At 63.0% G+C, this 189,891-nt stretch carries 173 protein-coding genes, 1 tRNA gene, 1 rRNA gene and 2 pseudogenes; 131 read left to right on the plus strand and 46 right to left on the minus strand.

Annotated elements, in window-relative coordinates; all coding sequences use genetic code 11:
• Window positions 1-2: 2 nt before the first annotated feature.
• Both rrf and MQW23_RS17075 read left to right on the plus strand, forming a co-directional pair.
• Window positions 3-118 (plus strand): 5S ribosomal RNA (rrf, locus tag MQW23_RS17070).
• 174 nt (window positions 119-292) lie between these two features.
• Window positions 293-889 carry an isochorismatase family protein gene (locus tag MQW23_RS17075; protein WP_252109425.1) on the plus strand — a complete coding sequence of 199 codons (597 nt, stop codon included), beginning with the start codon at window positions 293-295 and terminating at the stop codon, window positions 887-889.
• Here the strand turns inward: MQW23_RS17075 and yaaA are convergent.
• Window positions 864-1,643: a peroxide stress protein YaaA gene (gene yaaA, locus MQW23_RS17080; protein ID WP_252109426.1), complete on the minus strand. Its 780-nt coding sequence runs from the start codon at window positions 1,641-1,643 to the stop codon at window positions 864-866. The genes MQW23_RS17075 and yaaA overlap by 26 nt on opposite strands.
• Before the next feature lie 124 nt (window positions 1,644-1,767).
• Window positions 1,768-2,799 carry an NADP(H)-dependent aldo-keto reductase gene (locus MQW23_RS17085; RefSeq protein ID WP_252109427.1) on the minus strand — a complete coding sequence of 344 codons (1,032 nt, stop codon included), beginning with the start codon at window positions 2,797-2,799 and terminating at the stop codon, window positions 1,768-1,770.
• A gap of 243 nt (window positions 2,800-3,042) precedes the next feature.
• Here MQW23_RS17085 and MQW23_RS17090 point away from each other — a divergent pair, with 243 nt between their 5' ends.
• Window positions 3,043-3,528 (plus strand): tetratricopeptide repeat protein, encoded by a 486-nt coding sequence (locus MQW23_RS17090; RefSeq protein ID WP_252109428.1) that lies wholly within the window; start codon window positions 3,043-3,045, stop codon window positions 3,526-3,528.
• A 10-nt stretch (window positions 3,529-3,538) separates the two neighbouring features.
• Window positions 3,539-4,072, plus strand: a complete 534-nt coding sequence (locus tag MQW23_RS17095) for a hypothetical protein (RefSeq protein WP_252109429.1) — start codon at window positions 3,539-3,541, stop codon at window positions 4,070-4,072.
• 16 nt (window positions 4,073-4,088) lie between these two features.
• On the opposite strand, the gene MQW23_RS17100 is transcribed toward MQW23_RS17095, so the two are convergent.
• Genes MQW23_RS17100 through MQW23_RS17120 form a run of 5 tightly spaced genes read right to left on the minus strand, consistent with a single transcriptional unit; the run spans window position 4,089 to window position 6,825 of the window.
• Window positions 4,089-4,634, minus strand: a complete 546-nt coding sequence (locus MQW23_RS17100; RefSeq protein ID WP_252109430.1) for an LOG family protein — start codon at window positions 4,632-4,634, stop codon at window positions 4,089-4,091.
• Between the two features lie 46 nt (window positions 4,635-4,680).
• Window positions 4,681-5,199, minus strand: a complete 519-nt coding sequence (locus MQW23_RS17105) for a DUF501 domain-containing protein (protein WP_252109431.1) — start codon at window positions 5,197-5,199, stop codon at window positions 4,681-4,683.
• Window positions 5,200-5,210: 11 nt separating this feature from the next.
• Window positions 5,211-5,513, minus strand: a complete 303-nt coding sequence (locus MQW23_RS17110) for a hypothetical protein (RefSeq protein ID WP_252109432.1) — start codon at window positions 5,511-5,513, stop codon at window positions 5,211-5,213.
• 31 nt (window positions 5,514-5,544) lie between these two features.
• Complete coding sequence (locus MQW23_RS17115) at window positions 5,545-5,946, minus strand: acyl-CoA thioesterase (RefSeq protein WP_252109433.1); 402 nt, start codon at window positions 5,944-5,946, stop codon at window positions 5,545-5,547.
• Window positions 5,947-6,000: 54 nt separating this feature from the next.
• Window positions 6,001-6,825: a hypothetical protein gene (locus MQW23_RS17120; protein WP_252109434.1), complete on the minus strand. Its 825-nt coding sequence runs from the start codon at window positions 6,823-6,825 to the stop codon at window positions 6,001-6,003.
• A 63-nt stretch (window positions 6,826-6,888) separates the two neighbouring features.
• Here MQW23_RS17120 and MQW23_RS17125 point away from each other — a divergent pair, with 63 nt between their 5' ends.
• Window positions 6,889-7,242 carry a hypothetical protein gene (locus tag MQW23_RS17125; RefSeq protein ID WP_252109435.1) on the plus strand — a complete coding sequence of 118 codons (354 nt, stop codon included), beginning with the start codon at window positions 6,889-6,891 and terminating at the stop codon, window positions 7,240-7,242.
• A 203-nt stretch (window positions 7,243-7,445) separates the two neighbouring features.
• Here MQW23_RS17125 and MQW23_RS17130 read toward each other — a convergent pair whose 3' ends face one another.
• The gene (locus tag MQW23_RS17130; protein ID WP_252109436.1) at window positions 7,446-7,877 is read right to left on the minus strand and encodes a hypothetical protein; all 432 of its coding nucleotides are present in this window, start codon (window positions 7,875-7,877) and stop codon (window positions 7,446-7,448) included.
• Between the two features lie 38 nt (window positions 7,878-7,915).
• Between MQW23_RS17130 and MQW23_RS17135 the strand changes: the two genes are divergently transcribed.
• On the plus strand, window positions 7,916-9,088 hold the full coding sequence (locus MQW23_RS17135) for a MalY/PatB family protein (RefSeq protein ID WP_252109437.1): 1,173 nt from the start codon (window positions 7,916-7,918) through the stop codon (window positions 9,086-9,088).
• On the opposite strand, the gene MQW23_RS17140 is transcribed toward MQW23_RS17135, so the two are convergent.
• The 8 genes from MQW23_RS17140 to MQW23_RS17175 all read right to left on the minus strand — a co-directional run bounded on the left by MQW23_RS17140 (window position 9,082) and on the right by MQW23_RS17175 (window position 16,741).
• Window positions 9,082-10,020, minus strand: a complete 939-nt coding sequence (locus tag MQW23_RS17140) for a co-chaperone YbbN (RefSeq protein WP_252109438.1) — start codon at window positions 10,018-10,020, stop codon at window positions 9,082-9,084. The genes MQW23_RS17135 and MQW23_RS17140 overlap by 7 nt on opposite strands.
• 119 nt (window positions 10,021-10,139) lie before the next feature.
• Window positions 10,140-10,493, minus strand: a complete 354-nt coding sequence (locus MQW23_RS17145; protein WP_252109439.1) for a hypothetical protein — start codon at window positions 10,491-10,493, stop codon at window positions 10,140-10,142.
• A 33-nt stretch (window positions 10,494-10,526) separates the two neighbouring features.
• A complete protein-coding gene (gene nikE, locus MQW23_RS17150; protein WP_252109440.1) occupies window positions 10,527-11,357 on the minus strand; it encodes a nickel import ATP-binding protein NikE in 831 nt (276 codons plus the stop codon).
• A gap of 10 nt (window positions 11,358-11,367) precedes the next feature.
• Window positions 11,368-12,159: an ATP-binding cassette domain-containing protein gene (locus MQW23_RS17155; protein WP_252109441.1), complete on the minus strand. Its 792-nt coding sequence runs from the start codon at window positions 12,157-12,159 to the stop codon at window positions 11,368-11,370.
• A complete protein-coding gene (gene nikC, locus MQW23_RS17160) occupies window positions 12,156-13,037 on the minus strand; it encodes a nickel ABC transporter permease subunit NikC (RefSeq protein WP_252109442.1) in 882 nt (293 codons plus the stop codon). Before nikC ends, MQW23_RS17155 begins: the two co-directional genes overlap by 4 nt.
• Window positions 13,034-13,978, minus strand: coding sequence for a nickel ABC transporter permease subunit NikB (nikB, locus tag MQW23_RS17165; RefSeq protein ID WP_252109443.1), 945 nt, complete (start codon window positions 13,976-13,978; stop codon window positions 13,034-13,036). Before nikB ends, nikC begins: the two co-directional genes overlap by 4 nt.
• Entirely contained in the window at window positions 13,978-15,543 is a 1,566-nt protein-coding gene (nikA, locus tag MQW23_RS17170) for a nickel ABC transporter substrate-binding protein (RefSeq protein WP_252109444.1), read from the minus strand. The genes nikB and nikA overlap by 1 nt, the downstream gene beginning before the upstream one ends.
• A gap of 139 nt (window positions 15,544-15,682) precedes the next feature.
• Entirely contained in the window at window positions 15,683-16,741 is a 1,059-nt protein-coding gene (locus MQW23_RS17175; protein ID WP_252109445.1) for a zinc ABC transporter substrate-binding protein, read from the minus strand.
• A gap of 127 nt (window positions 16,742-16,868) precedes the next feature.
• On the opposite strand from MQW23_RS17175, the gene MQW23_RS17180 reads away from it, so the two are divergent.
• From MQW23_RS17180 to MQW23_RS17200, 5 genes are read left to right on the plus strand one after another with little or no spacing between them, the layout of a single operon-like run.
• On the plus strand, window positions 16,869-17,627 hold the full coding sequence (locus MQW23_RS17180) for a metal ABC transporter ATP-binding protein (protein WP_252109446.1): 759 nt from the start codon (window positions 16,869-16,871) through the stop codon (window positions 17,625-17,627).
• Window positions 17,617-18,432 (plus strand): metal ABC transporter permease, encoded by an 816-nt coding sequence (locus MQW23_RS17185; protein WP_252109447.1) that lies wholly within the window; start codon window positions 17,617-17,619, stop codon window positions 18,430-18,432. The genes MQW23_RS17180 and MQW23_RS17185 overlap by 11 nt, the downstream gene beginning before the upstream one ends.
• A 40-nt stretch (window positions 18,433-18,472) precedes the next feature.
• Entirely contained in the window at window positions 18,473-19,126 is a 654-nt protein-coding gene (locus tag MQW23_RS17190; RefSeq protein ID WP_252109448.1) for a DUF1826 domain-containing protein, read from the plus strand.
• 50 nt (window positions 19,127-19,176) lie between these two features.
• Window positions 19,177-19,626: an RNA polymerase-binding protein DksA gene (gene dksA, locus MQW23_RS17195; RefSeq protein WP_252109449.1), complete on the plus strand. Its 450-nt coding sequence runs from the start codon at window positions 19,177-19,179 to the stop codon at window positions 19,624-19,626.
• A gap of 5 nt (window positions 19,627-19,631) precedes the next feature.
• On the plus strand, window positions 19,632-20,714 hold the full coding sequence (locus MQW23_RS17200) for a CobW family GTP-binding protein (protein WP_252109450.1): 1,083 nt from the start codon (window positions 19,632-19,634) through the stop codon (window positions 20,712-20,714).
• 10 nt (window positions 20,715-20,724) lie between these two features.
• Here the strand turns inward: MQW23_RS17200 and MQW23_RS17205 are convergent, their stop codons facing one another.
• Complete coding sequence (locus tag MQW23_RS17205; RefSeq protein ID WP_252109451.1) at window positions 20,725-21,762, minus strand: GlxA family transcriptional regulator; 1,038 nt, start codon at window positions 21,760-21,762, stop codon at window positions 20,725-20,727.
• A gap of 155 nt (window positions 21,763-21,917) precedes the next feature.
• On the opposite strand from MQW23_RS17205, the gene MQW23_RS17210 reads away from it, so the two are divergent.
• Window positions 21,918-23,084 (plus strand): S-(hydroxymethyl)glutathione dehydrogenase/class III alcohol dehydrogenase, encoded by a 1,167-nt coding sequence (locus MQW23_RS17210; protein WP_252109452.1) that lies wholly within the window; start codon window positions 21,918-21,920, stop codon window positions 23,082-23,084.
• A gap of 202 nt (window positions 23,085-23,286) precedes the next feature.
• Here the strand turns inward: MQW23_RS17210 and MQW23_RS17215 are convergent.
• A tRNA-Met gene (locus MQW23_RS17215) sits at window positions 23,287-23,363 on the minus strand.
• Between the two features lie 289 nt (window positions 23,364-23,652).
• Between MQW23_RS17215 and phbB the strand changes: the two genes are divergently transcribed.
• Window positions 23,653-24,399, plus strand: coding sequence for an acetoacetyl-CoA reductase (gene phbB / locus MQW23_RS17220; RefSeq protein WP_252109453.1), 747 nt, complete (start codon window positions 23,653-23,655; stop codon window positions 24,397-24,399).
• A gap of 188 nt (window positions 24,400-24,587) precedes the next feature.
• Here the strand turns inward: phbB and MQW23_RS17225 are convergent, their stop codons facing one another.
• Window positions 24,588-27,398: a DUF349 domain-containing protein gene (locus tag MQW23_RS17225; RefSeq protein ID WP_252109454.1), complete on the minus strand. Its 2,811-nt coding sequence runs from the start codon at window positions 27,396-27,398 to the stop codon at window positions 24,588-24,590.
• Between the two features lie 193 nt (window positions 27,399-27,591).
• On the opposite strand from MQW23_RS17225, the gene minC reads away from it, so the two are divergent.
• From minC to sbcB, 4 genes are all read left to right on the plus strand, one after another.
• Window positions 27,592-28,335, plus strand: a complete 744-nt coding sequence (minC, locus tag MQW23_RS17230) for a septum site-determining protein MinC (protein ID WP_252109455.1) — start codon at window positions 27,592-27,594, stop codon at window positions 28,333-28,335.
• A gap of 159 nt (window positions 28,336-28,494) precedes the next feature.
• Complete coding sequence (gene minD, locus MQW23_RS17235) at window positions 28,495-29,313, plus strand: septum site-determining protein MinD (protein WP_252109456.1); 819 nt, start codon at window positions 28,495-28,497, stop codon at window positions 29,311-29,313.
• On the plus strand, window positions 29,310-29,564 hold the full coding sequence (gene minE, locus MQW23_RS17240) for a cell division topological specificity factor MinE (protein WP_252109457.1): 255 nt from the start codon (window positions 29,310-29,312) through the stop codon (window positions 29,562-29,564). Before minD ends, minE begins: the two co-directional genes overlap by 4 nt.
• Window positions 29,565-29,694: 130 nt before the next feature.
• Entirely contained in the window at window positions 29,695-31,191 is a 1,497-nt protein-coding gene (gene sbcB / locus MQW23_RS17245; protein ID WP_252109458.1) for an exodeoxyribonuclease I, read from the plus strand.
• 16 nt (window positions 31,192-31,207) lie between these two features.
• Here the strand turns inward: sbcB and MQW23_RS17250 are convergent, their stop codons facing one another.
• Window positions 31,208-34,057, minus strand: a complete 2,850-nt coding sequence (locus MQW23_RS17250) for an insulinase family protein (protein ID WP_252109459.1) — start codon at window positions 34,055-34,057, stop codon at window positions 31,208-31,210.
• A gap of 24 nt (window positions 34,058-34,081) precedes the next feature.
• A complete protein-coding gene (locus MQW23_RS17255) occupies window positions 34,082-34,759 on the minus strand; it encodes an SOS response-associated peptidase (RefSeq protein WP_252109460.1) in 678 nt (225 codons plus the stop codon).
• 179 nt (window positions 34,760-34,938) lie between these two features.
• Between MQW23_RS17255 and MQW23_RS17260 the strand changes: the two genes are divergently transcribed.
• Window positions 34,939-35,568 (plus strand): TetR/AcrR family transcriptional regulator, encoded by a 630-nt coding sequence (locus tag MQW23_RS17260; protein WP_252109461.1) that lies wholly within the window; start codon window positions 34,939-34,941, stop codon window positions 35,566-35,568.
• The gene (locus MQW23_RS17265) at window positions 35,565-36,263 is read left to right on the plus strand and encodes a 1-acyl-sn-glycerol-3-phosphate acyltransferase (RefSeq protein ID WP_252109462.1); all 699 of its coding nucleotides are present in this window, start codon (window positions 35,565-35,567) and stop codon (window positions 36,261-36,263) included. The genes MQW23_RS17260 and MQW23_RS17265 overlap by 4 nt, the downstream gene beginning before the upstream one ends.
• A 26-nt stretch (window positions 36,264-36,289) precedes the next feature.
• Here MQW23_RS17265 and MQW23_RS17270 read toward each other — a convergent pair whose 3' ends face one another.
• Window positions 36,290-37,564, minus strand: coding sequence for an HlyC/CorC family transporter (locus MQW23_RS17270; RefSeq protein WP_252109463.1), 1,275 nt, complete (start codon window positions 37,562-37,564; stop codon window positions 36,290-36,292).
• A gap of 77 nt (window positions 37,565-37,641) precedes the next feature.
• Complete coding sequence (locus MQW23_RS17275; RefSeq protein ID WP_252109464.1) at window positions 37,642-38,439, minus strand: cytochrome C assembly family protein; 798 nt, start codon at window positions 38,437-38,439, stop codon at window positions 37,642-37,644.
• A 267-nt stretch (window positions 38,440-38,706) separates the two neighbouring features.
• Here MQW23_RS17275 and ffh point away from each other — a divergent pair, with 267 nt between their 5' ends.
• The 19 genes from ffh to rimI all read left to right on the plus strand — a co-directional run bounded on the left by ffh (window position 38,707) and on the right by rimI (window position 57,850).
• On the plus strand, window positions 38,707-40,125 hold the full coding sequence (ffh, locus tag MQW23_RS17280) for a signal recognition particle protein (RefSeq protein ID WP_252109465.1): 1,419 nt from the start codon (window positions 38,707-38,709) through the stop codon (window positions 40,123-40,125).
• A gap of 322 nt (window positions 40,126-40,447) precedes the next feature.
• Complete coding sequence (rpsP, locus tag MQW23_RS17285; RefSeq protein ID WP_007111767.1) at window positions 40,448-40,696, plus strand: 30S ribosomal protein S16; 249 nt, start codon at window positions 40,448-40,450, stop codon at window positions 40,694-40,696.
• Between the two features lie 84 nt (window positions 40,697-40,780).
• The gene (rimM, locus tag MQW23_RS17290; RefSeq protein WP_252109466.1) at window positions 40,781-41,323 is read left to right on the plus strand and encodes a ribosome maturation factor RimM; all 543 of its coding nucleotides are present in this window, start codon (window positions 40,781-40,783) and stop codon (window positions 41,321-41,323) included.
• Window positions 41,324-41,382: 59 nt separating this feature from the next.
• The gene (trmD, locus tag MQW23_RS17295; RefSeq protein WP_252109588.1) at window positions 41,383-42,144 is read left to right on the plus strand and encodes a tRNA (guanosine(37)-N1)-methyltransferase TrmD; all 762 of its coding nucleotides are present in this window, start codon (window positions 41,383-41,385) and stop codon (window positions 42,142-42,144) included.
• 137 nt (window positions 42,145-42,281) lie between these two features.
• Window positions 42,282-42,638 (plus strand): 50S ribosomal protein L19, encoded by a 357-nt coding sequence (rplS, locus tag MQW23_RS17300; protein ID WP_252109467.1) that lies wholly within the window; start codon window positions 42,282-42,284, stop codon window positions 42,636-42,638.
• A 96-nt stretch (window positions 42,639-42,734) separates the two neighbouring features.
• On the plus strand, window positions 42,735-43,616 hold the full coding sequence (xerD, locus tag MQW23_RS17305) for a site-specific tyrosine recombinase XerD (protein WP_252109468.1): 882 nt from the start codon (window positions 42,735-42,737) through the stop codon (window positions 43,614-43,616).
• Between the two features lie 5 nt (window positions 43,617-43,621).
• A complete protein-coding gene (locus MQW23_RS17310; protein WP_252109469.1) occupies window positions 43,622-44,383 on the plus strand; it encodes a DsbC family protein in 762 nt (253 codons plus the stop codon).
• A 92-nt stretch (window positions 44,384-44,475) separates the two neighbouring features.
• A complete protein-coding gene (locus MQW23_RS17315; RefSeq protein ID WP_252109470.1) occupies window positions 44,476-45,792 on the plus strand; it encodes a homoserine dehydrogenase in 1,317 nt (438 codons plus the stop codon).
• A gap of 6 nt (window positions 45,793-45,798) precedes the next feature.
• Window positions 45,799-47,193, plus strand: coding sequence for a threonine synthase (gene thrC / locus MQW23_RS17320; protein ID WP_252109471.1), 1,395 nt, complete (start codon window positions 45,799-45,801; stop codon window positions 47,191-47,193).
• Window positions 47,193-49,001: a single-stranded-DNA-specific exonuclease RecJ gene (locus tag MQW23_RS17325; RefSeq protein WP_252109472.1), complete on the plus strand. Its 1,809-nt coding sequence runs from the start codon at window positions 47,193-47,195 to the stop codon at window positions 48,999-49,001. Before thrC ends, MQW23_RS17325 begins: the two co-directional genes overlap by 1 nt.
• 41 nt (window positions 49,002-49,042) lie before the next feature.
• On the plus strand, window positions 49,043-49,660 hold the full coding sequence (locus tag MQW23_RS17330; RefSeq protein WP_252109473.1) for a YitT family protein: 618 nt from the start codon (window positions 49,043-49,045) through the stop codon (window positions 49,658-49,660).
• A gap of 304 nt (window positions 49,661-49,964) precedes the next feature.
• Window positions 49,965-51,320: an OmpP1/FadL family transporter gene (locus MQW23_RS17335; RefSeq protein ID WP_252109474.1), complete on the plus strand. Its 1,356-nt coding sequence runs from the start codon at window positions 49,965-49,967 to the stop codon at window positions 51,318-51,320.
• A 232-nt stretch (window positions 51,321-51,552) separates the two neighbouring features.
• Window positions 51,553-52,651 (plus strand): peptide chain release factor 2 gene (prfB, locus tag MQW23_RS17340; protein WP_335342358.1). Its coding sequence is split into 2 segments (ribosomal slippage): window positions 51,553-51,627 and window positions 51,629-52,651, totalling 1,098 coding nucleotides; the frame shifts between segments, so codons are not numbered across the junction.
• A gap of 33 nt (window positions 52,652-52,684) precedes the next feature.
• Window positions 52,685-54,196, plus strand: coding sequence for a lysine--tRNA ligase (lysS, locus tag MQW23_RS17345; RefSeq protein WP_252109475.1), 1,512 nt, complete (start codon window positions 52,685-52,687; stop codon window positions 54,194-54,196).
• A gap of 78 nt (window positions 54,197-54,274) precedes the next feature.
• A complete protein-coding gene (locus MQW23_RS17350) occupies window positions 54,275-54,661 on the plus strand; it encodes a hypothetical protein (RefSeq protein WP_252109476.1) in 387 nt (128 codons plus the stop codon).
• Between the two features lie 180 nt (window positions 54,662-54,841).
• Window positions 54,842-56,242 (plus strand): MFS transporter, encoded by a 1,401-nt coding sequence (locus MQW23_RS17355; RefSeq protein ID WP_252109477.1) that lies wholly within the window; start codon window positions 54,842-54,844, stop codon window positions 56,240-56,242.
• Window positions 56,243-56,283: 41 nt separating this feature from the next.
• Complete coding sequence (locus MQW23_RS17360) at window positions 56,284-56,604, plus strand: BolA family protein (protein WP_252109478.1); 321 nt, start codon at window positions 56,284-56,286, stop codon at window positions 56,602-56,604.
• Window positions 56,601-57,407 (plus strand): hypothetical protein, encoded by an 807-nt coding sequence (locus MQW23_RS17365; RefSeq protein ID WP_252109479.1) that lies wholly within the window; start codon window positions 56,601-56,603, stop codon window positions 57,405-57,407. Before MQW23_RS17360 ends, MQW23_RS17365 begins: the two co-directional genes overlap by 4 nt.
• Window positions 57,404-57,850 (plus strand): ribosomal protein S18-alanine N-acetyltransferase, encoded by a 447-nt coding sequence (rimI, locus tag MQW23_RS17370; protein ID WP_252109480.1) that lies wholly within the window; start codon window positions 57,404-57,406, stop codon window positions 57,848-57,850. The genes MQW23_RS17365 and rimI overlap by 4 nt, the downstream gene beginning before the upstream one ends.
• Before the next feature lie 8 nt (window positions 57,851-57,858).
• On the opposite strand, the gene zapB is transcribed toward rimI, so the two are convergent.
• The gene (gene zapB, locus MQW23_RS17375; protein ID WP_252109481.1) at window positions 57,859-58,050 is read right to left on the minus strand and encodes a cell division protein ZapB; all 192 of its coding nucleotides are present in this window, start codon (window positions 58,048-58,050) and stop codon (window positions 57,859-57,861) included.
• Window positions 58,051-58,121: 71 nt separating this feature from the next.
• Window positions 58,122-58,733 (minus strand): 16S rRNA (guanine(966)-N(2))-methyltransferase RsmD, encoded by a 612-nt coding sequence (gene rsmD, locus MQW23_RS17380; RefSeq protein WP_252109482.1) that lies wholly within the window; start codon window positions 58,731-58,733, stop codon window positions 58,122-58,124.
• Between the two features lie 90 nt (window positions 58,734-58,823).
• Between rsmD and ftsY the strand changes: the two genes are divergently transcribed.
• The 4 genes from ftsY (at window position 58,824) to rpoH (ending at window position 63,109) form a co-directional block, all read left to right on the plus strand.
• On the plus strand, window positions 58,824-60,329 hold the full coding sequence (gene ftsY / locus MQW23_RS17385) for a signal recognition particle-docking protein FtsY (protein WP_252109483.1): 1,506 nt from the start codon (window positions 58,824-58,826) through the stop codon (window positions 60,327-60,329).
• A complete protein-coding gene (gene ftsE / locus MQW23_RS17390) occupies window positions 60,326-60,994 on the plus strand; it encodes a cell division ATP-binding protein FtsE (protein WP_252109484.1) in 669 nt (222 codons plus the stop codon). The genes ftsY and ftsE overlap by 4 nt, the downstream gene beginning before the upstream one ends.
• A complete protein-coding gene (gene ftsX / locus MQW23_RS17395; RefSeq protein ID WP_252109485.1) occupies window positions 60,991-62,061 on the plus strand; it encodes a permease-like cell division protein FtsX in 1,071 nt (356 codons plus the stop codon). The genes ftsE and ftsX overlap by 4 nt, the downstream gene beginning before the upstream one ends.
• Before the next feature lie 181 nt (window positions 62,062-62,242).
• Complete coding sequence (gene rpoH / locus MQW23_RS17400) at window positions 62,243-63,109, plus strand: RNA polymerase sigma factor RpoH (protein ID WP_252109486.1); 867 nt, start codon at window positions 62,243-62,245, stop codon at window positions 63,107-63,109.
• 74 nt (window positions 63,110-63,183) lie between these two features.
• Here rpoH and slmA read toward each other — a convergent pair whose 3' ends face one another.
• From slmA to coaBC, 5 genes are all read right to left on the minus strand, one after another.
• Window positions 63,184-63,792 (minus strand): nucleoid occlusion factor SlmA, encoded by a 609-nt coding sequence (slmA, locus tag MQW23_RS17405; RefSeq protein ID WP_252109487.1) that lies wholly within the window; start codon window positions 63,790-63,792, stop codon window positions 63,184-63,186.
• 16 nt (window positions 63,793-63,808) lie between these two features.
• Window positions 63,809-64,708, minus strand: coding sequence for an acetylglutamate kinase (gene argB / locus MQW23_RS17410; RefSeq protein WP_252109488.1), 900 nt, complete (start codon window positions 64,706-64,708; stop codon window positions 63,809-63,811).
• 63 nt (window positions 64,709-64,771) lie between these two features.
• Window positions 64,772-66,166, minus strand: a complete 1,395-nt coding sequence (locus tag MQW23_RS17415; protein ID WP_252109489.1) for a phosphomannomutase/phosphoglucomutase — start codon at window positions 66,164-66,166, stop codon at window positions 64,772-64,774.
• 29 nt (window positions 66,167-66,195) lie between these two features.
• Complete coding sequence (gene dut, locus MQW23_RS17420) at window positions 66,196-66,651, minus strand: dUTP diphosphatase (protein WP_252109490.1); 456 nt, start codon at window positions 66,649-66,651, stop codon at window positions 66,196-66,198.
• Window positions 66,648-67,922 (minus strand): bifunctional phosphopantothenoylcysteine decarboxylase/phosphopantothenate--cysteine ligase CoaBC, encoded by a 1,275-nt coding sequence (gene coaBC / locus MQW23_RS17425; RefSeq protein ID WP_252109491.1) that lies wholly within the window; start codon window positions 67,920-67,922, stop codon window positions 66,648-66,650. Before coaBC ends, dut begins: the two co-directional genes overlap by 4 nt.
• Window positions 67,923-68,093: 171 nt before the next feature.
• Between coaBC and radC the strand changes: the two genes are divergently transcribed.
• The 7 genes from radC (at window position 68,094) to ald (ending at window position 73,441) form a co-directional block, all read left to right on the plus strand.
• Window positions 68,094-68,768, plus strand: a complete 675-nt coding sequence (gene radC, locus MQW23_RS17430; protein ID WP_252109492.1) for a RadC family protein — start codon at window positions 68,094-68,096, stop codon at window positions 68,766-68,768.
• Between the two features lie 229 nt (window positions 68,769-68,997).
• Window positions 68,998-69,234, plus strand: a complete 237-nt coding sequence (gene rpmB / locus MQW23_RS17435) for a 50S ribosomal protein L28 (RefSeq protein WP_038481085.1) — start codon at window positions 68,998-69,000, stop codon at window positions 69,232-69,234.
• A 46-nt stretch (window positions 69,235-69,280) separates the two neighbouring features.
• The gene (gene rpmG / locus MQW23_RS17440) at window positions 69,281-69,436 is read left to right on the plus strand and encodes a 50S ribosomal protein L33 (RefSeq protein ID WP_227391162.1); all 156 of its coding nucleotides are present in this window, start codon (window positions 69,281-69,283) and stop codon (window positions 69,434-69,436) included.
• A gap of 157 nt (window positions 69,437-69,593) precedes the next feature.
• Window positions 69,594-70,427, plus strand: coding sequence for a bifunctional DNA-formamidopyrimidine glycosylase/DNA-(apurinic or apyrimidinic site) lyase (mutM, locus tag MQW23_RS17445; RefSeq protein ID WP_252109493.1), 834 nt, complete (start codon window positions 69,594-69,596; stop codon window positions 70,425-70,427).
• A gap of 39 nt (window positions 70,428-70,466) precedes the next feature.
• Window positions 70,467-71,657, plus strand: a complete 1,191-nt coding sequence (locus MQW23_RS17450; protein WP_252109494.1) for a class I SAM-dependent rRNA methyltransferase — start codon at window positions 70,467-70,469, stop codon at window positions 71,655-71,657.
• A 36-nt stretch (window positions 71,658-71,693) separates the two neighbouring features.
• Window positions 71,694-72,143, plus strand: a complete 450-nt coding sequence (locus MQW23_RS17455; RefSeq protein WP_252109495.1) for an acyl-CoA thioesterase — start codon at window positions 71,694-71,696, stop codon at window positions 72,141-72,143.
• A 179-nt stretch (window positions 72,144-72,322) separates the two neighbouring features.
• Window positions 72,323-73,441: an alanine dehydrogenase gene (gene ald / locus MQW23_RS17460; protein WP_252109496.1), complete on the plus strand. Its 1,119-nt coding sequence runs from the start codon at window positions 72,323-72,325 to the stop codon at window positions 73,439-73,441.
• 31 nt (window positions 73,442-73,472) lie between these two features.
• Here ald and MQW23_RS17465 read toward each other — a convergent pair whose 3' ends face one another.
• Window positions 73,473-73,721 (minus strand): SlyX family protein, encoded by a 249-nt coding sequence (locus MQW23_RS17465; RefSeq protein WP_252109497.1) that lies wholly within the window; start codon window positions 73,719-73,721, stop codon window positions 73,473-73,475.
• Between the two features lie 166 nt (window positions 73,722-73,887).
• Here MQW23_RS17465 and MQW23_RS19495 point away from each other — a divergent pair, with 166 nt between their 5' ends.
• The gene (locus MQW23_RS19495; RefSeq protein ID WP_286087037.1) at window positions 73,888-74,421 is read left to right on the plus strand and encodes a cold-shock protein; all 534 of its coding nucleotides are present in this window, start codon (window positions 73,888-73,890) and stop codon (window positions 74,419-74,421) included.
• 84 nt (window positions 74,422-74,505) lie between these two features.
• Here the strand turns inward: MQW23_RS19495 and MQW23_RS17475 are convergent, their stop codons facing one another.
• The 7 genes from MQW23_RS17475 to map all read right to left on the minus strand — a co-directional run bounded on the left by MQW23_RS17475 (window position 74,506) and on the right by map (window position 82,433).
• Window positions 74,506-74,895 (minus strand): hypothetical protein, encoded by a 390-nt coding sequence (locus MQW23_RS17475; protein WP_252109498.1) that lies wholly within the window; start codon window positions 74,893-74,895, stop codon window positions 74,506-74,508.
• The gene (gene dapE / locus MQW23_RS17480) at window positions 74,892-76,073 is read right to left on the minus strand and encodes a succinyl-diaminopimelate desuccinylase (protein ID WP_252109499.1); all 1,182 of its coding nucleotides are present in this window, start codon (window positions 76,071-76,073) and stop codon (window positions 74,892-74,894) included. The genes MQW23_RS17475 and dapE overlap by 4 nt, the downstream gene beginning before the upstream one ends.
• Window positions 76,060-77,085, minus strand: coding sequence for a 2,3,4,5-tetrahydropyridine-2,6-dicarboxylate N-succinyltransferase (dapD, locus tag MQW23_RS17485; RefSeq protein WP_252109500.1), 1,026 nt, complete (start codon window positions 77,083-77,085; stop codon window positions 76,060-76,062). The genes dapE and dapD overlap by 14 nt, the downstream gene beginning before the upstream one ends.
• A 68-nt stretch (window positions 77,086-77,153) precedes the next feature.
• Window positions 77,154-77,501, minus strand: coding sequence for a Spx/MgsR family RNA polymerase-binding regulatory protein (locus tag MQW23_RS17490; protein WP_252109501.1), 348 nt, complete (start codon window positions 77,499-77,501; stop codon window positions 77,154-77,156).
• A 137-nt stretch (window positions 77,502-77,638) separates the two neighbouring features.
• The gene (gene dapC, locus MQW23_RS17495) at window positions 77,639-78,835 is read right to left on the minus strand and encodes a succinyldiaminopimelate transaminase (RefSeq protein WP_252109502.1); all 1,197 of its coding nucleotides are present in this window, start codon (window positions 78,833-78,835) and stop codon (window positions 77,639-77,641) included.
• A gap of 134 nt (window positions 78,836-78,969) precedes the next feature.
• On the minus strand, window positions 78,970-81,645 hold the full coding sequence (locus MQW23_RS17500) for a [protein-PII] uridylyltransferase (RefSeq protein ID WP_252109503.1): 2,676 nt from the start codon (window positions 81,643-81,645) through the stop codon (window positions 78,970-78,972).
• Complete coding sequence (gene map / locus MQW23_RS17505) at window positions 81,645-82,433, minus strand: type I methionyl aminopeptidase (RefSeq protein WP_252109504.1); 789 nt, start codon at window positions 82,431-82,433, stop codon at window positions 81,645-81,647. The genes MQW23_RS17500 and map overlap by 1 nt, the downstream gene beginning before the upstream one ends.
• A 346-nt stretch (window positions 82,434-82,779) precedes the next feature.
• Between map and rpsB the strand changes: the two genes are divergently transcribed.
• The 18 genes from rpsB to tilS all read left to right on the plus strand — a co-directional run bounded on the left by rpsB (window position 82,780) and on the right by tilS (window position 103,559).
• The gene (gene rpsB, locus MQW23_RS17510; RefSeq protein WP_252109505.1) at window positions 82,780-83,529 is read left to right on the plus strand and encodes a 30S ribosomal protein S2; all 750 of its coding nucleotides are present in this window, start codon (window positions 82,780-82,782) and stop codon (window positions 83,527-83,529) included.
• 225 nt (window positions 83,530-83,754) lie between these two features.
• Complete coding sequence (gene tsf, locus MQW23_RS17515) at window positions 83,755-84,624, plus strand: translation elongation factor Ts (protein WP_252109506.1); 870 nt, start codon at window positions 83,755-83,757, stop codon at window positions 84,622-84,624.
• Window positions 84,625-84,764: 140 nt separating this feature from the next.
• A complete protein-coding gene (pyrH, locus tag MQW23_RS17520; protein ID WP_252109507.1) occupies window positions 84,765-85,532 on the plus strand; it encodes a UMP kinase in 768 nt (255 codons plus the stop codon).
• Window positions 85,533-85,536: 4 nt separating this feature from the next.
• Entirely contained in the window at window positions 85,537-86,094 is a 558-nt protein-coding gene (gene frr / locus MQW23_RS17525; RefSeq protein WP_252109508.1) for a ribosome recycling factor, read from the plus strand.
• Window positions 86,095-86,178: 84 nt separating this feature from the next.
• Window positions 86,179-86,964, plus strand: coding sequence for a polyprenyl diphosphate synthase (uppS, locus tag MQW23_RS17530; protein ID WP_252109509.1), 786 nt, complete (start codon window positions 86,179-86,181; stop codon window positions 86,962-86,964).
• Window positions 86,957-87,778: a phosphatidate cytidylyltransferase gene (locus MQW23_RS17535; protein WP_252109591.1), complete on the plus strand. Its 822-nt coding sequence runs from the start codon at window positions 86,957-86,959 to the stop codon at window positions 87,776-87,778. The genes uppS and MQW23_RS17535 overlap by 8 nt, the downstream gene beginning before the upstream one ends.
• Window positions 87,775-88,992 (plus strand): 1-deoxy-D-xylulose-5-phosphate reductoisomerase, encoded by a 1,218-nt coding sequence (gene ispC, locus MQW23_RS17540; RefSeq protein ID WP_252109510.1) that lies wholly within the window; start codon window positions 87,775-87,777, stop codon window positions 88,990-88,992. Before MQW23_RS17535 ends, ispC begins: the two co-directional genes overlap by 4 nt.
• A 20-nt stretch (window positions 88,993-89,012) precedes the next feature.
• Entirely contained in the window at window positions 89,013-90,371 is a 1,359-nt protein-coding gene (gene rseP / locus MQW23_RS17545) for an RIP metalloprotease RseP (protein ID WP_252109511.1), read from the plus strand.
• A gap of 98 nt (window positions 90,372-90,469) precedes the next feature.
• Window positions 90,470-92,821: an outer membrane protein assembly factor BamA gene (bamA, locus tag MQW23_RS17550; protein WP_442908625.1), complete on the plus strand. Its 2,352-nt coding sequence runs from the start codon at window positions 90,470-90,472 to the stop codon at window positions 92,819-92,821.
• 66 nt (window positions 92,822-92,887) lie between these two features.
• Window positions 92,888-93,385: an OmpH/Skp family outer membrane protein gene (locus tag MQW23_RS17555; RefSeq protein ID WP_252109512.1), complete on the plus strand. Its 498-nt coding sequence runs from the start codon at window positions 92,888-92,890 to the stop codon at window positions 93,383-93,385.
• A gap of 51 nt (window positions 93,386-93,436) precedes the next feature.
• Entirely contained in the window at window positions 93,437-94,474 is a 1,038-nt protein-coding gene (lpxD, locus tag MQW23_RS17560) for a UDP-3-O-(3-hydroxymyristoyl)glucosamine N-acyltransferase (protein WP_252109513.1), read from the plus strand.
• A gap of 135 nt (window positions 94,475-94,609) precedes the next feature.
• Window positions 94,610-95,053, plus strand: coding sequence for a 3-hydroxyacyl-ACP dehydratase FabZ (gene fabZ, locus MQW23_RS17565; protein ID WP_252109514.1), 444 nt, complete (start codon window positions 94,610-94,612; stop codon window positions 95,051-95,053).
• A complete protein-coding gene (gene lpxA / locus MQW23_RS17570) occupies window positions 95,050-95,817 on the plus strand; it encodes an acyl-ACP--UDP-N-acetylglucosamine O-acyltransferase (RefSeq protein WP_252109515.1) in 768 nt (255 codons plus the stop codon). Before fabZ ends, lpxA begins: the two co-directional genes overlap by 4 nt.
• Before the next feature lie 66 nt (window positions 95,818-95,883).
• Window positions 95,884-97,065 carry a lipid-A-disaccharide synthase gene (gene lpxB / locus MQW23_RS17575; RefSeq protein WP_252109516.1) on the plus strand — a complete coding sequence of 394 codons (1,182 nt, stop codon included), beginning with the start codon at window positions 95,884-95,886 and terminating at the stop codon, window positions 97,063-97,065.
• Window positions 97,058-97,678: a ribonuclease HII gene (rnhB, locus tag MQW23_RS17580; RefSeq protein ID WP_252109517.1), complete on the plus strand. Its 621-nt coding sequence runs from the start codon at window positions 97,058-97,060 to the stop codon at window positions 97,676-97,678. The genes lpxB and rnhB overlap by 8 nt, the downstream gene beginning before the upstream one ends.
• 31 nt (window positions 97,679-97,709) lie before the next feature.
• Window positions 97,710-101,219 (plus strand): DNA polymerase III subunit alpha, encoded by a 3,510-nt coding sequence (gene dnaE / locus MQW23_RS17585; protein WP_252109518.1) that lies wholly within the window; start codon window positions 97,710-97,712, stop codon window positions 101,217-101,219.
• A gap of 119 nt (window positions 101,220-101,338) precedes the next feature.
• Complete coding sequence (locus MQW23_RS17590; protein WP_252109519.1) at window positions 101,339-102,295, plus strand: acetyl-CoA carboxylase carboxyltransferase subunit alpha; 957 nt, start codon at window positions 101,339-101,341, stop codon at window positions 102,293-102,295.
• Complete coding sequence (gene tilS, locus MQW23_RS17595) at window positions 102,276-103,559, plus strand: tRNA lysidine(34) synthetase TilS (RefSeq protein WP_252109520.1); 1,284 nt, start codon at window positions 102,276-102,278, stop codon at window positions 103,557-103,559. The genes MQW23_RS17590 and tilS overlap by 20 nt, the downstream gene beginning before the upstream one ends.
• Here the strand turns inward: tilS and ppx are convergent.
• Window positions 103,545-105,080: an exopolyphosphatase gene (gene ppx, locus MQW23_RS17600; protein ID WP_252109521.1), complete on the minus strand. Its 1,536-nt coding sequence runs from the start codon at window positions 105,078-105,080 to the stop codon at window positions 103,545-103,547. The genes tilS and ppx overlap by 15 nt on opposite strands.
• Window positions 105,081-105,529: 449 nt before the next feature.
• Between ppx and rho the strand changes: the two genes are divergently transcribed.
• The 8 genes from rho (at window position 105,530) to MQW23_RS17640 (ending at window position 113,611) form a co-directional block, all read left to right on the plus strand.
• On the plus strand, window positions 105,530-106,789 hold the full coding sequence (gene rho / locus MQW23_RS17605; protein ID WP_252109522.1) for a transcription termination factor Rho: 1,260 nt from the start codon (window positions 105,530-105,532) through the stop codon (window positions 106,787-106,789).
• A gap of 87 nt (window positions 106,790-106,876) precedes the next feature.
• A complete protein-coding gene (gene ubiD / locus MQW23_RS17610) occupies window positions 106,877-108,370 on the plus strand; it encodes a 4-hydroxy-3-polyprenylbenzoate decarboxylase (protein WP_252109523.1) in 1,494 nt (497 codons plus the stop codon).
• Window positions 108,371-108,446: 76 nt separating this feature from the next.
• Window positions 108,447-109,238, plus strand: a complete 792-nt coding sequence (locus MQW23_RS17615) for a ferredoxin reductase domain-containing protein (RefSeq protein ID WP_252109524.1) — start codon at window positions 108,447-108,449, stop codon at window positions 109,236-109,238.
• 372 nt (window positions 109,239-109,610) lie between these two features.
• Window positions 109,611-109,763, plus strand: a complete 153-nt coding sequence (locus MQW23_RS17620) for a hypothetical protein (RefSeq protein WP_252109525.1) — start codon at window positions 109,611-109,613, stop codon at window positions 109,761-109,763.
• Between the two features lie 4 nt (window positions 109,764-109,767).
• Window positions 109,768-110,832 carry a 3-deoxy-7-phosphoheptulonate synthase gene (locus MQW23_RS17625; protein ID WP_442908626.1) on the plus strand — a complete coding sequence of 355 codons (1,065 nt, stop codon included), beginning with the start codon at window positions 109,768-109,770 and terminating at the stop codon, window positions 110,830-110,832.
• A gap of 248 nt (window positions 110,833-111,080) precedes the next feature.
• Window positions 111,081-112,178, plus strand: coding sequence for a lactonase family protein (locus MQW23_RS17630; protein ID WP_252109526.1), 1,098 nt, complete (start codon window positions 111,081-111,083; stop codon window positions 112,176-112,178).
• A 124-nt stretch (window positions 112,179-112,302) separates the two neighbouring features.
• Window positions 112,303-112,809, plus strand: coding sequence for a DUF3087 family protein (locus MQW23_RS17635; RefSeq protein WP_252109527.1), 507 nt, complete (start codon window positions 112,303-112,305; stop codon window positions 112,807-112,809).
• Window positions 112,810-112,891: 82 nt separating this feature from the next.
• Entirely contained in the window at window positions 112,892-113,611 is a 720-nt protein-coding gene (locus MQW23_RS17640; protein WP_252109528.1) for an MliC family protein, read from the plus strand.
• Here MQW23_RS17640 and MQW23_RS17645 read toward each other — a convergent pair.
• Window positions 113,608-114,699 carry a metal-dependent hydrolase gene (locus tag MQW23_RS17645; protein ID WP_252109529.1) on the minus strand — a complete coding sequence of 364 codons (1,092 nt, stop codon included), beginning with the start codon at window positions 114,697-114,699 and terminating at the stop codon, window positions 113,608-113,610. The two genes, MQW23_RS17640 and MQW23_RS17645, sit on opposite strands and share 4 nt — an antisense overlap.
• Before the next feature lie 206 nt (window positions 114,700-114,905).
• On the opposite strand from MQW23_RS17645, the gene gloA reads away from it, so the two are divergent.
• The 15 genes from gloA to MQW23_RS17720 all read left to right on the plus strand — a co-directional run bounded on the left by gloA (window position 114,906) and on the right by MQW23_RS17720 (window position 127,691).
• The gene (gloA, locus tag MQW23_RS17650; protein WP_252109530.1) at window positions 114,906-115,346 is read left to right on the plus strand and encodes a lactoylglutathione lyase; all 441 of its coding nucleotides are present in this window, start codon (window positions 114,906-114,908) and stop codon (window positions 115,344-115,346) included.
• A 12-nt stretch (window positions 115,347-115,358) separates the two neighbouring features.
• On the plus strand, window positions 115,359-115,814 hold the full coding sequence (locus MQW23_RS17655; RefSeq protein WP_252109531.1) for an META domain-containing protein: 456 nt from the start codon (window positions 115,359-115,361) through the stop codon (window positions 115,812-115,814).
• Window positions 115,815-115,942: 128 nt separating this feature from the next.
• Complete coding sequence (locus MQW23_RS17660) at window positions 115,943-116,665, plus strand: P-loop NTPase family protein (protein ID WP_252109532.1); 723 nt, start codon at window positions 115,943-115,945, stop codon at window positions 116,663-116,665.
• Window positions 116,666-117,472 carry a 3'(2'),5'-bisphosphate nucleotidase CysQ gene (gene cysQ, locus MQW23_RS17665; RefSeq protein WP_252109533.1) on the plus strand — a complete coding sequence of 269 codons (807 nt, stop codon included), beginning with the start codon at window positions 116,666-116,668 and terminating at the stop codon, window positions 117,470-117,472.
• A gap of 237 nt (window positions 117,473-117,709) precedes the next feature.
• Window positions 117,710-117,976, plus strand: coding sequence for a 30S ribosomal protein S20 (gene rpsT, locus MQW23_RS17670; protein ID WP_252109534.1), 267 nt, complete (start codon window positions 117,710-117,712; stop codon window positions 117,974-117,976).
• Window positions 117,977-118,046: 70 nt separating this feature from the next.
• The gene (gene murJ, locus MQW23_RS17675) at window positions 118,047-119,618 is read left to right on the plus strand and encodes a murein biosynthesis integral membrane protein MurJ (RefSeq protein ID WP_252109535.1); all 1,572 of its coding nucleotides are present in this window, start codon (window positions 118,047-118,049) and stop codon (window positions 119,616-119,618) included.
• Between the two features lie 126 nt (window positions 119,619-119,744).
• The gene (gene ribF, locus MQW23_RS17680) at window positions 119,745-120,848 is read left to right on the plus strand and encodes a bifunctional riboflavin kinase/FAD synthetase (RefSeq protein ID WP_252109536.1); all 1,104 of its coding nucleotides are present in this window, start codon (window positions 119,745-119,747) and stop codon (window positions 120,846-120,848) included.
• An 8-nt stretch (window positions 120,849-120,856) separates the two neighbouring features.
• Window positions 120,857-123,688: an isoleucine--tRNA ligase gene (ileS, locus tag MQW23_RS17685; RefSeq protein WP_252109537.1), complete on the plus strand. Its 2,832-nt coding sequence runs from the start codon at window positions 120,857-120,859 to the stop codon at window positions 123,686-123,688.
• Window positions 123,681-124,226 (plus strand): signal peptidase II, encoded by a 546-nt coding sequence (gene lspA / locus MQW23_RS17690; RefSeq protein ID WP_252109538.1) that lies wholly within the window; start codon window positions 123,681-123,683, stop codon window positions 124,224-124,226. The genes ileS and lspA overlap by 8 nt, the downstream gene beginning before the upstream one ends.
• Before the next feature lie 10 nt (window positions 124,227-124,236).
• Window positions 124,237-124,680 carry an FKBP-type peptidyl-prolyl cis-trans isomerase gene (gene fkpB, locus MQW23_RS17695; protein WP_252109539.1) on the plus strand — a complete coding sequence of 148 codons (444 nt, stop codon included), beginning with the start codon at window positions 124,237-124,239 and terminating at the stop codon, window positions 124,678-124,680.
• 217 nt (window positions 124,681-124,897) lie between these two features.
• Window positions 124,898-125,887 (plus strand): 4-hydroxy-3-methylbut-2-enyl diphosphate reductase, encoded by a 990-nt coding sequence (gene ispH / locus MQW23_RS17700; RefSeq protein WP_252109540.1) that lies wholly within the window; start codon window positions 124,898-124,900, stop codon window positions 125,885-125,887.
• Between the two features lie 61 nt (window positions 125,888-125,948).
• Window positions 125,949-126,368 (plus strand): type IV pilin protein, encoded by a 420-nt coding sequence (locus tag MQW23_RS17705; protein WP_319022819.1) that lies wholly within the window; start codon window positions 125,949-125,951, stop codon window positions 126,366-126,368.
• Window positions 126,369-126,770 (plus strand): type IV pilus modification protein PilV, encoded by a 402-nt coding sequence (pilV, locus tag MQW23_RS17710; protein WP_252109541.1) that lies wholly within the window; start codon window positions 126,369-126,371, stop codon window positions 126,768-126,770.
• Complete coding sequence (locus MQW23_RS17715) at window positions 126,767-127,237, plus strand: prepilin-type cleavage/methylation domain-containing protein (RefSeq protein ID WP_252109542.1); 471 nt, start codon at window positions 126,767-126,769, stop codon at window positions 127,235-127,237. Before pilV ends, MQW23_RS17715 begins: the two co-directional genes overlap by 4 nt.
• A complete protein-coding gene (locus MQW23_RS17720; RefSeq protein WP_252109543.1) occupies window positions 127,224-127,691 on the plus strand; it encodes a pilus assembly PilX family protein in 468 nt (155 codons plus the stop codon). Before MQW23_RS17715 ends, MQW23_RS17720 begins: the two co-directional genes overlap by 14 nt.
• 82 nt (window positions 127,692-127,773) lie before the next feature.
• Here MQW23_RS17720 and MQW23_RS17725 read toward each other — a convergent pair whose 3' ends face one another.
• The gene (locus tag MQW23_RS17725; RefSeq protein ID WP_252109544.1) at window positions 127,774-128,292 is read right to left on the minus strand and encodes an Hcp family type VI secretion system effector; all 519 of its coding nucleotides are present in this window, start codon (window positions 128,290-128,292) and stop codon (window positions 127,774-127,776) included.
• Between the two features lie 639 nt (window positions 128,293-128,931).
• On the opposite strand from MQW23_RS17725, the gene tssB reads away from it, so the two are divergent.
• From tssB to MQW23_RS17885, 31 genes and pseudogenes are all read left to right on the plus strand, one after another.
• Entirely contained in the window at window positions 128,932-129,438 is a 507-nt protein-coding gene (gene tssB, locus MQW23_RS17730) for a type VI secretion system contractile sheath small subunit (protein WP_252109545.1), read from the plus strand.
• Window positions 129,439-129,489: 51 nt separating this feature from the next.
• Window positions 129,490-130,974 carry a type VI secretion system contractile sheath large subunit gene (gene tssC / locus MQW23_RS17735; protein WP_252109546.1) on the plus strand — a complete coding sequence of 495 codons (1,485 nt, stop codon included), beginning with the start codon at window positions 129,490-129,492 and terminating at the stop codon, window positions 130,972-130,974.
• Between the two features lie 12 nt (window positions 130,975-130,986).
• Window positions 130,987-131,418, plus strand: a complete 432-nt coding sequence (tssE, locus tag MQW23_RS17740; protein WP_252109547.1) for a type VI secretion system baseplate subunit TssE — start codon at window positions 130,987-130,989, stop codon at window positions 131,416-131,418.
• Between the two features lie 18 nt (window positions 131,419-131,436).
• Window positions 131,437-133,197 (plus strand): type VI secretion system baseplate subunit TssF, encoded by a 1,761-nt coding sequence (gene tssF / locus MQW23_RS17745; protein ID WP_252109548.1) that lies wholly within the window; start codon window positions 131,437-131,439, stop codon window positions 133,195-133,197.
• Entirely contained in the window at window positions 133,161-134,183 is a 1,023-nt protein-coding gene (gene tssG, locus MQW23_RS17750; protein ID WP_252109549.1) for a type VI secretion system baseplate subunit TssG, read from the plus strand. The genes tssF and tssG overlap by 37 nt, the downstream gene beginning before the upstream one ends.
• 3 nt (window positions 134,184-134,186) lie before the next feature.
• Window positions 134,187-135,566 carry a type VI secretion system-associated FHA domain protein TagH gene (gene tagH, locus MQW23_RS17755; protein ID WP_252109550.1) on the plus strand — a complete coding sequence of 460 codons (1,380 nt, stop codon included), beginning with the start codon at window positions 134,187-134,189 and terminating at the stop codon, window positions 135,564-135,566.
• Window positions 135,563-136,102, plus strand: a complete 540-nt coding sequence (tssJ, locus tag MQW23_RS17760) for a type VI secretion system lipoprotein TssJ (RefSeq protein ID WP_252109551.1) — start codon at window positions 135,563-135,565, stop codon at window positions 136,100-136,102. The genes tagH and tssJ overlap by 4 nt, the downstream gene beginning before the upstream one ends.
• Complete coding sequence (tssK, locus tag MQW23_RS17765) at window positions 136,102-137,436, plus strand: type VI secretion system baseplate subunit TssK (protein WP_252109552.1); 1,335 nt, start codon at window positions 136,102-136,104, stop codon at window positions 137,434-137,436. Before tssJ ends, tssK begins: the two co-directional genes overlap by 1 nt.
• 3 nt (window positions 137,437-137,439) lie before the next feature.
• Window positions 137,440-138,276 (plus strand): type IVB secretion system protein IcmH/DotU, encoded by an 837-nt coding sequence (icmH, locus tag MQW23_RS17770; RefSeq protein WP_252109553.1) that lies wholly within the window; start codon window positions 137,440-137,442, stop codon window positions 138,274-138,276.
• A gap of 8 nt (window positions 138,277-138,284) precedes the next feature.
• Complete coding sequence (gene tssH / locus MQW23_RS17775; RefSeq protein WP_252109554.1) at window positions 138,285-140,888, plus strand: type VI secretion system ATPase TssH; 2,604 nt, start codon at window positions 138,285-138,287, stop codon at window positions 140,886-140,888.
• A gap of 4 nt (window positions 140,889-140,892) precedes the next feature.
• Entirely contained in the window at window positions 140,893-142,485 is a 1,593-nt protein-coding gene (locus MQW23_RS17780; protein WP_252109555.1) for a sigma-54 interaction domain-containing protein, read from the plus strand.
• Window positions 142,482-143,135 carry a type VI secretion system-associated protein VasI gene (vasI, locus tag MQW23_RS17785; RefSeq protein ID WP_252109556.1) on the plus strand — a complete coding sequence of 218 codons (654 nt, stop codon included), beginning with the start codon at window positions 142,482-142,484 and terminating at the stop codon, window positions 143,133-143,135. Before MQW23_RS17780 ends, vasI begins: the two co-directional genes overlap by 4 nt.
• Before the next feature lie 9 nt (window positions 143,136-143,144).
• On the plus strand, window positions 143,145-144,596 hold the full coding sequence (tssA, locus tag MQW23_RS17790; protein ID WP_252109557.1) for a type VI secretion system protein TssA: 1,452 nt from the start codon (window positions 143,145-143,147) through the stop codon (window positions 144,594-144,596).
• An 87-nt stretch (window positions 144,597-144,683) separates the two neighbouring features.
• Entirely contained in the window at window positions 144,684-148,319 is a 3,636-nt protein-coding gene (tssM, locus tag MQW23_RS17795) for a type VI secretion system membrane subunit TssM (protein WP_252109558.1), read from the plus strand.
• Window positions 148,303-148,887 (plus strand): GNAT family N-acetyltransferase, encoded by a 585-nt coding sequence (locus MQW23_RS17800; RefSeq protein WP_252109559.1) that lies wholly within the window; start codon window positions 148,303-148,305, stop codon window positions 148,885-148,887. Before tssM ends, MQW23_RS17800 begins: the two co-directional genes overlap by 17 nt.
• A gap of 58 nt (window positions 148,888-148,945) precedes the next feature.
• Entirely contained in the window at window positions 148,946-149,233 is a 288-nt protein-coding gene (locus MQW23_RS17805; RefSeq protein WP_252109560.1) for a type VI secretion system PAAR protein, read from the plus strand.
• Window position 149,234: 1 nt separating this feature from the next.
• Entirely contained in the window at window positions 149,235-151,202 is a 1,968-nt protein-coding gene (locus tag MQW23_RS17810; RefSeq protein ID WP_252109561.1) for a type VI secretion system Vgr family protein, read from the plus strand.
• A 3-nt stretch (window positions 151,203-151,205) separates the two neighbouring features.
• On the plus strand, window positions 151,206-152,567 hold the full coding sequence (locus tag MQW23_RS17815) for a DUF4123 domain-containing protein (RefSeq protein WP_252109562.1): 1,362 nt from the start codon (window positions 151,206-151,208) through the stop codon (window positions 152,565-152,567).
• Complete coding sequence (locus MQW23_RS17820; protein ID WP_252109563.1) at window positions 152,564-154,480, plus strand: hypothetical protein; 1,917 nt, start codon at window positions 152,564-152,566, stop codon at window positions 154,478-154,480. Before MQW23_RS17815 ends, MQW23_RS17820 begins: the two co-directional genes overlap by 4 nt.
• Window positions 154,481-154,533: 53 nt before the next feature.
• Window positions 154,534-155,391 (plus strand): hypothetical protein, encoded by an 858-nt coding sequence (locus tag MQW23_RS17825; RefSeq protein ID WP_252109564.1) that lies wholly within the window; start codon window positions 154,534-154,536, stop codon window positions 155,389-155,391.
• Complete coding sequence (locus tag MQW23_RS17830) at window positions 155,388-155,645, plus strand: PAAR domain-containing protein (protein ID WP_252109565.1); 258 nt, start codon at window positions 155,388-155,390, stop codon at window positions 155,643-155,645. The genes MQW23_RS17825 and MQW23_RS17830 overlap by 4 nt, the downstream gene beginning before the upstream one ends.
• Window positions 155,646-155,769: 124 nt before the next feature.
• Complete coding sequence (locus MQW23_RS17835) at window positions 155,770-156,216, plus strand: hypothetical protein (RefSeq protein WP_252109566.1); 447 nt, start codon at window positions 155,770-155,772, stop codon at window positions 156,214-156,216.
• Between the two features lie 148 nt (window positions 156,217-156,364).
• Window positions 156,365-158,263, plus strand: a pseudogene (locus MQW23_RS17840) (type VI secretion system Vgr family protein); the annotation flags it as partial.
• Between the two features lie 108 nt (window positions 158,264-158,371).
• On the plus strand, window positions 158,372-162,103 hold the full coding sequence (locus tag MQW23_RS17845) for an RHS repeat-associated core domain-containing protein (RefSeq protein ID WP_252109595.1): 3,732 nt from the start codon (window positions 158,372-158,374) through the stop codon (window positions 162,101-162,103).
• Window positions 162,104-162,108: 5 nt separating this feature from the next.
• A complete protein-coding gene (locus tag MQW23_RS17850; protein ID WP_252109567.1) occupies window positions 162,109-162,627 on the plus strand; it encodes a DUF3592 domain-containing protein in 519 nt (172 codons plus the stop codon).
• A 392-nt stretch (window positions 162,628-163,019) separates the two neighbouring features.
• Window positions 163,020-163,173 (plus strand): annotated as a pseudogene (locus MQW23_RS17860) (phage baseplate assembly protein V); the annotation flags it as partial.
• A 207-nt stretch (window positions 163,174-163,380) separates the two neighbouring features.
• Window positions 163,381-164,400 carry a tryptophan--tRNA ligase gene (locus MQW23_RS17865; RefSeq protein WP_252109569.1) on the plus strand — a complete coding sequence of 340 codons (1,020 nt, stop codon included), beginning with the start codon at window positions 163,381-163,383 and terminating at the stop codon, window positions 164,398-164,400.
• Window positions 164,401-164,556: 156 nt separating this feature from the next.
• Window positions 164,557-165,963 (plus strand): Na+/H+ antiporter NhaC family protein, encoded by a 1,407-nt coding sequence (locus tag MQW23_RS17870; protein WP_252109570.1) that lies wholly within the window; start codon window positions 164,557-164,559, stop codon window positions 165,961-165,963.
• Window positions 165,964-166,091: 128 nt separating this feature from the next.
• Entirely contained in the window at window positions 166,092-167,117 is a 1,026-nt protein-coding gene (locus MQW23_RS17875; RefSeq protein ID WP_252109571.1) for an AI-2E family transporter, read from the plus strand.
• A gap of 65 nt (window positions 167,118-167,182) precedes the next feature.
• Window positions 167,183-168,409, plus strand: coding sequence for a YeeE/YedE family protein (locus tag MQW23_RS17880; protein WP_252109572.1), 1,227 nt, complete (start codon window positions 167,183-167,185; stop codon window positions 168,407-168,409).
• Window positions 168,410-168,575: 166 nt separating this feature from the next.
• A complete protein-coding gene (locus tag MQW23_RS17885) occupies window positions 168,576-170,252 on the plus strand; it encodes an NAD-dependent malic enzyme (RefSeq protein ID WP_252109573.1) in 1,677 nt (558 codons plus the stop codon).
• 115 nt (window positions 170,253-170,367) lie between these two features.
• Here MQW23_RS17885 and acnA read toward each other — a convergent pair whose 3' ends face one another.
• Complete coding sequence (gene acnA, locus MQW23_RS17890) at window positions 170,368-173,103, minus strand: aconitate hydratase AcnA (RefSeq protein ID WP_252109574.1); 2,736 nt, start codon at window positions 173,101-173,103, stop codon at window positions 170,368-170,370.
• A 348-nt stretch (window positions 173,104-173,451) separates the two neighbouring features.
• Here acnA and trxB point away from each other — a divergent pair, with 348 nt between their 5' ends.
• Window positions 173,452-174,402: a thioredoxin-disulfide reductase gene (gene trxB / locus MQW23_RS17895; protein WP_252109575.1), complete on the plus strand. Its 951-nt coding sequence runs from the start codon at window positions 173,452-173,454 to the stop codon at window positions 174,400-174,402.
• Here the strand turns inward: trxB and MQW23_RS17900 are convergent, their stop codons facing one another.
• Complete coding sequence (locus tag MQW23_RS17900) at window positions 174,403-174,921, minus strand: GspH/FimT family pseudopilin (RefSeq protein ID WP_252109576.1); 519 nt, start codon at window positions 174,919-174,921, stop codon at window positions 174,403-174,405. It abuts the gene before it with no gap.
• Between the two features lie 110 nt (window positions 174,922-175,031).
• Here MQW23_RS17900 and thiO point away from each other — a divergent pair, with 110 nt between their 5' ends.
• Entirely contained in the window at window positions 175,032-176,129 is a 1,098-nt protein-coding gene (gene thiO / locus MQW23_RS17905; RefSeq protein WP_252109577.1) for a glycine oxidase ThiO, read from the plus strand.
• Here thiO and MQW23_RS17910 read toward each other — a convergent pair.
• Window positions 176,126-176,386 carry a PP0621 family protein gene (locus tag MQW23_RS17910; protein WP_252109578.1) on the minus strand — a complete coding sequence of 87 codons (261 nt, stop codon included), beginning with the start codon at window positions 176,384-176,386 and terminating at the stop codon, window positions 176,126-176,128. The genes thiO and MQW23_RS17910 overlap by 4 nt on opposite strands.
• Window positions 176,387-176,604: 218 nt before the next feature.
• Here MQW23_RS17910 and MQW23_RS17915 point away from each other — a divergent pair, with 218 nt between their 5' ends.
• Window positions 176,605-178,236 carry an NAD+ synthase gene (locus MQW23_RS17915; protein ID WP_252109579.1) on the plus strand — a complete coding sequence of 544 codons (1,632 nt, stop codon included), beginning with the start codon at window positions 176,605-176,607 and terminating at the stop codon, window positions 178,234-178,236.
• Window positions 178,237-178,317: 81 nt separating this feature from the next.
• Here MQW23_RS17915 and MQW23_RS17920 read toward each other — a convergent pair whose 3' ends face one another.
• The gene (locus tag MQW23_RS17920) at window positions 178,318-180,027 is read right to left on the minus strand and encodes a methyl-accepting chemotaxis protein (protein WP_252109580.1); all 1,710 of its coding nucleotides are present in this window, start codon (window positions 180,025-180,027) and stop codon (window positions 178,318-178,320) included.
• Window positions 180,028-180,265: 238 nt separating this feature from the next.
• Window positions 180,266-181,081, minus strand: a complete 816-nt coding sequence (locus MQW23_RS17925; RefSeq protein WP_252109581.1) for an outer membrane protein assembly factor BamD — start codon at window positions 181,079-181,081, stop codon at window positions 180,266-180,268.
• A gap of 159 nt (window positions 181,082-181,240) precedes the next feature.
• On the opposite strand from MQW23_RS17925, the gene rluD reads away from it, so the two are divergent.
• The 6 genes from rluD to pssA all read left to right on the plus strand — a co-directional run bounded on the left by rluD (window position 181,241) and on the right by pssA (window position 189,423).
• Window positions 181,241-182,200, plus strand: a complete 960-nt coding sequence (gene rluD / locus MQW23_RS17930; protein ID WP_252109582.1) for a 23S rRNA pseudouridine(1911/1915/1917) synthase RluD — start codon at window positions 181,241-181,243, stop codon at window positions 182,198-182,200.
• The gene (pgeF, locus tag MQW23_RS17935) at window positions 182,197-182,964 is read left to right on the plus strand and encodes a peptidoglycan editing factor PgeF (protein ID WP_252109583.1); all 768 of its coding nucleotides are present in this window, start codon (window positions 182,197-182,199) and stop codon (window positions 182,962-182,964) included. Before rluD ends, pgeF begins: the two co-directional genes overlap by 4 nt.
• Before the next feature lie 140 nt (window positions 182,965-183,104).
• Complete coding sequence (gene clpB / locus MQW23_RS17940; protein ID WP_252109584.1) at window positions 183,105-185,693, plus strand: ATP-dependent chaperone ClpB; 2,589 nt, start codon at window positions 183,105-183,107, stop codon at window positions 185,691-185,693.
• Between the two features lie 432 nt (window positions 185,694-186,125).
• Window positions 186,126-187,850, plus strand: a complete 1,725-nt coding sequence (locus MQW23_RS17945; RefSeq protein ID WP_252109585.1) for an acetolactate synthase 3 large subunit — start codon at window positions 186,126-186,128, stop codon at window positions 187,848-187,850.
• On the plus strand, window positions 187,850-188,341 hold the full coding sequence (ilvN, locus tag MQW23_RS17950; protein WP_252109586.1) for an acetolactate synthase small subunit: 492 nt from the start codon (window positions 187,850-187,852) through the stop codon (window positions 188,339-188,341). Before MQW23_RS17945 ends, ilvN begins: the two co-directional genes overlap by 1 nt.
• Before the next feature lie 206 nt (window positions 188,342-188,547).
• Entirely contained in the window at window positions 188,548-189,423 is an 876-nt protein-coding gene (gene pssA, locus MQW23_RS17955; RefSeq protein WP_252109587.1) for a CDP-diacylglycerol--serine O-phosphatidyltransferase, read from the plus strand.
• The last annotated feature ends 468 nt before the right edge of the window (window positions 189,424-189,891 follow it).

The following is a 189,891-nucleotide window of genomic DNA, read 5'->3' on the forward strand; positions in this document are numbered from 1 at the left end:
CGCCTGACGACCATGGCTTGCGTGAACCACCCGATCCCTTGCCGAACTCGGAAGTGAAACCGCAACGCGCCGATGGTAGTGTGGGGTCTCCCCATGCGAGAGTAGGTTATCGTCAGGCACCTATCCCGAAAAATCCCCCGTCTCGTTGAGGCGGGGGATTTTTTTGCGTGCAGGAAAACCCGGAAGCATACGGCTTCGTTTCGTAGAAGAGCGCTTTAGCCGGCGTGGGAATTTGTGCTTTCCCATTGAGCGCGTTAAAAGAGAAGAACACTCCCTTTCGAAAGCCACGCCCATGCGCCTTCACGCCCATCAAAGTTTGCTTCTACTCATTGATTTTCAGTCGCGGCTGCTTCCCGTCATCCCCGGTGCCGAGCAAGGCATTCGTGAAGCGGGGTGGCTTTCCGGCGTTGCCTGTGAGCTCGACGTGCCGGTTTGGCTGACCGAGCAAAATCCGGCGCAGCTGGGACACACCGATGCGTCGCTGACGCAGGCGCTGGGTGAGCACGCGGTGTGGGAAAAGCAGCACTTCAGTATTACCGAGGAGCCCGCGTTCATGCGCGCGCTGGAAAAAGCAGAGCGAAAGCAAATCGTGCTGTGTGGTACCGAGGCGCACATTTGCGTACTGCAGAGCGCGCTAGGGCTTTTGGAGGCGGGGTTCGAGGTGTACTGGCTGGTGGAAGCCACGCTGAGCCGGCGCCCGGCAGAGGCTGAACTTGCCAGAGTGCGTGCTGCTCAGCACGGTGCGGTGAGCATAAGCGCCGACATGGCGGCTTACGAGTGGCTTCACCGCTGCGACACGGCACTTTTCAAGCGACTTCACCGAGAGTTTTTAAAGCCCCGCGCCGGGCGGGCGCTGACGTTTTCTAGCGATCCTGCTCGCGGCGCGTAAACACTAACTCACGCTCGTGTGATGCGGCCTTGTCGAAACGATACCCCGCCACATCGAATTCCTTTAACGCCTCTGGCGAGTTGACCTGCTCGCGAATGATCCAAGCGCTCATCAGTCCGCGCGCCTTTTTGGCGTAAAAACTGATGATCTTGTAGCTGCCGTTTTTTTCATCCTTGAACACCGGCGTCACGATCTCGGCGTCGAGCTTTTTGGCGTCTACCGCCTTGAAGTACTCGTTGGAGGCCAGGTTGACCAGCACGTTTGATCCGCTCTCATCAACCGCCTCGGAAAGGGCCGGCGTCAGAATCGGTTTCCAGTAGGCGTAGAGATCCTTGCCCGCGGCATTGGGCAGTTTGGTGCCCATCTCCAGACGGTAGGCCTGAATCAAATCCAGAGGGCGCAACAGCCCGTAAAGCCCGGAGAGAATACGCAGATGCTTCTGGGCGAAGCGGTTCTCCTTCTCGCTAAACGATTCGGCCTCGAGCCCTGTATACACGTCGCCCTGAAACGCCTGGGCGGCGGGCTTGGCATTATCCAGCGAAAACGGCGGCTGCCACTCCTTGAAGCGCGCGGCGTTAAGCCCGGCCAGTTTGTCGCTGATGCCCATCAACTCGCTGATCTGCTGTGGGGAGTAGTCGCGCAAAATATCGATCAGCGGCTGGCTCTGCTCGAGAAAATCCGGCTGTGTGACGTTATCCGTCGTGGGCGGCGTTTCGAAATCCAGCGTTTTGGCTGGTGAGATGACGCTTAGCATTGCGGGCTCCTTGAGCGCGGCATATTGAGAAACAAACCGATAGTGAGTGCGGGCAATGATACCAGGCCCCGGCATTTGCCGGGGCTATGGCGTCGATAGAAAAAGCGGACGAGCAGGGTATGGCTTAGGGGCTCGGGTTGGAAATTCGCTGATGGATCGCGTCGATGCCTTCGAGCACCTCGTCATCGAGCTTGAGCGCTTCGCTTTCGAGGTTCGATTCGAGCTGCTCCATCGTGGTCGCGCCGATGATGTTGCTGGTCAAGAAAGGCCGCGAGTTGATGAAGGCGAGCGCCATCTGAGCCGGATCCAGACCGTGCTTTTGGGCCAGCGCGACGTACTCCTGGGTTGCCTGCTCCGCTTGGGGCGAGGTGTAGCGCTTAAAGCGTTCGTACAGCGTCAGGCGGCCCTTAGCGGGACGCGCGCCGTTTAAATACTTGCCCGACAAAACGCCGAAGGCTAGCGGCGAGTAGGCAAGAAGGCCAACGTCCTCCCGGTGGGCGATTTCGGCAAGGCCGACCTCGAAGGAACGATTCAGCAGGTTGTAGGGGTTTTGTATTGATGCCACGCGGGGCAGGTCGAACTCCTCGGCAAGCTGGAGCATGCGCATCACGCCCCAGGGCGTGTCGTTGGAGACGCCGATGGCGCGCACCTTGCCCGCATCGACCAGCTCCTTGAGCGCGCCAAGCGTCTCTTTCAACGGTGTGGCGTCTTGATCATCGGCGGCGGTGTAGCCAAGCTGGCCGAAGAAGTTGGTTTTGCGCTCCGGCCAGTGGAGCTGGTAAAGATCCACGTAGTCGGTTTGAAGACGCGCAAGGCTTGCATCGATCGCCTCATGAATGTGGGCGCGGTTCATGCGCGAACCGCCGCGAATATGCTCGACACCGGGACCGACGATCTTGGTCGCCAGTTTGATGTCGTCGCGGGCGCCGCGCGCCTTGAGCCAGCTGCCGACGTACTTTTCAGTCAGGCCCTGGGTCTCGGCCTTGGGCGGAACCGGGTACATTTCGGCGGTGTCGATAAAATTAATGCCGAACGCCACGGCGCGGTCGAGCTGTTCATGGGCCTCGGCTTCGCTGTTTTGCTCACCATAGGTCATGGTGCCCAAACACAAGCGGCTGACATCGAGTCCGGTTCTGCCAAGTGGACGGGTCTGCATTCGTACCTCCTAAGCGGCGTAAAGGTTGCCCCACGGGCGGGCTTTAAGGCCCCTGCGGCAATAGCGTCAGAGCATGTTAGCGACCCCCGCTTCAACCGGCAAATGAAGGGGGTTGAGTCAAAGCGAAGGCAGGCGTATGCTTGCCAGCCCATTCGCCGACCAAGGGTCGGTTTTTTCGTAGGGTTAGCCGTTTGAGCGGGTTGGCTAGCTAAAGCTTTCAACAGATAGGCAGGGTGGTTTGCCATGCCGCAGGCATCATCTTTGTTTATTCGGCTCGAGTTTCGTTTGGCCGAACAGCTGTTTCGTTCCCGGTGGTTGCTCCCCCATTCGCGCCGCACTCAGCGTTTAACCATGCGCCTTTACAAGCGCTGCGCCGAGGCCGGGCATCCGGACGCGCTCTCCACCTACGGCCAAATGCTGTTTCATAAAAGCCGTTCGCCACAGGACAAGGCGCGTGGCGCGCGCTACGTGCTGGAAGCCGCCCAGGCCGGCGACGTTCAGTCGCAATATCAGGCCGCGCGTATTCACGAGCACGGCTGCGTGCAGTACCCGTGCCGCGAGGATTACGCGGTGACCTGGTACGCCCGCGCCGCCCAAAGGGGCCACCGCCTCGCCGCCGAGCGCCTGTCGCGCGCCTATGCGCGCGGCGAGCTAGGCCTGGGCATCGATTGCGAGCGCTCCGCCTACTGGGAAAGCATCGCCAACCCCACCCAGGTGGTGGCGGCGTGACGGTGGATCGATGACACACTCTGCCGGTGAGCCGCTGCCGACCGTTCTAGATATCGAAGCCTCGGGCTTTGGCCGCGGCAGCTACCCGATCGAGATCGGCCTGGCCCGCGCCGATGGGAGCTGCTGCGCGTTTCTGGTACAGCCCTTGGAAGAGTGGACGCACTGGGACCCGAAGGCGGAGCTTCTGCACGGTATTTCCCGAGAACGGCTTTTTCAGGAAGGGTACCCGGTGCGCCAGGTCGCTTGCTGGCTCAACGATGAGCTTTCCGAGCTTGGCAAGGCCTACAGCGATAGCTGGGGCTACGACAACACCTGGCTTTCGCTGCTGTTTCACCACGCCGGTATGCTGCCGCGCTTTCGCTTGGAAGCCCTGCGGATTCTGATGACCGAGCCCCAGCAGGCGCTTTGGAGCCAGACCAAAGAAGCGATCATTGGCGACCAGTCCATTCAGCGCCACCGGGCCGGCGACGACGCGCGCCTTCTCCAGCTTACCTTCGAGCGTACCCGCGCCGACCTTCAGAGCGTGATGACTAAACCCTCCTGAGCGTAGTTCTCAACGCCTACTTCAACTGGCTCTCCAGCGCCTCGACGAGCGCTTTCGGAGTGTCGGCATCCATAAGCATGGCGCGGGTCGACGCGCCGAGAAAACCGTGCTCGACGGTGTTGTCCAAAAAGGCCAATAGCGGGGCGTAGAAGCCTTCGGTATCCAGCAGCGCCAAGGGCTTTTCGTGCAGTCCGAGATAACCCCAGGTCCAGATTTCGAACAGCTCTTCGAACGTGCCGATACCGCCGGGCAGCGCCACGAAAGCATCAGCGTGGGCGGCCATGGTGGCCTTGCGCTCGTGCATGTTGGACACCCGAATCAGCTCGGTCAGCCCGAAGTGGGCCTGCTCGCGCTCGACCAAATGGGTCGGCATGACGCCGATTACCTCGCCGCCAGCTTCGAGAGCGGCGTTAGCTAGCGCCCCCATGAGCCCCACGCGCGCCCCGCCGTACACCAGGGTGTGGCCGCGATTCGCCAGAGTTTCGCCCAGCGACCGGGCCGCTTCCATGAAGGCAGGGCTTTGGCCCTCGCGCGAGCCAAGATAAACGCAGATGCGCGACATAGCGTGATTCCTGTAATGCAGTGGCCGAAATGAAGGGAAGAGAACGCTAGACGTAGCGGTCGATCTGGTAGTGCTCGTCCATCCAGGCGCCGATCACGTTGTGGCTACCCAGGTGATGGGCGTACTGGGTGTGCAGGCATCGAATCTGCTGCCAGTTGCTGATGCCGCCGATGCCGCGCTCGGTCAGCACCTCGCGGTAGCCGAGCCGTTCGACCTCGCTGCGCTGCGCCTCGCTCATGAACGACCAGCGCGCCGCCACGTAGTCGCGGTGGCTCTGGCGGTAGCGCTCCAGAAACTCGGGCTCCTCCTGCAGGCGCTGCTCCAGCGACTTGATCACCCCGACCGCCTCGACCCGCGAGATTTCGATCTTGAGCACGTCCGAGCAGAGCCAGTAAAGCGTGGGAAAGGGCTTGCCGTCGACGATCGGCGCCATGCGAAGCGCCAAGGGCGTGCCGTGTTCGTCTTCAGCGGCGACGGCTTCGATACCGCGGGGCGCCCGGCCCAGCTGTCGGGTGATGATCTCAAGCTGGTGCTCGGTGGGGGCGTGATCGGTACGGATTACCATCAAAAAATCTCTTAGCGTTGCTCGTCTCGAACAAATTTATTGGAGCGGCCCACGGCGCGGAAAAAGCAGCGGTTGAGCTGCTCCGGGGAGGCGACGTAGGACCAGGTGCGCTCGCAGTACTCGGCGGCGCGCGCGATCAGCACGTCATACAGACGATTGAACGGGGCATCATAATCGTAGGGGTCGGCGCCGAACAAGCGGATATGCGGGTAGTCGGCGAAACGCTCCACGAAATAGCGCTCCAGGTCCGCCTCCACGGTCTTGTGCCTGGCCGTATTGTCCGGCTCGAGCCAAAGGTTGTAGCGTATGGCCATAATCTCTCCTGCGCCCGGCGCGGGCGGTGGATCAGGCGGGCGCGTCCTGTAGGTGCGCCGACAGCGCCTCGCGAAGCTCACCTTCGATGGGCAGCGCGCGCTTGGCCTGATGATCGAATTGCAGCATGACGGTGTGGCCCACGTTGGTCAGCTTCCCCAACTGATGCGCTTCCTGGGTCACCGTGAACGAGCTGTTGCCCAAACGCGTCAGGTAGGTACGCACTTCGACGGGGTGACCGTAAAACAGTTCAGCGCGGTAGTCGACTTCCATTCGCGCCATCATCAGCCGCCACTTTTTGGGGTCGAGATCCGGCGTGAACAGCGTGAACAGGTCGTTGCGCGCAAGCTCAAACCAGGCGGGCAGGCGCGTGTTGTTGATGTGGCCAAGCGCGTCGGTGTCATAAAAAGCGGGTTCGATGGTGCGTGTGAACATGGGCGTCCCTTCTAAAGAGTGAAATACCTGGCATGGATGCCTGGTCGCGTTGGGTCAAGCGCTGGGCGTGGCGGCGAGCCGGCGTGCGCTCCACCAGCGCTGAAGTTTCATCCAGCCCAGAAGCCATAGCGTCGCGACCAAAAAGCCGGCCAGCGTCCCCTGTACCAGCCCCCAGGTATCGTAAGTATAGGAAACGCACAGCGCATAGCTCCAGAGCGAACCAAGCCCCATGGGGTAGTGTTTGATGACCGTGGCGGTCGGGGCGGGCCCCTGGCTTAGGTGAAGAATCAGCAAAAAGGGCAGCATGGTGATCGGGAAGGCGGCAAGCGTGCCCGCCCAGGCGGTGGGCACCCAGTGAGCCAGCGTGGTAATGACGAAAATGATGGCTGTTGCCAGCAGCGCGCGCGCGAAAAGTGCCCGCCAAGAGAACGGCGCCCTGGCGCTGGCCACGCTTTCGGGAATACGCCGAAAGAGCAGGCTGAAAACCACGATAGCGCACAGCGTTACCAGCGTGCCGGAGAGCCGCGTGAAATCGAACCGGGCGAGTACCATGCTCACAATGAGCCAGGCCACGAGCCCGCCGCAGGTTCCCTGCAGGACACCTTTCATGCCGGGTTTTCGCCCGCAAAGCCAGTAGCCCGCGCCGAGGGCCATGGTGGCGGTAAAGCCTGCCAGGGTATGGACCGCGCTTTGCGCAGCGTAGAGCGGTGAGATTTCAAGGCCAATGAAAAAAAGCGCCAGCGCCGTGCCCAGTGGATAGCCCGCCAAAAGTCCGGCGACCCGAGGACTCACCCGTACTGCGATAACGCCCAGGCCCAGCACCATACCCACCGAGGCGGCGATCTTGGCTAGCTGCCAGCTGAGAGGAACTTCCAGCATTCTCGATTATCCTTGTAAGTATTAATGATTTTTAAGTTCCGCCGCTCAGGAGATCCAGGTTTCGTGGATACCGCGCCCTCATCTGGCCATTCGCTGTCGCCGCCTGCCAAACCGGCGCAGTGCGAGCTTTGCCATCGAGCCGCCGCGCTCACCAAGCACCACCTCATTCCCCGTACGCTGCACAACAAGCCGCGCTATCGAAAACGCTACAGCCGCGAGGAGCGCTTGACCGCCATCGCTTGGCTTTGCCACCCCTGCCACAAGCATATCCACCGGCTTTTTAGTGAGCGCGAGCTGGCAGATCGTTTCCCGAGCGTCGAGGCGCTGGCCGAAGATCCGGACATTCGCGCCTTCGTCGAGTGGCTATCCACCAAGCCCGCCGGGTTCAAACCGAAATCGCCGGTGCGCAAGCGCTGAGCCTGCGCGATTCGGGCATCGAGCGATGCCCGTTGCTAGCGGCGCCACGCCCCATGGTCGTTTATATTCGCTGGGCTTCATATAAGCACTTTGTATACAAGCGAGCGAAACGAAAAAGCGAATAGTCGGCAATGACAAAGGTGGAGGATAAAGACGGGGGCGATGACAACGAAGAGACACGCCGGAGCCACCGGCGCGGCGGGTTAGATCAGGCGCAGGCCCTGCTGGTCGCGCCAAGCGGCGTCGAGGGCCTGCTCAAGCGGTGCCTGGAGATGGGTAGGCAGCGCGGCGCGGGCGGCTTCTTGTGAATCGAACGCGCGGTTCTTGAGCCAGCAGTAGGCCCAGGCGCACGCCTCTTCATCGCTTTGTGGCGTGGGGCGGGCGGGCATCTGGTTAAGCAAAAAGACCGCGGTGCGCGGCGCCCAAAGCGGCATGGCGCCATCGCTGTCTTCGCTCCAGCGCGCGAGATCCAGGCCGCTGGGCGTGGTTTCCGGCGTGCCCAGCTTGGCGACCCGCGCGGTTTCCGCCAGAATGAGCGCCAGCTGGTCGGCATCCGCCTGACCCAGCGAGCGCCACTGGCGTAAAAGCGCCGCCAGCCCTGCGCGCATCTTGGTGTAAAAGTCGTTTTGCGCCATGCTCGTCGTCAATCCTTTCGCAATCAGTGAGAACTCTCATGGGCTTCGATTTTGCCACGCCTGTCGAGCGGCGCCACCCCGAAGGCGGCTACTCGTCACAAAAATGGCACCGCTACGGCGCCGACATCCTGCCGCTGTGGGTGGCGGACATGGACTTTCGCTCGCCGCCGGCGGTGATCGAGGCGCTCGAGCGCCGCGTCGCCCACGGCGTATACGGCTACGGCGAGGTGCCCGCCTCACTCAAGAAGACGCTTTGCGACTGGAGTGCTACGCACTACGACTGGCCGATCGAGGCCGAGTGGCAGCACTGGCTGCCCGGCGTGGTACCCGCGCTGCACTTTGCCACACTCGCGCTGACAAAGCCCGGTGACGCCGTGCTTACCGCCACGCCCATCTACCCGCCGTTTCTGGCCGTGGCCGAGCGTACCGGGCGCCTGAGCCAGCAAGCGAGGCTCGCCGAACCCGCGGGCCCGGGTGAGCCCTGGCGGCTCGATCTCGAAGCGCTGGAAGCCGCCATCACGCCGGAAACGCGGCTGCTGCTCTGGTGCCACCCGCACAACCCGACCGGCCGCGTCTGGCGCCATGAAGAGCTGGCCGGGTTGGCTGAGCTGGTCGAGCGCTTCGATCTCTTCGTGGTGTCCGACGAGCTTCACTGTGATCTGCTGCTCGAACAAGGCGCGCGCCACCGTCCGCTGGCCGCGCTGTTTCCGGCGCTCGCCCGGCGCACGATCACGCTCTGGGCGCCGTCCAAGACCTTCAATCTGGCAGGGCTCTCGAGCGCCTGCGCGGTCATTCCAGACGCGGCTATCCGCCAGCGCTTTGCCACGGCCTGCAAGGGCCTGCTTCCGGAGGTGAACGTGCTGGGGCTGGTGGCCGCCGAAGCTGCCTATGGAGAGGGCGAACCCTGGCGTCAGGCGCTGCTCGAGGTGCTGCGCAGCCATCGCGACAGGCTGGAACGTTATGTGGCCAACTGGCCCGGGGTGAGCCTGAGCGCCCCACAAGCGACCTATCTGGCGTGGCTCGACGTGCGTCAGGCGAACCTGGGCGATTCGCCTTATCAAACGCTCAAGGAGCGGGCGGGGGTGGCGCTTTCCGACGGGGCAGCGTTTGGCCGCCCCGGCTTTCTGCGCCTAAATTTCGGCACCACGGTCGCCGAGCTGGAGGCGGCGCTTGCGAGGCTTGATGCGGTGCTCGGGGCCGCGGCTCAGTAGAGCAGGGCGAACAGCTTGCGCCGATAGGCCACGGTCAACGGGTGATCGGCGCCGAGGGCGTCGAACACCTGCAACAGCGTCTTGCGCGCGGCGTCATCGTTATAGGCGCGGTCAGCCTTCATCAGCGCCAGAAGCCCTTCGAGGCCCGTATCGTAGTCGCCGTCGGCAACCTGGCGCAGGGCACGCTGGTAGCGCGCTTCGCTGTCGTCGCGATCACCCAGCGCGGCGATCTCCTCTGCGCTGAGCGCCTGCTCGCTGAATTCGATGCTGGCGCGCACGCCGCGGGCGGCTGCTCCTTCGCGCTCCTCCGGCGGCAGGTTGTCGAGCACCCCGCGCGCCTCGTCGCGCTGGCCCTCGGCGACGAGTACTTTGGCAAATGCCACCTGGTAGGCGTGATACTCCGGGTACTGGGTGATCATCGTCTGATAGATCTCTTTGGCAGTGGCGGTGTCGCCCTCGGCCAGCGCCGCTTCGGCCTGCTCTTCCGGCGTCGCCGGCGCGTCCTCCGGGGCCTGAATGTAGCGCCCAAGCCACTCGCGCACCTCTTTTTCCGGCTTTGCGCCCTGGAATCCATCGACCAGGCCGCCTTGGCTTACGAGCTTCACATCCGGCACCGAGCGCACGCCGAGCTGCGCGGCGATCTCCGGGTTGGCCTGGGCGTCTAGCTTGGCCAGCAGGAAGGCGCCGCCGTACTCCAGCGCCAGCTTCTCGAGCACGCTGATAAGCTGCTGGCAGGGTTCGTTGGCCGGCGAGTAGCTGTCGAGCAGCACCGGCACCTGGCTCGAGGCTTCCAGCACTTTCTGAATGTTGGCCGCGCTCAGCTCGATGATCACATCGTCGCGGGCGACGGCGGGCCGGCTGCCGCTAGCGGCAGTGTCGGCGGCGGGTTCGGCCGTCAGCGTATTTCCGGTGCGGGGATCAATAATCGACATGTCACGTTCTGCGCTCTGCTAGGGAAAGAATAAAACAAGCATGGCACATGATATTAAGGCGGGGAGGGCGTTATTCAAGCGGCGCCGCGCAGGCGGCGACACCGCAAAGGTATGACCGGTTACTGGCGGGCGTCGAGCTCGGCCTGCATGTCATCGATCATGGCGTACATGTCGTCACATAGTGCCTGGGAGGGCTCGTGGTCCGAGCCTGGCTCCATCATTTCAAGTTCTTCCTGATGGCGGCCAAGCACCTCCTGAACGTTGCCGGCGCTGGTGATCGCTTCCATGTCGGCGGTAAGATCCTCGGCGGTTTTGCCCTGCTGCATCTGGTTGGCCGCGTAGGCTTCCAGCTGATCGTACACGTTCTGATTGGCGGCCATCAGCGCCTCGGACGAGCACGCTTGGCTCTGGGCGAAGGCGCCCTGGGTGGTCAGGGCAGCGGCCAGGCTCAGAAATAGTGCGATTTTTTTCATGAAGAGACATCCTTTATAGGTAGAGCGTTGCGATCAAGAGACACTCTCAAGCGCGAGGCGTTCCCGTAATGGCGTCATTTGTTTGGGTAAAGCCGGCAGCACCGCTTGGCAAAGCGCCTGACCCTCAGGTGATGTCAGCGTCAACGGCGAGGTGACGGGGCGATCCTCGACCAGTTGCCCGGCGCCCATGACGAGTACCCGCGAGCAGAAGCGCTCGACCAGGCGAAGATCGTGAGTGACGAACAAGAACGCCACGCCGACATCGCGCTTAAGCGCAGTGAAAAGCTCGAGCATCTGGATTTGCAGGTGCAGGTCCAGATTCGACACCGCTTCATCGAGCACGATCAGCGACGGCCGGGGCGCCAGCGCGCGGGCGATACACACGCGCTGAAGCTGGCCGCCGCTGAGCTCGAAGGGGTAGCGGCGGGCAAGCCGGTGCGCCAGGCCAACGGCTTCGAGAAGCTCCGCCACCCGGGCCGGGTGCTGGGCACGGGGTAAATCGGTCAGGTGAATCAGCGGCTCGCTGATGATCTCGGCCACGGTGAGGCGCGGATTCACCGCGCTCTGCGGGTCCTGAAACACCATCTGCACCTGGCGGCGAAACGCCTGCCAGCCGGGTTTGTCGAGCGTCGAGATCGCCTTGCCTTGAAAGCGCACCGTGCCCTGGCGTGGCGTTTCGAGCCCGGTGAGCAGGCGCGCCAAAGTGCTCTTGCCGCAGCCGCTGCGCCCCAGAAGCCCCAGGGTTTCGCCCTGGGCGATGTAAAGCGACACCGCTTCCAGCACGGGCGGGGCCGGGCGGCGGCGCAAAAAGGATCGTCTCGAGGCGTAGCCGTGAGAGACGCCGTCGGCGCTTAGAAAACTCATGTGATAACCCTCATGACGGTGCCTGCAGATGGGGATAGAGCGCCAGGTGCGCCTCGACCAGTGCCTGGCTGACGCCGTGCTGCGGGCGCTTAAACAGCGTTTCGACCGGTGCGCTCTCCACCAGCCGGCCCTGGTCCATCACCAGCACCCGGTCGGCCAGGCGCGCCACCACGCCCATGTCGTGGGTGATCAGCAAAATCCCCAGGCCGAAGCGCGTACGCAGGTCGGCGAGCAGGTCGAGAATGTCGCGCTGGTGGATCACGTCGAGATCCGTGGTCGGCTCGTCGGCGAACAGAAACGGCGCCTCGCTTGCCAGCGCCAGCGCGATCATCGTGCGCTGAAGCATGCCGCCGCTCATTTCAAACGGGTAAAGCTTTAAAAGACGCTCGGGGTCATCGAGGCCCGCGTCCAGCATCGCCTGGCGAGTGCGCGGGCCGCGCGCCTTTCTGGCCACGCCAAGGCCTTTGAGCGTCTCATCGAAGTGGCTTTTGAGCGTGCGCACCGGATTGAAGGCGCTGCGCGGGTTTTGCATGATCGAGGCCACCACCCGCCCGCGTAAGAGCGTCGCGGCGATCGGCGCGCCGTCGAGGTGGGCCTGGCCCGCGCGTTTGAGCGTGCCGCTGGGCAGGGTGTCGAGGGCCGCCGCGCAGCTCAGCGACTTGCCCGAGCCGCTGACGCCGACCAGCGCCACCACTTCGCCGCGCGCGAGGGTGATCGAGACGTCGTCGACCAGGCGCCCGTCGCGGGTGTCGACGGTCATGCCTTCAAGCGTCAGGGTGCGGTGCGTGGGCGGCGCGTTCAATGCATGTGCTCCCGTTGGAGTTGAGGGTCGAGGCGGTCGCGCAGCGCGTCGCCCAGCAGGTTGAAGGCCATCACGCTCACAAACAGCGCAAGCCCCGGCCAGAGCATCAGCATCGGTTGGGTCCAGACAAACTGGCGCGCATCCGAGAGCATTACGCCCCACTCTGGTGTCGGCGCGGCGACGCCGAGCCCGAGAAACGAAAGGCCTGAGACGTGCAGCATGATGTGACCGATATCGAGTGAGGCGAGTACCGCCAGCTGTGACAGCGTGGACGGCAGCAGGTGGCGGGTAAAGATGCGCAGCCGCCCGGCGCCGGCCATGCGCGCGGCGCTGATGTAGTCACGATGCTTGAGCGACAGCACCACCGAACGCACGATGCGTGCGTACCAGGCCCAGTGGGAGAGCGCGATGGCGAGTATCACGTTGACCAGGCCCGTGCCCAGCATGCCGATCATGAACAGCGACAGCACGAAGGTGGGAAAGGTCAGAAAGATGTCCGTCATCCGCATGGCGATCTGGTCGAAACGCCCGCCGATGAATCCGGCGCTGCCGCCCACCACGATGCCCATCGCCAGCAGCAGCGAAAGCGTTACGGCGACCACGCCGAGCGAGACCCGCGTGCCCTCCAGAAGCCTTGCGAGAATGTCGCGCCCCAGATGGTCGGTGCCGAGCCAGTGCGTGGCGCTCGGCGGGGCGAGGCGCTCGGGCAGCGCCACGGCGTTGGGGTCGAACGGCGAAAGCCCGGCGCCGAACAGCGCCACGAATACCAGCCCCGCCACCAGCGCCAGGGCGATGTAGGTGGTTAGCCGCGCCCTGAGCAAGCGCCCCTGAGATGGAAATTGAGACGACGGCGATAACGGTGCGCTTGACGTGCTCACTGTACGCCCTCCCTGGAAATGCGAATGCGCGGGTCGGCGGCAGCGTAGACGATATCGACGATCAGGTTGCAGACCACGAAGATCGTCACCATCAGCAGCGTGAAGCACTGGATGACCGGGTAGTCGCGGTTGAAGATCGCCGACACGGCGTAGCGCCCGATGCCGGGCCAGCCAAAGATGCTCTCGATGATCAGCGTGCCGCCGATCAGCTCGCCGACGTGCATGCCGGTGGCGGTAATGATTGGAAGCAGGGCGTTTCTCAGCACGTGGCGACGCTCCACCTCGCGCTCACCGAGCCCGCGCAGGCGGGCGTACTGCACGTGGCGCTGGCCTCCCACCTCCAGCATGCTGGCGCGCAGCAGCCGCGCGTTGATCGAAAGCGACATCAGCGAGATCGCCACCGCCGGTAACACCAGGTGCGCGACCCCGCCGCGGCCCATCGGCGGAAGCCACCCCAGCGTGACCGAAAACAGCAGCACCAGCAGAAAGCCGAGCCAGAAGTTGGGCATCGACACGCCGAAAAAAGCGATCAGGCGCACGACGATATCCGGAGCGCGGTGGTGGTGACGCGCCGCCCAGCGCCCGAGCGGGATCGACACCAGCAGCGTCAGCACCAGCGCGACGCCGGCAAGCTCGAGGGTGGCCGGTAGAAAGTGCAGCATGTCCTCGAATACCGGGCGCTGAGTGGCGTAGGAGACGCCGAAATCGAGGCGCAAAGCGCTTGAAAGCCATTGGACGTACTGGGTGATCAGCGGCTGGTCGAGACCCAGCGCCGCCCGAGCGTGCTCGAGCGCCTGGGGGGTGGGCGGCACCTGAGAGAGGCGCAGGTAGTCCATCGCCGGGTCCGACGGGCCCAGGCGCAGCAGCAAAAAGATGATGATGGACGCCGCCAGCAGCAGTAGCGGCAGCAGCAACAGCCGCTTGAGGATAAAACCGGCCATCAGCGCTCGGCCTCGGGGGTGAACTGGTCAAACGGAATTTCGCTGGCCATGGCGCCAAAGTGGATCTCGCCGACCTTGGGTGAAGCCACGGCGAGCACGTTGGAATAGGTCAGCGGCAGATAAACGGCGGCCTCGTGCAGGCGGGTCAGCAGCGTCTCGTAAAGCGCCTGGCGCTGCGTCTCGTCGGTCGACGCAAGAATGTCGCCGATCAGCGCGTCGATGTCGGGTTTGTCGGCAAGCCCCAGCTGCGCCTGGTAGTCGGCGTGGGCGGGGGCGCGCATGGCGCTGATGAAGGCGTGGGGGTCAAAAGGCGCCCCCCAGGTACGATTGAAGATCATGCCGAAGCGCCCGTCGCGCTGGCGGGCGTAGACACTGCTCTCCTCCTCGCCGATCAGGCGAACCATCATGCCAAGCGCTGAAAGCTCCGCCTGGATGATTTCTGCGGTGGATTTCGACACCGCATCGTTGCCAACGAACACCAGATCGATCTGCAGCGGCTCGCCATCCTTCATGCGCACGCCGCGATCGAGGCGCCAGCCCGCCTCATCGAGCAGCTCGGCGGCGCGCTCGGGGTTAAACGCGTAGGGGGTGAGCCCTACATCGGCGTAGGGCACGCCCGGGGCGAACAGTGTATCGGCGACCTGCTGCGTACCGTAGAAGACGCTTTCGGCGATGCTGGCCTTGTCCACCGCGTGGTTGATCGCCTGGCGTACGGCCAGATCCGCCGTGGCGCCGCGCTGGCTGTTCATCGCCAGCATCAGGGTCTCCATCGGCTCGGAAAGCGCCGTTGTGTAGCGCCCGCTATCGGCGAGTCGCTCGAAAGTGTCCGGCGAGATGAGCCCTTGTGAGCCGTAGATCAAATCGATATCACCGGTCTGCAGCGCGATGGCGCGGGTGTTGGGGTCGGCGATGACATGAACGTCGACCTCCTCGAACGCCGGCGCCGTGCCCCAGTAGCTGTCGTTGCGTTTAAAACGGTCGAATTCGCCCAGGCGCGTTTCGTCGAGTACCCAAGCCCCAGTGCCGATGGGCGCACGAATGCCGCCGGAGGCGTCGTCGGTCAACTGCGAAGGCGCCACGAAGCGAAAAGGGCGAGGCAGGGTGAGATCCTGCAGTAGCGGATAGTAGGGTGCCTGGAGGGTTAGCTCGACGGTAGCCTCGTCCAGCGCGCGTACGCGATCGATCTGATGGGTCAGCTCGAGCCATGCGTGGGGAGCGGGGTTGGCCAGGATCGCGTCGAAGTTGGCGACCACCGCCGCCGCATCGAAGGGCTCGCCGTTGGAAAAGCGTACGTCCTCGCGCAGATGGAAGGTGTAGGTGCGCCGGTCCTCCGAAATATCCCAACTTTCGGCAAGCCAGGGGGCGATCGAACCGTCGGTTTGGTAGCGCACTAGCGGTTCATACACCATCGCCTGGGCGAACATTTGGTTGGGGGTGTAACGGTGCGGGTTCAACGGCCCTACGTTGGTCGGCCAGGAAACGTCGAGCCGCGTTTGGGCCGCGGCCGGCCCGTCGAACCCCAGAGCCAGGGAGAGCGCCAGAAGGGCACCTAAAGCTGCGCGCATGATTACCTCGGTTCGCTCGAACATTCGCTCGAACGCGATGCAGAGTCAGTATGATGAATTTAGAAAATTATCATACTTTCCCACCGAGGCGTAGGCAGGCGCCCGCTCGCGGCCCTTCAAAACGAGCGGTCGCCGCGCTTTAGCTTGCCTGGCCGCAGCGCTCGATCTCGTCGGCAATCTGCTCGAGCAGCGCCGGGTAGAGCGACTCACCCAGCGGCAGGCCGACGCCCAGCGGGTCGAGCACGCCGGTGGTCGTCGCGGTGTCGCCAAAGACGCTTTCGACGAGCTGGGCATTGAACTGCGGCTCGCTGAACACGCACTGAATGTTCTCTTCTCGCACCAGCGTCTGCAGCGCCTCGATGCGCGCCGGGCTCGGCGCGGAGGCGTCACCCAGCGAGATCGCCCCGGCAGCGGGTACGTCGAAGGCCTCCTCGAAGTACTGGTAGGCGTCGTGGAAGACGACGTAGCGGGTGTCGTGGTGCTCGGCCAGGCGCTGATCGAGGCGCGCCTCAAGCTCGACGAGCGCCTGTTGGCCCTGTTCGGCGTTGGCGCGGTAGTCGTCGGCGTTGTCCGGGTCGAGCTCGCTTAGCTGCTCGGCGATGGCACCCAGCCACTGGCGGGCGTTCTCGGGCGAGAGCCAGGCGTGGGGGTTGGTGCCCTCGTGGCTGTGCTCATGGCTGTGGCCATGGTCATGAGCGTGCTGGTTATCATGCTCGTGCTCGTGCTCGTGCTCGTGCTCGTGCTCATGGCCATGGTCATGAGAATGCTCTTGATCGTGTGAGTGTTCATGACCGTGTGAATGGCCGTGAGAATGATCGTGGCCGTCACTATCGCCGAGGGCGAAGGTGGCGCCGTCGCGGTACTCGAGGACCTGCGTGCCCGGGGCCTTCATCAGCTCGAGATGGCGCGCATCGGAGGCGAGGTTGTCGATCGGCCCTTCGAGCCAGGGGGTGAGGTCGTTGCTCACCCAGACCACCAGGTCGGCGTCGTCGAGCGCCTGGGCTTCCGAGGGGCGCAACGAGTAGCCGTGGGGCGAGGCGCCGGGCTGGATGAACAGCGAAGGCTCGCCGTGTTCACCCAGTACGGTGGCGACCAGCGACTGCACCGGGGGAATGTCTACCGCAACGCGGGGAGCGTCGGCGGCAGCGGCCAGAGGGAAGGCCACCAGTAGGGGCCAGGATAAACGCGTAGACGGCATGGTGTGCTCCAGAGAGTCATCGAGGGTTGGTTAGGTGACGGCCTTTTACCGACAGCGGCAGGAAAGGGTCGTCAAGACTTGATAGTCATGTTATAACATAACAATAATTGGCAAGACGATGCTACCGATGGAATTAGCCCCCACTACCCCGGACGAAGTGCTGGTGAGCGTTTCGCACCTGAGCGTGCGCTTCGGCGGCGAGTTCGTGCTCGAGAACATCGACCTGACGCTCTATCGCCACCAGGTACTCACGCTGATCGGCCCCAACGGGTCGGGCAAGTCGACGCTGGTCAAGACGCTGATCGGCGCGGTCAAGCCCGCCGCTGGCAGTGTGCGAGTCGGCGCAGGGCTGCGTATCGGCTACGTGCCCCAGCGCCTGCATCTCGACCCGACGCTGCCGATGACGGTCAAGCGCTTCATCAACCTGCCACACCGCCAGGACCCAGCGGCGGTCGAGCGCGCCCTCGACGAGGCCGGCGCCGGGCATCTTCTGCAGGCGACGATGAGCCACCTTTCCGGCGGCCAGTTCCAGCGCGTGCTCTTGGCGCGGGCGCTTCTGACCCGGCCGGACATTCTGATTCTGGATGAGGCTACCCAGGGGCTCGACCAGCGCGGCACGGCAGAGTTCTATCGCCGTATCGAGGCGGTGCGCCAAAGTTACGGCTGCGCCGTGCTGATGGTCAGCCACGACCTGAACGTGGTGATGCGCACCGCCGATCACGTCGTCTGCCTGAACCGTACCCTGTGCTGCGAAGGCAAACCCGAGCGCGTCGCCTCCTCGCCGGACTACCAGGCGCTGTTCGGCGAGATGCTGGCCGACGACCAGGGCGCCAACCCCCTGGCGCTTTACCGCCATCACCACGAGGAGCGCGCCAATGCTGGATGATTTCATGGTGCGCGCCACCCTCGCCGGCGTGCTGGTAGCGCTGGCTGCCGCCCCGCTTGGCTGCTTCGTCGTCTGGCGGCGCATGGCTTACTTTGGCGACGCCACCGCCCACGCGGCGATTCTCGGCGTGGCGCTGGCGCTGTTGATGAACATCTCGATCTTCGCCGGCGTGTTGATGGTGGCACTGCTCATGGCGGGCGGCGTGTCGATGCTCAGCGGGCGCGGCGTCGCCATGGATACGCTGCTCGGCGTTGCCGCCCACTCGGCGCTGGCGGTGGGGCTGGTGGCGGTGTCGTTTCTCTCCGGGGTGCGCATCGACCTCAACGCCTACCTGTTCGGCGACATTCTGGCCGTGGGTAGGAGTGATCTCTGGGTGATCGGCGGCGGCGCGGCGCTGGTGCTGGCGCTTCTGGGCTGGCGCTGGTCGTCGCTTCTGATGGCGACGATGAGCCGCGAGCTTGCCTACGCAAGCGGCATCGACCCACGCCGCGAACAGCTCATTTTGACCCTGGCGCTGGCCATGGTGGTGGCCGTGGCGCTCAAGGTCGTGGGCGTTTTGCTGATCACCGCGCTTCTGATCATTCCGGCGGCAGCGGCGCGCCCGTTTTGCCGCACCCCGGAGGCCATGGCAATCGGCGCCACCGGCGTGGCGCTCACGGCGGTGACCGGCGGCCTCAAAACCGCCTACCTGATGGATACGCCCACCGGTCCCACCATGGTGACGCTGGCCGCGGTGCTGTTTCTGCTGGCAACGCTTATAAGCCAGGGGGGTCGCCTGGCGCAGCGTTTGACGGCGCGGGCCTGACCCGCCCGACATTTTTCTCGACCCGTTTCTGGAGACCGCCATGACGCAACGACTCGCTCCTGCCGCGACGACCCTGTTTGGCCACGCCGCGCTCGATGACGACATCAGCGTGCTGCCGCGCATTTTTGAAGAGGCGATCAACCTGGCCGTGCTGACACGCCCGCTCCCGGCGGATATCGTGCTGAGCGCGCAGGCGCAGTGTCAGACCGACCGCGCCTGGCAGTTTAGTTGGCTGGGCGAGGTGGACGAGGCCTTCACCGCGGACCTTCGTCGCCACCTGCCGGCGCCCGAGGCCGGCGACGCGCTGATCGACGACGTCAGCACCATCGCCTCGGCCATCGCCTTTCTGTTCGAGACCGAAACCGTCGGTGTGCGCCTTCGCCTGCTCGATAGCGCCATGTGCCCGCGCTTTCACTGCGACAACCTGCCGGTGCGGCTGGTAAGCACCTACGTGGGGCCGGGCAGCGAGTGGCTGCCGGCGCACGCCGTCAACCGGGCCGGCCTCGGCGCGCCGCGCCCGGAGCGTCCGGACATCGTCACCGACCCGAGCGCCATTCAGACCATGGCGAACGGCGACATTGCCCTGATCAAGGGCAGCGGCTGGGTCGGGTGTGAAGAGCGGGCGCTGGTCCACCGCAGCCCGGCGCTGGCACCCGGCGAGAAGCGGCTGTTGATGACCATCGACCCGGCGTGATGTGAATGCGCACGCCTGTGCGATCTTGTTCTTTTTAAGAAGGGGCCTGCATGAACGACCAGCCCGTTGCGGCGCCGAGCGAGGCGCCGACGAAAGACGCCCTGCTTGCCATGGGCCAGCACGACTACATGAACGAGCGCCAGTTGGCGTTCTTTCGCCAGCGCCTGCAGGACGAGCGCGACGAGATCCAGGCGCGCCTGGCCGAGATAAGAGCGTCGATCGCCTCCCACGAGCGCGACAGCGACGAGGCCGACCAGGCCTCCTTCGAGGAGGAGCTTCGCCTCTCGCTGCGTCAGGCCGATCGTGAAAGCCGGCTGGTGAAGAACATCGACGCTGCCCTGAAGCGTATCGAAAATGGCGAGTACGGCTTCTGCGAGGAGACCGGCGAGCCCATCGGCATTGCCCGGCTGCTGTTTCGCCCCACCGCGCGGCTCTGCATCGAGGCGAAGGAGCGTCAGGAGCGCCAGGAAACCCATTTTCGCAAGACCCGATGGGAGTGAACGTCATGACGACACCGCCCTTGATTCCCGTCAATGTGCTCACCGGCTTTCTGGGCAGCGGCAAGACCACGCTGCTCAACCGCTGGGTGCGCCAGACCTCCATGGACAACACCCTGGTGGTGATCAACGAGTTCGGCGACATTGGCCTCGATCATCAGCTGATCACCCAAAGCGACGAGCAGGCCGTGATCGAGATGAGCAGCGGCTGTCTGTGCTGCACGCTGCGCGGCGATCTGGCCCGCACCCTGCGCGAGGCGCTCAACGATCTCGAAGCGCGGGGCAGGCCCGCCCCGACGCGCGTGGTGATCGAAACCACGGGGCTGGCGCTGCCTACCTCCATTTTGCAGCTGTTGATGACCGATGCCTGGCTTGCGCACCGCTTCAAGCTAGACAGCGTCGTGTGCTGCGTGGACGCGGTGAACGGGGACGCGACGTTGAGCGCCCATGAGGAGTCGCGCCAGCAGGTGGGGGTGGCGGATAAACTGCTGATCACCAAGACCGATCTCGCCGAGCAGGCGGGGGTATCCGGGCTTGCCAACCGGCTCGCCCGGCTCAACCCGACCGCCGAGCAGTGGCAGGTGGTCGATGGCAAGCTCTCCGCGAGCCTGCTGGTGGGCGCCGGGCTCCACGTCGACGGCGGCTATCAGGTCGATCAGTGGCTCAAGGCCGGGCGCTACACGGTCACCCCCGCCGCGCCCCACGCGGGCACCGCGATTTCCTTGAGCCCCGGCCCGGTAACGGCGCACCACTCAGCCGACCACCACGCCCACCAGAGCGACTCGATCCGCGCCTTCTGCTTCACCATCGAGGAGCGCATCGCCCCGGACACGCTTGAGAACTGGCTGGACATGCTGATGTCGCTGATGGGCGACAAGATGCTGCGCATCAAGGCGGTGGTGCACCTGACCGGCCGCGACGCGCCGCTGGCGATTCACGGCGTCCAGCAGATCTTCCACCCGCCCGCAGAGCTTCCTCTCGAGTGCGTTTCGGATCGCGTCTCGCGGTTCGTGTTCATCACCCAGCACATCGCGCCAGAGACGGTGGCCGAGATGTATCACTTCTTCAGCGTGTCGAAAGAGAGCGCTTAGAGCGCCGCGCTCAGTGCACGACCTCGGCGCGGGTGGTCTTGAAGCGTGCACGGTAGGCGGTGGGCGTGAGCGCGTAGCGCCTGGCGAACACCTTGCGCATCCGCTCGTCCGAGCTGAACCCGGCCCGCCAGGCGATGCTCTTCATGGGTAAGTCGGTATCCAGCAGCAGCGTCCTGGCGCGCTCGCAGCGCGCCTCTTCCAGCCAGTTCAAGGGCGTCATGTTGAACTCGGCCACGAAGGTGCGACTCAAGTGGCGCGGGCTCATGCCGGCTTTCGAGGCCATGTCCGCAAGCGTCAGCGGGGTGTCGAGGCGCTCGGTGATCCAGCGCTTGAGTTCGCGCATGCCGGGAGATCCGCTCATCTGGCTGGTCAGCGCGGTGCTGAACTGCGACTGCCCGCCCGGACGCTTGAGATACACTACCAGATCCCGCGCCACGTCCAGTGCCAGGTCGCGCCCGGCGTCCTGCTCGACGAAGGCCAGCGCTAGGTCGATCGCTGCGGTAACCCCGGCGCAGCTCCAGAAGTGGCCGTCCTGCACGAAGATCGCATCCGCATCCACCTCGAGCGCGGCGAAGCGCCGCTGCAAAAGCGGCGCGTAGTCCCAGTGGGTTGCGGCGCGTCGCCCGTCGAGCAGCCCCGCTTGGGCCAGAAAAAACGACCCCGTGCACAGCGCGGCAAAGCGCCGGGCCTCCTGGCCGCGCCGCTGGCACCACTGCACCAGCGCCGGTTCGCGCGCAAGCGCCTGTTCGATCTCCACGGCCCCGGCGATCATCACCGTCTCGAGCGGCGCGTTATCCGGCAGCGGGCCGCCGGCGTCCAGGCTGACCCCGGTATCCGACACGACGGGCCCTGGTACCGGGGCCACCAGTGACACCCGGTAGCGAAACGCCTCGCCGTGCGCCGCCAGGCGCTGGTTGGCGTAGCTGAACACGCTAAGCGGCCCCGCCGCCTCCATCAGCTTGAAGCCGGGGTAGATGACCAAGTGCACGTGCTGCTCGCCCGGCGCGTCGCTGGTCGCTGCTGCGCTGTTTGCTTCACCGCCCTGCATGGCGTCTCCTCCTGATGGGTTTTCCGCGTTTGTCGTTTGACGCTGTGCACGTCTCGATGGCGGTGCACGCTGTCCGGATTCGACCGGTCGTCCGGCTATGGCGCATTATAAATACGTTATAACATATCATTTTTGCATTGAGCAGGAGAGATGTCATGAAAACGCGCGCCGCCATTGCCTGGGAGCCCAACCGCCCGCTTGAGATCGAGGAGATCGACCTGGAGGGGCCAAAAGCGGGCGAGGTGCTGGTCCGTATCGTCACCACCAGCCTCTGCCACACCGACATGTTCACGCTCTCCGGCCGCGACCCGGAAGGGCTCTTTCCCGCCGTGCTCGGCCACGAAGGCGTGGGCGTGGTCGAAGAGGTAGGCCCCGGCGTTCTATCGGTGAAGCCCGGCGATCACGTGATCCCGCTCTACACCCCGGAAGATCCAAACTGCCCCTACATTCAGTCCGGCAAGACCAATCTCTGTCAGACCATTCGCGAGACCCAGGGGCGCGGGGTCATGCCCGACGGTACCTCGCGCTTCTCCTACAAGGGCAAGATGATTCACCACTACATGGGCACCAGCACCTTCAGCGAGTACACGGTGCTGCCGGAGATTGCGGTTGCCAAAATCGCCAAGGAGGCGCCGCTGGCCAAGGCGAGCGTCATGGGCTGTGCCGTGCCGACCGGCATGGGCGCGGTGCGCAACACCGCGAAGGTGACGCCCGGGGCGACCGTGGCGGTATTCGGCCTCGGGGCGGTCGGCATGGCCGTGATCCAGGGCGCGAAGATGGTCGGCGCCGGGCGCATCATCGGTATCGATACCAACCCCAACAAGTTCGCCCTGGCCCGTGACATGGGCGTGACCGAGTGCGTCAATCCGAAGGACTTCAGCCAGCCGATCCAGGAGGTGCTCGTCGAAATGACCAACGGTGGCGTCGACTTCTCGTTCGAGTGTATTGGCAACGTCAACGTCATGCGCGCCGCGCTGGAGTGCTGCCACAAGGGCTGGGGCGAGTGCACGGTGATCGGCGTGGCCGGCGCCGGCGAGGAGATTGCCACGCGGCCTTTCCAACTGGTGACCGGGCGCGTCTGGCGCGGCTCGGCGTTTGGCGGTGTGCTGGGCCGCAGCCAGCTCCCCGGAATGGTCGACGAGTGGCTGCGCGGCGACTTTGACGTCGACCCCTACATCACCCACAACATGACCCACGACCAGATCAACACCGCCTTCGATCTGCTGCACGCAGGCAAGTCGATCCGCTCAGTGATCCACTTCCAGCCCGGCGAGACCATGCAGCCGGAGGGGCTGGCGGGCAAGATCGTGCCGGCTAGCTGAGAATAGATTTGCCGCTCCTTAACTTAAGGGGCGGCTTTTTTCATCCGGGAGGATAGCGGGGGCCGCTGACTTTATAACAAGAGTGAGCCGATGACCTTCCTGAATTTATGAAGAGCCGAGCCCGACACGCTTTCTTGACCTGCCTCATGCTCTAGACACAAAAAAGCCGCTACCTTTCGGTAACGGCTTCTTTGATAAATATTGGTAGCGGGGACCGGATTTGAACCGATGACCTTCGGGTTATGAGCCCGACGAGCTACCAGACTGCTCCACCCCGCATCAACGTGGGGCGTATTCTACATAAGTTTTAGGCCAAGTCAATCATCGCGTGCGATAAATCGATACGCCGCGCGTGGATTCATCGTGCTGCAACATTGGGGGAGTAACGCTATGCTTTCCATGACGCAACGGGCTTTCTCAACTTCAAGGAAACCGGCTCGGTGCGCAGGAGCAGAAGATAACAACACGTGCGTGCCAAACGCTTTGCGGTGGCACCAACTCGAAGTGGCTTGCGCCACGTCTTGTGTGGCTCGGATGCAGGTCATTTGTCATTTCAGGGAGGTAAACAATGGCTAATCAACCCCAGGTGGCGTGGGTGACGGGTGGAACAGGTGGGATCGGCACGGCCATTTGCCGGTCGTTGGCCGAGGCGGGGTATTTGGTGGTCGCCGGTTATCGCAATCCGGAAAAGGCGAAAACGTGGCTCGAGAGCCAAAAAGCCGACGGCTTCGACAACATGGCGCTTTCCGGCGTCGATCTGTCGAACTACCAGGCGTGCCTGGACGGCGCCCAGGAAATTGCCGACACCCACGGACCGATCAGCGTGCTGGTCAACTGCGCCGGTATCACGCGCGACGGTACGCTCAAGAAGATGGCGCAAGAGCAGTGGAGCGAGGTAATCGATACCAACCTCAACAGCGTCTTCAACACCTGCCGTAGCGTGATCAACCCGATGCTTGAGCAGGGCTACGGGCGTATCATCAACATCTCTTCGATCAACGGGCGAAAGGGGCAGTTCGGCCAGGTCAACTACGCCGCGGCGAAGGCGGGCATGCACGGTTTGACCATGTCGTTGGCCCAGGAAACCGCTACCAAGGGCATCACGGTCAACACCGTGTCGCCGGGCTATATCGCCACCGACATGATCATGGAGATTCCCGAGAAGGTGCGCGAGGCGATTCGCGAAACCATCCCCATCAAGCGCTACGGCACGCCGGAAGAGATCGGCCGGCTGGTAGCATTTTTAGCCGATGAGCAGTCGGGCTTCATCACCGGCGCCAATATTGATATCAACGGCGGTCAGTTCATGGGCTGATACGCCCGACTTCAAGCGCCGAGCACACCGCTCGCACTCGCCGCCGGAACGCGGCGCAAAAGAAAGGAGGCCACAAGCCTCCTTTCTGGTTTCTCTCTTCTTGTTTCCAGTTCCTCGCTTGCTTCTTCTGATGCCTTTCTACCGCTGAGGACGCTCGGTTTCGATACGCCACGGTTGCGCTTTGGCCCTCAAGCGTGAGGCTGACGCGCAAGCCGGCTCAGCAGCGCGTCGAGCTCATTGACCTCCCGGTCCCAAACGTCAGCAGGCACCGGCCCCAGCGCCATGAGTGCGGCCAGCACGCTGTGCGTCTCTTCTGCCGGGCTGCGCTCACTACCCAGGCCGTCGTTCAAGCGTTCGACCTGAATGGCCAAGCGAAGCGGCTCGTCTTCGGGCTTGACGCTGCCGAGTGCCAGCAGCGAGAGGTGCACGCGAAGCCGTGCCACGCCCTCTTCGACGGTTTGACGACTCTGCTCCGGGGCGCTGATCGCTGCGCCTCTAGCGTCGTTGCGGCGCTGGTGCGCGTCCCAAAACGCCCCGGTCGGCGGAGTCGTGAGCACCTGCGCCGCCTCGACGGCGTCGTTTTGCTGCGCTTCAAAAGCGCGCTGGTCCGCGCTCAGGTGGGCTTGGGTCAGTGGCATGAGCGCGTGCCACTGCGCGACGGTATCGGCCACTTCTAAACGGCTCAACCGCTCGCGCCGGGCGCGCAGAATACCGCTCAGGCGGCGCTGCATGCCCTCGCTTCGCCGGTTGCGCGGCAGCGGTTCGAGCTGCTGGGCGCGCTGGATAAACGCCTCGAGCGCCTGGGCCTCGCGGGCGTTTTCCGGCTGCCAGGCGTCCATTTCGTCGATCAGGGCCTGCATGGCGTCGAGCTTTTGCTGCGAGCGCGCCGACTGTTCGCTCTTGTGCGCGTCGCGCTGGGCAAACAGCTGATCGCAGGCGCCGCGAAAGTGCTTCCAAAGCGTTTGCTCTTCGCCCTTGGGTGCCCGCCCCAACGTGCGCCACTGCTGCTGAAGCGCCTTGGCGCGGGTGATGCGCTCGTGAATAGGCCGCTCGGTGGCGTGCAGCAGCGCGTTGACCTCGTCGATCAGCGCGCGCTTTTGCGCGGCGATCTGCTCGGCGCGCTGGTCGATCAGCGCCTGCAGCCGATGGCGCACCTTGCCAAAGCGCCGGCCGACCGTTTCCGAGGCCTCCCGCGGGATCGGCGCGTATTCGCGCCACTGATGCCGGGCGCGATCGCGAATTTCGCGCAGCACGTCCGGGTCGGCGTTGTCGGCGGGCTGCTCGCACAGGGTTTCGAGCTGCTCGCAAAGCGCTTCACGCTGGCGCAGATTGGCCTGACGCGTCTGATCGAGGGTTTCCCGCCAGGGCGCCAGGCGTTCGTGAATGCGATCGGAGGCGGCGCGAAAGCGCGTCGACAGCGCTCGGCTGGCCGCGGCGTCGCCAAGCTCCTTCCACTCCTTCACCAGCTGGCGATGGCGACGGTCCAGCGCCGCATCCGCCATCGCCGGCGCCTCGGCCAGCGCCTCGATGCTCAAGGTGAGCTGCTCGCGCTTGGGCCCAGCGACGAAGCCGCGCCAGTCCCTGAGCTCCGCCAGCTGCGCGCCCAGGTGTTTCAAGCGCGCCTTGAGCGGTTTGGCTCTGGCGCTGTCCAGCGCGTCGATCGCGGGTTTGAGGCGCTGGTGGAGCCGGCTGGCGCTTTTAAACGCGCCGCGTTCGAGCATGTGCTCGAAACTGTCGAGCTCGGCGTCCAGCGCCTCCAGTGAAGGCGCTTGTTGCGTCTGTTCGCCCGCCGGCTGCTCCAGCGCCAGAAGTGCTAGGGCGCGCTGTAAAAGCGCCGGTCTTGCCAGGTCTTTGGGCCAGGCAATGCGTTGGACTTGCTCTTCGAGTGTCGCGGGGTCGTGGTCGGCGAGGCCTCGCTCGACGTCGGGCTGGTGCGTTTGCCAGCGCTGCCAGGCCTCCGTGACGCGCTCATAGGCGGCAAGTGCCTGGGTGTAGCGCGCCTGGGTCGTCTCCGGCGGTACGTGAAGATCCGACAGCGACTGCCAGCGCTGGCCCAGAAGCTGGCGCTGGGCGCGCAGGCTGTCGATGTCCTGAAGCGTAACGGCCTCGGCGTGGACGAGCCCGTTCAGCGTCTCCTCGAGCCCGGCGAGTAGCTGTTCGCGGGTCGCTTCGATCTCTTCGCGGCGCACCTGGCGCGCTTGGCGCGCCTGCTCCTGGGTTTCATGGTCGTTCAATGTTTTGCGCGCGCTAAGCAGCGCTTGGTGAAAGCGCTCTTCTTCGCGGGGGCCGGGCGGATGGTCGAGCTTTCGCCACTCGCGCTCCAGGTGGCGAAGGCGTCCGCCGTAAAGCGGCTCCCAGGGCGCGCGGGCGTGCTGCTCGAGTTTGTCGAGCAGCTCTTCGCGGCGCGTCGTTTGCTGATCGAACCACTCGTTGTCGTGACGCAGGCGCGAGAGCTTTTCGCGTGCCAGGCGCATGACGTTGCGATCGCGGCGCGCCTGTTTCAACAGCGTTTTCAAACTCGGCTCGCTGTCGAGGCGCTCGGCGGCGCGCTTTCGCACGCTCGCTACGCCGTTATTACAGGCCTGGTAGATGAGATCCTCATCATCAATGAGCCGGTTTAACGCGGTCAGGCGAAGGTCGAGGTTGTCGCCGCGCAGCGCGATCTCGTTGAGCAGCGCCGTGTTCGATAGCGAGTCGACCAGCCGGGTGCGCGTATAAAGGTCGGTTTGGCCTTCCCGGCCGGATAGGCGCTCGATCACGGCCTCGCGCCAGCCGGGCACGTTCTGGCGCTCGGGGAGCCGGCTGGTCAGCGTGTCGAGATCCCCAAGCGCCAGCAAGGCGGCCAGTTGAACGGTGTGGTCCGGGTCGTCGGCCAGCGTTTTCAGAGCATCGCGCTGGTCGGGCTGCTGCGGGTCCAGCGTTTCGAGGGCCTGGCGGCGAACCTCGGCGTTGGGGTGCTGCCACCGAGGCGCGAACAAGCGTCTTAACAGTCCGTGCATGAATCTTCCTGCAAGAGGTGCATCGCGTGAAAAAAATCAGCTATCGGTGCTTTGGTAGTTGCAGTCACCGTCGCTGTCGCTTAGCTTTGCCAGTGGCAATGTGCGCTGGCCGCAAAGGGTGGGCAAGCCGTTACATTCCCGGCGCGTACAAGCGCTAAGTTTATCTTACCTGAACATGACATGGAGTTCGGCCATGAGCCTCAACGCCGATAGTGCCGACAACGCCTTTACCTTTAAAGGCGGCATGCTGCCCATGACCGTCATGGAATTGAGCAGCGCCGACCCCGAGCAGATCAGGCGTCAACTGGCCGGCAAACTCTCCCAATCTCCCGCCTTCTTCCAGCATACACCGGTTGTACTGGGCGTGGAAAAACTCGATGAGCCGCACCTGGCGCTGGAGCGCATCTGCGCGGTGTGCCGCGATCACAAGCTTCTGCCGGTCGCGGTGCGCGGCGGCCCGGAGCCGGTGCGACAGTCGGCCTGGGCGTTGGGGCTTGGCTGGTTTGCGCCGGTCGAAGAAGGGCGCTCGCGGGCGCTTGAAAGCGTCGAGCGCACCGATGTCGCGCCCAGCGAGCGCGTCGATGAGACGCCACACGAGGCGGTCGCAGTCACCACGCGGCTTTTTCGCGGCACCGTGCGCTCGGGCCAGCAGGTCAGCGCCGCCGAGGGCGATCTGGTCGTGATCGGCGCGGTCAACGCCGGCGCCGAGGTGCTGGCGGCGGGCAGCATTCATGTTTATGGCGCGCTGCGAGGGCGAGCGCTGGCGGGCATTCACGGCAATACCCACGCCGGTATTTATTGTCGCGAGCTCGAAGCGGAGCTTTTGTCGGTGGCCGGCAACTACAAGCGCCTCGAGGATATCGACCCAAAACTTTTAGGGCTGGCCGCGCAGGTGCACTTCAGTGAAGAACAGCTCGAGATCAAACTACTGGCCTAGGGTGAGGCTGGTACGATTGACGTAGCGACGTGGCGGGCGCTTTTCGATAGAGTAGCGATACAGGCGACGTCACCGGATTGACACAGACATGTGCGTTGCGCGCGATGACGATAAAAAGAGACGCCGCGCGATTCAACGACCTCTGAAAGGATATAACTCTTGGCCAAAATTATCGTAGTGACCTCAGGTAAAGGGGGGGTCGGCAAAACCACCAGCGCGGCGGCGATTGCCACCGGGCTTGCGCTGCGCGGCAAAAAGACCGTCGTCATCGATTTCGACGTGGGCCTGCGTAACCTGGATTTGATCATGGGCTGCGAGCGGCGTGTGGTGTACGACCTGGTCAACGTCATCCAGGGCGAGGCGGCGCTCAACCAGGCGCTGATTCGCGACAAGCGCGTCGAGAACCTGTTCATCCTGCCGGCGTCTCAAACCCGCGACAAGGACGCGCTGACTCAGGAAGGCGTGGAAGAGATCCTCGAGCAGCTGCGCGGCGATTTCGACTTCGTGATCTGCGATTCGCCCGCCGGTATCGAACGCGGCGCGCAGCTTGCCATGTACTTCGCCGACGAAGCGGTGGTGGTGACCAACCCGGAAGTCTCCTCGGTGCGCGACTCCGATCGCATCCTCGGGCTTTTGGGTTCCAAGACTCGCCGCGCCGAGCAAAGCCAGGACCCGGTGCGCGAGCACCTGCTGATTACCCGCTACAACCCGTCGCGCGTTACCTCCGGCGACATGCTCACGCTGGAAGATATCCGCGAGATTCTCGCCATCAACCTGCTGGGGCTGATTCCGGAGTCCGAGGCGGTGCTGCGCGCCTCTAACCAGGGCGTGCCGGTCACCCACGACGGCGCCAGCGACGCGGGCCAGGCCTACGCCGACACCGTGTCGCGCCTGCTTGGTGAAGACGTGCCGCTGCGTTTTCACGAAGTTCAACGCAAGAGTCTTCTGGGCCGCATGTTTGGAGGAGGTCGGCGATGAAACTGCTCGAATTCCTGAAGCGCGAGCGCAAGAAATCCGCCTCGGTGGCCAAGGAGCGCTTGCAAATCATCGTGGCTCACCAGCGCAGCCAGCGCGGTCAGCCCGACTACATGCCGATGCTCGAGCGCGAGCTTTTGGAAGTGGTGCGCCGCTACGTCCACGTTGCCGACGACGCCATCCAGGTATCGCTCGACAGCGAAGACAACTGCTCGGTGCTCGAACTCAACGTGACCCTGCCGCGCGACTCGTGAAAGGCAGCGAGTGAGTCTTGAAGGGCACGTGGCGATGAGCGGGCGAGCGTAAGCCTGGAGAACGGCGGAACTTTTGTGTTCACCGCCGTTGTTGTAGGGTGGCGGGATACGTCCACGGGAGTATCCACACATGGCGCCAGCCAACGCCGCCCCTGCCAGTTTTCTTTGGCACGATTACGAAACCTTCGGCGCCGACCCGCGCCGCGACCGTCCGGCGCAGTTCGCTGCGCTCAGAACCGACGCCGACTTCAACGAAATCGGTGAGCCGGTCGAGATATACTGCAAGCCCAGTGACGACGCGCTACCACACCCGGCAGCGTGCCTGATCACCGGTATCACGCCGCAAAAGGCCCAGCGCCACGGCTTGGCCGAGGCCGAGTTCGCCGGCCGCATCCAGGCGCTGATGAGTGAACCCGGCACCTGCGTGGTGGGCTACAACAGCCTGCGCTTCGACGACGAAGTCTCGCGTCACCTGTTCTACCGTAACTTCCTCGACCCCTACGCCCGCGAGTGGCAAAACGGCAACTCCCGCTGGGATTTGATCGACGTGGTGCGCGCGTTTTACGCGCTGCGCCCGGCGGGGATCGAGTGGCCCAAGCGAGAAGACGGCGCGCCGAGTTTCAAACTCGAGGATTTGACCGCGGCCAACGGCATCGAGCACGCCGGCGCCCACGACGCCCTGGCGGACGTGCGCGCCACGATCGCTTTGGCGAGGCTTCTCAAGGTTCAAAATCCCAGGCTGTTTGACTACCTGCTCGGCCTTCGCGGCAAGCGCGCCGTGGCTGCTCAGCTCGATGTCGCCAGCGCCAAGCCGGTGCTGCACATCTCGCGGCGCTACCCGGCCAGTCGCGCCTGCAGTGCCTTGGTAATGCCGCTAGCAAAGCACCCTACCAACCCCAACGGCGTAATCGCGTTTGATTTGAGCGCCGACCCGAGCGCGCTTGTATCGCTCACCGTCGAGCAGATTCGCGAGCGTGTGTTCGTCAGCCACCAGGATCTGGCGGAAGGGGAGTCGCGCATTCCGCTCAAGGTGATCCACATCAACCGCTGCCCGGTGGTGTTTCCCGCTACCGCGCTAAAGGACGTCGAGGGGCCGAAAAAGGGCGAGTACGGCGACATCCAGGCGCGTTTGGGGATCGATGTCGACCAGTGTCGCGCGCACTGGAAAACGCTTCGCGATCAGGGCACGGTCATTGCCGAAAAGGTGGTCGGCGTGTTCAGCGCCGGCTTCGAGGAAGGTCCGCAGGACCCGGATCTAATGCTCTACTCGGGCAGCTTCTTCTCCGGGGCCGACCGCCAGCAGATGGAGTGGGTGCGCGAAACGCCGGCCTGGGATCTGGTCGGGGCGCGCTTTGCCTTTCAGGACCCGCGGCTCGAGGAGATGCTGTTTCGCTTTCGCGCGCGCAGCTACCCGGAAACCCTGGAAGGCGAGGAGCGCGAGCAGTGGGAGGCGTTTCGCTGGGCGCGGCTGAACGACCCGGCGGTGTCCGGTTTTACGCTCAAGGCCTTTGCCCGGGAGATCGAGCGCTACAACCAGCAGAGTTTGACCGACTACCAGCGCCAGATTCTCGAAGAGGTGGTGATGTTCGTCGAGGCGATGCTGCCCGCCCAGGCGTTCGACGCCTGAGCGGGCGCGGCTCAAACTAGCGCGCCGCGTCGTCTTGTGGGAAGGGGGCGAGCGTATCGCGATAGGCGGCCACGTCGCTGGGCGCGTCACCCGGGTCGAAGCGCACTTCCAGCACGTGGGCCATCAGCGACGGCCAGCTGTCGCGCACGTCATCAGCGCTGACCTGAAGCACCGCCTCGGCCATTTGCGCCTGGCGGTCGAAGCGCACCGGATCCAGGGCGGTCGCCTGCCAGTAGCGGTTGGCCATGCCGGAAAGGCTCGTGTCGCGCTGTTCGAGCCGGCGCGCCACGGCCTGGCGATGCGGCGCTAGCGCCTCGTCGTCGAGCGTTTGTAGTGCCTCCTCTGCCCCTTCCAAAAAGCGTTCGATGCGCGCGGCGATCTCGTCGCTGTCGACGTCCGCCGACTGCACCAGAAACGCGATGCCCGGCGCCTCGAGCAGCGGCGAGTAGCTGGCGTTGACGATATAGCCAAGCTGCTGCTCGGTACGCAGCGTCTGGTAGAAGTCGGTATCCAGCCACTGGGCGATCACTCTTAGCGTCGCCTGTTCGCGCTCGCTTTGATCGCGCCCCTGCACGTAGCGAAGCGCCAGCGACTCGTTGCGAGCGCTATCCGGGCTCAGCACCTCGTCACCTTCAGCGACCGCCAGCGGCGTCAGCTCGCCGATTTCATCGCGAGTCAGGCGCGGCGTCAGCGCGTTGCGAAGCGTCTCGGCCTCTTCCTGGGCCTGGGCCTCGGTCAGGTTGCCCACCGCCATGGCGTCGACGTAGAGCCCGCGTAAAAAACGCTGGCGGAAGTCTTCCAAATGGTGGAGGTTGAGGTGTTCGCTTGCCTCGAGTAGCGCTTGGCTTCCCCACTGCGGCGACAGCAGCGCCTCGCCCACCAGGCGGCTGGCCTGGCCGTAGAGCGATGCTTGCGGGGCGTTTTGCCACTCGCGGGTGAGCTGGCTGCGCACGCGCTCGAAGCTGTCTTCGGTGATCTGGGCGGTCTTGAGCTGCTCGATGGCCTGCTCGATGAACGGCGCTTGGCCGTCGCGCCAGCCGGAAAACGCCAGCGTCATGCCGCGAGCGTGGGGGTAAGCGCTGAAGGAGTGGCCGGCGAGCCAGGCCGGGTAAAGGGCGCTGCTGAGGCTATCGTTGAGCCAGCCCGACAGCAGCCGCGTCAGCACCGCTTCCTCGGCGGAGTAGCTCGCGCTTGGGTGCTGCAGGCTGACTCGCCACTCGACGCTTGGCGTATTGAAGCGGCTGTCCTGCATGTGCCAGGCGGTGAAGGCGGGCGTCTGCATCAGCACGCCAGGCGCCTCGTCTTGGCCCGGCTCCAGGCTCAGGTCACTGGCAATGAACGGGTTGGGCGGGGCAAGCGAGAGCCCGCTAAGCGCCTTGCCCGCGGTATCCGGCGTGTCGAGGCGCGCCCATTGGGTATCGAACCAGGGCGAGGCGGTGTCGCCCTCGACGCTTTGATCCGAATAGACGCGAATCATGTTCTCCGGCGTCAGCGCCTCCAGATACGTTTGCTGCGCCGCGCTGTCCATGCCGTCCATGCGGTAGGCGGCGTACTGGACGTCCTCTACCGGGTAGCGCGACAGGCTCATGGCCAGGCGCGTTGCCTCGCTTTGCGGGTCGCCGTGCTGCTGGAAGCGAAATGCCTGCTCAGCAAGGGCGGCCTGCTCGTCATAGCGCCAGGTATCGATACCTTCGCGGCGAATCTCGTCGATTGCGGCGAAGAGCGTGGCCTGCACGTCCTCCAGGCGCTCGGTACCGCGCTCGGTCAGGCTGATCGAGACCGTGAACAGCGCGTGCTCACCGTCGCCGCGCCCGACCCCGGCAGAAAGCCCCAGAGCGAGGCCCGCATCGCGCAGCACGGCGAGCAGGCTGCCGTCGCTTTCATCACCGAGCAGATGCGCGACCAGCTGTGCCGGCTTGGTGCGGTACTCGTCGATCGGGTCGGGTACGGGGAAGTAGAAGTTGACCCGGCGGCGATCCTCGAGCGACTGACGCTCAAGATACGTCGGGAGCTCATCGCTCAAGGCGAGCGGCGCGTCGATGGTCGGCGCCGAGAGGCCATGATCAGGAATGTCGGCAAAGCGCTCGGTCACCCACTCCTCAAGCGTATCCAGCGGCTGCGGGGCGACCAAGGCCAGGTTCATGACGTTGGCGTCGTAGTGCTGGTGGTAGAAATCGATGATGCGATCGCGCAGCGACGTTTCGCCTTCCGGAGGGCTTGCCAGCGTTTCGCGACTGCCCACGGCGAAGCCGGTGGTGGCGTTGTCCGGGTTCAGCACCTGGTCGAGCACGTCGTTTTCGCGGCGGGCGTCGTCGCGAATGCGCGCCATGTACTCGGAGTGGACGATGTTGCGCTCGCTTTCGAGCTGATCGGCGTTAAACAGCGGCGAGAGAAAGAACGCGCTGAAGCGGTCAAGCGCGCCGGGCAGCGCTTCGGGGTCGACATCGAAGAAGTAGTTGGTGTCCTGCTGCGAGGTGAAGGCGTTGTGCGAGCCGGCGTTATTGGCGATGTAGCTCTGGTAGGCGTCCGGCTCCGGGTAGGGCTCGGTGCCCAGAAACAGCATGTGTTCGAGAAAGTGGGCCAGGCCCAAAAGATCCTCCGGGTCCTGGGCGCTACCGACGCGTACGTTCATCGACGCCGCGGCCTTGTCGGCGTCCGGGTCGCTCACCAGTAGCGCCTGCAGGCCGTTGTCCAGGGTCAGTACCCGGTAGTCGCGGGCATCGAAGGGGCTGGTGGTCGGCGTGGTGACCTTTGCCACCTGAGGTGGCTCGGCCCAGATCACCGGCGCGTACAGGCACGTGCCGAGCAGCGCGCCGGTCAGCGCGTCACGCAGGGAGACGCGGGAAAAAGGATCGCTTGATAACATTGAAACTCCGTTGTCGGGATACGGCTAAGGGGCGTTCCACCGCAGCATGGGTCCCTGCGGGTGGGCGCAGGCAGCCGACTGATTGGCGGGACTGTTGACATGTTTTGATACCGGAAATGCGCCCAACAGTTCCAGCGGCGCCGGGGTCATCATCGTCTGAAGCGTCTCCGGCGGGCTGTCGGGGTCGAGCCAGGTCGCCAGTTGGGAAGCGTCGATAACCAGCGGCAGGCGGTCGGTCAGCGACGATAGGCACACATTGGCGGGCACGGTGATCAGCGCGGTGGAGTCGGTAAAGGCGGTGAGCGTGGTGTGGTAGCGACACCACAGCGCGCCGAGCAACAGCGGCGCGCGGTCGGTAGCGGTGACCAGATACGGCTGCTTGCCGCCGGGGCGCTGTTGCCACACGTAAAAACCGGTGACGGGAATGACGCAGCGCCGGGCGTTGAAGGCTTCCTCGAACATCGGCCGGTCGCCGAGCGACTCCGCCCGGGCGCAGTGCGGGGCGTGGTCGAGCACCTTGAGCCAGGGCGGCGTCAGCCCCCAGAACAGCGGCTCGTGACGGTAAACGCCTTGAACCAAGCGGATGGCCGAAATCGGCTGGCGCGGGGCCAGATTGGGCGAGGTAATGAACGCGTCGTGCTGATCAAGCGATGGCACCATGCGCGAAAGCGAAAGGCGCTGCACGTGTAGGCGTCCCGTCATGCCGGTCTCCTTGTCACCCGGGGTAAAACTTATACGAAAAGGCGACAAGAATACGCTTAAAGTCGCCTTATAGTATCGAAAACAGTGTTCGATGTGGGGTATCCTGTCCTATATTAACCCTTCCTCAAACTCAAGTGCGCTGAGGCTTTCGCCTTTTTGCCCGACTTCAAGAGACCGCCATGGCCCGTCCCAGACAGCACGCGCCCGACACCCTTAATGCGCAGGTCATGCAGGCCTGCGATGAGTGGTTGGCCACGCGGCCGGTGCACGGCCTATCGCTGCGTGCGCTGGCCCGAGAGGTGGGATGTGCGCCGAGTACGCTGCTCAAGCTTTACGGCAGCTTTAACAATTTGCTTCAGCACGTCAACGTCGAGACCCTGGCGCGGTTACAGCAAACCATCGAAAGCCTTGCCGAGGACGAGCCCGAGCCCTGGCTTCGCGCGCTGGCCCACGCCTATTGGCGCTTCGCCGAGCAGGGTTGTTACCGCTGGCAGCTGTTGTTCGACTACCCCTTGGCCGAAGAGGGCGAGCTCGACCAGCGCCAGAGCGATCTGATCGAAGCGCTCTTTACCCAGGTGGAGTCGTCGCTCACCCGCTATCAGCCGGCGCTGGACGACCAGGAGGCGCGGCGGCTCGGGCGCACTCTGTGGGGCAGCGTGCACGGGCTAGTGCAGCTTGGCCTGAACGAGCGGCTGGGCTACTGGCAGGGCCAGCAGCTCAAGGTCGACGAGCTGCTCGACCAGCTGATGAGTACGGTGCTGGCCGGGCTTCGCGCTCAGGGGAGTGGCGTTCAAGGGCAGGGTGCATGAAGCGACTGGTCAAGCCGGTGCGCTTTGTGCTGCGCCACGCCATCTATATCGCCATGCGCGCAAGCTATCGGCTGCGTATTCACGGCCGCGAGCACCTGCCCGCCAGGGGCGCGGCGCTGGTGGTGTGCAATCACGTAAGCTTCATGGATGCGCTGGTGCTGGGCGGCGCAAGCCCACGGCCGCTGCGCTTCGTCATGGATCAGCCGATCTATGACTCACCCTGGCTCAAGTGGTGGTTTTTGCTGGTGGGCGCGATTCCAGTCGAGTCCGAACGGCGCACCCCGGCGGGTCTCAGACGCACGCTGGGAAAGATAAGCGAGGCGTTGCGCGACGGCGAGGTCGTGATGATTTTCCCCGAAGGGCGGCTGACGCCGGACGGCGAGGTTCAGGCGTTTCGTCGCGGGCTCGAGACGATGCTGTCGCGGGATAACGTGCCGGTCGTGCCCGCCGGGCTTGCCGGGCTGTGGGGCTCCTGGGCGTCGCGCTGCGATGGCCCCGCCTTCAAAAAGTGGCCGAGGCGTTTTCGCGCGCGGGTACAGGTCACCTTCGGCCCGCCGATCATGGCGCACGAAGCCCAGGAGACCGCGCTTCGCCACTACCTGCAGGCGCGAGTCGTGGCGCTAAAGGCCGCCGGCGAGCAGGATATCGCCCGGCGTGAGCACGCCGGCGACAAGAAACTTCAGCAGCGAAAGTAGTACTGGAAAGCCGTATCGGTGGGAGCCTAACGCCGCTGCAGGCGTATCAGCGGCCAGCAGCGCGCCGAGGTAATCAGGTTGTCGCGAATCTCCAGAATCTCCATGCGCGTACTGCCAATCTGTAGCGACGCAGGCCCTTCCGGAAACGCCTCCAGGTGCTCGAGAATCAGCCCGTTGAGCGTCTTGGGACCATCGGTGGGCAACTGCCAGCCGAGCATCTTGTTGATCTCGCGAATGTTGGCGGTGCCTTCGATCACGTGGCTGCCGTCGTCCTGCTGGTGAATCTCCTCATCCTCAGAGACATCGGTGGTGAACTCGCCGACGATCTCCTCGAGAATGTCTTCCAGCGTCACGAGCCCTTCCACATCGCCGTACTCGTCGACCACGATGCCGATGCGCCGCTTCTGCTTTTGAAAGTTCAGAAGCTGGGTGTGAAGCGGCGTCGATTCCGGAATGAAGTAGGGCTCGCGCGCCTCCTGCACCACCGCCGCCTTGGTCACTTCCTCTTTGGAGAGAAAGCGCGCGGCGTTGCGCAGGTGCAGCATGCCGATGATGTTGTTGATATCGCCCTTGTAGACGGGAAGCCTTGTATGCTGGCTGGTGCGAATCTGGGCGAGAATCTCCTCCAGCGAGTCGTCGAGATCGATGCCCAGCACTTCGTGGCGCGGCACCATGATGTCGTTCACCGTGACGTTCTCGAGATCGAGAATCGACAGGAGCATGGCGCGGTGGCGATAGGGAATGAGCGTGCCCGCCTCATGGACCACGGTGCGCAGCTCGTCGCGAGTCAGGCTGTCGCCGCCGTTTTCAACGCTCTTGACGCCCACTAGCCGTAAAAGCCCGTTTGATACCGCGTTGACCAGCCACACCAGCGGATAGAGAAGCTTTAACAGCGGCTCCAGCGCCATCGAGGAGGGGTAGGCGATGCGCTCGGGTTTGATCGCCGCGTAGGTTTTGGGCGTCACCTCGGAGAAAATCAAAATGGTGATGGTCAAAAGCGCGGTGGAAATTGCCGGGCCCGAGACGTCGCCGAAGAAGTGAATGGCGATGATGGTGGCGATCGAGGCGGCCAGGTTGTTGACGAAGTTGTTACCGATCAGGATGACGCCGATCAGCCGGTCCGGGCGAGTCAGAAGGCGCATGACCCGCTTGGCGCGGCGGTCGCCGCTGCCGGCCTGGTGGCTGAGCCGATAGCGGTTGATCGACATCATGCCCGTTTCAGAACTCGAGAAGAAGGCGGATAGCAGTATCAGTATGGCTAAAAGGCCAAACAGTAATCCCAATGGGAAATCGTCGCTCAAGTCGAATGTTCCTTTGTGGCGTATCAAACTCGTTGTAAAAGGATGGGGGGTGGCTGTCAAGCGCACCCCCGTCGGCACTAGCGCGCGAGAATGATTTCCAGCACGAATTTACTGCCAAAATAGGCCAGTACCAGCAGCAGGCAGCCGCCCAGCGTCCAGCGCACGGCGCGCATGCCGCGCCAGCCAAAGCGGTGGCGCCCGATTAAAAGGGTCGTGAAGATCACCCAGGCCGCGATCGACAGCACCGTTTTGTGCATCAGGTGCTGGGCGAAGAAGTTGTCCAGAAAGATCAGGCCGCTGGCGATCGACAGCGTCAAGAGCAGCACGCCAGCCCAGATCAGCTCGAAAAGCACGCGCTCCATGGTGGTCAGCGGCGGCAGCGACTGAACGATACCGCGAATGTGATGATGCCGGAGCGCCTGGTTTTGAAGCCCGACCAGCACCGCCTGCACCGCGGCGATGGCGAGTACCGCAAACGCCAGCGCCGAGCTTGCCGCGTGGAGCAAAATGCCCGGCGTTAGCCCGGTGTGGCTGCCCTGGTTGGGTAGCCAGGTGGCGAAGATCAGCGCCACCCCGGCCAGTGGAAACAGTGCAATACTGGCGTTCAATACCGGCTTGAAGAGACTGGCAATCAGCACCACGTTTACCGCTACCGCCATCAACAGCGTGACGCTGGTGGTAAAGCCTGGCAAAAGCCCCGGGGTTTCCCCCAGCAGCATCACCACCACGGGGATGTGCAGCAATAGCCCGATAGCGCCCAGAAGGCGCACCATGCCCCGGCGCGGCGGCACGCGGCGAACCAGCGTCATGCCCTGCCAGGTGGCCGCGGCAATATAGAGTACGAAAGCGATGGTCGCGAAAGGCAGCGCCTGCATGATGCTATCCGTGCGCATGTCGCGCATAAGTGATGATGAAACGACGCGATAACGTGGTCGTGAACGTGGTCGAAAACATAGTCATGAGCAATGGTCACGAGCGACCAAGGAGCCTAGAGACTAGCGTCTACTATAACCAATCGTAAAGCGTCGCACAGCAGCGCAAGGCGAAGAGCCATAGAGACTCGCGCGCTGAGCGCGTATAATCGAGCCAACACACGTCCGGCGGCGTCTACGCCCGGCGACAGCGATAAAGGCAGAGGCCCCATGTTCCAGAATTTGAGCGAGCGTCTTTCCCAGACGCTGAAGTCGATCAAGGGTCAGGCGCGCCTGACCGATGACAACATCAAGGAGACGCTTCGCGAGGTGCGCAAGGCGCTGCTCGAGGCGGACGTGGCGCTCCCCGTCGTAAAGGCGTTCATCGAGCGCGTGCGCGAGCGCGCCGTCGGCCAGGAAGTCTCCAAAAGCCTTTCGCCGGGTCAGCAGTTCGTCAAGATCGTCCAGCAGGAGCTCGAGGCGATCATGGGCGAGGCCAACGAAGGCCTGTCGCTCAAGGGCTCGCCGTCGGTCGTGCTGATGGCCGGTTTGCAGGGCGCGGGTAAAACCACCTCGGTGGCCAAGCTCGCCCGCTATCTGCGCGAGCGCGAGAAGAAGAAGGTGCTGGTGGTGTCGGCGGACGTTTACCGCCCGGCGGCGATCGATCAGCTCGAAACGCTGGCCAAAGAGGTCGAGGTCGACTTCTTCCCGTCGAGCTCTGATCAAAAGCCGGTCGATATCGCCAACGCCGCGATCAAGCACGCCAAAATCCAGTTCCACGATGTGGTGCTGGTGGATACCGCCGGTCGCCTGGCCATCGACGAAGCGATGATGGCGGAGATCCAGGCGCTGCACAAAGCGATCACGCCGAGCGAGACGCTGTTCGTCGTCGACGCCATGACTGGTCAGGACGCGGTCAACACCGCCAAGGCGTTCCACGAAGCGCTGCCGCTGACCGGCGTGATCCTGACCAAGGCTGACGGCGACGCCCGCGGCGGTGCGGCGCTGTCCGTGCGCCACATCACCGGCAAGCCGATCAAGTTCATGGGTGTAGGCGAGAAGGTCGACGCCCTGGAGCCGTTCCACCCGGACCGCGTCGCCTCGCGCATCCTCGGCATGGGCGACATGCTCTCGCTGATCGAGGAAGCCGAGCGCACCGTCGACAAGGACAAGGCCGCCCAGCTTGCCAAGAAGGTGAAAAAGGGCGACGGCTTCGATCTCGAGGACTTCCGTGAACAGCTCCAGCAGCTCAAGAAGATGGGCGGCATGGGCGGGCTTCTCGGCAAGCTTCCCGGCATGGGCCAAATGGCCGAAATGGCCCAGGGCCCGGGGCCGGAAAAGGAGATGGGCAAGCTCGAAGCGCTGATCAACTCCATGACGCCGAAAGAGCGCCGCTCGCCGGACATCATCAACGGCTCGCGCAAGCGCCGCATCGCCGCCGGGGCGGGGCTGGACGTGCCGGCGCTGAACCGTCTGCTCAAACAGCACAAGCAGATGCAGAAGATGATGAAGAAAGCCGGCAAGAAGGGCGGCATGCAAAAGATGATGCGCGGCATGTCCGGCATGATGGGCGGCGGTGGCCCGAGCGGGCCCGGCGGCCCCGGTGGTATGGGCGGCATGGGCGGCCCCGGCGGCATGCCCTGGCGCTAGGCAAAAAACGTGGAACGTGAAAGCCTGACCCGATTGACGCCCTAGGAGTTTTCTGGCTGTCAGGCTTTCCAAGCAGGCCGCATTTGCGTAGAATGCGGCCTCTTCATGCGTGGGTGTTGGCAAGCGGGGCGTCGAATGCGCCGTTTGAACCTGTGGCCTGGGCGTGAAAAAAGGTACAAAACGGCCTGCAGGCGGTATCGCCAGGCGCGCTGTATCGCGGAAGTTGTACCGGCAAATGTACCGGAAAACAGCATGATGAGTGTTCTGATGGCGATGTCGCCATGCTCCACTCTCGTAACCTCAACCGAAGGATAGTTATCGTATGGTTACCATTCGTTTGGCCCGTGGTGGCGCCAAGAAGCGTCCCTTTTACCATCTCACCGTCACCGACTCGCGTAACGCCCGTGATGGCCGTTTCATCGAGCGTATCGGCTTCTTCAACCCGGTAGCCCGTGGTCAGGAAGAGCGTCTGCGCGTCGATCTGGACCGCGTCGTGCATTGGCAGAGCCAGGGCGCACAGCTCTCTGGTCGCGTTGCCGAGCTGGTAAAAGAAGCACGCAAGCAGGCGTAAGTCTGAACGTTCGTCGATGACGAACACTGGATGCGGATCGTAGGATGGCGGTTTTGTGGTAATGCACTGTAGGAGCACGGGCCAATGACGCGTTTAGACGCCGGCCAGACAGACGAGCACGTGGTGCTCGGCAAGCTGACCAGCCCCCACGGGGTGAAGGGTTGGCTCAAGGTATACTCCTACACAAGTCCTATCGACAGTATCCTGCAGTACCCGGATTGGTGGGTTCGCCAAGGGGATACCCTGACGCGGATGCCGGTCATTCAGGGTCGCCAGCAAGGCAAGGCGCTGGTGGTGCAGCTTGAGGGTGTCAACGACCGAACGGCCGCCGAAGCGCTGGCCCAGGCCGAGATCCTGCTGCCCAAGAGCGTGCTGCCGACACTGGCTGATGATGAGTACTACTGGCACGAGCTCGAAGGTTTGAACGTCTTTACTCGGTCAGGTGAGCGCTTGGGGCAGATCAGCTATCTGTTCGAAACCGGCGCCAACGATGTCATCGTCGTCCGCGGCGATAGCGAGGCCATCGATAAGCGCGAGCGGCTGCTGCCGTATCTGCCCGATGACGTGGTGCTCGATATCGACCTCGTCGAAGGCCGGATGGTCGTCGACTGGGACAGCGAATTTTGAGCGATCAAACGCCTCAAGACGCGCCCTTTGAAAGCGAACGCGGTGAACAAGCACCCGCCCTGTGGTTTGGCGTGGTATCGCTTTTTCCCGAGATGTTCGATGCACTCACCGGCCAAGGGGTCGTGGGCCGGGCTGTCGAGCGGCGCCAGATCGAACTCAGGTTCTGGAACCCGCGCGACTACGCCACCGACAAACATCGCAGCGTGGACGACCGGCCTTACGGCGGCGGCCCCGGGATGCTGATGAAAGTCGATACGCTACGCGCGTCGATCGCCGATGCAAAAGCTCAAGGGCTTGCATCGACGGGGCAAACGCCGAAGGTGATCTATCTTTCGCCTCAGGGGCGCAAGCTCGATCAGCCAGGCGTCGAGGCGCTGGCGCAAAGCGGCCCGCTGGTCGTGGTGGCCGGGCGCTACGAAGGTATCGACGAGCGGGTGGTGGAAAGTGACATCGACGAAGAGTGGTCGATCGGCGACTATGTACTGAGCGGCGGTGAGCTGCCGGCCATGGTACTGATCGACGCAGCGGCAAGGCTGATTCCCGGCGTGCTCGGGCATCAGGACTCCGCCATCGAGGACTCGTTCAACGACGGTCTGTTGGACTGCCCGCACTACACCCGTCCGGAAGTGATCGACGGGAAGCGGGTGCCGGATGTGCTGCTAAGCGGCCATCACGGCGCTATCAAGCGCTGGCGGTTGAAGCAGTCGCTTGGGCGCACCTGGCAGCGCCGGCCCGATTTATTGGCCGGACGTACCTTGAGCGCCGAGCAGCAACGTCTGCTTGACGAGTTCATCGAAGAAAACGCCCTGCCCCACGGGTAGGCCAGGGCGGCGGTGCAGGGCGTAACGCACCTGCGTCACCCATAACGACTCCCGCGTAGCTCGTTTCGAGCGCCGGGATCACGGTTTGCCCCTTCCACAACTGCGTGGCAAGCCATTACGTTATTCAGGAGTAAGACATGAGCAGCAAGAACAAGGTGATCCAGGCGATCGAAAATGAGCAGATGGGCAAGGAAATTCCGGGCTTTGCACCGGGCGACACCATCGTCGTTCAGGTCAAGGTCAAGGAAGGCACCCGCGAGCGTCTGCAGGCCTTCGAAGGTGTGGTCATCGGCAAGCGTAACCGTGGCCTGAACTCCGCGTTCACCGTGCGTAAAATCTCTCACGGTGTTGGCGTCGAGCGTACCTTCCAGACCTACAGCCCGCTGGTCGATTCCATCGAAGTCAAGCGTCGCGGTGACGTTCGTCAGGCCAAACTCTACTACCTGCGTGAGCGCAGCGGTAAGTCGGCCCGTATCAAGGAAAAGCTGGCGTAATCGCGGCTTTTTCACGGGCACGTCTGCGCCCGGATACACCCCGTCTCCGCTTTGCGGGGCGGGGTTTTTTATTGGTCGCGCGCCGGGAGCCTGCCCTTGAACGACATCGATGTCTTTTTGGATGCCCTGTGGCTCGAGCAGGGCGCAAGCGAGCATACGCTGTCGGCCTACCGGCGCGATCTGATCGCCTGGCAGGCGTATCTTGCGCGCTTCGACGAGACCCTGCTGGCGCCAGGCCCGGCGCGCTTTGCCGTCTGGATCGAGCAGCGCCAGCAAGCGGGCTATCAGCTTCGAAGCAACGCACGGCTCTTGTCGTCGCTTCGAAGCTTCTACCGTTGGGCGCAGCTTGGTGGCCACATTGACCACGACCCGCTAGTGGAGGTGGTGCTGCCCCGGGTGCGCCCGAGCCTGCCTAATACGCTCGAAGAGGAGGAGGTCGACCGGCTGCTGCTCGCGCCGGACACCGCCACCGCGCTCGGGCTTCGCGACCGCGCCATGCTCGAGCTTTTGTACGCCTGCGGGCTGCGCGTCTCGGAGCTCGTCGGGCTTTCCAGTGACGCGGTGAACCTGCGCCAGGGTGTGGTGCGGGTGCGCGGCAAGGGCGATAAGGACCGGCTGGTGCCGATGGGCGACGAGGCGGTTGGGTGGCTCGAGGAGTATCTGGCGCGGGGCCGGCCCGCGCTGATGGCGGACGTAACCCGCCCGGCGCTTTTTCCCGGGCGCGGTGGTAACGCCATGACGCGACAAACCTTCTGGCATCGGATTAAAATTCACGCCGTCACGGCCAATATCACCCGATCTTTATCGCCGCATACGCTGCGCCACGCGTTTGCGACGCATTTATTGAATCATGGGGCCAATTTGCGGGTCGTACAGCTGCTTCTTGGGCATAGCGACCTGTCCACGACGCAAATTTACACGCACGTTGCCCAGGCGCGCCTGGAGCAGCTGCACGCCGATCATCATCCACGAGGTTGAATACCATGCGTCAACGCACGACGTTATTATCACGCGCCGAGGCGCGCTCACGGCTTGCCCCGTTCTTGCTAGCGGGCGCGGCGCTGTTGCCCGCCGCAGCCCAGGCCGACGCCGAGCGCCTGGCCGAGTCGCTCGAGGTCAACGGCCAGCCGATGCCCGTCGAAGAAGTACTCGAAACGCCCATGGCGGGTATCTATCACGTGCGGCTGGAAAACGGTGAGTCCTTCTACGCCAACGAAGACGGTAGCTACTTTCTGGTGGGCGATCTCTATCAGAACACCGAGCAGGGCCTGGTGAATCTGACCGAGCAGGCTAAAAACCAGCAGCGCATGGCCGCACTCGACGCGATGCCGGCGTCCGAGCGCTTCGTTTACCGCGGCGTGGACGAGCCCCGCGCGACCGTGGTGGTCTTCACCGACCCGACCTGCCCCTACTGCGAGCGCCTGCACGAAAGCGTGCCGGAGCTCAACGAGCGCGGCATCGCGGTACACTATCTGGCCTTTCCGCGGGCGGGTATGGACAGCGACGCTGCCAGAACGCTGGAGCGCGCCTGGTGCTCGGATAATCGCAGCGAGGCGATGACCCGCGCCCAGAGCCGTGAAAGCGTGAGCGGCGAGATCTGCGACAATCCGGTGGCGGATCAGTACCAGCTCGGCATGGAGCTCGGCGTCACCGGCACGCCGGCGATTATTTTGCCCGATGGGCAACTGGTGCCGGGATTTGTTCCGCCGGATCGGCTGGTCGGCATGTTAGGCTTGGACGACTGACGTAAAAGATTAAAATGCCGCCACGGGTGGCGCACGCCAAACTCAACTATCAAGACGCCGCACCTTGGGTGCGAAGCTAGAGGGGATGTATTTTGAAACCGGTAAGAGTAGGCATTTGTGGTTTGGGAACCGTCGGTGGCGGCACGTTCAACGTATTGATGCGCAACGCGGACGATATCGCTCGTCGCGCCGGCCGCCCGATCGTGATCGAGCAGGTCGCCCATCGCAGCATTCATCCCGACTGCGACATTACCGGCATTGACGCCACCACCGACGTGTTCGAAGTGGCGACCAACCCCAACGTCGACGTGCTCGTCGAGCTGGTCGGCGGCTACGACGTCGCCCGCGAATTAGTGCTCACCGCCATCGAAAACGGCAAGCACGTGGTCACCGCCAACAAGGCGCTGATCGCCGTGCACGGCAACGAAATTTTCCGCGCCGCCCATGAAAAAGGCGTTATCGTGGCCTTCGAAGCGGCGGTGGCCGGCGGTATCCCGGTCATCAAGTCGCTGCGCGAGGGCCTAGGCGCCAACCGTATCGACTGGGTGGCGGGCATCATCAACGGCACCGGCAACTACATTCTGACCCACATGCGCGACGAAGGCCGGGCGTTCGAGGATGTGCTCGCCGAAGCCCAGGCGCTGGGTTACGCCGAAGCCGACCCGACGTTTGATGTGGAAGGCATCGACGCCGCTCACAAGCTGACCATTCTGGCGTCCATTGCCTTCGGCGTGCCGCTGCAGTTCGAGAAAGCCTTCACCGAGGGCATCGCGCGCATCACCGCCGAAGATGTCGAGCAGGCGGACAACCTGGGCTACATCATCAAGCACTTAGGGATCTGCAAGCGCACCGAAAAAGGCCTTGAGCTTCGCGTTCACCCGACGCTGATTCCCAAGGAGCGCCTGCTCGCCAACGTGCACGGCGTCAAGAATGCCATCGCCGTAATGGGCGATGCGGTCGGCCCGACGCTCTACTACGGCGCCGGCGCCGGCGCCGAGCCGACCGCCTCGGCGGTGGTCGCAGATATCCTCGATGTCGCCCGCGACATCACCACCGACCACCACTACCGCGTCCCATATCTTGCCTTCAGCGGCATCGAAGACGATATCAACGATCTGCCCATCATGCCGATGGAGGAGATCACCACGGCCTACTACCTGCGCCTTCTGGCGGTGGACCGCCCCGGTGTACTGGCACGGGTCGCCACCATTCTGGCCGAGCAGGGCATCTCCATCGAAGCGCTGATCCAGAAAGAGGCGACGGAAGGCGAACTCGTCCCGATCATCCTGCTGACCCACCGCACCAAGGAGAAGCAGATGAACGAGGCAATTCGCGAAATCGAAGCGATGGCCGATATCGCAGGCCCGGTCACGCGTATCCGCGTCGAGAGCCTGGACGAAGGGGAGTAACCCGACATGCGCTATATCAGCACGCGGGGCCAAGCCCCCGCGCTCTCGTTCGAGGAAGTGGTGCTGACCGGCATGGCCAGCGACGGCGGGCTCTACGTGCCGGAAACGCTGCCCACGTTTTCGCATGAGGAGTTTGAGGCGATGGCCGGGCTCTCTTATGCCGAGATCGCCTTTCGCGTCATGAAGCCGTTTGTGGGCGGTGAGATCGATGATGACACCTTCAAACGTCTGGTGGAGGAGGCCTACGCCACCTTCAGCCACGACGCGGTGGTGCCGCTCAAGCAGCTCGACGCCAACCACTTTCTGCTCGAGCAGTTCCACGGACCGACGCTCGCCTTCAAGGACGTCGCGCTGCAGCTGTTGGGTCGTCTGCTCGATCACTTTTTGAAAAAGCGTGGCGAGCGCGCGGTAATCATGGGCGCGACCTCCGGCGACACCGGTTCAGCGGCCATCGAAGGGTGTCGCCACTGCGACAACCTGGATATCTTCATCCTGCACCCGCACCAGCGCGTCTCGGAAGTGCAGCGCCGCCAGATGACCTCGGTGTTGGCCGACAACGTCTTCAATATCGCCATCGAAGGCAATTTCGACGACGCCCAAGCGATGGTCAAGGCGAGCTTCGCCGATCAGCACTTTTTGCAGGGCACCCGGCTGGTCGCGGTCAACTCGATCAACTGGGCGCGCATCATGGCCCAGATCGTCTACTACGTGGCCGCCGGCGTTGCGCTCGGCGCGCCGCATCGCGAGGTGAGCTTCTGCGTGCCCTCGGCGAACTTTGGCAACGTTTACGCCGGCTACACGGCGTTCAAGATGGGCCTGCCGGTGAAGCAGTTCATCATCGCCACCAACGCCAACGACATCCTGCACCGCACGCTGGCCGCCAACGACTTCTCCAAAAAGGAGCTCGAAGCGACGCTCGCGCCGTCGATGGATATCGTCGTCTCGTCGAACTTCGAGCGGCTGTTGTTCGACGCCTACGAGCGCGACGGCAAGGCGGTCGCGGCACTGCTCGAGCACTTCCAGCAGGAGCCAACGGCGCTCGCCGAGGCCCCGCTTGCGCGGCTGCGTGAGAAGTTCGCCAGCCACAGCGTGGACGATGCGACCATTCTGGAAGTGATCCGCGAGGCGCATCACCGCACCGGCGAAATGCTCGACCCGCACACCGCGACCGGCTACCGCGCCGCCGAGCGCGCCCGTATTGATCAAACCACGCCGGTGGTGACGCTGGCCACCGCCCACCCGGCCAAGTTTGCCGACGCCGTGGTCAAGGCGGGCTTTCAGGGCGTGCCGCTGCCCACCCACATGGACGATCTGCTCGAGCGCGAAGAGCGCTACGCGGTGCTGCCGGCCGAGCTCGAAAGCGTGCAGCAGTTCGTGGTCGATCACCGCCGTAAGCACTGATGACCGACTTGAGCGCTCCCACCGCGACGCTTGCGCAAAACGCCAGCCGGCCCCGTCTGACGCCTCGTCCAGTGGACGAGGCGGTATACGATCGCGCGCAAAAAGAGGGCCTTTCCGAGCTGCAGTCCAGGCTTCTGGCCTCGCGCCTGCCGGGCTATACCGAGCCGCTCACGCCGCTGGTTGCGCCAAGCCTTCGCTACCTGGCACACCCGGAGAAACTGGCCGATGGGCGGCGCGGCGCCGAGCGTATCGCCAAAGCCGTTGCCGAAGGCGAGTCGATCGGCATTCTGACCGACTACGACGTGGATGGCATTACCTCTCACGTGGTGATTCGGCGCACGCTGGTGGAGCTTTTCGGCGTACCGGAAAAGCGGCTTCACAGCCTGATTGGTCACCGCATCAACGACGGCTACGGCATCAGCCTGCCGCTGGTCGAGCGCACGCTGGCGCTTTCACCGCGCCCGAGCGTGGTGATCACCGCCGACTGCGGAAGTAGTGATGAGCCGCGTATAGCGCGCTTGAAGGAGGTGGGCATCGATGTCGTGGTGAGCGATCACCACGCGCTGCCCCAAGCCGGGCCGCCGGCATCGGCCTACGCCTGTATCAACCCGACGCGCGAAGACTGTGACTACCCGGACAAGACCATCGCTGGCTGCATGGTGGCGTGGCTTATGATGTCGCTGACCCGGGGCGTGCTCATCGAGTGGGGCGTTTTGAATGAGGCCACGCCAAAGCTCTCGCCCTGGCTCTCGTTTGTTGCGCTGGGAACCGTTGCCGACTGCGTCTCGCTCGGAGCAAGCCCTGCCAACCGCGCGGTGGTGAGCTACGGACTAACCCTTATCAACCGGATGGACGCTGCCTGCTGGCGGGCCATGGCGGCGCGGCTCGGGGCGGACAGCGTGCCGTTCAACGCCGAGACGCTGGCCTTTCAGATAGGCCCGCGCATCAACGCCCGCTCGCGCCTCGACGACCCCTACGCCGCGCTTCACTACATGTTGGCCGAAAGCGACGCGGTAGCCAATCGCCAGCTCGAGGTGCTGGATCAGGATAACCAGTCGCGCAAGGCGATCGAAGCGGACATGGCCGAAGAGGCCAAGCGCTTGGCACTACCGGCGATCGAAGCCGGGGAGCCCGCCGTAGTGGTGTTTCTCGAAGACGGCCACGCTGGCGTTCAGGGCATCGTCGCCTCCCGCCTGGTGCAGGCGTACGGGCGCCCAGCGGTGGTGCTGACCAAAGCCGCCGCGCCTAACATGCTCACCGGCTCCGGGCGCTCCATCGACGGGCTTCACCTGCGTGACGCCCTGCAGCGCACCTTCGAGCTTGCCCCCGAAGCGCTGCCGCGCTTTGGCGGGCACTGCGGCGCGGCGGGTGTGGGGCTTGCGTTGGAGCAGCGCGAGGCGTTCAAGGCGGCGTTTCTGCAGGCCGTGACCGAGCAGCTCGGAAGCGAGCCGCGCACGCCGCAGCTTTACACCGACGGCACGCTCGACGCTGGCCAGCTCTCCCTGGCCACGCTTGGCGAAATCGACGCGCTGGGCCCGTTCGGCCGCGAGTTCGAGGCGCCGCTGTTTCAGGGCGACTTCATCGTCGAGTCGCTGCGCCCGGTGGGCGGCGACGGCGTGCACCTGATGCTGGAGCTCTCCAGCGGCCCTGTGACCTGCAAGGCGATCTGGTTTCGCGCGCTCACCCCCGGGGAGCTGCCCGCCTTCGGCGTCGGCGACACGCTGACCTGCGCGTTCAAACTCAACCGTAACCGCTGGCGCGGGCGCGAGTCGCTGCAGCTGATGGTCGAGCACGCCGAGATCGTCTAAGCCTCTGGCGGTATCCATCAAGCAATGAAAGGGACGCACTGATGCGCGTGGAAGACCTGCCCCAGGACCCGCACACGTTGGTCGAAGACGCCATCGCGATGCTATTGGGCACGCTGTTCGTGGCGCTGGGGGTGACGTTTTATACCCATGCGGTACTGCTCACCGGCAGCACTGCGGGGCTGGCGCTGCTGCTGAACTACATGACCGGCTGGGGCTTCGGCGCCTGGTTTTTCGCCATCAACCTGCCGTTTTACTACCTGGCGATCAAGCGCATGGGCTGGAGTTTTACCCTGCGTACTTTCATCGCCATTGGTCTGGTGTCGCTTTTCTCCGAGCTGACCGGGGGCTGGGTGGTTTTCGAGAGCGTGCCCACGCTTTACGCCGCGCTCATGGGCGGGGCGCTGATGGGCATCGGCATGCTAATGCTCTTTCGCCACCGCACGAGCCTGGGCGGTATCAACATCCTCGCGCTTTACCTGCAGCAGCGCCACGGTTTTCGGGCGGGCTACGTCCAGCTGGGCATCGACGGTGTGATTCTGCTCGTCGCGCTCACCCAGCTACCGCTGGATCGCGTGGCCTACTCGGTGCTTGGCGCGCTGACGCTCAATCTCATCATCGCGCTCAACCACAAGCCCGGGCGCTATATCGGGGTGAGCTAGACCGCGCCTGCCTCTCGTGCCGGCGGGCCAAAACTTTAGCCCCACAAGCGGCGATTTCCCCCAGTCCTTTCAACGCTGCGCTGTGTTTTCATGGCGGCACTAAAGCCGTGCCCGCGAGTTTGAGAAAAGCCGTTTAACGCGTATTAAAACGCTCGTACGACTAATGGATAGCCCTGAAAACAAATAAAACGAGCGTTTGCCTCTTGAACCCGCGCCCGCATTGGGCGAAAACTAATCACTGGGACAAAATAATAAGGTGGGCGAGTCGTAGTGCCTGCCGGATCATTCGAAAACGAGGCTCACTATGCATAACAACGTCAAAAAACTCGCGCTGGTGTCCGCCGTTGCGGCGGCGGCCTTCGCAAGCCAGGCCAACGCCGGCGGCTATCAAATCAACGAGCAGAGCGTCAGCGGCCAGGGCTACGGCCACGCCGGGCGCAGCTCTAACGTCAACGATGCCACCATCGTTTACGGCAACCCGGCGGGCATGTCGTTTCTTGACCGCGCGCAGATCACCGCCGGTGGCACCTACCTGAACCCGAAAACCGACATCAGCAACGTTCAGGCCAGCCGCACGCTGGACTCGGGCCTGGCGACCGGCGGCGCGCCTAACGGCGTTCAGGTGCCGGTGGGGGGAATTCCCGGTACCAACGAAGGCGACATGGTGCCCGGCACGCTGGTGCCGTTCGCGTTCTACGCACACCCGGTCAACGAGCGGCTGGCGTTCGGCTTCGGCGTCTACGCCCCGTTTGGCTCCAAGACCGAGTACGAAGGCTCCTTTCAGGGCCGATACTTCGGCGACTACACCGAAGTGGTCGTGCAGTCGGCGCAGCCAACGGTCTCCTACCGCTTCAACGACCAGTGGTCGGTGGGCGCGGGCGTCACCTATAACAAGGTCGACGGCGAGCTCAGGCGCCAGCTGCCTTCCGGCACGGCATTCAGCGCCGCCACCGATATCGACTCCCGCGTCGAAGGCGACGACGAGGCCTGGGGTTACAACCTCGGCGTGATCTACCAGCCGGTACCGGAGACCACCTTTGGTCTGACCTACCGCTCCAAGGTCGACTACACCCTGGAAGGCGATTTCTCCGCGACCGACCCGCTGGGCAACGTGGTGCGTGCCGACGACAACGCCTCGCTCGATTTGACCACGCCGGAGACGGTCAACTTCTCGCTGACCCAGCAGATGAGCGATCGGTTGAAGCTGATGTTCGGCGCCTCTTGGGTGCGCTGGAGCCAGTTCGATGAAATTCGCGTCACCGGCACCGGCGGCGGTGTGATCACTCAGGAGCAGCAGGACTACTCCAACTCTTGGGCCTTCGCCACCGGTGGTGAGTACCAGCTCACGCCCGAGCTTGCGCTGCGCGCCGGGGTAACGCTCGACTTCACGCCGACCAACGACGAGTTCAGAAGCGTACGTATTCCATCTGACGACCGGCGCATCTTCTCCCTCGGCGCGGGCTGGACGCCGATTCCCGATTTGACGCTGGACGTGGCCTACTCGTACCTGACCGAGCGCGGCACTTCTGTCGAGCAGTCGCGTCAGGATCTGCTGGCAAGCCCGGCGACGGGCGGTGTTCCGGTGGGCGGGGCGACCTACTCGGCGGACTACAAAAACGAAGCGCACGGCTTTGGCGCGCAGCTGACCTACCGCTTCTAAGCGCGGTTCATACCCGTCTACCAAAAACCCGGCTCCGGCCGGGTTTTTGCGTGTCCGGGCAGGGCGGTGGATGCACCCACCCCCCGCTTTCGTTACACTAGGCGCCCATTAATGCACCGGTTTCGTTTATCGGGGCCGCGGCCTGACGCTGCCCGTTGCTCAACGAGCGCCCCGACCGACGACCTCCCCATTTGAGTGCCCCCGCGGTACTGATCAGATCAAGGCGCGATCCATGTTGGAAACCAACCCGATTCACACCCAAATCAAGGACCTGTCTGAGCGGACAGACGTTCTTAGGGGGTATCTTTGACTATGCCGAGAAGAAGGATCGGCTAGAAGAGGTTACCCGCGAACTCGAAGACCCGAACGTCTGGAGCGACCCGGAGTACGCTCAGAAGCTCGGCAAGGAGCGAGCCTCGCTCGAGACCATCGTCGCCACCATCGACGAGCTGGATCAGGGGCTTGGCGATAGCCGGGATCTTCTGGAACTGGCCGAGATGGAAGAGGACGAGAGCACCGTCGAAGAGGTCAAGCGCGAGCTCGACACCATGCAGGCATCGCTCGAGCGGCTCGAGTTTCGCCGCATGTTTGCCGGCGAGATGGACGAAAACAACGCCTACCTCGATATTCAGTCCGGCTCCGGTGGCACCGAAGCCCAGGACTGGGCGAACATTTTGCTGCGTATGTACCTGCGCTGGGCCGAGCACCACGGCTTCAAGGCCGAGATCATCGAAGCCTCCGCCGGCGAAGTGGCGGGCATCAAGTCGGCCTCGGTGCATATCCAGGGCGATCATGCCTTTGGCTGGCTGCGCACCGAGACCGGCGTTCACCGGCTGGTGCGCAAAAGCCCGTTCGATTCCGGCGGTCGCCGCCACACCTCGTTTGCCTCGGTGTTTTTATCGCCGGAAGTCGACGACAGCTTCGAAGTCGAGATCAACCCGTCGGATCTGCGCGTGGACACCTATCGCTCCAGCGGCGCCGGCGGTCAGCACGTCAACACCACGGATTCGGCGGTGCGGATCACCCACGAGCCCACGGGTATCGTCGTGGCCTGCCAGAACCAGCGCAGCCAGCACGCCAACCGGGACTTCGCCATGAAGCAGCTCAAGGCGAAGCTCTGGGAGCACGAGATGCAAAAGCGCAACGCCGCCAAGCAGGAAGCCGAGGACTCCAAGGCCGACATCGGCTGGGGCAGCCAGATCCGCTCCTACGTGCTCGACGACCAGCGCATCAAGGATCTGCGCACCGGCGTGCAGTCCAGTAACTGCGACAAGGTGCTCGACGGCGATCTGGATCAATTTATCATCGCAAGCCTCAAGCAGGGTTTGTAATCTTTTTTGGGTTCGATCATTCAAGGGTGTCTGATGGCCAACCAGGACGCGTCTTCTGCGGAAAACGAAAATCATCTGATCATGGAGCGCCGCGGCAAGCTCGCCGCGCGCCGTGAAAGCGCCGCCGCCACTGGCAAGAGCGCTTTTCCCAACGACTTTCGCCGGGATAGCCTGACCGTCGAGCTGCAAACGCAGTTCGGTGACAAGGACAAGGCGGAGCTCGAGGCGCTGGACCACCAGGCGGCGGTGGCCGGGCGCATCATGCGAAAGCGTGGCCCCTTCATCGTCATCCAGGACGTGGCCGGTCAAATCCAGCTCTACGTGGATAAAAAGGGCCTGCCTGCCGAGCTTTTGGAGGACATCAAGAGCTGGGACATCGGCGATATCGTCGCCGCGCGCGGCCCGGTGCATAAATCCGGCAAGGGCGATCTCTACGTAATGATGGTCGAAGCCGAGCTTCTGACCAAGAGCCTGCGCCCGCTGCCGGACAAGTTTCACGGCCTGACCGACCAGGAAGCGCGCTATCGCCAGCGCTACGTCGACCTGATCATGAACCCGGAGTCGCGTAAAGCGTTCGAGACCCGCGCCGCGGTGATCAGCGCCATGCGCCGCTTTTTCGAGGACAAGGGCTTCATGGAGGTGGAAACCCCCATGCTACAGCCGATCCCCGGCGGGGCCACGGCGCGTCCGTTCATCACCCACCACAACGCGCTGGGCATGGACATGTACCTGCGTATCGCCCCGGAGCTTTATTTAAAGCGGCTGGTAGTGGGTGGCTTCGAGAAGGTCTTCGAGATCAACCGCAATTTCCGCAACGAAGGCCTCTCGACCCGGCACAACCCCGAGTTCACCATGGTCGAGTTCTACTGGGCTTACGCCGATTACAATGACCTGATGGACATGACCGAGGCGATGCTGCGCGCCACCGCCCAGCAGGTGCTTGGCACCACCACAGTGAGCTATCAGGGCAACGAGTACGATTTCGGCGCCCCGTTTCGCCGCCTGACGCTCAAGGACTCGATCCTCGAGTACGGCGAAGGCATCACTGCCTCCGAGATTGAGTCGCTTGAAAGCGCCGTGAAGGTTGCCGAGCGCGTCGGCGTGAAGGTGAAGCCGAGCTGGGGGCTGGGCAAGGTCCAGACCGAAATCTTCGAGGAGGTGGCCGAACACCGCCTCGATCAGCCTACCTTCATTACCCAGTACCCGGCGGAGGTCAGCCCGCTGGCCCGGCGAAGCGACGCCGATCCTTTCGTCACCGATCGCTTCGAGTTCTTCGTCGGCGGGCGCGAGATCGCCAACGGCTTCTCCGAGCTCAACGATGCCGAGGATCAGGCCGAGCGCTTTCGCGAGCAGGCCGCCGAGAAGGACGCCGGTGATCTCGAGGCGATGTACTATGACGCCGATTACGTGCGGGCGCTGGAGTACGGCATGCCGCCCACGGCGGGCGAGGGCATCGGGATCGACCGGCTGGTAATGCTGTTTACCGACAGCCCTTCGATTCGCGACGTGCTGCTGTTCCCGGCGATGCGTCCGGAAGTCGAGTAACGGCTGGCGGAGTAAAAGTTGGTAAGGGCGCGTTTTAGCGCCCATAATGGTCAACGTTTCGACGGCGAGGAGAATCCCATGAAACTGCTTAACCGCTCCGCTCTGAGCGTCAGGCCGACCCAGACCTTCGTGGACTGGATCAACGCGCTGGAACCCACCATGGGAGACGACGACCTGACACTGGACGACGTCGAACGTGAAAGTACCATTTACCTGATCCCCGAGATGGACACTCCCGAGGCGCTCGAAACCTTCGTGCGCGAGCGCAGCGTGGAAATTCTCGAAACCGAGCTGCGCGCCTGGGAAGAGGACGAGCGCCAGTGGCCCGAGACGCTGGACTGGTCGCTGTTTCAGTCGTTTCTGCACGTCGAGCACAGCTATCTGGCGATTGATCTGGACGATGAAACGGCGCTGGAAATTTCCGATGTCGACGACGCGCTGCTGCTCGACAACGACCCGGCCTGACGCTTGCTTAAGGCGTACGTTGTTTGAAACCGGCTTCGGCCGGTTTTGCCGTTAAAGCGCTTTAAAAAAAGCCCTGTAAAAAAGCGCTCTATAAAAGCCCTGCAAAAAAAGCTCTGCACGAAGTCCTGCTCAGAGATTGCTTTACTCAAACGCAGGCCTGCCTCAAGGAAGCCTTGCTCCATGCGACTGTTCGAAACCCGCCCCGGTGACGACGGCCTGCCCGGTCGTGAACGGGCGCTGGCGCTGTTGGCGCTGATGACCGGCACCACCATGGCGGTGATGGATACCACCATGGTCAACCTGGCGCTGCCCACCATCGCCCAGGATTTGGGCGCCTCCGCTTCGCGCTCGGTGTGGATTACCAATATCTTTCAGGTGGTGTGCGCGGCGTTTTTGCTGGTGTTTGCCGGGCTCAGTGAGTTGATCACCCGGCGCCGGCTCTACCTGCTGGGCTTGGCCATCTTCGTGGGCGCATCCATCGGGGCGGCGCTTTCCCAAAACCTCGAGACGCTGCTGGTGTTTCGGGCGCTTCAGGGCCTGGGTGCGGCGGCCACGCTCTCCATCGGGCCGTCGGTTTATCGGATGATTTTTCCGACCCGGCTTTTGGGCAGTGCGCTGGGCCTGAGCGCGCTGATCGTCGCTGCCGGCTACTCCGCCGGGCCCACGGTGAGCGGGGCGATTCTCTCTTTTGCCGACTGGCCCTGGCTTTTTGCGCTCAACGTGCCGCTCGGGCTCTGCTCGCTTTACTTCGCCGCCACGGCTTTGCCGCGCGAGACGCCGCGTTCGGGCGCCTTCGATGTGGCGGGGGCGCTTTGCTCGATCGTGATGCTGGCGAGCTTCTTTCTCTCGATGGACGCGCTGGGTCACGCCGAGCCTTTGGCGGCGCTCGCCTGGGTCGCACTCTGTCTGGTCGCCGCGACGCTGTTCATTCGCCGCCAGCGCCGGGCCCGCTATCCGCTGTTACCGCTGACGCTCTTTAGCGAGATGCGCTTCACCCTGGCGATCTGCACCTCGGGGCTTGCGTTCATCGGCCACGGGCTGACGTTCGTCGCGCTGTCGCTTTTTTATCAGAATCAGATGGGCTTCTCGCCGCTCGAAACTGCCTGGCTTTTTACCCCGTGGCCGCTTGCCATCATGGTGGTGGGGCCGCTGGCCGGGCGCCTTGCCGACAAGGTCAACCCGAGCATTCTGTCGAGCGTGGGCCTTGGCTTTCTGGTGGTCGGGCTGATGGCGCTGGCGCTGGTGGACGAGACCACCGGTGCGGCGGGCAGTCTCTGGCGCACGGCGCTTTGCGGAATCGGCTTCGGGCTTTTCCAGCCGCCCAACAACCGCGAAATGATGGCGAGCCTGCCGCCCGAGCGCAGCGCCAACGTCTCCGGCATGATGAGCACAGTGCGCACCGTCGGCCAATCCTTCGGCGTGGCGGTGGTGGGCGCGGCGCTGGCGCTGGGGTTTTCGGTGCAGGTCACGCTTTGGTTTGGCGCTTTCACGACGCTTTTGGCGCTGGCGGCGAGCCTTTCCCGGGTGTCGCTTGCCGGGCGCGCACTCGTTGAACGGCGGGCATCGTCGAGGCCCCGGTAAGGGCGTACAATAAAGCCGTCCACACACCGAGGAGGCCTGTCATGACGTTGCAGACACAGATCGAGCAGAAGTTAACGGCGCTTTCGCCGGACGTGCTGCGCGTAGAGAACGAAAGTCACATGCACAACGTGCCGGCCAATTCCGAAACCCACTTCAAGGTGACGCTGGTCTCTGACAGCTTCGAGGCGATGATGCCGGTCAAGCGTCATCAGCAGATCTATGCGCTGCTCGCCGACGAGCTCGGGGGGCCGGTCCACGCCCTGGCGCTTCACTTGTACACCCCCGCCGAGTGGGAGGCGCGCGGCGGCGAGCGGCCCAACTCCCCTGATTGCCTTGGCGGTCAGCGCGGCGGGGCCAAGTGACCCCGGAAGCCAGCCGACGCCACTACCTGGACGCCATGGGCATCACCGCCTGGGCGTGCCGGTATCAGCTGCCCAACGCGTTGGCGACCGAGGCCTGCGAGTGGGAGGCGCCAGAGAAAGCCGAGCCGCGTCAGGCGCTGCACGCCCTGCTCGACGAGCCCGCCGCGCCGCCGCCTGCGCCCAAAGCGGTCGAGACACCGACACCGGCCGAGCACTCGGCGCCGAAATCCGCCCGAGCGCTGTTGGGCGATATCGCCCCGGTAGAGCGCACCGCCCCGGAGCCTGCGCCTGCGAAAGAAGCGGCTTCGAGCGTGCCTTCCGAGCGCGCCGAGCCGGTCGAGTTCACTCTGACCTGCGCCTGTATCGACGGGCGCTGGCTCAGCGTGCACGCCGGCGAACTGGCCCCCGCCGAGCGGCGCCTGCTCGCCAACATGCTCATCGCCGCCGGCGCTTCTGCCGACACTGCGCCCACGTTCACCGCTTTCAAATGGCCGCCGATGGCCGGTGCCTTCGCCTCAGACGACCCGCTTACCGAGGCCCAGGAAGGCGTGGCGGCGTTCATCGCCGGCGCCGCGCGTCGCCAGGGCTGGCAGCTCGAGAGGCTGCTTTACTGGGCAAACGCACCGAAAGAGAACGAAGGCGAGGATACGCTCGCTCGGGTACTAGCTGTCGAGGACGGTCATAGCCGCACCCTCATGCTTCCCGTATGGCGAGCCCCGGCGCTGGGCTCGATGCTCGATGCGCCCGCCAAGCGCGCGCTCTGGCCCAAACTTTTGCAACTCGCTCACGGCGATCCGGCGTGATACGAACGCTTTCGACGCTCGAACTTGCGGCGCTGCTTGCGCTAGAGGCGGATGCGCAAAGCGGGGCGAGCGCGGCGTCGCTTGCGCGCGCATTAGAGGATGAGGCGATAATCGTGCTGGGCGCGTGGCGAGACAAAGCGCTGGTCGGCTACGCGCTGCTCGCAAGGCTGCCGTTCGAGGCGGAGCTGCAGGCGATCGGCGTGGCGAAAGGGCAGCGCGGCCAGGGCCTCGGCGGCGCGCTGTTACAGGCCGTGCTTTTGCAGGCCCGCGAGTGGCAAAGTGAGCGTGTGCTCCTGGAGGTGCGCGCATCCAATCAGTCAGCGATCAAACTTTACGAGGCGGCGGGGTTTTGCATCGACGGCCGGCGGCGAAACTACTATCCGGCCAGGAGCCTGACGGCGAGCGGGAGAGAGGACGCGCTGCTGATGTCGCGCGCGTCCTAACGGTTGGCTCAGGCGCTTTCGGTCACGTTCTCCTCGAACTTTGACAGCACGCCCTGCAGGCGGCGCTCCCACTCCTCGCGCTCCTGCTTGTACTCGGCGTTTTCGCGGCGAAGCTCTTCGTTTTCGAGCTTCATCAGCTCCAGCGCTTCGACGGTATCGGTGACTTTCTGTTCCAACTGATTGAATAGTTCAAGGCTCATGCCGACCTCCAAAAACGGGGCAGAAAGGCCTGCCCCCGGTAAATGACGCGTTGAGCGTAACGCCGCGCCGACTATTGGGCAAGCGCGCTACGCCGGTAAAGCCGCGCGCTGGTTTCGCCGGCGCTGGTTTCACGGTGAAGCTGCCAGCTGGCAGGCACTTCTACGGTCAGTTCCCGCTCGGTTTCGAGATAAATAAACGCCTCCGGTGCCAGCCAGCCGTTCTCCAGTGCCTGGCAGCACGGCCCGGCCAGCCCTTTTTGAAAGGGGGGGTCGAGAAACACCAGCTCATACGCGCTCGGCGTGCCCGCCAAAAACGCGGCGGCCTCCATGGTCACCACGCGAGCATTGGTCGCCTTCAGGCTCACAAGGTTCTGCTCGATCATGGCGGCCACGCGCGGGGTCAGCTCGACGAAGGTGGCCTCACTGGCACCCCGTGAGAGCGCCTCGATACCCAGCGCCCCGGAGCCTGCGAACAAATCGAGGGCGCGCTTGCCGGCAAGCGCCGGGCCCAGCCAGTTGAACAGCGTTTCGCGTACCCGGTCCGGCGTTGGGCGAAGCCCGGGGTGATCCAGCACGGGAAGCTGGCGGCGGCGGTAATCACCGCCGATAATACGTAGCTTGCCAGACGCTTTGGACGTCTCGCGCGACGCGGTGGTTTTGCGTGTAGGGCGTTGTCGTTTCATGGCGCCGATTGTAGCGGGGTCCGTGTCCAAAGTCCTGGCCGGCGGTGTTAGGATGGGCACAATGTTCACCTTTTTTAGTTGGATACCTCCATGTTCGGTTTCTTAAAACGCAAGAAAAAGCAGGATTCGCAGCCCCAGGACGAGCGCAAACGCGACGGAGGGGGCCTGGGCGACGCGAAGGGCGAGATCGCCGAGCGCGAGCCCGCACCAGGCCCGGTAGTGGAAGAGGCGCCGGTCGAAGCCCCACCGGCGCCGCGCCCCAGCGAGCCCGACGGCGAGCCGGGCCCCGAAAAGCCTGAGATAGAGCCCGAGATCGAGCCGGAGCCTAAAAAGCCCGAGGTCGAACCCGAGCCCGACCAGCTTGAAATCGAGCCGGCGCCGGAAACCCCTGAGGTGGAGCCGGAACCCGAGAAGCCTGAGGTCGAGCCCGATAAAACGCCGGAAGCCGAGCCGGAACCGGCAAAACCCGAAGTCGAACCGGAGATCGAGCCCGAGCGTCCGCCCGAGGTAGAACCCGAACCCAGCGCGCCGGAAGTCGAGCCTGCGCCCACCGCGCCTGAAATCGAGCCGGGGCCGAGCGCGCCCAGCCCCTCGCCCCAGGACAAGCCGGTCGCGGCCAGGGAGGAGAAGAGAGAAGAGAAGAAAGAGGAGAAGAAAGGGTTCTTCGCCCGGATCAAATCCGGGCTCGGCAAGACCCGGGCGAATCTGACCGACGGCCTGGCGGATCTCTTTCTGGGCAAAAAGCAGATCGACGACGAGCTTTTGGAGGACCTCGAAACCCAGCTTCTGATGGCGGACGTGGGCATCGAGGCGACCACCGCGATCATCGAGCGCCTTCAGGCGCGGGTGTCACGCAAGGAGCTCACTGACCCTGCCGCGCTTTACAAGGGGCTGCAGGAAGAGCTTGGGCGGATGCTCGAGCCGGTAGCCAAACCGCTCGATTTCGATAAGCCCGGCGACGGCCCCTTCGTGATCCTGGTGGTGGGCGTGAACGGCGTGGGCAAGACCACGACCATCGGCAAGCTCACCCAGCGGTTTCAGCGCGAGGGCAAAAGCGTGATGCTCGCCGCCGGCGATACCTTCCGCGCCGCGGCGGTCGAACAGCTCAAGGTGTGGGGCGAGCGCAACGACGTGCCGGTGATCGCCCAGCACACCGGCGCTGACAGCGCCTCGGTCATTTATGACGCGGTGTCCGCAGCCAAGGCTCGCGGGGTCGACGTGCTGATCGCCGATACCGCCGGACGGCTTCATAACAAGAGCCACCTGATGGAGGAGCTCAAGAAGGTCCATCGCGTGATGCAGAAAATCGACGCCAGCGCCCCGCACGAGGTGATGCTGGTGCTCGACGCCGGGACTGGCCAGAACGCCATCTCCCAGGCCAGCACCTTCAACGAAGCCGTCCCGGTCAGCGGTATCACGCTGACCAAGCTCGATGGCACCGCCAAGGGCGGCGTGATCTTTGCCCTCGCCAAGCAGCTCGAAACCCCGATCCGCTTCATCGGCGTCGGCGAAAGCCTCGATGACCTGCGCCCCTTTAGCGCCAACGATTTCGTCAACGCGCTGTTCGATCAGCCCGAGGGCGCAACGCGCGGATGATTGCGTTCGAGCACGTCGGTAAGCGCTACGGCGGCCGTTTTGAGGCGCTGGCGCATCTCAATTTTCGCGTGGGCCCTGGGGAAATGGTGTTTCTGACCGGTCACTCCGGAGCGGGCAAGAGCTCGCTTTTGCGCCTGATCATGCGCCTGGAGAAACCCAGCCGCGGGCGCGTCGTGGTCGCCGGCCACGACATTGCCAAACTCCACGCAAGCCAGGTGCCGTTTTACCGGCGCCAGATTGGCGTGGTGTTTCAGGACCACCAGTTGCTATTCGATCGCAGCGTGTTCAAAAACGTCGCGCTACCGCTGGAAATTCAGGGGCTCGAGCCGCGCGAATCCGCACGCCGGGTGCGCGCGGCGCTCGATAAAGTGGGGCTTTTGCACCGTGAAAAGGCGCTGCCCGTGGAGCTTTCCGGCGGCGAGCAGCAGCGCGTGGGCATCGCCCGCGCCGTGGTCAACAAGCCCGCGCTATTGCTCGCCGACGAGCCTACGGGGAACCTGGACCCGCACCTTTCCGCCGACATCATGGGCCTGTTCGAAGACTTCAACCGCATCGGCACCACGGTGATGATCGCAAGCCACGACCTGGCGCTGATCGCCCGCCTGCGCCACCGCATTCTGCGCCTGCGCGATGGGCGCCTGATCGGCGACGAGGGGGCGGTATGAAGCGCCCGACACCGCCGCCCTCTGAGCCTCGCGGCGCGGCCACCCGACCAAGTGGCGCGGTGAGCCGCCGCGGCGCCCCGGCCGCCAAAGCCGGCAAGGGGCCGGTACCGCCCGCGCCCAGAAAGCCGCGCCCGACGGGTCCGGGGTTTGGCAGCCGGGCGCGCGCCTGGGGGCGCCATCACCGCGCCATGCTGGGCGATAGCCTCTACCGGCTGGTGCGCCATCCGCTGGGCAACCTGCTCACCATGCTCGCCATCGCGATCGCTCTGGTACTTCCCGCCGCGCTTTGGCTGACCCTCGACAGCGCCCGACTGCTGGACGCCGAGCTCGATGAGAGCGCCACGCTCACCGTCTACCTGCAAACCGACGTAGGCCCGGCCGAGGCCGAGCGCATCGAAGAGGCGGTCGGCGCCGAGGCCGGCGTTTCGCACACCCGGCTGATCAGTGCCGAGGAGGGCATGGCGGACTTTCAGCGCTCGCTGGGCATCGACGACACCCTGATGGGCCTCGAGGAGAACCCGCTGCCGGCGAGCATCGTGATCCGTCCACAAAGCGTCGAGTCTTCCTCGATGCAGGCGCTCGCCGGTCAGCTCGAAGCGTTGGCCGGGGTGGACGAGGTACGCGTGGATTTGGCCTGGGTGGAGCGGCTTCGCCACCTGGCGGACCTGGGCCGGCGCGTGGCGCTGGCGCTCGGGGTGCTTTTTGGCTTCGGCGTGCTGCTGGTGGTGGGCAACACCATTCGCCTTTCCGTGGAGAGCCGGCGCCGGGAGATCGAGGTGGTCATGCTGATCGGCGCGACCCACGCCTTCGTGCGCCGCCCGTTTCTGTATAGCGGCGCCTGGTACGGCGTCGGCGGGGGTGTGATCGCGCTACTGTTGCTGGCGCTGGGCAATCAGTGGCTGTCGCTTCCAGTGGCGGCGCTGGCGGCGAGCTATGGGGCGAGCTTCAGCCTGCCCCAGCTCGACGTGACAGGCTCTACAATTTTGCTATTCTGCAGTACACTATTGGGCTGGCTGGGCGCATGGCTTGCCGTGTCGCGCTATCTATCCAGCATTCGCCCGCGCTGAGTCGGTTTTAAGCGGGCGCGTTGCCCGACCGGTTTTTTAGTCGGGATACTTTGAACCTTATACTTTAGTTACTGTCTTAGTGATTACTCCGACACGCTATGTCGATCGTGAACCGTATATGTTGGCTCATGTTGATGACGATAGCAGGTCGACCAGGATAGGTGACAAGGAGACCATCTGCATGAGCACTAGTCTTCTACCGGTGGGTCAGCTTTCTCCAGGCAACGACCTGGGCGGTTACATTCAAGCGGTCAATTGCATTTCTGTGCTTACCGTCGAAGAGGAGCAGGCGCTGGCACGCCGCCTCTACGACGAGGGCGATCTCGAAGCGGCGCGGCGGCTGGTCATGTCGCACCTGCGCTTCGTGGTTCATATTGCGCGCAGCTACTCGGGCTACGGGCTGCCCCAGGCCGACCTGATTCAGGAAGGCAACGTGGGTCTGATGAAGGCGGTCAAACGCTTCGACCCCAATCAGGGCGTGCGGCTGGTCTCTTTCGCCGTGCACTGGATCAAGGCCGAAATTCACGAGTTCGTGCTGCGCAACTGGCGCATCGTGAAAATCGCGACCACCAAGGCCCAGCGCAAGCTGTTCTTCAATCTGCGCAGCGCGAAAAAGCGTTTGGCTTGGCTGAACAACGACGAAGTTGACGCCATCGCCAAGGATCTCGATGTAAAACCCGAGATCGTTCGAGACATGGAAGGGCGCCTATCGGCGTTCGATGCAGGCTTCGATGCCTCGCCGAGCGACGATGAAGATAGCCCCTACCAGGCGCCGGCGCAGTTTCTCGACGACGCCACTTTGGATCCGGCAACTCAGCTTGAGGACAGCGACTTCGAAGAGGATTCCACGCGCCGCCTGCAGCTGGCGCTAAGTGAGCTCGACGACCGCTCGCGGGATATCCTGCAGCGCCGCTGGCTGACCGACGACAAGTCGACGCTGCACGACTTGGCCGACGTTTACGGCGTGAGCGCCGAGCGCATTCGCCAGCTCGAAAAGAACGCCATGAAGAAGCTTCGCGCTAAGATGGGCGACACCCTCGCCGCCTAATTCGAAGCGATGAAAAGCGAAAAGCCCCGGCATCCACCGGGGCTTTTTCATGCCTGCACGTTTGAATTGAGCTTTTAGGCGGGCATGGCGCTCTCTTTCAATAGCCCCGAGGCGATCAGCGCCCACTGGTCGTCCCAGTACTCGGTTGGGACGCGCTTGAAGTCGCTGCGCACGTACTGCGAAATGCGTCCTTCGGCCTGGGCGATGAGCAAATTCGCCGCCGCCGAGGCGGTGATGGTCGTGCGCCGACCTTCGCGGATTTCTGCCTCGCGCAGGATTTGCTTGAGCTGAGTCTCCAATCGTTCAAAGAGCTGGTGCACGCGCTGTCTGAGCCTGGCCGTCTCGCCGGTGAGCACGTCGCCGCCGAGAACCCGCGCAAGCCCCGGGTTTTTCTCGGCAAAGCCCAAAAGCAGCGAGAGAATCGTCGCGCAGCGGCGCTCGGCATCGGGGATGTCCTCGAGAATACGCGTGATGCGCGCGAAGACGCTCTCCTCGATGTAGTCGATCAAACCCTCGAACATGCGCGCCTTGCTCGGAAAGTGGCGATACAGCGCCGCCTCGGAGACGCCGACTTGGCGGGCCAGCGCGGCGGTGGTGATACGCTTGCCGCTGTCCTCTTCGAGCATGATGGCCAGCGCTTGCAGGATCTGTTCGCGCCGACGCGGTTTGTTGTCATCGCTCATGTGCCACCCCCTTGCCTTAGCCGGCGTCGCTGATCAAGGTACCGACGCCCGCCTTGGTGAAGATTTCGAGCAGGATGGCGTGGGGCACGCGGCCATCGACGATCTGCGCGCTGACCACGCCGCCTTTCACGGCGTCCAACGCGCAGCGAATCTTGGGCAGCATTCCGCCGTAGATGGTGCCATCTTCGATCAGCTCGTCGACCTGGGCGGTGGTCAGCCCGGTGAGCACCTGGCCTTCGCTGTTCATCAGCCCGGCCACGTTGGTCAAGAGCATCAGCTTCTCGGCGCTGAGCGCCTCGGCGAGCTTGCCGGCGACCAGGTCGGCGTTGATGTTGTAGCTGTGGCCCTCGTCGTCCACGCCGATCGGCGCGATCACGGGAATGAAATCGCGGGCGGCGAGCATTTCGATCAGATCGGTGGAGATCGACTCCACCTCGCCGACGTGGCCGATATCGATGATCTCCGGGGCGGTCATCTCTGGCGTCTTGTGTTCGACCTTGAGCTGACGCGCGCGAATCTGGGCGCCGTCCTTACCGGTCAGGCCGATCGCCTTGCCGCCGCTTTGGTTGATCAGGTTGACGATGCTCTTGTTGACCAGCCCCCCGAGCACCATCTCGACCACGTCCATGGTCTGGGCATCGGTGACGCGCATGCCGTTGACGAAGCGAGACTCGATGTTGAGCTTCTCCAGAAGGCTTCCGATCTGCGGGCCGCCGCCGTGAACCACCACCGGGTTGATGCCGACTTCCTTCATCAGCACGATGTCGCGGGCGAAGGAGTTGATCAGGGTGTCTTCGGTCATGGCGTTGCCGCCGTACTTGACGACGACGGTCTTGCCGGAGAACTGCTGGATATAGGGAAGCGCCTCTGACAGCACCTCCACGACGACCCGCGGGTCGCGACTGTTTGGATTCATTGGGTTATCCCTTGGCTTGTCTTTTATGCGGCACGGTGGCCTTTATGGCGCGTTGGGCGCGCTCTAGTGTGTCGGCTCGGCAATCGCGGCGATGTCCAGATCAGGCGCGGTGCGGGCCAGCGCCTGGGCAAAGCGCGCCCTGATCCGTGAAAGTGCGGCGTCGCTTTCCCCTTCGAAGCGAAGCACCAGCGCCGGCGTGGTGTTCGAGGCCCGGCAAAGCCCGAAGCCATCGCTGTAGTCCACGCGAATGCCGTCGATCGTGGTCTTGATACCTTCGCCGAAGTCGCCATCTCTGGCAAGCGCTTCCACCAGGCCGAACTTTTCTTCATCGGCGACCGCGACGTTGATTTCCGGGGTGCTGACTTCCTGGGGAAAGCGTGCGAACAGCGCATCAGCACTATCACTCTGCCCGCTCAAAATCTCCAACAGCCGCGCGGCGGCGTAGAGGCCGTCGTCGAAGCCGTACCAGCGCTCCTTGAAGAAAATGTGCCCACTCATTTCGCCGCCCAACAGCGCGCCGATCTCGATCATGCGCGCCTTGATCAGCGAGTGGCCGGTGCGCCACATCTCCGGCTCGCCGCCGGCGTCAGCAATGGTGTGGGCGAGGCGGCGGCTGCACTTGACGTCGAAAATCACGCCCGCGCCCGGGTGGCGGGCGAGCAGGTCGGTGGCGAACAGCGCCAACAGGTGGTCCGGATTAATGATGCGCCCGCTTTGGGTGACCACGCCCAGCCGGTCGCCGTCGCCATCAAACGCCAGCCCAATATCCGCGCCCTGTCGTTTGACCTCCTCGATCAGCGCGATGAGGTTCTCCGGCTTGCCCGGGTCCGGGTGGTGGTTGGGAAAGCGCCCGTCGATCTCCTCATATAGCGGCGTGGTGCGAACGCCCAGGCGGCGGATCAGCTCGGGGCCAAGCTCGCCGGCCACGCCGTTGCCGCAGTCCACCACGGCGTGCAGCGGTCGGGCCACGGTGACGTCACGGGTGATACGCGAAAGATACGCCTCGCGCACGTCCACCTCGCAGTACGCGCCGTTGCCTTCGGCCAGTTCGCCGCTTGCGATGCGCTCATAAAGCGCGGTGATGGTCTCGTTCGAGAGCGTTTCGCCGCCGAGCACGACCTTGAAGCCGTTGTACTCGGGCGGGTTGTGGCTTCCCGTGACCATCACCCCGGAGCGGCTGGCGCCAAGCGTATGGGTGGCGAAGTAGAGTGTTGGGGTGGGCACCATGCCGATGTCGATGACGTCGACCCCGGCGCGCAGAAGCCCCGCCACCAGCGCTTGCTGGAGTTTGGGCCCGGAGAGGCGCCCGTCGCGGGCAACGATCACCGCGCGCTCGCCTCGGGCAGCGGCTTCAGAGCCTACCGCCTGGCCGATCAGCGTGGTCGTGGCCTCGGTCAGGGTGTCGTCCACGACGCCGCGGATATCGTAGGCGCGAAAGATGGAAGCGGGTACCGTCATGAGCGTGTCCTGAAGTCAGCCAAAAGGGGTTATCCGCGACCGGTGCTGCCGAAGCCGCCGGCGCCACGCGCACTGTCGTCAAAGCTCTCGACGATCTCGAGCGACGCCTGCACCACCGGTACCAGTACGTACTGGGCCAGCCGCTCGAAGGGCTCGATGGTGAAGCTCGCCTTTCCACGGTTCCACACCGATATCTTGAGCTCGCCCTGGTAGTCCGAATCGATCAAACCCACCAGGTTGCCGAGCACGATGCCGTGCTTGTGGCCTAGCCCGGAGCGCGGCAGGATCATGCCGGCAAGGTTTGGGTCACCGATATGAATGGCAAGGCCGGTGCCTACGAGCTCGCACTCGCCGGGGGCGAGCGTCAAGGGCGCATCCAGCAGGGCGCGCAGGTCCATGCCCGCCGCGCCTTCGGAGCCGTAGCTTGGGAGGTAATCCAGCATGCGCTCGTCGAGTACCTTGCACTTCAAGGGGGGGTGGCTCATTGCTTTGTTTCCGCGGTTGAGTCGATCAGTGAAAGCGCCTTGCCGACGATCAGACGGGCAAGGGCGGTTTTGGGTTGGGGCGGGGCACTTTGCTGGTCAACGTCTGCGCCGGCGCGCCAGATCAACATCGCGGCGTTGTCGTCGCTGCCAAAGCCGAGGCCCTCGTGGGAGACGTCGTTGGCCACCACCATGTCGAGGCGCTTGCGTAAAAGCTTCTCGCCGGCGTAGTGCGCCACGTCCTGGGTCTCGGCGGCAAAGCCGATCACAAAAGGGCGTGCCGGCGCGTCGAGCGCGGCAACGTTCGCAATGATGTCCGGGTTCTTGACCAGCGTCAGGGTCAGCGTGTCGACACCTTGCGTCTTTTTGATCTTGTGCTCGGCGGGGTGCTCGGCGCGGTAGTCCGCCACCGCCGCGCAGCCGATGAAAAGGGCCGCACTCGGGGCCAAACGCAGCGCCTCATCATGCATCTGCCGGGCGCTTTCGACGTCGATGCGCGTCACGCCCGCCGGGGTGGCAAGATGGACCGGGCCGCTGATCAGCGTTACCCGACAGCCCGCCTCAACGGCGGCGGCGGCCAGCGCGTAGCCCATCTTGCCGGAGCTTTGGTTGGTAAGATAGCGCACCGGGTCGAGCGCCTCCCGGGTGGGGCCGGCGGTAATCACCGCGTGGGGGCGCTTGGCATCAAGCGCGGGCGCCGTCGGGGCCAGGCGCCGGGCGAGCGCCTCGACGATCTCTTCGGGTTCGCTCATGCGCCCGGGGCCAACGTCACCGCAGGCCTGCTCGCCGGCGGCGGGACCGATCACCTGCCAGCCGTCGTGATCGAGCTGTGCTGCATTTCGCTGGCTGGCCGGGTGGCGCCACATCGCTTGGTTCATCGCCGGCGCAATCAGCCGCGGCGCCTCGCAGGCAAGGCTCAGCGTGGTGAGCAAGTCGTCGGCCAGCCCATGCACCAGCCGCGCGATCAGATCCGCCGTGGCCGGCGCGATCAAGAGCGCATCCGCCCAGCGGGCGAGCTCGATATGGCCCATGCCGGCTTCTGCCTGCGGGTCCAAAAGCGAGGTGCGCACTGCCTCGCCGGAGAGCGCCTGCAGGGTGAGCGGGGTTATGAACGCCTGAGCGCCGTCGGTGAGCACCACGCGCACCTCGCCGCCGGCCTGCTTGATTAGCCGAATGATCTGGGCGCTTTTGTAAGCGGCAATACCGGCGCTGACGCCAAGAAGGATGCGTTTGCCCGCCAGCGCAGCGTGCGGGAAGGCCTGAATCGACGCCATACACTCCTCCTGAATGAAACGCTGAAAAAGCCGGGCCACCGCCCGCCGTGAAGGGGCTCACCATACCATTTGGGCGCCGGTTTTGGCAGGTTCGCTCGCGGGCTTCTAGGCTAGGTATAGTGAGCGCTGGCCGCGCACATCGATACAATAACGATACGCAAGGGGGTGGGAATGGGCATCAATCACTGGCCGGAGGGCGAACGCCCCCGCGAGAAGCTTCTAACGCTGGGCGCCCAGGCGCTGTCGGACGCCGAGCTTCTGGCGATTTTTCTGCGCGTTGGCGTCAAGGGGCGCTCGGCGGTGGATCTCGCCCGCGACCTGCTCACCCGCTTCGGCGGGCTCAGGCCGTTTCTGGAGTCCGATGAGCGCGCCTTTTGCCAGGCCCACGGGCTGGGCTCGGCGAAGTTCGCCCAGCTACAGGCGACCCTCGAACTCTCACGGCGCCACCTGGCTACCCAGCTCGCCCGGGGCAATGCGCTTACCTCGCCGTCGCTGGTGCGCCACTACCTGCGCTCGCAGCTGAGGCATTTGGGCCACGAGGAGTTCGCGGTGCTTTTTTTGGATACTCAGCACCGAATCATTCGCTATGAGGCGCTGTTTCGCGGTACCCTAGACAGCGCATCTGTCTACCCTCGCGATGTTGCCAAGCGCGCCCTGGAGCTCAACGCAGGCGCGGTGATTCTGGCCCACAACCACCCCTCTGGTGTAGCCGAACCCAGCGATGCCGACCGACGCATCACCGAGCGTTTGACTCAGGCGCTGGGGCTTTTCGACGTGCGGGTGCTGGATCATTTCGTGGTGGGGGATGCGGATGTCATCTCTTTTGCCGAGCGCGGCTGGCTTTGAAGAAAGCCGGCGTTTTACCGTTCAAAAGGGCCTTTTTGACCCTTTAGGCACGCTTTTGCTTGCCGCTGACCGGATGCTCTGGTATAAAGTGCCACCTTTAAACTTGGGTTGAATAACGGATTCGGGTACAGCCAGGCCATCGCGGCATCGACTGACTCCCTCCCTTCCGGTTTGCCCGACAGTTTTGAACACTCAGGCTTATACCCTGGCCAAGCGGTTGGAGGCTCTCATGTCCAAAGTATGTCAGGTTACCGGCAAGCGTCCGGTAACTGGTAATAACGTTTCACACTCCCAGCGTAAGACACGTCGTCGTTTCTTGCCGAACCTGCACACGCACCGTTTCTGGGTCGAATCCGAGAACCGTTTCGTGAAGCTGCGCGTCTCTTCCAAGGGTATGCGCATCATCGACAAGAAAGGTATCGAGACCGTGCTGGCCGACATCCGCAAGCGCGGCGACGCCATCTAAGCTCGTTTTCAGCTATTATTAGCGACGCATTTTGGGAGATTGAACCATGCGCGATAAGATTCGTCTGGTGTCCAGCGCCGGTACCGGCCACTTCTACACCACCGACAAGAACAAGCGGAACACCCCCGACAAGTTCGAGTTCAAGAAGTATGACCCGGTGGTTCGCAAGCACGTTATCTACAAGGAAGCCAAGATCAAGTAATTTCGATTACGCTGATCGGCTTTCACCGCAGGCTTGGCCTGCCGAAAACCCGGCCCTAAAAGCCGGGTTTTTGCATGCATGGCCCCTGCACCGCCGGATAGCCACCTGCGCTCGCTAAGCGACCCTTGACCGACTTCAACTCTTACAGGTATCCGTCATGCCCGAGCTGCCCGAGGTCGAAACCACCCGTCTGGGCATCGCGCCCTATATTGAGGGCCAGGAGATCGCCGAGGTGCGCGTGCGCAACCGCCGCCTGCGCGTGCCGGTGCCCGAGGACTTCGAGCAGCGCCTGATCGGCGCCCGGGTGGGAAGCGTCACGCGCCGGGCCAAGTATCTGCGACTGCCGCTGGCGTCCAGCGAGGGCGGGAGCGAGGGGACGCTGTTATGGCACCTGGGGATGTCCGGCAGTTTGCGCATCGCCCGCGTCGGGGATCTGCCCAAAAAGCACGATCACGTGGATCTCGTGACCGGCGATGGCTTCGTGCTTCGCTACCATGACCCGCGCCGCTTCGGCTTCGTCGACTGGCAGCAGGGTGATGGCACCGAGGACACGCGGTTGGCGCACCTGGGCCCGGAGCCCTTGAGCGAGGCCTTCGACGGCGCTTGGCTCTACCGGCTCTCGCGCGGCAAGCGCATGGCGGTCAAGCCGTTTTTGATGGACAACCGCGTGGTGGTCGGAGCGGGCAATATCTACGCCGCGGAGGCGCTGTTCATCGCCGGCATTGACCCGCGCCGCGCTGCCGGGCGTATTTCGAAAGCGCGCTTCGATGACCTGGCGGTGGCGGTCAAGGAAGTGCTGGCCGCCGCCATCACTAAAGGCGGCACCACGCTTCGCGATTTCGTCAGCGGTCAGGGCGAGCCTGGCTACTTCGCCCAGCAGCTCAACGTCTACGGGCGTCAGGGCGAGCCCTGCCGGCGCTGCGGGCAGTCCCTAAAGCGCATCGTTTTGGGTCAGCGGGCAAGTGTTTTCTGCCCGGGATGTCAGCGCTAAACTTATTTTCACGCTTTGCCGATGCTTTTGGAGAAACCAGTGACCCAACGCCTGCGCTTGAATAAAAATGCCGACCGCCGCCTGAAGGCGGGGCATCTGTGGATCTACTCCAACGAGGTGGATACCAAAGAGACGCCGCTCAAGGAGTTCGCCGCCGGCGAGGCCGCGCTGATCGAGGCCTCCAACGGCAAGGCCATTGGCGTGGCCTACGTGAACCCGCACTCGTTGATCTGCGCTCGCATCATGTCCCGCGACCCGGAGATGCGCCTTGACCGGTCGCTGTTCGTACACCGCTTCAACCAGGCGCTGGCGCTGCGCGAGCGCATGTTCGACCAGCCGTTCTACCGCCTGATTCACGGCGAAGGCGACCTGCTGCCGGGGCTGATCATCGACCGCTTTGGCGACGTGCTCGTAGTGCAGCTCAACACCGCCGGCATGCAGGCGCTGGCGGACGAGATCGTCGACGCGCTGGAGAAGGTCGTCAAGCCCGAGGTGATCGTTTTCCGTAACGACACCGGCGGGCGCCGCCAGGAAGGGCTCGAGGCTCAGGTCGAAGTGGTCAAGGGCGTGCTGCCTGACGAAGTGCTGATCGAGGAGAACGGCGCGCGCTTCGTGGTGCCGGTGCTTAACGGCCAGAAGACCGGCTGGTTCTTCGATCACCGCGTCAACCGCGCCTGGCTCAACGGCCAGGTGGCGGGCAAGCGCGTGCTGGACGTGTTCAGCTACGTGGGTGGCTGGGGCGTTCAGGCCGCGTCCAGCGGCGCCTCGGAAGTGCTCTGCGTGGATAGCTCCGGGGCGGCGCTCGAGCAAGTGGCGCGCAACGCCGAGCTCAACGGCGTACACGAGCAGGTGGCGGTGGGTGAAGGCGACGCCTTCGAGGCGCTGGCCGCGCTCAAGGCCGACGGCGAGCAGTTCGACGTGGTGATTCTCGACCCGCCGGCGTTCATCAAAAAGCGTAAGGACATTCCCAACGGTGAGCGCGCCTACGCGCGGCTCAATCGCGAGGCGATGCGCCTGCTCGGCCGCGACGGACTGCTTCTTTCGGCGTCCTGCTCGATGCACCTTGGTCACGACCGCCTGGTCGACGTGGTACGCGGCGCGGTGCGCCACCAGGATCGCCACGGCCAGGTCATTTTCCAGGGCCATCAGGGGCCGGATCACCCGGTGCACCCGGCGATTCCTGAAACCGCCTACCTCAAGGCGCTGGGCGTGCGGGTTTACCGCGACTGATCGAGGGCTGTCAGCCACTACGCGTAAGGAGTCAGCATGGAGTGGGCACTGCCAGCGCCGTACGTCATGGCGATCACCGTCGAGGCCCGCGCCATCGACGCGTTTGGTCACGTCAACAACGGCGAGTATTTGCGCTGGATCGAGCGCATCAGTTGGGCCCACTCTGAAGTTCTGGGCCTCGATCTTGCCCGCTATCGCGCGCTCGACCGGGCGATGGTGGTGCACCGCCACGAGCTCGACTACCTCGCTCCTGCCTTCGAGGGCGATACTCTTGCGCTGGCCACCTGGATCGTCGAGTGCGACCAACGCCTGAGCCTTACCCGCCGGTTCCAGCTCAAGCGTGACAGCGACGGCAAGACGCTGCTCAATGCCCGCACGCGTTTTGTGTGCGCCGCGCTCTCCAGCGGGCGCCCCCAGCGCCTGCCCGAGGAGTATCGGCGAATCTACGGCTCGGCGGTTGTGAGCGAGCCTGAGGGGAGCGGGTAGGGCGCCAGGCCGCGACCAGATAGAGCGGATTTTTCTGTCAGCGCCCGGTTTGCGCCAGAATTTTCTTCTGAAAAACGCCTTTACCGGCGTTTTTCTCGTTTTAAGACCGCGCGCTGGCAGCGCCTTTCGACTGTGCTGTAATGAGGAAACGTTCATTAGAGTTCATCGAGAGGCCCGCCATGCAGATCGCCGTCCCCAAGGAAATCAAGAACCACGAATACCGCGTTGCGCTGACCCCCACCGGCGCCCGCGAGCTTGTCGGGCGCGGCCATACGGTGTGCGTGCAGGCCGGCGCCGGTGAAGGTGCAGGGTTTCATGATGGCGACTACGAGGCGGCGGGGGCGCGTATCGAGGCGGACGTCGACACCCTTTGGCAAAACGCCGAACTGATTTTGAAGGTCAAGGAGCCGCAGCCCGAAGAAGTCGCCCGGCTGACCCCGGCGCATACGCTCTTTACCTACCTGCACCTGGCGGCGGAAAAGTCGCTCACCCAAGGCCTGATCGACAGCGGCGCGACCTGTATCGCTTACGAGACTATCGTTGATGGCAAGGGCGGGCTTCCGCTGCTGGCGCCGATGAGCACGGTGGCTGGGCGCATGGCGGTACAGGCCGGTGCCCACAGCCTGGAGAAAGCCCAGGGCGGCGCCGGGGTGCTATTGCCCGGCGTGCCCGGGGTGGCGCCGGGCAAGGTCACGGTGATCGGCGGCGGCGTGGTGGGTGAAAACGCCGCGCGCATGGCGCTGGGTCTCGGCGCCGACGTGACGATCCTGGATCGCTCCATTGCCCGTCTGGGCGAGCTCGATGATCGGTATCAGGGCCGCATCCGAACCGTCTACTCCACGGCGGACGCCCTTGAAGAGGCGGCTAAGACGTCGGACATGATCATCGGCGCGGTGCTGATTCCAGGGGCGGCGGCGCCGAAGCTGATCACCCGCGATATGCTCGCCGGGATGAAGCCGGGCAGCGTGCTGGTGGACGTTGCCATCGACCAGGGCGGCTGCTTCGAGACCAGCAAACCCACCACCCACGCCGAGCCGACCTATCTCGTCGACGGCATCGTCCACTACTGCGTGGCGAACATGCCAGGGGCGGTGGCGCGCACCTCCACTCAGGCGTTGACCAACGCCACGCTTCCTTTCGTATTGGCGCTGGCCGACAAGGGCTGGCAGCAGGCGCTCAAGGACGACGCCCACTTTGCGCCGGGGCTCAACGTTCACGCAGGCCAGGTCACCTACCGGGCGGTGGCCGAAGCGTTTGGCCTTGAGTACGTGAGCGCTGAGACGCTGATCGACGCCTGAAGGCGGGCGCCGCTTTAAAACCGTAAGAGGCTCAGTAGTGCGGGGGCACGTCGTCTTCCAGGCGATAGGCCCCGCCGTCTGCATGATCGCTCTGGGTGTGGTGCTGCTCTCGCAGCCGGTCGCGCATAAGTGCGTTCATTCTTTCGAGTTTTTCCATCTGCCGCGCCTGGCTTGCGACGGTCTGGTCGAGGGTGTCCAGCCAGTGCTCCTGATAGGCGAGCTTGCTCTCCAACGCGTCGAGCCGGCGGCCGAGCTCGGCGGGCGATAATTCGTTTGTCATGATAAGATCGAAACCTTGTAGTGTATGCTCGGTAGGGTTAGCCCGCCTTTTGCGCGACGTAAGCGATATTGCTCGAATATTTATCGCCAAAGTGGAGGGTTGCTATAATCGCGCCGCGTATTTTCCTTTGTTTGTTACTCATACAACAAGAGAGCTTTTTATATCCATGAACCCAAAAGTTGTTGTTCGCTGTTTATTGATCAGTGTATTACTCGCCGCGCCCACGCCTTTGTTGCTGGCCGGTCTTGTGCATCTCACCGACGCCCCACTCGCCGAGCAGTGGCTTTCCGAGCTTGCCATCATCGGCACGACCGGTGTTTACGTAGCCGTCGCCCTGGGTAGCTTTATCGTACTGCTGGTCGGCACGCTGGCCGCGGCGGCGTTCGCGCCCCCGGTGGTCGTAAGCGCCGAAACGGTTCGCGCCAAACCTGCCCCGCGCCCTGCGGAGCCGGTCGAGGAAGAACCGGCGGAAGTGATCGACCCCAACGACGGGCGTGAAGAGGGGGAAGTGAAGTGGTTCAATACCAACAAGGGCTACGGTTTCATTACCCGCGATAACGGCGAGGACGTGTTCGTTCACTTTCGCGCCATTCGCGGCCGTGGCCCGCGCATGCTCGCCGAAGGGCAGATCGTGCGCTATCACGTGATTCAAAACGATCGCGGTCTTCAGGCCGACGACGTGAGCATCATCGAGTCCTGACCGCTCGCTTCCCGCTTCAAACCACTGGCCCCGCAATCGCGGGGCCAGTGGCGTTTTAGGGCAGATAAAAACGCGAAGCGCCGATTAGCGCCCGGAATCCGGCCAGGCGATGCGCTGGGCCTCGCCATTGGGGCGCACCTGCCAGAAGGCGTCCGGGTCATCCCCCGGGCTCCAGCCGCCGAGCGAACAGCGCACCTCCACGCCCAGCGCCGGGGCCGCCGCCGTCGCGCAGGCCTGATCAGTGGGCCAGGGCGTATGGGCGCTGTCGAACCAAAGACTGGCGAAGCCGTCGGCGGCGTTTTCCACCAGCAGTACCGGCACCTCGGCCCCATCTTTTAGCCCCTGGCTTTTCCACTTGTTCTTGCCCGCCGGGCGCAGCGCCGGCGCTTTGATAGTGTCGAAAAGCCAGGCGTTGAGCGCCTCGAACTCGACCTTTGCCAGGTACACCTCGATATCCGGAAAGCGCTCGCTCATCGTGTTGGCTCCCGGCCGTTTTCAGCGGTGAACAGCGCCTCCAGCGTGGCCTCGTAGATCCGGCTCAGCTCATCGAGATCCTCGGCGCGCACGCGCTCGTTGACCTTATGGATGGTGTCGTTGAGCGGGCCGAGCTCGACCACCTGGGCGCCGAGGGTGGCGATGAAGCGGCCATCCGAGGTGCCGCCGCTGGTCGAAAGCGTCGGCCGCTGCCCGGTAATCGCTTCCACCCCGGTCATCACTGCGTCCACCAGCGCGCCTTCGGCGGTCAGAAACGGCTCGCCGTTGAGCGTCCACTCGATATGAAAATCGAGATCAAAGCGCTCGAGAATCGTCTCGGTGCGCGCCCTTAGCTCTTCATGAGTGACTTCCGTGGAATAGCGGAAGTTGAACACCACCTCGATCTCGCCGGGGATCACGTTGGTAGCCCCGGTACCGGCGCGAAAGTTGGAGATCTGAAAACTGGTCGCCGGGAAGAACGCGTTGCCTTCGTCCCAGTGCTCGTGGGTAAGCGCCTCAAGCGCCGGCAGCGCCTGGTGAATGGGATTGCGCGCCAAGTGCGGGTAAGCCACGTGGCCCTGCACGCCCTTGACGTGAAGCACGCCGCCCAACGAGCCGCGCCGGCCGTTTTTGATCACGTCGCCAAGCGTGGCGGTGGAGGAGGGCTCGCCGACGATGCAGTAGTCCAGGCGCTCGTTGCGCTCGCGAAGGTGCTCGACCACCGCGCGGGTGCCGTCGATGGCCGGGCCCTCTTCATCGGCGGTGATCAGAAAGGCGATGCGCCCGTCATGGTTCGGCGCGCGCGTCACGAAGCGCTCGACGGCGGTGATCATCGCCGCCAAGCTCCCTTTCATGTCGGAGGCGCCGCGCCCGCAGAGCATGCCGTGATCATCGATGCAGGGCGAAAACGGCGAGAACTCCCAGTTGGTCGGCGGGCCGCTCGGCACCACGTCGGTGTGGCCTGCAAAGGCCAGCACCGGGCCGTGGTGGCCGCGCACCGCCCAGAAGTTCTCCACGTCGCCAAAACGCAGGCGCTCGACGTGAAAGCCAAGCGCCTCCAGGCGCTCGATCATGACCTCCTGGCAGCCTTCGTCATCCGGGGTGACCGATGCCCGGCTCAAAAGATCAAAGGCAAGCGAAAGCGTCGGCGATAGCCCCTCGGGCTCAGTTATGGGCATGCAGCGCCTCGTTCAGGGCCACGGCACTTTTATTGGTCAGACACTCGACGCGACCGGTTTGCGAGTTGCGCCGCAGTAGCAGGTCGTTTTGGCCGGCGAGCTCGCGACCGGACACGGTCTTGACCTCGTTTTTCTGATCGTCGAGCAGCGTGACCTTGGTGCCGGCGGTGATGTAGAGCCCGGCTTCGACGGTGCAGCGGTCTCCCAGCGGAATGCCGATGCCGGCGTTGGCACCGATCAGGCAGCCTTCGCCGACCTTGATGACGATGTTGCCGCCGCCGGAGAGCGTGCCCATGGTGGAGCAGCCGCCGCCCAGATCCGAGCCTTTACCGACGAATACGCCCGCCGAGATGCGGCCTTCGACCATGCCCGGGCCTTCGGCGCCGGCGTTGAAGTTGACGAACCCTTCGTGCATCACCGTGGTGCCTTCGCCCAGATAAGCGCCCAGGCGCACGCGGGCGGTGTCGCCGATACGAATGCCCGCGGGCACCACGTAGTCGGTCATTTTGGGGAACTTGTCGACGCAGTCCACGGAGAGCGGCCGGCCGGCCATGCGCGCTTTCAGGCGACGCTGTGCCAATTCTTCGATGTCGATGGCGCCTTCGCTGGTCCAGGCAATGTTGCGTAACAGGCCGAACATGCCGGTCAGGTCGAGGCCGTGGGGCTTGACCAGACGGTGTGAGAGCAGGTGCAGCTTGAGATACACCTCCGGGGCGCTTTGGGGGGCCTCATCGGTATCGATGAACATGGCCACCAGCGGGCGCTGGCTGTCGGCCAGCGAAGCGGCGATGCTCGCCTGCTCTGCGTGGCCGGCCTCATGAAGCGCCTGGCTTAGGCGCTCGCAGTCCTCGGGTAGAAAGCTCACGGCTTGGGTGCCGGCGGGGGCGTCCAGCGCCTTTTGCACGGCGCTCACCAGGCTCTCGGCGGGTTTGAAAAGCGGCGCCGGGTAGTAGATTTCCAGCCAGTCGCCTTGCGTGTTTTGCGTGCCGATTCCAAGCGCGAAGCTCAGCATAAAGCGTCTTCCTTTCCGGTTAGGTCGTGAGTAACGTGTGTCGCCACTGTCAGTGGCCAATCATTGGGTTACTGGGTGATGTTGTCGTAATCACCCTCTTGATAGCCCACCAGAATGCGGTAGCTATCGAGCTCCAGAAGCGGGCGCTTCAAGAGCGTGGGATGTTTGAGCAAAAGCTCGCGGCCGGAGGTTGCATCCAGCCCCTCTTTTTCCTCTTCCGGCAGCTCCCGCCAGGTCTTGCTGCGCTTGTTGATGGCGTCCAGCAGCGGGACCTGCTCGAGAATGTGCTCCAAAAGGCTCGCCGACAGGCCGTCCTTGCGCAGGTCGTGCGTCTTGAAGGCCAGGCCTTTCTCGTCCAGCGCCTTGCGCGCCTTGCGGCAGGTATCGCAGTTATCGATGATGTAAAGCGTCAGCATAAAGCCTCCTGTCGTTGCTCTGATGGTCGTCCGTTCGCCGGCGTGTCATGGCGTTTCGTTCGCGTGGCCAACTTCGTCATGTTCAAAATCAGCATGACCAAAATCAACATAGCCAAAATATCGCGATTGCAAAACGCCTAGCCGCGCTCGATCAAGCGACGAAGGCGGCGCGCGGCTTCCAGGGTCGGTTCGAGCTCGGCGACCAGTGCCAGGCGCAGTCGCCCGGTGCCCGGGTTATGACCAGAAGCATCCTCGCGGCCCATCAGGCTGCCCGGCAGGACGCTTACGTGCTCTTCGCTGAACAGGCGCCTGGTGAAGGCGATGTCGTCGCCGCCGGGCACCGCGGGCCAAAGGTAGAAGCTCGCCTCGGGCGTGGGGAAGTCCATTACTGGGGCGAGCACCTCGGTCACCGCCTGGAATTTCTCGCGGTAGGCGTCGCGATTGGCCAGCACGTGAGCCTCGTCCTGCCAGGCCGCGATCGAGGCGCGCTGCACAGGCAGCGACATGGCGCAGCCGTGATAGGTGCGATAGCGCTTGAAGGGCGTGAGAATATTGGCGTCGCCGGCGACGAAGCCGGAGCGAAGCCCGGGCAGGTTCGAGCGCTTGGAGAGCGAGTGAAACACCACGCAGCGGCGATAGTCATCGCGGCCAAGCTCGGCGCAGGCCTGCAGCAGCCCCGGCGGCGGGGCGGCCTCGTCGAGGTAGAGCTCCGAATAGCACTCATCAGAAGCGATGATGAAGTCGTGCTCGTCGGCAAGCCTGATCAGCGTCTTGAATTCGTCCATCGAGGTGACCGCACCGGTGGGGTTGCCCGGCGAGCAGAGAAACACGATCTGCACGTCCCGCCAGGTCGCGGCGTCGATCCGGGAAAAGTCCGGGCGAAAGCCGTTCTCGGCGCGGCAGTCCAGATACAGCGGCGTGCCGCCGGCCAGCAGCGTCGCACCTTCGTAGATCTGATAGAACGGGTTGGGCACCGCGACGTTCGCAGGGCGGCTTCGATCGAGCGCGGCCTGAACGAAGGCGAAAATCGCCTCGCGGGTGCCGTTGACCGGAATTACCTCGCGCTCCGGATCGAGCCCTGCCAGCCCGAAGCGCCGCGTGGCCCAGGCGCTGATCTGCTCGCGCAGCTCGCCAAGGCCGTTGGTCGCCGGATAGCGCGCCATCTCATCGAGACTTTGTGCCAGCGCGGTCAGCGCCGCCGGGTAGGGCGCGTGCTGGGGCTCGCCGATGGTCAGGGCGATGTGCGCAAGGCCCGTGGGGGCGGCGAGCCCCTTTTTAAGCGTGGCCAGCTTCTCGAACGGATAGGGGTGCAGGGCGTTGAGATCAGAATTCATGGCGTGTCCGTTGATGGGCGGGCTGAGCGGCGTGGGATCGAGGCGCGATAAAAGCGCCCTCGATTATAAGCATGCCCACTGACCACCTCAAACCCGCGTTGCGCACTCGAGCGTCCCGCGCGTTTTGCAGTGGCTCAAACGCCGAGTACCTCGATCAGCCGGCTTCGAAGCTGCTGCTGGCGCGCCGAGTCGGTGAGCGGCTCGCCGGCCTTGGTGGTGATGAAGAACACGTCCTCGACCCGCTCGCCGAGCGTGGCGATTTTCGCCGTAGAGAGCGCAATGTCCTGCTCCATGAAGATACGCCCAACGCGAGCCAAAAGCCCCGGGCGGTCGGGAGCGGTCAGCTCTAAAAGCGTGCGCTCGTTGGCCGGGTCCTGCTCGATCAGCACCTCGGTCGGCACCTTGAAGTGCTTGAGCTGGCGCGGCGTGTGGCGCGTGACGATCTGCGGATAGTCGTCCGGGTCGTCGAGCTCCTCGACCAGGTGGCTACGCATCTCCTCGATCGCGCCGGGTTCGCGAATCGGCTGGCCGTGGCTGTCGAGCACGATGAAGGTGTTGAGCGTCCAGTCGTTATGGGAGGTAGCGATGCGCGCATCGTGTATCGAAAGCCCCAACTGCTCCATCGCCGCGGCGGTGGCGGCGAACAGATCGTCCACCGAGCGGGTGTGGATGAAGACCTTTGTGCCGCCTTCGGCCATGTCCTCGGTCGGCGCGCTGATCAGCACCAGCGGAAGCTTCGAGCCCTCGTGGGCGAGAATACCCTGGGCCTGCCAGACGATTTCGCTCGGCGCGTACTGCAGAAAGTAGTCCTCGCCCAGCGTTTCCCAAAGGGTGTCGATGCGCGCGCTCTCCACGCCCACGTTTGAGAGTAGCGAGCGCGCCTCCAGGCGGGTTTCGCGAATCCAGTCGTCGCGGTCCGGCGGGTTCTTGAGCCCGCGGCGAAGCGCACGTTTGGTCTCGGCGTGGAGCTGGCGCAAAAGCGACGCCCGCCAGCCGTTCCAGAGCGTCGGGTTGGTGGCGTTGATATCCGCCACGGTAAGCACGTACAGGTAGTCGAGCCGGGTTTCGTCGCGCACCGCCAAGGCGAAATCGCGAATCACGTCCGGGTCGCTGATATCGCGCTTTTGTGCGGTCATCGACATTAGAAGGTGGTGCTCGACCAGCCACCTCACCAGGTTGGTGTCGTGGGGCGAAACGTGATGGCGCTGACAAAAATGCTCGACGTCGACAGCGCCGATTTCGGAGTGATCGCCGCCACGGCCCTTGCCGATATCGTGGAAAAGCCCGGCGATCCAGAGAAGGTCGAGCTTGGGTAGCTGATGAATCAGCGTGGCCGCCACCGGGAAGTCCGCCTTGGCGTCGGGTTTGCGAAAGCCGTGAAGAAACTTTAAAAGTCGCAGGGTGTGGGCGTCGACGGTGTAGATGTGAAACAGGTCGTGCTGCATCAGGCCCACCGCACGGCCAAACTCCGGCAGGTACTTGCCCAGAATCCCGTAGCGGTTCATGCGCCTAAGCTGGCGCGGTACGTTGCCGGGTGCGCGAATGATCGCCATGAACAGGCGCTGGTGGTGCGGGTCTTCGCGGTAGTGGTCGTCGATCTGGTGGCGGTGGTCGCGAATCAGGCGAATGGTGTCGGCGCGCACGCCTTCGATGTGCTCGTGTTTGGCCATCAGAAGAAACAGCTCGAGCATCGCGTCGGGATGGTCGCGAAAGAGCGTTCTCGAGCGCGCCTGGATGTAGCCGCCCCGCGTCTCGAAACGCTCGTTGAGCGTGACCGTCTCGAGTACCTCCTTGCCGCGCAGGATCACTTCGTCGAAGTGCTGCAGCAGCATGTCGTTGAGTCCGGCCAGCGCCGTCACGTGGCGATAATAGCGCTTCATGAACTGCTCGACGGCCAAACGCTCCGGGGTGTCCTTGAAGCCGAACATTTCAGCGATGGTGCGCTGATGGTCGAACAAAAGCCGGTCTTCGGCGCGATCCGTGATCATGTGCAGCGCGTAGCGCACCTGCCACAAAAACGCCTGCCCCTGGCTCAGGATTCGAAGCTCGGCATCGTTCATGAAGCCGTTGGCGACGATGTCGGCGTACTGCTCGGTATCGAAGTGGCGCTTGGCCACCCAGCCGATCATCTGGATGTCGCGAAGCCCGCCCGGCGAGCTCTTTAAATTCGGCTCCAGGTGATACTCGGAGTTGTTGTAGCGGTAGTGGCGGCTGATCTGCTCTTGCCACTTGGCCTCGAAAAAGCGATCCGCCGGCCAAAGGTTCTCCGGCGCCAGGCGCTCGCGCATTTTCTGCCTTAACTGCTCGGGGCCAGCGATCAGGCGCGATTCGAGCAGGTTGGTGATCACCGTGACGTCCTCGGCCGCCTCGCGCTCGCAGTCGCTTAACGAGCGCACGCTGTGGCCGATCTCAAGGCCAATGTCCCAAAGGAAGGTGATGAAGGCGGTGAGCGGCTCGCGGTAGGCGCTGTCGTCGTCGTGCTCGAGCAGCAGCAGTAGATCGACGTCGGAGTGCGGGTGCAGCTCGCCGCGCCCGTACCCGCCGACGGCGATCAGCGCGATGCCATCGTCCGGCCACTCGAAGCGCTCCCAGGCGATGGCCAGCAGCTGATCAAGGTACCAGGCGCGCCCGCGCACCAGGTCGCGAATGTCGGCGCCTGCACGAAAGCGCTCGTCCAGCCGCGCCTGCAGCTCCTTTAGAGCGGCCTTGAAGGGCGCGATCGGCGAGCGTGTACCGGCAAGCTCGGTGCGAAACGCTGCCAGGTCGAAAAGCGTCGCGTCCGGCTCGAACCGGTGGTGGTGGAGGAGCATCAGTTGAGGAAGCTAAGGTCTTCGTCGCTGCGCGCGGTCAGCACGTCAACGCCGTCTTCGGTAACCAGCAGCGTGTGTTCCCACTGAGCGGAAAGGCTCTTGTCCTTGGTCACCGCGGTCCAGCCGTCGCGCAGCACCTTGGTCTTGTAGCTACCGACGTTGATCATCGGTTCGATGGTGAAGCACATGCCGGGTTTGAGTGCGATGTCGGCGGAAGGCGCGTAGCCATCGTAGTGGAGAAACTGCGGGTCTTCATGGAAACCGGCGCCGATGCCGTGGCCGCAGAAGTCGCGCACCACCGAGTAGCCGTTCGCTTCGGCGTGCTTTTGGATCGCGCGGGCAAGCTCTGACAGATGAACGCCGGGCTTGACCAACGCCATGCTCTTGTAAAGGCACTCCTGGGTCACGCGGCAAAGGCGCTCGCCCTGAATGGTGTCGCCGATGATGAACATCATGCTGGAGTCGCCGTGGTAGCCGTCCGGCGTTTTCACGGTGATGTCCAGGTTCATGATGTCGCCGTTTTTGAGCGTCTTGTCGAAGTCCGGAATGCCGTGGCACACCACGTGGTTGATCGAGGTGCAGGTCGCGTGACTGAAACCGTGGTAGTTCAAGGGCGCCGGTGTCGAGCCCAGCTCGTCGACGATATACGCATGACAGCGCTTGTCGATCTCACCGGTAGAGGCGCCGGCGACGACATAAGGGGTGATCATCTCGAGCACGCTGGCGGCCTGGCGGCCAGCTTCGCGCATTTTTTCGATTTCTTCCGCGGTCTTGATAGGAACGTTCATGACTTCTCGATATGGCGGGTTGGGTCGGTAATGCACGCGGCGCGCGCAAACCCCGAAGGGCGACTTCATCTTGGCAATGATATATGGTATAAAGCCGCGCGCTTTCCTGCAATCGCCATCCCGCAATCGCCTTTTTCGGCGCGCGGCGCGGCGACCATGCCGGTCGGCGTTAATACAGAGTCTGCGGCGTTGCCGCAAGGCTAATACAGCAAGCCTTGAAAACACACATGCACCGGCACATGGTCCCGGGTGCCGTTAGCCTCTTAAGGCGCTTTTAGAGCGCTGAGACTATCGGTCGGATCCATGGGGTGCGTGGAGGCCTAACCCGAGTTTCAGGAGTTCTACCATGGCTCACGTCAACATGCGTGATCTGCTCAAAGCAGGCGCTCACTTCGGTCACCAGACCAAATACTGGAACCCGAAGATGAGCAAGTTCATCTTCGGCGCGCGCAACAAGATCCACATCATCAACCTCGAGCACACCCTGCCGGCGCTGAACGAAGCGATCGACGTGGTCGAGAAGATGGCGGCGTCCAACAACAAGATTTTGTTCGTTGGCACCAAGCGCAGCGCCAGCAAGGTCATCAAAGAAGAAGCCAATCGCGTCAACCAGCCGTTCGTCAACCATCGCTGGTTGGGCGGCATGCTGACCAACTTCAAGACCATTCGTCAGTCCATCAAGCGTCTGCGCGAGCTTGAGACCATGCACGAAGATGGCACGTTCGCGAAGCTGACCAAGAAAGAAGTTCTGATGGCCACGCGCGAGCAGGAGAAGCTCGAGCGCTCCATCGGCGGTATCAAGAACATGGGCGGCCTGCCGGACGCGCTGTTCGTGATCGACGTTGATCATGAGCGCATCGCGATCAACGAAGCCAATAAGCTGGGTATCCCGGTCATTGGCGTGGTCGACACCAACTCCAACCCCGATGGCGTGGATTACGTCATTCCGGGTAACGACGACTCCATCCGCGCGATCCAGATCTACGTGAAGGCGATTGCCGACGCGTGTGGCCGTGCTAAAGAAGGTCGTCCGGATGAGTTCGTTGAAGTAACCGACGAGCAGGCTTCCGCCGAAACTGACGCTGCGGCCGAGTAACACGGCTACGGTGGATGCGGCGGGCAGTTGAGCCGCATCGCGTGAAGGGGGCTTTGGCCCCCTTTTTCCCGCTTGGCGGGCCGATTACGCCGGGCTCCTGCGCCGGCATACGCACTACAAACGATTGCCTGTTGGATCAGGCAGTGACATAAAGCGGTCAACACGCCTTGTGTATACTTTGTAGCGCGTCCAACTCTCAAGAATCCTTTCAGAGGTGAATTTCTCATGGCAGCTATCAGCGCCTCTCAGGTTAAAGAACTGCGCGAACGTACCGGTCTTGGCATGATGGAGTGCAAAAAAGCACTCACCGAAACCGGTGGCGATATCGACGTGGCCATCGAGAACCTGCGTAAAAACTCGGGTCTCAAAGCCGCGAAGAAAGCCGACCGTGTCGCCGCCGAAGGTGCCGTGGTTACTCGCGTCGCCGACGACGGCAGCTACGGCGTAATGGTCGAGATCAACTCCGAGACCGACTTCGTTTCGCGTGACGACAATTTCATCAGCTTCGCCAAGACAGTGGCCGACGCTTTCTTCGCCGCTAAAAGCGAAGACGTAGCCGCGGTCACCGCAGGCGAAATCGAAACCGCACGCGAGCAGCTGGTTCAGAAAATTGGCGAGAACATCGGCGTGCGTCGTGCCGTTGTGGTCAACGCCGTTGAAGGCGGTCTGGTGGGCGAATACGTCCACGGCGGACGTATCGGCGTGCTGACCGTACTGACCGGCGGTAACAGCGAAACCGCGAAAGACGTTGCCATGCACGTGGCGGCGATCAACCCGAGTGTTTCTCACCCGGAAGATATGCCCCAAGCAGAGCTTGACGAAGAAAAAGCGATCATCCTGGCCCAGCCCGATATGGCCGGCAAGCCCGAGCAGATCGCCGAGAAGATGGTTCAAGGCCGCCTGAAGAAGTACCTGGCCGAGAACAGCCTGACGCAGCAGCCCTTCGTCAAAGACCCCAACCAGACCGTTGCCGAGTTCGTGAAGGCCGCCGGTGGTGAAGTGGTCAGCTTTACGCGCTTTGAAGTAGGCGAGGGCATCGAGAAAGAAGAAGTCGACTTCGCCAAAGAGGTTATGGAACAGGCTGGCCGTCGCTAAGGTCAGAGGTTCCAGTTCGATGATGGCGTGCGCGCAAGCGCACGCCATCGTGTATCCGGCCCTTACGTTTTGCGGGGTTCGCCCTCGCTCAATGCTCTGGCTGGCTGCCCACCCTTGCCTTCCACTCAGGAGAGATGCCCATGTCACGTGATGTTCAAGACGCCAGCCCCATCGCCGGCAAAATGGACAAGTCGAAGTCCAAGTACAAGCGGATTCTTTTGAAGCTCTCTGGTGAGGCGCTGATGGGGGAGCACGACTTCGGGATTGACCCGGCGGTGCTGGATCGCATGGCGCTGGAAATCGGCCAACTGGTCGGCATCGGCGTACAGGTCGGTATCGTAATCGGGGGCGGCAACCTGTTTCGCGGCGCGGCACTCAATGAAGCGGGCATGGATCGAGTCACCGGCGATCACATGGGAATGCTGGCAACGGTAATGAACGCGCTCGCCATGCGCGACGCGCTGGAGCGCTCCAATATTCGCTCCAGAGTGATGTCAGCGATTCCCATGAGCGGCGTAGTCGAGCACTACGACCGCCGCACGGCGATCCGTTATCTGACCTCGGGGGACGTGGTGCTCTTCTCCGCCGGCACCGGTAACCCGTTTTTCACCACCGACTCCGCGGCGTGTCTGCGTGGCATCGAAGTCGATGTCGACGTGGTCATTAAAGCCACCAAGGTGGACGGTGTGTACAATAAGGACCCAGTCAAGTATCCGGACGCGGTCAAGTACGACCAGCTCACCTACGACGACGCGCTGGAGCAAAAACTCGGCGTCATGGATTTGACCGCTATCTGCCTGGTACGGGACCATGACATGCCGGTACGGGTATTCGACATGAACAAGCCTGGCGCCCTGCTCAATCTTGTCGTAGGGGGCAAGGAAGGCACGCTGATAGACAGAGGATAAATACGTGATTAACGACATCAAGAAAGATGCCGAAACGCGCATGAAGAAAAGCGTCGACGCGCTGCACACCAACTTCAACAAGATCCGTACCGGGCGCGCGCACCCGAGCATCCTGGATGCGGTCACCGTGGACTACTACGGCGGCCAGGTGCCGCTCAACCAGGTGGCGTCGGTCAACGTGGAAGACGCACGGACCTTGACCGTTACGCCCTGGGAGCAGCCCATGGTGCCGAAGATCGAAAAAGCGATCATGACCGCGGATCTGGGTCTTAACCCATCAAGCGCTGGCAATGTGATTCGCGTGCCGATGCCGATGCTGACCGAAGACACGCGCAAGAACTACATCAAGCAGGCTCGCGCCGAGGCGGAAACCGCACGTGTTGCCATCCGCAACGTGCGCCGCGATGCCAACGGTGATTTCAAGTCGCTTTTGAAGGACAAGGAGATTACCGAGGACGATCAGCGCCAGGGCGAAGACGAGATCCAGAAGCTGACCGACAAGTACATCGCCGAAATCGACAAGGCGCTGACGGCCAAGGAACAGGACCTGATGCAGGTCTAGTCTTGTCTTTTTATAACGCTCGGGCATTAGTGTGCCCGGGCGACGGTATGGCTCATTTATGACTGAACGTTGGTGCAAGACCCCATGACGTCTCCGCAGTTTCCGACTCAGGCGCCAAGCGCTGCCACGCCTTCTCATGCCGGCGGGGCGATCCCCTTGCACATCGCCATCATCATGGACGGTAACAATCGCTGGGCGCGTGCGCGGGGGCTTTCCGGCATTCGCGGCCACCGTGCCGGCGTCGAGGCGGTGCGTGCGGTCATCCAACGCGCCGCCGAGCGCGGCGTGAAGACATTAAGCCTGTTCGCCTTTTCCAGCGAGAACTGGAAGCGCCCGGCCGCCGAGGTCAACGCGCTGATGGAGCTTTTTTTGATGGCGCTCAAGCGCGAAGTCAAAAAGCTTCACGAGCGCAATATTCGCCTCTCGGTGATCGGTGAGCAGCAGGGCTTCTCTAACGCCATTCAAAAACATATCCAGCGCGCCGAGTCGCTGACCGCCGACAATACCGGTATGCACCTGGTGATCGCCGCCAACTACGGCGGCCACTGGGACATCGCCCGCGCCAGCCGCGCGCTTGCCGAGCAGGTCGCGGCAGGCACGCTCGACCCAGCGGATATCGACGAGACGCGCCTCGACCAGGCGATGAACACCGGCGACGTGCCGCCGGTAGATCTGTGTATTCGCACCAGCGGCGAACAGCGGCTCTCCAATTTCCTGCTCTGGCAGCTGGCCTACGCCGAGCTCTACTTCTCCCCCCTGTTTTGGCCGGACTTCGGTGCCCAGGCGTTCGATGACGCCTTGAACGAGTTTTGTTCCCGGCGCCGACGCTTTGGCATGACGGACGAACAAATAGAGGCGCATGGTGCTTAGACAGCGGATCATTACCGCAGCCTGGTTGGCCCCGTTAACGCTGATCGGTCTGTTTGGACTCAAAGGCGGCGCCTTTGCCCTGTTCACCGCAGTGATCGTGCTGCTGGGGGCATGGGAATGGACCAATCTGGCCGGCGTCTCCCGTGGCGCGCAGCGCCTCAAATGGGTTGCGCTCATGGCGCTGTTCATGGCGGCGATGTGGGTCGGTGACTTCGCTTACTCGAGCTGGCCCTTGTGGCTTGCCGCGATCGGCTGGGCGGTCAACTTCTACTGGGTGGTGAACTATCCGGAAAAGCGCCAGCAGTGGCACGGCCGCGCCGAGCGTCTGGCCATCGGTCTTTGGGTGCTGTTGACCTGCTGGGTGGGCTTCAACGTGCTGCGCGAAAGCGGTGGCGTCTGGCTTTTGTTCGTGCTGCTGCTGGTCTGGAGCGCCGACATCGGCGCCTACTTCGCCGGTCGGCGCTTTGGCAAGCGCAAGCTCGCCCCACGAGTAAGCCCGGCCAAGTCCTGGGAGGGCGTGTATGGCGCGCTGGTCGCCACGTTTTTGCTGGCGGTCGGCTTTGCCTTCTGGCAGCCGATGGGCGTGGCCGGCGGCGTCACGCTGGTCGCGATAACCGCGCTGGTCACCTTGGTCTCGGTGCTGGGTGATCTGTTCGAGAGCATGCTCAAGCGCTTTCGCGACATCAAGGATTCGAGCAACCTGCTGCCGGGTCACGGCGGCGTGCTCGACCGTGTCGACAGCCTGACCGCGGCGATTCCGGTATTCGCGCTGTTCTATTCTGAAGTGCTCAGCGTTCAGGTGGCCGCACTATGACGCCGCCCGCGTTACAGCGCGTCACCGTGTTGGGCTCGACCGGCTCGATTGGCAAGAGCACGCTCGATGTCATTGCTCGCCACCCGGAGCGCTACCGGGTGTTCGCGTTGGCCGCCCACACCTCGAAAGAGGTGCTGTTCGAGCAGTGCCAAGCGCATCACCCGGACGTGGCGGTACTGGACGGCGCTGATGACGCTGCCTGGCTTGCCCGGGCGCTCGAAGACGCGGGTCTTGCCACCCAAGTGAGCTTCGGCGTTGAGGCGCTGTGCGCCGTTGCCAGAGACGAGCGCGTAGATACCGTGATGGCGGCGATCGTCGGGGCGGCCGGGCTCATGCCGGCGCTGGCCGCCGCCGAGGCGGGCAAGCGGATACTGCTTGCCAACAAGGAGGCGTTGGTGATGAGCGGGGCGCTGTTCATGGACGCCGTCGCGCGCTCCAACGCCACACTGCTGCCCATCGACTCCGAACACAACGCCATCTACCAGTGCCTGCCGGCCGAGCATCGCGGTGGGCTTGCGCGCCACGGGGTTCGAAAGCTTCTGCTCACCGCCTCCGGCGGGCCGTTTCGCCAGTGGAGCGCGGCGGACATTGACGCCGCTACGCCGGAGCAGGCCTGCGCGCACCCGAACTGGTCGATGGGGCGCAAGATTTCCGTGGATAGCGCCACGCTGATGAACAAGGGCCTGGAACTGATCGAGGCGTGCTGGCTGTTCGACGCCCAGCCGGATCAAATTCAGGTGGTGGTGCATCCGCAGAGCGTGATTCACTCCATGGCCGCGTATGATGATGGCTCGGTGATCGCTCAGCTTGGCAACCCGGACATGCGCACGCCGATCGCTTACGGGCTGGCTTGGCCTGAGCGAATCGATTCCGGCGTCGAGACGCTGGATCTTTTTCAGATCGCGCGGCTGGATTTCGAAGCGCCAGACGAGTCGCGCTTTCCCTGCCTGCGTTTGGCGCGGGAGGCGATGCAGCAGGGCGGGGCGGCGCCGGCGATTTTGAACGCCGCCAACGAAGTGGCGGTAGAGGCGTTTTTAAATGGCCAACTGCGCTTTGGCGGCATTGCCGAGGTAGTGGCCGGCGTCGTCCAGGCCCCGCACGCGCACCGTGCGGATAGCGTCGAGACGATTCTGGCCGCCGATCAGTGGGCGCGGGAGCAGGCAAACGCGCTGCTCGATACCGCGCGTTCCAGCGAGAACCAGGCCGGCGGGTAAGCGACCGAAAGGAGGCGCGCGTGGGGCTATTACAGAACGTGTTGGCGGTCATCGTCGTGTTGGGGCTTTTGGTCACCTTCCACGAATTCGGCCACTTCTGGGTCGCCAGGCGCTGCGGCGTGAAGGTGCTGCGCTTCTCGGTGGGCTTTGGTAAACCCTTCTGGTCGAAGACCGACCGCCACGGCACCGAGTTCGCCGTGGCGGCGATACCGCTGGGCGGCTACGTCAAGATGCTCGATGAGCGCGAAGCGCCCGTGCCTGAGGAGCAGCTCGATCAGGCCTTCAATCGTAAAAGCGTATGGGCGCGCATTGCCATCGTCGCTGCCGGGCCGATCGCCAATTTCCTGCTGGCGCTGATCGTCTACTGGGCGCTGTTCGTCGCCGGCACCACCACCGTGACTCCGCTGATCGGCAACGTCGCCCAGGACTCGCCGGCGTATGAGGCCGGCCTGCCGGAAGGCGCCGAGATTACCGCCATTCAGGCGGATCCCATGCGCTCCTGGGAGGAGATCAATCTAAAGCTCGTGTCGCTGATCGGCTACAGCGGCGAGCTCGTCTTTAGCGCGCGGGAAAGCGCATCGAGCCCCGCGCGCACCTATTTACTGCCAGTGGAGAACTACCTTGCCCGCCAGGACCCACCCCAGCCGCTGCAAAGCCTGGGCCTCACCCCTTGGCGACCGCCGGTGCCCGCGGTGCTCGGCCAGGTGCTCGACGATGGCGCCGCCGCTGGCGCCGGTCTCGAGCCCGGCGACCGGATTCTGGCGGTCAACGACACGCCGGTCGAGGATTGGATGGCGTTCGTCGGCATCATTCGTGAGAGCGCAGGCCAGCCGCTGACGGTGCGCATCGAGCGCGGCGGCGAGCCGTCAACGCTGTCGCTGACCCCGGAAAGCAAACCACTGGAGAACGGCGCCGAGGTTGGGTACATTGGCGCAGGGGTCGAGCAGGTCGACTGGCCCGAAGAGCTGACGCGCGAGATCCGTTTTGGGCCGATCGAAGCGGTGGGCCAGGCGTTTTCGCGCACCGGTGAAATGATCGTTTTGACCGTCGATGCGATCCGCAAGATGCTGGTGGGGCTCATTTCACCCTCCAATCTCTCGGGGCCCATCACGATCGCCCAGATTTCTGGTGACTCCGCCCGGGCGGGAATGGAAGCGTTCGTCGGCTTTTTAGCGTACCTTTCCATCAGTCTCGGCGTTTTGAACCTGCTGCCGATTCCGGTGCTCGATGGCGGGCACCTGCTTTATTATTTTATCGAGATCGTGCGGGGTCGCCCGGTTTCAGAACAAACCCAGGCAATGGGGCTGCGTATCGGGCTCGCCATGGTAGGGACGCTGATGGTCATGGCGCTCTACTTCGATCTGATGCGCCTTTGGTAATGACGCGTGTAGCGCGTGGGATGCCTTGTCATCCGCCTGCACAAATGTATATGGTGCCTGTTTAACAACCGGCAGACCAACGCGAGCGAACTGACTGCATGAAAATCAAGACCCTTGGAATGGCGGCACTCCTGCTGGCGGCGTCCAGCAGCGCCCAGGCACAATCCTTTGACGTTTCGGACATTCGTGTGGAAGGACTGCAGCGGGTATCCGCCGCCTCGGTCTTCAATGCCTTTCCCGTCAGCGCCAACGACCGCGTCAGCGAGCAGGAGCTGGCCGCCGCGGCGCGCAACCTGTTCGCCACCGGCCTGTTCGAAGACGTCTCGCTCGTTCGCGAAGGCGACGTGCTGGTCATCCAGGTCGTCGAACGCCCGACCATCGCGCGGCTGAATATCACCGGCAACAGTGAAATCGCCGACGATGATCTACGCCGCGGCCTGCGTCAGTCCGGCCTTTCCGAGGGTCAGGTGCTGCAGCTCTCTACCCTCGAGGAGATTCAGCGCGAACTCGAAGGCGTCTATCAGTCTCAGGGGCGCTACAACGCCTCCATTCGCACTGACGTTCAGGAGATCGACACGGGCCGCGTGCAGGTCAATATCAACGTCGAGGAAGGCGATGTGGCGACCATTCGTCAGATCAACATCGTCGGCAACGAGGACTTCGATGATGACACGCTGCGCAGCGTTTTCGAACTCGAAGACCGCCCTGGGCGCTTTTTCGGCTGGTTCTCCAACGACGAGTATTCGCGCGAGGCGCTAGCCGGTGATATCGAGCGGCTGCGCTCGTTCTACCTCGACCGCGGTTACGTTAACTTCGACGTGACCTCCACCCAGGTGTCGATCGGCCCGCAGCAGTCCGATATCTACATCACCCTGAATGTGGACGAGGGCGAGCAGTTTCGCGTCGGCGATATTCGTTTTGCCGGCGATCTCCAAATCAGTGAAAGCGAAGCGCGCCAGCTTCTGGAAGTGCAAAGCGGCGACGTCTTCTCCCGCGCCGACGTCAACGCCTCCACCGAGGCGCTACGAAGCCGCTTGGGCGCCGAAGGCTTCGCTTTCGCCGAGGTGCGCGGCGTGCCGGAGCCGACCGGCAGCGGCGACACCGTTGATCTGGTGATCGCCGTCGACCCGGGCCAGCGCGCCTACGTTCGCCGGATCGAGTTTTACGGTAACACCACCACCCAGGACGAAGTGCTGCGCCGTGAGATGACCCAGATGGAAGGCGCACCGGCCTCCACAGAATCTATCACCCAGTCGCGCCAACGCCTCGAGCGCTTGGGCTTTTTCAGCCAAGTGGAAGTGGACACCCAGCCGGTCCCTGGTCAGCCGGATCTGCTGGACGTGACCTACAACGTCGAAGAGCAGCCCTCGGGCTCGGTGTCGGCGAGCGTCGGTTTCTCGCAAAGCGCCGGTATCATCTACGGCGTGGGTCTTGCCCAGAACAACTTCCTCGGTACCGGTAACCGCGTCAACGTGGGCGCCCAGCGAAGCGACACCTTCACCAGCGTCAACTTCGCCTTCACCGACCCCTACTGGACGCTGGACGGCATCTCGCGCGGCTATAACGTGTTTTATCGCGAAACCGACTACGCCGACTCGGACATCTCGACGTTCTCCACCGACGCCTATGGCGCGGGTATCAACTTCGGCTATCCGGTTAGCGAACTTTCAAGGCTCAACTTCGGCGCCAGCGTCGAGGATCTGACGATCAAGACCTACTTCGATACCGCCTCGGAAATCCGTCGCTACGTTGAGGATCAGGGCGAGGAAGCGCAGAGCCTCAAGCTTACCGCCAGCTGGACGCGCAATAACCTGAACCGCGGCATCATGCCAACTGCCGGCAGCTACCAGCGCCTGTCGCTGGAAGCCGGTGTGCCGGGCAGCGACGCTCAGTACTACAAGGCCCGCGCTCGCGCCCAGCAGCTCTTCCCGATCAACGAGGAAGAGACCTGGGCACTGAAGTTCACCGGTAATCTCGGCTATGCCGATACTCTGGGCACCGATGACCCGTTCCCGTTCTACGAAAACTTCTACTCCGGTGGTCTTGGTTCGGTGCGCGGTTACACCTCCAACACCCTGGGGCAGCGTACCACCCCGGCCCGCGAAGGCGGCCGCGACCGTACGCTTGGCGGTAACGTATTGGTCGAAGGCAGCGCCGAGGTACTCTTCCCGCTGCCCTTCGTCGAAGATCAGCGCTCGATCCAGACATCGCTGTTCTTCGATGCGGGTAACACCTTCCTCGATTCCTGCTACGACGTGCTGGACGAAGATGCCGGCCGTCAGCGCTGCAGTTCCGGCGTAGACTTGGGTGATCTGCGCTACAGCGCGGGTATCGGTCTTTCCTGGCTGACGCCGGTGGGCCCGTTGACCTTTAGCGTGGCCGAGCCGCTCAATGATGAAAGCGGCGACGATACGCAGTTCTTCCAGTTCTCGTTGGGACAAACGTTCTAATACGGTCGTCGGCCGCCGGGAGAGCCCCGGCGGTTTGGCGCGGGCCAGCTTAAGAAAGGAGTGAGTATGCGTAAATTGACGGCCGCCGCGTGTCTTTTCGGGGTCATGGCACTACCGGCCTATGGCGCCGAAGTCGCGGTACTCGACTGGCGCGCTGCGTTGATGAACACCCAGTCCGCGCAAACCTCGCTGAGCCAGTTGGAAGGCCAAATCGGCAGCCAGCAGCGTGAAGCCCAGGCGCTGGGTAACGAACTTCAGCAGCTTCAGCAGCGTCTGCAAAACGAAGGCGAGACCATGGATCAGGCCCAGCGCGATGCGTTGATCAGCGAACTTCAGCAGAAGGGCAGCCGCTTCGAGCAGCTTCGCCGCGAGGTGCTCCAGGCCCAGCAAAACTCCGAACAGCAGTTTTTGCAAAGCGCCGAGGCCAAGCTCGAGCAGGCGGTCGAGCAGGTACTGGCGCGGCGCAACATCGACGTGCTGGTCGAGCCTCAGGGCGTCCTGCACTCCTCGACGGATCTACCGAACGTCACCAACGAAGTCACGCAGATTTTCGACTCACTCTAAACCAAACGATGGGGGTGCGGCGTGGCCGCACCCGCGCACTTGTGGGCTCTCATGACGCACGCTTCTCACACCATCACGCTGGCCGATATCGCCCGCCACTTGGATATCGACGTCGACGGCGACGCCGATCAGCCCATTCGAGGGCTGGCGACGCTCAAGGAGGCCGAGCCCGATCAGATCGCCTTTTTGGCCAATCGCGCCTACCTCAAGGATTTAGCCAGCACCCGCGCCGCAGCGGTGCTGCTCCACCCGGAGCAAGGCAAAAACTGCCCCGTGCCCCGGCTCGAAACGCAAAACCCGTATCTCGCTTACGCCAAAGTTTCCCAGCTTTTCGACCCGCTCGTTGCCCGTGACGTGCCCGGCATTCATGCAACCGCGGTCGTTGCCGATGACGTGGTGCTCGGCGAGGGCGTATCGATTCAGGCCAACGCCGTGATCGAGCCCGGCGTGACGCTGGGTGACCGGGTCGTCATAGGCGCCGGCAGCGTCGTCGGCGCGGACAGCGCGATCGGCGAGGGTAGTCGGCTGCACGCCAACGTCACGGTTTGCCACGCCAGCGTGATCGGCAAGCGGGTGATTCTGCAAAGCGGCTGCGTGATCGGCGGCGACGGCTTTGGGTTTGCCCACGACGGCGCCGGCTGGCACAAGATCGCCCAGCTCGGCGGGGTCGTGCTGGGCGACGACGTCGAAGTCGGCAGCTGCTCGAGTATCGACCGCGGGGCGCTGGGCGACACGCTGATCGGCAATGACGTCAAGATCGACAGTCAGGTCCAGATTGCCCACAACGTCATCATCGGCGATCACAGCGCGCTGGCGGGCTGTGTCGGTATCGCCGGCTCCACCCGGGTAGGCAAGCACTGCATGCTGGGCGGCGGGGTCGGGCTCTCCGGGCACCTCACTATCTGCGACGGCGTGCAGGTCACCGGCATGAGCCTTGTGACCAACTCCATCACCGAGCCTGGCGTCTACTCTTCGGGCACCGGCGCGATGAACAACACCCAGTGGCGCAAAAACGCCGTGCGTTTCAAACAGCTCGACGAGATCGCCAAGCGGTTGAACAAGCTGGAGAAAAATTACCGAAGTGAGTAAGGCGTCAGGTTAACGATGCCAAGCGGTGGTTCTTTACCCGGGTGCAGGGGTATAATTTTGCACCTTTTGCCGGCGGGAGTACCGGCCTTTACCTGATGCGCAGTCGGGTTTTTTGTCTTTTTCGAGGTCGTCACGATGGTTATGGATATCAACGAAATTCGCGAGTACTTGCCCCACCGCTACCCGTTTTTGCTGGTGGATCGAGTCACGCAGTTGACTGTGGGCGAATCCATCGTCGCGTTCAAGAACGTCAGCATCAATGAGCCCTTCTTCAACGGCCACTTCCCTCATCACCCCATCATGCCTGGCGTGCTGGTGATCGAGGCGCTGGCCCAGGCTTGCGGTATTCTAGGCTTCAAGACCGTCAACAAGCGACCCGCTGACGGCTACGTGTACTATCTCGTCGGTAGCGATAACGTGCGTTTCAAACGCCCGGTCATGCCCGGCGACCAGCTTCGCCTGGAGGCGAATGTGATTCGCGGCAAGCGCGGCATCTGGAAATTCGCCTGCCAGGGCACCGTGGATGGAGAGCTCGCCTGCGAGGCGGAAATCATCTGTGCCGAGAGGAAGGTCACTTGATACATCCTACCGCACTGGTCGACCCGGCCGCCCGCCTGGCCGATGACGTCGAGGTCGGCGCGTTCACGGTGATTGGCTCGGACGTCGAGATCGGGGAGGGCTCCGTCATCGGCCCCCACGTAGTGATCAAGGGGCCAACGGTGCTTGGCAAGCGCACGCGCATCTTCCAGTTCGCCTCCGTAGGTGAGGAGTGTCAGGACAAGAAGTACGCCGGTGAACCCACGCGCCTGGTGATGGGCGATGACAACGTCGTGCGCGAAGGTGTGACTCTTCACCGCGGCACCGTGCAGGATCGCAGTGAAACCACCATCGGTTCGCGCAACCTGTTCATGGCCTATGTCCACGTTGGCCATGACTGCGTGATTGGCGACGACTGCATCCTCGCCAATCAGGTGACCCTGGCCGGCCACGTCACCGTTGGCAACCACGCGATTCTCGGTGGGCTCTCGGCGGTGCATCAGTTCTGCCACTTCGGCGACTACGCCATGGCCGGCGGCGGCTCGATCATCACCAAGGACACGCCGTCCTACATGATGATCAACGGCAACCCCGCCGAGGCGCGCGGACTCAACCTGGTGGGGCTCAAGCGCCGCGGCTTTAGCCGCGAGGCGATCAGCGCGCTCACCGCCTCCTACAAGCTGGTGTATCGCCAAGGGCTGACCGTTGAGCAGGCGCTCGAAGAGATGCGCAGCCGCTTCGATCTGGCGGAAGTCACCCACTTTGCCGACTCGATCGAGCGCTCCACCCGCGGCATCGTTCGCTAGCCCTCATTTAAAAAGCGCGGCCGGCTCGGCCGGCGCGCTTTGTTCAACGCCACAGGAAGATCGAGCATGACGCTTGCGCGCGTATACCTCGTCGCCGGCGAGCTCTCCGGCGATCAGCTGGGCGCCGGCCTGATGCGCGCGCTGCGTGCCCGCCATCCCGGCATCGAATTTCGCGGTATCGGCGGGCCCAACATGCAGCGCGAAGGCCTTGCGAGCCGCTTTCCGCTGGAAACGCTCTCGGTGATGGGGCTGGTCGAGGTGCTCAAGCATCTGCCCGAGCTCATCCGGGTGCGCCGCACGCTGTTCGAGGAGGCACTCGCTTGGCAGCCGGACGTCATGATCGGTATCGACGCGCCGGATTTCAATACGGGGCTCGAGCTCAAGCTGCGCCAGGCAGGCATTAAAACTGCTCACTACGTCAGTCCCTCGGTCTGGGCTTGGCGGCAAGGACGGGTGAAGAAGATCGCCCGCGCCGTGGATGCCATGCTGACGTTTTTGCCTTTTGAAGCCGATTTCTACGCGCGCCATCGGGTGCCCGTTGCCTTCGTCGGCCACCCGCTGGCCGACGAAATGCCGCTGGTCAACGACCGTATCGCGGCAAAAAAGGCCCTCGGTCTGCCACCGGATGCCCCAATACTGGCGGTGCTGCCGGGCTCGCGGGCCAACGAGATCCGCTTTATGGGCGCGACGTTCATGGAGGCCATCGCCACACTCTGCGCGCGCCATGAAGCGCTCTCTGTGGTGATTCCCGCCGCCACCGAGGCGCGCTTTGACGAGCTCACTTTGCTTTTGGCGAGCTACCCGGCGCTGGAAGGTCGGGTGACGCTGACCCAGGGCGGCGCTCGCGAAGCGATGGTGGCAAGCGACGCGGTGCTTTTGACCTCCGGCACCGCCGCGCTGGAAGCGATGCTTTGCCACCGGGCGATGCTGGTGGCTTACAAAATGGCCCCGGCGACCCACTGGCTCGCCAAAAAGCTGGTCAAGACGCGCTGGATCTCGCTGCCCAACCTGATCGCTCAGGAAGGCCTGGTGACTGAGCTCATTCAGGACGAGGCCACAAGCGAGGCGATCGTCGCAAGGCTCGATGCGCTGTTGAGCGACGCCCCCGGCCGCCAGGCGCTGGAAGCGCGCTTTGCGCAGATGCACGCGGCGCTTCAGCGCGGCGCCAGCGAGCGCGCGGCGCGCGTGATCGAAGCCGTTGTTAAAGGCGTGGCCCTGCCCGATACCGACGAGGAGACTCATGGCTAAAACGTCTAGTGCCGATCATCCGCCGCTCGTCATTCCCTACGCCGGCACGCTGCTGGCCGGCGTGGACGAGGTCGGGCGCGGGCCGCTGGTGGGCAGCGTCGTCGCCGCGGCGGTGATCCTCGACCCGGCTCGGCCGATCGAGGGGCTGGGGGATTCCAAGACCCTCAGCGCCAAAAAGCGCGAGGCGTTGGATGTGCTCATCCGCGAGCGCGCGCTTTCGTTTTGTATCGCCGAGTCGAGCCCGGCGGAAATCGATCAACTCAATATTTTTCACGCCACGCACCTGGCCATGCGCCGGGCGATTGACGGGCTCGCCCCACAGGCACAGTATCTGCTGGTGGACGGCAACCGTTTGCCCGGTCACGCGCTTCCCGGCCAGGCGGTGGTGAAGGGCGATGCCCGCCACGCGGCCATCGCCGCGGCGTCGATTCTCGCCAAGGTGGCCCGCGACGCTCAAATGCTCACCCTCGACGCGCGCTACCCGCAGTACGGCTTCGCCCGTCACAAGGGCTACCCGACCAAAGAGCATCTTGCGGCGCTCGCCGAGCACGGGCCGCTTTTCGAGCATCGACAAAGCTTTGGGCCGGTCAGGCGCCAGCAGGCGCCGGCCTAAGCACATTCATCTATTTAGCGGTGAACCTCTTATGACGTCTCCTTTCGTTCACCTTCGGGTGCACAGCGAATACTCCCTGGTCGACGGCCTGGTGAAGCTCAAGTCGCTGGTCAGCACGACCTCTGATCGCAACATGCCGGCGCTGGCGCTGACCGACGAGACGAACTTGTTCGGGCTGGTGAAGTTCTACAAGGCCGCCCAAGGGGCGGGGCTGAAGCCGATCATCGGCAGTGACCTGTGGCTCGCCAACCCGCACGACGAGGCGCACCCGTACCGCATTACGCTGTTGGCGATGAACGACGTCGGCTATCGCAATCTCACCGAGCTGATCTCGAAGGGTTGGAGCGACGGCCAGCGCCAGGGCCGCGCGATTCTCGACAAGCGCTGGGTACTCGCGCAGAGCGAAGGGCTGATCGCGCTCTCCGGCGGCCGCGAAGGCGATATCGGTCGCCACCTGTTGAGCGATCACGAGCGCGAGGCGCGGGCGCTGCTCGACGAGTGGCAGAGCGCCTTCCCCAATCGTTTCTATCTCGAACTCATCCGCACCGGGCGCTCGCTGGAAGAGGCCTGTGTTCACGCAAGCGTTAAGCTTGCCGTCGAGACCGGTACGCCGGTGGTGGCGACCAACGACGTGCGCTTTCTGGAGCGCGACGACTTCTGGGCGCACGAGACGCGGGTCGCCATTGGCGAGGGCAAGGCGCTCGACGACCCCCGCCGCGAGCGCCGCTATACCGAGGAGCAGTATCTAAAAAGCCCGGAAGAGATGGCCGAGCTCTTCTCGGATATTCCCGAGGCGCTCGAAAATAGCGTCATGATCGCAAGGCGCTGTAGCGTCAACGTGCGCTTGGGCGAAATATTTCTGCCCGAGTTCGGCATTCCCGAGGGCATGACCCAGGACGAGTTCTTCAGAAAGGTCTCCCACGACGGGCTGACCGAGCGCCTCGACTTTCTGTTTCCCGTCGACCGCTACCCGCGCGACAGCGACGAGTACAAGGAGATCGACGCGCGCTACCGCGAGCGGTTGGAGTTCGAGCTCAACGTCATCATTCAGATGGGCTTTCCCGGCTACTTTTTGATCGTGATGGACTTCATCCAGTGGGCCAAGGACAACGACGTGCCGGTCGGCCCGGGGCGAGGCTCCGGTGCGGGGTCGCTCGTGGCCTACGCGCAGAAGATCACCGATCTCGACCCCATCGGCTACGACCTGCTGTTCGAGCGCTTTCTGAACCCGGAGCGGGTATCGATGCCCGACTTTGACGTCGACTTCTGCATGGAGAAGCGCGACCGGGTGATCGAGTACGTGGCGGATCGCTACGGACGCAACGCGGTGTCGCAGATCGTCACCTTCGGCACCATGGCCGCCAAGGCGGTAGTGCGCGATGTCGCCCGTGCCCAGGGCCGCCCCTATTCGCTTGGTGACAAGCTCTCTAAGCTCATTCCGTTCGAAGTAGGCATGACGCTTGGCAAGGCGATCGAGCAGGAGCCGGCGCTCAAGGAGTTCATTGACACCGACGAGGAAGCCGAAGAGATCTGGGAGATGGCGCTCAAGCTCGAGGGCACCACCCGCGGCACCGGCAAGCACGCCGGCGGCGTGGTCATCGCCCCGACAAAGCTCACCGACTTCTCGCCGCTTCTGTGCGACGAGGACGGCTCGGGGCTGGTCGTCCAGTTCGATAAAAACGACATCGAAGAGGCGGGGCTGGTCAAGTTCGACTTTTTGGGCCTGCGGACGCTGACGATCATCGACTGGGCGCTGGAGATGGTCGACAAGGTGCGCGATGCCGCAGGCCAGGGGCCGCTCAATATCGACGCCATCCCGCTCGATGACGGCAAAACGTATGAGATGTTGAAGCGCGCCGAGACCACGGCAGTGTTCCAGCTCGAATCCCGCGGCATGAAGGAGCTGATCAAGCGCCTGCTGCCGGATTCGCTCGACGACATGATCGCTCTGGTGGCGCTTTTCCGCCCGGGGCCGCTGCAGTCCGGGATGGTGGATGACTTCATCAACCGTAAGCACGGCCGCGCCGAAGTCTCTTATCCACACCCGGATTACCAGCACGAGCTGTTGAAACCGGTGCTTTCGCCCACCTACGGCATCATCCTGTACCAGGAGCAGGTCATGCAGATCGCCCAGGTGATGGCGGGTTACAGCCTTGGCCAGGCCGACATGCTGCGCCGGGCGATGGGCAAGAAAAAACCCGAGGAGATGGCCAAACAGCGCGCCGGCTTCATGGACGGGTGCGCGGCCAACGGCATCGACAAGGACCTGGCGGGCAACATCTTCGACCTGGTGGAGAAGTTCGCCGGCTACGGCTTCAACAAGTCGCACTCGGCGGCCTACGCGCTGGTCTCTTACCAGACCGCCTGGCTCAAGGCGCACTACCCGGGCCCGTTCATGGCCGCGGTCATGTCCACCGAAATGGACAACCTCGACAAGGTGGTGCCGCTGATCGAGGAGTGCCGCAACTTGAAGCTCACCGTGACGCCGCCGGACGTCAACGTGGGCGGCTACAAGTTCACCGTCGATGTAGAGGCCCGCGTGGTGTACGGGCTCGGAGCGATCCGCGGGGTGGGCGAGGGCCCGATCGGCGCGATCGTTGCCGCGCGCGAGGAGGGCGGGGCGTTCAAGGATCTGTTCGACTTTTGCCGGCGCATCGACCCCAAACGAATGAACAAGCGCACCCTCGAGGCGCTGATTCGCTCAGGGGCACTTGATAACCTTGGCCCCAACCGGGCGGTGCTGTTCGCCGCCATGGAAGACGCGCTCAAGGCGGCGGCGCAGAGCCACGCCAACCAGAACCTGGGAATGCTCGACATGTTCGGCGACGCCTTCGCCCCGGCCGAGGAGGAAGAGGCGTCTGATGTTTACGCCGAGTACCGCCACGCCCGGGAGTGGTCGGATCGTGAGCGCCTGGCCGGCGAGAAGGATACCCTCGGGCTCTACCTCACCGGTCACCCGATCGACGAGTACGAGCGCGAGCTCAAGCGCTTCGTCTCCACGCGCATCAGCGAGCTCAAGCCTTCCTGGGAGCCACAGCGTGTCGCGGGGCTGGTGGTCGCCATGCGCACCATGAAGTCCAAGCGCGGCGACACCATGGCCTTCGTGACCCTCGATGATCGTACCGGGCGCATCGAGGCCTCGATTTTTGGCGAGCTTTTCGAGCAGCTTCGAGGCCAGAGCCTCGACGGGCAGGTGCTGATCGTCGAAGGCGACGTCTCCAGCGATGACTTCTCCGGCGGACTCAAGCTTCGCGGCAAGGAGGTCACACCGATGGTAGCGGCCAGGCTCAAGTACGGCCAGGGCGTGGAGATCGCGCTGGACGCGAGTAAAATCAACGGCCGGCTGGTCGAAAGCCTGCGCGACTGTTTGAGCCCGTATCGCGACGAGACCGGGCTTCCGGTGCATCTTCACTACCGCCATGATGAGGCCACCGGGTGGCTGGCGCTCGATCAAAGCTGGAGCGTGACGCCCAGCGACGACCTGCTGCAGACGCTTCGCGACGTCGAAGGTCAGGTCGGTATCCAGCTGCGCTACCGGTAGCGTTTGGCGCGCGCGCCTTGCGCGCGCCGGTTAGGGTGCGATAATGCACGTTTAACGATATTTTCATCACACCATTTTCACTCAAGCTTCTTTTCACAGGACGCTTACAGGCAGAGCCGATGAATCCCAACTATCTCGATTTTGAACAGCCCATAGCAGAGCTTCAGGCGAAAATTGAGGAGCTGCGCTTGGTAAGCTCCGACAATCAGGTCAATTTGTCCGACGAAATTACCCGGCTCGAAGAGAAAAGCCGCAAGCTGACCGAGTCGATCTTCAAGGATTTGACGCCCTGGCAGGTGTCGCAGATTTCGCGCCATCCGCAGCGCCCCTATCCGCTGGACTACTTCGAGTCGATCTTCACCGACTTCGACGAGCTTCACGGCGATCGCAACTTCGCCGATGATCCCGCGCTGGTCGGCGGCGTGGCGCGTCTCAACGACGCGCCGGTGATGGTGATCGGCCATCAAAAAGGGCGCGACGTGAAAGAGAAGGTGCGCCGCAACTTCGGCATGCCGCGCCCGGAAGGCTACCGTAAGGCGTGCCGACTGATGGAGATGGCCGAGCGCTTCAAGATGCCGGTGCTGACCTTCATCGACACTCCCGGCGCCTACCCGGGAATCGACGCCGAAGAGCGCGGCCAGTCCGAGGCGATCGCCTATAACCTGGCGGTGATGTCGCGGCTCAAGACACCGATCATCTCCACGGTGGTGGGCGAGGGCGGCTCCGGCGGGGCGCTGGCGATCGGCGTATGCGACGAGCTGCACATGCTGCAGTACTCCACCTACTCGGTGATCTCGCCGGAAGGCTGCGCCTCGATTCTCTGGAAAAGCGCCGAGAAGGCCTCCGAGGCCGCTCAGGCCATGGGCATTACCGCCGAGCGCTTGAAAGAGCTCGGTTTCGTCGACGAGCTGATCAAGGAGCCGCTGGGCGGCGCCCATCGCCACCCGGTCACTACCGCCGAGCGCATCAAACAGGCGCTGGGCGAGAGCCTGGAGCGCCTGGAGCGCATGGATACCGATTCGCTGTTGGAGCGCCGTTACGAGCGCCTCATGAGCTATGGCGCCCCGGCCGCCTGAGCCGCTTACCCCGCTTGAACGGCTGTTGAACGACGCCCTGGCGCACACCGCGCCGGGGCGCTCTGTTTGGGTGGCGCTCTCCGGCGGGCTCGATTCCACGCTGCTGCTCACCCTAGCTGCCGGCGTATGCCAGCGCGCCGGGCGTCCGCTTGCGGCGCTACACGTCAACCACGGTCTGCAGGCCGCCGCCAGGGATTTCGAGGCACACTGCCGCACGCTCTGCACCTCGCTCGGCGTGGCTTTAGAGGTGGCCCGTGTGGACGTCACGCTCAACGGCGAGGGTCTGGAGGCCGCCGCCCGTAACGCCCGCTACCAGGCGTTCGACGCCTTTGTACCGAAAGGCGATACGCTCTGGCTCGCCCAGCACCAAAACGATCAGGCCGAAACCTTTTTGCTCGGCGCGCTCAGAGGCAGTGGCGTGCGGGGGCTGGCGGGCATGCCTGAAAGGCGTCAGTGGCGGGGCCGTACGCTGGTGCGCCCTTGGCTCGAGCGGCCGCGCGCCGAGCTCGAAGCCGCCGCCAGAGCGCACGCGCTTGATTGGTGCGACGACCCGACCAACGACGATCTTGCGCTTACGCGTAACCGGCTTCGCCACCGCGTGCTGCCGGCGCTGGGCGCGAGCGGCCCCAGGATGCTGGCGCGCAGCGCGCGGCTTGCCGGCGAGGCCGACGCGCTGCTTTACGAGTACGCCGCAGAGGATCTCGAGGCGCTTTACCGCGGGCCGGGCTGTCTCGAGGTCGACGGGCTTCGCGCGCACTCTCCCGCCCGCCAGCGGCTGTTGATCCGCACGCTGTGCCAGACGCTCGAACTTCCCACGCCGCCGGCAGCGCGTTTGGAGAGTCTGCTCGAGCAGCTCGGCGCCGCCGACGATGCCCGGGTTCACATCCGTTGGCCCGGGGCCGAGGCGCGGCGCTGGCGCGGCGGGCTCTATCTGATCGCGCCGCGCCAGGCGCTGCCGGTGTGGCAAACGAGCTGGAACGGCGAGGAGGCCATCGCCACGCCGCTGGGACCCCTTCGGATTAGTCTGTGCCCGGCGCGGCGGGTGACGCTGTGCTTTCGCCAGGGCGGCGAGGTGATCGACTTGGCCAGGCGCGGGCGGCGTGATCTCAAGCGTTTGTTGCAGGAGGCGGGGCTACCGCCCTGGCAGCGCGACGGCGTGATCGTGGTGATGGAGGGAGAGCGCTGTCTGGCGGCACTCGACGGACCTGAGCGAGTAATGTTTCAGGCCCGCGATGTCACGGTGACCGCACTAGATGAGTTTTAGCGAGAACCCGGCTGCCTGAAGCGCGGCCTGCTCCTGCTCTAAATCGGTACTCAAAAGGGTGGGTTCGTCGCTTGCCGGCAGTGTCACGGTGAGCGTCTGCTCGCTGGCGGTGATAGTCGGCGTGGCCGGGGGCTCTTCCGGGCGTGAGTGGTTGAGCAGCACCGCCAGGCGCAAAAGGCGCGCGAGCTTGGTGCAGGCGTCGCGCTGCGCTGCGGGCAGCGACTGCCACTCCTTGATGGGAAATTTTCGCCGGTGGGCGCGAACGAGCTGCGCCAGAAGCTGCTGCTCCGGGCGCGAAAAGCCGGCCAGATCCGAGTGCTCGAGCAAATACGCGCCGTGGCGATGAAACTGGCTGTGGGAGATCGCAAGGCCGATCTCGTGCACCAGGCACGCCCACTCCAGAAAATGGCCCTGCTCCGGGGTGAGCCGCCAGGCGCGGCTGACCTGTTCGAACAGCGCCCGCGCGGTGTGGGCCACGTTATCGGCCTGGCGCAGGTCGACATCATAGATATGCTGCAGGTTGGCCAGCGTGCTGGCGCGAATGTCCTCGGCGGTGTTGCGCCCAGCCATGTCGAACAGTACGCCCTCGCGCAGCGCGCCGTCGGCAAAGCGCATCTCCTTGAGGTCAAACGCTTCGAAAATCGCGCTCAGGATCGCGATGCCGGCGGGGAAGACCCGGGCGCGATCCTCCTTGAGGCCATCGAGCGCGACCTTATCCAGATGCTTGCACTTGATCAGCCGCTCGCGCAGCTTCTTGAGCCCCGCGCGGGTGATCATGCCCTCCTGAGGCGTGTCGCCGTAGGCGTGGAGCACGCTGGCGGCGGCCTTGATAGTGCCGCTCGAGCCAACCGGATCAACCCAGCCGAGCTTTTGATAGGGGCGCTGAATATTGGCCAGCTCGGAAAGTGCCGCAAGCTCCGCGCGGCGCATACGCTTCTCGCTTAGCTCGCCGTCGGGAAAGTAGCGGCTGGTATAGGTCACACAGCCCATGCGCAGGCTTTCGAGCGCTTTGGGCTCGAAATCCTCGCCGATGATCAGCTCGGTGGAGCCGCCGCCGATATCGACGATCAGCCGGCGACCGTTTTCCGCCAGCGCGTGGGCCGCGCCCAGGTAGATAAGCCGCGCCTCTTCGCGCCCGGCGATGATCTCGATGGCGTGACCGAGCTGTGCTTCGGCCTGGTCGATGAAGTCCTGGCTGTTGTGGGCGTCGCGCAGCGCGTTGGTGCCGACGATGCGCAGGTTGGCGGCGTCGATATCGCTAAGAAAAGGGGCAAAGCGGGCCAGACACTCGAGCGCGCGCTGCATGGCTGCCTCTTCGAGATAGCCGCTGTCGTCGAGCCCCGCCGCCAGCTGCACCTTTTCGCCCAGCCGCGCGACCACCTGAAGACGCTCGTTGACGTAGTTGGCCACCAGCAGGTGGAAGCTGTTCGAGCCAAGATCGATGGCGGCGAGCCGGGTCGGCTGCGAGCTCTCAACGGCGGGGGCGGCGTCGGGCTCGGCGAGCGGGGTGTCCTTTAACATGAGCGTTCCTTCCTATGGGCTAAGGCAAGGTTGCGTCGCCGGCCAGCCGTTGTCAATTGCCCGGGGCTTGCGTTTAGGCCGGCGCTTGACTACCATCGAGCTACTGGCCTGCTCCCGGCTGGCCTGTCGATCTCGACGCGTTGATCCAAACGCACGGCGAATCGACAGGAGTGACTCGACAGGCGTCGCCTCACGTCCACCCGGAAACTTCCAACTGGCCTGATTTCCAAGTCGTCAGAACCCGTTGATCGCGCCCACTCCTTGAGCGGATCACAAAGCAGCTTCCACGAACCTTCGAGTCAAGCAGCCCCTGCGCTATAAAGCCGGGTTTGCCGCCGTTTGACTTGTCTAGCGGGACCTGAACGCACCACTGGGCGGACTTACTACGCCTCCTGTCTTATTCCCGGCGCCCGTCGCCTGGCTTTCATGAGCAACGTTCTTACACACCGATGAATCTCACTGAACTCAAGCAAAAATCCGTTCCCGAGCTGCTCGATATCGCCCGCGAAATGGGGATCGACAACCTGGCTCGTTCGCGCAAGCAGGACATCATCTTCGCTATCCTCAAAAAGCACGCCAAGAGCGGTGAGGATATCTACGGCGACGGTGTGCTGGAAATTCTCCAGGACGGCTTTGGCTTTCTGCGCAGCGCCGACAGCTCCTATCTCGCCGGGCCGGACGACATCTACGTGTCGCCGTCACAGATTCGTCGCTTCAACCTGCGTAAGGGCGACTCGATCTCCGGCAAGATCCGTCCGCCGAAAGAGGGCGAACGCTACTTCGCGCTGTTGAAAGTCAGTCAGATCAATTTCGATCGCCCGGAAAACGCCAAGCACAAGATTCTCTTCGAGAACCTGACGCCGCTGTTCCCGAACGATCGCCTGCGCATGGAGATCGGCAACGGCTCCACGGAGGACCTTACCGCGCGCATCATCGATTTGACCGCGCCGATCGGCAAGGGGCAGCGGGGCCTTCTGGTATCGCCGCCGAAAGCCGGTAAGACGCTGATGCTGCAAAACATCGCCACCTCGATCACGCGCAACAGCCCCGAGTGCCATCTGATCGTGCTGTTGATCGATGAGCGCCCGGAAGAAGTGACCGAAATGGCGCGCACCGTGCGCGGCGAAGTGGTCGCCTCGACCTTCGACGAGCCGCCGGCGCGCCACGTACAGGTCGCCGAGATGGTCATCGAAAAGGCCAAGCGCTTGGTCGAGCACAAAAAGGACGTGGTGATTCTGCTCGACTCCATCACCCGCCTGGCGCGCGCCTACAACACCGTGGTGCCGAGCTCCGGCAAGGTGCTGACCGGCGGTGTCGACGCCCACGCGCTCGAAAAGCCCAAACGCTTCTTCGGTGCGGCGCGTAACATCGAAGAGGGCGGCAGCCTCACCATCATCGCCACGGCCCTGGTCGATACCGGCTCCAAGATGGACGAAGTGATCTTCGAGGAGTTCAAGGGTACCGGCAACATGGAAGCGCACCTCGACCGTAAGCTTGCCGAAAAGCGCGTTTTCCCGGCGATCAACATCCGCCGTAGCGGCACGCGTCGCGAGGATCTTCTGGCCTCGGAAGACGAAATGCAGCGCATGTGGATTCTGCGCAAGCTCTTGAACCCGATGGAAGACACCGCCGCGACGGAGTTTTTGATCGATCGCTTGAAGGACACCAAGACCAACATCGAGTTTTTTGAAGCGATGAAGCGCCGCTAGGCGCAAGTGTCCGGCAAAGCGATAGCCCGGCAAGGCGATAGCTCGTCAAGGCAATAGCTCGTCAAGGCGATAATACGGGGGAAGGGTTTGAAATATAACGACTTGCGCGATTTCATTAAGGCGCTCGAGGCGCGCGGTGAGCTCAAGCGGATCCAGGCAGAGGTTGACCCGTATCTGGAGATCACCGAAATCTGCGATCGCACCCTGCGCGCCGGCGGCCCGGCGCTTTTGTTCGAGAACGTCAAGGGCCACGACATGCCGCTTCTGGGCAACCTGTTTGGCACCCCCACCCGGGTAGCGCTGGGCATGGGTCAGGAGTCCGTCGAGGCACTGCGCGAAGTCGGCAAGCTCCTGGCCTTTCTCAAGGAGCCGGACCCGCCCAAGGGCCTGAAGGATGCCTGGGAGAAGCTTCCCATCTTCAAGCAGGTGCTGAGCATGGGGCCGAAAACCGTCAAACGCGCCCCGGTGCAGGAGCTCGTGTTCGAAGGCGACGAGGTCGATTTGGACCAGCTTCCGATACAGCACTGCTGGCCCGGCGACGCTGCTCCCCTGGTCACCTGGCCGCTGGTCATCACCCGCGGGCCGCACAAAAAGCGCCAGAACCTCGGCATCTACCGTCAGCAGAAGATCGGCAAGAACCGGCTGATCATGCGCTGGCTGTCGCACCGCGGCGGGGCGCTGGACTTTCAGGAATTCCAAAAGGCGCACCCCGGCGAGCCCTTCCCCGTGGCCGTGGCGCTCGGCGCCGACCCGGCGACCATTCTGGGCGCGGTCACGCCGATTCCGGATTCGCTCTCCGAGTACGCCTTTGCCGGGCTTTTACGCGGCTCGCGCACCGAGCTCGTAGCGTGTCATCACGCCGATCTCGAAGTGCCGGCCTCCGCCGAGATCATCCTCGAAGGCTTCATCTACCCGGACGATATGGCGCCGGAAGGCCCCTATGGCGATCACACCGGCTATTACAACGAGGTGGATACCTTCCCGGTCTTTACCGTGACGCGCATGACCCAAAGGCGCGATGCGATCTACCACTCGACCTACACCGGCCGCCCGCCGGACGAGCCGGCGATCCTGGGCGTGGCGCTCAACGAAGTGTTCGTGCCCATCCTGCACAAGCAGTTTCCCGAAATCGTCGATTTCTACCTGCCGCCGGAAGGGTGCTCCTACCGCATGGCGGTGGTGACCATGAAAAAGCAGTACCCCGGCCACGCCAAGCGCGTAATGATGGGGGTGTGGAGCTTTTTACGCCAGTTCATGTACACCAAGTTCGTGATCGTGCTCGATGACGACGTCGACGCGCGCAACTGGGAAGACGTGATGTGGGCGATCACCACGCGCATGGATCCGGCCCGCGATACGGTCATGGTCGAGAACACGCCGATCGACTATCTGGACTTCGCCTCGCCGGTCTCGGGGCTCGGCTCCAAGATGGGGATGGATGCCACCAACAAGTGGCCCGGAGAAACCGACCGCGAGTGGGGCACGCCGATCGTCATGGACGACGCGGTGAAGGCCCGGGTCGACGAGCGCTGGGAGTCGCTCGGGATCGGTATCGAGCGCCCGCCTTCGCGCCACGGCTAAGCGAGCGTTCCAGGGTTTTATTCAAGGTTTGAAGAGCGCCAGGTTTAAAAGCGTTGAGTTTTCACAAGAGGCATTCATGAGCACGAGCACCCAGACCCCCACGCGGGAAGCGATCACCTGCCGGATCACCGACGTTCGAGCGCTCAACCCGGACGTGCTCGGGGTGACGCTCGAAGGTGACCCGGACGCGATCAGTCACCTGCCGGGCCAGTACCTCGAGCTCCAGCTCGACGAGTCGACCTGGGTGCCGTTCTCTATTGCCAGCCACGGGCGCGGCGACGGCGTGATCGAACTGCACATCCAGCACCGTCCGGAGCGCGAGAACTCCGCCCGGCTGCGCGAACTGCTCACACTCTCCGGCGAACTCACCATCCGCCTGCCCGGCGGTGAGTGCGTGCTCGATGTGCAAAGCGAGCGTGCGCTCTTGTTGATCGCCGCCGGTACCGGGTTCGCCCAGATGAAAGCGATCGTCGAAGCCGTGCTTGATGCGCAGCCTGCACGCCCCGTGTTCATCTGGTGGGCGGCCCGCGAGCATCGCGACCTTTACGCCGAACAGCTGGCTAGCGACTGGGCGGCGCGTTTCGACAACGTCCATTTCCACGCCGTCACCGAGCTCGAACTCGACAAACCGCTGACCGACGCGCCGCGCATCGCCCACTTTCAGGGGCGCATCACCGAGGTGCTCGAGCGCGCGCTGCCGACCCTGGCCATCGAAGGCGAGCCGGTGGCGGTCAACGAGTGCGATATCTATCTCTCCGGCTCGCCGGGCATGGTCTACGCCTGCGTCGACGTGCTCGAGGCCCACGGCGCAGCGCCTGACAGGCTTTATTCGGATGTGTTCGCCTACGCCCCGCGCCCGACGCGCTAACCGACATTCGATGCGCAACCGATATTCGATGCGCAAAGAGTATTGCCATCGACAGGTTTGGCAGGCAGGATAAAGCCATAACGCTGGTTTGCCCCATTGGATAACACACCGGATACCACCATGACGCTATCGCTTCGCTCACTGACAACGCTTTCGCTGCCTCGCGCGGCGGGCGTTTTCGCGTGCGCGTTTGGCTATGGCTTTTATTGGTTTGGATCCGGTGTGCCCTGGGCTCGCGACTAGCCAACCCAGCAGGCATACCTTCCAGGTTGCCTGCCGACAGCAAAAGCCCCGGCGGGACACCCGCCGGGGCTTTTGCGTTTTTACACGGTTATAAAACCGGACTCACGTAACGTTTCAAGGAGAGACACCATGACCGCTTACAACGACGCTTTTATCGCTCTCTATTCGGGTTATTACCAGGCCTGGCGATTTAGCGGCGCGCGGTCGGTGCAGGCAGCCACCTCCGACCGGGCACGTTTGGGTGGCCCCTTGAACGACCGATGTCCCTTGACCGTGAGATAACGCCATGAACGCGCCAGTAACGATGACCCGCACCGCCCAATCCGCCACCGCCACCGAAAAAGGCGTCGCGCCCCTGCCGCTGCCCGGCGAGCTTTTGGATCGCATCCACGTCGATGCCGCACTCGCCAGCCGCCTCACAAGCCAGCGTCAGGCGGTACAGCGCATCCTGAGCGGGGAGGATTCCCGCCTGCTGATGGTGGTCGGGCCCTGCTCGATCCACGACCCGGATGCCGCGCTCGAGTACGCCGACCGCCTCGCCGCGCTGAGCGACGAGATCAGCGAATACGTGCTTCCGGTGATGCGCGTCTACGTCGAAAAGCCGCGCACCACCGTGGGCTGGAAGGGGCTGGCCTACGACCCGGATTTGAACGGCGTCGGCGACATGGCCAAAGGGGTGACCCGCTCGCGGGAGCTGATGCACGCCGTTGCCTCCCGGGGACTGCCGGTGGCCACCGAGCTTTTGCAGCCAATGCTCGCACCGTACCTGGAGGATCTGTTGAGCTGGGTAGCGATCGGCGCGCGCACCACCGAGTGCCAGCTTCACCGGGAGCTTGCCAGCGACCTGCGCGCTGCGGTGGGCTTCAAAAATGCGACCAGCGGCGACGTACAGATAGCGATCGACGCGATGCAGGCCGCCGCCCACCCGCATCAGCACTTCGCCCAAAGCGCTCAGGGCCGTCCAATCATGCGCCAAAGCGCCGGGAATCCGCACACTCACGTTGTGCTGCGCGGCGGCCACGGTGAGCCCAACTATCAATCCGGCCACGTGCGCCAGGCGATCCAGGCCCTGCAGGCCGCGGGACAGAATCCGCGCCTGATGGTCGACTGCAGCCACGCCAACGCGCGCAAGGATCACCGCCGTCAGAGTGAGGTGATGCTCGACGTACTCGACCAGCGCCGCGCCGGCGAGGCGAACCTGGTCGCGCTGATGCTCGAAAGCCACCTGTTCGAAGGCAAGCAGGCGCTAAGTCCCGGCGCGATGCGCTACGGCGTCTCGATCACCGATGCCTGTGTGGGCTGGGACACCACCGAGCACCTTTTGAAAACCGCCGCCGAACGGCTGGCCTGACGCTACCGACCAACGCCTCGATACCTTAAAGCTCGCTGCTCCGCGTCGTGTTCGACGCGGAGCAGCGGTAGTTGCTTTTTGAACACCTGAAAGCGGCCGTACGCCGTTGGTCTAGTTGTTGGGTAGTGGAAACCTATTACATTGAACAGGATGTACGATGTAATACCTATTGCTTGAATAATCATCGATACTCATCATGCAGCGGACAACTCATGTACCAAACAACTAAAATGGCAGGGATTTTACTGATGGGCGCGACACTTCTCGGGGCAAGCCTGGCGGCTCAGGCGACAACCTACGTCTATGTCTCCAATGCCGACGACGGCGTGATTACAAGCTACACCCTGGACCGCGCGGCGGGTACGCTGGAACCGCTGGACACGACTACCGCCGGCGACAGCGTCATGCCCATGGCGATCAGCCCCGATCGGCACTACTTGTACGCGTCCATACGCAGTGAGCCTTACCGGGTGCTGACGTATCGAATCGACAGGGAAACGGGAAAGCTGACCCAGCAGGGCAGCGGCTCCTTGCCTGCCAGCATGCCCAATATCGATACCGACCAAAGCGGGGCATATCTGTTTTCCGCCTCTTATTCCGACAACCTTGTCAGCGTCAGCCCCATCGATGAAAACGGCGTCGTAAAGGACGCGCAGCAAACCGTCGAAACCGGCCGCAATGCCCACGCCATGCACGCCTCGCCGGACAACCGTTACGCCTTTGCCTCCAGCCTGGGGGATGACCGGCTCGCGCAATTTCGCTTCAACGCCGAGACCGGGCAACTGGATTTGAACGACCCCGGCGCCGCCGATGCGCCGGCCAACACCGGCCCGCGTCACTTCGTCTTTTCTCCCAACGGCCGCTACGTCTACGTGCTCGGCGAATTTTCGGGTGCCGTTACGACCTACGCGATTGATGCCGGTAACGGCACCCTGACTCAGGTCTCTAGCGAGCCGGGCATTGTGGATTCGCTGAATCTCGCCCAGGGCGTTGCGCGTGAAACGATAAGTGAGGGCGATGATACGCCGCGCATATGGGCCGCCGATATTCAGGTCACCCCAAACGGGCGCTACGTGTACACCTCCGAGCGAACCAGCAGCGTCATCAGTACGTTCGAGGCCGACCCCGAGACCGGCGAGCTCACCTACCTGAACCATCTACAGGTTGAGCGTCAGCCTCGCGGGTTCCAAATCGACGATTCGGGTCGCTACATGGTCGTCACCGGGCAGCTCGACGATAGCGTCGGCCTTTACCGGATCGACCCTGACAACGGCGGGCTTACGCTGGTCGACGACGCGCCTACCGGTAAAAACGCCAACTGGGTAGAGATCGTCTCCTTCGACTGATACCGCTGGCCGCCACGATCAATGAGCGGGTGTCGATTGAATCGCCCCGGCAAAAGAAGATCACGCCATGACTTGTATGCCGTGGCCACTCTCTTATGATGGTGGCTATTTAACGGAGATGGGCATGGCCTTTACCCTTCAAGAGCAAGACCCGCAGCGCTACCGGCGCAAGGCGCGCATGATCAGCGTGATGATGGTCGGCCAGCTGATTATTTTCAGTATGCTGTTTTCGCTGCTGCTGAGCTCGGTGATGGAAAGTAGCCTTTGGGCTCACGGTCTGGGAATCGCGCTGGGGCTTTTGGCCACCAGCGCGCTCTTTGCCGGCCTCAAGGAGCGGCCGTGGATGGGCGAAATCAGCTACGTCTGGCAGCTTAAAAATCATCTTTCGCGTATTCAGAGCTACCAGGCGTCGCTCGAGCGCGCGGGCGATGAGGACAATCGCGCCGCCCTCGATATTTTAAGCTTCTACCACGAAGGCGTGGACCAGGTAGCTGCGCTCAACGGTAAAGCACCGGATCCTGCGCGCGTGGCACAAAAAGAGCGCGTATTGGAGCATCGTCAGGCACTGGCGCTACCGGATCGCGTGACGGTCTTCGATCCTCACGATTTGAGTGCATTTACGCGCCGCTAGTCTCCCTTTTAAAACGAGTTTTTGCGAACTCGGTCCTTGCTAAAAATTAGCCCTTACTAAAAAAGCGTTACAGGGAACTTTCATGCTCGATTCAACACCGCTCAAGGCGCTCGGCGCCGCTTGTCTGGGGCTATGGCTTGTCGGTTGTGCGACGTCGCCTGACAGCCAGCCGCAGCGCCCAGTGGCGAACAACGCCGCGCCGCTGCTGCCGTCGTCGCTTTTCCCCGGTAGCGCCGAGCGCTTCAGGGCCTGGCACTGCCAGCCCGCCAACCAGGATTTGATCAGTGCGGACAACGACCAGGTGCTGAGGCTCTGGTCGCTGCACGGCGCCTGGCGCCTGCCCCAGGCGGTGGTGGCCAGCGGCGCGCGCTATCAAAACGGCGAGATCAGCTTTTGGGAGCGCGGCGAGACCGCGCGGGTCGAAACGCCCCGCGGCCAGCTCGCCTGCGACGCCGGCAACCAGCGCCAGGCGATGACCCGGGCCGACAACCCCGGCGTGATGTTCAAAGGCGTTGGGGTGGCGCCGGCCTGGGCGCTCACGCTTGCCCACGATACGCCGACCCTGAGCGTTCAAACCGGCGAGAACCCGCCAACGCGCCTGACCTACATGATCAGCACGCTGGATAACGACGCCGGCCGTGTGGTGCTGGAAAGCGCCGACGTGGCGCCGTTTTTCCGCGTGCGCATCGACGCCGGCGCCTGTTTCGACAAGACCAGCCGTGCCCCGTACCCGGCCCGCGTGACGCTCACCTACCAGGGCGAGCAGTACAGCGGCTGTGGCCAGGGCATTGCGCCAAACTAATCCGCCAGCCGCCCGGGCCGGCAGGCGTAGGTTTCACCAGCAACGCGCCAGGTGCGCTCGATGAAGTCGCTGGCGCACAGCGCGCCTTCGTTGCCTGCGATGCGGGCGGCCAGGCGCGATAGCGTCTGTGCGTTGAGCCCGCGCTCGGAGGGGAGCTGTTCACTTTCAGCCACCGCCTGCCACTCGCCGTCCTGGCGCGTGGCTAGGGTGAAATTGAACGGGTGAAAGCCCGGAAAACCCAAGCGCAGGTCGGTGGCGACGAGCGTTTCGACGCCGTCGATCGATTGGAGCTCATAGCGCAAAAACGCGCCGCTGAACCAGATGAGGCGCTGGCCCGGCGCGCCGGACAGCGCTACCTCCTCGAGCGGCGCGCGCTGGCGCTGGAACGCCTCGACGCGCGGGGCGTGCTCGTCGTCGAACACGCTCACCAGGCTCTCGAAATAGCGCTCTCCCTCGATGGCCGTGGCGCGCCACAGCAGAATGTTGAACGGCGTGGGTTGCACGATCAGCGGCGCATCGTCGAGCCCGCGCGCCTCGAGCGCCGGCGCCAGGCGCATCTCGACCGACCACTTCATGCCCGCCGCCATCAATAGATAGGCACACGACAGCGCAAGGCCGAACGCGCAGTAGCGCACCACTCGGCGCGAGACGCAGGCGGCAACCAGGCCGCCCAGCAGCGCCAGGCTGTAGAGCGGGTCGATGATGAATACGACCGGCCAAGCGGCGGGCGGCCTATCCAGCGGCCAGAGAAGCTGCGTGCCGTAGGTGGTGAGCGAGTCGAGCAGCGGGTGTGTGACCAAAATCAACGTGAAAAAACACCACCAGCGGCCAAGCGATGCTCGCCCCGGCAGCGCGTAGCGGCTTACAAGAGCAAGCAGCGTTCCAAGGCCCGTCAGCACGAACAGCGAGTGGCTGAACCCCCGGTGCTCGGTGACGTTGGCGATCGCATCGCCGTAATCCAGCGCAACGTCCAAATCCGGCAGAGTGCCTAAAAGCGCGCCGACCACCACCGCCTTGCGGCCAAGGCGTCGGCCCATGACGGCGCCACCCACCGCGGCGCCCAGCGCCGCCTGCGTAATCGAATCCACGGGGTTTCCTTTCTGGCCTCGAGAGGCCGGTTAAAAAAAGCTTAAGCGTAGCATCGCGGCGCCGCGCTGCACGGTTTCTTCTTTTGATAGGCGTTTGCATGATGCGCGCTCAATGAAAAGTGCGGTGCCGCTTCATGAATTGCCCAATCGCCGCTATTCTGTTCCCGTTATCGTTTCTACGTTTCGTGCTCGAAGGAGGGAATCTAATGCAGTTTCTACACACCATGGTACGCATCAGCGATATCGATGCCTCGCTTCACTTCTACTGTGATTTGCTGGGGCTCGAAGAAGTGCGCCGCAAGGAGAGCGAAAAGGGCCGCTTTACGCTGATCTTTCTGGCGGCGCGAGACGACGTGGGGCGCAGCGAGCGCCTGAGCGCCCCGGAGCTCGAGCTCACCTATAACTGGGACCCGGAGGAGTACTCGGGCGGGCGCAACTTTGGCCACCTGGCCTTTCGCGTCGACGATATCTACGCGACCTGCGAGCGGCTGCAAAACGCCGGCGTCACCATCAACCGCCCGCCGCGCGATGGCCACATGGCATTCGTGAAATCCCCGGACGGCATCTCCATCGAGCTTTTGCAAAAAGGAGACGCCTTCGAGCCCCAGGAGCCCTGGGCTTCCATGGACAACAGCGGCAGCTGGTAAAGGACGTTATCGGTGAAAAAACATGTTATTGGCGCGCTTGCGGTCAGCGCGGCACTGCTTTTGAGCGCGTGTAGCAGTGGCCCCGTTCAACAGAGCGGGCCGGCGCCGGTCGCTAGCGGCAAAACGCTGTCGGGCCCGCTGGTCGGCACGCGCTGGAATCTACTGCTGATGGGGACCGACGAGCGCCTGTCGATGCCGCAAACGGCGTTTTTCCAGATTGGCCGCGACGGACGCATTACCGGAAGCGATGGCTGCAACAACTTTCAGGGCAGCGTGAGCTTGGGTGAGAGCCAGCGCATTGAGGTGGGCGAGCTCTCCACCACGCGCATGGGCTGCGCCGAACTCGAGGACGCCCGCCGCGTGACTGGTATGCTCGAAACCGCCTACCGCTACCTGATCGATCACGACCGGGTGGTCTTTTTTGGCCCGGACAGCCGCGTGCTGGGCGGCTGGCGCAAGGGTAACTAACGCCGGTTGAGCGGCCAATGTTCTGGCGTCGGATATAAATGTGCGCCAAGCACGAAGTAGTGAAGGCGCGGCGCGGTTTTTTTGCTAAATTCGTGACGGGGTTCGGTTTTCATCAGAGACGACTAACGATGGCCTGCGTACATTTTATCGGTGGTGAAAAGGGGGGCGTGGGCAAATCGATGACCGCGCGCGTGCTCGCGCAGTACTACATCGATCACGACCGGGCATTCATCGGCTTCGATGGCGATGCCTCCCACAAAACGTTCTCACGTTTTTACGCGGACTACGCCTCACCCGTGATCGTCGGTGACGACGAGAGTATGGACGCCGTGCAGATGGCGGTGGAGGCGGAGCCCGAGCGCGACCTGATCATCGATCTGGCCGCGCAGTCGTCCCAGGCGCTGGGCCGCTGGCTCGATGAAACCGATGTGTTCGCACTGCTCGACGAGCTTGGTGCACGCGTGCAGTGGTGGCACGTCATGGATGACGGCGCTGACTCGGTGGCGCTGCTGCAAACGCTGTTGAAGCGCCTGAGTGATCAGCCGGTGAGCGTGGTGGTGGTGCAGAATTTGGGACGCGGCGAGAGCTTCGAGCGCTTTCGCCAGAGCGAGACCTGCCGCCAGGCGAAAGCCCGGGGCGCGCAGCTGATCGAGCTGCCAAGGCTTCACGCCAAACTGACCCAGAAAATCGACTTCAACGACAGTAGCTTCTGGGCGGTGGCCAACGATCGCCGCCTGATGAACATCGCTGAGCGTCAGCGCATGAAAATGTGGCTGCGTCAGGCCTATCGCGAACTCGATGACGTCGTGGCTTTGGGCGTTGAGCCGGCACCCAATACCGGGGAGGCGTAGATGCAAGGCGCCCAGCCCACCCCTGATCGGGCGCTGCTCGAGGCCATCGAGCGGCTCGCCCAAAAGGCCGGCGAGGCGATTCTCTCGGTTTACCGCCGCGAGATCGAGGTCACGCTCAAAACGGATCAAAGCCCGCTCACCGAGGCGGACCTTCGCGCCAACGAGGTGATTCTGTCGGGGCTGGCCCAGCTGACGCCCAGCACACCGGTGCTTTCTGAAGAGAGCGTGGAGCGCTTTGACGGGCCGGGGCCAGCATGCACCTACTGGCTGGTCGACCCGCTCGATGGCACCCGGGAGTTCATCAAGCGTAACGACGAGTTCACCGTGAACATCGCCTTGATCCATCAAGGCGAGCCGGTGCTTGGCGTGGTGGTGGCTCCGGCGCTTGGCAAACGCTACCTGGCCGGACGTGGGCTAGGCGCGTTCAAGGCCGAAGGCGAGGGCGCCTGGCAGCCGATTCGCTGCGCCAAGTTCGATCCGGCCCGGGGCTACCGGGTGCTGGGCAGCCGCTCGCACCAGGACCCGCGATTGAAGGCCTGGCTCGACGCACTCGGTGAGCACGAGATTACCCCGCTTGGAAGCTCGCTCAAGGCCTGCCTGATCGCCGAGGGGCGGGCGGATGTCTACCCGCGCTTCGGACCGACCAGCCTTTGGGATACCGCCGCCGCCCAGGCGGTGGTCGAACAGGCCGGCGGGATGATCGTCGATGACACCGGCGCGGCGCTTGGCTACCACACGCCGGCCGAGCTTTTGAACCCGAGCTTTTTCGTTTGGAGCAAAAGCGCGCGCGAGCACTTTAACGCTTGACAAGCGCTGGCACGGCCGGGGCAGGTGTGATAGGCTACGCCATCCTCTCAGGCAGCTAAGACAGACAAAGCGTGGGAACGAGCGGGCCCAGGGCTTGCCGTTACACGTTTGGCAGCGCGAAAACGCCTGCAAAATCAGTTGGTTGTTTAGGTAATGTCGAGGTCGGCGCTAGCCGCTCGACAACACATAGTTAATTCGTTGCCGTTCAGGCAACCTTTATTCTCCAAGGAGATACCAGTGGCGAACAGCAAGCAAGCTCGCAAGCGCGCCCGCCAGGCCGAGACACGTCGTGCCCTGAAATCCAGCCAGCGCAGCATGGTCCGCACCTACATCAAGCGTGTGATCAAAGCGATCGGCACCGGCGACCATGGCAAGGCAATGGAAGAGTTCAAGCAGATGCAACCGGTCGTCGACCGCATCGCTGACAAGGACGTGCTGTCCAAGAAAAAGGCCGCTCGTCTGAAAAGCCGCTTGAACAAGCGAATTAAAGCGCTGGCAGCGTAAGCCGGCAGCGTCTTGAAAAAACCGGCTACGGCCGGTTTTTTTGTGCCTGTATACGTCCACGGATAACGCGATGACGGACTCTTCCCCTCAGCAAGCCGCGGCCCCCCGGCGCACTCTGATGCGCTCGGGTCTGATCGTCAGCGCCATGACCATGCTCTCCAGGGTCATGGGCTTAGTGCGCGACGTCGTGGTGGCTACGTTTCTCGGCGCCGGCAACGGGGCGGATGCGTTTTTCGTCGCCTTCAAGATCCCCAACTTTCTGCGTCGGCTGTTTGCCGAAGGGGCGTTCAACCAGGCCTTCGTGCCGGTGCTCTCCGAGTATTCGACGCGGCAAAACCGCGAGGAGATCCGCGAGCTTTTGAACGCGGTAGCGGGCAGCCTCACCGCGATGCTGGCGCTCATTACCGCGCTTGCCATGCTGTTCTCGCCTTGGCTGATCTGGCTGTTCGCGCCGGGCTTTGGCCGCGATCCGGAAAAGCTCGCGCTCACCGCGGACATGCTGCGCCTGACCTTTCCGTACCTGTTGCTGATTTCGCTGACCGCTTTCTCGGGGTCGGTGCTCAACACCTGGAACCGGTTCGCCGTACCGGCGTTCACGCCGGTGCTGTTGAATCTCTCGCTGATCGGGGCGGCGCTTTTTTTGATGCCGCTGATGGAAGAGCCGGCCATGGCCTTGGCCTGGGGCGTACTGATCGCAGGGTGTGCCCAGCTCGTTTTCCAGGTGCCGTTTCTCTACCGGTTAGGGCTTCTGCCTACGCCCTGGCCCAACTTCGCCCACGACGGGGTGAAGCGCATCCTGAAGCTGATGGCGCCGGCGCTGTTCGGCGTGTCGGTATCGCAGATCAACCTGCTGCTGGATACCGTGTTGGCCTCGCTTCTGGCGGCGGGCAGCGTCTCCTGGCTCTACTACTCGGACCGATTGGTAGAGCTGCCGCTGGGCGTGTTTGGCGTGGCGATCGGCACGGTAATTCTGCCGGCGCTCTCCAAACGCCACGCAGAGAAATCCAGCGATCACTTCGCCGCCATGCTCGACTGGGCGATTCGCGTGGTGCTACTGCTGGGCGTGCCGGCGGCGCTGGCGCTGGTCGTGCTGGCCGAGCCGTTTTTGATCACGCTGTTTCACTACGGCGCGATGACCGACAACGACATCCAGATGGCCGCCATGAGCCTGCGCGCCTACGCCGTGGGGCTGGTGGCGTTCATGCTGATCAAGGTGCTGGCACCGGGCTTTTTCGCCCGTCAGGACACCAAAACCCCGGTCAAGGTCGGCATCATCGCCATGGTCGCCAACATGGTCTTCAATCTGCTGTTGATCTGGCCGCTGGCCCATGCGGGGCTGGCGCTGGCAACGGCGCTGTCGGCGTTTCTCAACGCCGGGCTTCTGGGCTACCTGCTGCATCGCGAAAAGGTGCTGGTGTTTCAGCCCGGCTGGGGGCGCTACGCAGTTCAGCTTCTCGGCGGAAGCGCCCTCATGGGCGCCGCGCTATATCTACTCACGCCGCCCTGGCAGGCGTGGCTCGATTTTAGTCTTTGGACGCGGGTTGGCTGGGTGGCGGGGCTGGTGGCGCTCGGTGGTGGGCTCTATTTTGCCTGGCTCGCCGCTTGGGGGCTGCGGCTTCGCCACTTTCGGCTTTCGAGCTGAGTGGGGCGGTATGGGCGCAATCGTGACTGCACCTTCACCGCGCGTTCGTTATAATCAAGGGCTTTGTTGATTCAAAAGCATCTTCACTCACGCGTAGACTGGCACGCTTCAACCGAAAGAGGGGCCATGCACGTTATACGAGGTCTGCACAATCTGGGCGCAAGCGAAGGCGGCTGCGTGGCGACGATCGGCAATTTCGACGGCGTGCACCGCGGCCACCAGGCGATCATGGAGCAGTGCCGCGAGCACGCCGCGCGCCTTGGGCTACCGCTGACGGTGGTGGTGTTCGAGCCTCAGCCGCGAGAGTACTTCGCCGGCGAGCAGGCCCCACCCAGACTTACGCGGCTGCGCGAGAAGGTGCGCCTGTTGGGTCAGCACGGCGCCGAGCGGGTGCTGTGCCTGGCCTTTAACGAGGCGCTTCGAAGCCTGACCGGGCGCGAGTTCATCGACCGCGTGCTGATCGAAGGGCTCGGCGTGAAGCACCTGGTGGTGGGCGACGACTTCCGCTTTGGCTGCGACCGGCGCGGCGACTTCGCGCTGTTAAAGGCGGTGGGTGACGAAGAGGGCTTCGCGGTCGAGCACACGCGCACTTTCACGATAGAGGGCGAGCGCGTATCGAGCTCCCGGGTGCGCACGATGCTCGCCAGCGGCAATTTTTCCGCCGCTCAGTGCCTGCTGGGTCGGCCCTATTCGGTGTCCGGGCGCGTAGTGCGCGACCAGCAGCTTGGTCGCACCATCGGCGCGCCGACGGCGAACCTGCCGCTGTTACCGCAGCCCCTGACCCTTCGCGGCGTGTTCGCGGTGATCGGCGAGCTGGCCGATGGGCGCTACTATCCGGGGGTGGCCAACGTCGGCTTTCGCCCGACCGTCGGCGCCAAGCGCCCGACCCTCGAGGTGCACCTGTTCGATTTCGACGGCGACCTGTACGGCCAACGGCTGACCGTTTACCCCTGCGCGCGGCTGCGAGGCGAGGTGAAGTTCGACGACTTCGACGTGCTCAAAGCGCAGATCCAGCGCGACCAGGCGCGCGCGCGGCGCTATTTTGCCCCTGTCGAGACCGCTTCGGCGGACGCCGCGATCACCGCTGAGGCGGATTTCACATCATCGGTTTCGAGGGCGCCTTTTGATGGCGGCGCGCTCGAGGCCTGGCTGGCTTCGGCCCCGCTCGGGCGAGAGGCCGCTTCTTCTGATTTCTCTTCGGCGGGCGACGCCGAGGCTAACGACGGCTGACCGGACCTATGGACTACAAGCACACGCTCAATCTGCCCGATACCGACTTTCCCATGCGCGGCATGCTGCCCAAGCAGGAGCCGGGCCGGGTTTCCAAATGGCAGGACATGGATCTTTATCAGCGCCTACGCGATGCCCGCGCCGGCGCCCCGCTGTTCGTACTGCACGATGGCCCTCCCTACGCCAACGGCAGCATCCATATCGGTCACGCCGTCAACAAGATCCTGAAAGACATCATCGTCAAGTCCAAGAACCTGGCTGGCTTCGATGCGCCTTACGTGCCGGGTTGGGACTGCCACGGGCTTCCGATCGAGCACAAGGTCGAAACCACCCACGGCAAGCACCTGTCGCCTTCCAAAGCCCGTGAGCTCTGCCGCGAATACGCGGCCGCCCAGATCGAAACCCAGCTCACCGACTTCGTGCGCCTGGGCGTGATCGGCGACTGGCATCGCCCCTACCGCTCGATGGATTTCGTCAACGAAGCCGGCGAAATCAGAGCACTGGCCGAGATGGTCGAAGCGGGCTACGTGTTCAAAGGCTTAAAGCCGGTCAACTGGTGTTTCGACTGTGGCTCGGCGCTGGCCGAAGCGGAAGTCGAGTATCAGGACAAGAAGTCCGACGCCATCGACGTCGCCTTCCCGATCGAAGATGCCGACAAGCTGGCCGCAGCCTTCGGGTTGGAGGCGCTTTCCAGGCCCGCCGCCGTGGTCATCTGGACCACCACGCCCTGGACCATCCCCGCCAACCAGGCGCTGAACGTCCACCCGGAGTTCACCTACGCGCTGGTCGATACCGGCGAGCGGCTGCTGCTGCTTGCCGAGGAGCTGGTCGAGAGCTGCCTCGAGCGCTTTGGCCTCGAAGGCGAGGTAATCGCCACTGCCAAGGGCCAGGCGCTCGAGCTGATCAACTTCCGTCACCCGCTTTATGATCGCTTGTCGCCGGTGTATCTGGCGGACTACGTCGAGTCTGAGGTCGGCAGCACCGGGATCGTCCACTCCGCGCCTTCTTACGGCGTGGACGACTTCAATACCTGCCGCGACTACGGCATGAGCTTCGACGACATGCTCAATCCGGTACAGAGCAACGGCGTCTACGTCGATGATCTCGAGATGTTCGGCGGCCAGATGATCTGGAAGGCGAACCCGAAAATCGTCGAAGCGCTTTCTGATGCCGGCGCCTTGATGGCGCACACACCGATTACTCACAGCTACATGCACTGCTGGCGCCACAAAACGCCGGTGATCTACCGCGCGACGGCGCAGTGGTTCGTGGGCATGGATATCGAAGGCCGTGACGGCAAGACCCTGCGCCAGAAAGCCCTCGACGGCATCGAAGCCACCCATTTCACCCCGGCCTGGGGCCAGGCGCGTCTGCACAGCATGATCGCCAACCGCCCGGACTGGTGCATCTCGCGCCAGCGTAACTGGGGCGTGCCGATTCCGTTCTTTTTGCACAAGCAGACCGGCGAGCTGCACCCCAACACCGTCGGCCTGATGGAAGAGGTCGCCAAGCGCGTGGAAGAGGAGGGGATCGACGCCTGGTTTAACCTGGATGCCACGGAGCTGCTTGGCGCCGAGGCCGATGAGTACGAGAAAATCACCGACACGCTGGACGTGTGGTTCGACTCCGGTACCACCCACCGCCACGTACTCCGAGGCTCGCACCCCCACGGCCACGAGTCCGGCCCGCGGGCGGACCTCTACCTGGAAGGCTCGGATCAGCACCGCGGCTGGTTCCACTCGTCGCTCTTGACCGGCTCCGCCATCGACGGCCACCCGCCGTACCGTGAGCTTCTGACCCACGGGTTCACCGTCGATGCTCAGGGGCGCAAGATGTCCAAGTCGATCGGCAACGTGGTCGCGCCGCAAACGGTGATGGACAAGCTCGGCGCCGACATTCTGCGCCTGTGGACCGCATCCACCGACTACTCCGGCGAAATGGCGGTGTCTGATGAGATCCTCAAGCGCACCGCCGACGTTTACCGGCGCATTCGCAACACCGCGCGCTTTTTGCTCGGCAACCTGACCGGCTTCGAGCCGAGCCGCGATATGGTGGCGTTCGACGACATGATCGCGCTCGATCGCTGGATCGTCGACCGCGCCGACCAACTCCAGGCGCGCATCAAGACCGCGTATGACGAGTACCGCTTCCGCGATGTCTACCAGCAGGTGCACGACTTCTGTGCCCGCGATCTGGGCGGCTTCTACCTGGATATCATCAAGGATCGCCAGTACACCACTCAAGCGGATTCGCTGGCGCGCCGTAGTTGCCAGAGCGCGCTGTATCATGTGGTTGAGGCGCTCTCGCGCTGGGTCGCGCCAATTCTCTCCTTCACCGCCGAGGAGATCTTCGAGCATATCCCCGGCGAGCGGGGCGACAGCGTGCTGCTGGAAACCTACTACGAGGGGCTCTCGGCGCTTCCCAATGATGCCGAGATGGGCCGGGCGTTCTGGGAGCAGGTACTCGAGGTCAAGCAGGCGGTCAACAAGCGCCTGGAAGAGGCCCGCGGCGAAGGCACCATCAAGGGCTCGCTGGATAGCGAAGTGACTCTCTATGTCAGCGACGAGCTAAAGGCGCTGCTGGAAAGCCTGGGCGACGAGCTGCGCTTCGTGCTGATCACCTCGAACGCGACGCTCAAGCCGCTGGCCGAGGCCGAAGCCGGTGCCCACAGCGAGCTCGAGGGGCTCAAGGTGGCGGTCGCACCGAGCCCTTATGAGAAGTGCGAGCGCAGCTGGGAGCGCCGCCCGGACGTGGGCAGCCACCCGGAGCACCCGACGCTTTGCGAGCGCTCGATTTTGAACCTGCCGGATGGCCCCGGCGAGGTCCGCCGCTATGCCTAACGCGACACAGGCGCCGGTAGCGGAAAGGGCGCCGATGCGCCGGCCGCTGCGCTTTTTATGGATCGCCGCGGCGGTCATCGCGGTCGATCTATTGACCAAGTACTGGCTCAGCCACGTGCTCGATTACAACGCGCCGGTTCAGGTGCTGCCGTTTTTCGATCTACGCCTGATGCACAACTTCGGCGCGGCGTTCAGCTTTTTGGCCGATCACCCGGGCTGGCAGCGCTGGTTCTTTGCCATCATTGCGGTCGGGGCGAGCGTCGCCCTGACCGTGTGGCTCTCGCGTATTCGCCGCGACGAAAAAATTCTGGCTCTGGCGCTGCCATTGATCATCGGCGGGGCGCTGGGCAACCTGTACGACCGGCTGATCCACGGCTACGTGGTCGACTTTCTCTCCTTCCACGTTGCCGGCTGGTACTACCCGGCGTTCAACGTGGCCGACATGGGCATCGTGATCGGCGCTGGCCTGTTGATCTGGGAGTCGGTCATGGGCGATCGGCGGCGCAAAAAGGCCGCCGTCAACGAAACCACCCAATAGCGAGAAACGCATGGACTACGTGATCGACGAGGGTATGGAAATTACCCTGCATTTCACCCTGAAACTCGAAGACGGCACGGTGGTAGACTCGACCAAAGAGAAAGCCGCGGCCACCTTCGTCTTCGGCGACGGCAACCTGCCGCCAGGCTTCGAGCATCCCATCAAGGGGCTCGCGCCGGGTCAAAGCGGCACGTTCGAGATCACCCCGGAGCACGCCTTCGGCCAGCACAACGCGCAGAATATACAAACGCTCAAGCGCGCGGATTTCGGCGACGAAGAGCCGGAGATCGGCATGGTGATGTCCTTTGCCGACAAGGCCGGCACCGAGCTTCCCGGCGTGGTCAAGACCATCGACGGCGACCGGGTCGAGGTGGACTTCAATCATCCGCTGGCCGGGCGTACACTGACCTTCGAAGTCGACGTGCTCGAGGTCAAACCGACGACCACGCACTGAGCCGGCGCGGCACCGGTCACGAAACCGACACGTGCCGATGCGTCAATGACGGCTATCATGCGCTCGAGGGCCGTGCGAACACGCCGAGCGCGGCGCTGTCTGTAGGAAAGCTCCAGGCCGATCGCCACTATCGATTACTAGTCATATTGGCAGCTAGCCATTACTGACAGGCAGCCACTATTCACTCAGCGATGCGCTCACGCATCAAGGCGCTACCATGAACGCACCCGAAACCGAGTCTCAAACGACGCCGATCACCATTCAGCTGGCCAACCCGCGCGGCTTCTGCGCCGGGGTGGACCGCGCCATCGACATCGTCAACCGGGCGCTCGACGTCTTCGGCCCGCCGATCTACGTGCGCCACGAAGTGGTCCATAACAAGTTCGTCGTGGATTCGCTTCGCGAGCGCGGCGCGGTGTTCGTCGAAGAGCTCGACGAGGTGCCGGACGACGTCATCGTGATCTTCTCTGCCCACGGGGTGTCCCAGGCGGTGCAGGAAGATGCCGACCGCCGAGGCTTGAAGGTGTTCGACGCCACCTGCCCGCTGGTGACCAAGGTGCACATGGAAGTGCTGCGCTACGCCAAGCGCGGCCAGGAGTGCATTTTGATCGGCCACGAAGGCCATCCCGAGGTCGAGGGCACCATGGGCCGCTACGACACCTCCTTCGGCGGACGCATCTATCTGGTCGAAGACGAGGAGGACGTAGCGAAGCTCGACGTGGTGGATCCTTCGACGCTCTCTTTCGTCACCCAGACGACGCTCTCGATGGACGACACCGCTAAGGTGATAGACGCGCTGCGAGGTAAATTCCCCGAGATCCAGGGCCCGCGCAAGAACGACATCTGCTACGCCACGCAAAACCGCCAGGACGCGGTGCGCGACCTGGCGGCGCAAAACGATCTCATTTTGGTGGTCGGCAGCCCCAACAGCTCCAACTCCAACCGCCTGCGCGAGCTCTCGGAGCGGATCGGTACGCCCGCTTATCTCATCGACAACGCCGACCAGATCGAGGATCACTGGCTCGACAACGTCTCGCGTATCGGCGTGACCGCTGGCGCCAGCGCCCCGGAAGTGCTGGTCAAAGGCGTGATCGAGCGGCTCAAGTCGCTCGGCGCAACGGACCCTTCGGAGCTTGCCGGCCGCGAAGAGACCATCGTGTTCTCGATGCCCAAAGAGCTTCGCGACCAGGTGATCGCAAGCAGCTGATGTTTTCAACGCTCGTTTTAGCCATACTCTAAATATGGGCTAACTAAAACGAGGTGATGTTGTGACCCACCGTTTTGACCCACGCGCTGGCGCTTCGATGCGCCCGCGCGGCTTCACCCTCATCGAAATACTCATCGTGGTGGCGATTGTCGCTATTTTGGCGGGCATCGCCTACCCGAGCTATCAGCGTTATACACAAAATGCGCTTCGCACCGACGCCCAAGCGGGACTTATAAACGCCGCTGCCGAACTCGAGCGTTGCTACGCCCAGTTTTATAGCTACGACAATGGCTGCTCCATTGCTGATACCTCGCCTGATGGCCACTACGCCATCGAACGCACCCTCGGCAATACGAACGAAAATACGCCCGACTACGATGGCGGCTTTCTACTGACGGCCACGACCGATGAAGACGACGGCTGCAGTGATCCGCTCACCCTGAACGCGCTCGGCGAGCGTGAACCCGAGCGGTGCTGGTAAATGGGTGCCAACCAGCGCGGCTTTGGGCTCGTCGAGTCGCTGGTCGCGCTGCTGGTACTCTCACTTGGGCTGGTCGCCATGGCAGCTCTCCAGTTGAAATCCCTGCAAAGCGCTCGTGACGGCTATCGTCAGACGTTGGCAAGCGTCGCCGCGCTGGATGCTCAGGAGCGGCTCTGGGCTGAGTACCGCACGGCGCCCGCCTGCGCCGATATTGCGCTTGGCCGCGTCGAGCGACACTGGCGCCAGTACTGGTTCGAAGAGGGCGCGGCGCTGCTTGCCGGCGATGCCCTTGGCACCATCGAACGTGAGGGCTGCGCGTTTTTGATCACCGTGACGCGCGTGTCGTTTGAGCCCGCGACGTACCGACTCGAGCTGCCTGCCCGTCCGAAGGGGCGCCCATGAACGGGCAGCGCGGTTTGACGCTGGTGGATGCGCTGGTCGCGGTGGTGCTTTCCAGCGCCGTGGTGATTGGCGCCGGGCAGCTGTTGCTGTCGAGCTTTCACACTTTCGAGCAGGTGGACCGGCTGGGCCGTCAGCAGCAAACCCTCATCTATACCGCCACGACCATGGTCGACCGGCTGCGGCGCCCGGGTGCCTCCAGCACACAAAACGCAGCGGCTTTTTACCTTGAGTGTCGCGGCGAGCCGGGGGAGTGCCGCTGTACCGTGCAGGACAGTGAAGAGGCCCAGCCGCTGGTCTCTTTCGACAGGCTCGGGCCGGGCGCCTGCGCGCAAACAGATGCGTTGGTCGAACCCGTTCAGAACGGCGTGTTTCGCGTCGCCCTGCCGCTTGGCCCCAACGGGCAACGGATTGCCTTTCATGTCACCAAGCGCCCCTATGGGCTAGCGAGTGACGATGCGCCCCACTGATAACACCCCCGCGCTTGGCCGTCAGCGCGGTGCGGCGCTGGTGGTGGTCATGGTCGTTTTGACCGGCGCGCTAATGCTCGGCCTCGTTGGCGTTCAGTCGGCGCTAGTGGACCAGCGTCAGTCCGCCAACTACCGCGCCGCGCTCAAGGCGCAGATGCGCGCCGAGACTGCGGCCGCGAAAGCGCTTTCCGCCGTTGATACGCTCGACTGGCATAGTGCGCCGGTACTCGAATTCGGTCAAAACGCTCGCTGGCCGGTATTCACCGCGCACCCCGCCGCGGTGCACCGCTGTGTCGAGGAGGCGTGTCTTTATTTGCCCGTGATGCGAGGCGCCGAGCGTTGGGTATTGGCACTCGGCGTGACCTACTCGAGCGACGGCGCGTTGATCGCGCACGGTGCCCCGGTATTGATGCGCTTAAGTAATAATGGCTCGGAACAGATTGTGTGGGAGTAGTTGTCAGGCTTCTTCGGCGTGAAGTATCCATAAAAAAACCCCTTCGAAAGAAGGGGTTTAGAGATCTTGGAAAAGTAAATGCTTAGCCCTCGATCGGCGCGCGCCAGTCGTCGGAGCCGGAGGTGCCGGCGACGGTGTGTTCCCAATCGATCTTGCGGTAAGCCAGCGATACGTCCATCAGCTGAGTGAACTCGGCCTTATTGATGTCCTGAGCGTGAGGCATACGCAGGTTGATATCGACGATGGTGGCATCGGTGAGCGACGTGGTGAAAAAGTGCTCTTGGCGACCTTCAACGGACGTGCGGTACCACTTTAGCTCCACATTGGGAAGCATTTCGCCGGAAGCCAGAGCGTTGTACATCAGCGGCACGGCTTTGTTCAGTGCCACGGTGAAGACGAACGGCTTGTGAGCTCGCTGGCCGGAAGGCTGACCGGACTGTGGGTCGGTCGGCACGGTAACGACGTGCTTGAATTCCTGAACCAGCATCTCGTCTTCGTGGCCCTCGACATAGATGTTGCCGACCGAATCAGGGGTGAAAGCACCCGCAGTGATGTTGCCCTGAGTCTGACCTTCGATGCTGATATAACACGGTGTTGGCATGATGAACTCCTGGTTCGTAAGTCATTAAAGAGGGTAGGAACACCCGTTGACGTACTTATAAAGGGCAAAGCGTATGCCAATAATTAAAAAATTATCGATATCAAATGCTTAATTTATTCGTAAGGAAAAAACAAAATTTCTTTGGGCAATCTTTTGCCTGTTTTCAGGCAAGAGATTGCTGAAAGAGCAACAAGTGGCTCGATTTTCAAACCATGCTGCATGGTCATGAGAGGTGAGTGTATGGGGGAGGCGAAAAAGGGGCTTTTACGTCGTGCAAAGCATCGTCAAGGGGAGTTCACTGGAGTGAATTGTACCGATCATTTTATTGGTGACCCGCCTATACAAAGCTTGCGGTGTCAGAAATAAACCTCTTTCTTATTAAGAGATATCTGATTAATTTTGTAAGATATTTCTTACATTGTTTTTTAGCGTAGTTAATATTGATTAATTCGCCGTTTAACTTCCTAAAAATAAGGCAAAAATCGCCCATCTTGTAAACGGAATAAATTCGAATTAATGAATGGCCGCCGCGGTGTTTAAAAATGACCCATTGGTGTCGGTGACTGAGATTCGTTATCGTTTTTCGATTGAGGATTATTGATTGAAACGTTCGATTTTTTCACTCTCAGGACGAATCTCATGGCTAAACAAGGCACGGTCGCGCCTAAAGAACGCATTAACATCAAGTATGTTCCGGCCACCGGCGACCAGCAGGCAGATACTGAACTGCCGCTCAAGCTATTGGTAGTGGGCGACTTCAAGGGTGGAGAAGAGGAAGCCCCCATTGAAGAGCGCCAAGCGGTTTCGGTGGACAAGAACAACTTCCCATCGGTCATGCGTGAGGCTGGCCTGACCTTGCAGACCTCGGTTAGCAACCGTCTGGAAGAGCGCAACGAGCCTGATGAGGTGGCCGTTGATCTCTCTTTCAAATCCTTGGAGGACTTCTCGCCGGACTCCATCGCCAAGCAGATGCCCGAGCTGCGTAAGCTGGTCGAACTGCGTGAAGCGCTAGTGGCGCTCAAGGGACCTTTGGGTAACGTGCCGGCCTTCCGGGATCGCTTGCAAAAGCTGTTGGAAAACGACGAGGCGCGCCAGCAACTGCTCAACGAGCTGGAGCTGTTGGACACGGACTCGCAAGGCGAGTAGCCCTTGCAGGCCCGTGCATTCTCTTTTCGATTCCCAATGCGAGACTAGACGATGAGTAAGACGGAGAATCAGCAGTCCCAGGCAGCACAGGCAGAAACCGAAGAGGTTTCGTTGCTGGATCAGGTGATGGCGCAAACCCGAATGGCGCCCGCTGACGAAGGATATGACGTAGCCAAGCAAGGGGTTGCGGCTTTCATTTCACAGCTTCTGGCGAACGATGGCTCGGCCCCCAAGGTCAACAAGTCCATCGTTGACGACATGATTGTCGAGCTTGACCGCAAGATCAGCCATCAGGTGGACGAGGTCCTTCACAACCAGGAGTTTCAGCAGCTCGAATCCGCATGGCGCGGCCTCAAGCTACTGGTGGATCGCACCGATTTTCGCGAGAACATAAAGCTCGACGTGCTGCATGCTACCAAGCAGGAATTGCTCGAGGATTTCGAGTTCGCCCCTGAGGTAAGTCAGAGCGGGCTATACCACCACGTCTACAACGCCGGTTATGGCCAGTTCGGCGGTGAGCCCGTGGCGGGCATCATCGGTCACTACGATTTTTCGCCTTCGACGCCGGACATGAAGCTTCTGCAGTACACCTCGGCGGTCGGTGCCATGGCGCATGCCCCCTTCATGTCATCGGTGGCGCCTTCGTTCTTCGGTATCGAAAGCTTCGAAGAGCTGCCTAATATCAAGGATCTTAAGTCCATCTTCGAAGGGCCGAAGTACGCTCGCTGGCGTAGTCTGCGCGAGTCCGAGGACGCGCGCTACCTGGGGCTGACCGCGCCGCGCTTTCTGCTGCGCACGCCTTACGATCCAATCGAAAATCCGGTCAAGACCTTCAACTACCGCGAAACGGTCAGCGAGAACCACGAGCACTACCTGTGGGGCAATACCGCCTACCTACTGGCGGAACGGCTTACCGACAGCTTTGCCAAGTACCGCTGGTGTCCCAACATCATCGGTCCGCAAAGCGGTGGTGCCGTCGAGAATCTGCCGGTGCACACCTATGAGGCCTTCGGTCAGCTTCAGGCAAAGATTCCCACCGAGGTGCTGATCACCGACCGACGCGAATTCGAGATGGCCGAAGAGGGCTTCATCTCATTGACCATGCGCAAGGGCAGCGACAACGCCGCCTTCTTCTCGGCCAACTCGGTACAAAAGCCCAAGGTGTTTCCCAACACCACGGAGGGCAAGGCGGCTGAAACGAACTTCAAGCTCGGCACGCAGCTGCCTTACATGTTCATCATCAACCGTCTGGCGCACTACGTGAAGGTGCTGCAGCGCGAGCAGATCGGTTCCTGGAAGGAGCGTCAGGACCTCGAGCGCGAACTCAACGCCTGGATTCGCCAATACGTGGCCGACCAGGAGAACCCGCCCTCCGATGTGCGTAGCCGCCGTCCGCTGCGCGCCGCCTCTATTCAGGTATCGGATGTTGAGGGCGAGCCGGGCTGGTATCAGGTATCGATGTCGGTGCGTCCGCACTTCAAGTACATGGGCGCGAACTTCGAGCTCTCTCTGGTTGGTCGTCTCGACAAGGAATAGGGAAAGCCCGCTATGGCCATGGAAAGCAATGGGCGTCTGGGTAGCCGATTGTTCGAACGCCTGGCGGCGCCTCATCAGCCGGAAGCGCTCACCGAGCAGAACCGGCTGACCGAGGTGGTGGAGTCGATCAAGCGTCACCTGGTGGAGCTTCTGAACAGCCACCCGGGAAACAACGCCTGCGCACCGGAGCTGGGGCTTCTGGATTTCAATGACGCCACCATCGGCGTGCTGGATCTGGAGCTCAATATCCAGCAGGCGATTCGCCAGTGCATCGAACGCTTCGAGCCCCGGGTAAAACGGGTAGAGGTGGAGTCACTCCCCAATCCCGGCGACCCTCTTCAACTGCGCTTTCAGGTGCATGCCACCGTCGCCTTGGGCGACGACAGCACTCAGGCCACGATCGACCTGCTGCTCAACAACAAGCGCTATCAGTGCCTCAACTGATGCTGCGACGAGGCATCCATGCTCAACCGCTATTATCGCGATGAACTCAACTTCTTGAAGCGTCAGGGCCGAGAGTTCGCCGAGGCGAACCCAAGGCTAAGCCGCTTTCTCTCCGAACGTAGCACCGACCCCGACGTCGAGCGTCTGCTGGAGGGCTTTGCCTTTCTGACCGGACGCATGCGCGAGAAGGTAGAGGACGAGTTTCCCGAGCTGACCCACTCGTTGATCAGCATGTTGTGGCCCAACTACCTTCGCCCGGTGCCCAGCATGACCGTCGTGCAGTTCGCGCCAGTGTGGCACGTGCTGAGCCAGCGTCAGCGCGTGGCGCGTGGCACCGAGCTTTCGAGCACGCCCGTCGAAGGGACGACGTGCCTGTTTCGCACCTGTCACGATGTCACTCTCTACCCGCTGGCCCACGCCGGCGTCACGGCACGCCACACGCGTGAGAGTTCGATCGTCGAGCTGGCCATGGACGTGCACAGTGACCAGCCGATGAACGAGCTCGGCCTCGAGGCGCTGCGTCTGCACCTGGGGGGCGATGGCTATACCGCCCGCACGCTGTATCTGTGGATGAGCCACTATCTGAGCCGGCTGGAGGTCGAGGTGGACGGCGAACGCCGAACACTGCCGAGTCGCGCGCTGCGCGCCGTCGGTTTCGAGCGCGACCAGGCGCTGTTGCCGTATCCGCGCAACGTGCACCAGGGCTATCGCATCCTGCAGGAGTACCTGTGTTTTCCCGAGGCGTTTCACTTCTTCGACGTTCAAGAGCTGGCCGGGGTGATGCCTGCCAGCACGGCCTCGCGGGTGACGCTACGTTTCGTGTTCAAGCGCCCGCTACCCACCGATGCGCGTCTGCAGGATGAACACCTGGCGCTTTACTGCACGCCGGCGATCAACCTGTTCGAGCATGATGCCGAGCCCATCGACCTGACCGGCGAGCGCAGCGAGTACCGTATCCGCCCGAGCAGCAAGGCGCCATCGCATTTCGAAGTATTCAGCGTGGATGACGTGGAAGGCCGGCTGGAGGGCAGCGGCAGCGCTCAGAAAGGCCAGCGCCGCTACGTACCCTTCGAGAGCTTCCAGCACCAGGTCGAGCGCGATCGCGGGCATGCGTCGCTCTACTATCGCACGCGAGTCGGGGCGAGCCTGCGAGGCGACGGCTTCGATCACGACATTGCCTTTATTCGCGGCGACGAAGCCGAATGCCTGGGCCGGCGCGAAACGATATCGCTGCACCTGACCTGCAGCAACCGCGAGCTTCCCGAGCAGTTGACGGTAGGCGATCTCAGCGTCGAGACCGAGAAAAGCCCCACTTTCGCCGGCTTTCGCAACATTACCCGGCCCACGCCGGTGCTGCGTCCGGCCATCGACGACAAGCTCTTGTGGGTGCTGATCTCGAATCTGTCGCTTAACTATCTTTCGCTCCTTAACCGCGATGCGCTCTGCTCGGTACTCAAGGCCTACGACTTCCGTGCGCTGGTCGACCGTCAGGCCGAGCGCATCGCGCAAAAGCGCCTGTCGGGCATCATCGATATCGATACCCAGCCGGTGGATCGGCTGCGCTGCGGCATGCCGGTGCGCGGCCTGCGTTCGGTCATGACGCTGGATCAAGACGCTTTTGGCGATGAAGGCGGCCTGTACCTGTTCGGTAGCGTGCTGGCGCGCTTTCTCTCTTTGTACGCCAGCATCAACTCCTTTCACGAGCTGCAGGTCATCAACCGACAAAACCAGGAGCGTTACGTATGGAGCATGCAGGAGGGGCAGCAGCCTCTGATGTAGCGCTAGCGCCGCTGGTGAATAGGGCGCGACGCTTTGATTTTTTTCAACTGGTAGAGCTTCTGCACCGCCGTCATGACGACGACCTGGAGCAGCGGTCTGGCGGTAGCGTGTCCGCGTTTTCACGCGTGAACTACAGAACCTCGGCGTCGCTGGGATTTCCCGGCAGCGACGTACTGGCGCTGGAAACCGGTGAACCGGGTCAGTACGCCATGGAGGTGAGCTTTCTGGGGCTTCAGGGCGCCCAGTCGCCGCTGCCGAGCTACTACCTGGAGGCACTGGCCCATGCCTCGGCGCACCAAGAGGGCAGCGCGAGCGATTTTCTGAATTTCTTCAATCATCGCCTGCTGACCCTGATGCACCGCAACTGGCGCAAGTATCGCCACTACGTGCGCTATCAGGATAACGCTCGGGACGGCTTTTCGGCCGCGGTGTTCGCCCTGGTGGGGCTGGCCGACGAGGAGCTTCGCGGCGAGACGTCGATCAACTGGAGCAAGATGCTGGCCTATGCCGGCCTGCTGGCGGGGCGCTCGCGCTCGCCGGAAGTGGTCTGCGGCATCGTCAGCCACTGTTTCGATCTTGTACGCGTCGAAATCGAACAGTGGGTCAAGCGCTGGGTGGAGATTCCCCTGGACCAGCGAAGCCGCGTCGGGCTCGGCGCCATGACGCTGGGCGAGGATCTGGTCGCCGGCGAACGCGTTGCCGATGTTCAAGGCAAGTTCGCGCTCTGCCTGCGTGGCTTGAGCCTTGAGCGCTTTCGCGACTTTCTGCCCGACGGCCAGGAGCACGAGCCGCTGAAGACCCTGGTGAGCTTCGTACTGCGCGAGCCGCTGGCCTATGACCTGGAGCTCGAGCTTCTGGAAAGCGAAGTGAAGCCGATGCGTCTGGGCGATGCGGGTTCCTGTCAACTGGGCTGGACCACGTTTGTAGACCCCGAAGGCGACGAAGAAGCCACGCGTCGTCGCGTACGTATCCAAATGATGAGTTGAACCATGCAAGCCGATCCGTTTGACGCCATAACGCTGGTGGTCCTGAACAGCGAACAGCTCGAGGGCCGCTCTTCCAGCAGCCACGTTTTTCACAGTGACGGAGGCACGCTCGGAAGCGGCGATGCCGATGGCTGGCTGCTTCAGGACCAAGCACGAAGAATCAAGCCGCATCACGCCGAGATCACCAAGGCCGACGGCAAGTTCTGTTTGGTGGACACCAGCGGCTACACCTTTATCAACGGGGCCACGCTGCCGGTCGGACGCAACCGAAAGGTCGCTCTGCGCGATGGCGACGAGCTGAACGTGGGCATTTATCGGCTCAAGGTCCATCTGGGCAACCGTCACGCTTGGCAGCCGGGCGTGCATTCGCTCACCACGTTGGTCGACGAGGAGCAGGAGGACGTCACCGGCGATGCGGGCACCGGACCCTTGCAGCGCGAGCAGGGAGGCGAGCTCGAGCGCTTGGACCAGCGTGAGGATCCGATTGAGGCGCTTGGCGGAGTGATTCCTGGCTCACTCCAGCACGACCCAATGAGAGCTTTGGACGATAGCCAGCCGTTCGCGCGCGGAATCGACCCGCTGGAAGAGCTGCCGTTCACGCGTAACGAACACTACGGGCAAGGCACACAGGAGCCACGCGAAGAAGCGGTGCGTCTTCCCGGCATCAAACCCTTAACCGGCACAAGAAAGCAGAGGAGCAGTGACATGGATGAGCGGCAACTGAACGACCTGGAGCGCTCGGTAGGCGAACAGCTGGAAGACCGCTGGCAAAAGCCGATGCCACAGGAGTTGAGCCATGTGGGGGCCGACCCGCTGCTTCGCGGTTTGGGGCTCGATCTGGCGTTTCGCGACAGCGGCGAGCAGCAGGCGTTTCTGGAAGAGGCCGGCCAGACCCTGCGCGCCACCATCGATGGCCTGCGCTCGCTCCAGCAGACCCAGAACGACAGCAAATACCCGCTGCGTGACCGTCGCCTCCAGCCCATCGAGGACAACCCGCTGCGCTTGGGGCTCTCCTTCGAAGAGACCGCCGAGACCATGTTTTCGGCCCAGCGCAGCTACGTGCATCTCTCCGCGCCCGAGGCGGTCGCCGAAAGCCTTCGCCACCAGGGCCAGCATCAGGCAGGCGTGGAAGAGGCGATCGGCGAAGCGCTGGGCGCCATTCTGGATGCCTTCTCACCAGAAGCGATGCTCAAGCGCTTTCACGCCTACCGGGGGGCGGGCAACCGGATCGAGAACGAGGATGGCTGGGCCTGGGAAATGTACCAGCACTACTACCGCGAACTCATCTCCAACCGCCAGCAGGGTTTTCAGAAACTGTTCTGGGAAGTGTTCGAGCAGGCCTACGACCAGTCCGTTCGCCGCCAGCAGCGAGATGCACCATGAGCACTGCCACGTTTGCACGGCTCGCGTGCATAGCCTGCCTGTGCCTGCTGTTCACCGGCTGCGCCTCGACTCGGGAGGCGGCGGGCAAGACCTGGGAGGTGATGCGCGACCCGTCGATCCCCGTGGGCTATCCGGAAGATCGCCCGACGCTAGTTGATCTCAGCATGGTCTCCGAGCCCGATGCCAACCCCAACGTGGAGGGTGAAGGGACGCCGCTGCGCTTTCAGGTGCTGCAGCTCAAGGACGACTCGATGCTGATGGCGGCGGATATCCTGCAGCTCAACAGCGATCTGGAAGAAGCGTTGGGTACCAACTACCTGACCCACGACGATTTCACCTTGCTGCCGGGGCAGTGGAAGTTCTACGAGCCCTTCGAAATCGACGAACAGACCCGTTATATCGGTGTTATCGCCTTCTACGCCACGCCCAACGAAGCGCAGTGGAAGAAGGTCGTAAAAGTAAGAAGCCGCGCCGAGCACTATCACCTGCTTGTTCACCTCCGTGACAGCGAAGTCGAGCTAAGGAAGGAGGAGTAATGGCCAGTCGTAACCGCGTGGTATGGAGCGAGGGGCTGTTCATCAAGCCCCAGCATTTCCAGCAGCAGCAGCGAAGCCTCGAGGGGCTTGTCGATACGCGTCTCAAGGGAGTGAGCCACTATCTCTACGGCTTTCTGACCCTGGAACTCAACAACGAGTTTCTAAGCTTTGGGCGTATCGCCATCAGCCGGGCCAGCGGCATCATGCCGGACGGCGTGGCGTTTCACCTGCCCAGCGACGATCTCGAGCCCGGCGCGCTCGAGATCGATGATGCGAGCATCACCAACCAGGTCGTCTACCTGGGCATTCCGCTCTCGACCGACGGCGTGGGCGAGGTGCGCTGGCCCGGGGACGATCTGCCCGCGCGCTATCGCATGACCACACGCAGCGTACGCGACCTGCACTCTCAGGAGGGCGCGACGACCGAGCTGGACGTCGCTCGCGTATCGCCGCGGCTGCTGCTGGAGCGCGACGACCGAAGCGGCTATGCCTGCCTGGCCGTGGCACGTATCGTCGAGCGTCGTCCGGACGGAAGCCTCGTGCTCGACGAGCAGTTTCTGCCGACACTTTTGAACGTCCAGGCCGCTCCCGGCCTCCAGCGCTTCATCGGCGAGATGGCGGGACTGATGCGTGAGCGCGCGCGCAACATTGCTCAGCGCCTCTCGACGCCACATCAGGCCGGCGTGGCGGACGTCGCGGATTTCATGCTGCTGCAGCTTCTGAACCGCGCCCAGCCACGCTTTCAGCATCTGGCGCGCTTGGGCCAGCTCCACCCGGAGCGCCTCTACGACACCATGCACGAGATCGCCTGTGAACTGGTCACTTTCACCGATGAGTCGCGCCTGCCGCCGGAGTGCCCGGCCTACGATCACGACCACCCGGACCGTGCCTTCCGGCCGCTGATGAAGATGCTGCGACAGGCGCTGTCCACGGTGCTGGAACCTCGCGCCGTGGCGATCCAGCTGCAGTCGCGCCGTTTCGGGCTGCTGGTGGCACCGCTGTCCGACATCAGCCTGATCGAGTCGGCCCAGTTCATTCTCGCGGTGCGCGCCGACATGCCCGGCGAGCGGCTGCGCAAGCTGTTCCTGCAGCAGACCAAGGTCGCAAGCGTGGAACGTATTCGCGATCTGATCAGCCTGCAGTTGCCGGGTGTGCCGCTGGAGCCGCTACCGGTGGCCCCGCGAGAACTGCCCTATCACGCTGGCTACACCTACTTCCAGTTGGACCGCCAGAGCGAGGCCTGGAGCATGCTCGACGGCGCCAGCGGTTTTGCGTTCCACGTGGCCGGGGAGTTCCCGGGGCTCGAAATGCAGTTCTGGGCGATCAGGAGTTAAGCCATGCAACACTTAGCAAGCGACGGTGGGAGCGCTGCGCCGCGCGGTTCCATGAAAGGGCGCCACGAAGACCTGATCAACGAGCGTGGGCTCGAGCATTTGATCCACAGCCACGCCGAGCAGCTCGATGCCGACGAGGATTACTGGTTCCGGCTGCGCGGCCACAACCTCAACCCGTTGGTCGATGCCGCCGGAAGCCTTCTGGGCATGGTAGTTCGGGTACGCCAGCTCGATCACGTATCCGATGTCGAGCGTCTCTACCGTCAGGTGGTGGACGAGATTGCCGCCATCGAGATCGAGCTGACCGAGCAAGGCTATGACCGCGCTACGCTTCTGGCATATCGCTACGTGCTCTGCTCCTTCATTGACGAGGCGGTCATGGGTATGCCTTGGGGGCGGCAGAGCAAGTGGGCGGAGCACTCGCTGCTCGCCCGCTTTCACAACGAGACCTGGGGCGGAGAGAAGGTGTTCTCGATTCTCGCGCGCCTACAGCAAGAGCCGCAGCGCTATCGGGACATGCTCGCCTTTATTTACCTGTGCCTGTGCCTGGGCTTCGAAGGTCGCTACCGAGTCATGTCCCACGGGCGCGACGAGTACGAGCAGATCGTGCGCGCTCTGGGCGACCAGCTCTCCTCTATGGAGCCGCCCACCGAAGACAGACTGACCCAGCCGCTTCACAACGTGGTCCAGGGAAGAAAGCGCCGCGGCGCGACCTTTCCCGTATGGGGCATCTTTGCGCTATTCGCCGTGGCCATGGTGGCCGTCTATCTGGGTTTCTCGCTGTCGCTCGACCGGCAAGCCGAACAGCTCACCACGCTTCTCAACCAACTTTACCGTTAGGAGATCTCATGCTCAGGGTAGAGCTACCGGCGCTCATTGACCGACTCAACGCGATCGCTCGCCAAGGCCTCGAGCAGGCCGCGGTGCTGTGCGCCCAGCAGGAGGCGCCCGAGGTCACAGCGGGCCACCTGCTTCAGGCGCTGCTCGACCAGCCGCTTTGCGACGTGCGTACGCTATGCGAGCAGATGGATGTGGACATCGAAGCGCTGCGCGCCGAGCTTGCCGAAGAAAACCTTCCCGCGCGCGCGCTGGACGTCGCCACGCCCAGCTTCTCGCCGCTTCTGATCGAGCTTCTTCAAGACGCCTGGCTGCTGGCCGCCACCGAGTACCAGCACCGCACGCTGCGCAGCGGAGCGATCTTTACCGCGCTTTTGCACACGCCCGAGCGCTATCTCGGCCCGGGCTCGCGGCGGCGTCTCGCGGACATCAACCGTGAGACCCTGCGCCGCCGACTCGACGCGCTGACCGCGGACTCCGCCGAAGCCCCGCAGGGAACGCCGGAGCCGTCTTCCCGCCAGAGCGCCAAGGCAGACGATAGCGCGCTGGCACGCTTTGCCACCTCGCTCACCGAACAGGCGCGTAAGGGCGAGCTCGACCCGGTGCTGGGGCGTGACCCGGAAATCGACCAGATGCTCGATATCCTGGGGCGGCGGCGCAAGAACAACCCGATCGTGATCGGCGACGCCGGAGTCGGCAAGAGCGCCGTAGTCGAAGGACTGGCCGCGCGCATCGTGGCCGGCGAGGTGCCCGCCGCGCTCAGCGGGGTCGAACTGCTGTCCCTGGATCTCGGCGCTCTGCAGGCTGGCGCTGCGGTCAAGGGCGAGTTCGAGAAGCGCCTCAAGGCGGTCATCGACGAGGTCAAGAACGCCGCCCGTCCTACGCTCTTGTTCATCGACGAAGCCCACACGCTGATCGGCGCAGGCAACCAGGAGGGCGGCGGCGACGCGGCCAACCTTTTGAAGCCCGCGTTGGCCCGTGGTGAACTGCGCACCATCGCTGCCACCACCTGGCGCGAGTACAAGAAGTATTTCGAGAAGGACCCGGCGCTGTCACGGCGCTTCCAGCCCGTGGCCCTCGACGAGCCGAGCATCGATCAAGCGCTGGTCATCCTTCGGGGCTTGCGAGACGTTTACGAGCGAGCCCACGGCGTGCTGATCGGCGACAGCGGCCTGCGCGCCGCCGCCGCGCTGTCCGCGCGTTACCTGGCCGGGCGCCAACTTCCGGACAAGGCGATCGACGTGCTGGATACCGCCTGTACGCGCTTGGCCCAGGCGCTGGACACGCCACCGCGCCAACTGAGCCACCTGAAAAGCGCGCACACTGCCGCTCTTCGCGAGCGCGACCAGCTAGCGCGCGAGACGCTTCTGGGCCGCGCGCCGGAGGCCACCTTGGCAGAGGCACTGGACGAGCGTTTGGCCGGGCTCGACGAGCAGCTCACCACGCTGGAAGCGGCCTGGCAGGCGCAGCGCGAATGCGTGGACGCCATCGTCGAGCTGCACCGCCAGTTGCTCGACGCCGAACCGTCGAGCGATACGGCGAGTCTTCATGCCGAGCTTGCCGAGCGCGAGACTCAGTTAAAGCAGTTACAGCACGCCTTCGCGCTGGTCAACCCGAGCGTGGAAGAGGCGCAGATCGCCCAAGTGATCGGCGACTGGACCGGCGTACCGGTCGAGCGCATGACCAGCGACGAGCTGACCCGGCTGACCGAACTGCCGGAGCACTTGGGTCATCTCATCAAGGGCCAGGATGTGGCCATCGAGCGTATCCATCGTCACCTGCTCACTGCCCGGGCCGACCTGCGTCGCCCCGGCCGACCGCTGGGGGCGTTCTTGCTCGCCGGGCCTAGCGGCGTGGGCAAGACCGAAACAGTAGTGCAAATCGCCGAGCAGCTCTACGGCGGACGCGAGTTTCTTATCACCATCAACATGTCCGAATACCAGGAGAAGCATACCGTTTCGCGGTTGATCGGCTCGCCACCGGGCTATGTCGGCTTCGGTGAAGGCGGGCTTCTGACCGAGGCGATCCGCAAACGGCCCTACTCGGTGGTGCTGCTCGATGAGGTGGAAAAGGCGCATCCGGACGTGCTCAACCTGTTCTACCAGGCTTTCGACAAGGGGGAGCTCGCCGACGGAGAGGGACGGCTGATCGACTGTAAGAACGTGCTGTTCTTTCTCACCTCGAATCTCGGATTCGAGCAGATCAACCGCTATCACAACGATCCTGCTGCCCTCCTTGATGCGCTCTACCCGGTACTGGCGGACTTCTTCAAGCCGGCGCTGCTGGCGCGCATGGAAGTGGTGCCCTACCTGCCGCTGGATGGCGACACGCTTCGCGACATCGTCGGCGCCAAGCTCGAAACGCTGGCAAAGCGCATCCGTTCGCGCCATCCAAAGGCCGAGGTGGTGCTCGACGACGCCCTGCTGGACGCTATTTGTGTGCGCGCCACGCGCAGCGAAAATGGCGCGCGCATGCTCGAATCGGTGATCGACGGCGAACTGCTGCCGCCGCTGTCCAGGGCGCTTCTGGAGCGCATGGCGCGCCGCGAGGCGATCTCGCGCGTGGTGCTCGGTGTCGACGCCGAGAGCCACACCTTCAAGGCGGAGGTCGCTTGACATCATGACGCTTCCCGTAAGCCCCGTGACCCCTTCACCAGCGCAGGCCCTGGCGGCGATGCCGCTTGCACTGACGCTGGTGGAGAGCGCCTCGCTGGAGGTGCTGCGCAAGGAGGCGGCCGAGCTGCTGCGCCGCCAGCTGGGGCTTGGCATGGTGGAGTGTCTGTATATCGATGGCAGCGGACGGTGGCTGGGGCGCGACGGTGCCACCGAGCGCTTCGATTGCAACGATTTCAGTCACCCCTATGCCCATGTGATTCGCGGGGACAAGGCGCTCAGGCTTGGCGTGGTGGATGCCCGACTGCGTCTCGATCACGCAGGGTTCCAGGAGCAGATCGCGGCGCTGGGCTCGCGCCAGCACTTGCGGTTGCGCCCGCTGCGAGCGCTGGACGGCCGGCGCGAATGGCTCGGCGTGCTGCTACTCGCCGGGGATAAAGACGCCATGGATGCGCTGGATGACGTGCCCGGCCTGGTCGCCTTCGAGGCGCTATTATGCCGCTTGTGGGCACGCCTGACACGCGAGCACGGCGAGCGTCAGCGCTCCCGGGTACTCGAGGATTCGTTGACCAAGCTCAACGACGGCGCCCGTCGCCAGGCGCGGGCGGATCGTCTTGGCGAGCGCCTTCTCGGTCGTTCGGCGTCCATGCAGGCGCTTAGAAGTCACGTCGTGCGTGCCGCCGAAACCAACCTGGCGGTGCTCTTGCAAGGCGAGACCGGCACCGGAAAGGACCGCGTGGCCCAAGCGATCCACGAACTCTCGAGTCGCGCCGAGGCGCCGTTCATGGCGATCAACTGTGCGGCGATTCCCGAGACGCTTCTGGAGTCGGAGCTTTTTGGCCACGTCAAAGGGGCGTTTTCCGGCGCCGACCAGAACCGCGAAGGGCTGATCGCCAAGGCCCACGGCGGCACGCTGTTTCTCGACGAGATCGGCGACATGCCGTTGGCGCTCCAGGCCAAGCTCCTGCGCGTGCTGGAGAGCGGGCGCTACCGCCCGCTGGGCGCCAGCGACGAACGCTGCGCCGATCTTCGCGTGGTGGCGGCCACCCACCAGCCGCTTCGCGAGCAAATCAAGGAACAGCGCTTTCGAGCGGATCTCTACTACCGCCTGGGCCAGTTCCCGATCACTCTGGCGCCGCTTTCAAGCCGCCGTGACGATATCGACGTACTGGCTCAGGCCTTCATCCGTGACTTCTGCACGCGCGAGGAGCGAGACGAGATGGGCTTTACGCCGGCGGCGCTGCGTCGGCTTTATCAGCGCGATTATCCGGGCAACGTTCGCGAATTAAAGAACGTGGTCGACTACGCCTGTGCCATGACGCCACCCGGGGCGGATATCGGCCCGGACCAGCTGCCTGGTGAGCAGCCTGACGAGGTGGCGGTCACAGCGACGCTCTCCCCGGAGGGTGCCGCCGAACAGACCGTTCTGCCCAACGATATCGACGATCTGCGCCAGGCCATGCGCGAGATCGAATCATTGATTATCCGCAAACGTTTGCAGCGCTTTGGAGGCAATCGGGCTCAGGCGGCGCAGAGCCTGGGCCTGCCCAAGCGCACGCTGGCGCACAAATGTCAGCTACTGGAGCTTGATACCAAATGAACGTGAAGCTGCTGAAAGATCATTGGCCGCACGCCGCGCTACTGCTTTTGGGCTTGGTGACGAGTGCCGGCGCGAGCGAACAGGCTCCCCAAGCGTTACTGGAAAGCGCCCGAGCCTGCAGCGAGGCGCCGTCCCGCCTGGAACGGCTCAACTGCTACGACGCGCTTTTTATGGAGACGAACGAGCAAAATGATGAGGGCGAGCTGCCAGCGCTGTGGTACGAGATCGAGCGCCAGGAAGCCACGCGAGACGAGGGCGATATGGGGCTGATCGCCACCCAGACTCAGGACAACATCCTGATCAGCGTGCCGGCGCTGGGCACCACGCCGCCGCGGCCGGTCATGGTGCTGGCGTGCGAGAAGTGGATTACGCGCTTTCAACTGCACCTTCCCGAGCCGCTCGGCCAGGCGCGGGTGGATGTACGGCTGGTCGGTGACAATGGCTCGGTGGCCCAGCAGTGGCGAGTACGTGACGGTGGGCGGGTAGTGGGCGGCGGCCGGGGATTGCCGGCCATCGAAACGCTGCGCCAGTTACTCGGCGAAAGCTCGGTCACGCTACAAAGCGACGTGGCCGAACTCGATGGGCTGCGCTTCGATGTCGCCGGGCTTCGCCAGGCCGTTGGTCCGCTGCGCGACGCCTGTGGCTGGTAAGGAGGAGCGATGAAGATAACCGCCGAATCCCAGCTGACGCCGCTGATCGCGCCACTGGCCGAGAACGCCGACGGCGCTCCGGTGGGCGAGCCGGTGGAGGAGTCCGGCGACTACCTGGCGCTGGATGAGGAGATGATGAAGATCGGCTCGCTCCAGCACGCCAGCATCGACTGGGAGCAGGCCGAGACGCAGGCGATTCGCCTGCTGGCCGAAAAGGGCAAGGACCTGAAGGTGCTGGGGCACCTGGTGCACTGCATGCAGCACGGTGGCAGCGGCGTTCGTTTTGCGCTGTCGCTGCGCCTTCTGGCGCGCAGTATCGCCGCGCCCTGGTGGGAAAGCGCCTACCCCTTCGCCGGCAAACGCGGTGCCAAGCTGCGCCCGCGGCTTTTCCAGCAGTTCGTCCAGCGAAGCGTGAAGCTCGTAGCCACACTCGATTTCCACAACGCCCAGGACGAGTTCGAGGCCTGCGAGGCTTCGCTGGCCGAATTGGCACGCGAGGTCGCGGAGAAATCCCTTCCTCACGATGCGCTGGACGAACTGACTCGTCAACTGGCCGCCAAGCGCCCCGCCCAGGAGGGCAATGCTACGCAAGCCCAAGGCGTGCGCGATACCGCCGCCACGCCCGCGAGCCCGGCCCAGGAAACACCCCGTGAAACCGCGGCGGCGAAAGCGCCGGAGCTTCGCCTGGAGGCGGGTAACGAGCGCGCCAACCGGCAGGCCTTTCTCAACATGGCGGAGTTTCTCGCCGAGCAGTCGTCGGGCGAGCCGCTGGCCTACCGGGTGCGCCGTTACGCGATTTGGGGGGCGATCCAGGCACTGCCCGGTGCCCGGGACAACGGTAGAACCGAGCTTGCGCCGGTATCGGCGGATCGCACGGCCGAGTACCGCGAAGCAATCGCCAAGGGCGGCGACAACGGCCTTTGGGCACGCATCGAGAAGAGCCTGGCGGTCAGCCCGTACTGGCTCGAAGGCCACCGGCTGAGCGCCGGCCTTGCGAAAACCCTGGGGCATCCGCACTGTGCCGAGGCCATTCGCGATGAAACCCAACGCTTTGTCGAACGCCTGCCGGGCATCGAGTCGCTCACCTTCAACAACGGCGTGGCGTTTCTCGACGAAGAGACCGCGCGCTGGCTCTCGAGCGCGCCCGGAGGGGGCGGTGGCGGCAGCGACGGCGGCAGCGAGGCCTGGCAGCAAGGGCTGGTCGAGGCACGCGAAGCGCTCGAACAAGGCGATACCGGCGCGGCGCTCAAGGTGCTGGATACCGGCCTGAGCGCGGCGCGCTCGCCGCGTGAAAGCGCCTACTGGCGGCTGGCCAGCGCCGAAATCATGAGCGATGCGGGGCTGGATAGCCTGGCTCGACAGCACTACGCCACGCTGCACCAAACGGTAAACGAGCTTGCGCTGGAGCAGTGGGAACCCGCGCTGGTCGCGCGCTTGCAAGCGGCGCTGAAAGAGACCTGACAGGCCAGACACACCCGTATTCACACCCGGTAAAAACCGATGATCATCACTAAAAGGGACGAGGGATAAAGGCACATGTGGTCAACCTTGAGATCGAAGCTAAGCCGCTGGGTGCCGGGCTTCTCGCGGGCACAGACAGCGAAGAACCGGGCCAACGCCCACGTCAACAAGGCGCGCGGGCTGTCACGGCTCTCCATGGCGCTCTGGGCCGTGCTGGTCGTCATCCTGCTCGTGGCCATCTGGTGGTTCGGGCCGAGCTGGGAAGTGGGCGGCATGGCGCCGCTGGCACCCTTCGCCAACCGCGTAGCGGCCACACTGATCATTGTCGCCCTGGCAGCGGTAGTATGGGGCGTACGCCTGACGCGGCGTTTGCGTGAACTCGACACCGAACGTCAGCAGGAGCAGGCTCGTCAGCAGGATCCCATCATGTCCCAGATCGAGCGTCAGGAAGAGTCGCTCAACGGTGTGCTGGGAGAAATCTCCGAGAGTCTGGGCGGTAGCAACGGCCGCTATCGGCTGCCCTGGTATCTGGTCATGGGCGTCGAGAACGCCGGCAAGACCAGCCTGATCAACCGCTCCGGCCAGAACTTCGCCCTGACCCACGTGATGAAGGCCAGCGGGCAGAGCAGCAAGCAGGGCCAGCTCGGCTTCGACTGGTGGATCGGCGATCAAGCGGTACTGATCGACCCGGACGGTGAATTGCTGACCCAGGGCGCCATGGAAGGCGGCGAACCCCAGGAGCTTCAACGCAGGCTCTGGGACCATTTCGTCGACTGGCTGGAGCGCAATCGTGCCCAGCGCCCGCTCGACGGTATCGTGCTGGTGCTCGATCTGGCACGCCTCAGTCACGCCCAGGTGGCGGTGCGTAAAGCTTACGCCACGCTTTTGCGCAGCCGCCTGCGCGAGCTGATGGAGCGTCACGGCGCAAGGCTTCCGGTCTACGTCACCTTTAGCAAGATGGATCTGCTGCACGGCTTCGACGACTTCTTCCGCCATTACTCCCGCTCTGCGCGCAAGGCGCCGCTGGGCTTCACCTTCACGCCTGGGTCCATGGAGACGCCGGGGCAGTGGGAGGCCGAGTTCGAGGCGGATTTCGATGCCATGCTGACCCGCCTGAACCAGCTTCTACCCGGCATGCTGGCCGAGTGCCGCGACCGCGAGGAGCGCGAATCGGTGTTTCGCTTCGTGCGCCAGCTGGCCGGGCTTCGCGACGTGCTGCTGGGCTTTTTGACCGAGGCGCTCTCAAGCGACCGTTTTTCCACCGCGGCGATGGTGCGCGGTACCTATTTCACCTCGGTATACCAGCAGGGTGTGCCGGAAGACCCCTTCGTGGACGCCGCCGCCCGACGCTATCACATGGATGACAGCGTCCAGCCCGCCCATCGGGCGACGCGCAGCGCTCTCTATTTCACCGAGGAACTGTTCGAGAAGGTCATCTATCCGGAAGCGGGGCTGGCCGCGGACAACGCCCGCGTTACCCGGCGCCGCGAGCGCGCGCGCAACGCAAGCCTGGCCCTGTGTGCTGTGCTGGGCGTGGCGCTGGTGGGCGGCTGGACGCACTTCTACCAGAAGAACAGCGTGTCGCTTTCGGCAGTGGAGGAGCGTGCGCAAACCTTCCTGGCCACCCAGCCCGAAGCCTTTCGCAGCGATGACCCGAGTGGGCGTGAGTTTTTGGAGCCGCTGGATCGGATACGCTACGCCATGGAAACGTTTGGCGAGTATCGTACCCATGTGCCCTATTTCGCTGACATGGGCCTTTACCAGGGCCACGTGATCGGCGCCCAGGTGGAGCGGGCTTACCTTGCCATGCTGGAGAACCAGTTCCTGCCGGCGCTGATGATCGGCATCATGGATGACATGAACCGTGCCGAGGAGGGCAGCAACGAAAAGCTCGCGCTGCTGCGTGTGCTGCGCATGATGTCGGACCAGAGCGGCCGCCAGACCGAGCGAGTGGAACGCTACATGGCCAGTCGCTGGCAGAGCTACTTCCCCCAGCAGGGCGACGTGCAGCAGCGTCTTATGGGGCATCTCGATTACGCCATGGTGCACAGCGATCTTCAGGGCCATATCGCGGAAGGCAGCGCCCGCGCCAAGCAGGCCATGGCGCCGCTCACGGGCAGCATCGAAGCCGCCCAGCAGGATCTCTTGCGTCAACCCATCGACGAGCGGGTCTACGCCGCGCTCAAGGCCGCCGGCAGCCGCCGTGGCGAGCCGCTGGACCTGCGCCGCAGCGTCGGCACGCTGTTCAACACCGTGTTCATGGCCCGCAACGACGACCCGGACCACGTGCGCCTGCCCTACCTGGTCACTCGTGATGGCTTCGAGAACTACTTTCTTCAGGAGCTCGACCGCGCCGTGGAACTTGCCCTGATCGACATCTGGGTGCTCGGCCAGCGCGACGATATCGACTTCAGCGAGGCCGACAAGGAGCAGCTGCAGGTTGCGCTGCGCGAGCACTACGTCAGCGACTACCAGGTGAGCTGGCGTGACGCGCTGCGTGATACTCGGCTGGTACCGCTGCCGGACATCCATCAGGCCATCGTGGTGGCCGATGCCCTGGTCGGCGCCCAGCGCCCGCTGGACCGGCTGCTGGATTCGGTGGCGCGCAATACCAGCCTCTATCCGGAGCTGCCCGAGGACGACGACCAGGCCCGCGAAGCGCTGCGGCAATCTCAGCGCTACCAGCTGGCGCTGGCCATCGAGCAGCCGTTCACGCCCGTCAACCGGCTGAGCCAAGCCGACAACGGCAATCCCTCGTCGCTGACCGAGATCAAGGCCGCCATCACCCAGCTGCGTGACTACCTGCGCGAGATCGAGGAGTCCAGCGATTCGGGCCGCAGTGCCTTCATCAGCGTGCGCGACCGGCTGTCACTGCGCGGCAGCGATCCCATCGAGAACCTCAAGCGAATCGCCGACGATACGCCTCAGCCCGTTGGGCGCATGCTTCACCAGTTGGCCGATCAGAGCTGGGAGTTAATGATGGTCAGCGCCACCCGTCACCTTGAAAGCCTGTGGCTCGACGAAGTGGTCGCGCCCTATCAGGAGCGTCTGGCAGGCCGCTATCCGCTCGCGCCGGGCGCCTCCCAAGAGGTCGCGCTAAGCGACTTCGAGGACTTCTTCGCTCCCGATGGCATTCTGGATACCTTCTACGAGGACAGCCTCAAGCCGTTCATCGAAGGCGCGCCGGAGTACCTGACCGATGCCGAGGGCAACTCACTCTTGCGTGATAGCCTCTACACCGCAGTGGATCAGGCCGAGCAGATTCGTCGCGCCTACTTCAGCCGCGACGGCGCGCTCGACGTCGAGTTCGCCCTGGAGCCTATCAGCTTGAGCCCGGACAAGCGGCGCAGCGTCATCAGCGTGGATGGCCAACTGATCGAGTACGCTCACAGCGCCAGCCAGCGGGTATCGATGATCTGGCCCAACGCCCTGCGCGGCGGTACCGAAAGCCGTATCACCATGGTGCCCAGTGAAGTCAACCGCTCGCCGAGAAGCGTCGCCCAGGACGGCGCCTGGGCATGGTTTCGCCTTCTCGAGCAGGCCGATATCACCAGCGTGAGCGAACGCGAGCTGGAGCTTCGCTTCAATGTGGACGGCGGCACCATGCGCTACCGCCTGTTCGCCGGCGGCGCGCCCAACCCCTTTACCCGGCCGCTGGCGGCGGGTTTCCATTTGCCCTCGGCCCTTTATGCCGAGCGAGGTGGCCATGCTGACGCCATTTAAGAAGCTGTTCTCCCGGGCGGAGAAATCCTCCTCGCGCCATCGGCGCCAGCGCACTCGCCATTCGCGCCCGCTGGAAAAGGCCCGCGACGAGGATATCGATAGTTTTATCGAGGCCGTTCTCCAGGCGGACGGCCAGGGCTACTCGCCTTGGGTGTTGCGCAATGAAGACACGCTACAGACGCTTCGTCGCGCGCTGGAGTTCACCGTGCATCGCGGGCTTTGGCTGCAGCGTGACGACGGCCAGGTGGCGCACTGGCAGGGGCGGCTCTTGTCGCTGCGCCATGGCGAGGGGCCGCCGCTGGGCATGGTGCTGGCGTGCCGCCCCGACGACGAGGCTGCCTGGCAGCTCCGGTTCTTTTATATCAGCAAGGAGTGGAAGGGCAGCGGTCACGGCACGCGGCTTCTGCGCGCGCTGCGCGTGACCCTGAGTGGTGTGCCGCTGCAGACACGCCTGCCGCTGGCCTGCCACAGCGCCATCGGCAGCCTGGAGGCCGCGGGCTTCAACCGCCAGTACGTGGACGCTTTGGAAGTCGCCAGTTTCGAGGCGCCTGCCAAGTGGGATGAGTAGATCCTCCTGCCGCGAGGGTCGCACACCGAACGAGTAGAACCGAAGAAGGAGTCGCGCAATGGGCCAGAAATTCGTGTTGTTGGGAGATATCGGCACCGATCACGACGGCTATCCGCCCACGCCGGTGATCGAGGGCAGCCCCACGGTCATCATGGATGGCAAGCCTGTCGCCCGCTTGGGCGATGCGCTGGAACCTCATGACAAGCCCAACCACCCGACCCATTCTCGCAGCATCGCCCAAGGCTCGGGCACTATTTTCGTCGACGGCAAGCCCGTTGCACTTACTAGCCACGCCGTGGATTGCGGCGGCGTGGTCATCGGTTCAGGTTCAGGAGAGGGAAGTTAACATGCCAGCTACCGGCCTACAGTTCACCCTGACGCTACCCGGCGTCGACGACGTCGCGGTGGTCGATTTCACCCACCGCGAAGCGCTCTCCGAACCCTTCGCGCTAACCGCTACGCTGGCCAGCCGCGACGGCGGCCTGGACGCCGCCGAGCTGCTCGACCGCGAGGCCACGCTCACCGTCTGGCAGGATGGCGAGCCGCTGCGCCGTGTTCACGGCATCATCAGCGAGTTTGGTCGGGGTGATCGCGGCCACCGGCGCACCTTCTATACCCTCACGCTGCGCCCGGCGCTGTGGCGCACCTCGCTGCGCCAGAACTCGCGCATCTTCCAGAAGGTCGATCCGCTGACCATCATCAATACTCTTCTTGATGAGCGCGGCATCAGCGACGTGGCGTTTGCCGTTAGCCGCGATCCCGTCGAGCGGGAGTACTGCGTGCAGTACCGCGAGACCGATCTCGCCTTCATCGAGCGTCTCGCCGCCGAAGAGGGCCTGTTTTACTTCCATGAGTTCGAAGACAGCGACGGCGGCGCCCACCGGCTGGTATTTTCCGACGACCCCCAGGTGCTGACCAACCTGGGCGAGCGCACCTACCACAGCCGCGCCGGGGGCACACCGCCCACGCGGCATGTGCGCAAGTTAAGCCACACCGCCCGGGTCGCCACCGCCAGCGCCCAGCTCAAGGACTACAGCTTCAAGAACCCGGCCTACGCCCAGTTGCACGACCAACTGGGCGATGACGTCGCCGAGCACGGCCAGCAGACCGACTACGAACACTTTGATTACCCCGGCCGCTACAAGGAAGACGCCTCCGGCAAGCCCTTCACCCGTATCCGCCTGGAGCACCTGCGCCGTAACGCCACCACGGCCAGCGCCCAAAGCGATTTACCGGAACTCGCCCCCGGCGCGCGCTTTTCGCTTATCGATCACGATACCGAGAGCCTCAACCGCGACTGGCAGGTGGTGGCGGTAGAGCACACCGGCGAGCAGCCCCAGGCGCTGGAAGAAGACAGCATCAGCAGCGACACCGGCGGCATGACCCGCTACGTCAATCATGTGACGCTGATGCCCGGCGACGCCGCCTGGCGCGCCACGCCCAACCCCAAGCCGAGAGTCGACGGCCCCCAGGTCGCCTTCGTGGTCGGGCCGGAAGGTGAAGAGATCCACTGCGACGAGCACGGCCGGGTGAAAGTACAGTTCCCCTGGGACCGCTACGCCGAGCCCGACGAGACGGCTAGCTGTTGGATTCGCGTGGCCCAGGGCTGGGCCGGCGGCGGCTACGGCAGCATCGCCATTCCGCGCATCGGCCACGAAGTCATCGTCTCGTTTCTGGAAGGTGATCCGGACCAGCCGCTGGTGACCGGGCGCACTTATCACGCGGCCAATATCGCGCCGTACCCGCTGCCCGAACACAAAACTCGCACCGCCATCAAAACCCAGACCCACAAGGGCGAAGGGTTCAACGAACTCTGTTTCGAAGACCTGGCGGGGGAAGAGTTCATCTACATGCACGCTCAGAAAAACATGGAGCTGCATGTCCTGAACTCCCGCCAGAAGCGGGTGGAGTTCGATGATATGGCGACCATCGGTAATAACTCGCACCTGGCCATTGCGAAGGATCGTGTCGAAACCATCGACGGCAACCGCGATGTCACGGTCCATACCAACCACACCGAACAGATCGATGGCGAGCGCGGGTTAAAGGTGGGCGGCAATTATCAAACCCATGCCAATGGCGATATTACCTTCAAGGCCGACGGCGAGCTGATTCTCGATGCCAGTAAAATCACGCTGGTGGCAGGCGGCTCGGCCCTGGTGCTCAACGGGGGAAGCGTCGATGTGACGCCGGTACTGAACGTGGGCTCTGCCTCGCCCAGCGCGGCCGCCCTGCCGCCGGTGCCGGCGGTACTGGAAGTGGCGGCCGGCGAGGGGAGCCCCTTCGTCTCCCACTGCCCGCTGGAAGAGGAGTGACCCATGGCCACGCCGGATTACTGGGTTGCTCGCTGCCATGTGGTCGCCAACACGCCCGAGTTCCGACACTGGGACGAAGAGGCCGATGAGGCCATCGTGACCGTGGCGGTGCTGGCCGAATCGGAAGACGACATACGCGCGCTGCTTCAAAGCCGGCTCTCGGACGATGGCCTGAGCCTTTTAAGGCTGGAATCGGCTCAAACGCTGCTGGAGCGGTTTCGGCGCCAGGGCATGTCGCAAACGCTGGTAGAACTGGCGCACCAAACATCCTCAACGAACCGGGTGGTTTACGGCGAGATGCTGCCGCTCATCGTGGAACCCGAGCCGGTCGAGCCCCTCCCCGTGGAGCCGACCATCGCGTACAGCGAAACCACCTGGCCGGCGCTGCTGGCAACCAACCAGCCGCCGCTATGGGCCGTGGTGGACGGCGTCAACTGCCGCGAGATTCAGGCGCGGTTGGGCCAAACCGACGCGCAGCATACGTGCCTTTACGCCGCTACCAATGCCGAGACCCGGGCCAACGCCCCTTGGCTGGTACGTCTGGAAGCCGACAGCGACCTGCGCGCCTGGCTGGAAAGCCTGCCCCAGAACCAGCACTGGGGCGTGCTGCTTCACTCCCACGCCACGCTCAGGCAGCTACGCACCCACCTGCGCAAGTTCACCATGCTCTGGACGCCCGCCAACGACCAGGCCCCGGTGTATTTCCGCTTCTACGACCCGCGTGTGGCGCTGGATATGACCCAGGCGCTGGAGCCCTGGAAGCTGGCCGCCTTCATGGCCCCGCTGGAAACACTCATCACACCGGTCTCACCGCGGATGGCATTTCCCCCGGACCTCACGCTGGAGCCACCGGTTGTGCTCGATACCCAGGCAAGTGAGGTACAGGGGCGCCTGGTGCAGGTGTCGTTGAGTAACCAGGCGCGCGATGCCTGTCGTCAGGGGCGGCAGTTCGCAATCGACCAGCAGGCCTTCGATCGTTTTGGCGCCCTGATGCAACAGCGTGCCCAGGCCGGGCTTGCATTGGCGCTAGGCGAGCAGTATCCCAAAACAATGATCGAGGAGCGCTTATCCGCCGTTCAAACCGCCGCACAGCTGGGGCAGCGCTACGGGCTGCGCTCTAAAAGGCAGGTGCGCACCCTGGCGAAGTGCATCATGGAGTTCGGCGAGACCTTTCCCGATGATCACACCGAGGCGCGACGAATTCTGGACAATTCGAAAACGGCCGGTTGGCGAAAGCGCGACCAGTTGGAAAGCTGGCTACCCCGAGGACGCATCCGCCATACGCTTCTTGCCCCGTATCGTCATGAGGAAGGTGACATGCAGCACGACAACTATCGACCCATTGTGAGTGAGGAACGGTCATGAGTTATCAGCCGACTCTTGAAGACATGGCGTATTTGGTACAAAACCAACCCGAAAATTTTATACGTCCCGAAAATGAACGGCGTCGAATACTGGATGCCATGGCGTATAGCGATGATTACGCAGCTACTCCCGTCTTTCAGGACCAAGCGCTCAATTATTCGTACCGAGAATACCTCAAGGGAGGCGGTGAGCCGTTGACAGAAAGTCCTATTCCCTCGGAACCGGCCGATGGAGAGAGCCTCCAGGATCCAGAGCTTGGCGAGAGTTGTGTTATATGCGCTTCACAAACACCCTGTATTGAACAGGTCAACGTTGTCTGTCACGGTGGTAATAATGCCCGGGTAGTTCTACAGGGCGAAAATGAATTGGAAGATACCGACTGTAAGATCTATTTCGTAGCCGACCAAGCGGTAGCGGGGGAGCTGAGTTTTGAAGGATTCCTGAACGGCTCGACGTTCAAGGATGAGGGTACTGTCACCATTACGATTGCCGATGACTGTCCCCATCAGGCACACACGCTATATTGGACTGAAGAGCTGAACGGTACGACCATTAATTCGGGCGCTGCAATACCTTTTACTGTCGAAACGAATCCCCGTTCTTCTCTGACCAATATCCCTCGATTGGGTGACTATGGTCTTGCCTTTGAGGCGGCCGTCATAATCCTCGATATCATCATGAATCGAGGCATCATGGCGAAGGAGGAGCAATTCAGAATTAGCTATGATGGAACTAGAGATTTTCTTTTTACCTCTGTCACTGTGCCTAGCCTGAAATTCCAAGGGAAAGTGAGTGTACAACCTCCTCAGATAGGCACCGAGAATATTCCACGAAGTGAGGCCAGGCGATTACGTGGTGAATTGAATATGGGGAGTAACCCCAGGCAGGTTACGCATGAGCAGGGCTGGCAAGTCGATGCTGACATAGGCGTAACGTGTGGGAGTAATACCAAAAATATCAAAGTAGGCAAATATCGTAGCGCAACTACTACCTACGATAGTGCTCCTTCGCTTCGCAGGCAGCAAAATGCTCGTCAGCAAGGGAGCTCAATTGATCGATTTATTGACTCATTGACAAACAATGCCAAGCGTCTGGCGAAAAACTTGAGCACCGAGAATGACTCAAATAAGTTGACCAATATTTTTACGGTAGGCCCAAAGTTAAGTATACAAGTCGAGACCGAGCAGGTTGAGCAGGACGGCGGTCCTGAACTTACATGGAAACTAGATGTAGGCTTGTCGTTGGACTTTGCCTTTGGAGTCAAAGTTGACATTTACTTGGCATTAAAGCGAGCGCTGAGAAGAATTCCGCCCATGAACCCTGTAGGCGGCGCTGCTCATGTTCTAGTCACTTTTTTGGAAGACGCAGAGAAAGGAAGAAACCTTTACTTAGCCGAATATCAAATTGATCCTTCGCTTTTCATGGAAATTTCGCTTGGGGCGGGGTTCAAAGCATCTGAGGATGCTTCTGCCGATGAATTACTTGGAGGTGTTTACGATTTTTATGAAGGTAAATTTGATGAGTCAACCGTCAGTGGTCAGCTTGAAATCAAACTTACTGCAAAGGCTATGGGTGGTATTCTCGGCTATTTTGATTCGATTATCACGGACAGACATGTTTTCAGGTATGAGGCTGAAGTCGTTACCGAAGGTGGTATTCGAATCAAAACAGATGAAGGCCGCTGGGGATATCAGCTTTATCATAAAGGCGCGTCTTTAAAGATTAAGTCTTATAAAAAATTGAATGTGGAGTCTGGTGATCGTCGTCCTGGTGCGGGTGGTGAGTCAAGGGGGGCGCGTTCTCGCCAAGCTATCCTGAATTCTACCTCAGTTGAGTGGGTTGAAGATTCAGAAAATACTAACACTTACCCTCTTGCAGAGGGTTACACCGGGGAGTTCATACCCTTCTCATGAAAAAAAAATTGACGAAACTGCTATTAATATTTCTTTTAATGGAGACGAATGCGATGGCGCAGGAAGCTGAAAATCAAAAGTATCTCTTCGGCGTTCGTTGGTCCGTAGACGGCGTTCCTAGCTCAATGCGGATTCAAGATATTTTGTTAAATTTCACCGGCACACCAAGCCATTTAGATACTCGGCAGCCTGTTTCGCAATACATTAGAAATGGAAAAAACAAGGTGAACCTTAACTCATGGCCTATGCAATATGAGCCGGATAGCGAGTTGAAAGTTTCACTGTTATATTGGGAGCCGGGTCAAAACCCTAATACGGAAGCCAGCACTGCTTTCGATGTAGTCATGAAGCCGGGCCAAAATGATGCTGAACCTGAAGTCGTCTTCTTGGATCCGGGCGCTCCTTTGCAACCATTACAAAACGATATCGAATTTAAAAGATTTGAAGATTATGACACGTTGGAAGTGGTCTTCGATAATCGTCAGCAAATGCCAACCTGGTGTTGGGAGGAGGGAGATATATTAAGTGATACGGATGGGGTGCGCGATAGCTTAGCCCGAGAGTATCGTCGACTACATGCCCTATTTGAAGCAAGGAATAACGATGCGCTTATGAATGCTTCCAGCACCATGATTGAAGAGCTAGCGCTAGCCTCTGGTGAATCCGAAGCTTATGTGCGCCAGCGAGCAAGCTACGATATGTTTTTTGATAACCCGAATTTGTTTGAACTCGATCCTTTTCCAGAAGAGCCCATGACATTGAACTTAGCGGCGGACAATCGAGTCGCTTGGCTGACAACGGAAGGGGTTAATGTGCCAATCGCTTTTGGTCATGCAGGACAAGAACACCAAGCAAGTTTTGTCAGACTTTACTTCATCCAACGCGATGGCCAATGGGAAATCTGCCGATGAAACCCGTAGCTCGCAAAGGCGACCTTCACCGTTGCCCCATTCACGGTGTCACTGAAATCATCTCCGGTTCGCCCTCTCATGTAGAGGGTCAGCCCGTGGCGCGGGTAGGGGATAAAACCGCTTGCGGCGCTACCATCATCGAAGGCTCCCGCCATTCGAGTCATGATGGCCGCCCCACGGCGTACTTGGGCTGCAGGACCGATCACGGCGGTGAGATTATTACCGCCTCGAGTAGCGCCAAGGTGGAGCCGTAATGCCAATACGATGTTTTGCTAAAAGCGCTTAGTTCGTTCTTAAGCATTACCCATGATGTCATGGCATGATTTGAATGATGTCCAGTCGTGAAAACATTTAAACAAATAGTATGAATGGTGAACCATGAAACAATGGATTGTTGCTCCTTTTTTGTTGGGAACCGTTATGGGGACGGCGCTGGCCGCCCCCTCGGAAATACCTCAATCAGGCATCTATGCCGTGGAGTCGATAGAAGCGGTAGAAGCGAACCCCATGTTTGATTCCATATTGCCCGAGATCGAAGCGAGCATGGAACGCGCTTGGATCAGGTTTGACCGCGAGAGCCAACGCGCCGAGATCTATATGGAAGCGCAGGCCGAGCCGCTAAGTTACGACTTCGATTTCGAGCATCAGCAGGCGACCAGCCCGGACAACCCCGCCGCCAGGATCCAGTTCGAAACACCCGAGCAGTTCGTGTTGGTCCATGGCGAGCCGTTTGAAGTGGCGTTTACCTTCCATCAGATCGATGAAGACGGCCCCGAATTTGCCGCGTTGCAATCGGCCAGGAATGAGTGGCTAGAGTCCAAGTAGACAGTGATCGACAATCAGAGACCAGATCTATTCGAACGGCCAGGATCGATTTTTTTCGCTAAAGGTATCTGATCCGCTGGTTTGAAACGTTCCCATGTGTTGGATGGATCGATTGATTGGAAATTTCCCGGCGTAAAGGAGTTAACGCTTCGCGCTGACCGCTACGCTCGCCAGCCGCGACGGCAGCCTCGATGCCGCTGACCTGCTCGACCGCGAGGCCACGCTTACCGTGTGGCAGAACGGCGAGCCGCTGCGCCGCGTGCACGGCATCATCAGCGAGTTCGGCCGGGGTGATCGCGGCCACCGGCGCACCTTCTATACCCTCACGCTGCGCCCGGCGCTCTGGCGCACCTCGCTGCGCCAGAACTCGCGCATCTTCCAGAAGGTCGATCCGCTGACCATCATCAATACTCTTCTTGATGAGCGCGGCATCAGCGACGTGGCGTTTGCCGTTAGCCGTGAACCCGTCGAGCGGGAGTACTGCGTGCAGTACCGCGAGACCGATCTTGCCTTCATCGAGCGCCTGGCCGCCGAGGAAGGGCTGTTCTATTTTCACGAATTCGAGGACAGCGACGGCGGTGCCCACCGGCTGGTGTTTTCCGACGACCCGCAGGCGCTGACGAATCTGGGCGAGCGCACCTACCACAGCCGCGCCGGCGGCACACCGCCTACGCGGCATGTGCGCAAGTTAAGCCACACCGCCCGGGTCGCCACCGCCAGCGCCCAGCTCAAGGACTACAGCTTCAAGAACCCCGCCTACGCCCAGCTCCACGACCACCTGGGCGATGACGTCACTGAGCACGGCCAGCAGACCGACTACGAACATTACGACTATCCCGGCCGCTACAAGCAGGACGCCTCCGGCAAGCCCTTCACCCGCATCCGCCTGGAGCACCTGCGCCGCAACGCCACCACGGCGAGCGCCCAAAGCGACCTGCCGGAACTCGCCCCCGGCGCCCGCTTCACCCTCACCGATCACGACACCGAGAGCCTCAACCGCGACTGGCAGGTGGTGGCGGTGGAGCACACCGGCGAACAGCCCCAGGCGCTGGAAGAGGACGGCATCGTCCAGAGCGCCCAGGCCGCTGGCGGCCTGGGCCAGGACGGCATGACCCGCTACGTCAATCATGTGACGCTGATGCCCGGCGACGCCGCCTGGCGGGCCACGCCGAACCCAAAGCCGAGAGTCGACGGCCCTCAGGTCGCCTTCGTGGTCGGGCCGGAAGGTGAAGAGATTCACTGCGACGAGCATGGCCGGGTGAAGGTGCAGTTCCCCTGGGACCGCTACGCCGAGCCGAACGACACCGCGAGCTGCTGGGTCCGCGTCTCCCAGGGCTGGGCCGGCGGCGGTTACGGCAGCATCGCCATCCCCCGCATCGGCCACGAAGTCATCGTCTCGTTTTTGGAAGGCGACCCGGATCAGCCGCTGGTCACCGGACGGACGTACCACGCGGTCAATATCCCGCCCTACGCACTGCCGGAGCACAAGACGCGCACCGCCATCCGTACCCAGAGCCACAAGGCGGACGGCTTCAACGAACTGCGCTTTGAAGATGAAGCCGGGGAAGAGCAGATCTGGCTCCACGCCCAGAAGGACCTGGAACTGCTGACGCTCAACGACCGCACCGAGGAGATTCGCAACGACAGTCACCTCAAGGTGCATCGCAATCGCCTCAGCGAGATCCATGTTGATGATCACCTGACGGTCCACAACGACCGCTTCACCCACATCGAGGGCGACGACCACCTGCAGGTGGACCAGACTCGCCACGAGCGGTACGGCGAGGCGCAACTGCTGGAAGCGGGGCGGGAGGTTCACCATAAGGCGGGCACGCAGATCGTGCTGGAAGCCGGTGCCGAGATTACCCTCAAGGCCGGCGGCAGCTTCATCAAGCTCGACCCGAGCGGTGTGACCATTGTCGGCTCTCAGGTACGCATCAACTCCGGCGGCAGCCCCGGCCGTGGCCGAGGTCAGGCGATCGTGCTGCCGCGCCTGCCTGGCGAGGCCGAACCGGAAGAGAGCGAGGACGTCACCCTCGAGCCCCACCAGACGCCCACCCTCGCCAGCGAGATCGCTGCCGCCTCGCCCGTCGATTTCGACGACATCGACATCACCGACGGCTTGGCGAGCGACTGCAGCGCCTGCCAGCCCGCCGTGGGCAGCCCGGTTAACCCGCTGCTGGGCGCCAAGCTGCTGCCCGCCGAGACCGACTTCGCGCTGCCCGCCCCGCGCCCGTTCGTGTTCAGCCGCGGCTATCTTTCCAGCAACGCTACCGTCGGCCCGCTCGGCCAGGGCTGGTCGCTGCCCGGGGCCAGCCTGTCGCTCACCCTGAGTGACGACGCCTGTGTCGTCCACGACGCCCAAGGCCGGGCGATCACCTTTGGCCCGCTGGCCCCCGGGCAAGCGCGCTTCTCGCCCACCGAACAGCTCTGGATTCGTAGGGGCGGCGCGGTGGAGGAGGGCGACACGCTCGCCCCGCGCTGGGCCTTGCTCGATGACGCACTGCGCGGCGACGCCTCGCGTATCGTCCTGAGCGATACCGGCGGCCTCTACTACGTGTTCGCGCCCACGGCGACGCCCGGCACTCAGGGCGCCACATCGCTGGTGCTGGCCGAGGAGCGCGACCGCAACGGCTATACCACCGCCTACCAGTGGGAGGCGGACCTGCTCACCCGCGTGATCGACAGCGCCGGGCGCCACTACCAGTTCGTCTACGAGCCGCTGCTGCCCGAGCGGCCCGGTGATGCCGGCCAGCGCCTCACCGGCGTGAAGCTTGTCAAGGAGGCGGACGGCACCGCCGCCGATGACTGGCTGGTGCGCTACTCCTTCAGCGCCCTAGGCGATCTGCTCGCCGTGCGCCACCGCCACGGCGAGGTGGTGCGCGAGTTCGAATGGGACAACCACCTGCTGACCGCCCACCGGGTACCCGGCGGCATGGAAGCCCACTACACCTGGGATCGCCACGCCCCGGACGGCCGCGTGGTCGGCCAGCAGGAGGCGGGCGGCCTGGCGCGGCGTTACGAGTATCACGTCGATCACACCCGGGTCACCGACAGCTTGGGCCGTGAAGAGCAGTACCACTTCGTGGGCAGCGGCCCCGGCAAGCGCTGGACCGCCCACACCCGTGCGGACGGTTCACGCATCGAATTCCGCTACGACCGCGCCGGACACAAGATCGCCACGGTGGACCCACTCGGCCGCGAGACGCTGACCGAGCGTGACGCGAACGGCCAGGTCATCGGCCAGACCACCCCGGACGGCCAGCACTGGGCGATCGAACGCGATGTCCTGGGTAACACGATCCGCGTGGAAGGGCCGGAGAATCAGCGCTGGCAGATCACCCGCGACGAGCGCGGCCAGCCCGTCGAGGTCAGCGCCCCGGAAGGCACCACCACGTTCGCCTACGCCGACGAGCGCCTGCCGGATCGCCCCACCACGGTCACCGACCCGGTGGGCGCCACCCACCAGCGGGAGTGGAACGCGCTGGGCCAGGTCACCGCCGAGATCGACTGCTCACAGAACCGCACCGAGTACGCCTATGACCGCCACGGCTATCTGGCCAGCGCCACCAACGCCCTTAATGAGACCACCCGCACCCAGCACGACGCGCTGGGCCGGCGCACTGCCACCCAACTGCCCAACGGGCTCTACTGGCACCAGCACTATGACCCGCAGGGGCGACTGGTCGAGGTCGAAGGCCCGCAAGGCTTCCGTCAGCAGTTCTTCTTCGATGAACACGGCCGCCCGGCCCAGCGCATCGAGGCCGACGGCAGCCAGCAGCTCACCACCTATGACGACGTGGGCCACCTGAGCGAACTCACCCTGGGCAACGGCGCGGTCTACCGCTTCGAATATGACGACATGGACCGCCTCGCCCGCGAGACTGGCCCCGATGGCCGCGAGCAGCAGTACCGCTACGATGAAGCGGGCCAACTGATCGAGCGCATCGAGGCCCACCGCACCGGCCCGGACGGCCAGCCGCTCGCCACGCGTTACGAGTACGAAGCCGCCGGACGCCTGACAGTGCGCCATCTGCCCGCCACCGACCACGCCCCGGCAAGCGCCGAGCAGTACCAGTGGGGCGTTAACGGTCAACTCATGAGCGTGACCAACGACCACGGCGAGGTCACGTTCGAATACGACGACGCCCAGCGGCTGGTCGGCGAGCAGCAGCGCCATGCGAGTATTGAAGGTAGCCAGGCTTGGCAGTGGCAACAGCACCACACCCTCACCGCCAACGGCGCCCCGCAGCAGAGCCAGTTCGGCGACCTGCCCGCGCTCGAGTGGCACACCTACGGCAGCGGCCACCTGCACGGGGTGAGCGCGCCGGGGCTGAATCTCGAGATTGATCTCACACCCGATGCCCTGCACCGGGAGACCCGGCGCCAGATGAGCCTGACCAGCGGCGACCAGAGCCAGCCGCTGATCCTGGAGCGCGGCTACACGAACCTGGGCCAGCTGGATCATCTCACCCTGCGCGGCGCGCAAGCCAATGGCGGCCAGCAGTACCAGTACGACGCCCTGGGCCGCATGAGCTTCCGCGCCCTGCAGGGCGACCAGGCCAAGGTGATAGCGTATAGCTACGATGCCGCCGGTCGCCTCACCGGCAGCCAGCACGGCGACCAGGCCCACCGCTACGCCGTGGACGCGGCGGGCAATCCGCTCGTCGGCCAGCAGCCGGTCACCGACAACCGCGTCACGCAGCACAACGGCACCCGCTACCGCTACGACGGCGCAGGCAATCTGATCGAGCGGCAGCAGCCGGACGGCGAGCGCCTGACCATGGGCTATGACGGCGCCAACCGCCTGGTAAACCTGACGCGGACCAGTGCCTATGGCGCTACCATGGAAGCCGCCTACCGCTACGACGCCCTGGGCCGCCGGATCAGCAAGACCGTGCGCCACGAAAACGGCACGACTGCCACCACCCACTACGGCTGGGACGGCGACCGCATCGTGCGGGAAGAGAACGACAGCCAACGCTCGACCATCGTCTACGAGCCGGGCAGTTTTGTGCCCATGCTTCGCATCGATGATACTCAGCAAGGCTCACAACTGAGCGCCTTCGCCACCGATGCGATCGGCACGCCGATGCAGCTCGTTGCTGCCAACGGCAAGATCCAGTGGCAAGGCCAGCCTGATGACTGGGCGGCGGTGAAGCATGTGCGGGGTAACACGACTCAGCCGATCCGCTTCCAAGGGCAATGGCAGGATGAAGAAAGTGGTCTCTACTACAACCGGCATCGGTACTATGATCCGCAGCAGGGGCGGTATGTGAGTCAGGATCCGATTGGATTGCTCGGTAGTACGAACTTGTATGGGTATGTCGCGAATCCAGCAGGAGTAGTGGATCCACTAGGTCTTTTTGTTTGTGGAGGACTTTGTATCGCTGGTGTAATGGCTGGAATTGGTGCAGCAGTAGCTGGGACTGGTAGTGCTATAAATCAGAAGTTTATAAAAAAAGAATGTGAAATAGATTTCTTGGAGGTAGGTAATGCAATGGTATGGGGAGGAGTTGGCGGGGCAGCTATGCCTGTGTTCGGAACGACTATTGTAGGTGCTGGTGCTATTGGTGGGGCAACTGGCTTAGGGCAATATACTACTGGCAGTATGATTAGTAATCAGGAGATGTCTGCTGCTGGGGCTATTGCTAATACTGGCATGGGAGCTTTGGGTGGAGGTTTAGGTGGTAGTTATAGTCGAAATATATGGTATGGGGCACGTGGAACGGCGTTACCAGAAGCTGCTTCTCGCCAAAGTGTAAGACGTGAAATTAACCAGAACACGACACCTCAAAGTATTGGTCAGGGCATAGGCGGTAGTGCTATTGGAAATACTGACCCAACACAAGTTCCATGTTTAGGATGTAAGCCGGAGTGTGAGTAAATAAAATGAATAAGACAAATGGATTTGATGTTATTAAGAATATATTGACTCCCAGTAGGCCTATAACTTGGATAGGGGTTTTTTTAATGGTGGGAGCTGCTGCTTTGAGTTTTAATAGTATGAAATATGCTGTTGTAGACAGAGTCAAGACTTATGACTGGGTGAACGTTGACGGAAAGATAGAGAATATTGAGATTTTAAAAGGAAGTAAGCGATTTAAAATACTTTACTCATACTCTTTTGAGGGGGGACAATATACTGGAAATAGTATCGACCCATCAAGGCACAATAGTACCAGTCTAAACGATCGTGAGATAAATAAAGTGAAAACAAAATTCCATAATGGGGAGCCTATATCAGTATTTGTAAACCCAGAAAATCCGCTTCAGTCATATTATAATTTGAAATGGTATAATTTTTATGCAGCAATTCCTATTTGCATGGTTTTTATATTTTTTATATTAATCTATTCTTATGTGGTATTAAGTGCAATTTTTTGTAACTTATCAAGAATAAAAAAGTAGATAATTACTTAATAAGCTATTGATCAATTCGTTGCTGGGCAACTGATGCGCTCAGCGAGGCCAGCGGAGGGTATTCAAAACTCTTTGTCAGCCAGATCCATAAGCTGAGGTGTTGTTCCAAGCGTTTTGAGCAATGAATGGCTATCTTTAACAGCGTCAAGCTCTAGCCCCGGCAAACGTTAAACTGCCCATCCACGGGCGGACAGTGCACGCATCGCGTTCCGCCATGATCGCGCCGGACACAAGATCGCCACGGTGGACCCACTCGGCCGTGAGATGCTGATCGAACGCGACGACAGCGGCCAGGTCTTCGGCCAGACTACCCCGGACGGCCAGCACTGGACCTTGGAGCGCGACGCCCTAGCGTAGCCCTTGCCCCAAACCGGGTGTAGGCCAGCTGCTGGGTCCGCGTCTCCGAGGGCTGGGCCGGCGGCGGCTACGTCAGCATTGCACTACCGCGCATCGGTCACGAGGTCATCGTCTCGTTTCTGGAAGGCGACCCGGATCAGTTACTGGTCACCGGGCGTACCTATCACGCGGCAAATTATCGCGCTGTACCCACTGCCCGAACACGAAACGTAAGTGGCGTAGTTGAGAAGCAGGCTACAGGTCTATTTGAAAATGCTGAAAAGCATATCGAGGACTCAAGAGAAAGTACCGTTCGATTCATATGCGGCTAGGCGACGCCTTATACCCCTTGCGTGTACAATCGAGCCACTTTCGACTTTTTTACGACGCTGGATCGATCACACCATGAGTAACGCCAAAACCCGTGTGCTGACCGGGATTACCACTTCTGGAACGCCCCATCTGGGCAACTACGTCGGGGCCATCAAGCCCGCCATCGAGGCAAGCCAGGACCCGAACGTGGAGCCGTTCTACTTCTTGGCCGACTACCACGCGCTTATCAAGTGCCAAGACCCCAAGCGGGTGCAGCAGTCGCGCTTGGAGATCGCCGCGACCTGGCTGGCGCTGGGCCTCGATACCGACAATGCCGTCTTCTACCGCCAGTCGGACATTCCGGAAATTCCCGAGCTCATGTGGATGCTCTCCTGCGTCTGCGCCAAGGGGCTGATGAACCGTGCCCACGCTTATAAAGCGGCGGTGGCGGATAACGAGGAAGCGGGCAACCAGGATGCCGATAAAGGCGTGACCATGGGGCTGTTTGGCTATCCGGTGCTGATGGCGGCGGATATCCTGATGTTCAACGCCCACAAGGTGCCGGTCGGGCGCGACCAGATTCAGCACATCGAGATGGCGCGCGACATCGCCGGGCGCTTCAACCACCTTTACAAGGGCAACTACTTTGTCCAGCCCGAGGCGGTGGTCGACGAGAAGACCGAGGTATTGAAGGGCCTCGACGGGCGCAAGATGTCGAAAAGCTACGACAACACCATCCCGCTTTTCGCCCCGGAGAAAAAACTCCAGAAGCTCGTTCGCAAGATCAAGACCAACTCGCTGGAGCCTGGCGAGCCGAAAGACCCGGATACCTGCACGCTGTTTCAAATCTACGCGGCCTTCGCAAACACCGAGGAAGCGGCCGCGATGCGCGAGCAGTACGCTGCCGGCATCGGTTGGGGCGATGCGAAAAATCAGGTGTTCGACTACCTGAATACGCATCTGCAAGCGCCGCGCGAGCGCTACTCGGCGCTCCTCGAAGACCCGGGCCATATCGAAAACGTATTGCAGCAGGGCGCCGAGCGCGCCCGCGAAGAGGCAACGCGCACCATCGAGGCGCTGCGCGCGGCAATGGGGCTGGGGCGCTTTAGTTAAGCCGTTTATTGCTTGAAGGTATCTCGCTGATCGGAGCTCTTCCTCCTGAAGGAGGAAGAGCTTTTGTGTACAGTGCATTAAGGTCTCGCCCCATCTCTGAGCGCGAGACTTTTTATTGTGGCTATAAAAAACACAACGCATCAGTGAGGAGCTTTCATGTCCACTACGTCCGAATCGACGCCCAGCGTTTCGTTGAAAGGTTGGCATCATCTGATACTGCTTTTTGTCGCCGTGGGCAGTTTACTGGCTGCCATCATGTGGCTGGCCATCCCTACCGCCGTGGCGCTGATTGTGGCCGGAAGTCTCGCCATTGCGCTTTGCCTTATGTGGGGTATCCCCTGGAGCCGATTGGAGGCGGACCTGCTCAAAGGCATCCAGGCGATGCTGGTACCCATCCTGATCCTGATCTGTGTAGGCATGATGGTTGGCGTTTGGATGCTGTCGGGCACGATCCCGGCAATGGTGACTCTTGGCCTTGAACTGCTGTCACCGGGGCTCTTTCTGGTGGTGGCGTGTCTGTCTTGTTCGTTAATGTCGGTGATGGCGGGCACTTCCTGGGGCACGCTCAGCACCATTGGAGTGGCGCTAATGGGCGTGGCGGCGGGGCTCGACGTGCCGTTGGCTTGGGCGGCCGGGGCGATCGTTACCGGCACGTTCTTCGGTGACAAGCTCTCGCCTTTGTCCGATACCACCGTCATGGCCTCGGCAGTGTGCGAGGTCAATATCGTCACCCACATTCGTCACATGCTCTACTCGACGCTGCCAGCGTATTTGATCGCGCTTTTGGTGTATGCATGGCTGGGTAGCAGTATCGGAGGCAGCGAGGCGAACGCACCGGAAACCGCCGCTTTGATCGCGACCCTGAACGAGGTGTTTAGCACGAACGCAGTCACGCTGCTGCCGCCAGTGATGGTATTTGTTTGTATCCTTCTAAAAAAGCCGGTGCTGCCGTCGTTTGCCGTGGGTATCGTCAGCGGTGCGTTGATTGCGGCCCTGTTTCAGGGCGCGGGAGCAAGCGCCATCGGCCAAGCCATGAACGGTGGCTACAGCGCGAGCACCGGCGTGGAGATGGTCGATAGCATGCTGTCACGTGGCGGGCTGCAAAGCATGATGTCGACGGTAGCGGTGTTGATCGCCGCAGCGGTGCTGGGCGCGCCGTTCAAAAGCGCTGGCACCCTCGATGCGGCGATCGCACACTTGAACAAGCGCCGGGCCGGCCGTCGTCAGGTATTGGGAAGCGCCATGGGGCTGCACAGCGTGGCGTTTCTACTCACCGGTAGCTACTACGTCACGTTCGCACTGCTGGGGCCGCTTTTGCGCCCGCTGGTGATCAACAGCGGCTCGCCGCCTAAAAATCTGTCGCGGATCATGGAAGATACCGGCACTACGCTCTCGCCACTGGTACCCTGGGGTGTGACTGGCGCATTCACTGCCGCGACCTTAGGGGTCTCGACAGCAGACTTCTTCATCTATGCGATTCTCTGTTACGGCGCCATCATCTTCTCGCTGTTCTACGTGGTGTCCGGTATCGGTCTGGATCATGATCGCGTCGATAATCGCTGAGCGCGTGAGTTTCGGGGTTGCGTTAGACTGGGCGTAGCTGGAGAGGGGCGGGAAGGCGCTTTTAAAAGAGCGCTGTGCAGGAGCACTTCGTCGCTTTGAACGGTCGTTATCAACAAGGGAATGAGTGAATGCAATCGACGTACCGTCATCAAACGTTTACCGAAAAGGCGATGATCGTGCTGGCGCTGGCAATCGTGGCGCTGGTGCTTTGGAAGCTCGTGGGGCTGTTGCTGTTGATTTTCGGCGCGGTGGTCGGGGCCTGTATCCTGCAAACCTGCATGACGCCGCTGCTCAAGCGCGGAATGCCGCGCTGGCTGGCGCTTATGATCGTGGTGGTCGGGCTGACGCTGCTGCTGGCCGGCATTAGCCTGGCTTTCGGCTCTCAGGTGGCTTCCGAGCTCGAGGCGCTGACGTCGCTTCTGCCCGACGCCTGGGAGCAGCTCCAGGAGCGGCTTCAGGGCACGCCGCTGGAGCCATTGATGGACAACGCCGGCGAGCGCGCCGGGTCGATGTTCGAAAACGGTATCGCCCAGTTCGGCATGGTGGTGGTATCGATGGGTGGCAGTCTGGTGAACTTCTTCGCGCTGATCGTGGGGATGATCTACTTCGCCGCCCAGCCCAGCGTTTACCGTCACGGGCTGTTGCTGCTCGCGCCGATCAAAAGCCGCAGCAAGCTGGCCGATGCGCTCGATGCCAGCGGCAAGGCTCTGCGGTTCTGGCTCGGCGGCCAGTTGGTTGCTATGGCAGGTACCGGCATCCTGGTCGGTGTGAGCATGTGGTTGATCGGCGTGCCCGCTCCGCTGGGGCTTGGGCTAATTGCCGGTGTGCTGGATTTCGTACCGCTGGTAGGGCCCTTGATTGCCGCGGTGCCGGCACTTTTGCTCGCCTATACGGTCAGTCCTCAAACCGCGCTGTTCGCGCTGATCGCTTACGTGATCATCCAGCAGATCGAGGGCAACGTGCTGCAGCCGCTGGTGCAGCAGCACGCGGTGAGCCTACCGCCGGCGATGCTGCTGTTTTCGCTATTCGCCGCCAGCACGCTGTTCGGCGTCGCCGGGGTGCTCTTGGCTGCGCCGCTGACCGTGATCGGTTTCGTGTTGATCAACGAGCTCTACGTTCAGCGCGAAGAGGGCGACCAGAGTCCTGTCGAATAGGCCAAAACGCTGCCCGGTTTTATAATCAGCGCTTGGAATCAACGCTCAACCATCAAGGGTGCATCATGTCGACCACGTCTGCCTCACCGGAGGCCGAAACATTCTCCAACAAGTACCGGGTGCCGCTGATCGCCATGGCGGCGACGGTGATCGGTGCGCTATTGATCGGCGTGTTCTTTAGCGCCAATACCGGGCTTTTGATGATCATCGGCGCGCTGTTTGGCGTCGTGCTTTATCACGCCGCTTTCGGTTTTACCGCGGCCTGGCGGGCGTTCATTACCGAGCGCCGCGGCCGGGGCCTGCGCGCGCAGATGGTCATGCTCGCCATTGCCGTCGTGCTGTTTTTCCCTGCCCTCGGCGCGGGTACGCTCTCCGGTACGCCGGTGGCCGGTTTCGTTGCGCCCATCGGCGTGTCCGTGGTGGTCGGCGCGTTCATTTTCGGGCTCGGCATGCAGCTAGGTGGCGGCTGCGCCTCGGGCACGCTCTTCACCGCCGGTGGCGGCAACGCGCGCATGCTGATCACGCTGCTGTTCTTCGTGGTCGGCTCGGTGATCGGCACCGCGCACTTCGCCTGGTGGCAGAGCCTGCCGGCGTTCGCGCCGGTGTCACTCGTCGATGTGGCAGGCCCGAGCGTGGGCATCGCCATTAGCCTGGTGATCTTTGCCGCGATCGCCGCGGCCACGCTGGTGCTGGAGCGCCGCCGTCACGGTCAGCTCGAAAAGGCGCCGGCCGTCACGCGGCCACTGCGCGAGCGCTGGCTGGCGGGGCCCTGGCCGCTGTACGCCGGGGCCGTGGCGCTGGCGCTTTTGAACTTCGCCACGCTGGCGCTGGCGGGCCGCCCCTGGGGCATTACCTCGGCTTTTGCGCTGTGGGGCGCAAAGGTGTTCGAATTCATCGGCGGCGACGTTAGCCAGTGGGGCTACTGGCAGTCTGCCTCCAATGAAGCGGCGCTCAACGCTAGTATCTTTTCGGATATCACCACGGTAATGAACATCGGCATCATGCTGGGGGCGCTGGCGGCGGCGCATCTGGCCGGGCGCTTTGCGCCGAACTTCAACATTCCGATTCGCTCGGTGGTGGCGGCCATCCTCGGCGGGCTGATGCTCGGCTACGGCGCGCGGCTCGCCTTTGGCTGCAACATCGGCGCCTACTTTAGTGGCATCGCCTCGGGTAGCCTGCACGGCTGGGTCTGGATGGCAGCGGCCTTCGCCGGCAACATGCTGGGGGTCAAAATGCGGCCGCTGTTTTTCAGCGGAGTGGAAGGGCGCAAGCCGAAAGCGAAAACCGCCTGACGCTAACTGATTGATGTCTCGTGCCCCGCCCAAAAAGCGGGGCATTTTTTTGCGCTAAGTAGATGCGCGTGCCACCTTTGTCGTAGTAGCGTGGTACATTACGCCGTCATACTGTAAACGCTTGATATTGCTGCGCTGCAGCAGTAATGGACGAGAAGAGAGCCCCATGACTGAAAGCAAACGCCCCTTGTACATTCCTTACGCCGGTCCTTCCCTGCTCGAGATGCCGCTATTGAACAAAGGCAGTGCGTTTACTCAAAAGGAGCGACTCGCGTTCAACCTGATCGGTTTGCTGCCGCAGAAGGTCGAGACCATCGAAGACCAGCTCGAGCGTAGCTACCGCCAGTACCAGCAGTGCCATAACGACTTGGACCGCCACATTTTCCTGCGAGCGATTCAGGACGATAACGAAACGCTCTACTTCCGGCTGGTCTCCGAGCATCTCGAGGAGATGCTGCCGATCATCTATACCCCGACGGTCGGCAAGGCGTGTCAGGAGTTTTCCAATATCTATCGTAATCACCGGGGGCTTTTTATCAGCTACCCGGATCGCGAGCATATGGACGACATCCTGCGCAGCGCCACTAAGGACAACGTCAAGGTGATCGTGGTCACCGACGGCGAGCGCATTCTGGGCCTCGGCGACCAGGGCATCGGCGGCATGGGGATTCCGATCGGCAAGCTGGCCCTCTACACCGCTTGCGGCGGCATCAGCCCGGCCTACACGCTGCCGATCATGATCGACGTGGGTACCAACAATCAGGCGCTGCTGGATGACCCGATGTACATGGGCTGGCGCCACGAGCGGGTTGGGCAGGACGAGTACGACGCCTTCATGGCGGACTTCATCGCCGCGGTCAAGCGCCGCTGGCCCAACGTGCTGCTGCAGTTCGAGGATTTCGCCCAGGCCAACGCCGTGCCGCTTCTGGAGCGCTACCGCAACGAACTCTGCTGCTTCAACGACGACGTACAGGGCACCGCCTCGGTGGTCGTCGGCACGCTGATGGCCGCCTGCCACGCCCGGGAAGAGAGTATCGCCAAGCAGCGGGTGGTGTTCGTCGGCGGCGGCTCCGCCGGCTGCGGCATCGCCGAGCAGGTGGTGGTCGCGATGCAGGCCGAAGGGCTTTCGGAGCGCGAAGCGCGCGAGCGCATCTACGTCATCGACCGCGACGGATTGATGACTTCGGATCAGAGCTGGCAGCGCGATTTCCAGCGCCGGCTGGCCCACGACCCGTCGCTGGTACAGGATTGGAATGGGCAGGGGCTAGAGGAGACCATCGCCCGGATCAAACCGACGGTGCTGATCGGCGTGTGCGGCCAGCGCGGTATCTTCACCGAGCAGGTGGTGCGTACCATGCACGCCGGCTGTGAGAATCCGGTGATCATGCCGCTCTCCAACCCGACCTCTCAGGCAGAAGCGCTACCGGAAGACGTGATTCGCTGGACCGATGGCCAGGCGCTGGTCGCCACCGGCAGCCCCTTCGCGCCGGTGGTGTACAACGGGCGCACCTACGCGATCGCCCAGTGCAACAACGCCTATATCTTCCCTGGCATCGGCCTGGGCGTGGTCGCGGCGAAAGCTCACCGCGTGACTGACGAGATGCTGATGAGCGCCTCCAGGGCGCTGGCGCGCGAAGCGCCGCTGGTCAAGGAGGGCAAAGGCGCGCTTTTGCCGCCGCTGTCCAGAATCCGCGAGATCAGCCAGTCGATCGCCTTCGAGGTGGCCGCCACCGCCCAGCACAACGGCGTGGCACTGACCACCAGCGGCACCCAGCTTCGTCGCGATATCGAAAGCGCGAGCTGGGACCCGGACTACCGCGAGTACCGCCGCCGCGCCGTGTAAGCCTTCACGCCGCGTAGGCCCCAGCGCCGCTGCCCTGGCAGCGGCGCTTTTTTATGGGGCGAAAAAAAAGCCCCCACCGAGGTGAGGGCATGCAAGCATTGGGTTTATCTACTGCTTAGGCTGCGCCGATCATCTTGCGCAGCACGTAGTGAAGAATACCACCATGACGGTAGTACGCCAGTTCGTTCACCGTATCGATACGGCATTTGGCCTCGATGGTGCGCTCGCCGTCGCCGTTTTTGATGGTGACCTTCACGTTCGAGCCCGGGCTTAGATCGGAAAGTCCCTCGATCGAAACCTCCTCATCACCGGTCAGCCCCAGGCTTTGGCGGCCTTCACCTTCGGGGAACTGCAGCGGTACCACGCCCATGCCGATCAGGTTGGAGCGGTGGATACGCTCGTAGGACTCCGCCAGCACCGCGCGCACGCCGAGCAAGCGCGTACCCTTGGCGGCCCAGTCGCGGCTCGAACCGGTGCCGTACTCCTTGCCTGCGATCACGACCAGCGGCGTGCCTTCTTCCTGATACTTCATGGCCGCGTCATAGATGGCCATCTGCTCGCCGCTCGGCACGTGGCGAGTTTCGCCGCCGACCACGCCATCAAGCATCTCGTTTTGAATGCGTACGTTGGCGAAGGTGCCGCGCATCATCACCTCGTGGTTACCGCGCCGCGAGCCGTAGGAGTTGAAGTCCACCGGCTTGACGCCGTGCTCCTGCAGATAGCGCCCGGCGGGGCTGTCCGGCTTGATCGAACCTGCCGGCGAGATGTGGTCGGTCGTCACCGAGTCGCCGAGCATTGCCAACACTCGGGCGTTTTTGACGTCTTCGGTGGGCTCCGGCTCGCGGCCCATGCCCTCGAAAAACGGCGGGTGCTGAATGTAGGTGGACTCCGGCCACTCGTACACCTGGCTTTCCGGCACGTTGATCGCTTTCCAGGTCTCGTCGCCTTCGAACACCTCGCCATACTCCTTGCGGAACATGTCGGTGTTGACCTTCTCGACCGCCTCGGCGATCTCGGCCTGGGAGGGCCAGATATCCTTCAGGTAGACCGGGTTGCCGTCGGCGTCATCGCCGAGCGGTTCATCAACCAGGTTGCACTGCACGTTGCCGGCCAGGGCGTAGGCGACCACCAGGGGCGGTGACGCGAGCCAGTTGGTTTTCACCAGCGGATGCACGCGGCCTTCGAAGTTGCGGTTGCCCGAGAGCACCGAGGCCACGGCCAGGTCGCCGGAGTTGATCGCTTTTTCGATCTCTTCGGGCAGCGGGCCAGAGTTGCCGATACAGGTGGTGCAGCCGTAGCCCACCAGGTTGAAGCCTAGCGCGTCCAGGTCTTCGTTCAACTCCGCCGCGGCCAGGTAGTCGGTAACGACCTTGGAGCCCGGCGCCAGCGAGGTCTTGACCCAGGGTTTGGTTTCCAGACCTTTCTCACGCGCCTTGCGCGCCAGAAGGCCAGCGGCCATCATCACGCTCGGGTTGGAGGTGTTGGTGCAGGAGGTGATCGCGGCAATCACGACCGCGCCCGGGTTCAGACGGAAGTTCTGGCCGTTGTAGGCCACGTCCTGGCTGTCGTTGTGCTCGAAGCTTCGCTCGATACCCACCGCGGTCTGGCCGCCTTCGGAGGCGAGCTTGCCGGTTTCGGTGTTTTGCTCGAGCTTGCCGTCGTCCTCCATCACCTTGTTGAAGGCGTCGGGCAAGTTCTTGAGCGATACACGATCCTGCGGGCGCTTGGGCCCGGCCAGGCTCGCCTCGACGGTGCTCATGTCGAGACCCAGGGCGTCGGTAAAGACCGGCTCGTCGCCGGGCTCGCGCCACAGTCCCTGCTCTTGGCAGTAGGCTTTCACCAGCGCGATCTGGTCGTCATCACGGCCGGTCAGACGCATGTAGTTCAGGGTTTCGTCGTCCACCGGGAAGAAGCCGCAGGTCGCGCCGTACTCAGGCGCCATGTTGGCGATCGTCGCGCGGTCCGCCAGCGGCAAATCCTTTAGGCCGTCGCCGTAGAACTCGACGAACTTGCCGACCACGCCTTTCTTGCGCAGCATTTCGGTGACGGTCAGCACGAGATCCGTTGCGGTAATGCCTTCCTGCAGCTTGCCTTCGAGCTTGAAACCGATGACTTCGGGAATCAGCATCGACACCGGCTGGCCAAGCATCGCAGCTTCTGCCTCAATGCCGCCCACGCCCCAGCCGAGTACGCCAAGGCCGTTGATCATGGTGGTGTGCGAGTCGGTGCCGACCAGCGTATCGGGGAAGGCGTAGGTTTTGCCGTCTTCTTCCTTGGTCCAGACCGATTTGCCCAGGTACTCCAGGTTGACCTGGTGGCAGATACCGGTGCCCGGCGGGACGACCTTGAAGTTGTCGAAGGCCTGTTGGCCCCAGCGCAGAAATTCGTAGCGCTCGCGGTTGCGCTCCATTTCGATTTCGACGTTTTCATCGAACGCCGTGGCATGGCCGAACTCGTCGACCATGACCGAGTGGTCGATGACCAGGTCCACCGGCGAAAGCGGATTGATGCGTGCCGGGTCCTCGCCAAGCTTTTCGACCGCGTCGCGCATCGAGGCCAGATCGACCACGCCGGGCACGCCGGTGAAATCCTGCATGAGAACGCGGGCCGGGCGGTAGCCGATTTCGCGGCTCGATTTGCCCTCTTTCTGCCAGTCGACGAGCGCCTGCAGATCGTCGTTTTCGACGCTTTCGTCGTCGCCGAAGCGTAGCTGGTTCTCCAGCAGAATTTTTAGAGTCTTGGGTAGCCGTTCAATATTGCCAAGCGACTCGGCCGCTTTGGGCAAGCTGTAGTAGGCGTAAGAGCGATTGCCTACCTCCAGGGTGCTGAGCGTATCGGGGATCTTGCTCATTCCATGCTCCTCTCTTGATGGCTGGGCGTTTTTAGGCTTTTGCAGTGCCACGGTAAGTCATGTTCAGGCCCTAAATAAGCGCAGGTTCGGTGGCGCTCTTTTGGCGCCAGGCCCTTTTTCCGCCGCGATGGGTCGTTGTATAAAGCCTAGCTTATTAATGGTACTTGTTAATGGTACATGGGCATTTTAATCCGACCTTTCAAGCGCACCACACCCAATGGATGAGCTCGGGCCTTGTAATTGCTTGTACTCGACGCCATTTCAGGCAGACTCTCTTGTCTATTTTCGACCGCTACCAGCGCATGGCTGGTGGGGTCATCGGTTTTATCGAGATTTATAGGTGGTGTCATGGAAACGCGTCATGAACGTTTGATCATTCTCGGCTCCGGGCCTGCCGGGTACACCGCGGCGGTTTACGCCGCTCGCGCCAACCTGAAGCCGGTGCTCATCACCGGGCTTCAGGCCGGCGGGCAACTAACCACGACGACCGACGTGGACAACTGGCCCGGCGAAGCCGAGGGCATTCAGGGCCCGGCGCTGATGGAAAAAATGCAGGCCCACGCCGAGCGCTTCAACACCGAGGTACTGTTCGACCATATCAGCGAAGTCAACCTGAGCGAAAAGCCCTATACCCTCAAGGGCGATAGCGGCACTTATACCTGCGATGCGCTGATCATCGCCACCGGCGCCAGCGCCCGCTACCTGGGGCTGCCCACCGAGCAGCAGTTCATGGGCCAGGGCGTTTCCGCCTGCGCGACCTGCGACGGCTTTTTCTATCGCAATCAGGAAGTCGTGGTGGTCGGCGGGGGTAATACCGCCGTGGAAGAGGCGCTCTATCTTTCCAACATCGCCTCCAAAGTGACGCTGGTACACCGCCGCGATACGCTGCGCGCAGAGAAGATCCTCCAGGACAAACTGTTGGAGAAGGTCGAGGCGGGCACCATTGCGCTCGAGTGGTTCCAGCAGGTCGACGAGGTGTTGGGCGACGGCAGCGGCGTGACCGGCGTGCGCTTGAAGTCCACGCTCGACGGCACGACCAAGGAGCTGCACGCGCCGGGGCTGTTCATCGCCATTGGCCACAGCCCCAACACCGGCATCTTCGAGGGCCAACTGGCGATGAAGGGTGGCTACATTACCGTCAATTCCGGGCTTGAAGGCAACGCTACCGCGACCAGCGTGCCCGGCGTGTTCGCCTGCGGCGACGTCATGGACCATATCTACCGCCAGGCAATCACCTCGGCGGGCAGCGGCTGCATGGCGGCGCTGGATGCCGAGCGCTATCTGGACGGCATTGCCTGATCAGGAACAGTCCAGGCGCTGCTCGTTGATTCGAAGCCGGCCAAGCTGGCTCAGTACGAGTACCCGGCCGTTATCGGCGCCGGTACACAGATAAAATGTTCCGTTGAAGCCGCTGGCGTGGCCCAGCGGCGTGTAGCGTACCTGCCGCCAGCCCCGGTTGTAGGTGATGTCACTGTCAGGGTGCGTGGGAAAGATGCGCACCACGCGCTGCGACGCGCGTCCCCCATCAAGCGCTGTTTCGATGACCGCCAGCGGCTGGCTCCAGTCATTGCTGCACTGGCGTGCTTGGGTGATAGGGCAAAGCGTGACGGTTCTTCGCTGGGTAATGGCCGTATTGCGCGCCAGGGAAAACGCTCGCTGAAAACGGTTGATCTCGCTTTTGAGCGCGACGGCATGGCCAAGGGCTTGAAGATGAGCGTACGCCCCGTGGGTCAAAATGGCGGCGATGAGCAGCGCGACGACCAGCTCCAGCAGGGTAAAGCCGCCTGCAGCGGGTGAGCGCTTAAGCAAACGAGGCATGAGTCGGCCCTCCTAATGCGCCGAGTGTCCTGATGCTAGATTAATCAGCCTTCGAATCGGAGAAGGTAGGCGCGAGCGCAGACGCGTGTAGGAAATAAGGAACGGTTATCGTGAGCGATTTCTTGATTGTGGGCGGCGGGGTCATCGGCATGATGACCGCGCTTCAATTGGCGGACGCCGGTCAAACGGTGTCGATCGTCGAGCGTGGCGTGTGCGGTCAGGAAGCGTCCTGGGCCGGCGGCGGTATCGTCTCACCGCTTTACCCCTGGCGCCACGGGCCGGCGATCTCGACGCTTTCGCGCTGGTCGGAAGGCGCCTACCCCACGCTTGCGCTACGCCTGCTGGAAGAGACCGGCATCGACCCCGAGTATCGCCAGAAAGGGCTTTTGTACCTGAGCGTCGAGGACGACGAGGCGGCACTCGCTTGGTCGCGCCAGTTCGGCAAACCACTGGAGCGCGTCAGCCGCGCCTTTGTGGCCGAGAAAGAGCCCCAGGCCGCCCCGGCCGATCGCGCGCTCTGGATGCCGACCCTGGGGAGCGTGCGCAATCCGCGACTCGGTCAGGCGCTGCGCGCCCGGCTCGAGGCCATGCCGGGCGTGACGCTTTTCGAGCATCAACAGGTGGGCGGGTTGGTCGTCGAGCACGGTCAGGTAACGGGCATCGAGACGCAGGCGGGCAAGCAGCGAGCGTCGCGCGTAGTTCTGTGCGCCGGGGCCTGGACGGCGGCGCTTCTGGCGCCGCTTGGCATCGAGCTTCCCGTGCGCCCGGTGAAAGGGCAGATGATCGCCTATCAGGCACTGAAGGGGCTCGTCGAGCGCGTCGTGCTCAAGGATGGGCGCTACATCATTCCGCGAGGTGACGGCCTGCTGCTGGTGGGGTCGACGCTCGAAGAGGCCGGGTTCGACAAGACCACCGATGAAGCCGCCCGCGCCTCGCTCGTTCAAAGCGCCGAGGAGATCGTGCCGGCGCTCGCCGGCTATCCGGTAGCGCACCACTGGGCGGGGCTACGGCCGGGCTCACCAAACGGGCTCCCCTTTATTGGCGCGGTGCCCGGATACTCCTCGCTTTATATCAACGCCGGGCATCATCGCAACGGGCTGGTGCTGGCGCCGGCCTCGACGCATCTGCTGGTCGATACGCTGTTGGAGCGCCCGCCGCTGATCGACCCGGCGCCCTTTGTGCCGACCGAAGAGCGGCTGGTGCTTTAGGCCGGATCATCCTTTTTCTGCTCCTCGATGTAGCGCTCTCGATGGGCGCTGGAGCAGAACCACTTCTCCTCGAAGCGCAGCGCTTCGCTTTCCGGCACGTGCACCTCGCACCAGCGACAGCGCACCATGGCGCCGCCTTCCACACGCCGGGGCGTGTCGTCTTTTGCCAGTTTGTGCTGACGGTACCGCCCGTAGAGCTTCAAGCCGACATAAAACACCAGCGCAAAAATAAGTAGCCGAATGATCAACAGGTTCATCCTTTTATCGCTCCCAACGGGACGGGGGTAACCGGGGTGCGCACTGGCGCCGGCGCTCGAGGTGCTTAACCGTGCCCCACGCCCTTTGCCAGCGGCGAGCCCTTGCGGGACAATGCGGGCGACCCGGTACGGTTTGGAGGCGAGCAAGCGCCGTATGCTTTTGAGCGCTTCGCGTCCAAACGGTATGTTTCAAGGATTCTCAAGAGATTTTACCCCCCATGCAAGAGTTAACGCTGGTCATGGCCCAACTCGACCCACTGGTCGGGGATATTGCCGGTAACGCCGCCAAGGCGATCGAAGCCGTGCGCGAGGCGCGTATCGAGCACCGGGCGGACGTGGTGGTCTTTCCCGAACTGTTTTTGACCGGCTACCCGCCGGAGGATCTGTTGCTGAGGGCCTCGATGGAGTCGCGCCTTGCAAAGGCCCGGGCCACCATGGCCGAAAAAGTCGCCCGCGACGTTCTTGTGATCATCGGCTACCCGGGCGTGAGAGACGGCAAGCGGTTTAATCTGGCCGGCGTGCTCTACAACGGGCAGTGGCAGGCGGAGTACGCCAAGCAGGCGCTGCCCAATTACCAGGTGTTCGACGAGCAGCGCTACTTCACCGCCGGGCGCGAGCCGCTGGTGTTCGAACACAAGGGCGCAAGGCTCGGCCTTTTGATCTGCGAGGATCTGTGGGAAAGCGCGCCGATCGAAGCGGCGAAGGAGGCCGGCGCCGACGTGCTGGTCACGCTCAACGCTTCGCCCTATCACCAGGAAAAGCCCAGCGAGCGGCTGGCGCTTTTCGAGCAGCGCGCCCGCGCGGTCAGCCGGCCGATCGTCTACGTCAACACCATCGGCGGGCAGGACGAGCTGGTGTTCGACGGCGGCTCGAGCGTGATCGATGCAAGCGGTGCGCTCAAGGTGCTCGCCCCTTACTGGCAGGCCGGGCTGATGCCGGTGCGCTTCGTCGAGTCTGACGGCGCGTGGGTGCCGGAGGCCGGCGAGATCGAAGAGGCGGTATCACCCGAGGAGAGCCTCTACTGCGCGCTGGTCACCGGGCTTCGCGACTACGTCAACAAGAGTGGTTTCCAGGGCGTGGTACTGGGGCTTTCCGGCGGCATCGACTCGGCGCTGTCGCTTGCGATCGCCGTGGATGCGCTCGGCCCGCAGCGGGTGCAGGCGGTGATGATGCCGTATCACTACACTGCGGACATCTCGAAAGAGGACGCCGCGCAGCAGGCCGAAATGCTTGGCGTCGAATATGACGTCATGCCGATCGCGCCGATGGTCGAGGCGTTCACCCAAACGCTGTCTGATAGCTTCGCCGGTGCCGAGCGTGACACGACCGAGGAGAATCTGCAGTCGCGCTGTCGCGGCGTGTTGCTCATGGCGATCTCCAACAAGAAAGGGCTGATGGTGCTAACCACCGGCAACAAGAGCGAGATGGCGGTGGGCTACGCCACGCTCTACGGCGACATGGTCGGCGGCTACAACGCCATCAAGGATGTCTACAAGAGCTGGGTGTACAAACTGGCGCGCTGGCGCAATACGCAGTCGCCGGCGGTGCCGGAGCGCGTGATCGAACGTCCCCCAAGCGCCGAGCTCGCCCCGGACCAGCAGGACAGCGACTCGCTGCCAGGTTACGACGTGCTCGACGCGATTCTGTCGCGCTATATCGAAGGCGACATGAGTGCCGAGACGATCATCAACGAGGGCTTTACAGAGGCCGATGTCTATCAGGTGGTCAAACTGGTGGACCGCTGCGAGTACAAGCGCCGCCAAGCGCCGGTCGGCGTGCGCGTCACCGCCCGGGGCTTTGGCCGCGACCGTCGCTACCCGATCGTCAACGGCTGGCAGCCCGGCGACTGAATAGTCGCGCGGTGAACGGCCCTTAATCATAAAACAAGCCAGGCATTGCCTGGCTTGTTTGCGTTAGAAAGCGATGAAAAGTTAGAAGCTCTCCCAGGTGGGCTCCGTGGGGCTCTGAACGAGCGGTTTGGAAGCCGTGTTGCGAGTCGCGGCCAAGGCTCTGGCGGACGATACCTGCGCGGTGGGGGCCGAAATCGAGGTCGAGGTCGAGGTCGAGGTCGAGGCGGGGAGTTTGAACGTCTGCATGGCGTTTATGAGCTCCCGAGCATTGTGGCGCAGCGTATTGGAAGCGCTGGCGCTCTCGCTGACCAGGTTGGCGTTGTCCTGGGTCATTTGATCCATTTCGGAAACGGCCTGGTTGATCTCGCGTACGCCGGTGCTCTGCTCGGCGCTGGCGCTGCTGATCTCGTTCATGATGACGTTGACCCGCTCGATGGCGCTGATGATCTCTTCGGTAGACTGGCGCGCCAGGCTTGCCCGCTCGTTGCCGTGTTTGACGCGCTCGAGGTTTTTCGAAATCAGCTCGTTGATCTCCTTGGCCGCGCTGGCGCTTCGCTGGGCTAGATTGCGCACTTCGCTGGCCACCACCGCAAAGCCGCGGCCGTGTTCGCCGGCGCGTGCCGCCTCTACCGAGGCGTTCAGCGCCAGAATGTTGGTCTGAAAGGCGATCGCATCGATGGTCGCGATGATGCCGGAAATCTCCTGAGAGCTTTGGTCCAGCTCGTTCATGGTCGTGGTCATTTCACGAACCGCCTTGCCGCCCTGGGCAGCGGTGGCGGTCGCCTGCGTCGCTTCTTGGCTTGCCCGTTCGGCGTTGTCGGCGTTCTGGGTCACGGTGCTGTTGAGCTGCTCCATGGCGGCCGCGGTTTGGGCCAGAGCGCTTGACTGCTGCTCGGTGCGCGAGGCGAGGTTGGTATTGCCTTCGGCGATCTGCTCGCTGTTGCTGGCCACCGCCTCGGCACAGCCGCGCACTTTCAATACGATCTCCTCGAGCTGCTTGGCCATAGCCACTTGCGAGGCCATGATGCCTCGTTCGCGCTTGTTGTGGCGCTCGTTCGCCACGGCCAGATTGCCGTTACCGATGGCGTTGGAAAACGTTTGGACTTCGAAGGGCTCGGCGCCCAGTTCGCCCAGCAATTGGCGCGACAACCAAAACGCCATGAGCCCGCCGATGATCAGCGCCAGCAGAGTCAGGCCGAGCATGAGGTTTTGAAAGCTCGAGGCAGCGTTTCGGGCGTGGTCGGTGGTGACGTTGTTGAGCCGCTCCTGCAGGTCGATGAACTGGTTGATGCGCGACAGCCACTCGGCGTATGCCGGCCCCGCTCGTTCGATCAAAAGCGTTTGCGCTTGGGCGAAGTCGCCCGCCAGCCGCGCGCCGACCACCGCTTCGGTCAGTTCGAGCGTTAATGCCTGCTGCGCCTGAACGCTTTCGATAATGCGCGCTTCCTCTGCTGGGCCAGGGTATTCGCGGGTGATCTCCGCCATTTCCTGAGAGGCGTTTGAGTAGTTGTCCTGAAGCCGCTGGATTTCGCTACTCAGGTCGCGGTACTGATTTTCCGTCGTGGTAATGACGAGATCGCGAAGGGCAATGGCCCGGTCGTGAACGCTGCCGCGCCAGTCAATGGCATGGCGCTGCTTGACGGCATTGACGTCGTTGATCTCGGCCAGGTCACGGTTGATCTGGCCCACCTGATAGATCCCGATGGCGGTGAGCGCGGCAAGAAAAAAGAGCAGAATCGAGAAAGCAATGGTGAGGCGGGTACTGATTTTTAGCTGGCGTTGAGCGGGCATGCGTACAATTCCCTTGAAGCGATGGCTGTTATTGGCTGATGCAATATTAGATTGATGTACAAATATTGCATAACATTTTTTTGATATTTTTTTATTATGGTTAGTTAAAAAGTACCAGTCAGGGAAGCCGCCAGAAATTTTCGGGAATCGGCAAGCGGCGCTACGCTTGCCCATAAAAAAGCCCCTGACCGGCGCTTGGCCGGTCAGGGGCTTTATCGAGCGCTGTAAGCGCGGGGGATTAGCCGTGCTTGGGCACGAAACGTCCGCCGCGAAGCTGCTCGTGATTCGGGTCGTTTTCACGCAGCACTGCGAGCACTTCCTCGGCGCGGTCGTTCATGCCCAAGCCCTGGTAGCCTTCGATCATGGTGGCCAGGGCGTCGCGGGTGGCGTTGGCTTCGGGGAAGTTTTCGATCACCCAGCGTCCGCGCTCGACGGCGGCAAGATACGCGCCGCGGCGCAGATAGTAGTCCGCTACGTGCAGCTCGTGCTGGGCCAAAAGCTCACGCAGGTAGACGATACGCTGCTGGGCATCCGGGGCATACTCGCTTTGCGGGAAGCGCTGGATCAGCTCGCGAAAATCGTTGTAGGCGTCCCGCGAGGCGCCCAGGTCGCGCTTGGAAATATCGATCAGGCGCAGCCGCTCGAGGCTGAAGCGCCCGGCCTGCCAGGCGGAGAGCCCGCGCAGGTAGTAGGCGTAGTCGACCTGAGGATGGTCCGGCTGCAGGCGGATGAAGCGGCTGGCCGCGGCGCGCGCCTCTTCCCAATCGCCGTTTTCGTAGTAGGCGTAGATCAGCTCGAGCTGGGCCTGCTCGGCGTGGGCGCCGAAGGGGTAGCGAGTATCCAGCGCCTCTAAACGGTCGATGGCGATGGGGTAGCGGTTGTCTTCAAGCGCGGTGCGGGCAAGCTCGTAGAGCTCGCGCTCCTGGACGTTGGAGAACTCGGCCTCATCCTGCTCGGCGGCGTCATCGTTGTTGCTGTTGCTGGCACAGCCGGCCAGTAGAGCAAGGCTCAAGGCTACGGCGCCAAAGCGGTGGGCAGTGGAGAAAACGCGCATCATCATCCTCGTTGCAAACAAGCCTCAATCACCGAAAAGCGAAGATGGCCATAAGAAATGGTAGAATAGGTCGCAATCGGCCCACTATAAAACACCTTGGCGCAAAACGCAGGCATCACCGCGTTTTGCTGCTCGGGTCTGCGTCCCAAGAGGTTCTGCATGTCGCACATTATCGAAGCCACACACCAGGTGCCCGCCGCGCTTGCCGGCGCTCGCCTGGACCAGGCGGCGGCGGAGTTGTTCAGCGAATACTCTCGCGAGCGCTTGAAAGCGTGGATCAATGGCGGCGAGCTGACCGTGGACGGCGCGACCGCCAAACCCAAGGCAAAGCTTCACGGTCTGGAGACCCTGCGCCTTTGCGCCACCCTCGAGGAGGATACACGCTTCGCCGCCCAGGAGATCGCCCTCGATATCGTGTTCGAAGACGATGCGGTCATCGTGCTCAATAAGCCCGCGGGCATGGTGGTGCACCCGGCGGCAGGCAATCCGGACGGGACGCTTCTGAACGCGCTGCTGTTTCACTGCCCGTCGCTTGCCGAGATCCCCCGGGCGGGGATCGTCCACCGGCTGGACAAGGACACGACGGGCCTGATGATGGTGGCCAAGACCCTGACCGCCCAAACCCGGCTGGTCGAACAGCTGCAGGCGCGAAGCGTCTCGCGCCAGTACGACGCGGTGGTGATCGGCAAGCCCGTTTCCGGGGCCACGATCGATGCGCCGATCGGCCGCCATCCGAAGGATCGCAAGCGCCAGGCCGTGACCGCCTCGGGCAAGCCCGCCGTCACGCACTATCGCGTGGTCGAGCGCTTTCGCGCCCACACCCACGTGCGCTGCCAGCTCGAAACCGGGCGCACCCACCAGATTCGCGTGCACATGGCCCACGCCCGCTACCCGCTGATCGGCGACCCGCTCTACGGCGGGCGCGCACGCCTTCCGCCAGGCGCCGGCGAGCAGTTGAAGGAAATCCTGCGCGAGTTTCCCCGCCAGGCGCTGCATGCGCGCAAATTAACCTTCATTCATCCGGTCAGCGAAGAGCCCATGACCTTTAGAGCGTCGCTGCCCGACGAGCTTTTGATGCTGCTGGATTACCTGCGCGACGATAGCGAGACCAAACGATGAGCGATGCCATCGACCTGCACCCGAGTAAGGTGGTGCCGGACTGGCCGGCGCCGGACAACGTTCGCGGCTTCGTCACTACCCGCGAAACCGGCCCCAGCCAGAACGACTTCGCCGCCTTCAACCCGGCGGATCATGTCGGCGATCATCCGGATCACGTGGCGCTTTGCCGGCGCCTGCTGCAAAAGGAGATCGGCGACGACCGCCCGCTGTTGTGGCTCGACCAGATTCACAGCGCCCGGGTGCAGCAGAGCTTTCAGGCAAGCCCGCCCAAGGCGGACGCCTCGATCGCAACGACCAGCGAGTACGCCTGCGTGGTGCTCACCGCCGACTGCCTGCCGGTGTTTTTCTGTAACCGCCAGGGCAGCCAGGTAGCGGTGGCCCACGCCGGCTGGCGCGGGCTTGCCAGCGGCGTGCTGGAGGCGACGGTCGCGGCGATGAACTGCGACGCCGACGACATTCTGGTGTGGCTGGGTCCGGCGATCTCCAACGCCCAGTTCGAGGTCGGCCCGGAGGTGTACGGCGCGTTCGTCGGTGCGCATCCGGAAAGCGCGGACGCCTTCGAGCACAGCCCCTACCGGCTCAACCACTACATGGCCGATCTTTACCGGCTGGCGCGCTTTCGCCTGGCGACCCTGGGCATTCACCACATCAGCGGCGGCCACTTCTGCACCGCTTGCGAGTCGCGCTTTTACTCCTACCGCCGTGACTCGGGGCGCACCGGGCGCATGGCCAGCGTCATCTGGCTCGCCAACGACCCGGCGTGAGTCGAATTTAACCCTGCATGACCTCTTGAAAGCGCCGTGAATCGGCACCATTTAATTTGTCAAGCCAAACTTTCTGGCAAATTGAAACCGTTCAGGGCCACGCCGCGCGTCCAACCGCGTGGCCATCCCAGGAGAATGCCATGCGATTCGATAAATTCACCGCAAAGCTCCAGTCCGCCGTTGCCGAGGCGCAGTCCCTTGCCGTCGGCCAGGGCCATAACCAGCTCGAGCCCGTTCACCTTCTGCTCTCCTTACTCGATACCCGCGACACCGGTATCAAGGCGCTCATCGACAAGACCGGTGGGGCGAGTTCGCGGCTGCGCGACGCGCTCAAACGTCAGCTCGACGACCTGCCAAAGGTCAGCCAGTTCGATGGCAATGTGCAGCCCTCACGCGATCTGGTGAAGCTTTTCAACCTCACCGACCGCGAAGCGCAAAAGCGCGGCGACCAGTTCATTGCCAGCGAACTCGTGCTGCTCGCCGCCCTGGAGGCCGGCGGCGCGGTGGCGAAGGCGATGAAGGAGGCCGGCATCGAGCGTAAAAATCTCGAAAGCGCGATCGAGAGCCTTCGCGGCGGCGCGAGTGTGAGTGATGCCAACGCCGAGGATCAGCGTGAGGCGCTCAACAAGTACACCCTTGACCTCACCCAGCGGGCGCTCGAAGGCAAGCTCGACCCGGTGATCGGCCGCGACGACGAGATTCGCCGCACGATTCAGGTGCTTCAGCGGCGCACCAAGAACAACCCGGTATTGATCGGCGAGCCCGGCGTGGGCAAGACCGCCATCGTCGAGGGGCTGGCCAGTCGTATCGTCGATGGCGAGGTGCCGGAAGGGCTCAAGGACAAGCGCGTGCTGTCGCTGGACATGGGGTCTTTGCTTGCCGGCGCGAAGTTTCGCGGCGAGTTCGAGGAGCGTTTGAAGTCGGTGCTCAAGGAGCTCGCCCAGGAAGAGGGGCGGGTGATCCTGTTCATCGACGAGCTGCACACCATGGTCGGCGCTGGCAAGGCCGACGGCGCGATGGACGCCGGCAACATGCTCAAACCCGCACTGGCCCGCGGCGAGCTACACTGCGTGGGCGCAACGACGCTCGACGAGTACCGCAAGTACATCGAAAAGGACGCCGCGCTCGAACGCCGCTTCCAGAAGGTGCTGGTCGACGAGCCCTCGGAAGAGGACACCGTCGCCATTTTGCGCGGCTTGAAGGAGCGCTACGAGGTGCACCACGGCGTGGCGATCACTGATTCCGCGATCATCGCCGCGGCGAAGCTCTCTACCCGCTACATCACCGACCGCCAGCTGCCGGACAAGGCGATCGATTTGATCGACGAGGCGGCCTCGCGCATCCGCATGGAGCTCGATTCCAAGCCCGAATCGATGGACCGCCTCGACCGGCGCCTGATCCAGCTCAAAATGGAGCGTGAGGCGCTCAAGAAAGAGACCGACGAGGCGACCCGCAAACGCCTCGAGGCGCTGAACGATCACATCCATGATCTGGAACGCGAGTACGCCGACCTCGACGAGATCTGGAAGGCCGAAAAAGCCAGCATTCAGGGCGCCGCCCAGTTCAAGGCCGAGCTAGAGCAGGCGCGTCTGGATCTTGAGCAGGCTCGCCGCCAGGGCGATCTTGGCCGCATGTCCGAAATCCAGTACGGCAAGATTCCCGAGCTCGAGAAGAAGATCGCGGAGAGCGGCGAAGGCGAGGCGGATATCGCCAGCCACCAGCTGCTGCGCTCCAACGTCACTGAAGAAGAGATCGCCGAGGTCGTTTCACGCTGGACCGGCATTCCGGTCTCGAAAATGCTCGAAGGCGAGCGCGACAAGCTGTTGCGTATGGAAGAGGCGCTGCACGAGCGCGTGATCGGCCAGGAGGAAGCGGTCGAGGCGGTCGCCAACGCGGTACGCCGCTCGCGGGCGGGGCTTGCCGACCCGAACCGGCCCAACGGCTCGTTTCTGTTTCTCGGCCCGACCGGGGTGGGCAAGACCGAGCTTTGCAAGTCGCTGGCCAACTTCCTCTTCGATACCGAGGAGGCGATGGTGCGCATCGACATGTCCGAGTTCATGGAGAAGCACTCCGTGGCGCGGCTGATCGGCGCACCTCCCGGCTACGTGGGCTATGAAGAGGGCGGCTACCTGACCGAAGCCGTGCGCCGTAAGCCCTACTCGGTGCTGCTGCTCGACGAGGTGGAAAAGGCGCACCCGGACGTGTTCAACATCCTGCTGCAGGTGCTGGAGGACGGGCGCCTGACCGATGGCCAGGGCCGCACGGTGGATTTTCGCAACACCGTGATCGTGATGACCTCGAACATGGGCTCGGACATCATCCAGCGTATGGGCAGTGAGGCCAGCGACGACGCCGGCTATGACGCGATGAAGGAGGCGGTGATGGACGTGGTGGGCAATCACTTCCGCCCGGAACTCATCAACCGCATCGACGAAGTGGTGGTGTTCCATGCCCTTGGTCAGGCGCAGATCCAGGCGATCGCCTCGATTCAGCTCGAGCGTCTCCAAGCGCGCTTGGCCGAGCATGGCCTGAGTCTCGAGGTCAGCGATGAGGCCATGGCGCAGCTCGCGGTGGTCGGTTTCGACCCGGTGTTCGGGGCGCGCCCGCTCAAGCGAGCGATCCAGAGCCGGATCGAAAACCCGCTGGCTCAGGACCTGCTCGCTGGCAAGTACGCGCCGGGGGCGACCATCCACGTTAGCGCCGAACAAGGCAAGCTAGTCTTCACCTGATAGCGCTTGACGCGATCGACCCGACCCCGCCGGCTTGCCGGCGGGGTTTTTGTTTTGGTGCACCTGCCCCGGTTTGGGGCGATGAAAGGTTGACAGGCAAGAGGCGCTATTGGAATCTTGTGGGTTCCTGATTTGCGGACGCGGACCCCACGGGTAACCCCCTATCCCCGCGTGAAGGGTAGGCTTTCGCCTTTACCCGCCGAAGGACTTCCGGGCTCAAGTCAACCGCTTGGCCTGGCCAATGCCCCGACGCGGTGAACCGCCGCGAAAGGAGGTCGTTTCAACACGGCCTCCGATGAGAGTGCTGGCCCTAACCGGGCCGTATGCCAGGGTTTGGCATCAGGTGTCGGCATCGCCGGCAGCGGCATACCGCCGCACTCGACCCCGCAGCCATCTGCGGATCGCACTCGAGACCTTTAGGGGAGAATTACTGTGGAACTGCTTTCCGGCGCAGACATGATCGCCCGCTTCTTGAAAGACGAGGGCGTCGAATACATTTATGGGTACCCCGGTGGGGCGGCGCTGCATATCTATGACGCGCTCTTCCGCCAGGACGATGTCAAACACATTCTGGTGCGCCACGAGCAGGCGGCGACCCACGCCGCCGACGGCTACGCCCGCGCCTCCGGCAAGCCCGGCGTGGTGCTGGTGACCTCCGGGCCCGGTGCGACCAACGCCGTGACCGGCATCGCCACCGCCTACATGGACTCTATTCCCATGGTCGTGCTGTGCGGCCAGGTCATGAGCCATCTGATCGGCGAAGACGCGTTTCAGGAAACCGATATCGTCGGCGTGACCCGCCCGATCGTGAAGCACAGCTTCTCGATTCGTCACCCCTCCGAAATTCCGGATGTGCTGAAAAAGGCGTTCTATCTCGCCTCGACCGGCCGCCCGGGTCCGGTGGTGGTCGATATTCCGAAAGACATGACCGCGCCCACCGAGCGCTACGAGTACGCTTACCCGAAAAAGGTCAAGCTGCGCTCCTACAACCCGGTTAGCCGCGGCCACACCGGTCAGATCAAAAAGGCCGTCGAGCTGATGCTCAAGGCCAAGCGCCCGGTGTTCTACACCGGCGGCGGTGTGGTCACCGGCCGTGCCAGCGAAGGCCTGACCGATCTGGTTCAGAAGCTCGGCTTTCCGATCACCACCACGCTCATGGGCATCGGCGCTTACCCGCAAAGCGACAAGCAGTGTTTGGGCTGGCTTGGCATGCACGGCTCTTATGAGTCCAACATGGCCATGCACCACGCCGATCTGATCATCGCCATCGGCGCGCGCTTCGACGACCGTGTGACCAACAACACCTCGAAGTTCTGCCCCACGGCGAAAATCGTTCACGTCGACGTCGACCCGAGCTCGATCTCCAAGACCGTGCGCGCGGACGTGCCGATCGTCGGCCCTGCCGCCGGAGTCATCGACGAGATGATCAGCCTCGTTCAAGGGCGCACGGTGGAAAACACCGACGCGCTTGGCGAGTGGTGGGAGAAGATCGACGGCTGGCGCGCCGAGCGTGAAGGCAAGCTCTATGAGCCGTCGAACGCCGGTGAGGCGCTCAAACCTCAGGAAGTGGTCGAGGCGCTTTGCCGGGTGACCCGGGGAGAGGCGTTCGTCACCACTGATGTCGGCCAGCACCAGATGTTTGCCGCCCAGTACTACAAGTTCGACAAGCCCAACCGGCTGATCACCTCCGGTGGCTTGGGTACCATGGGCTTTGGCTTCCCGGCGGCCATGGGGATCAAGAAAAGCTATCCCGACGATGACGTGGTGTGTATCACCGGCGAAGGCAGCTTTCAGATGATGATGCAGGAGCTCTCTACCTGTAAGCAGTACGGGGTAGGGGTGAAGATCGTCAACCTGAACAACCAGTCGCTTGGGATGGTGCGCCAGTGGCAGGACTTGAACTACAAGTCGCGTCACGCCCACTCCTACATGGAATCCTTGCCGGATTTCCATCTCCTGATCGAGGCCTACGGGTTCACCGCGATTACCGTGACCACGAAAGAGGAGCTGGAGCCAGCGCTGGCCCGCGCCTTCGAGGACAAGCACGAACTGGTGTTCCTCGATATCAAGGTCGACCCCTTCGAGCACGTCTATCCGATGCAAGTGCCGCTCGGCGCGATGCGTGACATGCTGCTGTCCAAAACGGAGCGTACCTGATGCGTCATATCATCTCGATTCTTCTGGAAAACGAACCGGGTGCGCTATCACGTGTGGTGGGCTTGTTTTCTCAGCGTAACTTCAACATCGAAACGCTCAACGTCGCACCCACCGATGATCCGTCACTCTCGCGGCTGACGGTCACCACCGTGGGTGACGACCGTGTGATCGAGCAGATCACCAAGCATCTCAACAAGCTGATCGACGTGGTCAAACTGGTGGATTTGACCGAAGGCAACCACATCGAGCGCGAGCTGATGCTGGTGAAAGTGAAAGCGCTGGGGGCTGCCCGCGACGAGGTCAAGCGCACGGTCGACATCTTCCGCGCCCAAGTGGTGGATGTCACGCCGAGCCTTTACACCGTGCAGATTACCGGCGACGCCGCTAAGCTCGACGCGTTCCTGCAGGCCATGGCGCCGGTGGGAATTCTCGAAGTGGCGCGTACCGGGGTTTCCGGTATCGCTCGGGGCGACAAGGTGCTGTCGCTTTAGCGCTCGCTCTTCGCTTGTGTTTAAAAGCCGCCCCACGGGGCGGCTTTTTTGTCAGCGCATAGCAGGCCTGGCGGTGTGCTGGTTATCGCGCTCTGCCGGCGTTTGGGCCAGGCTGTGGCGATAGCCGCAATCGCGGTAGCCGCCGGCCGGGTAGCGTGTAGAATGAAAACCGGCCTACAAACGATTTCAAATTAGGGATGACGCACATGAATCAGGACGCTCACGATCAAGAGCCAGGACATACGCCGCCGCCTTACAAACCCGACCGCGACAGCGAATCGGTGAGCAACGAGGACCTTGCCACGGCGTTTCTACGTGAAACCGAGGTGGTCGAGGAGTCCGTCGAGGACGGCAAAAAAATTCGCCGCAAGGGTATTTATCTGCTGCCCAACCTCTTCACCACCTCGGCGCTCTTTTCCGGGTTCTTTGCCGTGGTGGCCGGTATCAACGGCGATTTCAGCTCGGCGGCCATCGCTATTTTCATCGCCATGGTGCTCGACGGCTTGGACGGGCGCGTGGCGCGCATGACCAATACCCAGAGCGCTTTCGGCGCCGAGTACGACAGTCTCGCTGACATGATCTCGTTTGGAATGGCGCCGGCGCTGGTCGCCTTTAGCTGGATTTTGCAGGATATCGGCAAGACCGGCTGGGTCGTCGCCTTTCTGTACGTGGCCTGCGCCGCGTTAAGGCTTGCCCGCTTTAACGTCCAGATCGGCAGCACCGACAAGAAGTGGTTCATCGGCCTGCCGAGCCCTTCTGCGGCGGCAGTTGTCGCGGCCAGCGTCTGGACCTTTCACAGCTTCGACGCCGACGCTTTCGGCTTCAAGCTTTTGATGCTGGTGCTGGTGGGCGCGGCAGGCATTCTGATGGTCAGTAATATCCGCTACTACAGCTTCAAAGAACTCGACTTCAAAAAGCCAGTGCCGTTTGTGGTGCTGCTGGCGGTGGTGCTCGGTTTCGTGATGATCTCGGTCGAACCGTCAGCCATGCTGCTGCTGCTGTTTGGTGCCTACGTGCTGTCCGGACCGGTACACGCCGTGATGCGCAAGGCTAAAAACGGCGGCAAGAAGGGGCGTGCCTGACACCGCTATGTGACTCCCTGATGACGGTGCGCATCTTTTTGAAAAAAGCCCTTGCGCTCCCGGTGGAGAATCCGTAAAGTACGCATCCGCTGCCGGGGACGCACAGCGTTTCAGGCGGTAAGTGAAGGTGAAAACCTTCGGTTTGTCAGGAAGTTAGCGCAGTTTCGATCGCTTGCTTCACTCGCTGAAATCAGCGGTTGACAAACATCAGGAAGTGCGTAGAATACGCCTTCCTCGCAACGGCAACCGGCTCAGGTCATCGAGTCAGTGTTCAAGTCGAAGCGAAACAGCTCTTTAACAATTTGATCAGGCAATTCATGTGGGCGTTTGCCGATGAGGGTGACAAATCACCTTATATCAAGGCAGACGAACACAGCGATACCTTTCGAGGTATCACGGTAAATTCGTTTGAACCTTGAGCCAGGATTGATTCGCCTCTGCGTCACGTCTTCGTATGTGGGGCAGGCA

The organism is Halomonas sp. S3-1-1 (assembly GCF_023757625.1).
GTDB lineage: Bacteria > Pseudomonadota > Gammaproteobacteria > Pseudomonadales > Halomonadaceae > Vreelandella.

What these genes read in the sequence shown, in the direction of transcription:
- MQW23_RS17820 (WP_252109563.1), top strand. Translation starts at nt 152,564, where the DNA reads ATGAGTTATCAGCCGACTCTTGAAGACATGGCGTATTTGGTACAAAAC.
- MQW23_RS17620 (WP_252109525.1), top strand. Translation starts at nt 109,611, where the DNA reads ATGACCGCTTACAACGACGCTTTTATCGCTCTCTATTCGGGTTATTAC.
- MQW23_RS17135 (WP_252109437.1), top strand. Translation starts at nt 7,916, where the DNA reads ATGGGCTTCGATTTTGCCACGCCTGTCGAGCGGCGCCACCCCGAAGGC.
- MQW23_RS17715 (WP_252109542.1), top strand. Translation starts at nt 126,767, where the DNA reads ATGAACGGGCAGCGCGGTTTGACGCTGGTGGATGCGCTGGTCGCGGTG.
- MQW23_RS17865 (WP_252109569.1), top strand. Translation starts at nt 163,381, where the DNA reads ATGAGTAACGCCAAAACCCGTGTGCTGACCGGGATTACCACTTCTGGA.
- gloA (WP_252109530.1), top strand. Translation starts at nt 114,906, where the DNA reads ATGCAGTTTCTACACACCATGGTACGCATCAGCGATATCGATGCCTCG.
- MQW23_RS17095 (WP_252109429.1), top strand. Translation starts at nt 3,539, where the DNA reads ATGACACACTCTGCCGGTGAGCCGCTGCCGACCGTTCTAGATATCGAA.
- ftsE (WP_252109484.1), top strand. Translation starts at nt 60,326, where the DNA reads ATGATTGCGTTCGAGCACGTCGGTAAGCGCTACGGCGGCCGTTTTGAG.
- MQW23_RS19495 (WP_286087037.1), top strand. Translation starts at nt 73,888, where the DNA reads ATGAACCCAAAAGTTGTTGTTCGCTGTTTATTGATCAGTGTATTACTC.
- MQW23_RS17265 (WP_252109462.1), top strand. Translation starts at nt 35,565, where the DNA reads ATGAAGCGACTGGTCAAGCCGGTGCGCTTTGTGCTGCGCCACGCCATC.
- MQW23_RS17920 (WP_252109580.1), bottom strand. Translation starts at nt 180,027, where the DNA reads ATGCCCGCTCAACGCCAGCTAAAAATCAGTACCCGCCTCACCATTGCT.
- ispH (WP_252109540.1), top strand. Translation starts at nt 124,898, where the DNA reads ATGAACGCACCCGAAACCGAGTCTCAAACGACGCCGATCACCATTCAG.
- mutM (WP_252109493.1), top strand. Translation starts at nt 69,594, where the DNA reads ATGCCCGAGCTGCCCGAGGTCGAAACCACCCGTCTGGGCATCGCGCCC.
- MQW23_RS17120 (WP_252109434.1), bottom strand. Translation starts at nt 6,825, where the DNA reads ATGCTGGAAGTTCCTCTCAGCTGGCAGCTAGCCAAGATCGCCGCCTCG.
- MQW23_RS17085 (WP_252109427.1), bottom strand. Translation starts at nt 2,799, where the DNA reads ATGCAGACCCGTCCACTTGGCAGAACCGGACTCGATGTCAGCCGCTTG.
- minC (WP_252109455.1), top strand. Translation starts at nt 27,592, where the DNA reads ATGAGCCTCAACGCCGATAGTGCCGACAACGCCTTTACCTTTAAAGGC.
- thrC (WP_252109471.1), top strand. Translation starts at nt 45,799, where the DNA reads ATGCGCTATATCAGCACGCGGGGCCAAGCCCCCGCGCTCTCGTTCGAG.
- map (WP_252109504.1), bottom strand. Translation starts at nt 82,433, where the DNA reads ATGAACGTTCCTATCAAGACCGCGGAAGAAATCGAAAAAATGCGCGAA.
- MQW23_RS17725 (WP_252109544.1), bottom strand. Translation starts at nt 128,292, where the DNA reads ATGCCAACACCGTGTTATATCAGCATCGAAGGTCAGACTCAGGGCAAC.
- acnA (WP_252109574.1), bottom strand. Translation starts at nt 173,103, where the DNA reads ATGAGCAAGATCCCCGATACGCTCAGCACCCTGGAGGTAGGCAATCGC.
- MQW23_RS17115 (WP_252109433.1), bottom strand. Translation starts at nt 5,946, where the DNA reads ATGTTCACACGCACCATCGAACCCGCTTTTTATGACACCGACGCGCTT.
- MQW23_RS17625 (WP_442908626.1), top strand. Translation starts at nt 109,768, where the DNA reads ATGAACGCGCCAGTAACGATGACCCGCACCGCCCAATCCGCCACCGCC.
- MQW23_RS17255 (WP_252109460.1), bottom strand. Translation starts at nt 34,759, where the DNA reads ATGACGGGACGCCTACACGTGCAGCGCCTTTCGCTTTCGCGCATGGTG.
- zapB (WP_252109481.1), bottom strand. Translation starts at nt 58,050, where the DNA reads ATGAGCCTTGAACTATTCAATCAGTTGGAACAGAAAGTCACCGATACC.
- ribF (WP_252109536.1), top strand. Translation starts at nt 119,745, where the DNA reads ATGCACGTTATACGAGGTCTGCACAATCTGGGCGCAAGCGAAGGCGGC.
- rimM (WP_252109466.1), top strand. Translation starts at nt 40,781, where the DNA reads ATGACGCGTTTAGACGCCGGCCAGACAGACGAGCACGTGGTGCTCGGC.
- MQW23_RS17500 (WP_252109503.1), bottom strand. Translation starts at nt 81,645, where the DNA reads ATGCTCCTCCACCACCACCGGTTCGAGCCGGACGCGACGCTTTTCGAC.
- MQW23_RS17355 (WP_252109477.1), top strand. Translation starts at nt 54,842, where the DNA reads ATGCGACTGTTCGAAACCCGCCCCGGTGACGACGGCCTGCCCGGTCGT.
- rnhB (WP_252109517.1), top strand. Translation starts at nt 97,058, where the DNA reads ATGGCTAAAACGTCTAGTGCCGATCATCCGCCGCTCGTCATTCCCTAC.
- tagH (WP_252109550.1), top strand. Translation starts at nt 134,187, where the DNA reads ATGCAAGCCGATCCGTTTGACGCCATAACGCTGGTGGTCCTGAACAGC.
- MQW23_RS17555 (WP_252109512.1), top strand. Translation starts at nt 92,888, where the DNA reads ATGCGTAAATTGACGGCCGCCGCGTGTCTTTTCGGGGTCATGGCACTA.
- rho (WP_252109522.1), top strand. Translation starts at nt 105,530, where the DNA reads ATGAATCTCACTGAACTCAAGCAAAAATCCGTTCCCGAGCTGCTCGAT.
- MQW23_RS17225 (WP_252109454.1), bottom strand. Translation starts at nt 27,398, where the DNA reads ATGCACGGACTGTTAAGACGCTTGTTCGCGCCTCGGTGGCAGCACCCC.
- dksA (WP_252109449.1), top strand. Translation starts at nt 19,177, where the DNA reads ATGAACGACCAGCCCGTTGCGGCGCCGAGCGAGGCGCCGACGAAAGAC.
- rplS (WP_252109467.1), top strand. Translation starts at nt 42,282, where the DNA reads ATGAGCAGCAAGAACAAGGTGATCCAGGCGATCGAAAATGAGCAGATG.
- ppx (WP_252109521.1), bottom strand. Translation starts at nt 105,080, where the DNA reads ATGTTAAAGGACACCCCGCTCGCCGAGCCCGACGCCGCCCCCGCCGTT.
- MQW23_RS17250 (WP_252109459.1), bottom strand. Translation starts at nt 34,057, where the DNA reads ATGTTATCAAGCGATCCTTTTTCCCGCGTCTCCCTGCGTGACGCGCTG.
- MQW23_RS17880 (WP_252109572.1), top strand. Translation starts at nt 167,183, where the DNA reads ATGTCGACCACGTCTGCCTCACCGGAGGCCGAAACATTCTCCAACAAG.
- MQW23_RS17145 (WP_252109439.1), bottom strand. Translation starts at nt 10,493, where the DNA reads ATGAAAAAAATCGCACTATTTCTGAGCCTGGCCGCTGCCCTGACCACC.
- tsf (WP_252109506.1), top strand. Translation starts at nt 83,755, where the DNA reads ATGGCAGCTATCAGCGCCTCTCAGGTTAAAGAACTGCGCGAACGTACC.
- ffh (WP_252109465.1), top strand. Translation starts at nt 38,707, where the DNA reads ATGTTCCAGAATTTGAGCGAGCGTCTTTCCCAGACGCTGAAGTCGATC.
- lspA (WP_252109538.1), top strand. Translation starts at nt 123,681, where the DNA reads ATGCCTAACGCGACACAGGCGCCGGTAGCGGAAAGGGCGCCGATGCGC.
- tssJ (WP_252109551.1), top strand. Translation starts at nt 135,563, where the DNA reads ATGAGCACTGCCACGTTTGCACGGCTCGCGTGCATAGCCTGCCTGTGC.
- dapD (WP_252109500.1), bottom strand. Translation starts at nt 77,085, where the DNA reads ATGCTGAGCTTCGCGCTTGGAATCGGCACGCAAAACACGCAAGGCGAC.
- lpxB (WP_252109516.1), top strand. Translation starts at nt 95,884, where the DNA reads ATGACGCTTGCGCGCGTATACCTCGTCGCCGGCGAGCTCTCCGGCGAT.
- MQW23_RS17805 (WP_252109560.1), top strand. Translation starts at nt 148,946, where the DNA reads ATGGGCCAGAAATTCGTGTTGTTGGGAGATATCGGCACCGATCACGAC.
- rpsB (WP_252109505.1), top strand. Translation starts at nt 82,780, where the DNA reads ATGGCTCACGTCAACATGCGTGATCTGCTCAAAGCAGGCGCTCACTTC.
- MQW23_RS17260 (WP_252109461.1), top strand. Translation starts at nt 34,939, where the DNA reads ATGGCCCGTCCCAGACAGCACGCGCCCGACACCCTTAATGCGCAGGTC.
- MQW23_RS17105 (WP_252109431.1), bottom strand. Translation starts at nt 5,199, where the DNA reads ATGGTAATCCGTACCGATCACGCCCCCACCGAGCACCAGCTTGAGATC.
- ileS (WP_252109537.1), top strand. Translation starts at nt 120,857, where the DNA reads ATGGACTACAAGCACACGCTCAATCTGCCCGATACCGACTTTCCCATG.
- MQW23_RS17475 (WP_252109498.1), bottom strand. Translation starts at nt 74,895, where the DNA reads ATGAGCGAGCGCTTTCCGGATATCGAGGTGTACCTGGCAAAGGTCGAG.
- nikA (WP_252109444.1), bottom strand. Translation starts at nt 15,543, where the DNA reads ATGCGCGCAGCTTTAGGTGCCCTTCTGGCGCTCTCCCTGGCTCTGGGG.
- MQW23_RS17825 (WP_252109564.1), top strand. Translation starts at nt 154,534, where the DNA reads ATGGCGCAGGAAGCTGAAAATCAAAAGTATCTCTTCGGCGTTCGTTGG.
- bamA (WP_442908625.1), top strand. Translation starts at nt 90,470, where the DNA reads ATGAAAATCAAGACCCTTGGAATGGCGGCACTCCTGCTGGCGGCGTCC.
- tssE (WP_252109547.1), top strand. Translation starts at nt 130,987, where the DNA reads ATGGCCATGGAAAGCAATGGGCGTCTGGGTAGCCGATTGTTCGAACGC.
- nikB (WP_252109443.1), bottom strand. Translation starts at nt 13,978, where the DNA reads ATGGCCGGTTTTATCCTCAAGCGGCTGTTGCTGCTGCCGCTACTGCTG.
- MQW23_RS17925 (WP_252109581.1), bottom strand. Translation starts at nt 181,081, where the DNA reads ATGCGCGTTTTCTCCACTGCCCACCGCTTTGGCGCCGTAGCCTTGAGC.
- MQW23_RS17635 (WP_252109527.1), top strand. Translation starts at nt 112,303, where the DNA reads ATGGCCTTTACCCTTCAAGAGCAAGACCCGCAGCGCTACCGGCGCAAG.
- uppS (WP_252109509.1), top strand. Translation starts at nt 86,179, where the DNA reads ATGACGTCTCCGCAGTTTCCGACTCAGGCGCCAAGCGCTGCCACGCCT.
- ald (WP_252109496.1), top strand. Translation starts at nt 72,323, where the DNA reads ATGCAGATCGCCGTCCCCAAGGAAATCAAGAACCACGAATACCGCGTT.
- yaaA (WP_252109426.1), bottom strand. Translation starts at nt 1,643, where the DNA reads ATGCTAAGCGTCATCTCACCAGCCAAAACGCTGGATTTCGAAACGCCG.
- dnaE (WP_252109518.1), top strand. Translation starts at nt 97,710, where the DNA reads ATGACGTCTCCTTTCGTTCACCTTCGGGTGCACAGCGAATACTCCCTG.
- phbB (WP_252109453.1), top strand. Translation starts at nt 23,653, where the DNA reads ATGGCTAATCAACCCCAGGTGGCGTGGGTGACGGGTGGAACAGGTGGG.
- MQW23_RS17615 (WP_252109524.1), top strand. Translation starts at nt 108,447, where the DNA reads ATGAGCACGAGCACCCAGACCCCCACGCGGGAAGCGATCACCTGCCGG.
- MQW23_RS17100 (WP_252109430.1), bottom strand. Translation starts at nt 4,634, where the DNA reads ATGTCGCGCATCTGCGTTTATCTTGGCTCGCGCGAGGGCCAAAGCCCT.
- pilV (WP_252109541.1), top strand. Translation starts at nt 126,369, where the DNA reads ATGGGTGCCAACCAGCGCGGCTTTGGGCTCGTCGAGTCGCTGGTCGCG.
- rpoH (WP_252109486.1), top strand. Translation starts at nt 62,243, where the DNA reads ATGAGCACTAGTCTTCTACCGGTGGGTCAGCTTTCTCCAGGCAACGAC.
- MQW23_RS17800 (WP_252109559.1), top strand. Translation starts at nt 148,303, where the DNA reads ATGCTGACGCCATTTAAGAAGCTGTTCTCCCGGGCGGAGAAATCCTCC.
- MQW23_RS17310 (WP_252109469.1), top strand. Translation starts at nt 43,622, where the DNA reads ATGCGTCAACGCACGACGTTATTATCACGCGCCGAGGCGCGCTCACGG.
- rpmB (WP_038481085.1), top strand. Translation starts at nt 68,998, where the DNA reads ATGTCCAAAGTATGTCAGGTTACCGGCAAGCGTCCGGTAACTGGTAAT.
- dapE (WP_252109499.1), bottom strand. Translation starts at nt 76,073, where the DNA reads ATGCCCATAACTGAGCCCGAGGGGCTATCGCCGACGCTTTCGCTTGCC.
- MQW23_RS17175 (WP_252109445.1), bottom strand. Translation starts at nt 16,741, where the DNA reads ATGCCGTCTACGCGTTTATCCTGGCCCCTACTGGTGGCCTTCCCTCTG.
- MQW23_RS17835 (WP_252109566.1), top strand. Translation starts at nt 155,770, where the DNA reads ATGAAACAATGGATTGTTGCTCCTTTTTTGTTGGGAACCGTTATGGGG.
- argB (WP_252109488.1), bottom strand. Translation starts at nt 64,708, where the DNA reads ATGAATCCAAACAGTCGCGACCCGCGGGTCGTCGTGGAGGTGCTGTCA.
- trxB (WP_252109575.1), top strand. Translation starts at nt 173,452, where the DNA reads ATGGAAACGCGTCATGAACGTTTGATCATTCTCGGCTCCGGGCCTGCC.
- coaBC (WP_252109491.1), bottom strand. Translation starts at nt 67,922, where the DNA reads ATGGCGTCGATTCAGGCCTTCCCGCACGCTGCGCTGGCGGGCAAACGC.
- nikE (WP_252109440.1), bottom strand. Translation starts at nt 11,357, where the DNA reads ATGAGTTTTCTAAGCGCCGACGGCGTCTCTCACGGCTACGCCTCGAGA.
- pssA (WP_252109587.1), top strand. Translation starts at nt 188,548, where the DNA reads ATGAATCAGGACGCTCACGATCAAGAGCCAGGACATACGCCGCCGCCT.
- ftsY (WP_252109483.1), top strand. Translation starts at nt 58,824, where the DNA reads ATGTTCGGTTTCTTAAAACGCAAGAAAAAGCAGGATTCGCAGCCCCAG.
- tssH (WP_252109554.1), top strand. Translation starts at nt 138,285, where the DNA reads ATGCTCAGGGTAGAGCTACCGGCGCTCATTGACCGACTCAACGCGATC.
- MQW23_RS17660 (WP_252109532.1), top strand. Translation starts at nt 115,943, where the DNA reads ATGGCCTGCGTACATTTTATCGGTGGTGAAAAGGGGGGCGTGGGCAAA.
- MQW23_RS17190 (WP_252109448.1), top strand. Translation starts at nt 18,473, where the DNA reads ATGACGCAACGACTCGCTCCTGCCGCGACGACCCTGTTTGGCCACGCC.
- MQW23_RS17590 (WP_252109519.1), top strand. Translation starts at nt 101,339, where the DNA reads ATGAATCCCAACTATCTCGATTTTGAACAGCCCATAGCAGAGCTTCAG.
- MQW23_RS17185 (WP_252109447.1), top strand. Translation starts at nt 17,617, where the DNA reads ATGCTGGATGATTTCATGGTGCGCGCCACCCTCGCCGGCGTGCTGGTA.
- MQW23_RS17335 (WP_252109474.1), top strand. Translation starts at nt 49,965, where the DNA reads ATGCATAACAACGTCAAAAAACTCGCGCTGGTGTCCGCCGTTGCGGCG.
- slmA (WP_252109487.1), bottom strand. Translation starts at nt 63,792, where the DNA reads ATGAGCGATGACAACAAACCGCGTCGGCGCGAACAGATCCTGCAAGCG.
- tssK (WP_252109552.1), top strand. Translation starts at nt 136,102, where the DNA reads ATGGCCAGTCGTAACCGCGTGGTATGGAGCGAGGGGCTGTTCATCAAG.
- MQW23_RS17325 (WP_252109472.1), top strand. Translation starts at nt 47,193, where the DNA reads ATGACCGACTTGAGCGCTCCCACCGCGACGCTTGCGCAAAACGCCAGC.
- MQW23_RS17455 (WP_252109495.1), top strand. Translation starts at nt 71,694, where the DNA reads ATGGAGTGGGCACTGCCAGCGCCGTACGTCATGGCGATCACCGTCGAG.
- tssG (WP_252109549.1), top strand. Translation starts at nt 133,161, where the DNA reads ATGGAGCATGCAGGAGGGGCAGCAGCCTCTGATGTAGCGCTAGCGCCG.
- rpsP (WP_007111767.1), top strand. Translation starts at nt 40,448, where the DNA reads ATGGTTACCATTCGTTTGGCCCGTGGTGGCGCCAAGAAGCGTCCCTTT.
- MQW23_RS17205 (WP_252109451.1), bottom strand. Translation starts at nt 21,762, where the DNA reads ATGCAGGGCGGTGAAGCAAACAGCGCAGCAGCGACCAGCGACGCGCCG.
- minE (WP_252109457.1), top strand. Translation starts at nt 29,310, where the DNA reads ATGAAACTGCTCGAATTCCTGAAGCGCGAGCGCAAGAAATCCGCCTCG.
- MQW23_RS17630 (WP_252109526.1), top strand. Translation starts at nt 111,081, where the DNA reads ATGGGCGCGACACTTCTCGGGGCAAGCCTGGCGGCTCAGGCGACAACC.
- MQW23_RS17830 (WP_252109565.1), top strand. Translation starts at nt 155,388, where the DNA reads ATGAAACCCGTAGCTCGCAAAGGCGACCTTCACCGTTGCCCCATTCAC.
- MQW23_RS17110 (WP_252109432.1), bottom strand. Translation starts at nt 5,513, where the DNA reads ATGGCCATACGCTACAACCTTTGGCTCGAGCCGGACAATACGGCCAGG.
- MQW23_RS17850 (WP_252109567.1), top strand. Translation starts at nt 162,109, where the DNA reads ATGAATAAGACAAATGGATTTGATGTTATTAAGAATATATTGACTCCC.
- clpB (WP_252109584.1), top strand. Translation starts at nt 183,105, where the DNA reads ATGCGATTCGATAAATTCACCGCAAAGCTCCAGTCCGCCGTTGCCGAG.
- MQW23_RS17875 (WP_252109571.1), top strand. Translation starts at nt 166,092, where the DNA reads ATGCAATCGACGTACCGTCATCAAACGTTTACCGAAAAGGCGATGATC.
- murJ (WP_252109535.1), top strand. Translation starts at nt 118,047, where the DNA reads ATGACGGACTCTTCCCCTCAGCAAGCCGCGGCCCCCCGGCGCACTCTG.
- MQW23_RS17415 (WP_252109489.1), bottom strand. Translation starts at nt 66,166, where the DNA reads ATGACGGTACCCGCTTCCATCTTTCGCGCCTACGATATCCGCGGCGTC.
- tssC (WP_252109546.1), top strand. Translation starts at nt 129,490, where the DNA reads ATGAGTAAGACGGAGAATCAGCAGTCCCAGGCAGCACAGGCAGAAACC.
- MQW23_RS17090 (WP_252109428.1), top strand. Translation starts at nt 3,043, where the DNA reads ATGCCGCAGGCATCATCTTTGTTTATTCGGCTCGAGTTTCGTTTGGCC.
- MQW23_RS17275 (WP_252109464.1), bottom strand. Translation starts at nt 38,439, where the DNA reads ATGCAGGCGCTGCCTTTCGCGACCATCGCTTTCGTACTCTATATTGCC.
- rsmD (WP_252109482.1), bottom strand. Translation starts at nt 58,733, where the DNA reads ATGAAACGACAACGCCCTACACGCAAAACCACCGCGTCGCGCGAGACG.
- MQW23_RS17720 (WP_252109543.1), top strand. Translation starts at nt 127,224, where the DNA reads ATGCGCCCCACTGATAACACCCCCGCGCTTGGCCGTCAGCGCGGTGCG.
- MQW23_RS17780 (WP_252109555.1), top strand. Translation starts at nt 140,893, where the DNA reads ATGACGCTTCCCGTAAGCCCCGTGACCCCTTCACCAGCGCAGGCCCTG.
- tssA (WP_252109557.1), top strand. Translation starts at nt 143,145, where the DNA reads ATGAAGATAACCGCCGAATCCCAGCTGACGCCGCTGATCGCGCCACTG.
- MQW23_RS17350 (WP_252109476.1), top strand. Translation starts at nt 54,275, where the DNA reads ATGAAACTGCTTAACCGCTCCGCTCTGAGCGTCAGGCCGACCCAGACC.
- tssB (WP_252109545.1), top strand. Translation starts at nt 128,932, where the DNA reads ATGGCTAAACAAGGCACGGTCGCGCCTAAAGAACGCATTAACATCAAG.
- MQW23_RS17910 (WP_252109578.1), bottom strand. Translation starts at nt 176,386, where the DNA reads ATGAACCTGTTGATCATTCGGCTACTTATTTTTGCGCTGGTGTTTTAT.
- MQW23_RS17140 (WP_252109438.1), bottom strand. Translation starts at nt 10,020, where the DNA reads ATGTCGATTATTGATCCCCGCACCGGAAATACGCTGACGGCCGAACCC.
- dut (WP_252109490.1), bottom strand. Translation starts at nt 66,651, where the DNA reads ATGAGCCACCCCCCCTTGAAGTGCAAGGTACTCGACGAGCGCATGCTG.
- MQW23_RS17915 (WP_252109579.1), top strand. Translation starts at nt 176,605, where the DNA reads ATGCAAGAGTTAACGCTGGTCATGGCCCAACTCGACCCACTGGTCGGG.
- MQW23_RS17490 (WP_252109501.1), bottom strand. Translation starts at nt 77,501, where the DNA reads ATGCTGACGCTTTACATCATCGATAACTGCGATACCTGCCGCAAGGCG.
- MQW23_RS17075 (WP_252109425.1), top strand. Translation starts at nt 293, where the DNA reads ATGCGCCTTCACGCCCATCAAAGTTTGCTTCTACTCATTGATTTTCAG.
- MQW23_RS17900 (WP_252109576.1), bottom strand. Translation starts at nt 174,921, where the DNA reads ATGCCTCGTTTGCTTAAGCGCTCACCCGCTGCAGGCGGCTTTACCCTG.
- MQW23_RS17815 (WP_252109562.1), top strand. Translation starts at nt 151,206, where the DNA reads ATGGCCACGCCGGATTACTGGGTTGCTCGCTGCCATGTGGTCGCCAAC.
- MQW23_RS17210 (WP_252109452.1), top strand. Translation starts at nt 21,918, where the DNA reads ATGAAAACGCGCGCCGCCATTGCCTGGGAGCCCAACCGCCCGCTTGAG.
- cysQ (WP_252109533.1), top strand. Translation starts at nt 116,666, where the DNA reads ATGCAAGGCGCCCAGCCCACCCCTGATCGGGCGCTGCTCGAGGCCATC.
- ispC (WP_252109510.1), top strand. Translation starts at nt 87,775, where the DNA reads ATGACGCCGCCCGCGTTACAGCGCGTCACCGTGTTGGGCTCGACCGGC.
- MQW23_RS17870 (WP_252109570.1), top strand. Translation starts at nt 164,557, where the DNA reads ATGTCCACTACGTCCGAATCGACGCCCAGCGTTTCGTTGAAAGGTTGG.
- MQW23_RS17130 (WP_252109436.1), bottom strand. Translation starts at nt 7,877, where the DNA reads ATGGCGCAAAACGACTTTTACACCAAGATGCGCGCAGGGCTGGCGGCG.
- rpmG (WP_227391162.1), top strand. Translation starts at nt 69,281, where the DNA reads ATGCGCGATAAGATTCGTCTGGTGTCCAGCGCCGGTACCGGCCACTTC.
- sbcB (WP_252109458.1), top strand. Translation starts at nt 29,695, where the DNA reads ATGGCGCCAGCCAACGCCGCCCCTGCCAGTTTTCTTTGGCACGATTAC.
- pgeF (WP_252109583.1), top strand. Translation starts at nt 182,197, where the DNA reads ATGAGCGATGCCATCGACCTGCACCCGAGTAAGGTGGTGCCGGACTGG.
- MQW23_RS17885 (WP_252109573.1), top strand. Translation starts at nt 168,576, where the DNA reads ATGACTGAAAGCAAACGCCCCTTGTACATTCCTTACGCCGGTCCTTCC.
- MQW23_RS17465 (WP_252109497.1), bottom strand. Translation starts at nt 73,721, where the DNA reads ATGACAAACGAATTATCGCCCGCCGAGCTCGGCCGCCGGCTCGACGCG.
- vasI (WP_252109556.1), top strand. Translation starts at nt 142,482, where the DNA reads ATGAACGTGAAGCTGCTGAAAGATCATTGGCCGCACGCCGCGCTACTG.
- ilvN (WP_252109586.1), top strand. Translation starts at nt 187,850, where the DNA reads ATGCGTCATATCATCTCGATTCTTCTGGAAAACGAACCGGGTGCGCTA.
- fabZ (WP_252109514.1), top strand. Translation starts at nt 94,610, where the DNA reads ATGGTTATGGATATCAACGAAATTCGCGAGTACTTGCCCCACCGCTAC.
- rluD (WP_252109582.1), top strand. Translation starts at nt 181,241, where the DNA reads ATGTCGCACATTATCGAAGCCACACACCAGGTGCCCGCCGCGCTTGCC.
- MQW23_RS17330 (WP_252109473.1), top strand. Translation starts at nt 49,043, where the DNA reads ATGCGCGTGGAAGACCTGCCCCAGGACCCGCACACGTTGGTCGAAGAC.
- lysS (WP_252109475.1), top strand. Translation starts at nt 52,685, where the DNA reads ATGGCCAACCAGGACGCGTCTTCTGCGGAAAACGAAAATCATCTGATC.
- fkpB (WP_252109539.1), top strand. Translation starts at nt 124,237, where the DNA reads ATGGACTACGTGATCGACGAGGGTATGGAAATTACCCTGCATTTCACC.
- tssF (WP_252109548.1), top strand. Translation starts at nt 131,437, where the DNA reads ATGCTCAACCGCTATTATCGCGATGAACTCAACTTCTTGAAGCGTCAG.
- radC (WP_252109492.1), top strand. Translation starts at nt 68,094, where the DNA reads ATGGGCATCAATCACTGGCCGGAGGGCGAACGCCCCCGCGAGAAGCTT.
- ftsX (WP_252109485.1), top strand. Translation starts at nt 60,991, where the DNA reads ATGAAGCGCCCGACACCGCCGCCCTCTGAGCCTCGCGGCGCGGCCACC.
- tilS (WP_252109520.1), top strand. Translation starts at nt 102,276, where the DNA reads ATGGCGCCCCGGCCGCCTGAGCCGCTTACCCCGCTTGAACGGCTGTTG.
- MQW23_RS17200 (WP_252109450.1), top strand. Translation starts at nt 19,632, where the DNA reads ATGACGACACCGCCCTTGATTCCCGTCAATGTGCTCACCGGCTTTCTG.
- MQW23_RS17360 (WP_252109478.1), top strand. Translation starts at nt 56,284, where the DNA reads ATGACGTTGCAGACACAGATCGAGCAGAAGTTAACGGCGCTTTCGCCG.
- MQW23_RS17180 (WP_252109446.1), top strand. Translation starts at nt 16,869, where the DNA reads ATGGAATTAGCCCCCACTACCCCGGACGAAGTGCTGGTGAGCGTTTCG.
- MQW23_RS17640 (WP_252109528.1), top strand. Translation starts at nt 112,892, where the DNA reads ATGCTCGATTCAACACCGCTCAAGGCGCTCGGCGCCGCTTGTCTGGGG.
- MQW23_RS17810 (WP_252109561.1), top strand. Translation starts at nt 149,235, where the DNA reads ATGCCAGCTACCGGCCTACAGTTCACCCTGACGCTACCCGGCGTCGAC.
- dapC (WP_252109502.1), bottom strand. Translation starts at nt 78,835, where the DNA reads ATGAATTCTGATCTCAACGCCCTGCACCCCTATCCGTTCGAGAAGCTG.
- pyrH (WP_252109507.1), top strand. Translation starts at nt 84,765, where the DNA reads ATGTCACGTGATGTTCAAGACGCCAGCCCCATCGCCGGCAAAATGGAC.
- icmH (WP_252109553.1), top strand. Translation starts at nt 137,440, where the DNA reads ATGCAACACTTAGCAAGCGACGGTGGGAGCGCTGCGCCGCGCGGTTCC.
- lpxD (WP_252109513.1), top strand. Translation starts at nt 93,437, where the DNA reads ATGACGCACGCTTCTCACACCATCACGCTGGCCGATATCGCCCGCCAC.